General features: G+C 61.0%; 229 protein-coding genes, 9 tRNA genes and 1 pseudogene (1 of these 239 cut by a window edge). 119 read left to right on the forward strand and 120 right to left on the reverse strand.

Going from position 1 to position 224717, the window contains the following annotated elements; translation table 11 throughout:
* Window positions 1-134: 134 nt before the first annotated feature.
* The gene (locus GJR96_RS02315) at window positions 135-581 is read left to right on the forward strand and encodes an ester cyclase (protein ID WP_151161458.1); all 447 of its coding nucleotides are present in this window, start codon (window positions 135-137) and stop codon (window positions 579-581) included.
* 36 nt (window positions 582-617) lie between these two features.
* Here the strand turns inward: GJR96_RS02315 and GJR96_RS02320 are convergent, their stop codons facing one another.
* On the reverse strand, window positions 618-1082 hold the full coding sequence (locus GJR96_RS02320) for a MaoC family dehydratase (protein ID WP_151161459.1): 465 nt from the start codon (window positions 1080-1082) through the stop codon (window positions 618-620).
* A 365-nt stretch (window positions 1083-1447) separates the two neighbouring features.
* Entirely contained in the window at window positions 1448-1813 is a 366-nt protein-coding gene (locus GJR96_RS02325; RefSeq protein WP_151161460.1) for a group I truncated hemoglobin, read from the reverse strand.
* A gap of 179 nt (window positions 1814-1992) precedes the next feature.
* Between GJR96_RS02325 and GJR96_RS02330 the strand changes: the two genes are divergently transcribed.
* The 8 genes from GJR96_RS02330 to GJR96_RS18450 all read left to right on the forward strand — a co-directional run bounded on the left by GJR96_RS02330 (window position 1993) and on the right by GJR96_RS18450 (window position 11649).
* Window positions 1993-2544: a heme NO-binding domain-containing protein gene (locus tag GJR96_RS02330; RefSeq protein WP_151161461.1), complete on the forward strand. Its 552-nt coding sequence runs from the start codon at window positions 1993-1995 to the stop codon at window positions 2542-2544.
* Between the two features lie 279 nt (window positions 2545-2823).
* Window positions 2824-4920 (forward strand): methyl-accepting chemotaxis protein, encoded by a 2097-nt coding sequence (locus GJR96_RS02335; RefSeq protein ID WP_191965795.1) that lies wholly within the window; start codon window positions 2824-2826, stop codon window positions 4918-4920.
* A 46-nt stretch (window positions 4921-4966) separates the two neighbouring features.
* Window positions 4967-5470, forward strand: coding sequence for a chemotaxis protein CheW (locus GJR96_RS02340; protein ID WP_151161463.1), 504 nt, complete (start codon window positions 4967-4969; stop codon window positions 5468-5470).
* A 64-nt stretch (window positions 5471-5534) separates the two neighbouring features.
* Window positions 5535-5912: a response regulator gene (locus tag GJR96_RS02345; RefSeq protein WP_151161464.1), complete on the forward strand. Its 378-nt coding sequence runs from the start codon at window positions 5535-5537 to the stop codon at window positions 5910-5912.
* Window positions 5913-5967: 55 nt separating this feature from the next.
* Window positions 5968-9189, forward strand: a complete 3222-nt coding sequence (locus GJR96_RS02350; protein ID WP_151161465.1) for a chemotaxis protein CheA — start codon at window positions 5968-5970, stop codon at window positions 9187-9189.
* A gap of 5 nt (window positions 9190-9194) precedes the next feature.
* The gene (locus GJR96_RS02355) at window positions 9195-9839 is read left to right on the forward strand and encodes a chemotaxis protein CheC (protein ID WP_151161466.1); all 645 of its coding nucleotides are present in this window, start codon (window positions 9195-9197) and stop codon (window positions 9837-9839) included.
* Window positions 9836-11134 (forward strand): chemotaxis protein CheC, encoded by a 1299-nt coding sequence (locus GJR96_RS18445; RefSeq protein ID WP_151161467.1) that lies wholly within the window; start codon window positions 9836-9838, stop codon window positions 11132-11134. Before GJR96_RS02355 ends, GJR96_RS18445 begins: the two co-directional genes overlap by 4 nt.
* Complete coding sequence (locus tag GJR96_RS18450) at window positions 11131-11649, forward strand: chemotaxis protein CheD (protein WP_225317693.1); 519 nt, start codon at window positions 11131-11133, stop codon at window positions 11647-11649. The genes GJR96_RS18445 and GJR96_RS18450 overlap by 4 nt, the downstream gene beginning before the upstream one ends.
* 72 nt (window positions 11650-11721) lie before the next feature.
* Here GJR96_RS18450 and GJR96_RS02370 read toward each other — a convergent pair whose 3' ends face one another.
* From GJR96_RS02370 to GJR96_RS02425, 12 genes are all read right to left on the reverse strand, one after another.
* A complete protein-coding gene (locus GJR96_RS02370; protein WP_151161468.1) occupies window positions 11722-12180 on the reverse strand; it encodes an OsmC family protein in 459 nt (152 codons plus the stop codon).
* 102 nt (window positions 12181-12282) lie between these two features.
* Entirely contained in the window at window positions 12283-12837 is a 555-nt protein-coding gene (locus GJR96_RS02375; protein ID WP_151161469.1) for a hypothetical protein, read from the reverse strand.
* Window positions 12834-13607, reverse strand: coding sequence for a nucleotide-binding protein (locus GJR96_RS02380; protein ID WP_151161470.1), 774 nt, complete (start codon window positions 13605-13607; stop codon window positions 12834-12836). Before GJR96_RS02380 ends, GJR96_RS02375 begins: the two co-directional genes overlap by 4 nt.
* Before the next feature lie 282 nt (window positions 13608-13889).
* On the reverse strand, window positions 13890-14903 hold the full coding sequence (locus tag GJR96_RS02385; RefSeq protein WP_151161471.1) for a pyridoxal phosphate-dependent aminotransferase: 1014 nt from the start codon (window positions 14901-14903) through the stop codon (window positions 13890-13892).
* A gap of 98 nt (window positions 14904-15001) precedes the next feature.
* Window positions 15002-15742, reverse strand: a complete 741-nt coding sequence (locus GJR96_RS02390; RefSeq protein ID WP_151161472.1) for an adenosylcobinamide amidohydrolase — start codon at window positions 15740-15742, stop codon at window positions 15002-15004.
* Window positions 15735-16745: a threonine-phosphate decarboxylase CobD gene (cobD, locus tag GJR96_RS02395; RefSeq protein ID WP_151161473.1), complete on the reverse strand. Its 1011-nt coding sequence runs from the start codon at window positions 16743-16745 to the stop codon at window positions 15735-15737. The genes GJR96_RS02390 and cobD overlap by 8 nt, the downstream gene beginning before the upstream one ends.
* Before the next feature lie 51 nt (window positions 16746-16796).
* Window positions 16797-17798 (reverse strand): nicotinate-nucleotide--dimethylbenzimidazole phosphoribosyltransferase, encoded by a 1002-nt coding sequence (locus GJR96_RS02400; protein WP_151161474.1) that lies wholly within the window; start codon window positions 17796-17798, stop codon window positions 16797-16799.
* Window positions 17789-18391, reverse strand: coding sequence for an NTP transferase domain-containing protein (locus GJR96_RS02405; RefSeq protein ID WP_151163877.1), 603 nt, complete (start codon window positions 18389-18391; stop codon window positions 17789-17791). The genes GJR96_RS02400 and GJR96_RS02405 overlap by 10 nt, the downstream gene beginning before the upstream one ends.
* Window positions 18391-19155, reverse strand: a complete 765-nt coding sequence (gene cobS / locus GJR96_RS02410; RefSeq protein WP_151161475.1) for an adenosylcobinamide-GDP ribazoletransferase — start codon at window positions 19153-19155, stop codon at window positions 18391-18393. Before cobS ends, GJR96_RS02405 begins: the two co-directional genes overlap by 1 nt.
* Window positions 19146-20048 (reverse strand): adenosylcobinamide-phosphate synthase CbiB, encoded by a 903-nt coding sequence (gene cbiB, locus GJR96_RS02415; RefSeq protein WP_151161476.1) that lies wholly within the window; start codon window positions 20046-20048, stop codon window positions 19146-19148. Before cbiB ends, cobS begins: the two co-directional genes overlap by 10 nt.
* Complete coding sequence (locus tag GJR96_RS02420) at window positions 20039-20674, reverse strand: HAD family hydrolase (RefSeq protein WP_151161477.1); 636 nt, start codon at window positions 20672-20674, stop codon at window positions 20039-20041. Before GJR96_RS02420 ends, cbiB begins: the two co-directional genes overlap by 10 nt.
* A 58-nt stretch (window positions 20675-20732) precedes the next feature.
* A complete protein-coding gene (locus GJR96_RS02425) occupies window positions 20733-21935 on the reverse strand; it encodes a M24 family metallopeptidase (RefSeq protein ID WP_151161478.1) in 1203 nt (400 codons plus the stop codon).
* A gap of 157 nt (window positions 21936-22092) precedes the next feature.
* Between GJR96_RS02425 and GJR96_RS02430 the strand changes: the two genes are divergently transcribed.
* A complete protein-coding gene (locus GJR96_RS02430) occupies window positions 22093-22572 on the forward strand; it encodes a peroxiredoxin family protein (protein WP_151161479.1) in 480 nt (159 codons plus the stop codon).
* Window positions 22573-22737: 165 nt separating this feature from the next.
* Window positions 22738-23337, forward strand: coding sequence for a flavin reductase family protein (locus GJR96_RS02435; RefSeq protein ID WP_151161480.1), 600 nt, complete (start codon window positions 22738-22740; stop codon window positions 23335-23337).
* A 15-nt stretch (window positions 23338-23352) separates the two neighbouring features.
* Here the strand turns inward: GJR96_RS02435 and GJR96_RS02440 are convergent, their stop codons facing one another.
* Both GJR96_RS02440 and GJR96_RS02445 read right to left on the reverse strand, forming a co-directional pair.
* Entirely contained in the window at window positions 23353-24336 is a 984-nt protein-coding gene (locus GJR96_RS02440) for an aldo/keto reductase (RefSeq protein WP_151161481.1), read from the reverse strand.
* A gap of 265 nt (window positions 24337-24601) precedes the next feature.
* Window positions 24602-24675: transfer RNA gene (locus GJR96_RS02445), tRNA-Tyr, on the reverse strand.
* 114 nt (window positions 24676-24789) lie between these two features.
* Here GJR96_RS02445 and GJR96_RS02450 point away from each other — a divergent pair.
* The 3 genes from GJR96_RS02450 to ftsZ all read left to right on the forward strand — a co-directional run bounded on the left by GJR96_RS02450 (window position 24790) and on the right by ftsZ (window position 27002).
* Window positions 24790-25398 carry a double zinc ribbon domain-containing protein gene (locus GJR96_RS02450; RefSeq protein ID WP_151161482.1) on the forward strand — a complete coding sequence of 203 codons (609 nt, stop codon included), beginning with the start codon at window positions 24790-24792 and terminating at the stop codon, window positions 25396-25398.
* A 217-nt stretch (window positions 25399-25615) separates the two neighbouring features.
* Complete coding sequence (locus GJR96_RS02455) at window positions 25616-25801, forward strand: ribbon-helix-helix domain-containing protein (RefSeq protein WP_004970382.1); 186 nt, start codon at window positions 25616-25618, stop codon at window positions 25799-25801.
* 4 nt (window positions 25802-25805) lie between these two features.
* Window positions 25806-27002: a cell division protein FtsZ gene (ftsZ, locus tag GJR96_RS02460; protein WP_058570497.1), complete on the forward strand. Its 1197-nt coding sequence runs from the start codon at window positions 25806-25808 to the stop codon at window positions 27000-27002.
* A 143-nt stretch (window positions 27003-27145) separates the two neighbouring features.
* Here the strand turns inward: ftsZ and ncsA are convergent, their stop codons facing one another.
* A complete protein-coding gene (gene ncsA, locus GJR96_RS02465; RefSeq protein ID WP_151161483.1) occupies window positions 27146-28111 on the reverse strand; it encodes a tRNA 2-thiolation protein NcsA in 966 nt (321 codons plus the stop codon).
* Window positions 28112-28303: 192 nt separating this feature from the next.
* On the opposite strand from ncsA, the gene GJR96_RS02470 reads away from it, so the two are divergent.
* Together GJR96_RS02470 and GJR96_RS02475 are read left to right on the forward strand one after the other, a co-directional pair.
* Complete coding sequence (locus GJR96_RS02470) at window positions 28304-29599, forward strand: MFS transporter (RefSeq protein ID WP_151161484.1); 1296 nt, start codon at window positions 28304-28306, stop codon at window positions 29597-29599.
* Window positions 29600-29643: 44 nt separating this feature from the next.
* On the forward strand, window positions 29644-30291 hold the full coding sequence (locus tag GJR96_RS02475) for a DUF7095 family protein (RefSeq protein WP_151161485.1): 648 nt from the start codon (window positions 29644-29646) through the stop codon (window positions 30289-30291).
* A 47-nt stretch (window positions 30292-30338) separates the two neighbouring features.
* Here the strand turns inward: GJR96_RS02475 and GJR96_RS02480 are convergent, their stop codons facing one another.
* On the reverse strand, window positions 30339-30530 hold the full coding sequence (locus tag GJR96_RS02480) for a hypothetical protein (RefSeq protein ID WP_151161486.1): 192 nt from the start codon (window positions 30528-30530) through the stop codon (window positions 30339-30341).
* A gap of 74 nt (window positions 30531-30604) precedes the next feature.
* Between GJR96_RS02480 and GJR96_RS02485 the strand changes: the two genes are divergently transcribed.
* Window positions 30605-30820 carry a zinc ribbon domain-containing protein gene (locus GJR96_RS02485; RefSeq protein WP_225317694.1) on the forward strand — a complete coding sequence of 72 codons (216 nt, stop codon included), beginning with the start codon at window positions 30605-30607 and terminating at the stop codon, window positions 30818-30820.
* Between the two features lie 100 nt (window positions 30821-30920).
* On the opposite strand, the gene GJR96_RS02490 is transcribed toward GJR96_RS02485, so the two are convergent.
* Both GJR96_RS02490 and GJR96_RS02495 read right to left on the reverse strand, forming a co-directional pair.
* Complete coding sequence (locus tag GJR96_RS02490) at window positions 30921-31721, reverse strand: class I SAM-dependent methyltransferase (RefSeq protein WP_255471238.1); 801 nt, start codon at window positions 31719-31721, stop codon at window positions 30921-30923.
* Between the two features lie 69 nt (window positions 31722-31790).
* A complete protein-coding gene (locus tag GJR96_RS02495; RefSeq protein ID WP_151161488.1) occupies window positions 31791-32672 on the reverse strand; it encodes a deoxyribonuclease IV in 882 nt (293 codons plus the stop codon).
* 93 nt (window positions 32673-32765) lie between these two features.
* On the opposite strand from GJR96_RS02495, the gene GJR96_RS02500 reads away from it, so the two are divergent.
* Entirely contained in the window at window positions 32766-33290 is a 525-nt protein-coding gene (locus GJR96_RS02500; protein ID WP_151161489.1) for a redoxin domain-containing protein, read from the forward strand.
* A gap of 74 nt (window positions 33291-33364) precedes the next feature.
* Here GJR96_RS02500 and GJR96_RS02505 read toward each other — a convergent pair whose 3' ends face one another.
* Window positions 33365-34189, reverse strand: a complete 825-nt coding sequence (locus tag GJR96_RS02505) for a lipoate--protein ligase family protein (RefSeq protein ID WP_151161490.1) — start codon at window positions 34187-34189, stop codon at window positions 33365-33367.
* 123 nt (window positions 34190-34312) lie between these two features.
* Here GJR96_RS02505 and GJR96_RS02510 point away from each other — a divergent pair, with 123 nt between their 5' ends.
* A complete protein-coding gene (locus GJR96_RS02510) occupies window positions 34313-34960 on the forward strand; it encodes a VOC family protein (protein WP_151161491.1) in 648 nt (215 codons plus the stop codon).
* Window positions 34961-35080: 120 nt separating this feature from the next.
* On the opposite strand, the gene GJR96_RS02515 is transcribed toward GJR96_RS02510, so the two are convergent.
* Together GJR96_RS02515 and GJR96_RS02520 are read right to left on the reverse strand one after the other, a co-directional pair.
* Window positions 35081-35380, reverse strand: coding sequence for a hypothetical protein (locus GJR96_RS02515; protein ID WP_151161492.1), 300 nt, complete (start codon window positions 35378-35380; stop codon window positions 35081-35083).
* 5 nt (window positions 35381-35385) lie between these two features.
* On the reverse strand, window positions 35386-36690 hold the full coding sequence (locus GJR96_RS02520; protein WP_151161493.1) for a hypothetical protein: 1305 nt from the start codon (window positions 36688-36690) through the stop codon (window positions 35386-35388).
* 225 nt (window positions 36691-36915) lie between these two features.
* Between GJR96_RS02520 and GJR96_RS02525 the strand changes: the two genes are divergently transcribed.
* Both GJR96_RS02525 and GJR96_RS18455 read left to right on the forward strand, forming a co-directional pair.
* On the forward strand, window positions 36916-37827 hold the full coding sequence (locus GJR96_RS02525; RefSeq protein WP_151161494.1) for a serine/threonine-protein kinase RIO2: 912 nt from the start codon (window positions 36916-36918) through the stop codon (window positions 37825-37827).
* A gap of 336 nt (window positions 37828-38163) precedes the next feature.
* Window positions 38164-40428 (forward strand): methyl-accepting chemotaxis protein, encoded by a 2265-nt coding sequence (locus GJR96_RS18455; protein WP_151161495.1) that lies wholly within the window; start codon window positions 38164-38166, stop codon window positions 40426-40428.
* Window positions 40429-40437: 9 nt separating this feature from the next.
* Here the strand turns inward: GJR96_RS18455 and GJR96_RS02535 are convergent, their stop codons facing one another.
* Both GJR96_RS02535 and GJR96_RS02540 read right to left on the reverse strand, forming a co-directional pair.
* The gene (locus GJR96_RS02535) at window positions 40438-41631 is read right to left on the reverse strand and encodes a lycopene cyclase domain-containing protein (protein ID WP_151161496.1); all 1194 of its coding nucleotides are present in this window, start codon (window positions 41629-41631) and stop codon (window positions 40438-40440) included.
* 77 nt (window positions 41632-41708) lie between these two features.
* Window positions 41709-42758 (reverse strand): TrmB family transcriptional regulator, encoded by a 1050-nt coding sequence (locus GJR96_RS02540; RefSeq protein ID WP_151161497.1) that lies wholly within the window; start codon window positions 42756-42758, stop codon window positions 41709-41711.
* A 163-nt stretch (window positions 42759-42921) separates the two neighbouring features.
* On the opposite strand from GJR96_RS02540, the gene GJR96_RS02545 reads away from it, so the two are divergent.
* Window positions 42922-44919 (forward strand): glucan 1,4-alpha-glucosidase, encoded by a 1998-nt coding sequence (locus GJR96_RS02545; RefSeq protein WP_151161498.1) that lies wholly within the window; start codon window positions 42922-42924, stop codon window positions 44917-44919.
* 84 nt (window positions 44920-45003) lie between these two features.
* Here the strand turns inward: GJR96_RS02545 and GJR96_RS02550 are convergent, their stop codons facing one another.
* Window positions 45004-46137, reverse strand: a complete 1134-nt coding sequence (locus tag GJR96_RS02550) for an ABC transporter ATP-binding protein (protein ID WP_151161499.1) — start codon at window positions 46135-46137, stop codon at window positions 45004-45006.
* 226 nt (window positions 46138-46363) lie between these two features.
* On the opposite strand from GJR96_RS02550, the gene GJR96_RS02555 reads away from it, so the two are divergent.
* From GJR96_RS02555 to GJR96_RS02570, 4 genes are all read left to right on the forward strand, one after another.
* A complete protein-coding gene (locus tag GJR96_RS02555; protein ID WP_151161500.1) occupies window positions 46364-47662 on the forward strand; it encodes an extracellular solute-binding protein in 1299 nt (432 codons plus the stop codon).
* 4 nt (window positions 47663-47666) lie between these two features.
* Window positions 47667-48602, forward strand: coding sequence for a carbohydrate ABC transporter permease (locus tag GJR96_RS02560; RefSeq protein WP_058573506.1), 936 nt, complete (start codon window positions 47667-47669; stop codon window positions 48600-48602).
* A complete protein-coding gene (locus GJR96_RS02565; protein WP_151161501.1) occupies window positions 48599-49675 on the forward strand; it encodes a sugar ABC transporter permease in 1077 nt (358 codons plus the stop codon). Before GJR96_RS02560 ends, GJR96_RS02565 begins: the two co-directional genes overlap by 4 nt.
* Before the next feature lie 104 nt (window positions 49676-49779).
* Complete coding sequence (locus tag GJR96_RS02570; protein WP_151161502.1) at window positions 49780-50406, forward strand: hypothetical protein; 627 nt, start codon at window positions 49780-49782, stop codon at window positions 50404-50406.
* Window positions 50407-50422: 16 nt separating this feature from the next.
* Here GJR96_RS02570 and GJR96_RS02575 read toward each other — a convergent pair whose 3' ends face one another.
* On the reverse strand, window positions 50423-51298 hold the full coding sequence (locus GJR96_RS02575) for a hypothetical protein (protein WP_151161503.1): 876 nt from the start codon (window positions 51296-51298) through the stop codon (window positions 50423-50425).
* 221 nt (window positions 51299-51519) lie between these two features.
* Between GJR96_RS02575 and GJR96_RS02580 the strand changes: the two genes are divergently transcribed.
* Both GJR96_RS02580 and GJR96_RS02585 read left to right on the forward strand, forming a co-directional pair.
* Window positions 51520-52539: an alpha/beta fold hydrolase gene (locus tag GJR96_RS02580; protein ID WP_151161504.1), complete on the forward strand. Its 1020-nt coding sequence runs from the start codon at window positions 51520-51522 to the stop codon at window positions 52537-52539.
* A 241-nt stretch (window positions 52540-52780) separates the two neighbouring features.
* On the forward strand, window positions 52781-53371 hold the full coding sequence (locus GJR96_RS02585) for a 50S ribosomal protein L15e (protein ID WP_058573502.1): 591 nt from the start codon (window positions 52781-52783) through the stop codon (window positions 53369-53371).
* Window positions 53372-53563: 192 nt separating this feature from the next.
* Here GJR96_RS02585 and GJR96_RS02590 read toward each other — a convergent pair whose 3' ends face one another.
* Complete coding sequence (locus GJR96_RS02590) at window positions 53564-53914, reverse strand: rhodanese-like domain-containing protein (protein WP_151161505.1); 351 nt, start codon at window positions 53912-53914, stop codon at window positions 53564-53566.
* 128 nt (window positions 53915-54042) lie between these two features.
* Between GJR96_RS02590 and ubaA the strand changes: the two genes are divergently transcribed.
* On the forward strand, window positions 54043-54855 hold the full coding sequence (gene ubaA / locus GJR96_RS02595) for an SAMP-activating enzyme E1 (protein WP_151161506.1): 813 nt from the start codon (window positions 54043-54045) through the stop codon (window positions 54853-54855).
* Between the two features lie 60 nt (window positions 54856-54915).
* Here the strand turns inward: ubaA and GJR96_RS02600 are convergent, their stop codons facing one another.
* From GJR96_RS02600 to GJR96_RS02610, 3 genes are all read right to left on the reverse strand, one after another.
* Complete coding sequence (locus tag GJR96_RS02600; RefSeq protein ID WP_151161507.1) at window positions 54916-56586, reverse strand: methyl-accepting chemotaxis protein; 1671 nt, start codon at window positions 56584-56586, stop codon at window positions 54916-54918.
* A gap of 178 nt (window positions 56587-56764) precedes the next feature.
* Window positions 56765-59215: a methyl-accepting chemotaxis protein gene (locus GJR96_RS02605; protein ID WP_151161508.1), complete on the reverse strand. Its 2451-nt coding sequence runs from the start codon at window positions 59213-59215 to the stop codon at window positions 56765-56767.
* On the reverse strand, window positions 59212-60456 hold the full coding sequence (locus GJR96_RS02610; protein ID WP_225317695.1) for an ABC transporter substrate-binding protein: 1245 nt from the start codon (window positions 60454-60456) through the stop codon (window positions 59212-59214). The genes GJR96_RS02605 and GJR96_RS02610 overlap by 4 nt, the downstream gene beginning before the upstream one ends.
* 264 nt (window positions 60457-60720) lie before the next feature.
* On the opposite strand from GJR96_RS02610, the gene mutS reads away from it, so the two are divergent.
* The 7 genes from mutS to GJR96_RS02645 all read left to right on the forward strand — a co-directional run bounded on the left by mutS (window position 60721) and on the right by GJR96_RS02645 (window position 70771).
* Window positions 60721-63411, forward strand: coding sequence for a DNA mismatch repair protein MutS (mutS, locus tag GJR96_RS02615; protein WP_151161510.1), 2691 nt, complete (start codon window positions 60721-60723; stop codon window positions 63409-63411).
* Window positions 63408-65564, forward strand: coding sequence for a DNA mismatch repair endonuclease MutL (gene mutL, locus GJR96_RS02620; RefSeq protein WP_151161511.1), 2157 nt, complete (start codon window positions 63408-63410; stop codon window positions 65562-65564). Before mutS ends, mutL begins: the two co-directional genes overlap by 4 nt.
* A 27-nt stretch (window positions 65565-65591) precedes the next feature.
* Complete coding sequence (locus GJR96_RS02625; RefSeq protein ID WP_151161512.1) at window positions 65592-65894, forward strand: hypothetical protein; 303 nt, start codon at window positions 65592-65594, stop codon at window positions 65892-65894.
* A 100-nt stretch (window positions 65895-65994) separates the two neighbouring features.
* Window positions 65995-66951 (forward strand): bifunctional 2-dehydro-3-deoxygluconokinase/2-dehydro-3-deoxygalactonokinase, encoded by a 957-nt coding sequence (gene kdgK1, locus GJR96_RS02630; RefSeq protein ID WP_151161513.1) that lies wholly within the window; start codon window positions 65995-65997, stop codon window positions 66949-66951.
* A gap of 123 nt (window positions 66952-67074) precedes the next feature.
* Window positions 67075-68469 (forward strand): dihydrolipoyl dehydrogenase family protein, encoded by a 1395-nt coding sequence (locus GJR96_RS02635; protein WP_151161514.1) that lies wholly within the window; start codon window positions 67075-67077, stop codon window positions 68467-68469.
* A gap of 73 nt (window positions 68470-68542) precedes the next feature.
* Entirely contained in the window at window positions 68543-70024 is a 1482-nt protein-coding gene (gene arcD, locus GJR96_RS02640) for an arginine/ornithine antiporter ArcD (protein WP_151161515.1), read from the forward strand.
* Window positions 70025-70096: 72 nt separating this feature from the next.
* Window positions 70097-70771, forward strand: coding sequence for a DUF6663 family protein (locus GJR96_RS02645; protein ID WP_151161516.1), 675 nt, complete (start codon window positions 70097-70099; stop codon window positions 70769-70771).
* 70 nt (window positions 70772-70841) lie between these two features.
* Here the strand turns inward: GJR96_RS02645 and GJR96_RS02650 are convergent, their stop codons facing one another.
* Window positions 70842-71810: a C-terminal binding protein gene (locus GJR96_RS02650; RefSeq protein WP_191965796.1), complete on the reverse strand. Its 969-nt coding sequence runs from the start codon at window positions 71808-71810 to the stop codon at window positions 70842-70844.
* 107 nt (window positions 71811-71917) lie between these two features.
* Window positions 71918-72415: a DUF7344 domain-containing protein gene (locus GJR96_RS02655; protein ID WP_151161517.1), complete on the reverse strand. Its 498-nt coding sequence runs from the start codon at window positions 72413-72415 to the stop codon at window positions 71918-71920.
* A 260-nt stretch (window positions 72416-72675) separates the two neighbouring features.
* Between GJR96_RS02655 and GJR96_RS02660 the strand changes: the two genes are divergently transcribed.
* Together GJR96_RS02660 and GJR96_RS02665 are read left to right on the forward strand one after the other, a co-directional pair.
* Entirely contained in the window at window positions 72676-73101 is a 426-nt protein-coding gene (locus GJR96_RS02660; RefSeq protein WP_151161518.1) for a CopG family ribbon-helix-helix protein, read from the forward strand.
* Window positions 73102-73107: 6 nt separating this feature from the next.
* The gene (locus GJR96_RS02665) at window positions 73108-73368 is read left to right on the forward strand and encodes a glutaredoxin family protein (protein WP_151161519.1); all 261 of its coding nucleotides are present in this window, start codon (window positions 73108-73110) and stop codon (window positions 73366-73368) included.
* Between the two features lie 45 nt (window positions 73369-73413).
* On the opposite strand, the gene GJR96_RS02670 is transcribed toward GJR96_RS02665, so the two are convergent.
* Both GJR96_RS02670 and GJR96_RS02675 read right to left on the reverse strand, forming a co-directional pair.
* Window positions 73414-74643, reverse strand: coding sequence for a lysylphosphatidylglycerol synthase transmembrane domain-containing protein (locus tag GJR96_RS02670; protein ID WP_191965797.1), 1230 nt, complete (start codon window positions 74641-74643; stop codon window positions 73414-73416).
* A 122-nt stretch (window positions 74644-74765) separates the two neighbouring features.
* Window positions 74766-76001, reverse strand: a complete 1236-nt coding sequence (locus GJR96_RS02675; protein ID WP_151161521.1) for a CBS domain-containing protein — start codon at window positions 75999-76001, stop codon at window positions 74766-74768.
* Between the two features lie 111 nt (window positions 76002-76112).
* Between GJR96_RS02675 and GJR96_RS02680 the strand changes: the two genes are divergently transcribed.
* The 5 genes from GJR96_RS02680 to GJR96_RS02700 all read left to right on the forward strand — a co-directional run bounded on the left by GJR96_RS02680 (window position 76113) and on the right by GJR96_RS02700 (window position 81701).
* Window positions 76113-77540 (forward strand): RtcB family protein, encoded by a 1428-nt coding sequence (locus GJR96_RS02680; protein ID WP_151161522.1) that lies wholly within the window; start codon window positions 76113-76115, stop codon window positions 77538-77540.
* 92 nt (window positions 77541-77632) lie between these two features.
* Window positions 77633-78052 (forward strand): DUF7539 family protein, encoded by a 420-nt coding sequence (locus GJR96_RS02685; protein ID WP_151161523.1) that lies wholly within the window; start codon window positions 77633-77635, stop codon window positions 78050-78052.
* A 14-nt stretch (window positions 78053-78066) separates the two neighbouring features.
* A complete protein-coding gene (locus GJR96_RS02690) occupies window positions 78067-78249 on the forward strand; it encodes a hypothetical protein (protein WP_151161524.1) in 183 nt (60 codons plus the stop codon).
* A 125-nt stretch (window positions 78250-78374) separates the two neighbouring features.
* Window positions 78375-81185: an aconitate hydratase gene (locus GJR96_RS02695; RefSeq protein ID WP_151161525.1), complete on the forward strand. Its 2811-nt coding sequence runs from the start codon at window positions 78375-78377 to the stop codon at window positions 81183-81185.
* Window positions 81186-81272: 87 nt separating this feature from the next.
* Entirely contained in the window at window positions 81273-81701 is a 429-nt protein-coding gene (locus GJR96_RS02700; RefSeq protein ID WP_151161526.1) for a DUF6069 family protein, read from the forward strand.
* A 45-nt stretch (window positions 81702-81746) separates the two neighbouring features.
* Here GJR96_RS02700 and GJR96_RS02705 read toward each other — a convergent pair whose 3' ends face one another.
* Together GJR96_RS02705 and GJR96_RS02710 are read right to left on the reverse strand one after the other, a co-directional pair.
* On the reverse strand, window positions 81747-83132 hold the full coding sequence (locus tag GJR96_RS02705) for an FAD-binding oxidoreductase (RefSeq protein WP_151161527.1): 1386 nt from the start codon (window positions 83130-83132) through the stop codon (window positions 81747-81749).
* A 237-nt stretch (window positions 83133-83369) separates the two neighbouring features.
* A complete protein-coding gene (locus tag GJR96_RS02710; protein ID WP_151161528.1) occupies window positions 83370-83942 on the reverse strand; it encodes a class I SAM-dependent methyltransferase in 573 nt (190 codons plus the stop codon).
* Window positions 83943-84295: 353 nt separating this feature from the next.
* Here GJR96_RS02710 and GJR96_RS02715 point away from each other — a divergent pair, with 353 nt between their 5' ends.
* The 4 genes from GJR96_RS02715 to GJR96_RS02730 all read left to right on the forward strand — a co-directional run bounded on the left by GJR96_RS02715 (window position 84296) and on the right by GJR96_RS02730 (window position 89179).
* Window positions 84296-85318: a tyrosine-type recombinase/integrase gene (locus tag GJR96_RS02715; RefSeq protein WP_151161529.1), complete on the forward strand. Its 1023-nt coding sequence runs from the start codon at window positions 84296-84298 to the stop codon at window positions 85316-85318.
* Between the two features lie 145 nt (window positions 85319-85463).
* Window positions 85464-86735, forward strand: coding sequence for a hypothetical protein (locus GJR96_RS02720; RefSeq protein ID WP_151161530.1), 1272 nt, complete (start codon window positions 85464-85466; stop codon window positions 86733-86735).
* Between the two features lie 2 nt (window positions 86736-86737).
* A complete protein-coding gene (locus GJR96_RS02725; RefSeq protein ID WP_151161531.1) occupies window positions 86738-88258 on the forward strand; it encodes a hypothetical protein in 1521 nt (506 codons plus the stop codon).
* Window positions 88259-88798: 540 nt separating this feature from the next.
* The gene (locus GJR96_RS02730; RefSeq protein WP_151161532.1) at window positions 88799-89179 is read left to right on the forward strand and encodes a winged helix-turn-helix domain-containing protein; all 381 of its coding nucleotides are present in this window, start codon (window positions 88799-88801) and stop codon (window positions 89177-89179) included.
* A 21-nt stretch (window positions 89180-89200) separates the two neighbouring features.
* Here the strand turns inward: GJR96_RS02730 and GJR96_RS02735 are convergent, their stop codons facing one another.
* The gene (locus GJR96_RS02735; RefSeq protein ID WP_151161533.1) at window positions 89201-90253 is read right to left on the reverse strand and encodes a hypothetical protein; all 1053 of its coding nucleotides are present in this window, start codon (window positions 90251-90253) and stop codon (window positions 89201-89203) included.
* Window positions 90254-90372: 119 nt separating this feature from the next.
* Here GJR96_RS02735 and GJR96_RS18005 point away from each other — a divergent pair, with 119 nt between their 5' ends.
* A complete protein-coding gene (locus tag GJR96_RS18005) occupies window positions 90373-93978 on the forward strand; it encodes an Eco57I restriction-modification methylase domain-containing protein (protein ID WP_191965798.1) in 3606 nt (1201 codons plus the stop codon).
* Window positions 93979-94046: 68 nt separating this feature from the next.
* On the opposite strand, the gene GJR96_RS02745 is transcribed toward GJR96_RS18005, so the two are convergent.
* The 3 genes from GJR96_RS02745 to GJR96_RS02755 all read right to left on the reverse strand — a co-directional run bounded on the left by GJR96_RS02745 (window position 94047) and on the right by GJR96_RS02755 (window position 101118).
* On the reverse strand, window positions 94047-97835 hold the full coding sequence (locus GJR96_RS02745; RefSeq protein WP_151161534.1) for a helicase-related protein: 3789 nt from the start codon (window positions 97833-97835) through the stop codon (window positions 94047-94049).
* 101 nt (window positions 97836-97936) lie between these two features.
* Window positions 97937-100315, reverse strand: a complete 2379-nt coding sequence (locus GJR96_RS02750; protein WP_151161535.1) for a hypothetical protein — start codon at window positions 100313-100315, stop codon at window positions 97937-97939.
* A gap of 206 nt (window positions 100316-100521) precedes the next feature.
* Entirely contained in the window at window positions 100522-101118 is a 597-nt protein-coding gene (locus tag GJR96_RS02755) for a hypothetical protein (RefSeq protein WP_151161536.1), read from the reverse strand.
* 100 nt (window positions 101119-101218) lie between these two features.
* On the opposite strand from GJR96_RS02755, the gene GJR96_RS02760 reads away from it, so the two are divergent.
* Window positions 101219-101845, forward strand: a complete 627-nt coding sequence (locus GJR96_RS02760) for a hypothetical protein (protein ID WP_151161537.1) — start codon at window positions 101219-101221, stop codon at window positions 101843-101845.
* 174 nt (window positions 101846-102019) lie between these two features.
* Here GJR96_RS02760 and GJR96_RS18525 read toward each other — a convergent pair whose 3' ends face one another.
* Both GJR96_RS18525 and GJR96_RS18530 read right to left on the reverse strand, forming a co-directional pair.
* On the reverse strand, window positions 102020-103144 hold the full coding sequence (locus GJR96_RS18525; protein ID WP_151161538.1) for a tyrosine-type recombinase/integrase: 1125 nt from the start codon (window positions 103142-103144) through the stop codon (window positions 102020-102022).
* Window positions 103141-104076: a tyrosine-type recombinase/integrase gene (locus tag GJR96_RS18530; protein WP_151161539.1), complete on the reverse strand. Its 936-nt coding sequence runs from the start codon at window positions 104074-104076 to the stop codon at window positions 103141-103143. The genes GJR96_RS18525 and GJR96_RS18530 overlap by 4 nt, the downstream gene beginning before the upstream one ends.
* Window positions 104077-104406: 330 nt before the next feature.
* On the opposite strand from GJR96_RS18530, the gene GJR96_RS02775 reads away from it, so the two are divergent.
* Window positions 104407-104952, forward strand: a complete 546-nt coding sequence (locus GJR96_RS02775) for an HD domain-containing protein (RefSeq protein WP_151161540.1) — start codon at window positions 104407-104409, stop codon at window positions 104950-104952.
* Between the two features lie 75 nt (window positions 104953-105027).
* Here the strand turns inward: GJR96_RS02775 and GJR96_RS02780 are convergent.
* The 8 genes and pseudogenes from GJR96_RS02780 to GJR96_RS18580 all read right to left on the reverse strand — a co-directional run bounded on the left by GJR96_RS02780 (window position 105028) and on the right by GJR96_RS18580 (window position 114091).
* Window positions 105028-105849 (reverse strand): annotated as a pseudogene (locus GJR96_RS02780) (IS5 family transposase).
* 95 nt (window positions 105850-105944) lie between these two features.
* On the reverse strand, window positions 105945-107045 hold the full coding sequence (locus GJR96_RS02785) for a tyrosine-type recombinase/integrase (RefSeq protein ID WP_151161541.1): 1101 nt from the start codon (window positions 107043-107045) through the stop codon (window positions 105945-105947).
* Window positions 107042-107650, reverse strand: a complete 609-nt coding sequence (locus GJR96_RS02790) for a hypothetical protein (RefSeq protein ID WP_151161542.1) — start codon at window positions 107648-107650, stop codon at window positions 107042-107044. Before GJR96_RS02790 ends, GJR96_RS02785 begins: the two co-directional genes overlap by 4 nt.
* A 502-nt stretch (window positions 107651-108152) precedes the next feature.
* Complete coding sequence (locus GJR96_RS02795; protein WP_151161543.1) at window positions 108153-109166, reverse strand: tyrosine-type recombinase/integrase; 1014 nt, start codon at window positions 109164-109166, stop codon at window positions 108153-108155.
* Window positions 109163-109693, reverse strand: a complete 531-nt coding sequence (locus tag GJR96_RS02800; protein ID WP_151161544.1) for a hypothetical protein — start codon at window positions 109691-109693, stop codon at window positions 109163-109165. The genes GJR96_RS02795 and GJR96_RS02800 overlap by 4 nt, the downstream gene beginning before the upstream one ends.
* A 620-nt stretch (window positions 109694-110313) precedes the next feature.
* Entirely contained in the window at window positions 110314-111414 is a 1101-nt protein-coding gene (locus GJR96_RS02805; protein ID WP_151161545.1) for a CRISPR-associated protein Cas4, read from the reverse strand.
* 214 nt (window positions 111415-111628) lie between these two features.
* A complete protein-coding gene (locus GJR96_RS02810) occupies window positions 111629-113590 on the reverse strand; it encodes a hypothetical protein (protein WP_151161546.1) in 1962 nt (653 codons plus the stop codon).
* 105 nt (window positions 113591-113695) lie between these two features.
* On the reverse strand, window positions 113696-114091 hold the full coding sequence (locus tag GJR96_RS18580; RefSeq protein ID WP_449271774.1) for a DUF7344 domain-containing protein: 396 nt from the start codon (window positions 114089-114091) through the stop codon (window positions 113696-113698).
* A gap of 106 nt (window positions 114092-114197) precedes the next feature.
* Between GJR96_RS18580 and GJR96_RS02815 the strand changes: the two genes are divergently transcribed.
* A complete protein-coding gene (locus GJR96_RS02815; protein WP_151163884.1) occupies window positions 114198-114452 on the forward strand; it encodes an HTH domain-containing protein in 255 nt (84 codons plus the stop codon).
* Window positions 114453-114537: 85 nt separating this feature from the next.
* Complete coding sequence (locus tag GJR96_RS02820) at window positions 114538-115068, forward strand: hypothetical protein (RefSeq protein WP_151161547.1); 531 nt, start codon at window positions 114538-114540, stop codon at window positions 115066-115068.
* Between the two features lie 285 nt (window positions 115069-115353).
* On the opposite strand, the gene GJR96_RS02825 is transcribed toward GJR96_RS02820, so the two are convergent.
* The 4 genes from GJR96_RS02825 to GJR96_RS02840 form a co-directional block, all read right to left on the reverse strand.
* The gene (locus GJR96_RS02825; RefSeq protein ID WP_151161548.1) at window positions 115354-115554 is read right to left on the reverse strand and encodes a hypothetical protein; all 201 of its coding nucleotides are present in this window, start codon (window positions 115552-115554) and stop codon (window positions 115354-115356) included.
* 502 nt (window positions 115555-116056) lie between these two features.
* Window positions 116057-116131, reverse strand: a tRNA-Ile gene (locus GJR96_RS02830).
* Between the two features lie 100 nt (window positions 116132-116231).
* Window positions 116232-116335, reverse strand: a tRNA-Asn gene (locus tag GJR96_RS02835).
* 128 nt (window positions 116336-116463) lie between these two features.
* Window positions 116464-116536: transfer RNA gene (locus GJR96_RS02840), tRNA-Asn, on the reverse strand.
* A gap of 136 nt (window positions 116537-116672) precedes the next feature.
* Between GJR96_RS02840 and cca the strand changes: the two genes are divergently transcribed.
* Window positions 116673-118034, forward strand: a complete 1362-nt coding sequence (cca, locus tag GJR96_RS02845; RefSeq protein ID WP_151161549.1) for a CCA tRNA nucleotidyltransferase — start codon at window positions 116673-116675, stop codon at window positions 118032-118034.
* Here the strand turns inward: cca and GJR96_RS02850 are convergent.
* From GJR96_RS02850 to GJR96_RS02865, 4 genes are all read right to left on the reverse strand, one after another.
* Window positions 118013-119026, reverse strand: coding sequence for a histone deacetylase family protein (locus GJR96_RS02850; RefSeq protein WP_151161550.1), 1014 nt, complete (start codon window positions 119024-119026; stop codon window positions 118013-118015). The genes cca and GJR96_RS02850 overlap by 22 nt on opposite strands.
* Window positions 119026-119457 (reverse strand): histone, encoded by a 432-nt coding sequence (locus tag GJR96_RS18460; protein ID WP_151161551.1) that lies wholly within the window; start codon window positions 119455-119457, stop codon window positions 119026-119028. Before GJR96_RS18460 ends, GJR96_RS02850 begins: the two co-directional genes overlap by 1 nt.
* Before the next feature lie 162 nt (window positions 119458-119619).
* On the reverse strand, window positions 119620-121059 hold the full coding sequence (locus GJR96_RS02860) for a single-stranded DNA binding protein (protein WP_151161552.1): 1440 nt from the start codon (window positions 121057-121059) through the stop codon (window positions 119620-119622).
* A gap of 237 nt (window positions 121060-121296) precedes the next feature.
* Window positions 121297-121797, reverse strand: coding sequence for a hypothetical protein (locus GJR96_RS02865; protein ID WP_151161553.1), 501 nt, complete (start codon window positions 121795-121797; stop codon window positions 121297-121299).
* 184 nt (window positions 121798-121981) lie between these two features.
* Here GJR96_RS02865 and GJR96_RS02870 point away from each other — a divergent pair.
* A tRNA-Arg gene (locus tag GJR96_RS02870) sits at window positions 121982-122054 on the forward strand.
* A gap of 367 nt (window positions 122055-122421) precedes the next feature.
* On the opposite strand, the gene GJR96_RS18585 is transcribed toward GJR96_RS02870, so the two are convergent.
* A complete protein-coding gene (locus GJR96_RS18585) occupies window positions 122422-122691 on the reverse strand; it encodes a DUF7564 family protein (RefSeq protein ID WP_449271775.1) in 270 nt (89 codons plus the stop codon).
* 247 nt (window positions 122692-122938) lie between these two features.
* Between GJR96_RS18585 and GJR96_RS02875 the strand changes: the two genes are divergently transcribed.
* Window positions 122939-123556, forward strand: coding sequence for a DUF309 domain-containing protein (locus GJR96_RS02875; RefSeq protein ID WP_151161555.1), 618 nt, complete (start codon window positions 122939-122941; stop codon window positions 123554-123556).
* A 10-nt stretch (window positions 123557-123566) separates the two neighbouring features.
* Here GJR96_RS02875 and azf read toward each other — a convergent pair whose 3' ends face one another.
* Window positions 123567-124355, reverse strand: coding sequence for an NAD-dependent glucose-6-phosphate dehydrogenase (azf, locus tag GJR96_RS02880; protein WP_151161556.1), 789 nt, complete (start codon window positions 124353-124355; stop codon window positions 123567-123569).
* Window positions 124356-124455: 100 nt separating this feature from the next.
* Here azf and GJR96_RS02885 point away from each other — a divergent pair, with 100 nt between their 5' ends.
* Both GJR96_RS02885 and GJR96_RS02890 read left to right on the forward strand, forming a co-directional pair.
* Window positions 124456-124797 (forward strand): dihydroneopterin aldolase family protein, encoded by a 342-nt coding sequence (locus GJR96_RS02885; protein ID WP_151161557.1) that lies wholly within the window; start codon window positions 124456-124458, stop codon window positions 124795-124797.
* Window positions 124798-124905: 108 nt separating this feature from the next.
* Complete coding sequence (locus GJR96_RS02890) at window positions 124906-125349, forward strand: DUF5790 family protein (protein ID WP_151161558.1); 444 nt, start codon at window positions 124906-124908, stop codon at window positions 125347-125349.
* An 18-nt stretch (window positions 125350-125367) separates the two neighbouring features.
* On the opposite strand, the gene GJR96_RS02895 is transcribed toward GJR96_RS02890, so the two are convergent.
* From GJR96_RS02895 to GJR96_RS02915, 5 genes are all read right to left on the reverse strand, one after another.
* On the reverse strand, window positions 125368-126090 hold the full coding sequence (locus tag GJR96_RS02895; protein ID WP_151161559.1) for a creatininase family protein: 723 nt from the start codon (window positions 126088-126090) through the stop codon (window positions 125368-125370).
* An 86-nt stretch (window positions 126091-126176) separates the two neighbouring features.
* On the reverse strand, window positions 126177-128114 hold the full coding sequence (locus tag GJR96_RS02900) for an ABC transporter ATP-binding protein (RefSeq protein WP_151161560.1): 1938 nt from the start codon (window positions 128112-128114) through the stop codon (window positions 126177-126179).
* A gap of 68 nt (window positions 128115-128182) precedes the next feature.
* Window positions 128183-128572 carry a DUF6713 family protein gene (locus GJR96_RS02905; RefSeq protein WP_151161561.1) on the reverse strand — a complete coding sequence of 130 codons (390 nt, stop codon included), beginning with the start codon at window positions 128570-128572 and terminating at the stop codon, window positions 128183-128185.
* Window positions 128573-128618: 46 nt separating this feature from the next.
* Entirely contained in the window at window positions 128619-128888 is a 270-nt protein-coding gene (locus GJR96_RS02910) for a DUF7538 family protein (RefSeq protein ID WP_151161562.1), read from the reverse strand.
* 41 nt (window positions 128889-128929) lie between these two features.
* Window positions 128930-129427 carry a DUF192 domain-containing protein gene (locus GJR96_RS02915; RefSeq protein WP_151161563.1) on the reverse strand — a complete coding sequence of 166 codons (498 nt, stop codon included), beginning with the start codon at window positions 129425-129427 and terminating at the stop codon, window positions 128930-128932.
* A gap of 95 nt (window positions 129428-129522) precedes the next feature.
* Between GJR96_RS02915 and GJR96_RS02920 the strand changes: the two genes are divergently transcribed.
* The 10 genes from GJR96_RS02920 to GJR96_RS02965 all read left to right on the forward strand — a co-directional run bounded on the left by GJR96_RS02920 (window position 129523) and on the right by GJR96_RS02965 (window position 134948).
* Window positions 129523-129596 (forward strand) — tRNA-Val (locus GJR96_RS02920).
* A 294-nt stretch (window positions 129597-129890) separates the two neighbouring features.
* On the forward strand, window positions 129891-130286 hold the full coding sequence (locus GJR96_RS02925) for a VanZ family protein (protein ID WP_151161564.1): 396 nt from the start codon (window positions 129891-129893) through the stop codon (window positions 130284-130286).
* Between the two features lie 47 nt (window positions 130287-130333).
* Window positions 130334-131014, forward strand: a complete 681-nt coding sequence (locus GJR96_RS02930) for a hypothetical protein (RefSeq protein ID WP_151161565.1) — start codon at window positions 130334-130336, stop codon at window positions 131012-131014.
* Window positions 131015-131075: 61 nt separating this feature from the next.
* Window positions 131076-131149, forward strand: a tRNA-Phe gene (locus tag GJR96_RS02935).
* 211 nt (window positions 131150-131360) lie between these two features.
* Complete coding sequence (locus GJR96_RS02940) at window positions 131361-132575, forward strand: hypothetical protein (RefSeq protein ID WP_151161566.1); 1215 nt, start codon at window positions 131361-131363, stop codon at window positions 132573-132575.
* Between the two features lie 180 nt (window positions 132576-132755).
* Window positions 132756-133199: a universal stress protein gene (locus tag GJR96_RS02945; RefSeq protein WP_151161567.1), complete on the forward strand. Its 444-nt coding sequence runs from the start codon at window positions 132756-132758 to the stop codon at window positions 133197-133199.
* A 168-nt stretch (window positions 133200-133367) separates the two neighbouring features.
* On the forward strand, window positions 133368-133562 hold the full coding sequence (locus GJR96_RS02950; protein WP_004057907.1) for a cold-shock protein: 195 nt from the start codon (window positions 133368-133370) through the stop codon (window positions 133560-133562).
* Window positions 133563-133722: 160 nt separating this feature from the next.
* Window positions 133723-133917: a cold-shock protein gene (locus GJR96_RS02955; protein WP_058571200.1), complete on the forward strand. Its 195-nt coding sequence runs from the start codon at window positions 133723-133725 to the stop codon at window positions 133915-133917.
* 182 nt (window positions 133918-134099) lie between these two features.
* Entirely contained in the window at window positions 134100-134825 is a 726-nt protein-coding gene (locus tag GJR96_RS02960) for a DUF2270 domain-containing protein (protein WP_151161568.1), read from the forward strand.
* 49 nt (window positions 134826-134874) lie between these two features.
* Window positions 134875-134948 (forward strand) — tRNA-Phe (locus GJR96_RS02965).
* Window positions 134949-135178: 230 nt separating this feature from the next.
* Here the strand turns inward: GJR96_RS02965 and GJR96_RS02970 are convergent.
* The 10 genes from GJR96_RS02970 to GJR96_RS03010 form a co-directional block, all read right to left on the reverse strand.
* Complete coding sequence (locus tag GJR96_RS02970) at window positions 135179-135574, reverse strand: ArsR/SmtB family transcription factor (protein ID WP_151161569.1); 396 nt, start codon at window positions 135572-135574, stop codon at window positions 135179-135181.
* Between the two features lie 82 nt (window positions 135575-135656).
* Window positions 135657-136304 carry a helix-turn-helix domain-containing protein gene (locus GJR96_RS02975; protein WP_151161570.1) on the reverse strand — a complete coding sequence of 216 codons (648 nt, stop codon included), beginning with the start codon at window positions 136302-136304 and terminating at the stop codon, window positions 135657-135659.
* Between the two features lie 105 nt (window positions 136305-136409).
* Window positions 136410-136871 carry a pyridoxamine 5'-phosphate oxidase family protein gene (locus tag GJR96_RS02980; RefSeq protein ID WP_151161571.1) on the reverse strand — a complete coding sequence of 154 codons (462 nt, stop codon included), beginning with the start codon at window positions 136869-136871 and terminating at the stop codon, window positions 136410-136412.
* Window positions 136872-137023: 152 nt separating this feature from the next.
* On the reverse strand, window positions 137024-137170 hold the full coding sequence (locus tag GJR96_RS18010; RefSeq protein ID WP_191965800.1) for a DUF7560 family zinc ribbon protein: 147 nt from the start codon (window positions 137168-137170) through the stop codon (window positions 137024-137026).
* 106 nt (window positions 137171-137276) lie between these two features.
* Window positions 137277-137441, reverse strand: coding sequence for a DUF7560 family zinc ribbon protein (locus GJR96_RS02985; protein ID WP_151161572.1), 165 nt, complete (start codon window positions 137439-137441; stop codon window positions 137277-137279).
* Window positions 137441-137647: a hypothetical protein gene (locus GJR96_RS02990; protein WP_151161573.1), complete on the reverse strand. Its 207-nt coding sequence runs from the start codon at window positions 137645-137647 to the stop codon at window positions 137441-137443. Before GJR96_RS02990 ends, GJR96_RS02985 begins: the two co-directional genes overlap by 1 nt.
* A 5-nt stretch (window positions 137648-137652) precedes the next feature.
* A complete protein-coding gene (locus GJR96_RS02995) occupies window positions 137653-138039 on the reverse strand; it encodes a winged helix-turn-helix domain-containing protein (protein ID WP_151161574.1) in 387 nt (128 codons plus the stop codon).
* A gap of 107 nt (window positions 138040-138146) precedes the next feature.
* Window positions 138147-138992: a DUF5995 family protein gene (locus GJR96_RS03000; RefSeq protein WP_225317697.1), complete on the reverse strand. Its 846-nt coding sequence runs from the start codon at window positions 138990-138992 to the stop codon at window positions 138147-138149.
* 118 nt (window positions 138993-139110) lie between these two features.
* Window positions 139111-140265 carry an MFS transporter gene (locus GJR96_RS03005; RefSeq protein ID WP_151163886.1) on the reverse strand — a complete coding sequence of 385 codons (1155 nt, stop codon included), beginning with the start codon at window positions 140263-140265 and terminating at the stop codon, window positions 139111-139113.
* 127 nt (window positions 140266-140392) lie between these two features.
* Entirely contained in the window at window positions 140393-140848 is a 456-nt protein-coding gene (locus GJR96_RS03010; RefSeq protein ID WP_151161576.1) for a pyridoxamine 5'-phosphate oxidase family protein, read from the reverse strand.
* 107 nt (window positions 140849-140955) lie between these two features.
* On the opposite strand from GJR96_RS03010, the gene nucS reads away from it, so the two are divergent.
* A complete protein-coding gene (nucS, locus tag GJR96_RS03015) occupies window positions 140956-141789 on the forward strand; it encodes an endonuclease NucS (RefSeq protein ID WP_151163888.1) in 834 nt (277 codons plus the stop codon).
* Here the strand turns inward: nucS and GJR96_RS03020 are convergent, their stop codons facing one another.
* Window positions 141790-142440 carry a type 1 glutamine amidotransferase gene (locus GJR96_RS03020; RefSeq protein ID WP_151161577.1) on the reverse strand — a complete coding sequence of 217 codons (651 nt, stop codon included), beginning with the start codon at window positions 142438-142440 and terminating at the stop codon, window positions 141790-141792.
* Window positions 142441-142609: 169 nt separating this feature from the next.
* Here GJR96_RS03020 and GJR96_RS03025 point away from each other — a divergent pair, with 169 nt between their 5' ends.
* Window positions 142610-143140, forward strand: coding sequence for a 50S ribosomal protein L16 (locus GJR96_RS03025; protein ID WP_058571213.1), 531 nt, complete (start codon window positions 142610-142612; stop codon window positions 143138-143140).
* A 61-nt stretch (window positions 143141-143201) separates the two neighbouring features.
* Entirely contained in the window at window positions 143202-144074 is an 873-nt protein-coding gene (locus GJR96_RS03030) for an ATP-grasp domain-containing protein (RefSeq protein WP_151161578.1), read from the forward strand.
* Window positions 144075-144095: 21 nt separating this feature from the next.
* On the opposite strand, the gene GJR96_RS03035 is transcribed toward GJR96_RS03030, so the two are convergent.
* Window positions 144096-144458: an Hsp20/alpha crystallin family protein gene (locus tag GJR96_RS03035; RefSeq protein ID WP_151134676.1), complete on the reverse strand. Its 363-nt coding sequence runs from the start codon at window positions 144456-144458 to the stop codon at window positions 144096-144098.
* 255 nt (window positions 144459-144713) lie between these two features.
* On the opposite strand from GJR96_RS03035, the gene gap reads away from it, so the two are divergent.
* The 4 genes from gap (at window position 144714) to GJR96_RS03055 (ending at window position 149027) form a co-directional block, all read left to right on the forward strand.
* Window positions 144714-145766, forward strand: a complete 1053-nt coding sequence (gap, locus tag GJR96_RS03040; protein WP_151161579.1) for a type I glyceraldehyde-3-phosphate dehydrogenase — start codon at window positions 144714-144716, stop codon at window positions 145764-145766.
* 217 nt (window positions 145767-145983) lie between these two features.
* Window positions 145984-146442, forward strand: coding sequence for a hypothetical protein (locus GJR96_RS03045; protein ID WP_151161580.1), 459 nt, complete (start codon window positions 145984-145986; stop codon window positions 146440-146442).
* 57 nt (window positions 146443-146499) lie between these two features.
* On the forward strand, window positions 146500-147708 hold the full coding sequence (locus tag GJR96_RS03050) for a phosphoglycerate kinase (protein WP_151161581.1): 1209 nt from the start codon (window positions 146500-146502) through the stop codon (window positions 147706-147708).
* Between the two features lie 131 nt (window positions 147709-147839).
* Window positions 147840-149027, forward strand: a complete 1188-nt coding sequence (locus GJR96_RS03055) for a thiolase family protein (RefSeq protein ID WP_151161582.1) — start codon at window positions 147840-147842, stop codon at window positions 149025-149027.
* 38 nt (window positions 149028-149065) lie between these two features.
* On the opposite strand, the gene GJR96_RS03060 is transcribed toward GJR96_RS03055, so the two are convergent.
* Window positions 149066-149347 (reverse strand): hypothetical protein, encoded by a 282-nt coding sequence (locus GJR96_RS03060; RefSeq protein WP_151161583.1) that lies wholly within the window; start codon window positions 149345-149347, stop codon window positions 149066-149068.
* Window positions 149348-149454: 107 nt separating this feature from the next.
* On the opposite strand from GJR96_RS03060, the gene GJR96_RS03065 reads away from it, so the two are divergent.
* The gene (locus GJR96_RS03065; RefSeq protein WP_151161584.1) at window positions 149455-149943 is read left to right on the forward strand and encodes a metallophosphoesterase; all 489 of its coding nucleotides are present in this window, start codon (window positions 149455-149457) and stop codon (window positions 149941-149943) included.
* A gap of 126 nt (window positions 149944-150069) precedes the next feature.
* Here the strand turns inward: GJR96_RS03065 and GJR96_RS03070 are convergent, their stop codons facing one another.
* Window positions 150070-151137 carry a type II glyceraldehyde-3-phosphate dehydrogenase gene (locus GJR96_RS03070; protein WP_151161585.1) on the reverse strand — a complete coding sequence of 356 codons (1068 nt, stop codon included), beginning with the start codon at window positions 151135-151137 and terminating at the stop codon, window positions 150070-150072.
* A 201-nt stretch (window positions 151138-151338) separates the two neighbouring features.
* Between GJR96_RS03070 and GJR96_RS03075 the strand changes: the two genes are divergently transcribed.
* Complete coding sequence (locus tag GJR96_RS03075) at window positions 151339-152298, forward strand: aminopeptidase (protein WP_151161586.1); 960 nt, start codon at window positions 151339-151341, stop codon at window positions 152296-152298.
* Window positions 152299-152326: 28 nt separating this feature from the next.
* Here the strand turns inward: GJR96_RS03075 and GJR96_RS03080 are convergent, their stop codons facing one another.
* The gene (locus GJR96_RS03080; RefSeq protein WP_151161587.1) at window positions 152327-153601 is read right to left on the reverse strand and encodes an outer membrane protein assembly factor BamB family protein; all 1275 of its coding nucleotides are present in this window, start codon (window positions 153599-153601) and stop codon (window positions 152327-152329) included.
* A 130-nt stretch (window positions 153602-153731) separates the two neighbouring features.
* On the opposite strand from GJR96_RS03080, the gene GJR96_RS03085 reads away from it, so the two are divergent.
* The 4 genes from GJR96_RS03085 to GJR96_RS03100 all read left to right on the forward strand — a co-directional run bounded on the left by GJR96_RS03085 (window position 153732) and on the right by GJR96_RS03100 (window position 156581).
* On the forward strand, window positions 153732-154388 hold the full coding sequence (locus GJR96_RS03085; protein WP_151161588.1) for an HVO_0476 family zinc finger protein: 657 nt from the start codon (window positions 153732-153734) through the stop codon (window positions 154386-154388).
* A gap of 102 nt (window positions 154389-154490) precedes the next feature.
* Entirely contained in the window at window positions 154491-155429 is a 939-nt protein-coding gene (locus GJR96_RS03090) for a class I SAM-dependent methyltransferase (protein WP_151161589.1), read from the forward strand.
* 21 nt (window positions 155430-155450) lie between these two features.
* Window positions 155451-156185 carry a protein-L-isoaspartate O-methyltransferase family protein gene (locus GJR96_RS03095; protein WP_151161590.1) on the forward strand — a complete coding sequence of 245 codons (735 nt, stop codon included), beginning with the start codon at window positions 155451-155453 and terminating at the stop codon, window positions 156183-156185.
* Between the two features lie 120 nt (window positions 156186-156305).
* A complete protein-coding gene (locus GJR96_RS03100; protein ID WP_151161591.1) occupies window positions 156306-156581 on the forward strand; it encodes a YgaP family membrane protein in 276 nt (91 codons plus the stop codon).
* A 15-nt stretch (window positions 156582-156596) separates the two neighbouring features.
* On the opposite strand, the gene GJR96_RS03105 is transcribed toward GJR96_RS03100, so the two are convergent.
* Together GJR96_RS03105 and GJR96_RS03110 are read right to left on the reverse strand one after the other, a co-directional pair.
* The gene (locus tag GJR96_RS03105; protein ID WP_151161592.1) at window positions 156597-157700 is read right to left on the reverse strand and encodes a pyridoxal-phosphate dependent enzyme; all 1104 of its coding nucleotides are present in this window, start codon (window positions 157698-157700) and stop codon (window positions 156597-156599) included.
* 6 nt (window positions 157701-157706) lie between these two features.
* Complete coding sequence (locus GJR96_RS03110; RefSeq protein ID WP_151161593.1) at window positions 157707-158663, reverse strand: succinylglutamate desuccinylase/aspartoacylase family protein; 957 nt, start codon at window positions 158661-158663, stop codon at window positions 157707-157709.
* Window positions 158664-158788: 125 nt separating this feature from the next.
* Between GJR96_RS03110 and GJR96_RS03115 the strand changes: the two genes are divergently transcribed.
* Window positions 158789-159079 (forward strand): DUF7536 family protein, encoded by a 291-nt coding sequence (locus tag GJR96_RS03115; RefSeq protein WP_151161594.1) that lies wholly within the window; start codon window positions 158789-158791, stop codon window positions 159077-159079.
* On the opposite strand, the gene GJR96_RS03120 is transcribed toward GJR96_RS03115, so the two are convergent.
* Window positions 159080-160288, reverse strand: coding sequence for a potassium channel family protein (locus tag GJR96_RS03120; protein ID WP_151161595.1), 1209 nt, complete (start codon window positions 160286-160288; stop codon window positions 159080-159082).
* A gap of 318 nt (window positions 160289-160606) precedes the next feature.
* Here GJR96_RS03120 and citZ point away from each other — a divergent pair, with 318 nt between their 5' ends.
* From citZ to GJR96_RS03175, 12 genes are all read left to right on the forward strand, one after another.
* Entirely contained in the window at window positions 160607-161746 is a 1140-nt protein-coding gene (gene citZ, locus GJR96_RS03125; protein WP_151161596.1) for a citrate synthase, read from the forward strand.
* 427 nt (window positions 161747-162173) lie between these two features.
* A complete protein-coding gene (gene ilvA / locus GJR96_RS03130) occupies window positions 162174-163385 on the forward strand; it encodes a threonine ammonia-lyase (RefSeq protein WP_151161597.1) in 1212 nt (403 codons plus the stop codon).
* Window positions 163386-163578: 193 nt separating this feature from the next.
* Window positions 163579-165000 (forward strand): cytochrome ubiquinol oxidase subunit I, encoded by a 1422-nt coding sequence (locus GJR96_RS03135; protein WP_151161598.1) that lies wholly within the window; start codon window positions 163579-163581, stop codon window positions 164998-165000.
* The gene (locus tag GJR96_RS03140; protein WP_151161599.1) at window positions 164993-165991 is read left to right on the forward strand and encodes a cytochrome d ubiquinol oxidase subunit II; all 999 of its coding nucleotides are present in this window, start codon (window positions 164993-164995) and stop codon (window positions 165989-165991) included. Before GJR96_RS03135 ends, GJR96_RS03140 begins: the two co-directional genes overlap by 8 nt.
* A gap of 23 nt (window positions 165992-166014) precedes the next feature.
* Entirely contained in the window at window positions 166015-166221 is a 207-nt protein-coding gene (locus tag GJR96_RS03145) for a hypothetical protein (RefSeq protein WP_151161600.1), read from the forward strand.
* A gap of 58 nt (window positions 166222-166279) precedes the next feature.
* A complete protein-coding gene (locus tag GJR96_RS03150; RefSeq protein WP_151161601.1) occupies window positions 166280-166666 on the forward strand; it encodes a Rid family detoxifying hydrolase in 387 nt (128 codons plus the stop codon).
* Window positions 166663-166869, forward strand: coding sequence for a hypothetical protein (locus tag GJR96_RS03155; protein ID WP_151161602.1), 207 nt, complete (start codon window positions 166663-166665; stop codon window positions 166867-166869). Before GJR96_RS03150 ends, GJR96_RS03155 begins: the two co-directional genes overlap by 4 nt.
* A 33-nt stretch (window positions 166870-166902) precedes the next feature.
* Window positions 166903-166983, forward strand: a tRNA-Ser gene (locus GJR96_RS03160).
* 312 nt (window positions 166984-167295) lie between these two features.
* Window positions 167296-167466, forward strand: a complete 171-nt coding sequence (locus tag GJR96_RS18015) for a hypothetical protein (RefSeq protein WP_191965802.1) — start codon at window positions 167296-167298, stop codon at window positions 167464-167466.
* Window positions 167467-167532: 66 nt separating this feature from the next.
* A complete protein-coding gene (locus GJR96_RS03165; RefSeq protein ID WP_151161603.1) occupies window positions 167533-167925 on the forward strand; it encodes a DUF7383 domain-containing protein in 393 nt (130 codons plus the stop codon).
* A 215-nt stretch (window positions 167926-168140) separates the two neighbouring features.
* The gene (gene thsB / locus GJR96_RS03170; RefSeq protein WP_151163889.1) at window positions 168141-169784 is read left to right on the forward strand and encodes a thermosome subunit beta; all 1644 of its coding nucleotides are present in this window, start codon (window positions 168141-168143) and stop codon (window positions 169782-169784) included.
* A gap of 238 nt (window positions 169785-170022) precedes the next feature.
* On the forward strand, window positions 170023-171021 hold the full coding sequence (locus tag GJR96_RS03175) for an ornithine cyclodeaminase family protein (protein WP_151161604.1): 999 nt from the start codon (window positions 170023-170025) through the stop codon (window positions 171019-171021).
* A 40-nt stretch (window positions 171022-171061) separates the two neighbouring features.
* On the opposite strand, the gene GJR96_RS03180 is transcribed toward GJR96_RS03175, so the two are convergent.
* The 3 genes from GJR96_RS03180 to leuS form a co-directional block, all read right to left on the reverse strand.
* Window positions 171062-171283 carry a DUF7535 family protein gene (locus GJR96_RS03180; RefSeq protein ID WP_151161605.1) on the reverse strand — a complete coding sequence of 74 codons (222 nt, stop codon included), beginning with the start codon at window positions 171281-171283 and terminating at the stop codon, window positions 171062-171064.
* A 43-nt stretch (window positions 171284-171326) separates the two neighbouring features.
* On the reverse strand, window positions 171327-171461 hold the full coding sequence (locus GJR96_RS18395; protein ID WP_255471242.1) for a hypothetical protein: 135 nt from the start codon (window positions 171459-171461) through the stop codon (window positions 171327-171329).
* 131 nt (window positions 171462-171592) lie between these two features.
* Window positions 171593-174469 carry a leucine--tRNA ligase gene (gene leuS / locus GJR96_RS03185; RefSeq protein ID WP_151161606.1) on the reverse strand — a complete coding sequence of 959 codons (2877 nt, stop codon included), beginning with the start codon at window positions 174467-174469 and terminating at the stop codon, window positions 171593-171595.
* Between the two features lie 189 nt (window positions 174470-174658).
* On the opposite strand from leuS, the gene GJR96_RS03190 reads away from it, so the two are divergent.
* Window positions 174659-175714: a hypothetical protein gene (locus GJR96_RS03190; RefSeq protein WP_151161607.1), complete on the forward strand. Its 1056-nt coding sequence runs from the start codon at window positions 174659-174661 to the stop codon at window positions 175712-175714.
* Window positions 175715-175781: 67 nt separating this feature from the next.
* Here GJR96_RS03190 and hsp14 (GJR96_RS03195) read toward each other — a convergent pair whose 3' ends face one another.
* The 4 genes from hsp14 (GJR96_RS03195) to hisH form a co-directional block, all read right to left on the reverse strand.
* The gene (gene hsp14 / locus GJR96_RS03195; RefSeq protein WP_151161608.1) at window positions 175782-176228 is read right to left on the reverse strand and encodes an archaeal heat shock protein Hsp14; all 447 of its coding nucleotides are present in this window, start codon (window positions 176226-176228) and stop codon (window positions 175782-175784) included.
* Between the two features lie 115 nt (window positions 176229-176343).
* Entirely contained in the window at window positions 176344-176754 is a 411-nt protein-coding gene (gene hsp14, locus GJR96_RS03200) for an archaeal heat shock protein Hsp14 (RefSeq protein ID WP_151161609.1), read from the reverse strand.
* 84 nt (window positions 176755-176838) lie between these two features.
* A complete protein-coding gene (gene pheA, locus GJR96_RS03205) occupies window positions 176839-177645 on the reverse strand; it encodes a prephenate dehydratase (RefSeq protein ID WP_151161610.1) in 807 nt (268 codons plus the stop codon).
* A gap of 82 nt (window positions 177646-177727) precedes the next feature.
* Window positions 177728-178387, reverse strand: a complete 660-nt coding sequence (gene hisH, locus GJR96_RS03210) for an imidazole glycerol phosphate synthase subunit HisH (protein WP_151161611.1) — start codon at window positions 178385-178387, stop codon at window positions 177728-177730.
* Window positions 178388-178572: 185 nt separating this feature from the next.
* On the opposite strand from hisH, the gene GJR96_RS03215 reads away from it, so the two are divergent.
* The 4 genes from GJR96_RS03215 to GJR96_RS03230 all read left to right on the forward strand — a co-directional run bounded on the left by GJR96_RS03215 (window position 178573) and on the right by GJR96_RS03230 (window position 182172).
* Window positions 178573-179538: a phosphate/phosphite/phosphonate ABC transporter substrate-binding protein gene (locus tag GJR96_RS03215; protein WP_151161612.1), complete on the forward strand. Its 966-nt coding sequence runs from the start codon at window positions 178573-178575 to the stop codon at window positions 179536-179538.
* 85 nt (window positions 179539-179623) lie between these two features.
* Window positions 179624-180379 carry a phosphonate ABC transporter ATP-binding protein gene (locus GJR96_RS03220; protein WP_151161613.1) on the forward strand — a complete coding sequence of 252 codons (756 nt, stop codon included), beginning with the start codon at window positions 179624-179626 and terminating at the stop codon, window positions 180377-180379.
* Complete coding sequence (gene phnE, locus GJR96_RS03225; protein WP_154326165.1) at window positions 180376-181353, forward strand: phosphonate ABC transporter, permease protein PhnE; 978 nt, start codon at window positions 180376-180378, stop codon at window positions 181351-181353. The genes GJR96_RS03220 and phnE overlap by 4 nt, the downstream gene beginning before the upstream one ends.
* 72 nt (window positions 181354-181425) lie before the next feature.
* Window positions 181426-182172 carry a DUF6498-containing protein gene (locus GJR96_RS03230; protein ID WP_151161614.1) on the forward strand — a complete coding sequence of 249 codons (747 nt, stop codon included), beginning with the start codon at window positions 181426-181428 and terminating at the stop codon, window positions 182170-182172.
* 12 nt (window positions 182173-182184) lie between these two features.
* Here the strand turns inward: GJR96_RS03230 and GJR96_RS03235 are convergent, their stop codons facing one another.
* From GJR96_RS03235 to GJR96_RS03245, 3 genes are read right to left on the reverse strand one after another with little or no spacing between them, the layout of a single operon-like run.
* Window positions 182185-182781 (reverse strand): uracil-DNA glycosylase, encoded by a 597-nt coding sequence (locus GJR96_RS03235; protein WP_151161615.1) that lies wholly within the window; start codon window positions 182779-182781, stop codon window positions 182185-182187.
* Between the two features lie 24 nt (window positions 182782-182805).
* Window positions 182806-183462: an endonuclease dU gene (locus GJR96_RS03240; RefSeq protein ID WP_151161616.1), complete on the reverse strand. Its 657-nt coding sequence runs from the start codon at window positions 183460-183462 to the stop codon at window positions 182806-182808.
* Entirely contained in the window at window positions 183459-183629 is a 171-nt protein-coding gene (locus GJR96_RS03245; RefSeq protein WP_058571250.1) for a DUF5786 family protein, read from the reverse strand. Before GJR96_RS03245 ends, GJR96_RS03240 begins: the two co-directional genes overlap by 4 nt.
* A gap of 172 nt (window positions 183630-183801) precedes the next feature.
* Here GJR96_RS03245 and GJR96_RS03250 point away from each other — a divergent pair, with 172 nt between their 5' ends.
* Window positions 183802-184428: an MBL fold metallo-hydrolase gene (locus GJR96_RS03250; RefSeq protein ID WP_151161617.1), complete on the forward strand. Its 627-nt coding sequence runs from the start codon at window positions 183802-183804 to the stop codon at window positions 184426-184428.
* A 1-nt stretch (window position 184429) separates the two neighbouring features.
* Complete coding sequence (locus tag GJR96_RS03255; protein ID WP_151161618.1) at window positions 184430-184801, forward strand: hypothetical protein; 372 nt, start codon at window positions 184430-184432, stop codon at window positions 184799-184801.
* Window positions 184802-184818: 17 nt separating this feature from the next.
* Here the strand turns inward: GJR96_RS03255 and GJR96_RS03260 are convergent, their stop codons facing one another.
* Window positions 184819-184965 (reverse strand): 50S ribosomal protein L40e, encoded by a 147-nt coding sequence (locus GJR96_RS03260; RefSeq protein ID WP_082682128.1) that lies wholly within the window; start codon window positions 184963-184965, stop codon window positions 184819-184821.
* A 95-nt stretch (window positions 184966-185060) separates the two neighbouring features.
* Window positions 185061-185342 carry a thioredoxin gene (trxA, locus tag GJR96_RS03265; RefSeq protein WP_225317698.1) on the reverse strand — a complete coding sequence of 94 codons (282 nt, stop codon included), beginning with the start codon at window positions 185340-185342 and terminating at the stop codon, window positions 185061-185063.
* A gap of 136 nt (window positions 185343-185478) precedes the next feature.
* On the opposite strand from trxA, the gene GJR96_RS03270 reads away from it, so the two are divergent.
* The 3 genes from GJR96_RS03270 (at window position 185479) to hisE (ending at window position 186719) form a co-directional block, all read left to right on the forward strand.
* Entirely contained in the window at window positions 185479-185643 is a 165-nt protein-coding gene (locus tag GJR96_RS03270; RefSeq protein ID WP_151161619.1) for a preprotein translocase subunit Sec61beta, read from the forward strand.
* 56 nt (window positions 185644-185699) lie between these two features.
* Window positions 185700-186308, forward strand: a complete 609-nt coding sequence (gene pdxT, locus GJR96_RS03275) for a pyridoxal 5'-phosphate synthase glutaminase subunit PdxT (protein WP_151161620.1) — start codon at window positions 185700-185702, stop codon at window positions 186306-186308.
* Between the two features lie 108 nt (window positions 186309-186416).
* A complete protein-coding gene (gene hisE, locus GJR96_RS03280) occupies window positions 186417-186719 on the forward strand; it encodes a phosphoribosyl-ATP diphosphatase (protein WP_151161621.1) in 303 nt (100 codons plus the stop codon).
* 3 nt (window positions 186720-186722) lie between these two features.
* Here the strand turns inward: hisE and npdG are convergent, their stop codons facing one another.
* The 4 genes from npdG to GJR96_RS03300 form a co-directional block, all read right to left on the reverse strand.
* A complete protein-coding gene (gene npdG, locus GJR96_RS03285; RefSeq protein ID WP_151161622.1) occupies window positions 186723-187391 on the reverse strand; it encodes an NADPH-dependent F420 reductase in 669 nt (222 codons plus the stop codon).
* 59 nt (window positions 187392-187450) lie between these two features.
* Window positions 187451-187663 (reverse strand): DUF7534 family protein, encoded by a 213-nt coding sequence (locus GJR96_RS03290; protein WP_151161623.1) that lies wholly within the window; start codon window positions 187661-187663, stop codon window positions 187451-187453.
* Window positions 187664-187703: 40 nt separating this feature from the next.
* Entirely contained in the window at window positions 187704-188558 is an 855-nt protein-coding gene (locus GJR96_RS03295) for a TIGR01548 family HAD-type hydrolase (RefSeq protein ID WP_151161624.1), read from the reverse strand.
* Between the two features lie 78 nt (window positions 188559-188636).
* Entirely contained in the window at window positions 188637-189056 is a 420-nt protein-coding gene (locus tag GJR96_RS03300; protein WP_191965803.1) for a UPF0146 family protein, read from the reverse strand.
* Window positions 189057-189095: 39 nt separating this feature from the next.
* Between GJR96_RS03300 and GJR96_RS03305 the strand changes: the two genes are divergently transcribed.
* The 3 genes from GJR96_RS03305 to rtcA are packed head-to-tail and all read left to right on the forward strand — an operon-like array spanning window position 189096 to window position 191143.
* On the forward strand, window positions 189096-189617 hold the full coding sequence (locus GJR96_RS03305; RefSeq protein WP_058571261.1) for an archaemetzincin family Zn-dependent metalloprotease: 522 nt from the start codon (window positions 189096-189098) through the stop codon (window positions 189615-189617).
* A gap of 59 nt (window positions 189618-189676) precedes the next feature.
* Entirely contained in the window at window positions 189677-190126 is a 450-nt protein-coding gene (locus GJR96_RS03310; RefSeq protein ID WP_151161626.1) for a universal stress protein, read from the forward strand.
* Window positions 190127-191143 carry an RNA 3'-terminal phosphate cyclase gene (gene rtcA, locus GJR96_RS03315; protein ID WP_151161627.1) on the forward strand — a complete coding sequence of 339 codons (1017 nt, stop codon included), beginning with the start codon at window positions 190127-190129 and terminating at the stop codon, window positions 191141-191143.
* An 18-nt stretch (window positions 191144-191161) separates the two neighbouring features.
* Here the strand turns inward: rtcA and GJR96_RS03320 are convergent, their stop codons facing one another.
* From GJR96_RS03320 to GJR96_RS03335, 4 genes are all read right to left on the reverse strand, one after another.
* Window positions 191162-191644 carry a YbhB/YbcL family Raf kinase inhibitor-like protein gene (locus GJR96_RS03320; protein ID WP_151161628.1) on the reverse strand — a complete coding sequence of 161 codons (483 nt, stop codon included), beginning with the start codon at window positions 191642-191644 and terminating at the stop codon, window positions 191162-191164.
* Window positions 191645-191728: 84 nt separating this feature from the next.
* Window positions 191729-192586 (reverse strand): VOC family protein, encoded by an 858-nt coding sequence (locus tag GJR96_RS03325; protein ID WP_151161629.1) that lies wholly within the window; start codon window positions 192584-192586, stop codon window positions 191729-191731.
* Between the two features lie 156 nt (window positions 192587-192742).
* Window positions 192743-194557 carry a ribosome biogenesis/translation initiation ATPase RLI gene (locus GJR96_RS03330; RefSeq protein ID WP_151161630.1) on the reverse strand — a complete coding sequence of 605 codons (1815 nt, stop codon included), beginning with the start codon at window positions 194555-194557 and terminating at the stop codon, window positions 192743-192745.
* A 2-nt stretch (window positions 194558-194559) separates the two neighbouring features.
* A complete protein-coding gene (locus GJR96_RS03335; protein ID WP_151161631.1) occupies window positions 194560-194868 on the reverse strand; it encodes an EMC6-like membrane protein in 309 nt (102 codons plus the stop codon).
* 125 nt (window positions 194869-194993) lie between these two features.
* On the opposite strand from GJR96_RS03335, the gene GJR96_RS03340 reads away from it, so the two are divergent.
* Window positions 194994-195287: a MarR family transcriptional regulator gene (locus GJR96_RS03340; protein WP_058571267.1), complete on the forward strand. Its 294-nt coding sequence runs from the start codon at window positions 194994-194996 to the stop codon at window positions 195285-195287.
* Window positions 195288-195387: 100 nt separating this feature from the next.
* Here the strand turns inward: GJR96_RS03340 and GJR96_RS03345 are convergent, their stop codons facing one another.
* Window positions 195388-197253, reverse strand: a complete 1866-nt coding sequence (locus tag GJR96_RS03345; protein WP_151161632.1) for a PINc/VapC family ATPase — start codon at window positions 197251-197253, stop codon at window positions 195388-195390.
* Window positions 197254-197337: 84 nt separating this feature from the next.
* A complete protein-coding gene (locus GJR96_RS03350; protein ID WP_151161633.1) occupies window positions 197338-198975 on the reverse strand; it encodes a methyl-accepting chemotaxis protein in 1638 nt (545 codons plus the stop codon).
* 116 nt (window positions 198976-199091) lie between these two features.
* On the opposite strand from GJR96_RS03350, the gene GJR96_RS03355 reads away from it, so the two are divergent.
* From GJR96_RS03355 to GJR96_RS03370, 5 genes are all read left to right on the forward strand, one after another.
* Window positions 199092-200186: a M20 family metallopeptidase gene (locus GJR96_RS03355; protein WP_151161634.1), complete on the forward strand. Its 1095-nt coding sequence runs from the start codon at window positions 199092-199094 to the stop codon at window positions 200184-200186.
* A 107-nt stretch (window positions 200187-200293) separates the two neighbouring features.
* Entirely contained in the window at window positions 200294-201802 is a 1509-nt protein-coding gene (locus tag GJR96_RS03360; RefSeq protein WP_151161635.1) for a carboxypeptidase M32, read from the forward strand.
* 86 nt (window positions 201803-201888) lie between these two features.
* Window positions 201889-202065, forward strand: a complete 177-nt coding sequence (locus GJR96_RS18470) for an HVO_0416 family zinc finger protein (RefSeq protein WP_305037515.1) — start codon at window positions 201889-201891, stop codon at window positions 202063-202065.
* Between the two features lie 159 nt (window positions 202066-202224).
* Entirely contained in the window at window positions 202225-204075 is a 1851-nt protein-coding gene (locus tag GJR96_RS03365; protein WP_151161636.1) for a UvrD-helicase domain-containing protein, read from the forward strand.
* Between the two features lie 7 nt (window positions 204076-204082).
* On the forward strand, window positions 204083-205186 hold the full coding sequence (locus tag GJR96_RS03370; RefSeq protein ID WP_151161637.1) for a M24 family metallopeptidase: 1104 nt from the start codon (window positions 204083-204085) through the stop codon (window positions 205184-205186).
* Here the strand turns inward: GJR96_RS03370 and GJR96_RS03375 are convergent, their stop codons facing one another.
* Complete coding sequence (locus GJR96_RS03375; protein WP_151161638.1) at window positions 205187-205429, reverse strand: DUF7533 family protein; 243 nt, start codon at window positions 205427-205429, stop codon at window positions 205187-205189.
* 138 nt (window positions 205430-205567) lie between these two features.
* On the opposite strand from GJR96_RS03375, the gene GJR96_RS03380 reads away from it, so the two are divergent.
* Window positions 205568-207394, forward strand: a complete 1827-nt coding sequence (locus tag GJR96_RS03380; RefSeq protein ID WP_151161639.1) for an SLC13 family permease — start codon at window positions 205568-205570, stop codon at window positions 207392-207394.
* Between the two features lie 26 nt (window positions 207395-207420).
* Here GJR96_RS03380 and GJR96_RS03385 read toward each other — a convergent pair whose 3' ends face one another.
* Window positions 207421-208119 carry a DUF502 domain-containing protein gene (locus tag GJR96_RS03385; RefSeq protein ID WP_151161640.1) on the reverse strand — a complete coding sequence of 233 codons (699 nt, stop codon included), beginning with the start codon at window positions 208117-208119 and terminating at the stop codon, window positions 207421-207423.
* A 113-nt stretch (window positions 208120-208232) separates the two neighbouring features.
* Here GJR96_RS03385 and GJR96_RS03390 point away from each other — a divergent pair, with 113 nt between their 5' ends.
* Window positions 208233-208844 carry a riboflavin synthase gene (locus GJR96_RS03390; protein WP_151161641.1) on the forward strand — a complete coding sequence of 204 codons (612 nt, stop codon included), beginning with the start codon at window positions 208233-208235 and terminating at the stop codon, window positions 208842-208844.
* A 59-nt stretch (window positions 208845-208903) separates the two neighbouring features.
* Here the strand turns inward: GJR96_RS03390 and GJR96_RS03395 are convergent, their stop codons facing one another.
* Window positions 208904-209947, reverse strand: coding sequence for a PrsW family intramembrane metalloprotease (locus tag GJR96_RS03395; protein ID WP_151161642.1), 1044 nt, complete (start codon window positions 209945-209947; stop codon window positions 208904-208906).
* Window positions 209948-210045: 98 nt separating this feature from the next.
* Between GJR96_RS03395 and GJR96_RS03400 the strand changes: the two genes are divergently transcribed.
* Both GJR96_RS03400 and GJR96_RS03405 read left to right on the forward strand, forming a co-directional pair.
* Window positions 210046-210420, forward strand: coding sequence for a DUF7532 family protein (locus tag GJR96_RS03400; protein ID WP_151161643.1), 375 nt, complete (start codon window positions 210046-210048; stop codon window positions 210418-210420).
* Window positions 210417-211823 (forward strand): DUF402 domain-containing protein, encoded by a 1407-nt coding sequence (locus tag GJR96_RS03405; protein WP_151161644.1) that lies wholly within the window; start codon window positions 210417-210419, stop codon window positions 211821-211823. Before GJR96_RS03400 ends, GJR96_RS03405 begins: the two co-directional genes overlap by 4 nt.
* A gap of 175 nt (window positions 211824-211998) precedes the next feature.
* Here the strand turns inward: GJR96_RS03405 and GJR96_RS03410 are convergent, their stop codons facing one another.
* From GJR96_RS03410 to GJR96_RS03440, 7 genes are all read right to left on the reverse strand, one after another.
* Entirely contained in the window at window positions 211999-212331 is a 333-nt protein-coding gene (locus tag GJR96_RS03410) for a NifU family protein (RefSeq protein ID WP_058571282.1), read from the reverse strand.
* Window positions 212332-212451: 120 nt separating this feature from the next.
* Entirely contained in the window at window positions 212452-213912 is a 1461-nt protein-coding gene (locus GJR96_RS03415; RefSeq protein ID WP_191965804.1) for an LVIVD repeat-containing protein, read from the reverse strand.
* 502 nt (window positions 213913-214414) lie between these two features.
* On the reverse strand, window positions 214415-215383 hold the full coding sequence (locus GJR96_RS03420) for an ROK family protein (RefSeq protein WP_151161645.1): 969 nt from the start codon (window positions 215381-215383) through the stop codon (window positions 214415-214417).
* Between the two features lie 84 nt (window positions 215384-215467).
* Window positions 215468-216145: a TIGR00266 family protein gene (locus GJR96_RS03425; RefSeq protein ID WP_151161646.1), complete on the reverse strand. Its 678-nt coding sequence runs from the start codon at window positions 216143-216145 to the stop codon at window positions 215468-215470.
* Between the two features lie 63 nt (window positions 216146-216208).
* Window positions 216209-216667, reverse strand: a complete 459-nt coding sequence (locus GJR96_RS03430) for a universal stress protein (RefSeq protein WP_151161647.1) — start codon at window positions 216665-216667, stop codon at window positions 216209-216211.
* Window positions 216668-216903: 236 nt separating this feature from the next.
* The gene (locus tag GJR96_RS03435) at window positions 216904-217284 is read right to left on the reverse strand and encodes a DUF5611 family protein (RefSeq protein WP_151161648.1); all 381 of its coding nucleotides are present in this window, start codon (window positions 217282-217284) and stop codon (window positions 216904-216906) included.
* 70 nt (window positions 217285-217354) lie between these two features.
* Window positions 217355-218323 carry a DUF7093 family protein gene (locus GJR96_RS03440; RefSeq protein WP_151161649.1) on the reverse strand — a complete coding sequence of 323 codons (969 nt, stop codon included), beginning with the start codon at window positions 218321-218323 and terminating at the stop codon, window positions 217355-217357.
* 104 nt (window positions 218324-218427) lie between these two features.
* On the opposite strand from GJR96_RS03440, the gene GJR96_RS03445 reads away from it, so the two are divergent.
* Together GJR96_RS03445 and ygfZ are read left to right on the forward strand one after the other, a co-directional pair.
* Window positions 218428-218727, forward strand: a complete 300-nt coding sequence (locus GJR96_RS03445; RefSeq protein ID WP_151161650.1) for a DUF6432 family protein — start codon at window positions 218428-218430, stop codon at window positions 218725-218727.
* A 75-nt stretch (window positions 218728-218802) separates the two neighbouring features.
* Window positions 218803-219912, forward strand: coding sequence for a CAF17-like 4Fe-4S cluster assembly/insertion protein YgfZ (gene ygfZ / locus GJR96_RS03450; protein WP_151161651.1), 1110 nt, complete (start codon window positions 218803-218805; stop codon window positions 219910-219912).
* Window positions 219913-219957: 45 nt separating this feature from the next.
* Here ygfZ and GJR96_RS03455 read toward each other — a convergent pair whose 3' ends face one another.
* The 4 genes from GJR96_RS03455 to GJR96_RS03470 form a co-directional block, all read right to left on the reverse strand.
* Window positions 219958-221040 carry a geranylgeranyl reductase family protein gene (locus GJR96_RS03455; RefSeq protein WP_151161652.1) on the reverse strand — a complete coding sequence of 361 codons (1083 nt, stop codon included), beginning with the start codon at window positions 221038-221040 and terminating at the stop codon, window positions 219958-219960.
* 67 nt (window positions 221041-221107) lie between these two features.
* The gene (locus GJR96_RS03460) at window positions 221108-222100 is read right to left on the reverse strand and encodes a WD40/YVTN/BNR-like repeat-containing protein (RefSeq protein WP_151161653.1); all 993 of its coding nucleotides are present in this window, start codon (window positions 222098-222100) and stop codon (window positions 221108-221110) included.
* A 53-nt stretch (window positions 222101-222153) separates the two neighbouring features.
* Window positions 222154-222957: an ABC transporter permease subunit gene (locus tag GJR96_RS03465; RefSeq protein WP_151161654.1), complete on the reverse strand. Its 804-nt coding sequence runs from the start codon at window positions 222955-222957 to the stop codon at window positions 222154-222156.
* Entirely contained in the window at window positions 222950-223939 is a 990-nt protein-coding gene (locus tag GJR96_RS03470) for an ABC transporter ATP-binding protein (RefSeq protein ID WP_151161655.1), read from the reverse strand. Before GJR96_RS03470 ends, GJR96_RS03465 begins: the two co-directional genes overlap by 8 nt.
* A 138-nt stretch (window positions 223940-224077) precedes the next feature.
* Between GJR96_RS03470 and GJR96_RS03475 the strand changes: the two genes are divergently transcribed.
* Window positions 224078-224717, forward strand: partial view of a COG1361 S-layer family protein gene (locus tag GJR96_RS03475; protein ID WP_151161656.1) — the beginning only. The gene runs 1313 nt beyond the window's last position; 640 of the gene's 1953 nt are visible here — the first part of the coding sequence; the start codon lies at window positions 224078-224080; its stop codon lies off the right edge, out of view.

The raw sequence follows: 224717 nt of genomic DNA on the forward strand, positions 1-224717 counted from the left end.
GGGACGTCTGCCCACTCACCCACAGAATTATTTGGGAATTGTTAACACATGACGCACCATATTGCTACGTAGTACTCGAACCAGCGACGACGAGGCGAGACCACCGCTGCGGAGAGTACGATGGAGAGACTAGAATGGCATCAGCAAGCACACCTACACCGGGCACCGACGCGAACGCCCAACTCGCGCGACGCTACCCGGAAGACATCGCGACACAGGGTAACATCGACCTCGTAGACGAGATTTGTACCGACGACGTCGTCGACCACAGTCCACTCGGGGAACTGCGGGGGCGCGACGAACTCAAAGGACAGATTTCGATGCTTCGAGAGGCGTTCGGTGACTTCTCGGCGACAGTCGAAGACGTTGTCACCGAGGGCGACGTGGTCGCCATGCGTGTCACCTTACGTGGCATGCACAGAGGCGAGTTCATGGGCCACGAGGCCACCGGGAACACGTTCGAAGTCGGGAACATGGTGTTCACTCGCATCGAAGACGGACTGATAGCCGAGCGCTGGGTCCAACCAGACATGCTCGGTATGCTCACGCAACTCGGTATCGTCGAACTCCCCGAGATGTGAGCGCACCGAACGACCATTTTTCAGAATCGTGGCCAGTCACTCGGACGAACGATCTTGGAGCGGCATCGTGTAGCAGACGGCAGTCCCCGTCAGGACGACGGTTCCGTCGTCGCGCGTGACCTCCGTCTCGAGTTCGGTAATCGGCTTGTCCTCCCGAACCTTCGTGACTTCGACCCATCCAGTAATCGTGTCTCCGGGACGGACCGGGGCGGTGAAGTTCCAGTTCACGTTGAGGAACACCGTGCCGGGTCCGGGGAGGTCCTCGGCGACGATGGCGTTGAGAATCGCGCTCGTGACCCCGCCCTGAACGACGATTTCGCCGAACTTCGACGCCTTCGCGACGTCCTCGTCGTAGTGCAGTGGGTTGTGGTCGCCGCTCAACTCCGAGAATAGTTCGATGTACTCGGGTTCGACGCTCCGCGAGCGTTCGGCGTACTCACCGACTCGCGGGGTTCCACGTGGCCAGACTTCGTCGGTTGAGTTCGGTGTCGTGTCGCTCATACTACTCCTTGGCGTGCGAAGTGGATAGCAGTGCGGGGGGTGATGGGAAACGTCGAACCCAGCAGTCACTCGTCGGTCAGGGTCTGGAGACTCACGTGAGAGGTGGCGAGAGAAGTAAGAGCGTAGGCGGCCGGGCACCCGCCCACACTCCACGGACACTGGGGAAAACTCCCCGGTATACGCAACCCAAGTGCAGGTATCTACCTGCAGTAGACGTATTCCAGCCCCGGGGTTAAAACGTTTTTCTAATGTCATTTGCACTGTGGGAACACGTATCCAGTGTCGACGAGAGACAGGGCGGGCGCTCTCCGGTCGGGGGAGTCACCAAAAACGAGTGTCTGTGGGCGTCTCGTCGCCGAAAACAGTTAGGCGCTGACGATTTCGTCTTCGAGGCTCGCGACAGCACCCAGCACCTCGTCGATTTCGTCTTCGGGAACGTCGAACTCCTCCAGCGCGTTCTGGAGGTGCGTGGCAGTCGCCGCGAAGTCCTCGTGTGAGAGGCCCAAGTGCTCGTGTGCCTCCTGCATATCTGCACCCGTATACTCGACGGGACCACCAGCGACGGAACTGATGAACTGGGTCTGGTGCGCTCGCTGCGCCTGCATGTCCGTGTCCTCGAAGTAGTGGGCGAGGTCGTCGTCTGCCAGCATCCGGTCGTAGAACTCGTCGACGACGGCGGAGATTGCCTCTTTTCCACCGAGTCGTTCGTAGAGAGTTTTATTGCCCGACATTAACCGGATATTAAGTCACGCTCTGATAAGTCTACCTCAGCGTGTAAATCATTTGATTGAAAATATTTTATACGATTACATAACATATTCTTCCCAGCGTGATAACGACCACTTTCCCCGTGTCCACACCCCGGGCACCCCATCGAACAGCGACACGAGCACTCGGAGGGCGTTGAGTCGTGCACGGAATCGTCCTCAACCAGTTGAAGGACTTCGTCGTCGAGACGTACGACCGCGAGACGTGGACGACGTTACAACAGGAAGCAGGTCTCCCCGGTAAACTGTACGTTCCGGTGACAGAGTACCCCGACGAAGACGTTCTCGCCCTCGTCGAGACGGCATCCGAACTCACGGAGATACCCGTTCCCGACTTGCTCGAAGCGTTCGGCGAGTTCCTCGTCCCACCACTGCTCGAAACCTACGGCGTCCACGTCGACAAAGACTGGACCGGACTCGAACTCATCGCCAACGTCGAACGGTACATCCACATCGCGCTTCGAGCGAAACAGGTTTCGACGTACACGCCACCCGAACTGGAGTCGGGGTGGCGAGACAACCATACGGTGAGCGTCGTCTACCGGTCCGACCGCCAACTGTGCCACCTCGCGAGAGGCATCATCACCGGTGTCGGCGACCACTTCGACGAACCGTTCGACGTCGACGAACCGGTCTGCATGCACGACGGCGACGACCACTGTGAACTCGTCGTCCAACACGCCGAAGACGCCTGACGAATTCCATCACGTGGTCGTTTCCGGCCGTTCGACCACCGATTGGCCGGGAGAGAGATGCCCGAGTATCGACTGAACGCGGGAACTTCACTTTGGAAAAAGTACCCGTTTAGACCCGTTTAACCCGCCATATAATGCCAGAATAGTTTGAAATACTGATTGTCAATACTGTGCGAAGGTTTATAGTATCAGATGAGACATTCGTGGCATATGGTAGATATACTCGGTCTCCTTCTACCTAGGTTCATACGCCGACGGTATGCACTTCGGTTCGGAGTGGTGCTGGGCAGCATCGGCGTCATCGTCGGTGCGGTGGGACTAGGTGTGGGGCGAACGACGGCGTACCAAATTCCGACAGATATCGTCGCTGCTGCCGCCGGCGGTATCGTAGTGAGTGGGTTCCTCGGGGGGTTGATGGTCAGAAGCACGATGAAGTCGGTCAGTTCCATCAACGCGAAGACCGACGAGATGAGCGAGGGGAACCTCGACGTCGACGTCGAACAGGGACGAATCGACGCTGTCGGACGGCTTTCGGCGTCGATTGCGACACTCCGCGACACCGTCCAAGAGCGACTCGAACAGACGACGTCGGACCGCGAACGGGTCGAGAACAGACTCCGCAAAGTCGAAGCAGTCGCAGACCACTACAGCGGCGACCTCGAAGCGGCACTCGACGACCCGACCGTCCGACTCGATACGACACCGCCGAACGAGGCGATGGCGGAACTCGCCGTGGCGACGAACGACGTTCTGGCGGCGCGCAAAGAGGACGCAGACGAACTCGAAGCACTCCGTGGACAACTGGACGCAGTCCAGAACGAACGCGACAGACTGGACACCGAGAACCAGCAGTTGCGGGCGATGGCGATGGAGTACGCCGGAGTTCTCGAGAAGTGCGCCGAGGGAGACCTCTCTCAGCGCATGGACGAAGACGTCGAGAACGAGGTTGCCGCCAGGTTCGCCGCACAGTTCAACGAGATGATGACCGAGTTCGAGAAGACGACGGTCGAAGCCGAGAACTTCGCGAAGGAAGTCGCGACCCTGAGCAACGAAGTCACCGTGAGCGCTCGCGAGGTTCGAGAAGGGAGCGAGCAAGTCTCTGGTAGTCTCCACAGTATCTCCGGGGTTGCAGAGACACAGTACGACAACCTCGAATCCGTCGCTATCGACATGAGCAACCTCTCTGCGACTATCGAAGAGATCGACGACTCGTCGAGCGACGTGGCAGACATCGCCCAACAGACGGTCGAAACTGGCCGCGAAGGGCGAGAGGCCGCCACCGAGGCGATCAAGGGGATGAAAGAGATCGAACAGGAGTCCGTCGACACGGTCGAAGAGATCGAGCGACTGGAATCCGAAGTCCAGCAAATCGACGACCTCATCGACTTCATCCGGGAGATTGCAGAACAGACCAACATGCTGGCATTGAACGCCAACATCGAGGCGTCCCGCGCCGGCGAATCCGGACAGGGTTTCGCCGTCGTCGCCCGCGAAATCAAGGAACTCGCAGAGGGAACCAAGGACGCCGCAGCAGACATCGAGACGCGACTCGAAGAGATTCAGTCGCAGACCTCCGAGACAGTCGAGGAAGTGCGCGACACGCGAGAGCAAATCGCCCAGCACACCGACTCCGTCGAGAACGCGGCGGAGGCACTCAACCAAATCGCCGAAAACGCACAGGAAACCAACACCGGTGTGCAGGAGATTAGTTCGGTGACGAGTCAGCAAGCGGACGCGACGCAAGCAGTCCTTTCGGCAGTCGACGACGCGACCGAGATTAGCGCCGAGACGGTCGAAGAGGCGAGTGCCGCGGCGACTGGTGCCGAAGAGCAAACCCGCGCACTGAGCGCAGTGTCGGACAGTGCGAGTGCGCTGGCGTCGCAGGCGAGCAGGCTGAACGAGACGCTCGCTCAGTTCGAGACCGAGATGGCCGTCACGCTGGAGACCGAGGAAGACGCACCCGACGGCGACGACGACGACCACGCAGATGTACAGTCCCGCGACGACGAGTCGACCGAATCGGTCGCGGACGCGTCCGACGAACCAGCGGACGACGTCCAGTCCGACGCGCAGGACCCACTCGCAGACCCCGTCGAAGATGGAGTCGTCGAAGACGCGCCCGTGCCACAGGAAGACGGCGCTGCCGGCGACGCCGACGCCGACGCCGACGCATTCGACCCGTTGGGCGGAGACCCAGTCGACGAAATCCCAGAGCCGGACGAATCCACGTTCGCGTTCGACGGGGAACCCGGCGACGACATCGCCCTCGACGAAATCGCGGACGAAGTCCCCGAGACCGAGGACGCTGACGCAGAAGCAGACGACGAGAACGAAGCAGAGACGCAGGAGTCACCAGTAGACAACACCACAGAGTGATGATGCATTCAACGACCGCGTACCGCTGCTCACAGAGGGGGGGACGATGAACGAGCAGTCGGTCGACATCGACGAGGGCGACACCGTCGCCCCCGAGTCGGTCATCGAGTTCCTCGAGTTTCGTCTCGACGGAAACCGGTACGGACTGGAGTTGGGACGGGTCGGACAGGTCATCTGGAGACCGGCGACCACTCGTGTCCCGAACGCCCCAGCGGGCATCTATGGGTCGGCGACCGTCGAAGGCGACGTGGCAGTCGCCGTCGACACGTACGCCGTCGTCGGAAGCGACCGGCCGTTTTCCGACCCAGAGGACGCGTACCTCGTTCTCTTGGACCGTCACGACACGCCGCAACTCGTCGGCCTCCTCGTCGAGGCAGTCGACGGTATCGAACGGCACCACGTCGACACGGTTTCACCACTGGCCGAGGGAAGCGCGCCACTCGACGACCGCTGGTTCAGAGCGACGATTGGTGACGACGAGACACCCGACATCCACGTCTTCGATAGCCACCAACTCCTCGCCGCCATCCACCCACTGGAAGCACGATAACACGACTGAGAAACCACACAGACAGATGATCACAACCGAACCGAGGTTCACGTAGGACGCACACATGTCAATCGGAATTCTAATCGTCGACGACTCAAGCTACATGCGAAGTAGGCTGAAGAGCGCGCTCGACGATGACACGTACGAAATCGTCGACGAAGCACAGAACGGCGCGTGGGCAGTCCAGAAGTACAAAGAACACGGCGACGACATCGACATCGTCTTGATGGACATCGTGATGCGCAAGGCAAACGGTGTGAAGGCAACGGCCGCCATCAAGCACCTCGACAAAGACGCCCGCATCATCATGTGTACGAGCGTCGGACAGCGCAAGAAGATGGAACTCGCCGCCCGGGCAGGCGCAGACGGGTACATCACGAAACCGTTCGACGACGACGAAATCGTCCGCGCGATAGAGAGCATCCTCGCCGACGAATCATGAGACACACAGAGGAACCGTCCACGACAGCCGTCGTCAGTACTCGCGGGAGGCCACCGTGAGCCGAAACGATGAGTTCGTCCGCGAGACGCGGGCGTCCGTGCGGCAACTGACGAATGGACTCGTCGAACTCGAACGCGACGGGGGCAGTCGGGAACTGGTCGACGACTTATTCCGGACCGCGCACACGCTGAAGGGCAACTGCGGAATGGCCGGCCTCGACGGTGCAGGCAGACTCGCCCACGCAGTCGAAGATTTCCTGAGCGGCCTCCGCGACGGGTCGCTGACGCCCAATCCCGACCTGATAGACGCGTCACTCGCGGCAGTCGACGATATCGACGCGATACTCGACGAGTGGCGCGAGGGAGACGAAATCAAGACCGACCCCGAGTCGACCGTCTCCACGTTCCGGTCGGAGATGCAACGGTACCGAGACCAACCGGGGACCAACGACCCGATGTCGGCACAGGACGCAGACCCGGAGTCGATTTCCGACCCACCCACCGACGAGTTCGACCAGACGGTGGTCGACGCACTCGAATCTGCGAGCGGATTCGACGACCTGGAAGGATTGCTGGCCGACATGGACGACCCAGACGAGGAGTCGGCCGACGAACAGTCCCGCTGGGGAACGTTCGACCAGCGCGGCGCTGGCCCTCGGGACGAACCGCACGCGAGCGCCGACGTTCCCGACGGTCAGGACGGCCCTCCGGAAGCGCTGGGTCCGTCGTCCGGACCGATGGACGACTTCGACGCCATCAAGAGCGGCGTCGAGACGGACGACGTGTCCTCGCTCGACGACGAACTCGTCGAGACCGAGTTCGGAGAGTTCGACGACGACGACGAACTCTCGATTCAGGACCTCATCGAGGGCGAAGTCGCTGGACCCGACGTCGTAGAGGAAGACGCCGACCACCAGTCAGATTCTGCGGCAGACGACGACCAGTCGGTGGACTCGTCGGCCACCACAGCCACCGACAGCAGAAACGACGCAATCCACCCCGAGGACTTCGGCTACGAACCGGCCGCGACGTCCGACAGCGACGCCGAGTCGGTGAGCGGGACGGGCCAGACGGCGGACGAACACGCACCGGACCAAGTGTCGGACGAACCAGCAGGCGTGACCGCCGACAGTTCCGAAGCGGCGAACCCGTTCGAGGGTGCCGACGTCGTCGACCCCGACGAACCGGTGGCAGACGAAGGGGAAGTGACTGCGAGCGGAGTTCGAGACGACACCGAAATCTCGTTCCCCGACGGCAAGACGTTCGGTCCCGGCGGCGAGGAGTCGTCTGTCGATGACGACCCAGCGCCCGGAGTCACTGCCGACGAGGGTTCGACCACGCAGTCGGACGACGAGTTCGTAGGACAACCAGACGCCGCGTTCACAGAACAACCAGACGACGAACCCGCGTCCCCAGCCGAATCCGGCGACGGCGAACTCGACCTCTCTGAAGAGTTCGCAGACGACGGACTGGACCTGCCGGACGAGTTCTCAGACGACGACCTGAGCTTCGACGAGGACGACGATGCAGATGCGTTCTCGGACGACGACCTCGGCCTCTCCGAGGTACTCGGCGAAGACGACCTCTCCGAGGGATTCGTAGACCACGATATCGGGGTCTCAGACGACCACGGCGGCGAAATCACCGAGGGTGAACCGGACGAGTTCGACGACGGCCTCGACCTCCCCGAGGACTTCCTGAGTGGTGGAATCGAACTCGACGACGACGGTCGGGCGACCACAGACGTATCCGAGTCACAGGCCGACACTGACCTGTCGGTCGAACCCGGGGCGGCCGACGTCGACTTGCCGGACATCGACCTGCCGGACGTGGACGAACTCTCTGGGGAGTCTCTCGCCGGAGAGTTCGACGGTGACTCGGTCGCTGACGTCTCGTTCGAACGCGACGAACACACGATGGCGTTCGAGTCCCGTTTCGCCGAACGGTTCGGCGGAAGCGTCGGCGACGACAAAGTCCAACTCGTCCAGGTCGCGTCGGCGACGATAGAAGAGAGCAGTCTCGACGCCGCCAGATACCAGTCGAGTGGGACCGCGTCGTACCCACCAGACTTCGGCGAGACGCGCGAGAGCGACGAGATTCAGTCGCTCACGGTGGACGTGCAGAACGCAGACTCGCTGTTGAACCTCGTCGAAGAGCTCTCGCTGACGCAACTGCGCATCAAGCAGTCCGACGGCGAAGACATCGACGACCACCTGTCGGTGATGGACTCGGTGACGTCCGAACTCCGGCGCACAGTGATGAACCTCCGTCTGATGCCGCTTTCGACGGTCACTGACGGCCTCCCGCGCGTCGTCCGCGACATCGCCCGCGCTCAAGACAAGCGAGTCGCCTTCGACGTGTCCGACGAGGGTGTGGACCTCGACCGGAGTATCGTCGAGAAACTCGGCGACCCACTCGTTCACCTCGTCCGCAACGCGGTCGACCACGGTATCGAATCACCGGACGAACGCGTCCAACAGGGCAAGCCACGCGAAGGAACCATCGAACTCCGTGCGTGGCGAGACCGCGAACGCGTCGTCATCGAAGTCGAAGACGACGGCCGAGGCATCAGTGCCGAACGAGTCCGTCAGCAGGCCATCGACCGTGACATCGTCTCCCGCGAGCGGGCCGAACGACTCTCACTCGACGAGGTGTACGACCTCGTCTTCGAACCCGGGTTTTCGACCACCGACGAGGTGACAGACGTCAGCGGCCGGGGTGTCGGGATGGACGCCGTCAGGCGGACCGTCAACTCGCTGGACGGAACAGTCGACCTGAAGAGCGAACCGGGGTCGGGAACCACCGTCCGCGTGCGCCTTCCGGTCTCAGTCGCCGTCGCGAAGATGCTCTTCGTCGACGTCGGTCCCGAGCAGTACGCGATTCCGGCGAGCGTCGTCGACGACGTCGAAGTCGTAGACGAGACCGACCTCCCGGGCGATGGAACGGTCGCCATCGAGTGGCCCGACCACGTCGCAGACTACCCCGAACACATCCCACTGCTCCGTCTCGGAGAAGAACTGGGTGTCGAGGACGAGACTGACGGCGCCGCCGACAGAGGCGACACCGACGACGGCGAACCGGGCGCCGGGAAGCGCGTCCTCGTCCGACTGGCCCCGGAGACGCGGAACGCTGCCCTCCTCTGTGACGGGGTGGACGACGCACGCGAAGTCGTCGTCAAACCGTACGAGAAACTGCTCGGTGACGTGCCCGGAATCAGCGGGGCGACGATGAGCGGGGATGGCACACTGGTGAACATCGTAGACGTGACTACACTATGACAGAGATGAATCAATCAACGACGGGACAGCACCGAATCGACATCGAAAAGCTCGGCGTCTTGAACTATCTCGGCGAGTTGGGCGTCACCGGTGTCGAATCTCGACTCGGAAAACTGGCCGGAAAATCCACCGCCGTCCGCTCCGAAGTCGTCAAAAACGGGTTCGTCGACGAGGACAGTGTCGACCTGGCGTTCCCGTCGGAGAAGCGACTCGGCGTCAGAGTCGGCCTCAACGGCGTTCCCCACGGGTGCATCCTCGTGTTGTTCCCGCCAGCGAGTGCGAAACGCGCCGTCCGAATGATGCTCGCAGATACCAACGAGGACGTCGCCGACGTGTCGAACGACATGGCGGTCAGTTCCATCGTCGAACTCGGTGGGATGGTCGCAAACGGGTTCCTCGACGCGCTTGCAGACACGTTCGACCAGCACATCGCGACGTGGCCACCGGTCACGCGAAATAGCCAACTGCCACAGATTATCGAGCGAGCAGTCACCGACGAAGACGACAGAGGCCTCTACCTCGAGACGAAGTTCCACATCACGAGCCACGACATCGACGTCGAACTCTACTTGTTCCCGGAGAACGAGGTGTTCGTCGAGATTCTGAACCGCCTCGACATGGACACAGTTGCCGCGGGGGTCGAGTCGTGAAGTTAAACGTCAACGCACTCGGCACGTTCTACGAGATGGCCCGCGAGGGTGCTGGACTCGCCGCGACGCGCCTGAACTCGATGTCGGAGTTCGATAGCCGTGTGAAAGTCACCCGACTCCACTTCACGCACCGCTCTGAGATTCGCAACGAACTCGACGACGGCGGCGAGAAAGTCGGGATTCGTGTCACCATGGACGGCGAACTCTCGGGGACCTCTCTCTTGTTGTTCGACCACGAGAGCGCACTCTCGGTGGCCGGCACACTCGTCGACGACGTGGACGACGAAGCGACCAACGAACTGGCGACGAGCGCCATCGTCGAACTCTGTCACATCATGAACAGTGGGTTCGTCGATGGATGGGCCGACGTGCTGCAGGCGGAAATCGACGTGTCCGCCCCCGAGTACGTCATCGGCGACACGGCGACGGCGTTCATCGACGAGGACGAGTTCACCAACATGCACGAGGAGTTGGCACTCGTCTTCCAGAGCCAAATCGAGACGACCGGGACCGAATTCGGGTTCGAACACTACCTCATCCCCGAACACGACTCTATCTCTCGTCTCTTCGAGACGCAGACGGACGACGAGGGTATCGAGTACGAGAAACTCGCCGGGTTCGACCAGATGGCCCAGCACGGTGCCACCCGCGTCGCCGAAAACCTCACACGGATGACGAACATCGAGATGGGCGTCGACATCCGCCGTATCAACTTCATCTCGCTCGACGCCATCCCGGAGACGGTTCCGAACGAACCACTCGTCAGCGTCGCGTTCAGTTTCAGTGGGACACTCGGCGGGTACCTCCTGTTCCTGTTCGACCCGAAGTCGGCGAACGAACTCGTCGCCGCCACCGTCGGCGAGTCTCCCGGCGGCGGACTCGGTGCCTTCGAGCAGGACGCCATCAAAGAGTTGAGCAACGTCATGACGAGTGGCCTCCTCGACGGGTGGGCGAACATGCTCGACGCGACCATCGACCACTCGACGCCTGCCTACTCTCACGACATGGGTGCCGCAGTCGTCGACCCCCTCATCGTCGGTCTGAGCGAGGTTCAGGAGTTCGCATTCGTCTTCGACACGCGCATCCACGCCGTCGACAGGGAGTTCGACGTGGATATCTACGCGATTCCAGACGAGTCGGACCTCGAAGCGGCACTGGACCGACTCGACGCCCGACGCATCGACGAGTCGCTGGAACACGACGTCGAAGAGACCGAGTTCGAAGCTCAAGAGTTCGACGCCGACGTCGTCGAAGAGATTGCGGCCGGCACGTTCGAGGAGGTCGACGACCTGTGAAGACGTTCGACTTCGGCGACGACGACGTGGAGTCGACTCGCGAAGAACGCCTCGTCGGTGTCTCTGGATATCACGTCACGAGCGAGGGCGAGACGCTCATCGCCTACGGCCTCGGCGCGTGCATCGCCATCGCACTCTGGGATACCGACAGCAAAGTCGGAGCACTCGCACACACACTCTTGCCACGGCAGGACACGGGTCTCGGTGCATCCTCGGGGAAGTACGTCGACGCCGCCATCCAGACGATGCTCCGCGAGATGGTCGAAGCGGGCGCTGGGTACTCGACTATCGAAGCGCGACTCGTCGGCGGCGCGGATATCTTCGAACTCAAAGCGCTCGGCAAGGGTGTCGGCACGAAGAACGTCGCCGTCGCCCGCGAGGAACTCGACCGTCTCGACGTTCCCATCGTCGCCGAAGCGACTGGTGGCGAACACGGTCGAACCGTCGAGTTCGACACCGCGACCGGACGACTCGAAGTCACCACCGCACACGCTGACGACGTCGAAGTACTGTAGCGAAAGTCTACTACCTACACGCAGAACGAGTGGTGGAAGGAGGGAGTTTGTCGGTCGATTCGTGTTACGCGCTCACTGGAACGTAAACGAGAGTGCGAGCGGGGTGCCGTTGGTGAGATTGTCGCTCACCGGGCAGCGTTCTTCGACCGCCGAGAGCCACGTTTGGATGGTCTCGTCGGACGCGTCGACGGTGGCCGAGATGTCGACACGAATCTCTTCGTAGCCTGCGCGGGAGTCGTCGCTCATCCCCATGAACTTCGCGGGGTCGAGGTCACCCGCGATGTTGATTTCGAGGTCACGTACGTCGAGGTCCATCTCGCGGGCGACCTGGTGGGCGGTGACGTTCATGCACCCGGCGAGTGCACCGAGGAGGTACTCGACGGGGTTCGGGCCGACGTCGGTCCCACCGAGTGTGGCAGGTTCGTCGACGACGAACTCGAAGTCGCGGGTCGAGATGCGGGTCTTGGTGTGGCTTTCCGCCTGTGCGCTGACGTCGAAGGTGAGGATTCGAGACTGAGTTTCTGTGGACATATCTCAAAATTCACTCGCTACAGTATTAACCCCAATTAGCGCTTCTCAAGCTTCGAGAAGCGTGTTAGTGACTGTCTGGCCCGTCAAGTGGCGACACTCCCCTCACGCAGAATCGGACTGGTCGGCGAGGACGTCGTCGAGGCCCCACTCTTCGGCCCGAGTACGGGCCTCTCGTCTGGCCTCGGAGCGAATCGCCTCGATAGCCTCGGCGTCGGCGAGGAACGCCTCGACAGAACTCTGGTCGCGTCCCTCTTCGCGGCGGTAGTCGGGCGCTGCCGCTGTCGTTCGCTCGGCCAATCGTTCGTCGCCAGCGAGGGTGCGTGCCGGTTCGCCCGGCGGGACGCGAAACTCGACAGTCTCGTGTGCTTCTGCGAGTTCGTCGGCGTCGACGGCGTGGACTGTGACTCGGGTCGGGCCGGTGACGGCGAACCCGTCTAAGCCATCTCGTCCCCCACAGTCCCGTTCGGTGTCGTACGCGAGTACCGGGATACCGTCTTCGAAGGTGACGACGCCCCTCGTCGCTTCGCCGAGAAGGAGCGCATCCTGCGGTTCGAAGACGACGTATCCGGTGAGGCTCTCGTCGAGGACCGTTTCGAGCACCTCGCCCGGGTCGTCGACCACGCGTGACCTGAGAAGTGCGCCGCGCGGAATCCTCATACGCGGTCGGGGACGACGGCGCTCTTGAACCGCTCTGCGACGTCTCGACCGTCACCATCGCGCACGTCCAGTCGTGCTGCCGCCTCGCGAAAGGCGTCTGCCGCCGCGTCGTCCGGCGCGTGTGCCAACAGGGGTTCACCGGCCCGACGGGCGGCCCGGACGGCGTCACTCTCTGGAACCGACGCGAGAGTCTGTCCCCCGAAGTAGCGACTCGCCTGTTCGGCGATTCGGTCGACGTTCTCGTCCGGTCGGACGCGATTGAACACGACACCTGCCGTGTCGGTCCCGTACGAGTGGGCGTACTCCTGTACCTTCAGCCCGTCCGACAGTGACGGTACCGTCGGTTGCAAGACGACGACGATTCGGTCGGCGAGTACGATTGGTAAGACCGCACTCTTCGACCCGAGGGCGGCGGGCGAGTCGAGCAAGAGCACGTCGGTGTCGCGAGCGAGTTCGGCGACCACGTCACGGAGTCGTATCGGGTCTGCCGCTTCGAACGCGGCGAGACTCGTTCCACAGGGGACGACGGACATCCCGAATCGCTCGTAGACGGCGTCGTCGACGCTGGCGTCTCGGTCCTCGACGAGCAAGTCGTGGAGGGTCACGTCGGCGTCGTCCAGACCGGCGTGAAACAGCAGGTTCGCCATCCCCGTGTCGGCGTCGATGACGGTCACGTCGTACTCCTCGGCGAGCGCCATCCCCAGCGCGAGCGTACTCGTCGTCTTTCCCGTGCCGCCTTTCCCACTGGCGACGGCGAACGCCTCGACCATATCACCACGTGCCTGTCGTCTTCGCATAAGTGTTCGGAAGGATGGTTTACGTGCGCCGGCGAATCTCGACTCGTTTAGGAACAACAGTTATTGTTTTCGAGATGAGTCAAACAAACAGGAAATAATGGCTTCTGTTGCAATCGGAACGTTGTCTTTTGTGGTCGATGGGTCGACACTCGCCGTCTACGCGACGCTCGCAACCATCGCGCTCATCGTCTACCTGAATCTGTAACGGGTGCGTGTGCGCCCAGTCGGGCGAAAATCGTGGGACGAGTCGCCTCCTCAGACCGCTTCGGCGAGTGCGTCGAGGAGGCCGTCGTTCTCGTGCGGACGGCGGACGTTTATGCGAACGTGGGAGTCGAGGCCGCGATAGTATCGGGCGTCTCGAACCGCGTATCCGCGTTTTCTGGTCTCTCCGAGGACTCGGTCGACATCGTCGGCCCGAAACAAGACGAGCGAACTGTCGGCCGGGTACACCTCGTAACCGAACGTTTCGAGTTCCGAGACCATCCGGGGTCGCTCTCGGGCGATTCGGTCGCGGGTCTCTTCGAGGAACTCCTCCTGTTTGAGGCAGTAGGTCGCCGCCTCGACGGCCGGTGCCGACAGTACCCACGTACACCGCGCACGAGTGAGTTTGTCGCGGAGTTCGCCCGTCGCGGCGGCGAATCCTGCCCTGAGCGACGGGACGCCGAAGACGTTCGTCACCGAGTGGAGCGTGATGACACCGTCGAGGCCGGCGGTACTCGGCAGGCGGGTGAACCCGAGGAACGACTCGTCGACGAGGAGTGGCGTGTCGGCAGACTGGCACTCGTCGACGAACGCCCGGAGGTCTGACGTCGGGTACGCCGACCCCATCGGGTTGCTCGGGTGACTGAGAATCACTGCGGCGTGTTCGCCAGGGTCGACGTCGTCCAGAATTCGGTCGTACGGCACGTGGACCGGTTCGCCACCTTGCAGACGGATTTCACGCGCGTACTCGCCACAGCAGGGTGCAGGAATCGCGACGGTGTCACCGGGAGAGACAGTCACACCGATTGCGAGTCTGAGACCTTCGATGACGCCTGCTGACGGGACGATTTGGTCTGGGTCGCATCCGACGTACTCGGCAGCGGCGACGCGAAACTCCGAGTAATCGTCGAGGGAGTAGCGGCGGGACGTCGAAAACGCCGACTCGTAGATACCGGCGAGGCCTGGTGGCCGTTCTGGGTTCGAACCCAGGCTGAAATCTACGAGCGTATGGTCTGCGGTCCCGCCGTGCGTAACGGGGTCGACGTCGGGTACCGAACCGGGGTCCATGGTCTCTTGCTAGATACGAGCCATATTCAATTCTTCTTAATAGACTTGTTATGTACCGGTGATAATTTTTCGGTATATGTGCCCTCACTCCACCGATTTCAAATTCGTGAGACGTCTGCCCTGTCGTCGGCGACGACCCCGTACTGCGCCGAGTCGACATCTCGTGGAATCGACACTGTCGCGTATCGCGAGTCGAGACTCGCCAGAAGTGCGTCACGGACGCAGACGCGTGCTGCGTGCCCCACTGGGGTCGCACTTCCAGAGAACGACTCCGACTCGCCAGCAGGGTCGGAGGCGGCGATTACGGCATCTGTCGTCGTCCCCGGCGACCCACACCGTGACAGTAACGTCGCGGCCTTCGCTTCGGCGGCAACCGCGACGAGGTTCGCCAGAGCACCCGGTTCCAGTGCCCGCGTCGTCCCGACGACGACGTTTACCGTACCGAGGTGGTCGTCGTCGCTCGGGGACGACGGCCGGTTCGTCTCTCCGAGCGTGCCTTCCTCGCTGGCGTCTGCGTCTTCCGACTCGAACTCCATCGGCAGCGCCGCCGGGTTGGACACGCCAGCAGTGACGATGGCCTCGACCGGTCCGAAGCGGGCGCGCCGGGCGTGCTGTTGTTCGACGCCCGTCAACAGCGTCGGCCCCGTCTCCTCGAACCCCGCGTCAGTCCGTCGTCGGTCGATGTAGGCGTCGAGGTCGGTCTCTGGCCACCCGTCGGGGACGGTCACGTTGTAGGCGACTGGGCCGTGTGACTCCCCTCCGGCGTATCCCGTCGAAAGCCAACGCGTCTCGGGGCGATAGATTCGGCAGACACCGTCGCGTTGTGTCGCCTCAAACATCGGCGAGTGCACGGAGGAGTTCGTCGTTCTCTTCGGGGCGTTTCACGGCGACGCGGACGTGCGAATCGAGCGTCGGGAACGTCGTCGCGTCGCGGATGGCGACACCGCGTTCGCGGGCCGCCTCGACCACCGAATCTACGTCGCGGTCACCCACGTCGAACAGGAGGTAGGGCGCGTCTGACGGGGACACGTCGAACTGCTCCGACACCGACTCGGCGATACGCGCTCGTTCGCGTGCGACACGGGTGCGGGTGTCTTCGACGAACGCGGTCTGTCGCATGCAGAAGGCGCCGACTCGTGCTGCGGGTGTCGAAAGCGACCACGAGCGCCGAGCGACGGCGAGTCGGTCGCCGAGGTCACCGGTTGCGACGGCGAATCCCGCCCGAATACCGGGGAGACCGAACATCTTGGTCAGCGAGCGAGCGACGACCACGCCGGGTTCGCCCGCGAGACTCGGCGCGTCGGTGAAGTCGAGGAACGCCTCGTCCACGACGAGGACGGTATCGGCGTCGCGGCATCGAGACGCAAAGGCACGAAGTCGGTCGGGGTCTGCGAGTTCGCCAGTCGGATTGTTGGGCGTACAGACGACTGCAACCTCGTGTGGTTCCGGGTCGACGTCGAGAATCTCGTCGTGTCCGACGGCGACTGGGTCGGCCCCTTGCAGTCGAATCTCGCGGTCGTACTCACTGAAACTCGGTTCGGGGACGAGCGCCGAGTCGCCGGGGGTAAGCGTAACCTCGAACGCGAGTCGGAGCGCTTCGAGTCCACCGGCGGTCGGGACCACCGAGTCGGCGTCGCAGTCGACGTAGTCTGACGCCGCCGCTCGAAAGTCGCCGTAGTCGTCGTCGGGGTACCGTGTCGAGGCTGTGAGTGCGTCAGCGTACACGTCTTCCACGCCGGCCGGCCGGACAGAGTTGGTGTTCGCGCTGAAGTCCAGAACTGACTCGTCGGTTGTTCCACCGTGAGGGACGCGCGTCGCCCGTGCGACGGATTCAGGGTCCATGCTCTCCCCCTGAGGCAGTCTCAGCGTCCATTCTCTGCCCCGTCGATAGCCTCAGTGACCATCCTCGACTCCATCGACGGCTTGCGGGTCTAACCGCGACAGCACGTCGAGCGTCGCCGCCTCCACGTCGTCGAGGACGCCCATGTGGTCGGCGAGATAGAGCGCTCCGCCCATGCCAGCACCCTCTTTGGCCTCGCCGGCGGCGTACTGGTCGAGCGGGTGCGTCTCGAATCCGGGGTCGGTGACGACGAGGTCAACGTCGAGTTCGTCGGCCGCCGCTTCGAGTTCGGGAACGTCGTCGGCGAGGTACGCCGTCGTCGCCAACGTCAGGTCGCCGACTGCGCCTGCGTGTCGGACGAGTGCCGACGCCGCGAGCAGTTGGGTGCCGCCGCCGAGTGTCACGTCGATATCGGCTTCGAGTGCACCGACGGTCAGACCGGCGGCGACGGGGAGGACGGGGTCGCCGAGGTATCGGGCGGCGAGTTCCGGTTTGTGGGCGGCGTCGCCGGGAGACAGACTGCTCGCGTCCAATGCTTCGGCGACCACATCTTCTTTGAGACCCGTCGGGTTCTCCGGAAGCGACGACGACACGGGGAACGTCTCGCCGAGAGCGCGGAACACCGCGAGTGCGGTTGTCGTTCCGCCGGGGACCGTCTCACCGATGACGAGTTCGTCGTCGGGGAGTGCCGCCCCGACCTGTCGTGCGGCCTCGAATGCGCCCGGCGCGGTTGGGACCGGTTCAGCCTCGCGGATGTCGCGGCCGGGCCGTGCTCCGACGTCCATCGTCGGCGCGGCAGTCGCTTCGGAGAGGCCGGCGTCGACGACGAGTGTGTCGAATCCGGTGAGTTCGCGCACCGCGCGCGTGATTGCGGCGGGCGTCGGACACCCGGTCGGACTGACGGGAGTCACGGGCGACCGGACAGTCTGACCGTACTCGATAATCTCGGCGTCGGCGCTCGGCGTGTGGCCGACGAGCGACGGGTCGGCACCGGCGGCGCTGATGCCGGGAATCTCTGCGGTCCGAGTTGTTCCCGCGACGAGGACTACTCGCATCGGTCCTCCGCGAGCGCGATGTCTGTCGGTCGGTTCACGTTGAGTGCCAATCGGGTGTCGGTAGTGAGGTACACGGTCGAATCTGTGTCTTCGGTGTCTGCTGTGTCTGGTTCGGTATCTGTACGTTCTCGGGTGTCGGGGCCGACGACGCTCAGTCCAGTCGGACAGACTGCCTCGCCGCGGTAGTCGAAGACGAGCGATTCGTCGATGCTGCTGCCGAGGTCACGTTTGGCGTCCACCGGGACACACGCCGTGAGCGACCCGCCGTCGGCGGCCTCCACGACTGCATCGACGTGGGAGGGGAGCAACAGTGGGAGGTCGGCGACGACGGTCACGACCGGACGTGAGACGCGGCCGAGGGTGAATCCGAGGTCCGAGACGTATCCGTCACCGGGGGCGTCGATGCAGTCGACACCGAGTTCTTGCGCACGCGTGCGCGTCTCAGGCGTGTGCGGAGACGTGACCGCATAGACGGCCTCGACCTGCGACTGTTGGAGTGCCTCGACGACGTGGTCGAGCATGGGCCGGCCGCAAATCTCGACCAGCGGCTTTTCCACCGGCGCGTCGAGGCGAGTCCCGCGGCCACCGCACATCACAAGAGCGTCCACGTCACCACCCCCACGTGAATCGCCGTCGCCCGCGCGAGTTCGTTCGTCGCGCCGAGGACGTCTCCCGAGACGCCGCCGAGTCGTTGCCGCCCCCACGAGCGAACGAGGAGGGCGACGACTGGGCCACAGACGAGTGCAGCGACGACGGCAGGACCGCCTGTGACTGGCGCAAGCGCGACCACAGGGAGACAGGAAACGACGACGGCGAGGAGTCCCGACGGGTCGTTCTCGCCGACGAGCGCCGACCCGAGGCCCTCGTGGGCCGGGTCACCGAGGCAGACGAGCGTCGCCATTCCAGCCTTCGCACCAACTTCGGCCGCGAGCGCAATCGCGACGCCGGCAGTGAGTGTCAGACGACCGCCAGCGCCCGCGAGACCGAACGCCCCGAGACCGAGGACGACGAGCGTGAGTCCAAGTGCGAGGAGGCCACCGACGCCCGTTTGAGAGTCTTTGAGGACCGAGAGTCGGCGCTCGGCGTCGCCGTGGACGACGGCCGCATCACCGAGGTCAGCGAGGCCGTCGGCGTGGGTGACGCCCGTCACGAGGTAGATGGTGACGAGGTAGAGCGCCGCCGCGGTCGGAATCGGGAGGGGAAGGAGCAACGGGAGCGCTGCGAGGCCCCCGACCACGTAGCCGACGAGTGGAAACGCGGCGGGTGTCCGTCTGAAGGCGTCCCACTCGGACTCGCCACCGCCAACCGGGAGTCGGGTGAGGAACCCGAGGCCGCCGCGGACCGCGTTCAGAACCACGCGACCACCCCCGTGAGGGCGAAGGCGACGAGTCCGGCACGGGAGACGAGACGGACGCCGCGTGCGGCCGTGTCGGCGTCAGGGAAGTCGGCCCCTGCGTCTAACAAGTAGTGGCCGGGTTTCTCCAGTCGCGTCCCGAGAAGCGCCGCCAGCGTCGCCATCGGCCACCCGGAGTTGGGTGACGCTGGCCGGCGGGCGAGCGACCGGATGCGAGAGGGTACGCCCGGTGACCCAGCGACCACGGCCAGTAAGACGGCCGACGCGCGTGCCGGAAGCCACATCACTGCATCGTCGAGGCGCGCCGGAACGCGGCCGACCGGTTTGTGGTGATACCCGAGCATCGAGTCGAGCGTGTTGACGGCTTTGACCCACGCGGCCGCCCCCGCCGCGAGCGAGAGTGAGACCGGCGCGAGGAGTGCGAACACGAACAGCGGTGCGACCAGTCCGTCCGCGAGGTTCTCGGCCGCGCTCTCGACAGCAGCGCTTCGAATTTCGCCCGCAGAGAGCGACGCCGAGTCGCGTCCGGCGAGGGCACGCAGTTCCGTCCGAGCCGTCTCGATATCGTCTGTCGTCGCCACGACGACTGTCTCTGTCGCGTCGAGCAACATCCGCAGACTCGTCGTCGAAAAGAGTGTGAGTGCGGCGACGCCGACTCCCGCCCACGGAGAGACGAGCGACGCGCCCCACGTCGTGGCAGCGACGACACCTCCCGCGGCGGCGGGCAAGAAGAGCGCGACGAGTGCACCGACCGCAACTGGGAGTGACCACTCGCGGTCGAACGGGGCGACGAGACGGCCGAAGAGGGCGACCGGGTGAATCTGTGCCGGTGGTTCGGCGAACAACCGGTCGAGGGCCGCGGCGACGACGACGGCCACTGTCGCCGTCACGGGCACGGGTCCCTCCCAGACCGGAATCGCGCTGCGAGCGAATCGAGCGTGGTCGTTCGTACGTCCACGAATCGCCCGCCGACGCTCTCGACACCGCCGTCGGTGTCCGAGTCGTCGCCGACGTGAACCAACTCTGCGGGGTCCACGTCGAGGGCGCGCGCGACTGCTTCGAAGGCTTGCGGGTGTGGTTTTCGCCAGCCACAGGCCACGCTGGTCGTGATGGCGTCGAATCCATGGCGGTCGAGGTCCGACCGGATGAGCGTCCGTGCGACGAGTTCCGGAACCGAGCAGTTCGACAGGAGGCCGACAGGACCGGTATTACGGGCGGCCTCGACTGCCTCGACGGCACCGGGTCGCGTCGTCACCTCGGGGTCGAACGCAGTGATGACTGCCCGCCGAGCGGCGTTGTCTGGCGACTCGACGCCGCGTGACCGAAGTGCCGCCGAGACGTGCGCCGGGAGCGGAACTTCTGCCCCCTCGGGGGCGTCGATGTGAACCTCGCGGTAGGCGTCGTCCCAATCCGTGGGGACATCGACACCGTACGTGCGAAGTGCATCCGCGACTGCGGTTCCGGGGTCGGCGGGGTACTCGGCGTCGACGAGCGTGCCGAAGAGGTCGAACGTGACTGCCACTACGATTGCATTGGTGAAACTCTACTTGAATTTGGCGAAGCGCGAGGCGGACGACGGTTCAAACGGGAATCGTGTTCGACTCGATATCGCGGGGGAAGTAGGTGAGCGTCTCCGTTCCGGACTCGGTGACGAGGACCGTGTCGGAGTGTCGATAACCGGCCGTCTCGGTGTAGAGGCCGGGTTCGATGGTGTAGACTTGACCGGGAGCGATGTCGGCGTCCGATTCGGTGTGGTCGGTGACCGGGTCGGTGCAGTGGTCGGCCCACCCTCGGTCGATGTACGGCGGTTCGTGCGCGCCGAGGCCGATGTTGTGGCCGACGTGGTGTCGCGCGAGGTCCGTCACACCCTGTTCTTCGAAATACTCCCAGACGGCGTAGTCGACGTAATCGACTGGCACGTCGGGGCCGAGTGCGTCGATAGCGATTTCCTGTGCTTCCAGCATGAGGTCGAAGTAATACTCGTCGTCGTCGGTGGGGTCGCCGAGGAACATCGTTCGCTCCAGTTCGGAGTGGTATCCATCGACGTTCGCCGTCGCACCCGTGATGATGACGTCTCCCTCAGACAGTCGCTCGTTGGGAGTAAACCCGTGTGGACGGGCCGTCTGTGCACCAGAGATGTACCCAGCGTGAACCGGGCCGACGCCGCGTGTCCGAACCGCGTATCTCTCGCCGAGTGTGTCGAGCATGGCACGCGACGCGTCCATAGACGCGCGCTGTGAGACGGTAATCGGGTGGGCACCGACCGCGGTGTAGTCGACGAGGTACTGGTGGCCGAGGTTCGCCCACCGCACTGACTCACGGATGCACACGAGTTCGGCGTCGGTCTTCTCCCAGCGCATCCGGTCGGCCCACGACTGCTCGACGACGTCGACCGAGGCCGAAAGCAGGGGTCCACAGTATCCCATCGTCTCCGGTGCGCCGTCCATGTCGGCGGCGACGCACGTCACGTCGAGTTCTCGGAGCGTCTCGACGATAGTCCCTATCGGGTCACCGTGGGGATAATCGAAGTACGAACGGACCCGGTCGATTCTGTCTATCTCACTCGCACGTTCGAATTCGAGGCGCGGGACGACGAGTTCCACCCGACCGTCGGTGACGACGAGTGCGACGGGACGTTCGGTCTGGACGTGGTTGAACCCCGAGAGGTACTCGATGTTCGTCGCATCGAACCAGAGTGCTGCGTCGGCAGTCGTGTCCGCGAGACTCCCGCGGATAGCGTCGAGGCGTGCGGCGAACTCGTTCGTGGGAAGACGCGAAGACATAACATAATTATCACTTTGTATGCGGATAAGTAGCATGCTTGCGATGCAAACAATCACGGACGACATAACGTCAAAACCGGTGGTGGCCGCGAGGGCTATGCGCGAACAGTACCCGACTACCCCGGATATAGATGCCCGTGGGCCTTCGACTCGTCCGATGAGTCTGCTGGGAACCGAAGCCCCCGACTTCACGCTCGAACGCACCGCCGGCGACGAAGTAACCCTCTCCGAGACGCTGGAGAGTGGTCCGACTGTCGTCCTCGTCAACCGCGGTCACTGGTGTTCGTTCTGTGCCGAACAACTCCAGACCTTCGACGAAGTCGCCTACGACCTCTGGTTCAACGACGGCGTCGACGTGTTGCCCGTCGTGACGAGCGAACTGGGCGACCTGACCGAGATGCGCGACCGGTTCGACTTCGACTTCCAACTCGCGGCCGACCCAGATGGGTCGGTCGCAGACGAGTATAGCGGAACCGAAGAGACGAGTCACGGCGTGACCGGTATCGCCGGCACGTACGTCGTCGACGAAGACGGTATCGTTCAGTACGAACAGGTTGCCGACCACCCCGCCGACCGCACCTACGGCAACTGGGTTCGCTACTTCATCCGCAACGACTACGAAGACATCTTCGCGTAACCGACCCGACTTCACTCCCATCCGTACGCTCCCCCCGTCGCCCCGACACTGAGCCGGGTCGTGTCGTGTCGTGTCGCGTCGCTGCGACGCTCAGTTCGTCTCTCGCGGAATCCTGTCGTTCGGCACGAGAGAACACTTATCACACTCGTTTACCGATGAGCGATGATGGATATCGACCCCGAGAACGCCGTCGACGACATGTACCGCCTGCTGACGAGTCTGATTATCCCGCGACCGATAGGGTGGGTCTCCACGCGGAGCGCCGACGGCGTCGACAACCTCGCCCCGTTCAGTTTCTACATGGGCGTCATCGAGGCAGAACCACCGGTCGTGATGTTCTCGGCCGAGAACCGGGCGGATGGAACGCTGAAGGACTCGGCGCAGAACGCCGTCGAGACGGGTGCATTCGGCCTCAACCTCGTCACTGCAGACCTCGTCGAACAGATGGACCGGACGAGCGAGTCCGTCGAACCGGGCACCGACGAGTTCGACGTCGTCGGACTCGAACGGCGCGAAGCCACCACCGTCGACGTTCCACTCGTCGCCGCGGCGAAAGCGACGATAGAGTGCACACTCCACGACACGATGGACATCGGCGACCACACCGTGGTCTTCGGACACATCGAACGAATCCACGTCGACGACTCACTGTTGACAGATGGGAAAATCGACGTGACGAAGATAGACGCAGTCGGTCGGTTGACCGGGTCGTACTACGCGAACCTCGAACCGTTCCAGGTCGACCGTCCGTGGAAAGAGACGTAGCGTTCGGTCAGCGATTCACCAGCGATGGTGGACGTGCTCGCGTGCGTACGTATCGTATACCTCCTCGACGTGGTGGAACTGCTCGGCCGACAGCGGTGGCAGCGACGCGGCAGCGACGTTGTCACGGATGTGCGACGGTGTCTTGGACCCGGGGATGACGGTGCTCACGGCGTCGAACGAGAGAATCCAGCGGAGTGTGAACTGGGTGAGTGAGACGCCGTCTGGAACGACGGATTCGAGTGATTCTGCTGCGGCGAGGCCGTCTTCGAAGGGGATACCCGCGAACGTCTCGCCCACGTCGAACGCCTCGCCGTGGCGGTTGTAGTTGCGGTGGTCGTCCTCGGGGAATTCGGTCTCTTCTGAGAGCGCACCGGTGAGGAGACCAGAGGCGAGTGGAACACGCACGATGACGCCGACGTTTCGGCGCTGGGCCTCGCGGAAGAACAGTTCGGCAGGTCGCTGACGGAGCGGGTTGAAGATTATCTGAACCGTCTCGACGCCGTCGTATTCGATGGCCTTGAGCGCGTCTTCGACCTTCTCGACGCTCACGCCGTAGTGGTCTATCTTCCCGGCGTCTTTCAGGGCGTCGAGGGCGTCGAACACTTCGGGACGATAGTAGACGTCACGCGGCGGGCAGTGCAGTTGGACCAGGTCGAGCGAGTCGACGCCGAGGTTCTCACGACTCCGGTCGACGAACTGTTCGAGGTTCTCGTGGGTGTAGCGGTCCGCCTCGTGTGGGTCGAGTCGCCGCCCCGCCTTCGTCGCGACGACGACGTCGTCGTCGCGTTCCTTCAGGACCGACTTGATTCGTCGCTCACTATCACCATCACCGTACACGTCTGCCGTGTCGAGAAACGTGATTCCGGCGTCCAGTGCGGCGTGGACCGCGTCGGTGGCGTCCTCGTCAGAGACGGCACCCCAGTCGCCCCCGAGTTGCCACGTTCCGAGACCGATTTCCGAGACGTCGAATCCTGTCGTACCGAGTGGTCTGGAATCCATGTACGGTGGTACAGAGAGACGACCAGTAAATCACGGGGTCGCGGAAGGTGTGTACGTGACGACACGGTTGGGCCGCGAGAGGAATCACTGCTCACGTCGGTCGCACGAGAAGTCCCTCTCCCCGTACTCGTGAGTGAAACGAGCGAGTGCTCGTGGCGAGCATGGCGAGCCACGGTGATTTGAACTCACTCGCTCACTGCGTTCGCTCGCTGCTCAAATCGGGTCGAGGGGGACGTTTCACTGCTCACGTTGTTCGCAGGAAAAGTCCGCTCTCCCCGATTTGAACGGGGGACAAGCCGATCTACAGTCGGCTGCTCTGCCAGGCTGAGCTAAGAGCGGTCACTGATTTCTATCCGGTGGACGGTTTTAACGATTATCATTCGCCCGCCGCGCGTGTGCTGTCTGTCAGACGGAGGCGAACATTAATATGCCAACAACATGATTCCCGGATAGATGACGAAAATCACGTTCCGCGCCGACGATGCACTCGTCGAGCGTCTGGACGGCCTCGACACGTCGAAGAGCGAGGCCATGCGCGAGGCACTCCGTGAGTACCTCGACCAAGTGGAACGTGAGAACGAGTCTGCGGCCCACTCGGACACCGAAACGAAACACCCCGACGATGAAAGCGAACTCGATGCAGCGCTGGCGACGCGAGTCGAACGCCTCGTCGAAGCACAGTTGTCCGACCGTCTCCCAGAACTCGTCGAGGAGACGCTGGCTACCCAAACAGACGAACACACCCGGTCCGACGTAAACGTCAACATCAACGTCGACGGGGCGAGTCCCGATTCGTCCGTAAACGCGGAGTACGGGCGGGAATCGACGCCGAATGGGGAACGTAAGACACCGAGTCAAATTGAAGAGGCAGAACCGTACGAGGCGGAATCAGCGTGCGGCCAGTGCGGCGAATCGGTGGACTCCTCACACGTATACTGCCCGAACTGCGGAGAGAAGACCTCCCAACGAGTCTTCTGTGAGTGCGGTGACGAACTCCGCTCTGACTGGGCGTTTTGCCCAGATTGTGGCCGTCGGACACCTGCCGCCGACGTCCTCGAGTAGCATAACCACCGATTAATCGCCCGTATACGGGTGATTCAGCCCTCGTCTTACAATCGCCGTTACATTTATATCCTATCGCTTTGTGGTGACTATCGCGTAAGACGGTTGTCTTACAGCCACCCAACGGCGGCCCGTAACTCGGCGCAGTCCGTTGGTTTTGGGCCGTAAGACATTCGCACACAGGTGCGGCGCGCCGTCTTACCGGGGGAATGAAAATATGGAGCGTGTGACACTACGAATTCCGAAGCAGCAAATCGAGGAAGTCGAGCGAATGGTCGAGACGGGTGAATTCCCGAACCGATCTGAGGCCATTCGGTCCGCCGTCCGCGAGATGCTCAACGAACAGACGACCGACAAACGCCAGCGCGAATCGACCAGCAAGCGCGGCTGGGCGAAGGTGTAAACCGATGCAAGATATCGTTCGCGAGGCGATGGAACGAGACGAGGCAGAGCGTAAGACGAAACTGGAAGACACCGGTGACGACCAGTTCGGCGACCCTCGTATCGTGATTGTCGGCTGTGGTGGTGCTGGGAACAACACCATCAACCGACTGTACAACATCGGCGTCGAAGGTGCCGACACGGTGGCGATCAACACCGACAAGCAGCACCTGAAGATGATCGAAGCAGACACGAAGATTCTCGTCGGAAAGTCCCTGACGCAGGGTCTCGGTGCTGGTGGCGACCCCTCGATGGGGGAGCGAGCAACCGAGATGGCACAGGGAACCGTCAAGGACGTCCTCGGCGACGCCGACCTGGTGTTCGTGACTGCGGGGATGGGCGGAGGTACCGGGACCGGTGCAGCACCCGTCGTCTCCAAAATCGCAAAAGAGCAAGGCGCAATCGTCGTCGGCATGGTCTCGACACCGTTCAACGTCGAGCGTGCCCGGACGGTGAAGGCCGAAGAGGGACTCGAGAACCTCCGCAACGAGGCCGACTCCATCATCGTGCTGGACAACAACCGCCTCCTCGACTACGTCCCGAACCTGCCCATCGGCAAGGCGTTCTCGGTCATGGACCAGATTATCGCCGAGACCGTCAAGGGCATCTCGGAGACGATTACCCAACCGTCGCTCATCAACCTCGACTACGCCGACATGTCGACCATCATGAACCAGGGCGGCGTCGCGGTGATGCTCGTCGGTGAGACACAGGACAAGAACAAGACCCAGGAAGTGGTCAACGACGCGATGAACCACCCACTCTTGGACGTCGACTATCGGGGTGCATCCGGTGGTCTCGTCCACATCACGGGCGGTCCCGACCTCACACTCAAGGAGGCCGAGGGAATCGCGAGCAGCATCACCGAACGACTGGAAGCCGCCGCGAACGTCATCTGGGGCGCTCGCATTCAGGACGAGTACAAAGGGAAAGTCCGTGTCATGGCCATCATGACCGGCGTCCAGTCGGCACAGGTCCTCGGCCCGACGACGCAGAAACAGGCCGACAAGTCGCGCCAGAGCATCGAGGGACACCAACAACAGCAACAACAGCGCTCGGAATTCGACAGTTCGCAGCGTGTCGAGACGCCGCAGAGCGGTACGTGGTCTGACGGTGGCCGAGACGAGTCCGAGAAGAACAACGGACTCGACGTTATCCGGTAACACCCTGTCGGACCCGTTCGGACGCCGCCGCGTCCGTCCGACACGAGTTCTGTCGTGGGGTTTACCCACCTTTCTACACTATCGACGACTGACTCGTGAGTGGCGACGGCGTGGTCGCGACGAAAACAGAACCGACTCGTCGGTCACACCGCCTCGATAGATTCGAGGAGGCGGCACTTCCGACAGACGTCGCTCGCAGTCTTCGACCCACAGCGCTCACACTCGTTGAGGTCGACCTGTCCGTCGCCGCGGTACTCGTCGGCGACCAACTGGGCGAGCTCTTCGTACCCCGCCATAATCGAGTGTCGCGTGCCGGGGTGGTTCTCTTCGAGTTTCAACAGGAGTTGCTGAATTTCACCGCGGTACGCCTCCGACGAGTGCGGACACTCGGTGATGTGTGCCGGGAGGTCTTTGAGATGGGCGTAGAGGGCGACTTCTTTCTCGGGCACGTCGCGGAGTGGCTTGGCCCGCGGGATGAAATCGTTCGACTCCCGGCGTTTCTCGAAGTCACCGATGCTGGCGTCGAAGTGTTTCGCCACCTGCCTCAGGTCGCCTTCGAAGAAGTTCATCAGCGCGGTCTGTGCCTCGTCGTCGAGGTTGTGTCCGGTGAAGAGTTTGTCCGCGTCGAGTTCGTCTGCGAAGCGTTCGAGGAGGTCACGGCGGAACACGCCGCAGTACGCACAGGCGGCCATGTTCTCGGGGTCTTTCTCGACTACGTCGTCCATCTGGACCCCGAACTCCTCTTGATACGAGACGACTTCGTGGCGGATGTCGAGGTCCGCGGCGAGTTCGACGCAGGCGTCCACGGACTTGTCGCGGTAGCCTTCGATTCCCTCGTGGATGGTCAACGCGACGAGTTCGATACGCGGGTCGCGTCCGAACGTCTCGTCGAGGATGTGCGTGAGGACGACACTGTCTTTCCCACCGGAGAGGCCGATGACCCACGTCTGTGGGTCCTCGGGCGTCGCATCCCGCGGGAGCATGTTGTCTTCGCGGATACGGCGGCGCACACGTTTCTCGACCGAGGCACAGAAGTGGTCGTCACAGAGGTGTGCCCCGGAGTAAGCCGCGTGCATCACCGCGTCCCGACTGCACTTGTCGCACTCCATTGCCGGTCGCTTGCTTGGCAGGAGGGATACGGGTTTCGCCTCGGGACGGGCGGAATATTTTTGTCAGAGTGGCAACCATCACGAGGCATGGAGACCCTCTCCGTCCGCGTCTGACTGCCGCTTTTCGGTCGGTCGGTCAGCCCACGTTCTGTTCTCGCGCCGCCCCTGACCAGACCTCAGTCACAACGACGGATGTATACACGACTCTCCGACCTGCTCGCATCGCTTCGTAGCCACTACGCCACACTCTCACACCTCCGCGACCGGACGGTTGCAGTCCTCGCGGTGTCGAACCTCCTCGACCACGCGTCGACCTCTATCGTCATTCCACTCCTCCCGGCATACGCCGCGACGTTCGGTATCGGCCCGGTCAGCCTCGGACTGTTGTTTTCGCTCCCCATCGGGAGTCGGGCAGTCTTCTCGCTGGCGTTCGGGTCGCTGTCGGACCGTCTCGGCAGACGGCCGTTCATCGTCGCCGGCATGGTCGTCGGCGCGGTGAGCGTCGTCGGCCTCGGTGTCGCCGATACCGTTCTCGAACTCCTCGCACTCCGCGCGCTCGACGGACTGGGTGCAGCGATGCGCGGTCCCGCAACGGGTGCGTACCTCGGAGACTACGCGACAGACGACAACCGCGCGGGGGTGATGGGTGCCTACCAAACGTCTGGGATGGCCGCCGCCGCAATTGGACCTGCACTGGGTGGTGCGCTCTACGGTGTCGGCCCAGCGGTCCCGTTTCTCGTCCTCGGGGGCGTCACCGCAGTCGGTGCGGCCGTGACAGTTGGCTTTCTTCCACGAGTGTCAGACACCGCCGGCACCGAGAACGTCGACGTCGCAGACGACGCCCACAGTGTCGACACCGCACTCGAACGAATCGAACAGAGTGTGTCCGTCCTTCGTGACCCCACAGTCGCCGCGCTGGTTGTCGGGGGATTCGTCGCGGCACTCGCCGACGGGGCGTTCGCACCCACGCTCGCCCCACTCCTCGAACAGTCTGTCGGGGGCGGCCCGGCATACACCGCACTCGTCTGGAGTACCCTCGGGGCGACCATGCTCGTCGTCGTGCCCGTCGGCGGGGCCCTCGCCGACGACGTCGGGCGAAAACGCAGCGTCGTCGTCGGAAAGGCGCTGTGGGTCGTCGTTCCAGTGGGGATTCTCGTGGCCTCACACCGACTCGCCCCGCTCTCGTTGTTCGTCCTCGGCGGTATCGGGTCGGGAATCACCGCGCCGGCACTCGGTGCGCTTCGGTACGAGGTCGCACCCGATGGGCGAGAAGGGACCACACTCGGACTCGTCTCGACGGCCGCTTCGGTCGGCGGTGCGCTCGGGCCGCTTCTCGGCGGTGTGGTGACTTCGACGACCGAACTTGGTGTCACGGCCGTCTGCATCGCTCTGCTCTGGGCCGTCGACCCGGCCCTGATGCACCGATACCTCCGAGACGACTCGTCGGACGCGACAGAGCGAACGACGGCAGCGGTGGATTCGCCGTGACCCACACGAAATCGGTTTCTGCCTCTGGCCCCGACAGACACGCGATGGAACGAGACGCCGCCCTCGACCGGGTCGAGGCTATCGTCGACGCCGTCGAATCCGAGACGCTTCCAGTCCCCGTCCGCGAGGTGTGGGTCTACGGCGACGTCGCCCTCGGACTCGACCCACTCGACCGACTCGACGTGTACGTGACGAAAGACATCCTCCTCCGTGGCGACCCCGATGCCGCCGGCGAGTTCGAGAAATCGCACGGTGTGAAAGGAGTCGGCAAAAGTATCCGCGCAGAGTGGGCGCGCGAACACCCCGACGCGATTCGAGCGAACGCGAACGGGTACGCCGCCCCCGAGAAGTGCCTCGCAGCACACCTCTTGCCGGACGACGGCGAACCAGTCCACCTCGAAGTGTGCAACGCCTCGTTCGAAGACAACGTCACCCAGCGACTGAAGGGTGCCGTCTCCCGCGAGGCGTACGAGCAGATTCTCGACCCACGTGGCGTCTGTCTCTACGCCGACGGCCAGCGTTCACCGAGTGCGATGAAGAAACTCCGCAACGGCGAGTTCGCGTTCCCGACACTCACTGGGGCGTTAGAGATGCTCGGGTTGGAGTCCGACGAGGCAGAGACAGCAGTCGAGACGATGCGTACCTACCGCGCCGAACAGACGGGAACGACGGTTCGCGGCGACGTGGTGTAAGCCGCGGGGTGTGGGCCGCGGGGGAGTGGAGGACACGACGACGCAAATTACTCTCTGAACCGGTCGTCCGCAGAGCGACGGTTGTACTTCTCACCTTCCGCTTTGGCACGGCGTTCTGCTTCTTTCCGGTCCATCTTCGGACGGTTCTCGGTCTCCTGTTGCATGGCCCAGTAGAGGACCAGCGGAGCGCCAACCGCGAGGGCGAAAAAGAGTACGAAGACGAATCCATCGGCGGCCATACTCGTGTGTCGGACGGCACCGTTGTAGACGTTCGGGCATCAGATTTATGTCATCTTCCGCAACACGTCTCGGTGTGAGCCCTCCAACAGAAGCCGACCGCAACGGGTGTCCAAAGTGCGGTCACACGGAAGCAGAGACTGACACGATTGCGACGTCCGGAAGCGGGTTGACGAAGATGTTCGACATCCAGAACCGCCAGTTCACGGTCGTCTCGTGTACGAACTGCGGTTTCTCGGAACTCTACCGCGGCCGCTCCAGCGGGAACATGATAGACCTCTTCTTCGGCTGAGACCGGTTCGACCCGTCGTTCGGGTCGTCGGCCCCGCTTTCAGGAGTGTGACGGCCTCGGGAGCCGATGTGCACACGTATGAGACGCTGAACAGCCCGAATTACACCCGGCCAGTCGTCACGTCGAACGGGACGACTTCGGCCCGGCGATACTCCCCGTCTCGAATCTGTTCGACCACCTCGCGGCCCATCTGTCGCCACTCGCGTCGGAGCGCATCGTAGGTGTCGGGGGCGTCGAGGCCACGGCGAAGTTCTGCCTCGTGTCGGTCGAGTCCCTCGCCGGTGGCCTTCTGTGCCGCACTCTGTACGTCCCACTCGTCGTACGGTGGTTCAACGAGTTTTCGGTGGTGGTATCGTCGGGTGCCGACGAGCGAGAGACCGGCCGCGTCGAACACGTCCGTCACGCGTTCGCCGAGTGCGACGTTGGTCTGTACGCCGTCGAGGAACGCCTCTCTGACCGTGCGTTCGAGGGGCACTTCCGCGGCGACGGTCGAATCGACGCCGACGGCGGCGTTGTCGGGTTCGACGGTCGCCACGAGGTCAGACGAGACGCGTGCGAACTCGCGCACTGCGGCTATCGGGTCGGGGAGGTTCACGAGCAACGCCTGACAGACCACGAGGTCGAAACTGTCGTCCGAAAACGGGAGTCGCGTCGCGTCACCGGCGGTCACCTCGATTCCGGGGCGGTCGGTGGCGACGGAGAGTAAGTCGGTGTCGGCGTCGACGCCGACGACGCGGGCGTCGGACTCGTCGGTGAGGACGCGCGTGAACTCGCCCGTCCCGCATCCAACGTCGAGGATGTTCGTCCGACTGTCGAGTTCCAGGTCGGCGAGGGCCGCCCGCGAGTCGTCCCACATCCCCTGTCGCGTCCGCTGGAGATACGATTCAGAGAATCGTCGCACACTCGTCGTCGGCCACCGTGAGACAAAAATCAGTCGGTGCAGTGAGACGGGTCTCCGAAGACGGTCGGTCTAGTTCCCGTCGGCGCGGTACTGTCGAACGCGCTCGATGTTCCACGCGAATCCCTTGCCGTCTTCGGTCGGTGTCTCCAAGACGAGTGGCACGTCGTTGTCCACGATAACGTCGTGGTTGATGAACGCGCGCATGCCTTCTTCGCCGATGAGTCCCTCGCCGATGAGGGCGTGTTCGTCCTTGTTCGTGCCGCACTCGTGTTTCGAGTCGTTCAGGTGGACGCACTTGAGGTGGTCCAGACCGACCTCCGCGTCGAGTTCCTCGAACGTCTCGTCGACACCGTCGGCCGTCGAGAGGTCGTACCCTGCCGCGAAGGCGTGCGCGGTGTCGAGACAGACGTCGAGGTCCTGACTGGATTCTTCGAGGACGTATCCGAGGTGTGCGAAGTCGCCGCCCATCTTCGTTCCCGACCCGGCGTCGGACTCGATGAGGACGGTGACGCCGTCCGGGATGTCGAGTTCGTCGAGGACGGAGACGGCGTTGTCGAGGCCCTGTTGCTCACCTGCGCCGGTGTGAGCACCGAGGTGGACGTTCACGTACTCGATGCCGAGTTTCTCTGCCATGTCGACTTCGGTCTGCATCGAGTCGAGTGACTTCTGTCGGAGACCATCTTTCGGCGTACAGAGATTGACGAGATACGAGGAGTGAATGACCCACGGCCCTGCCAGTTCGCCGGCGGTCTCCTCGCGGAACAGTTCGGCCTCTTCGTCGGAGATATCGGGGTCACGCCACACCTGCGGTGAGGTGGTGAATATCTGTCCGCAGTTGCCGCCGAAGGCGACCTGCCGGAAGACGGCGTTGGCGACGTTGTTGTGCGGTGGCGTCTCCTCGTCGGAGGAAACCTTCGAACTCGACATCGAGACGTGTGCTCCTACTCGCATGCGAGACCCCACGGGGTACCCGAACAAAGGGACTTCGGAGTCGGCGAACGGTGGGGCCAGAACGAATATCAGGCGTTGTGACGAGTTAGTGCTATGACTGGACTCCCCGTCGGCGCAACCGCCGCCGACGTCGAGACGGCACTCGTCACGCCCGACGGTACTGTGACGGACCGATGCCTCTCGGACCTCGTCGCAGAGAACCCGGTTTTACTGTGTTTCTACACCGCCGACTTCAGTCCCGACTGCACCGACGAGTGGTGTGCGTTCCGTGACTTCGACTGGTTCGCCGCGGGGCGAGACGTGACCGTCGTCGGTGCGAGTAAATCCGGTGTCGGGATGCACCGCCGGTTCATCGACAGGTACGACCTGACGTTTCCTCTCTACGCCGACACCGACCTCGAACTCGCGTCGGAATTCGACGTCGTCTACCGAACGTTTGGCGTCTCGAAACGTGCCCACCGGTCGTGTTTCCTCCTCGACGAAGACCTGACCGTTCGCTACCGGTGGCTTGGCGAACACTGGCTAGACCCCACGCGAGACGTTCCACCACTCACAGAAGTCCACGAGGGCATCACCGACGCTCTCGAACTCGAATCCACCGAGAACTTCGGGTTCTGAGCGTCGCTCCCGAGACGGATACCGGAAACCGCGTCCCTATCGGGGGGTCGCTCACTCCTCCGCCGACTTACGACTCACTGACGCTCGCGCGGGTTCCGACGGACCCACTCGTCGGTCGCGTACTTCTCTTCGACCCGCGTTCGCGCCCGGTCGAGTTCGTCGTCTGTCCACGACCCTTCTTCGGCATCCACGAAGTCCGAAAGCGAGTCAGTGACCGCCTCGACGAACGTCTCGCGGGATACGTCGGCGAGTTCGTCGACACCGACCACGCGGTCACGGAACTCCTCGGGTGTCACGCCGTGCCCGTCGAACACCCCGAGGTGCGTCTCGGCGTCGACGGAGTAGGTGAGAGAGCCGTGTTGGACGACTGCGTCGCGTCGGCGGTACTGGGCGTTGCCCGCGATTTTCCGCCCCTCGGCGACCATGTCGTGTGCGGGGTGGAGGGCCCGAAGATAGCACGCTGGGTGCCAGATGACCGGCACGTCCTCGTCGACGAAGTCCACGTCGATACCGACCGACTGGATGGCGTCGAGGATGGGTTCGCACAGGAGGTGGTAACAGTCGATGAGGTCACCGGGCAACTCGGCTTTGGGGGCGACGATGGAGTATGCCACGTCGCCGTATCGGTCGTGGTAGATGCCACCGCCACCGGTCGGTCGGCGCGTCACGTCGATTCCCTTTCGCTCGCAGAATTCCCAGTCGACTGTGTCTGGGTCTTCGCCGTACCCCAGCGAGAGACAACTGGGTTCCCACGAGTAGACACGAACCGTTCGCGGACCCCCGTCTGCGGCCGTCTCGCCCGCGACTTCGTCCAGTGCCATCTGCATCGGCCCCGGGCGGATATCTTCGCGAATCAACCGCCACTCGCGGTCGGCGAGTGCGTCCTGCGAGTCGTTCATAGGCAGGATTCGTCCATCCGGGAGAAAGCGATTTCGACGCAGACCGGCAGTGGCACGCGTCGGTGGAGACATCAGTGACGAGTCGAGCGATTCGATTATACCGCGACGCGGTGACGTTCTCCTATGCACGTCCACCGCGTCGCCATCGCCGCGACCGACCCCATCTCCCTGTGTGACTTCTACGTCGAGACGCTCGGGTTCGCATCGGTTCCCGGAGCACAACGCTCCGTGACCGCCGGCGAGACCACGCTCTGGTTCGAACTCGGTGACACGGACGCCGACCACCTCGCGTTCACTGTCGACGCCGACGTCGAGTCCGTCATCGAATGGCTCGACGAACGCGTCGATATCCTCGAGACCGACGAGGGGTCGAGCATCCGCTTCGACTTCATGGAGGCGGACTCGGTGTACTTCGAAGACCCCGAAGGCAACGTCATCGAGTACGTCTGCTACGACGGACAATCGTCGGGCGAATTCGACCCGGAGACGGACATCGTCGGCGTGACGGAAGTCGGGATGGCCGTCCCCGACGTGGCGTCGTTCGTTTCCGACTTGACCGCCGCCATCGACGTCGACGTCTGGAGTGAGTTCGGCGACGGTGACATCGTGTTCGTCGGCGACCAGACGGCCCGGTTCGTCGTCTCGGCCGTTGGTCGGCCGTGGTATCCGACAGACAGAGCGGCGGCGGTCGACCCAGTTTCAGTACAGTGCGACGCCGACGGGTCGTTCGACCCGGAGGGACTGCCGTACCGCGTCAACGTCCAACCGTAACGGGACACTCACTTCTGTGTGGTACACACCGTGGCTGACGCACCTCGTCACAGTCGGTCGATGAAAATAGGACCACCAGTGGTTCGTGGTGGTCAGTCCGCGTCGCTTCTGCCCGGCGCGTTAGCGTCGGAACTGCGACGGCGGCGCGACGACGGCCGACTCCGAACCGATGGATTCAGCAGTTCCAGTCGCTCGGTACTCCATCGGCGGTGCGACAGTCGGGATGTCTGACCCTGAACCGCCCTCTGGCACGGTGGGTTCGGCCATTCGCCCCATCTCCTGCCGCTCGGGGGTTCCGTGGCCGACGGCCATCTCTGTCGACCGTTCTTCACGCGGTGGTTCGGGAATCGTCTCCGCGCCGCCGTGTTCGATATCGACCGACTCTGTGCCTGCCTCGGTTATGTTGAAGGTGAGTTCCATCGTGGTCACCTCGCGAGTAGGTATTTGACCTCGAAGTTGGTCGCACTGTTCTTCCGGTTCCGCAGTTCGAGCAGGTAGTAGACCCCCGCCGAACTCCGGTACGTCGAGTGGACGCGGCTCTCTATCCACCCGCCGTTCGTCGTCGGGCGCGCGTCGAAGTCCACCACGTAGCGTTCCGCCCACGGCCCGGACCATCGGTAGAGCGTCTGTTTCGGGCTGAGAGTTCCGGTGAAGTGCGTCCCGGTAATCCGAAGGTCGTCAGGACCGACGAGGTCCTGTGATGTCATCGGTTCTAACCGACCGTGTTCGTCTTGTACGGTCTCCATCGGAATGCCGAGCGTAACCTGGTTGCTCCCGGCGAACAGGAGGTCGGTTCCGTAGAACCCGTCAGATTCCTCGATTCCGATGAGGCTCCCACTGTCGCCACCGGCACTCATGGCGGTAAAGAGGTCGAGGCCTTCGAACTTCGCGGGTTCGTTCGGGAAGTACCCGTACACGTTGGCCGTCACGTTCCGTGCGCGGAGACGGCCAGTCGTGATGTTGGTCGTTCGACCGCTCTTCACGTGGTCACGGTTGAACTGGGCAGACCGCCATCCGCGAAGATTCTCCCAGACACCGAGGATGTCGTGTTGGAGAACGTCCGGTTCGACTTCGACGAGGGCACTGTCAGTGCGGTTCGCCTCGCCTTTCGTTATCTCGCTGAATTCGAGGAGGCGACCGATAGACTCCGTCCCGCCGTCGTACTTGCCCGGTTGGAGGATGTTGTCCCCGGTCGAGGACTCTCCGATTGGGGCCGCCACGTGTGCGTTGGTCAGGAAGACGCGTTTACCACTTTGTGTGACGAGTGGGGGCGTTCCAAGCGTCCCCGCCGTGATGTTCGGGTGACCGACCGATACGCCTGCGGGGGCCGGTCGCCACTGTTCCTTTCGCGAGAGCGAGTCCGGGATGGCTTCGACTTCCGGTTCGGTGTGAACCTCTGCTTCTGCCGGTATCTTCGGAACGGGAACGACTGTCGGTTCCGCGGACCCCTGTGACTCCTGTAACTCCTGGATTCGAATCTCACCACCGAGGTTCTGGACGTCTGTTTTGTACGTCTTTCCCTCGATTTCGACTTCTTTCGGGACGACTTCGCTCGTGGCGAGTTGTGATTCGGGAACTTTCTCACGGACGAAGATGACGACTGCTATCTCGTCGGTCGTCACTCCGTCGACGACTCGTGGCCCGATTCCGGTCGCTTCGACGTTCGGGAACGATTCGAGTTCGGTTCGTTGCTGCTCCGGTATCTCCTGCAGGGTTGCGTCCATAGACATGCTTCTCCTCGCGAGGCCGTCGTTCGGCCTCACACATCAACCGATAGACGGTATTCGGCATAAATGTTGATTGAATGTCAATATAGGTGGACTGTTGGCTGCTCGGTAACTCGACTCCCTCGTTACCGTCCTCAAAATGTGGATTTCGTATCGTCGTATGTGATTTATCGTACGCCAATTCCCAGACTCGCGGCCCTTTTACGCCTCGCCCGCGGACAGAGAGACATGGTACGGAACGTCGCCGGCGTGATGGCCGAACTCGAGTCCGAGGATTTCTATCTCCTCTCGGGTGTCGAGCAGGGCATGCGCTTCAGCGAGTGGGTCAACCGCGACAAACTCCCGAAGAACTCGGGGATGACCCCCGAAGAGGTCGACTACCGCATCGACCGCTGCATGACCCGTGACCTCATCGAGCGCAAGACCATCCAGTACGAAGGGTACAAACTGACGGTCGAAGGCTACGACGCGCTCGCCTTGCGGACCTTCGCTCAGCGAGACACCATCCAGGGGTTCGGCGCGCCACTCGGCGTCGGCAAAGAGAGCGACGTGTTCGAAGTCCAGTCGTTCAAACCGCTGGCCCTGAAATTCCACCGCGAAGGGTACACGAACTTCCGCGAGGTTCGCCGCGAACGCGACTACACCTCTGACAACCACCACGTCTCGTGGCTCTACACCGCGCGAAAGGCCGCCGAGCGCGAGTACGACGCGCTGGAGACGCTGTTCCCCAAGGTGTCGGTCCCTCGTCCGGTCGACCACAATCGCCACGCCATCATCATGTCGAAACTCGACGGCGTGGAACTCGGCAAGGCCCGACTCGACTCCGAGCAAGTCGTTGGCGTCCTCGACCTCGTCCTCGACGAGATGGCCTCGGCCTACGAAGCAGGGTTCGTCCACGCGGACATGTCGGAGTACAACGTCGCCGTCAGCGAGAAAGGAATCACTATCTTCGATTGGCCGCAGGCAGTTCCGACCGACCACGACAACGCCCGCGAACTCCTCGCACGCGACGTGAAGAACATCGTGAACTACTTCGGTCGGAAGTACCCCGCAGAGATGCCCGACGACATCGACTTCGAAGCCCTCACCGACGCTATCGCTCGAAACGAGTTCGAGAGCGTCGCGCAGGCCAGCACCTGATTTTTCGCGGTCTCTGTCCACCCGGCCAACCTCCTGAGCGAGTGGGTTCGCTCTATCGTCCGTCGATAAACCAAATAGTACGATAGAGAACCAGTGTTCGACCGGTGTCCTCGGTCGACCGACGTGAGTGACGGGTCTCGCACGCTCTGGACGGGGGAGACAGAGGCCACGTCGAGTCGGTGTGGGCGTCGTTGTTGACGCTTGCACACGAGTCGTCGTCGCTGCTGGTCAGTTCCGTGGTATAAACGAGTTTACCAGTAAAGCCAAAATATTCGGAAATATCTGCAGGGATAATTTGAGCCCCACAATTATGAGGCGTGTTAAGTACACAAGCATGTGCTTCGACTACTTAACCGGGCCCTCCCGGCGCGCTTCCAAGAACGATACGTGTACAAACTCGCCGCCATGTTGAGCGTGCTCGTCGTTCTCACCTCGGGTATCGGCGCGTATACGTACTTCACCGTCTCCGACGAACTCCACGAGTCGGTTCACGCCGAACTAGAGAACACGGCCACGTTACAGGCCGACGAACTCTCCGTGTGGCTAGACGAACGGTCCCAGATTACGCGGTTGCTGTCGCAGTTCCCCATCCTCGATAGCAAAGACCCCACACAGATATCGGCGTTCTTCGACAGGGAGATGACGAGTCTCCCGGACGACTTCGTCGCAATCCACTACGTGGACACCGCGTCGAACGAGGTTCTCGCGAGTTCAGCAGAGGAGCGGATCGGTGGCACTGCGATTTCCGACGGCCGAAAGTTCATCCACGGGTCGACAACGTTCTCCAGCAACGACGAAGTCGCCATCACCGAGATGTACGAACAGGGCGGCGAGACGCACATCGCCTTCGTCAGTCCGGTCCCCGACGCGGAGGACCGTGCCGTCGTCCTCGTCTCCTCTGCTGCACACCTCCGAGAGGTGTTCGACGTCCCGTTCGAAGGCTCGTTCGTCCAAATCGTCGATAGTGACGGTGTCGTCGAGTTCGACGAACGAGACGTCGTGAGTGGTGACGCGTACGGCGAACAAGGTTCGCAGGCACTCACCGACGGGTTCACTGGTGGGTCCGGTGCGTACGAAGCGGAAGCGAACGGGGCGTTCGACCAGCGTCACGTCGTCGCGTACGCGGGTGCCGGAGACCTCGTGGTTCTCATCCACGCGCCGACGAGTTCTGCCTACCACCTCCAGCAGACAGTCGGTACCGACATTGGCCTCCTCCTCACGGTGCTGTTACTCGGCCTCGGTGGCTTGACACTCGTTCTCAAGCGGAGTATGCTCAACCCACTCGGCGACCTCGAAGACAAACTTACCCACCTCCGAACCGGTGACCTCGACATCGACCTCGATACCACGCGTCGCGACGAGTTCGGGTCGGTCCTCGGCGCTGTCGGGTCACTTCGGTCAGACCTCCTCGACCAGCGTCGCGACGCGAACGTCTACAGCAGCGTCATGGATACCGCAGCAGCAGGGGACCTCACTGTACGGATGGACACCGACAGCAACTCCTCAGATATGCGGACCATCGCCACGTCGTTCAACACGATGATAGACGACCTCGAATCGACCGTCGGGTCGGTGATGACGTTCGCAGACGAGGTGCAGGAGCGGAGCGACCACGTCGCACAGGGGGCCAACGAAGTCAACGCTGCCAGCGAACAGGTCGCACAGTCGGTCGAACAGATATCCTACGGTGCAGACGAGCAAGCGGGCAGACTCACGCGCGTGTCCGAGGAGATGGATACGCTCTCGGCCGCCGTCGAAGAGATTGCCACCGCGGCCGACCAATTAGCCGCGAACTCGGCCGAGGCGGCCGAACTCGGTGCTGATGGACAGGTCGCCGCCGAAGGTGCACTCCACGGGATGGATGCCATCCGTGAAGAGACGCGCTCGACGGTCGAAGACGTTGCAGAGTTCGGCGAACTCACCGAAGAGGTGGGCGACATCGTCGGCGTCATCGGCGACATCGCCGAGCAGACCAACCTGCTGGCACTCAACGCGAACATCGAGGCGGCACGCGCGGGCGAGGCGGGCGAGGGGTTCGCCGTGGTCGCCAACGAGGTCAAACAACTCGCCGAGGCGACGACGGAATCGGCCGCCGAAGTCGAAGCCCTCATCGAAGATATCCAATCACAGCGTGCGACGGTCGTCGCCGGCGTCGAGCGGATGGAAGACCGTGTCACCGAGGAGTCCGAGTCGGTCGAGACGGCAATCGACGCCCTCGACGACATCACCCAACGCGTCGAAGAGAACAACACCAGCGTACACGAGGTCACCTCCGCGACAGACGCACAAGCGTCGTCGACGGAAGACGTGACCGCGATGGTGCAGGAGGTAGCGAGCGTGAGCGAAGAGACCACCGCCGAAGCCCAGACGGTGTCTGCCGCCGCAGAAGAGCAGGCTGCGTCACTCAATCAGGTCACGCAGAGCGCGAAGACGCTCGCTTCCAACGCCGAGGGGTTACAGTCGCTCCTCGACCAGTTCGACGTCGATGCAGAGGGAGACCTGTCTGTCGGGACGGGTGAGGACGTGAGCAGTGTCGTCGACGTGACCACTGGGCACGCAGCGCAGTCGCCCGCGGTGAGCGATGGGGGAATAGACAGGTAGCCGGCCACGTCACTCCGCGTTCGTCGCCGTGGGGTCTGTTCGCTCTGTTTTCGCCAGTGTCTCGTGAACGGCGAGGACGAACGCGGGGACGACGAGCATGAAGAGATGTTCTTCGAGTGGGATACCGAGCAGTTCGACGCCAGTCCGCAGCGGAATCGAGAAGACGCCGACTTCGAGCGTGTACCAGTCCCAGACGTAGGCGACGGGGTAGACGATTGCAACTGTTCGGAGCGTGCGGTACATCGCGTCGCGGCCGATTCGAACGAGGAGGATGGCGGTGATGCTCCCGAAGAACAGTTCGGTTGCGAGGTAGGTGTACGGACCGAGGACGGCGATATTGGGGAGCGAGACCCCGGAAAGGGGGTGAAACGCCACGGCGACGACGAGGAGTGCGAGGAAGACGTACGACCCGCGAACGAGGAGCATCGTCGCGAGCGTCGGCGTCGCACGACGGGCGACGAGGACGACGAGCGCGAACGGAAGGACGGCGACTGACGCGAACGGTGGGAACGTCCCGGTAATCGACCCTGCGACGACGAAGAAGAGACCAGCGGCGACGAGTGCGTAGGCCAGACGAAACGCAGACGACTCACCGAGGACGACGGTGACGGTTCGTTTGTCGATAGACCGGTCGTAGTCGTAGTCCTGTGCGTCGTCGATTATCTTGATGCCCGAGAGGACGAAGAGGAGGACACCCGCGAACGCGAGCGGTGTCACGTCGAGTCCACCGACCTGCGCGTAGTACCCACCGAGGATACTGAGCGCGATACCGAGGGGATATCCGACTGTCGTCGTCACCGGATTCGTGTCCAACTGCGGGGCGTGGAAGTACCCGAGTAGCCATCCGGGGACGGTGAAGACGAGGATACCAGCACCGACGAGTCCGGCGAGTGCCCCCGCCGAGAGGACGAACCCGATAGTCGCACCCACGAGACAGAGGTAACACCCGCGTCGAGTCAGTGGGTGGTCGTCGTCTTCGCCACGTCGGTAGAAGTCGACGTATCCGTCTTTGACGTGTGCGGTGTACACGCCGAAGAAGACTGCAACAGCGTGGAGCACCCCCACGAGGAACGAAAACTCTCCCGCGAGGACGGCACCGAACCACGACGCCGCGAGCGGTGGGAGCATGAACACTGGATGCACCTGCGAAGCGAGGGCGTTGAGGGCCGCCGTCGGTCCGGTGTCGTGCCGTGCGATAGCCATGTGTTAGCATATGTGACACCAGCCTAAAATTGTGTAGTGAACACCCAGAAGCAGAACTCAAAGATAGCCGAGAGAGTTCAGGAGATTGGAGCGAACTCGACGTATTCGGCCTCGAAATCTTCGACGAACGCGCCGGGGCCACCGATGCTGTAGGTGCCGTCGTCAGTCTCGACGACGAGCGTGTTCTCGACTGGGAACGAGTTGTTCGCGGGTTCGAGGAGGCCCTGTCGGATATCGACGATTCGGCCGCGGAGTTCTGTCGGCCCGTCGGTGTGGACCATCTGCCCGTGTGCGGTGACGGTGAGTTCGATACCGGCGCGGTCACACAGTGTCGCCTGCAAGACGGCGTGGCGGAAGTTGTAGTACGTCGCCGGCAGGGAGTCGGGTTCGGTGGTGTACGCCTCTGCGGCCATCGGCCAGTAGTTTCCGAAGAACGACCCGACGATGACCGGCCCGAGGTGCGGTTGGGCGAAGACGATAGCCTGTGACTCGGAGTTCGACCGGGCGACCATCTCGCCGGGCGCGACGAGGCCGATGCGGGAATCGACGGTGAGCATCGTCGGCATCGGTTCGTGCCAGACGCGGACGAGCGAGGCGAGTCCGTCCAGCGAGAGGTCTTCGTGGGGTTCGACGCCACTCACGACGAGCGAGACGAGGACACCTCTGTCGCGGGCAGCGCGCAACTCGTCGGCAACCTCGTCGAGGACGTCGTACGGGAGCGACAGCGTGATTTCCGATTCGGCCCGGTCGACGAGTTGGGCGATGCGCTTGAGGACCGTGACCCGGGATTTGATGACCTCGAATCGTTCCTCGTCGGGGGCCGTCTCCGTGTACCGCGCTTCGAGCGCCGGTCGCATGGACTCGACACTCTCCGAGAGCGACTCCACGACTTCTGCGGGTGGGAGTGGTCGAATCGTCGTCGGAACGACGTGGTCGTTCACTTCGACGAAACCCCGTTCTTCGAGTTCTTGGCTCACGCTGTAGACGTAGCGCTTGGAGACGCCCGCCGCGTCGGCGATTTGGCTCGCCTTCGCCTCCCCGAGTTCGAGAAGCGTCAGGTACGTGTCGATGACCTTCTCGGAGAGGCCAAATCGCTCCAGAAGGTCGGCGAGTTCCCGGTCGTCCATACTCGACAGTCAACAACCACGGTACTTAATTACTCGAATCCAACGCCGTCGCCGCGACTACTCACCGGCGTCGACGTCTCTCTCGTGTCCCACTCGAAAAGTGTGAAAGTATGAAGGAACATTACACCAAGATTATTATCAGGGGAGAACGCACGAGTCACCAATGCAATTACGCGACGCACTGGCCGACTACAAGCGGCACGCAGAACACCCGACTCGCTTCCCCGGCGAGCGACGAACCACGAGTGGCCTCTTTTCGGGCCTCGGTGGACGACTCGTCCACGTGGAGCGAGACGGGTCGCTACGAGACTTCGGCTATCCACTCTCCGGGCGGTGGGGCGTCGAGCGCTCACGGTTCGGTGTCAGGTCGGTCGGTGACGACACGGGTGTCGTCTGGTTCGACGACGGCGCGACGCAGTCGTACGTCGGCGATGGTGGTCTCGTCGTCACCGAACACGAGACGTGCTACGGCGACGTGACGCAGTACGACCTCACGCTGGACGACGCGCACGTCACGCGGTTCGAGACGGACGCCGACGTGGAACTCGTCTCGTTCGTCCACTTCCACCCGGACGGCCGTGACACGCTGGTCGGCCAACTCCTCCACGGCGACGCCGTCGAAGCGTACCACGCCGACGAACACGACTTTCTCGCGTCGCATCCGACGTTCGAACACGTCGAAGGCCGCGTCCCCGAGCAGTTCGACGAGTTGCTCTCGGACGCCGAAGTCGAACTCCCACGCCCCCTCTCGGACGACAGATACGAGGAAGGCCAGTTGAGTGGGGCCGTCGTCGCGACGACCCCGTTCGAATCGGGTGCGGCCACCGTCGGAACCCTCCTCACCGACGAAACCGAGACGGACCGAGATGCCGCGCTCGATACCATCCGTTCGCTCGTGACTCTCGGTCGTGAGGCGCTGGAATCCCGTGCCGCCGAACAGGCAGTCGGGTCGGTTCCCACTCACGACGAGGCTGGCGCGATGCGCGACGACGTTCGCGTCCTCTCGCTTCTCTCCGGTGCGCTTGGACTCCGTATCGCCGGTCCCGACTTCGACCCCTACTACGCGTACTCCGGCGGATACGGGTACACGTGGTTCCGCGACGACGCCGAAATCTCGCAGTTCCTCTTCGAATCCGACGAGAAACTCGGCCTCGGACTGGACACGTGGCACGAGCGAAGCGCCCGTGCCTACTGCGAGACGCAACGCGACGACGGGTCGTGGCCCCACCGCGTCTGGCCGTTCGACGGGTCGCTCGCACCGGGGTGGGCGAACGCTCGCCTCGAATCAGGTGACGACGCCGACTATCAGGCCGACCAGACGGGGAGTGTCATCGCCTTCCTCGCGACGTACTACGACGACTGCGACGACCCAGACCTCCGTGCTGACATCGAAGAGACGCTCACGCTCGCACTGGACAGTCTGGACGAGACGCTCGGCGACGACGGCCTCCCAATCGACTGCCAGAACGCGTGGGAGAACATGACCGGCCGGTTCAGTCACACGACGGCGACGTTCCTCGAAGCGTACGCCGCACTCGCCCTGTCGGGCCTCGACAGCGACCTGACCGACCGCGCCGCGGCACGTGCACGCGAAGTCTACGAAGGTGTCGACGCACTCTGGAGCGACGAGCGAGACTGCTACGCACTCCGTCTCGTCGGCGACGAACTGGACGACCGGTACGATTCTGCGGCCCTCGCACTCGTGTCGGCACACCGCACCTACGACGAACTCGAATCGGTCGACGGCGACAGACTGGACCGACTCGTCCGCCACGTGGAGTCAGTCTTCGACGGCCTCTGGCACGACCCAGACGAGAGCGACGTGAAGGGCCTCGTCCGATTCGAAGGCGACGACTGGCGGATGCGCGAGCAGTCCACCGAAAAGATATGGACCGTCTCCACCGCGTGGGGGGCGAACGCCGCAGTCGAACTCGCTGCACTCCTCGCAGACCACGACGACGAGCGCCGGTCGTCGTTCGTAGACGAAGGCACGTCACTGCTCTCGCTCGTCCTCCCGGACGGGCCACTCTGTACCGACGAGGGGTACCTCGCAGAGCAGTTCTTCGACGACGGAACGCCAGACAGCGCGACCCCGCTGGGATGGCCACACGCCCTCCGACTGGCGACGGTGGCGACGCTCACCGACGAAGGGATGCTGTAAGCGGGCCGGTCGCGTCTCGAAAAAAACAGCGAACTATCGTTTCACGCTGGGGCTATGCTTCCGGCGACTGCCGAGTCAGCGCAGTTACTGCGCCGGCGCGGCCTGCTTCTTCGACTCGCGGTACAGGAGCGACTCACCGGTTTGCGAGTCGAAGACGTGCAGGTCGGACTCGTCGAAGGTGACGCCAATCGTCTCGCCGGGGGTTGGGTCGACGTCGGAGTCGACGCGGGCGATAAAGTCGGGTGCGACGTCGAGGTGGAGATAGTTGTCAGACCCGATTGGTTCGACCACACCGACTTCGGACTCGACCAGATTCGCCCCGTCGTCGGCGGTGAACACGTCTTCGGGGCGGATGCCGATACGCACGTTTCGCTCGTCCGTCGCCTCGCGGAGGGACTCGGAGAACGACGTTGAGAGTCGGTAGGAGAACGACCCACCGTCGTCGAGAACGAGGTGGTCGCCGTCGCGTTCGGCGGTCACGTCGAGGAAGTTCATCGAGGGTGACCCGACGAACCCACCGACGAACTCGTTGGCTGGGTTCTCGTACACGTCCTTCGGCCGCCCGACTTGCTGGAGGTTGCCGTCTTTCAGGATGACGATGCGGTCACCCATCGTCATCGCCTCTTCTTGGTCGTGCGTGACGTACAGCGAGGTGATGCCGAGTTCGTTCTGGAGGCGTTGAATCTCCGTCCGCATCGTCGTCCGGAGTTTCGCGTCGAGGTTCGACAGTGGTTCGTCGAAGAGGAACACGTCGGGTTCGCGGACGATGGCGCGTCCGAGGGCGACACGCTGTTTCTGTCCGCCGGAGAGTTCGTCCGGTTTGTCGTCCAGCAGGTCTTCGATACCCATCATCTCCGCCGTCTCGCGGACACGTTCGCGGCGCGCGTCTTTCGAGAGGTCGGTGCTCATCCGCAGGCCGAACGCCATGTTCTCCATGACCGTCTTGTGTGGATACAGTGCGTAGTTCTGGAACACCATCGCCACGTCGCGTTTGCGAGCGTTCTGGTCCGTGACGTCTTCCTCGCCGATTCGAATCGTGCCCCCGGAGGGCGATTCGAGTCCAGCGACCATCCGAAGCGTCGTCGACTTCCCGCACCCCGAGGGGCCGACGACAGTGATGAACTCACCGTCGTCGACGTCGAGCGAGAGGTCTTCGACGGCGACGACGCGACCCCTGTCGTACTCCTTCCGTAACGTTTCGAGCGTGAGACGTGCCATTACTCCTCGTCTGTCCCCATCGTCCATAATCGTTTTCCTATTTTCTGAATTTGTGATGCAATAGTTCGTAGCGAATTATTTGAGTGGCAAAATCGACAGACAACGGTACGCCCAGTTCGCGTATTGGAGGCCGGAATGGGCCGAATTCGGGCGATTTTTTGCGTCCAGAATCGCCTCGTTTCCTAACTATTAAATATATGAACACATAGTTCATCATAGATTCGCAATGCCAACGAACCGACGCACGATTCTCAAGCAACTGGCTGGCACGACTGCCGTCGGCGCACTCGCAGGGTGCGTCGGCGTCTCCGAGACTGATTCGACGTCGACACCCGACGAGAGCGGAAACGGCGGCGGTGACGACGGCGAAGAGACTACCGCACAGGAGGAGACGGAGTCCGCTGGTCCGGCAGGGACCTTCACGCTCTGGCACCAGCGCGCAGAGGCCGAGAAGAAGGCACTCGAACAGAACGCAGAGGCGTTCACGTCCGAGACGAAGCACACTGCTGACCCCGCGGAAATCGCCGACCTTCGGAAGAAGACGACGTCGGCCATCCCGGCCGGACAGGGTGCGAGCATGTTCGACTGGGCCCACGACTGGACCGGCGAGTACTACCAAAACGGGTTCCTCTCCGACCAGAGCGAGAGCCTCGACGTCGACCTCTCGGTGTACACCCAACCCGCACAGGCGGCAGTCCAGTTCGACGGCGCGACCGTCGCACTCCCGTACGCGGCAGAGACGGTGGGCCTCATCTACAACGAGGACCTCGTCGACGAACCGCCGGAGACCATCGCCGAGATGGTGTCCATCATGGAGGAACACCACGACCCCGAAAACGGGAAGTACGGCCTCAGCTACCCGCTGAACGCCTACTTCATGAGTGCGTGGGCGCACGCCTTCGGTGGCTACTACTTCGACGAGTCGAACGTCGAACTCGGCCTCTCGAAGGAGGCGACCCTCGACGGGTTCCGTCTCATCCTCGACAACTTCGTGCCGTACCAGCCGAAAGACACCGGCTACGACCCGCAGGCCGCCGTCTTCCTCGAAGGCAACGCGCCGTTCGCCATCAACGGCCCGTGGTTCCTCGGTGACGTGAAGTCGAACGGCATCGACGCGGGCATCGCTCGTCTCCCCTCGCCCGAGGGCGACGCCGAACCCAAGCCGTACACGACGGTCAAGCAACTGTACTTCACCACGAGAGTAGACGAAGACGAGGCCAAGGCCGCCGCTGCACGAGAGTTCGCCGAGTGGTACACCACGAACACCGACGTGCTCTCGAACAACGCCGAAGAGTTCGGCTACATCCCGGTGTACAAGGAACTCGCCGAGAGCGGTGACCTTCCGGCCGCCGTCGAAGGCTTCTCGAAGTCCGTCGCACTCGGGACGCCGATTCCGTCGCACCCGAACATGGGCGACGTGTGGGGGCCACTCGAAGACGCCTTCAACAGCGTGAAGAACGGCGATGCAGAACTCCAGTCGGCCTTCGAGAAGGCCGAATCTGACATTCGGTCCAACTGGGAGTAAGGACATGAGTGTCGTCGACAGCGCCGTCGAGAAAGCCACGGACAACCCCGTGGTGAACAAAGAAGACCTGCCCTTGCTGTTGGTCCTGCCGGGGCTTTTCGTCTTCCTCGCATTCATGCTCTTTCCGGTCATGTATCTGGTCTATCTCTCGTTCACCAACGCAGAGCCGGCCACCCTGTTTCAGGGGAAAGAGCAGTGGGTGGGTCTCGCGAACTACGTCACGGTACTCACAGACGGGCAGTTCTGGAACTCGATGTGGGTCACGTGGTTGTTCGTCGCAACCTCCGTCGCGCTCAAGGTCCTCGTCGGTATCGGCGTCGGCCTCGTCGTGACGGGGGCGCGCGTCCGTGGCAAGCGACTCATGCGGGCGCTCATCATCATCCCGCTGGGACTGCCGGGTATCTTCACCATCACCATCTGGCGCGGTATCTTCAGTTCGGCCGAGTTCGGACTGGCGAACCAACTCCTTCGCTCGGCAGGACTCGGCTCTGTCGCGTGGCTTTCGGAGCGCTGGATGGCCTTTATCGCCTACAACGTCACCGAGGCGTGGTTGGCGTACCCGTTCATGGTCATCATCACGGTGAGCGCGTTGCAGGACGTGTCCGAGGAACTCCACGAAGCCGCCATGATAGACGGTGCGGGGTTCTTCGCGCGGTTCCTGCACGTGACGCTCCCGTCTATCAAGCGGCCGGTGCTGTTCGCGTCCATCCTCACGGCCGCGGCGTCGTTCCAGCAGTTCCTCATCCCGTACGTGTTCAATCAGGGCGGGCCGTCGCGGACGAACGAACTGCTCATCGTCTACGGGTACCGTGAGGCCTTCCGGTTCCAGAAGTACGGCGAGGGTGCCGCTATCATGCTCGTCGCCGTCCTCGTCATCGGGGCGTTCATGATGTTGAACGTCTGGAAAGGCCGTCTCGCAGACGGGGTGGACGACGCATGAGCGTCCTCTCGGACATCGCCGCGGAAGTCGGTGACGACGTTCGCACCGCCGCAAGAGCGCCTGTCGAGAGTCTGAAAGACGCGCGGTACACGCTCGAAGGCATCCGCGAGGGTCGCGTGAGCGCCGCGTCGGTGCTCAAGACTGCCGGTATCACGGCAGGCGCAGTCGTCGTGGTCGCACTGCTGTTGTTCCCACTCTACTGGGTCGCTGTCGGTGCCTTCTCCGGTACCGGCGCGTCGCTGTACTCGTCGAGTGGGATTCGACTCTGGCCGGCCGACCCCACCATCGAACCGTTCCTCTGGGTCGTCGGTGACCTCATCCTCCCGAGTTATCGGATTACGATGGGTCTCGGCGGGTACGAACTGTTCGTACAGACGCCGGAACTCGCGTTCCTCGACGTGTCCGACTACGGCGTCACCGAGACGTCGAACTTCAAGGCGTTCTTCGTGAACAGCCTCACCGTCGCTATCCCGACGGTGATTCTCGCCATGTGCCTCATCGTCCCCGGTGCGTACGCGCTGTCGCGCCGGCAGTTCATCGGCCGGTCGAAGGTGCTCTACGGGTACGTCCTGTTCACCCAAATCGGCGGGGGCCTCGGCGTCGCGCTCCTCATCGCCCTGTACGCGCTGTTCGTGCAGTTCGGGTTCAACGACAACAAACTCGCGCTGTCGGCGTACTACGCCGCAACCGCGGTGCCGTTCAACACGTGGCTTCTCAAGACGTACATGGACGGCATCCCCGTCTCGTACGAAGAAGCCGCGATGATGGACGGCGCGCCGTCGTGGAAGATTGTCACCGAAATCATCCTTCCGCTCTCCAAGGCGGGATTGGCGACGGTGTTCATCTTCACCTTCCTCACCGGATGGACCGAGTTCGTCGTCGCCCAGACGTTGCTCTCGACGGACAACTACACCCTGCCGGTCGGCCTGTACTCACTCGTCGGTCGCTACTCCATCCCGTGGGCGCGCTTTTCGGCGTTCGCACTCACGTTCGCCGCGCCGATTATGCTCATCTACCTGTTCGCACAGCGCTACATCGAAGGTGGCCTGTCGTTCGGTGGGATGGAAGGCTGACGGACGAATCGACGTACAGCTCGGTTTATATTTATTATGCTGTTGAATCGGTCAGGAGTGACGACACCTCTTTCTAGTCTGTTACTCAACAGGTCACATGACTAATGGTAAACGACGTTTCGGTCTCGATTGCGTTCGACGACCCCGCCGACAAGGCGATGATAATGACCATCGCTGGTGGCATCAGAATCGAGGTGGATGGCGTCGAACTGACGAGGCTGGTCAACCAAGCGGAGTACAACCGCAAGGTCAACGAAGAAGAACCAGACGAGACGTGGTGGTACGATTACACCGGTGAGGCACTCGATGCCGGCAACATCGACTACAAAGGGACAGTGATGCTGTTTATCACTCTCAGTTTTTTTGCCGAGAACGTCCTCGAACTCGCACGTGGTTCGGCTGAACGGTTCGACCAACTCGTGAGCGAAGTCGGCGATTCACCGCATCGACTCGTCGTATCGTATCTCGATGGGCAACACGGCCTCGTCCGAGTCGCATACCAGAGTTACGGCTTCTCGGTCGGGAAAAATCTCCGACCTGTTGTCCAATCATCGGTCGGCTATGCAGTCTCACTCCCCCAACTCTGCGGGGAAGTTGCTCGGTGTCTCAACGAGTTCAAGGGATACGCTGACGCCCATGCGCCTGACGCGGACTCGAACTCGTGGTATCGAGAGCGCGTAGCGATTGCCGACGAACTCGAACAGTACGCCGCAGAGAAGTCGTCTCGCTGATGCTGAGCGATGACACCTATCGGCCAACGAATCGTCTGTAAACCGTCGTCTCGACGCTGTACGTCAGATAACTGGACACAGCGAGCGCAGCGACAATCGGCACGAGAATCGTGACGAACGACGGAAATCCGGGCACGGACACACCGAGCACCGCGAGTGCAACCGAACCGAGACCAACGACGAGCGTGAGTGCGAGTACCGACGGCAGGAAGATGACGAGGAATTCGGCGGACCGGTCCCCACTTCCATCGGTGTCGGTGAAGGCATAGCCAGCAATCGCACCGAGGCAGACCCCACCGACGATTTCCGGTCCACCGCTGAGACTGTAACTCGTCTGCGTCGCGGCGAGGTAGCCCCCGTAGACGACGAATGCGACAACCCCGAGAACCAGTCCGACGACGGCACCTTTTGCTGTTCCCAGTAACTTGGTCCGGTAGCGGCGGTACCACTCCGTCTCGACTCGATACGCGATCAGGGACGCCCCACCAACTGCCAACACCGCCGCGATGGTCGGAATGACGAAGAACGGCACCGTGAAGAATCGGTCGCCGAGCATCCACTGGAATGCCACCGTCGGTACGATAGCGAGCGCCCAGCAGACGAGTAGCGACCCGACGAAGAGGGCACGTCTACGGTGTGCTGCGGCCGAAATCGTCGCTCGGCCGCCCGTCACCCATCGATACCCGCCGATTCCACCGACGAGAAGTCCGAGCGGTGCGGCGACTTGAATCGAAAACACCCAATCAGGAGTGACGAACGAGTCCATCGTCGCTCGATAGTAATTTCTGAGCAAGCGGGCGACTGTATCGAGAACGAACGCCTGCACTAGGCCCCACTGAAGAGCAGTGACGAGTGCCTGTTGTCGCGTGGAGGGTGGGTCCGGGGACGACATATTCGGGACGTTTCACACGTCGAAGTATAATACGTTGACACGTGTTCCGACGAGTTCACTGTGTTCTACTCCGGGAGGCCTACTGGCAATCCGAAGTTCTGAACCACCTTACCAGCGATGTTCGACAACTCACTGGCACGCTGTCGGAGAAGCACCCTAGTTCACAGAATCTAACATATCCCCGACATTATTAGGTCGGTTTCCCACGTCTCTAGTCTGCTATGAGTCGAAACTGGGTGCGGTGGACTGCCGTTGGAGCGGGTCTCCTCCTCGGAGCAGTGGGTAGTGTACTCTCGCGCTGGAAACACAGACGGCTTGCCGACCTCGCGGCCGGGAGTGAACTCGTCACGACAGACCGCGGTGTCGTCGAAGTCGCACGGCGTGGGTCTGGCTCCCCCGTTCTCGTGCTCCACGGTGACCCCGGTGGATACGACCAGGGACTCCACGTCGGTGACGCCCTCTTCGGCCGCGACTTCGAGGTCATCGCACCCTCCCGGCCGGGATACCTCAGGACACCACTGGACCACAATGGGTCGTTCGAAGCACAGGCCGAACTCCTCGTGGCACTCCTCGACGAACTCGACGTGGAGCAGGCGGTAGTCGTCGGCCTCTCGGGTGGTGGACCGACCGCGCTTCAACTCGCGGCGGAGTATCCCGAACGAGTGTCGGGCCTCCTCCTCGCGTCGGCGATTACCACGGAAATCGACGAACGGTTGTTCGACACCGGAAACCCGTTCGTCGACCCACTCCTCACGTCCACACCGGTCCTCGACGTACAGTCCGGTGTGTTCGCGCTGTTCCACCGGTTCGCACCGGACCGCGCACTCGAACAGTTGCACGAAGACCTATCGAACCTCGAAGGCGAGGAGTTCGACGCGTACGTCGACGCCATCGTAACGAACCCGCGGTATCGGGAGCAATCACTCGCGTTCTTCTCGACGATACTTCCCATCGGTGCGCGCATCGAGGGGACGCTCAACGACGAACGGTGGTTCCGTGAGTTACCGCGCATCTCGTACGAGCGAATCGAGTGCCCGACACTCGTCGTCCACGGCGAGTACGACGGCGCAGTTCCAATCGAGCACGCGGAGTTCGCAGCGGAGTCGATACCGAACGCCGAACTTCTGCGTCTCGAAGCCGACCACGCGGCGTGGATTGGTCCCGGTTCGGAAGACGCGTGGCAGGCAGTCGACCAGTTCACTGAATCGAGCATCGCCGCCAGCGAACGACGGACGGCGTGAGACGCGGGACGCCGATACCGGCGACCCGATTCTCCCGGCACCCTCCGTGTGTCTCTTCGACACACCCGCTCGCAATCCGAAGTTCTTAACCCTCGCCCAGAGGTAGATTCGCCAACTCGCTGGCACGCGGGCCCGCCAGTGGGCACCCGTCACGAACGGGACGAAATGTGGTCTTCGGGACGTTCCCGATGAGGATGAATCCTCACAACGACTGAATCGCAAGCGCCCGCGGTGATATACAATGGCACGAAGCTTCTATTCCCACATCAAGGAAGCGTGGAAGACCCCGAAAGAAGGCAAACTGGCCGAACTCCAGTGGCAGCGAAAACAGGAGTGGCGCAACCAGGGCGCAATCGAGCGCATCGAGCGTCCTACCCGCCTCGACAAGGCGCGTGAACTCGGCTACAAGGCCAAGCAAGGAATCGTCGTGGTTCGCGTCTCCGTCCGCAAGGGTGGCGCACGCAAGCAGCGACACAAGGCTGGCCGCCGGACGAAGCGTCAGGGTGTCAACCGCATCGGTCGCCGGAAGTCCATCCCGCGCATCGCCGAGGAACGCGCCTCGCGCAAGTACCCGAACATGCGTGTGCTCAACTCCTACGGCGTCGGACAGGACGGCTCCCAGAAGTGGCAGGAAGTCATCCTCGTCGACCCCGAACACCCCGCCATCCAGAACGACGACGACCTCAGCTGGATTTGCGACGACGCACACGACGGCCGCGCCTTCCGTGGTCTGACCAACGCGGGCAAGAAGAACCGCGGCCTCCAGAACCGTGGCAAGGGTACGGAACACGTCCGTCCCTCCATCACGGCCGGTCGCCGCCGCGGCAAGTAAACGCCCCGCGCACCGCACACTCTTCTCTCTTTATCCACCGCCGAGCGACTGCTCAGTGTCGTAACTGAGAGCTATCGTTCGAGAATCTACCGAGCACTATCGTCGAACCTGACGGGTAGCATCGGTGAATACACCGGATACGCTCGGGATACGTGACGTGTATCGTCACAGAATAATTCGCGAACGATTCGGTCAGAACGGTGCCGACGGCCCGAGGTCAGGTTCGTCTTCGGACCCGCGTTCGACTGCACCATCCCACCCGTCGAACCCACCGCGGAGGCTGCTCACGTCGGCATCGACGTTGTCGTCGAGGACGGACGCGACGCGCTTCGAACTCTTCCCGACGTAACAGGAGACGACGACTTCGTCGGGCCACGCTCTGTCGAACACCTCGGGGCCGAGCGTCGCCGCCGGGAGATTCTCCGAGTCGGGGATGTGCCCGGACGTGTACGACGATGGGTCTCGGATATCGACGATGGCGACGTTCGTCTCGTCCGCGTCCAGTTTCTCGCGCAGTTCGTCTGGCGTCGTCTCGACGACCATACGCGGGTGTGACGGGCGAGGCGCCAAAGGCGCGTCGCTTCCGGCGAGACGGGTGTGAAGCCACCGTCAGCGACGGATATCGACCTCCGGGCCGCGGATTTATTCGCTGCCGACGCCAACGTCGGAGTATGACACTCTCACTCGACGCCACCCAACTCGACCGCTATTCGAGGCACATCATCATGGACGAAGTCGGTCCGGAGGGACAAGAGCGACTACTCACCTCGCGGGCCGTCGTCGTCGGGGCGGGTGGCCTCGGGTCGCCCGTCATCGAGTACCTCGCCGCTGTCGGCGTCGGCGAGTTGGTCGTCGTCGACGACGACGTCGTCGAGCGGAGCAACCTCCAGCGTCAGGTCATCCACCACGACGACGACGTGGGAGTCCCCAAAGCCGAGAGTGCCGCCGAATTCGTCCGTGACCTCAACCCGGACGTGACCGTCGAACCCGTCGAGGCGCGGGTCGACAAGTCGAACGTCCACGAACTCGTCGACGGTGCGGACGTGGTCGTCGACGCCTCGGACAACTTCCCGACGCGATACCTGCTCAACGACGTCTGCCGGTTCGAGGAGATTCCACTCGTCCACGGCGCGATTTACAAGTTCGAAGGGCAGACGACGACGCTCCTCCCGGACGGGCCGTGTTACCGCTGTCTCTTCCCCGAAGCGCCCGAACCGGGGACGGTTCCCGACTGTGCGACGACCGGTGTCATCGGCGTCCTTCCGGGAACTGTCGGGTGTATTCAGGCGACTGAAGCCGTGAAAATCCTCCTCGACGTCGGAGAGGTTCTCGACGGCCGACTCATGTTCTACGACGCGATGGACATGACCTTCGAGACGGTGCCGTACCGACAGAATCCGGACTGTCCGGTCTGCGGAGACGGTGGCGTCGACTCGATTGCGGACATCGAGTACGTCGAGGGTTGCGCCATCAGTCTCGACTAGTTCCGTTGGGGTGGAGAAGGGGGGGAGTGGGGAGAGTGCGAGTGGGGTCCGGTCCGTCCGTTACTGCTTTTGGTCGAACTCGAATCCGCCGAGTGAATCGGTGCTCTCGGACGACGTGCCGGACGCAGAGTCGCGTCCGTCTTCGCCGCCGTCGGTCGCTGCGTGGGGTTGGCCGAGATTCTCCAGTTCGTCGACTGCCGCCGCGTCGCCGCCGACGAGTTCGTCGACCTGATTCGCCAAGTCGTCGAGGGCAATCGTCTGTGCAGTCGTCGCGTCGGTGATGTCGTTCGTCGCTTCCTCGGCGGAACGCGCGTGGTCCTGTGCGACCTGAATCGTGGTGGTGACCTCTTCGATGTTCGTCGCCTGTGAGTCAGTCGCGCGTGCGACTTCCGTGATGCCGTTTGCGGCCGAATCTGCCGCGTTGGCGATTTCGTTCAGTGACGCGAGGACGTCGGCAATCTCGCCGGAGGCGACCTGAATCTGTTCGTGCGATTGTTCGGACGCCATCACCGTCTCATCGGCCTGTTCTTGAATCTCGTCGATGCTGTCGGCAATCTCTTCGGTGTGTTCGTGGGTCTGATTGGCGAGTTGTTTGACCTCGTTGGCGACGACAGAGAAGCCTTCGCCCGCCTCGCCTGCCCGCGCCGCCTCGATGTTCGCGTTGAGTGCCAGCAGGTTCGTCCGGTCTGCGACTTCCGCGATGACTTCGACGACTTCTTCGATAGCGCCCATCCGTTGTTGAAGTTCCATCACGCTGTCGAGCAACTCGTCGGAGATTTCGATGACCTGGTCAGTCGCAGTTCGGATGCTCTGTCCGGCCTCACGTCCGTTCTCCGCGGCGGCCCGTGCCTGGTCGGCCGCCGATGCGACTTCGTCGGACGTGGCCGCAATCTCTTCCATGCTGGCCGAGAGGTCTTGCATCTCTTCGGACCCCTTCGCGAGGAGGTCTGCCTGTTCTGTGACCTGCGATTCGATGTCGGTCGCAGCACGCGCAGCGTTTTGAATCGCACTGCCCAAGTCCGCCGTCGTGCCGTCGACTTCGTTCGCGAGACGTTCGAAACGCGCCGCCATCTGATTGAGGTTCTCGACGACGAGGAGCACTTCCTCGTCGAGAGCGCCCTTCTCGTCTGTGAACGTCGCACGCGCAGCGAGGTTACCGTCAGTGATGTGCTGCATCGTCTCGGATACTTCCTCGACGAGTGCGAGTGACGCTTTCCCTCGGTTCACCACGTCGGTCCGGTCGTGGACCGTCTCGACGACACCGACGAGTTCGTCGCCTTCGAAGAGCGGTTTCGCCGTGAAGGAGATGTGGCGTTCGTCGCCGTGGTGGTCGACCATCGTACTCGTGTCGTGGTAGAGGAGTTCCGACCGGTCAGCAAACGACAAGCCGAACTCTTCGTCGGCGTTCTGTGGCGCTTCGAGCACCTTGTCTGCGAGTGTCTTCGCCCGACGGCCGTCTGGGTAGAACATCTCGCTCACGTGTTCCGACCCGAGCGCCTCGTCCGCTGACGCGCCCGTCAGTTCGGTGATTGGTGCGTTCCACGCGATAACTCTGTGGTCCGCGTCGAGAACGAATACCGGTGTTCCGACCCCATCGAGAAGGCCGTCGAGACGAAGTTCCTGTGCGGCAGCAGTAACCGTCGAACGCTCGTCAGTCTGTACGCCCCCATCAGCACGTGCCCGAGCCCTGGCCCCCGGGACCAGCGCCGCGATTCGCGAAAGCAGGCCCATGTGTCAACCCCACGAACAACGAGGTCATAACCCTACTGCACGAATTATCACAGTTGATATTCGCAAAGACCCTTCTCAGCCACTGGTTCCGGCGATATGTGCCACTCACAGACCACTGGGGACTCTGACGGCTACTCGAACCGAAGCCACCTGAAAAAACTATCGTCAGCGAGACTGATTACTGTCCGTCGGCGTCGTCGTCCGTACCACCGTCGGTCGCGGGCGCGTCGGCGACGCGGGGCACAGTTTCGCTGGTCTGGTCGTCGCCGTCGAACTGGTCGAAGTCGGCGTCCGAGACGCTGGCGTCGACGGTGAACGAGTCGACGAGCGCCATCAACCGTTCGGACTGCGAGGCGAGACGGTCTGCACCGCTCGAAACTTCACCGAGCGAAGCGGTCTGTTCTTCCGTCGCGGCGGCGACGGACTCCGCACGCTCTGCCGTGTCTTCGCTGATGTCGGCGGCCTGGTCCATCATCGACGCGACTTCTTCGGTCGACGCCGCCTGTTCGTCGGTCGTTCGGCTGATTTCGTCGACGCCGGCGTTCGTCTCGCGGACGTTCTCGACGATGGTGTCGAGCGAGTCGTGGGCGTCTCCGACGGCGTCGACACCGGTTTCGACGGCGTCTCTCGTCTCACGCATCTCTTCGACGGACGCCTCGGACTTCGCTTGCACACCGTCGATGGTCGCCGCAATCTCTTCGGCGGACTCTTTGGTCTCACCGGCGAGTTGCTTGACCTCGTTGGCGACGACGGCGAAGCCTTCACCCGCCTCGCCTGCCCGCGCCGCCTCGATGTTCGCGTTGAGCGCGAGGATGTTGGTCTGGTCGGCGATGTCGGTGATGAGTTCGACGATGTCACCAATCTGCTCCATGTCGGATTCGAGTGCTTCGATGCGCTGGACCGTACGCTCGGTCTGTGACTCGACTCGTTCGATGGTGTCGATGGCGTTCGCCGCGGCGTCTCGACCGTCTTCGCTCGCTTCGAGGGTGTGCGTCGCGGTCTGTTCGAGTTCGCTCGCGGACGACGCAACCTCCTCGATAGTCGCAGAGAGGTTGCTCGTCTCGTCGGTGGTCTGATGGATGCGCTCTTGCTGTTCGTGGGCACCCTCGGCCATGACCTGCGTGGACTCGCTGACCTGTCTGCTTGCGCGTTCTATCTCCTGTGCGCTCGCGGTGACCTCTTCGGACGCTGCGGCGACCGTCTCGGCGAAGGACGCGACTTCGGCGATGGTCGATTCGAGTTGGTCGGCCATGTCGTTGAACGACTGCGCCATCTCGTTCATCGCCTCGTTGTCGGCATCTTCGGACATCCGACCGGTCAGGTCGCCGTCTGCGGCCTCCGACATGATGTCGCTGAACTCCTCGGCTTTCGATTCGAGTTCCGAGATGAGCGCTTCGAGGTCGTCGTGCGTACGGCCCATGGCTTCACCGAACGACCCGGGAACTTCCTCGTCGAGGACCGGGTCGTCGAAGTTCTTCTCCGCGAGGGCCTCTGCTTGTCCTGCGACCGTCGTCAGATACGACTGCATCGCGGCGAACGAGTCGTAGAGTCTGCCCATCTCGTCGATGCGCGTGGTCTGTGGCACGTCGCCATCGACTTCCCCGCTGGCGATTTCGTCGGCGTTCTTCGCCACGACGGCGAGTGACCGGGCAGTCCCTCGGCCCATCGTCAGGCCGACGAGGAACAACGACCCGATAGCGAACGCCAGCAGGATGCCGACGTTCTGTGAGACCTGCGATTGCAGTGCGAAGGCGCGCTCTGCCGGGACGTGGTACGTGAGCACCCAGTCGGTGCCCGTGATTGGCGCGTACGCCATCGCGTACTGCCCCGATTCCATGCCCGTGCGGGCTGAGACGACGTCGTAGCCGCTGTGTCCGTCGAGACCGTGTTCGATGGCGGAGACGCTCGACCCATCGAGCGCCGCGTACGTGTCGAGGAGCGACGACTTTCGGTTGTCGAGGAGGATGGTCCCGTCCGCGGTGACGACTTTCACGTCACCCGTTGCGAACGGGGAAGAGAACTCGTGTGACCGCGCTTCGGCCGAGGCGGTCAGGACGATGAACCCGTTCGTCTCCGCGACGGGTGCGACGAACGCGACGACGGGTTCGCCGCCTGTCTCGTACGGTGCCGACGTGGTTGCCGACGCGGACTGCGCGAGTTCGGCAGCGCGGTCCGTCCACGGTGCGTCGATGTTGTCGAGCGATTGGCCACTCGCGTCGTCCGACGTACTGGCGACGACAGACCGCGAGTCGGCATCGACGTAGTGGAGCGACCGAACGTCGCCGGGCAGTTCGATGAGTTTCTGTTCTAGCCACCGCTCGTGTGCCGCCGCAGAGGTGGTCAGCGGTTGTTCACCGAGCGACTCCGCGAGGAACGTCGCCGACGATTGCTTCGATTCCGTCCAGTCGGCGACGGAACGGGCTTCCGACTCCGCGATTCCCCGAATCTCTTCTTCGGTCGTCGATTCGACGGCCGCCTTGGTGTCGAAGTGGATGAACACGCCCACCGCAGACATGACGAGGACGATGGCGAGAAGGGCCACACCGAACTTCGCCGCGTACCGCCGGCGAATCACGTTCGGAAGGAGTCGTTCGAGCGACCCAATCAGCCGCGAGAGCGGCGAGCTCATTGGCCACCTCCGTTCTGGAAGAACTGACGCTGCAAGAGTTCTAACTGCTCGATGCGGCCGTTATTGACGTGTTCGACGATGTACGAACTCAGCGGTTCGAGCGAGTCGGTCAGGTCGACAGCGCTCGCGGCACCCTGGTAGTTCACGTTGCGACCAGCGTCCACAAGCGACCGAACGCGGTCGAACTCACCGACACCCACTGTGTGTCCGGAACCACCGGAGACAGACTGAATCGAGTCGGCGATGGCGGGACCGCTGGCCTCACCAGCGTGTTCTGCGGCCGTCGCCATGAGGAAGAGTGCGTCGTAGGCGTTCGCCGCGTAGGGTGCGAGCGGCGCGATATCGGAGAGTCGCCGGGAGAGTCGGAAGTACCCCTTGGTCTGGACGGACGAGAGCGACGCGCTGTAGAATCCCTCGTAGTGCGAGGGAATCTCACTTCCGAACATTCCGGCCGAGAACACCCACGGCGTGTGGTAGTCGGAGGCGGCGTACGCGTCGAGAATACCGTGTTCCTGTCCGGGGACGCTGACGAACCCAACCGCGTCCGGCGACCCGGCGAACACCTCGTCGAGGACACCGTCGAAGGAGTCCGCGGAAGGGTCGTAGCCGACATTCGAGACGACGGTTGCGTCGAGGTTCGCCTCGATTTCGGCGGCGAGGTCGGAGCCGAACGCGTTGTCGACGGCGAGGAGCGAGACCGAATCGGCGTCGGCGTACTGCAACGAGTCGAGAATCTTCGCCATCGCGATGGCCTGCAGGATGTCGCTGGGGACGGTCCGGCCGAAGAACTTCCGGCCGTTCTTCCGGCCGGCGTCGGTGAGTTGCGGGTTCGTACTCGCCGGACTGACTTCCATGATTCCGTCCGCCGCCGCCTCGGGGGCGAGTGCGAGTGAGGCGTCGCTGACGAGTCCGCCGACGAATCCGACGACACCCTCGTCGACGAGCGTCTGGTACCGGTCGAGTGCCACGTCGGGACTCGCTTCGCTGTCGAGTGCGGTCAGTTCGACCGGTCGGCCGAGAATGCCACCGGCCTCGTTGACGTCGGCGACCGCTTGTTCGACAGCGCGTTTCCCGTGGGAGCCAACCTGCTCCAGTGCACCACTCAACGGGAGAATCGCTCCGAAGCGGACGGGTTCTGCACGTTCAGTGTCGAGCGTTCCAACGCACCCGGACAACGACCCGAGTGCCGCGGCACCACCTGCCGCGCGAAGGAACCCTCGTCGGTTATACGAGAGAGTCACACTTCGTCGGAATATTCTCCCGCATATAATTTTGGGCCGCCGGTTATCAGACGCTATATTTTGGGACATGCTATTGCTCTCCGTTCAGAAATATATACACTTGGTAACAGAAGACACGGTGGCATGCCACAATCACACAGTTCGTGGTAGTGCTGTCTGAACACGCGACGACGCGACACAGTGACCGCTGGTGACGCGGCGTCGACGTGGGGAACGCAACTGACCATCGTAGCGTTTTATCCGCACGCCCACCCACGTGCGCACATGACTACTCAGGGAATCGTCGGACAGTTCCTCTCGTTGAAAGAGGAGACCGACGCCGACCTGCTCGCCATGCAGTGTGGTGACTTCTACGAGTTCTTCGCCGAAGACGCCGAAACCGTCGGACGCGAACTCGACCTCAAGGTGTCTCAGAAGTCGTCGCACGGGTCGTCGTACCCGATGGCGGGCGTCCCGTTGAACGACCTGACGCCCTACCTCAAGGCGCTGGTCGAACACGGGTATCGGGTCGCCGTCGCCGACCAGTACGAGACGGAGTCGGGTGACCTCCGCCGGCGTATCACGCGCGTCGTCACGCCGGGCACCCTCCTCGAAACGTCGCGGTCCGACGCACAGTTCCTCGCCGCCGTCGTGACCGGAAGCGACGGTATCGGCCTCGCGTTCGCAGACATCACGACCGGCCAGTTCCTCGTCACCGAGGCTGCAACCGTGGACGACGCCGCCGCCGAACTCTACCGCTTCGCACCGGTCGAGGTTCTCCCCGGACCCGACCTCCGTTCTGACGACGAGACGCTCGCACGACTCCGCGAGGCCACGGACGCGTCGTTCTCTCTGTTCTCTACGGAGTCGTTCGCACCGGGGCGCGCCCGCCACGCTGTCCGCGAGCAGTTTGGTGAATCCACCGTCGACAGCGTCGGTCTGGACTCCGAACTGGCGACCCGCGCGGCGGGCGGGATATTGGCCTACGTCGAAGAGACGGGCGCTGGTGTCCTTCGGTCCATGACGCGACTCCGCGTCTACCACCCGAGCGACATGCTCGAACTCGACGCGACCACTCAGCGGAACCTCGAACTCACGGAGACGATGCACGGCGACCGCTCGGGGTCGCTGTTCGACACTATCGACCACACCGTGACCTCACCCGGTGGCCGTCTCCTCCGCGAGTGGTTGACACGCCCGCGGCGCGACCAGCGTGAACTCTCGCGCCGACTCGACGCCGTCGAGTCGCTGGCATCCGCTGCCCTCGCCCGCGAACGTGTCCGTGAGGTACTCGACGGTGCGTACGACCTCGAACGACTCGCCTCCCGAAGCGCGTCGGGAACTGCCGGCGCGAACGACCTCCTCTCCGTCCGCGACACGCTCGAAATCCTCCCGGCCCTCACCGACGCTATCGAGGGGACCGAACTGGCAGACACGCCACTCGCAGACGTCGTGGCCCGCCCCGACAGAGATGCGGCGGCGGCCCTCCACGAAGAACTGGCCGACGCACTCGCCGACGACCCGCCGAAGACGGTCACGCAAGGCGGCCTCTTCCAGAAAGGCTACGACGACGAACTGGATGACCTCATCGAACGCCACGAGTCGGTGAAATCGTGGCTCGATACGCTCGCCGACCGCGAGAAGCGTCAGCACGGCCTCTCGCACGTCACGGTCGACCGCAACAAGACCGACGGGTACTACATTCAAGTCGGCAAGTCCGTCGCCGACCAGGTTCCCGACCACTACCGACAGATTAAGACGCTCAAGAACTCCAAGCGGTTCGTCACCGACGAAGTGGAGGAAAAAGAACGCGAGATTCTCCGCCTCGAAGAGGCCCGCGGTGACCTCGAATACGACCTGTTTCAGGACCTTCGCGAACGCGTCGCCCAGCACGCCGAACTCCTCCAAGACGTGGGCCGTGCTCTCGCCGAAGTCGACGCACTGGCGTCGCTCGCGACCCATGCCGCCGGAAACGGGTGGACGAGACCGGAACTCACCGAAGCGGGGCCGCTTCACATCGAGGCGGGACGCCACCCCGTCGTCGAGACGACCACCGAGTTCGTCCCGAACGACCTGCACATGGACCGCGACCGGGGATTCCTCATCGTCACCGGGCCGAACATGTCCGGGAAGTCGACCTACATGCGACAGGCGGCGCTCATCACGCTCCTCGCGCAAGTCGGGAGTTTCGTCCCCGCTCAGTCGGCCACTATCGGCGTCGTAGACGGCATCTACACGCGCGTCGGCGCGCTGGACGAACTCGCACAGGGGCGGTCGACGTTCATGGTCGAGATGCAGGAACTCTCGAACATCCTCCACTCGGCGACCGAAGATTCGCTCGTCATCCTCGACGAGGTGGGCCGCGGGACTGCCACCTACGACGGTATCTCCATCGCGTGGGCAGCCACCGAATACCTCCACAACGAGGTCCGGGCGAAGACGCTCTTTGCGACACACTACCACGAACTCACGAGTCTCGCCGACCACCTCGACCGGGTGGCGAACGTCCACGTCGCCGCCGACGAACGAGACGGCGACGTGACGTTCCTCCGGACTGTCGTCGATGGGCCGACCGACCGAAGCTACGGGATTCACGTCGCCGACCTCGCCGGCGTGCCGCGACCCGTCGTAGACCGAGCGACGGACGTGCTCGACCGCCTCCGCGACGAGAAGGCTATCGAGGCCAAAGGCTCCGGGTCGTCCGAACCCGTCCAAGCGGTCTTCGACTTCGGGAGCGGAGAGATGAACGTCGCGAACGGCGGTGGCAGCGGTGGCGGGAGTCCCGCGAACGGCACGGCCCAGAACGGGGAAGTCGATGCCGCGGCCAAATCGACCGCCGCATCTGAACCCGCCCTCGACCCGGAGATGGAGGCCGTCCTCGACGAACTGAAATCGACCGACGTGAACGCCACCTCACCGATAGACCTGATGGCGAAGGTACAGGCGTGGCAGTCGAAACTGGAGGGTGACGAATGACGAGCATCCAGCAACTCGACGCGAAGACAATCGACCGCATCGCCGCCGGCGAGGTGGTCGAACGGCCCGCATCGGTCGTGAAGGAACTCGTCGAGAACAGCCTCGACGCGGACGCGACACGCGTCTCCGTCGCTGTCGACTCCGGCGGCGTCGACGGCATCCGCATCCGCGACGACGGCGTCGGGATGACCGAGGAAGAACTCGAACTCTGCGTCCGAGAACACACGACGAGCAAGATATCGGACATCGAGGACCTCGAAGCGGGTATCGGAACGCTCGGTTTCCGTGGGGAGGCACTCCACACCATCGGGGCCGTCTCGCGGATGACCATCCGGTCGAAACCCCGCGGCGGCGACGTGGGGACCGAACTGCGATACGAAGGCGGCGAGGTGGAGTCAGTTCGCCCCGCAGGATGCCCCGAGGGAACCGTCGTCGAAGTCGACGACCTCTTCTACAACACCCCCGCCCGACGGAAGTTCCTCAAGACGACGGCGACGGAGTTCGACCACGTCAACACCGTCGTCACGCACTACGCCCTCGCCAACCCGGACATCGCCGTCTCGCTGGAACACGACGACAGGGAGGTGTTCGCAACCGAGGGCCGCGGCGACCTGCAATCGACTGTCCTCTCGGTGTACGGCCGGGAAGTCGCCGAGTCGATGGTTCCAGTCGAACACGACGCGCCCGGCGTCTCCGTCAGTGGCCTCGTCAGTCACCCCGAGACGACGCGAAGCACCCGCGACTACCTCTCGACGTTCGTCAACGACCGCTACGTCACCGACCGCGTCCTCCGAGAGGCCGTCCTCGACGCCTACGGCGGCCAACTCGACGCAGACCGCTACCCGTTCGCCGTCCTCTTCGTGGACGTTGCGCCCGACGCCGTCGACGTGAACGTCCACCCGCGGAAGATGGAAGTCCGGTGGGACGAGGAGGCGCAGGTCAAACGCGACGTGACGGAAGCGGTCGAAGACGCACTATTGAACCACGGACTCGTCCGTTCGTCCGCGCCGCGCGGTCTGTCGAAAGCGGACGAGACGCCCGTCGCACCCGGTGACGTCGGCGACGACGACGCGGAGACCGACCCACACGACGTTCGTGAGACGGTCGACGCAGATGCTGACGACGGCGGTTCGAGTGCTCACGACCGACCGACGGCCCGAGAGGTTCAGTCGGCGCGCGAAGACAGGCACGTCACCGCAGACTCCACCGAGTCGTCCGCGTCGCCCTCGGCAGATACGTCTTCGACTCCCGAATCGTCGCCATCGTCGTCGCAGTCGACGCCGCCGACACCGCCGCGTGAGTACGACCTCGCGCCAGGGCCAGAGACGACGGAGCAGTCGTCGTTCGACACCGAACCGACTGGTTCGTCAGGGTCGGCGTCGGAAGCGTCCGCAGATGGCGCCAGTTCGCAGTCGGACTCGTCGTCACCACCCGCTGGCGATGCCTCTCGGGGGCAACCGAGACGCATCACCGCACCCACGACGCAGCGTGACCTCTCGGGTGAGGAAGCGTCGCTCACGCCCGAGTTCGAGTCGCTGCCGTCGATGCGAATCCTCGGCCAACTGCTCGACACCTACATCGTCGCCGAGACGAGCGAGGAACTCGTCCTCGTCGACCAACACGCCGCCGACGAACGGGTGAACTACGAGCGCCTGAAGGGCGAAGTCGAAGGCGACACGCCGACGCAGGCACTCGCGGAACCCGTCGAACTCGAACTGACGGCGCGAGAGGCCGCCCTGTTCGAAGAGTACAGCGACGCGCTGGCACAGGTCGGGTTCCACGCTGGGCGGACAGACGACCGAACCGTCACGGTTCGGACCGTCCCCGCCGTCTTCGACGCTGCTCTCGACCCCGGACTCGTCCGCGACGCGTTGACCGCGTTCGTCCGTGAGGAGGCCGACGGCGGTCAGCAGACGGTCGACGCCGTCGCCGACGACTTGCTCGCCGACCTCGCGTGCTACCCGTCTATCACCGGGAACACCTCACTCCGCGAGGGGTCGGTCCTCGACTTGCTCTCGGCGCTCGACGCCTGCGACAACCCGTACGCCTGCCCGCACGGCCGACCCGTCGTCATCGAGTTCGACCGCGAGGAAATCGAGGCACGCTTCGAACGCGACTACCCCGGTCACGGTGGCCGGCGCGCAGAGGATTGAAGTCAGGCTACTGTGACGTGTGAGGCGATGCACCCACTCGTCTTCTTGGGAATCCTCTTCGGACCCCTCGTTCTCGTGGTCTCGTATCTCTTTACCGCGGCGACCGGTCCGGGCGTCCCCTCGTGGGCGGCGACTGCCGGCGGGTCGATTCGACTGTACGGGACGGCGCTGGCAGTCGTCGTCGGTCCGTTGGCACTCCACGTCGACCGACTCACACTCGCGCGACAGTCTGACTGGGTCCCCTCTCCTGTGTATTACCTCGTGGCCGTCCCGTTCCTGAGCATCCCTATCTCGGTCATCTACCTCGTTCGCCGGTTCACGTCTGCCTAAGTCGAGTCGGTGGGCACACTCTCGCTCGTCGCACCCCCGAGCAGTCGCGCCATTCGACGGCAACGCCGGAGGTTTATACCGCGCCTGCGAACGCCCTGCCATGACAGCCCTCGTGACCTTCGGCGAGACGATGCTCCGCTTGTCGCCGCCGCGTGGCGAGCGACTCGAGACGGCCCGCGAGTTCGAAGTACAGGCGGGCGGCGCAGAGAGCAACGTCGCCGTCGCGGCGGCACGACTCGGCCGCGACGCAGCGTGGTTCTCGAAACTCCCCGACTCACCGCTGGGTCGCCGTGTCGTCGGTGAACTGCGAAGCCACGGCGTCGACACCGACGGGGTCGTCTGGGACGACGACCACCGGCAGGGACTCTACTACCTCGAACACGGCGTCGCGCCCCGCCCGACCAACGTCGTCTACGACCGCGCGGACGCCGCAGTGACGACGCTCGAAACGGTCGAAATCGACCTCGACGCAGTCCGCGACGCCGACGTGTGCTACACCAGCGGCATCACGCCCGCACTCTCGGAGACGCTCCGAGCGACCACCGCGGACGTGCTCGCCGAGGCACAGGACGCCGGGACGACGACGGCGTTCGACTTGAACTACCGGACGAAACTCTGGGACCCGGCCGTCGCCGCCGAGGCGTACCGCGACCTGTTCGGCTCCATCGACGTGCTGTTCGCCGCACAGCGAGACGCCGAGACGGTCCTCGGACGCGAAGGCGACGCCGAATCCATCGCCCGCGGACTCGCCGACGACTTCGACTTCGAGACTGTCGTCGTCACTCGTGGCGCAGACGGGTCACTCGCACTCTTCGACGGCGACGTGTACGAACAGGGCGTCTACGAAGCAGAGACGCACGACGCAATCGGCACGGGCGACGCTTTCGTCGGTGGGTTCCTCGCGAAGCACCTCGCCGGTGGCGACGTCGCCGAATCACTCCAGTGGGCGTCCGCGACGGCGTCGTTCAAGCGAACCGTCGAAGGCGACGTCGCAGTCGTGACGCCCGAAGACATCGAACGCGTCGTCGCCGACGAGGGTGACGGTATCTCACGGTAGTCACCACGCCACTCTGTTTCCGACACTCGACCGGTTGGTCACCCGAGTCAGTCACGAGACCAGCAGTGCGACGCCCGCGCACCCCGTCCCAACGACTAAGCGAGTTCCCGTCGCCAATGGACTATGACACACGTCCTCGTCATCGGTGCCTACGGAAGCGCCGGCGTGGCCGTCGCCGACAGACTCGTCTCACACGTCGGCGACGACATCGACCGCCTCACACTCGTCGACGACGGCGACCCGGCCGGTGGTCTCTGCATCCTCCGCGGGTGTATGCCCTCGAAGGAACTCCTCTCTGCGGCGGGCCACCACTATCAGGCCCGCCACGACCACCGTCTCGTCGGCGAGACGCCCGCGATGGACCTCGACGCAGTCGTCGAGACGAAAGACGAACACATCTCGAACTTCGCCGCGCACCGTCGGGCGGCAGTCGAGAAGATGGCCGAACAGGACGGTGTGAAACTCGTCCGGGAACGCGCACGGTTCGTCGGCGAGCGGCGGGTGCAAGCGGGTGACCACGAGTTCGACCCAGATTACGTCGTCGTCGCCACGGGGTCCAGCCAGTTCGTTCCGGACCTCCCCGGCATCGACGACGTGGAGTACCTGACGAGCGCAGACGTGCTCGATGCGACTGCACTCCCCGAGTCTGGTGTCGTGATGGGGTTCGGCTACATCGGCCTCGAACTCGTCCCGTACCTCGCCGAGGCGGGTGTTGACCTCACCGTAGTCGAACACGACGAACGACCACTGGACGAAGCAGACCCGGTGTTCGGCGACGAAATACTCGATATCTACCGCGAGGAGTTTGGCGTCGAAGTTCGAACCGACGTATACGAAGACCGAATCGAGCAGACGGACGAGGGGGTCCGTCTCCACCTCGACGACGGGTCGAGTATCGACGCCGAATCGCTGTTTCTATTCACCGGTCGAAAGCCGAACGTCGGCGGCCTGAATCTCGACGCGGCGGGAATCACGCCGGAGGGCGAGTGGGTCGATGCGACGATGCACGCGAAGGGTGCCGACGGCGTGTTCGTCGTCGGCGACGCCAACGGACGGGAACCAATCCTCCACGTGGCGAAAGAACAGGGATTCGTCGCCGCCGACAACGTCCTCGCAGCGATTCACGACGAGGCGTTCGAGGAGTACCACAACGTCCACCACCACGTCATCTTCTCGGGGGCGACAGTCTACCCGTACGCTCGGGTGGGCCACTCCGCGGCGTCCGCCGCCGACGCCGGCATCGACCACGTCGTCGTCTCGCGCGAGGCACGTGACGACGGCGTCTTCAAGACCAAAGCCACGCTCCGCGGACTGGCGCGTCTGGTCGTCGGCACAGACGGAACCGTCCTCGGCTATCAGGGCCTCCACTACCACGCCGACGTGATGGCCAAGACGATGCAAGTCACCGTCGAGATGGGACTCGACGTGCGCGAGATACCTGACCGCGCGTACCATCCGACGACGCCGGAGATTCTCGACTCGTTGTTCCGGAACGCGTCGGCAGAACTGGACGACTGAACGACGATAATGATTTTTCTACCCTTTTAAAAAGCCAGATTCAAATTCGGGACCACGATAACCCGTCTCGGAAATGGCATCACTCTCGTTCGAACCGCTGACGTACGACGACATCCCCGACGACGAGCGCCCGTCGTTTCTGCAGGCGCTCGTTCCCGTCCTCGGGATGCTCGTGTTCCTGAGCGTCGGGGTCATCTGGTTGGGCCTCGACCCGCAGTTACCGCTCCTGTGGGGAATCATCCTCACCGGCGCTGTCGGCCGATATTGGCTGGGTCTCTCGTGGACGCGACTCTCTGGGGGCATCCGCGACGGCATCAACATGGGGATGTCGGCGCTGCTCATCCTCCTCGTCGTCTACATGCTCATCTCGACGTGGACTGCCGCGGGGACGATTCCGGCACTCATCTACTACGGTCTGGACCTGCTCTCGCCGGCGGTGTTCCTCCCGGCGGCGACGCTGCTCTCGGCAGTCGTCACCTTCGCCATCGGGTCGTCGTGGACCACCGCCGCGACGCTCGGTGTCGCGTTCATCGGCATCGGGTCGGGTCTCGGCATGCCGAACGCGATGACGGCCGGTGCCGTCTTGACGGGCGCGTACACCGGGGACAAGGTTTCGCCGTTCTCGGACACGACGAACCTCGCCGCTGCCGTGACGAACACCGACCTGATGACCCACGTGCGGACGATGCGCGTCGGGACGAGCATCGCGCTCGCAATCTCGCTCGTCGCGTACACCGTACTCGGTCTCACTGCCTCCGGTGACATCCCAGCAGGGCGCGTCGCCGAGATTCAGACGGCTATCGCCGGCACCTACACCGTGAACCCGCTGGTGTTCGCACCACTTCTCGTCACGTTCGTCCTCGCGCTTCGTGGTTACCCGGCGCTTCCCTCTATCATCGCCGGCGTCGTCACCGGCACCCTCACGCAGTTGTTCGTGCAGGGACCGAGTGCTATCGACACCTTCGTCGGCGCGTGGAACGTCGCCTTCGCGGGTACGTCGCCCGAGACGGGCGTCTCGACGGTCGATTCGCTCCTCGCGTCGGGTGGTCTCCTCGGGTCGTCGTGGACGATGACCGTCATCCTCGCGTCGCTGTCGCTCGGCGGTATCCTCGAACGAACTGGCTGTATCGCCGTCATCGCCCACGAGATGCGTCGTATCCTCACCTCGGTGTCTTCTCTCACCATCGGGACGGCCACCTCGTCGCTGGCGATGAACGCCATCGCCGCCGACCAGTACATGAGTATCGTCGTGCCCGGAATGAGTTTCCGCGGCCTCTACGACGAGTTCGACTTAGAGAGCAGAAATCTCTCGCGGGCCGTCGAATCCGCGGGGACGACGACGAGTGCGCTCATCCCGTGGGGCACCGGCGGCGCGTACATGGCTGACGTGCTCGGTGTGCCGACGCTCCAGTACGCACCGTACTACTTCCTCGGGTTCCTCTCGCCACTCATCCTCGTGGCGATGGGACTGACCGGGTGGCGCATCACGAAAGAAGGGTCGGACACGCAGGCCGGCCTCCGCGGTGCGTTCGCGTCGTTCACCGACGACGACTGACGCACAGCAGTCGGCGCGTCCGTCTGTTCGCAGACCGGCAGGCGTATTTCGATTCGTCCAGTAGCCGGGGGCATGGAGGTCACGACGGCCGGCCGGTTCCGCGTCTATCGCAGTCCACGCGAGCGAGACGAACTCCTCTTGCTCGAACGCCCCGAAGAGGCCGTCGACTGGACCGACCCGGAGGCGGCGGCCGACGCCGACGGGGCGTTCTCGCCCACGTACGTCCCACGGACGGGATACGACGACGAGGACATCGCAGACACCATCGAAGCACTCGAACCCGGAAACGAAATCGAGGCGACGCTGGCGTGGGACGACGGCGACCCGCGGTTCGCCGCGGTGTCGGTCACCGACCGAACCCGATTCCGATTCGTCGGTGCGGCGACCGGTCTGTTCGAGGCCGCTCGGGAGACGTGGCACAGGATGGACAGCGGTGAGGCAATCGGGTCACGCGTCACCTACGGAACCGACGGCGACCCGAACGCCGTCCTCTACGTCTTCGCGAAACAACCGGGGGCACGCGACCTGTTCGAAGAGTTTAGAGACGGTGTCGTCCCGCTGGACCCACTCATCGGCCGTCTGGCCGCAGAGACCGACGCCGCGACGACGGGAGCCGAATCGACCGTCCCCGACGCGCCCCGCGAGGTGTTCGTGCTCCGTCCACTGGACGAAGAGTTCGTCCTCGTCGCTATCGCGTTCGACAGAGACGGAGTGTTCGCGCAGACGGTGCGCGAGACGTACTGCTGAAGAAGAGAGACGACGCACAGGGCGCGTATCGAGTCGTCGCGCAGTTCGGGTGTCGGGTCAGCCGCAGGGGTCAATTCCAGCGCGGTTCGACCAGCGCGGTCGGTTCGTCGCCGGTGAGGACGCGCTTGATGTCCGAGGCAGTCTGTTCGTTCACTTCGGCGCGCGCTTCGACTGAACACCACGCCGCGTGCGGCGAGAGGACTGCGTTCCCCAACTCACGGAGCGGCGAGTCCGGCGGGAGTGGTTCCTCTTCGAACACGTCGAGGCCGGCGGCGGCGATGTCGCCCTCGCGGAGGGCGTCCACGAGTGCGTCTTCGTCGATGACTGCGCCACGCCCGGTGTTCACGACGATTGCGTCGTCGTCGAGGGCGCCGAAGGCGTCGGCATCGACCATCCCGCGCGTCTCGGGGGTCGCCGGGGCGTTGACAGAGAGGTAATCCGAGCGAGCGTAGAGTTCGTCCAGCGAGACGGGTTCGACGCCGTACTCGTCGAGCACGTCGTCGTCGACGTAGGGGTCGTAGACGATGGTTTCGAGGCCGAATCCGGAGCAGAGTTCGGCGGTTCGCTGCGCGATGGCCCCGAACGAGAGGAACCCGAGCGTTCTACCCTTCATCCGGTGGAGTTCTCGGCCGGGCGTCGGTGGCCACTCGCCGGCGCGGACTGCCCGGTCGTACGTGGGCGTCGCTCTGATACACGACAGGAGGAGTGCGACGCTGTGGGTCGCCACTTCGTCAGTACAGTACGCCGGGACGTTGGTGACGACGACGCCGTGTTCGGCGGCCGATTCCACGTCGATATTGTCGAATCCGACCGCGGCCCGAGCGACGATAGAGAGGTCGAGTTTGGAGAGTGCCTCGGCGGTGACCGGCGTGGCGATATCGGTCACGACGGCGTCGGCATCGGCCTCACGGCAGGCCTCCACGAGTGCCGCCTCGGACCCGAGTTCGGCGACGTGAATCTCGGCGATGTCTCCGAGAATGCGCCGTTGGTGCTCGGGGTCCACCATGTGAAAGTCGCTCAGCACGACGTTGTAACTCATGTTCGAGTGAACGATTCTGAGCGAAGCTACTTATTTGTGTCTCGTAGTCTCAGAATTTAATCGAATCGAACGTCGATGACGAACGCCACCTCGTCTCTCCGAGGGCGTCAGTTCTCTTGCATCCAGCGCTGATAGAGACCCGACGCACCGATGACGGCGAAGAGGACTGACGCGAGGACGGGGGCACCGAGCGTCGAGATTACGGGCACGTCGACGACGACGGCAATCATCATGACGAGTCCGAGTGCTGAGAGGACGGCGTAATACTCACTCCACGAGAGTTCGCCCTCGGGGACGACTTCCATGTAGACTGTCACGTCGCCCGCCTCCGCGAGAGAGACCTGCTTCGACTCGTCGTCGTACTCGACGATGTCCAGTTCGTCGAGTTTCGGGATGTGGGTCTGCTGGAGTGAGACGTAGGCACTCTGGCGGATGTTCCTCGGCGGTGGCGACTCACCCGTCTCGGCCTCCGCGATTCGTTCCGAGAGTTCGCGAAGCGTCATATCTCCTCCTTGGAGGAACTCGATCGCCATACGACGGCGGTCGTTACTCAATACCTCGTGGATTCGAGTCTCGGAAAGTTCGGTGTCAGGTGTGGTCGCCATACGAGGATTCGATTGATTCGTGACTGGTCGCTTCTCCTATATCAACCGTTCGCCTCGGTTATCTCTGGTGAAAACGGCACCCGAAACGGAAGTTCGCCCAATACTGCCGAAAGACCGCCAGTGCCTATACTATTCTCGATAATCTGGGCAAAATAAAATACCGACGACGTGTTGACACGAGTGGTCGATTGCCCGACACACACGGCATGAGCTGCCGCCTGATGCCAATATTTATTAATCGTAGCGACCGGAGTTAATATATGACTGTGGTCAGCGTCTCCATGCCGGAGGAACTGTTGGAGCGCATCGACTCGTTCGCCGACGAACACGGGTACACCGGGCGCAGCGAAGTCGTCAGGGAGGCGTCGCGCAATCTCCTCGGAGAGTTCGAAGACAAGCGACTCGAAGACCGTGAGTTGATGGCCGTCGTGACGGTCATCTTCGACTACGAGACGACGAGCGTCGAAGAGCGGATGATGGGCCTTCGGCACGAGTACGAGGGCCTCGTCAAGTCGAACTTCCACAACCACGTCGGCAACCACTACTGCATGGAACTGTTCGTCCTCGAAGGCCAACTCACCGATATCTCGACGTTCGTCGGGAAGATTCGGGCCACCCGAGACACCTTGAGCGTCGATTACTCTGTGATGCCCGTCGACGAGTTCACGGGCATCGTCGAGGAGTGACTGCCGATGAGCGACCCCGTCCCCATCGTCGTCTACACGCGCGAGGGATGTACTCTCTGTGAGGAAGTCGAAGCGACCATCCGTGACGTCTCCGAGGCCGAGGGTATCCCAGTCGAGATGGACCTCGTCGACGTCGATACAGACAGAGAATTACTCGAAGAGTACGGCGACAGAGTCCCGTACGTGTACGTGGACGGTCGGCCGGCGTTCAAGTTCGAAGTCGACCCCGAGCGACTGCGGGAGAAGTTACACAAGGCGTCCGCCTGATACACGTACCTCTATCTGACTGCCGACAGCGACTCGCCGCGGAAGTCACTGGGTCGTCACCGTGGTAAAGAGTGTCCACAAGAGCGCAAACCCGAGGACACCGAGACCAACGTCTCGAACGACGTGGACCACCGCGTCTGACGGTTCGACGAGCAGGGTTCGTGAGTGAACGACGAGGAGGAGCGTCAGCGAGATACCGCCAGCGAGAACGAATGCCGCTATTTTCGCCCGACTCGACCGCCGTTTTCCAACGTCGTCGTGTCTGACGAGGAAGAGACCTGCTGTCGCGAGTGCGCCCACGGACGCTGGGAACCAGTAGACGACGCCACGATAGACGAGTGCCGCGGCGGTTGCGAGCGCACCCGAGATTCCCGACAGCGCCACGATGAGACTGGACAAGACCACGACTGCGCTCCCGATACTGCCGGGCGTCGGCAAGAATCCGCTCACCTTGGCGAGCGGAACGACGACGAGAACCAGTGGCAGTGGTTGGGTCACACCGAGGGCGTCGAGCGCTGTCCAGAGCGCCGCCGCCACCGACAACTGACCGAATAGGGAGAGGACGAAGACGGCGACGAGGCGCCACGGGTCGGCGGCGAGTTCGTCGAGCGTCGCCACGAACCGTTCGACTCGGTGAGCGACGCTTTCGGGAGTCGGTGGCGAGACACCGGGAAGCCAGCGGCCGACTCCGTTCGTGAGTCGTCCGAGTCCGCGACCGACGGCTGGTTCGATGTCGTGTCGAACGGCCCACAGAACCGCGACGATGGCGAGGAGACCGAACGTGACTCCCGCAGCGAACGCGGCGGTGTTTCGGACCTGCTCGGCTACGACGAACCGGGACGAGTAGAAACCGACCACGAAGAGACCCAGCGCGACCGATGCGAGTCGAACGAAGACGTTGACCCCGACGACTGCGGCGAACGCTCGCTCGTAGTTGATGTCGCACTGCCACGAGACGAGCAGACTACTCACGGGCGTCCCACCGGATTGACCGAACGGTGTGACGGCGTTGACGAACTCCATCGCCGCAAAGAGGACCGTCGCGTCCCAGAGCGACACCTGCGTCCCGATTCTCCTGAGGACGACCCAGAGCGCCATTCCCCAGGTGACTATCGGAACGAGGCCGAGAACGACGAGCGACGCGAGGTGTCGACCCGAGATGGCACTGACGGCATCGACGACCGCAGTCGCTCCGACGAACCAGACGTAGAGCGAAAACCCGACGAGTGCGAAGACGACACTCGCGACGGTGCGCCACACACCGGGTATTCGCATCGAAGTCACCCTCATCGGTCTACGCACTCAGTCGCTTCGGGAGGTCCTCACGCCGAGTCGGGCACCCTCCACCCATCGGAGATACCGCGTATGCATCGTGTTCCGTCAGGGTCTAGGTCGACTCACCGGCGACGCGGTGGCGCGGTCAGCCACCACCCGAACACCTTCGACCAGTACTCGTCGGGGTCCGACGGGGGTTTCTTCGTCTCGTCGTGGGTCTTCCCTTCGAGCAACTGGCGTTCGACGATGTTGCGCGCGAGGTGGAGTGCGTGTGACGCGCCGTATCCTTCGCCGGTGCCGACGAAGTGTCCTTTGTCGGTGAACAGGCGGATGCGAGCCATGATGAGCGGCGTGCCGCGGAGTTTCTCGTCGTGTTCGTGGAGGTAGACGTTCGCTTCGAGTATCGTCAGTCCGCCGTACTTGTCGGCGAAGCCTTCGACCATTGCGACGACTTCGTCGCGCGAGATGTCGTCCAGCAACTCGACGTTGGTAATCTGGACCGGGAGTCGCGACTCGCCCGTCCACGTCAGCGCTTCGAGGACGTCACTCTTGGTGACGATGCCTGCCGGCGCGTTCTCCTGTACGACGATGAGCGACGAGACGCCATCGTCCAACATCTGCTCGACAGCGTCGTCGAGTCCGTCGTTCGGAAGGACCGTCGCGACGGGTGCACTCATCACGTCCACGACGGGCAGGTCGAGCATCCGTTCGAGTTCGCCCGCACGGTCACCCATCCCACCGGCGGACCGGAATCCGGGTGAAGAACCCCCACTGGACACGTCGAACCCTCCCGACGACCCACCGGAAGGTTTGTCCATCGCTCTCGTCGTGAAGTCGAGGATGTCGGTGAGGCTGACCACGCCGACCACGTCGCCGTCCTCCGCGACGGGAAGGTGGGTGATACCGTTCTCGCGGAAGGCGTTGAGTGCCTCGCCGAACGTCGAATCTTGGCCCACCGTGACGAGCGAGTCCGAGTACACGTCCTCGACGGTGAGGACGCCGAGGAACTGCTGGACGGCCTCCAGCACTCGGTCGGTCGAGACGGTTCCCACCAGTTCCTCGTCGTCGAAGACGGGGAGGACTTCGCTCCGACTCGCGAGGATGAGGCGGGCGACGCGGCGAACGTCTTCGTCACGGTCCACCTTCGCAGGGTGCCACAGGATACTCCGCGCCTTGGCGTCCGGGTCGCGGTGCGTGACGTTCATTTGCCGCAGCGTCACGATACCGAGGTACTCGCCATCGTCGACGACGACGATAGCCTTCGTGCCCGTCTCCTGAAACATACCCTGAAGCTTCGAGACACGCGTTTCGGGCGTCACCGTCGGGAACTCACGCTCGACGAGGTTCGAGATATCCATACGTACCGTACGCCAGACGAGGTGTTGAATGTTGTCAGGAGAGTAAGGGAACCCCACGTTCACACCAACGTTATGCGAACCGTTAGCATAGACTAGTTCGGTGGTGGTCAGATGGTGGAACTCACAGAGGTTCACGAGAACGTGTACGAAATCGAACGAACGGGAGAGATGCGCGTCCCGGCACGCGTCTACGGGTCGGCGTCCCTCATCGAAGAGATGCTGGAGGAAGGTGACCTCACACTCACTCAGGTCCGAAACGTCGCGACGTTACCGGGTATCCAGAAGTTCGCGCTCGTCCTCCCCGACGGACACCAGGGGTACGGCTTTCCCATCGGTGGCGTCGCGGCGGTCGACCTCGATGAGGGCGTCATCAGTCCGGGCGGAATCGGGTTCGACATCAACTGCGGCGTCCGCCTGCTCCGGACGGGTCTCTCGTACAAGGATATCGCCGGACAGGAGTCGATTCTCGCAGACAGACTCTACCAGACCATTCCGACTGGACTGGGGAAGGGCGGGTACCTCCACACTGACATCTCGGACGTGCGCGGCATCCTCGAATCCGGGATGGAGTGGATGCTGGCGAACGGGCACGCGACGGCGGACGACTTGGACCACTGCGAGGAGAACGGTCACCTGCCGGGCGACCCGAACGCCGTGCCGACCGAAGCGCTCAAACGCGGCGTCAATCAGGTCGGGTCGCTCGGGTCCGGAAATCATTTCCTCGAAGTCCAGCGCGTCACCGACGTGTACGACCCCGAGACGGCGGCGGCGTTCGGCGTCGAAACCGACGACGTGGTCGTGATGATTCACTCTGGGTCTCGTGGCCTCGGCCACCAGACGTGCTCACACTTCATCCGCGAGTTCGAGCGGCACTACCCCAACCTTGTGGCGTCGCTGCCGGACAAACAACTCGTCTACGCCCCTCTCGGCGACCGGCTCGCAGACAGATACTGGGGTGCGATGAACGCCGCCGCGAACTTCGCGTGGGCGAATCGGCAGGCGATGACGCAAGCGGTCCGCGAGGTGTTCGACGCGCTCTTCGAGGCGACTGAGGTCGAACTCGTCTACGACGTGTGTCACAACATCGCCAAAGAGGAGCGCCACACCGTCCGTGGTCGTGAGCAGTCGCTTCTCGTCCACCGAAAGGGCGCGACACGCGCGTTTCCGGCGGGACGGCCCGAGATTCCCGACGCGTATCGCGACGTGGGACAACCGGTCTTCATCCCCGGAAGTATGGGTTCTCACTCGTACGTCCTCGCTGGAGGGCCGCGGTCACTCGAACTCAGTTTCGGGTCGACGGCCCACGGTGCAGGTCGACTCAAGTCGCGGACGCAGGCGAAAGGCGAGTACACCGCCGGAGAACTCCAGAAGGCGCTTCGGGCGCGCGGAATCTTCGTTCGGGCGCGGTCCGGCGGTACGCTGACCGAGGAGGCCCCCGGTGCGTACAAAGACATCGACGAGGTCGTTCGTGTCAGTGACGCGCTCGGAATCGGGACCAAAGTCGCCCGGACGACACCGCTCGCCAACATCAAAGGATGACGAACGTCGGCCACGTGTACTCACCTCTGTGTGTCAGTTCGGGCGAGTTGCGCGGGCCTAGTCATATCACCTCGGCGCACCTCTATACACCCATGGAAGCTGACAGACAACTCCTCCAACAGGCCCGCAAACGACTCGACGGGTGGATTTACACGGCACGTGACCGGACGTACCGTGAACTGTTCACTGGCGACGACGCCGTCGTCACGGACGAGGAGCGTCAGCTACTCGACACTGTCGACGAGGAACTCGCGAGCGACGGTGGCGACGGCATCTGGGGCGTCGACGAGTACGACATCGTCATGGGACACCCGAAGAACCACCCACTCTCTGTCGTCTGTACCCGCCACCCCCAGATTCCCGCCGAGTGGTCACGGGGCGAAGAGAGTCTGAGCGAACCGGAACGAGAGCAGTTCAACGACCTCCTGTGGGACTACTGCGAGCACGTCAGACGACACGTCCAAGACGAAGTCAACGAGTTCGTCGGCGTCGCGGGGTCCCTCGAAGAGTAACACGAGAGGAGACGATGCGCGTCATTCACCCACCCGACCACCGACCCTGTTACCAGTGCAGTGCACGCGCAGACGTTGTCATCGCCCGCGGACACCAGATGTGGTACAGTTGCTGGGAGTGTGCCAGCCCACTTCTCGAACACGGCGGGGTCATCGTCGCCGGAGAGTTGGGGAAGGCCCGTCGGAATCGAGGCTAAGACGGCACGATGCGGAGGGAGCGGCTATTTGCGTCCGTTCCACGGTAGGGGGCCCTGTTCGGCCGATTCCGACCCCGTGAGAACGAGTTACGCATTCAAGCCCGCGGAGTCCGTAGTGGTCGACCATGGGAGATTCAGATTCGTTCGGAGCCATCCGAGAATTCGAACACGGTGGCACCACGTACAAGATGGCGGACCTGACGGTCCTCGAAGAACAGGGCCTCTGCGAACTCGACCGTCTACCGGTCAGTATCCGCATCCTGCTGGAGTCCGTCCTCAGGAACGTCGACGGCGACATCGTCACCGACGACGACGTACGAAACGCGGCGTCGTGGGAACCGGACGTGCCGAACGTCGAAGTTCCGTTCACACCGTCTCGGGTCGTCTTGCAGGACCTGACCGGCGTGCCGGCCGTCGTCGACCTCGCGGCACTTCGCTCTGCGGCGGACCGCTCGGGGAAAGACCCCAGTATCGTCGAACCCGAAGTCCCCTGTGACCTCGTCATCGACCACAGCGTGCAGGTCGACTTCTTCGGGTCGCCCGACGCGTACGAGAAGAACGTCGAACTGGAGTACGAACGCAACGCCGAGCGCTATCGGGCGCTCAAGTGGGCGCAGAACGCGTTCGAGAACTTCCGTGTCGTCCCACCGGGAACGGGTATCGTCCACCAGGTGAACCTCGAACACCTCGGGCAGGTCGTCCACGACCGCGAGTGGCGCGACGACCAGTGGCTTCTACCCGACACCCTCGTCGGCACCGACAGTCACACACCCATGATTGGCGGCATCGGCGTCGTCGGGTGGGGCGTCGGCGGTATCGAAGCCGAGGCCGCGATGCTCGGCCAACCGATTACGATGAAACTGCCCGAAGTCGTCGGCGTGCGACTCGAAGGCAAACTTCCCGAAGGCGCGACGGCGACGGACCTCGTCTTGCACGTCACCGAGAAACTCCGACAGGTCGGCGTCGTCGACCGGTTCGTCGAGTTCTACGGTCCCGGTGTCAAGCACCTCTCGGTGCCCGACCGGGCGACCATCTCGAACATGGCACCCGAGCAAGGGTCGACCATCAGCGTGTTCCCGGTGGACGAGGCGACACTGGATTACCTCGAACTCACCGGCCGCGACCCGGACCACATCGAACTCGTCCGGGAGTACCTCGACGCGCAGGGTCTCTTCGGCGAACAGCACCCCGAGTACACCGAGACGGTCGACATCGACCTCTCGACGGTCGAACCGAGCCTCGCCGGCCCGAAACGCCCGCAGGACCGTATCGCGATGGGCGACATGAAGTCGCACTTCCGGCAACTGCTCTACGGCGAGTTCGAAGACCACGTAGACGACGTGGACGAAGAAGCCATCGTCCGATGGCTTGGCGAAGGCGGGGGCGACCCTGAACTCGCGGGCGACGGCGGGTCACTCACGGAGACGCCCGAGGAAGCACCCGACGAACCGGACCTCGGAGAGTTGACCAAACGCGTCGAAATCGACCTCGGCGACGGGAAGACGGCCGAAATCGGTCACGGGAGCGTCGTCGTCAGTGCGATTACGAGTTGTACGAACACGTCGAACCCGTCGGTCATGGTCGCCGCGGGTATCCTCGCCCGCAACGCGGTGGAGAAGGGCCTCGACATGCCCGATTACGTCAAGACGAGCCTCGCGCCCGGCAGTCGCGTCGTCACGGAGTACCTGAAGAAAGCCGAGTTACTCCCGTACCTCGAAGACCTCGGATACGACGTGGTCGGCTACGGCTGTACGACCTGTATCGGGAACGCCGGCCCGCTTCCGGAACCCATCGAGAACGCCATCGACGAACGCGACCTGTGGACGACGAGTGTCCTCAGCGGCAACCGGAACTTCGAGGCGCGCATCCACCCGAAGATTCGCGCGAACTACCTCGCCAGTCCGCCACTCGTCGTCGCCTATGGCCTCGCCGGCCGGATGGACATCGACCTCGAGAACGACCCACTCGGCACCGACGACGACGGCAACCTCGTCTACCTCTCGGACATCTGGCCGGACCCAGAAGAGGTCAAACAGATGATTCACGACAGCATCGACCCGTCGATGTTCCGCGAGAAGTACGCGGAAGTCTTCGAAGGCGACGAGCGCTGGGATGCACTCGAAGCCCCGACCGGCGACGTGTACGAGTGGGACGACGAGTCGACCTACATCCGCGAACCGCCGTTCTTCAAAGACTTCCCACTGGAGGCACCCGGCGTCTCGGACATCGACGACGCTCGCTGTCTCATGACGCTCGGCGACACCGTGACGACGGACCACATCAGCCCCGCCGGGCCGTTCGGCTCTGACCTCCCGGCAGGCCAGTGGCTCATGGACCACGGCGTCGACCCGGTCGACTTCAACACGTACGGCTCTCGCCGCGGGAACCACGAGGTCATGATGCGCGGGACGTTCGCCAACGTCCGCATCGAGAACCAGATGCTCGACGACGTGGAAGGTGGCTACACCATCCACCACCCGACTGGCGACGAGACCACCGTCTTCGAAGCGAGTCAGCGGTACCGCGACGACGACACTCCGCTCGTCGTCCTCTCGGGCGTCGAGTTCGGGACGGGGTCCAGTCGTGACTGGGCGGCCAAGGGGACAGACCTCCTCGGCATCCGAGCGACCATCGCGGAGAGTTACGAGCGTATCTTCCGGGACAACCTCGTCGGAATGGGCGTCCTCCCACTCCAGTTCCAAGACGGCGACTCGTGGGAGTCACTCGGTCTCGATGGCTCGGAATACTTCGACATCCGCGGCCTCGACGACGGCCTCGAAGTCAACGACGAACTCACCGTCGTCGCCACGAACGACGATGGAACCGAAATCGAGTTCGACGTGACCGCACAAGTCGGCACGCCCGCCGCGGTGAAGTACGTCGAAAACGGCGGCATTCTCCACTTCGTCCTGCGCCGTCTGCTGACGCAGGACTGAGCGAGAACGCCGGTCGAAGCGACCGATTTTTGCCCGGTCTGCGACGTGTACAAGCTCATGTTCCATGGTAACGTAGTTCGTACAGACATGTCCACAGTCACACCGACCGCCAAGCCAACTCGTACGGTCCTCGCTCGACGCGGGCTCACCGCCATCGCACTGTCTCTCGTCGCGAACGCCCTCGTCTTGACGCTCGTCCTCGCCAGCGGTGCGGTCCAGCCGTTTGCACCACTCTCGTACCCGCCGGTCGTGTTCCTCTCTGCGGTGGGTGCAATCGGCGCGACACTCGTCTATGGACTGCTGTCGAGTCGGGTCGAAAATCCCGACCGCACCTTCCTGCAGGTCACCGTCGTCGTGTTGGTCCTGTCGTTCGTCCCCGATATCGGCCTGCTGTTCGGTGACCCCCAAGCCACGATTGCTGGCGTCCTCGTCTTGATGGCGATGCACGTCGTCGTCGCCGCAGTGTGCGTCGGGGTGTTGACGGAAATCGGGAGAAGCGAGGGGAGGACAGTCTAACGCGACGACACGTTCAAAAAACTGTGAGTCTCTGTTCGCGCGGTGCTACGCGGCCGGTTCGATGTTCTGGTTCACGTGGAAGAAGTTGTCAGGGTCGTATCTCGCCTTGACCTTCTGTAACCGGTCGTAGTTCTCGCCGTACGTGGCGCGAATCCGCTCGTCCCCTTCTTCCATCATGAAGTTGATGTACGACCCACCGAGGGTGTGCGGGTGGACTGCGTCCCAGTAGTCGCGGGCCCACTCCGTAATCTCGTCTGCCTTCGCCGGGTCTGTGTCGACGCCGACGATGACCATCGACCAGTTCGCGTCGCGGACGGACCACGCAGCCTCGTCGGAACCGACGTCGTGGACGGCCCCGTCGATTGGGTACAGGTGCATCGTCGACTTGGCGGTCGGTACTTCGGCGAAGCGCCGGTGTTCGGTGATTACTTCGTCGGTCAGTTCGCGCACGAAGTCACCCTTCCAGTACCACTGGTCGCCTTCCGGATAGAGGCCGTCGAACATCCCCTGTAGTGCGGGGTACGGCATCTCGCCGACGTGTTCGAACATCGGTTCGGCCACGTCACGGGCGGTCTGGAGCATCTCTTCGGCCTGGTCTTCAGACCCCGTGCAGCACCACATCAGTCCACAGACCTTCTCGCCGTGGATTTCCTCGGGGAACGGGTCGCCCGGTACCTCGGCGACGAGGTAGAAAGCGTACACGTCCCGCGGTGCGTCGGTTAACCAGCCACGGTACCACTCCATCGTCGTCTCCAGTTCCGAAAGCGGCCAGAACATCGGTCCGGCGACGACCGTCTCGACTGGGTGGAGGTCGAACTCGAACGACGTGACGACGCCAAAGTTCCCGCCTCCGCCGCGAATCGCCCAGAAGAGGTCTTCGTTCTCGTCTGCACTCGCGCGGACCATTCGGCCGTCCGCCAACACGACGTCTGCAGCGACCAGGTTGTCGATGGTCAGGCCGTACTTGCGTGTCAGATAGCCGTGTCCCCCACCGAGGGTCAGACCGCCGACGCCTGTCGTGGAGATGATTCCACTGACTGTCGCCATGCCGAACGCGTGGGTGGCGTGGTCCACGTCGCCCCACGTGCACCCGGCTTCGACAGTCACCGTCTTCTGTTCGGGGTCGACGCGGATGCCGTTCATCTCTTCGAGGTCGATGACGAGCCCATCGTCGACCAACGATAGCCCTGGCCCGTTGTGGCCGCCGCTTCGAACCGCGGTGTCGAGTTCGTTCTCTCGCCCGTAGTTGACCGCTGCGATGACGTCCGCCACGTCGCTACACTTAGCGATTAGCCGCGGACGCTTGTCTATCATCGCGTTATAAATCGCGCGTTCGTCGTCGAACTCCGGGTCGCCGGCCCGTATCAGGTTGCCCCGAAACGAGTCTCGAAGTTCGCCGGTAATTGTCCCTTCGTCTCCTGCTGTTGCCATACTTTTCTCTCGCGCATCGCTCGTGCCAGTCGTCTTTCGCCCCGTTGCACAGCATGCGCAGTCGCTAGTACCACGCATTGTACGTTAGCTGTTATCATTTCACTGTGCCAGAAGGGCCGTTCTTCAACTTTTTGAGACCACCAGACACCGTTCGTAAACTTCACCGGCCGGTGAGAGTCCGTGTTGGGGAATAGACCAGCAATCGGGGCAGTGTCGAACTGCCGAGCGCCGGTCGATTCAGACCCGTGCGAGAACCTGTATCCACCGCTCGCCGGTTTCGATATCGACTCGACCGAACCCCGCGTCGACGACCAGCGACCGAACCTGTTCGGGCCGATACAGCTCGAAGTACCGGCCGTCAGTATCGAATCCGCTCTCTTCGCCTCGTTTCACCGAGAGATAGGCGACTCCGTCGTCAGCGAGGACGCGTCTGAACTCACGGAGCGTTCCCGGCGCATCCGGACGTGGGACGTGGAGAAACGATGCGCAACTCCAGACGCCGTCGAACGACCCGTCTCTGAATGGGAGTCGCCGCATGTCTCCACGGGCGAACGATGCCTCGTCGACCGCCGTTCGTGCGGCCCGGACGAACGACGACGTGAGGTCGAATCCGACGACGTCGAATCCGTCGGTAACGAACGTCTCCGTGTCGACACCGGGACCACACCCAACGTCAAGAATCCGGTCTCCTGCGAGCGCTTCGTAGAAGTCGTCTCCGAACAACGCGGCAACCGACTCGGCGCGGTACTTGTCGACGAAGGCATCTGACTCGCTCTCGTACACTGACCTCGTGCGGGATACCTCGTGCACGAGGCTGGCTTCACGGGGCCATCTTGTCAATGTTACTTCGTTTCAGGGCTGCTCGTAGTCACGTGTGAGCGTTCCCAGTCCGGTCGCACGCCGGCGTTCGTATACTCCCCGGAGGTTCGCTTCGTTCACCGACACGATACACCCAAGTGTCGAGGTCTGACGGCACCTCCAGACACGATGTGTGTCGTACCGATACGACCAGCCATTCGGCTCACAAGCGTGTAGAATATGGATGGGCCCCATGGGGGAGCATCCAGATTCTCCCGCCTTGTCAGCCACCAGTTGGCAGGCACTTCAAGCCCTGAAACAGGCGTTTGGAAATCCGTCTTCTGGCGTTGTCCCGCCAAGTGACCATGACCAACGACCTCGAACCCTTGGAACCTGCGGCAGCGAAGCAGATGTATCTCGATGCTCGCAGTCAGGAACTATCAGACGCAACGCTACAATCGCACCACTACCGACTCAAACAGTTCGTCCAGTGGTGCGAAGACGAAGCAATCGACAATATGAACACGTTCTCCGGGAGGGACATCCACCGATATCGCGTCAAGCGACGCAACGAAGATGGCCTTTCGAATGCCTCGATGCGGGGTCAGCTTGCGACTCTTCGTGTGTTTCTCCGGTTCTGTGCGAGCATCGATGCAGTTGAGTCCGGACTCGATGAGAAGATACTGCTCCCAACGACCACGTCAGAAGACGCTCGGACAGAATCGTTGAGCTCAGAGCGTGCCAGGCAGATTCTCGCTCACCTAGAGAAGTACCACTATGCACGCTTAGAACACGTACTACTGGAAGTCCTCTGGCACACTGGGTTACGAATTGGAGCTGCTGTCAGTCTGGATGTCGACGACTACGATTCTGAGGAGCGGTTTTTCCAACTCGTTCACAGGCCCGAACAGGGGACGTCCCTAAAGAACGGCAAGGAGAGTGAACGCTATATCGCATTGAGTGAGCGTGTTTGTGGAGTTCTGGATGACTGGCTCAAGGTCAACCATCCAAGGACGATAGACAAGTACGGTCGGAAGCCTCTCTTCGCAACTCGTCAAAGCCGGCTGAGTCGAAATAGAGGGCGGACAATTTCGTATCAGTACACACGGCCCTGCGTGTACGACTCGACGTGTCCACACGACCGAGACATTGACGAGTGCGATGCCAGACCTTCTCCACGAGCATACGCGTGTCCGTCCTCACTCAGCCCCCACCCAATTCGTCGGGGAGCGATCACCTACTACCTCCAGCAGGACACACCAGAGCGAGTCGTGAGCGACAGAATGGACGTCGGAACAGATGTACTTGACCGACATTACGACCAACGAACGGAGCGGGAGAAACTCAGGCAGCGGAGGCGGTATCTCCCAGAAGATGAGCGGGAGTAATGGCGGACCTGACGTATACGATTGGCCCTGTCGAAATGCTCAGGTGGTGGCACTAAATTCGGTTTGAAGCGAGACCATTACTGGTAGAATAATTAGATATCTGTACGTAACATTCTTATATATCGTCACATCATTTGTAGTAAGTATGTCAGCTCCCCTCTCCTCATCCGAAATAAAATCTACCCTAAATAATCGAAGCAAGGATTTCGTTCTCAACCTTGCTAGCGTACTCACTGGGGCCGCATACGACAAGGACGAATATACTAAACCGGATACAATCGATGAACTCGTATCCGATTACCACTCAGAGGTCAGACAGTTTGTCTCTGACTACAAAATGCTTGATAGGGAGAGCGTTAATCTACGAGCTGCTAAGGACTTCATATCAAATAACTATACCAATGTGAAGAGAGAACAACTTGACGTAGACAATCGATTTTCACTTCTACTCTCGCTTTATACTTTAGAACTCGAAGGCGAACTCAATTACATAGTTGCTGCGTCCCGAATTTACGATCGAAAAGGAAGACGGTCCTACTTTATAGACAGAGAGATACCGATATCGACAATCAGCCAATCTTTAGATGACTTCCATGACTATTGGAATTCAGAGCGACCATACCCTCTTCTAATTCGCGCATACGAGTCCAATATCTCTGATGGTGGCACGATCTTTGAGATATTTAAGGAACAAGGCCTGCGAACACGGGATGAATTCGGATTTCGCAATGATGCGTCTGGTAGTGATGAATATCCAAGCAAGCCGAAGATCACTACTCGAAAACACTATCCAATAAAGAAAATCCGCTTTGAGATCACAACTGAAGGTGGACAGACAATTTTCACCTTTACGGACAATTATGAAAACGGATGGAAGAACATTCTAGAGAGCCTCTTCAAGCGAACCATCGATGACGAGGAGATATATAATGATCTCCAAAGACACAAGTCAAAAGTTGCGACCGAAATTGAGCAAAGTGCCTCAAATGCCACAGCAGACTCAGAGTCGAGTGACCAGAGTGTCACTGGTATCATTGAAGATGGAATAAAGAGGAAAATCGAATCGGCGAAAGGTCGAGTGGATATGATGGAACTGACTGATGAAGAAAAGGCTGGTTTGAAAGATCGTCTTGACTCTATCGAACTGGGTGGCTCTGAACTGAGAGGGGACAGTTCAACCGGTACGAATCAGTTCCGTTTGGTTGCAAATTTGGAAGATGCCTACTCTTCGTTTGACACTATGGAGCAGACATTTGAAGAGATATTAAATAAGGCCAGTGAAGAAAATATGAAATTTGTCATCAAAATAAAAGGTCGGCCAATCGCAATCGACTCTGGCACGTGGGACTTGCTGGAAAATGGGCGGATATCTGATGAGAACAAACGTGCCCTTGAAGCCTTCTTCGGTCAAATCTAACGATGTTTGACTCTAACGCCCTTGACTCACTTCTATCTCATCGGAACCCTACCGGTAATATCCACGATGATGAGTTACCAGATATACCCACCTCGTGGGCAACACCCCATACAAATGTCCCCTCCATGTGTCCAGAATGTGGGGGGTTTTGTTCGCATGATGTTCTTGAGTCGGAAGAAGTAGTGGAATTCACTTGTGACAACCGATGCGGTGTGACAGCAGATATTGGAGAGTTCACTCAGTACAGAGTTGATTACGAGTCAGTAACACGAGAGCTTTGTAACCACATCGGTGTTGAATGTCAGTCAATCAAGCCGGATCTTCCGAGACATATCTCTGCGGACGTAACTATCCCGCTCAAGAGAGTGGGCAACGACATCGAAAAAGACAATCAAGGAGACGACGGTGATGAAAAGCAGATTGTTGAGGAAGCAGAGGTGCGGATAATAATCTCTCCCCATAACCTGGAGGAAGAAGTTCGTAATGCGCTATTTGAAATATCACTCTCAAATAAGCCCAGTTTAGTATTCATAAAAGCAGACAGAATCTCTGAATTGCTTGAAATCCAGTATCTATACGCATCTGGAGATTTAATTCACATTTCCACAACCGGAAATATGCCAAGTTCGAACCGACTCAATAAACGGCTGAGAGACATGTGTAAAATCAAGAAGCTTGAGAGAGATATGAAGAAAAATCTCGAAACAGACACCAACTCTGAGTTGGTCAGCAGAGTTGATTCGAACCCCCGATATATTTTGACTGAACTCAACCATATGCTCGCGCTTAGACAGTCTGGTGAAATCAAAAGGTGGGAAGGAGACAGACTGGAGAAAGTGACTGAATCGGCTTTCTCCCATATTTTTGCCACCCTACAGGGAGAGGGAGGTCAGGACGACAATTTTGAAAAAATGCCGGATACGGTATTCTATATCGGAGAATTGCAGAATAATACTGACCCAGAGCCGATGGGACCAGTCTTGGGGGTTATTGACACAAAGTCTGGTTCTCCGGCAGGGTTCTCTGGAGAAAAAATTGAGGGGAAACAAATTGATTATGTGAGCGCAGCGCGGAAGCGCTCCGTCCCTGTTGACAAGGTTGCACACATATTTGTCACCACACACATTAGTTCACTGAATGATCTTGACTTTCACGATCGGATTCAGGAATCCTACGCCAGTCATGAACATATGGTGGTCCTGACCGCTGAGGGATTGATGATGTTGATGGCAATTTATCTCTCAAGTACACTCTCTGACAGGGTTAAATTGGAAACGAACACGTTTGCTCGAGCGGCTCGTTCCTTATTCGATCCGGACGAATACTACAAAATCGGAAATGGTGAGTTCACCCGGGAAACAGTTCAGTCATCAGACCAAGAAGAGTATAATAAACGCTATGCTGCGAAGCATGATCTATTGCTAATTACCCCAAAAGTTGTTGAGAACAACTTTACCAACTATATGGAAGAAGAGCCCGATATCGGAGACATACTGAACACGTATCTCGGGAACATCAGCTGACCCGATAATAAAGGGGCAGTGCCATCCGATCAAACTACTTGGATGTGGGTTTATTTGGATCTCCGAGTCCAATATTCCACTACTAAGGCCCTTATATTATAGTCTGCACAAAAAACACTTATCGGTTGGTGGCATCCATCTAATAGATGGTTTGCGAAATGTCGGGTGGGACGTTTGCTGACAACCTCGTGTATCAATTTGGCCAATGGTTGCTTTGTGAATTCCCACAGTGGCTGAACGAAGTACTCTCAATAGTGGTTACAACCATATGAGTGGGAATACAGGAACCCGAATAGCCACCGGTCTCGTAGGTGGCCTTGTTGTAGTATCAATCGCTCTTGCACTCTTGGGTTTCGATACAAGCATTGCTGTCGATGTTTTCATTCCGTTGTTCCTAATCGCTGTGTTCCTGGCTATCGGGATTGGTTTCGTAAACGCCGCAAGGTCGTGAGGCAATTCTGATTTCCGCACAGTAAATCGGTAGTCTACGGAAGTTTGATTACCGTTGCAAAACTAACAACAGTTATATGGGTGACATAGATGGGTGAAGAAGACACCAGCCAAGATAGTGTTGATCCAAACAGCTTCCGTGGGGACGAGAAAATCGATTCGGCCCTTAAACTTCGAAATGCGTTTTCGGAGGCAATCACTCACCACGGGTTCCCGGATACACTTGTGTTGAGTCGTGAACGGGCAGACGATGTGTTCCATGAGCGGCGTATTCGGATCATGGATTATCTAAAGACATATCAACCTCAGTCGGTCCGTGCCCTCGCGAAAGAGTTGGACGTCGATAAAGGGGTTATCAGCCGTGACTTACAGAAGCTTCGCGAATTGGATATCGTTGAGTTCGAAAACGATGGACGCAGCAAGGCTCCGAAGTTGAAGCATCAGCATGTTGTTGTCGAGCCCGTTATCTGAGTTTTCAGAAACTCATCGTAGTTAGGAGCCAATCTCTGCTTCGTGAAGGTACTCACAGTCACCCTGATAGACGGGTTTACCATCATATTCGATTAGGATGTGTTCTAATTCGTCAACAGCAACTGCACCCTCATCGAGCGTGTTCGCTGCTTGCGTAACTGTTTCAAATGGGTAGTCGTCCTCAACGTCATCAATCATGCTTTTGACAACGTTCTTTACCTCGTCAACGAGTTCCGGTCTGGATTCTTGCCACTCCACGCACTCATCCTCATCGTACCTCGCACCATAGATTGCCCGTTCCTCGATATTAGATGCCTCTGCCCTAATCCAAACGACTGGCTTGTCTGGATGATGACCTGTATTACCGACTTCGTTAATCATCCGTTCCCTTAATTCAGAGAAATCGTCTGTGAGCCCTCTTTCGAGCCTGACGAGGTGTTCAAAGAACCATCGACTGAGATAGTCCTGAGACTCGAGAAAAAACTCGTCATATTGGGCCTCACGTTCGTAATCGAACTCGCTGAGAAATTCCTGCTGGTGAGTGTCAAACTGTTCTTTTAGAACCACAACACGTTCTGCCTGTATTTTCAAGTCAGGCGCGTGGTTCTCGAGAAGGTCCCTCATATATCGGTCATTCTCCAGATACTGAGGCATCACTCGGAATTCGTCTTCTTCGGATGCGAATGAGATTCTAGTCGGGGTTGGCGCAGAGTTGAACGAGACTGTGCCAACAAATGGTAGGTTCTTGCTCGGTTGGTCAACAGGGTTGTCACTTATCTCTTGATCCGGATTCCCATGCCACTTCCGTACACGTTCTCGAAGGGTTTCGGTATGCTGTTCGCGGATACCACGGTTCATTTCTGCTTTCAGCAATTCCTTTTGCGATTCTAAGATGGTTGACTGCCTGAAATACAACAAGACGAGGGCAGAGGAGAGTGCTGCTGACACAGCGACGTTGAGGAGGGAAAACCAATCGGAACCGTATCTATTCTGGATTTCAACACCGACTACGACAACGAGAGCAATTGTTCCTAAGACGGTTATTCCAAGCTTCAGTATATTTCGCAAATTCATCTAATCATACTGCAAGGTTGATTAGTAAAATAACACGTGGGTCGCCAAAATGGCATATTTTCACTAACCCACCTCCTCTGCGTCGGTGACTTTTTGACCTGTCATTGTGACTGTCAATTATGTCACTTCAGCAAATCAAATCTGATGATATTGCGACGTGGGACTCTCTTGATGACGTCGCAGAATCGCTGAAGAAACGCGGACTCGAACCCGAGCCAAGTCTCGGAGAGGACCACGAACTCGTTCTTCGGCTCACTGACGACGACGAGTTCATGGTGCTGATTCACGCTCCACCGGGCGAGACTGCGGCGTCGTTCAAGTCGCGCACGAACGTCAATACGCACACTGGACTCGTTGCGACTGACGATTTCGAGGAGTTCACGTTCATCACTCGGATTCGAACGTGGGACGCCCACGGACGGACAAAGTACCAGCAGCTCTCGTTCTCGAAAGAGCAGATGACGAGCGCTCGCGGGGAGAAGAACACCATCCTCCAGAAGCTCAACTCCATCGAGTTCAACAAACCTGAGACGATTTTCGACTCTCTCTACGACACGAAACAGGTTGTCAAAGCGTTCTATGAGGACTTCGAAGAACTCCGAACCGAACTCGTCCAAGAGGTCGCAGGCATCGACGATGATCGTGGCGACGCTAAACAACGCTACGTGCAGGTCACGCTCGATCGGATGATCTTCCTTTACTTCATCCAAGAGAAGGGCCTGCTCGACTACGAGCCTGAATACCTCCACGAGAAGCACGAAGAGTTCGCCGCGAAGGGAGACGTGTACGAAGAGTTCTATGAACCGCTGTTCTTCGAAATTCTTGCAGAAGGAAAGAAAGACGGTGACTTTGGAGTGCTTCCGTACCTCAATGGTGGTCTGTTCAGCAAGAACCCCATCGAGGAGGAGTTCGAAGACGCACGACTCGGTGACTCACCCGAACAGACGGCGGAACTCTTCGGGAAGATTCTCGACTTCCTCTCAGACTGGAACTGGAACGTCGACGAGCGACTCGACATCGTCGACCCGAAGAACCTCTCGCCTGCCATCTTGGGGCACATCTTCGAGCAGACGGTCAACCAGAAAGATATGGGCGCGTACTACACCCCCGAGGAGATTACGGGCTTCATGTCCCGGCGGACTGTCCACCCGTGGCTCATCGACCGGGTGAACGAAGAACACGAGACTGACTACGATGCAATCGACGACATCTTCTCACTCGACGTAGCTTCGGCTAGTCAGAGTGATTCACCCGTTGCGGCAGATGGTGGTGTTGCCCAAACGGTGGACCTCGATGCCGTGAACCAAGACCACGTCCAGACCCTCTACTTCGACGCGCTAAAGAAACTCCGTGTTCTCGACCCTGCAGTTGGGAGTGGGGCATTCCTCTTGGCCGCACAGGAAGTCCTCCTCGACGTGTATCTCCAGTGCTTGGAATACTTCCAAGCCCTTCGTGACGACCGACCGTGGGAACTCCCCGGTCGAATCGAAGACGAGTTGGACACCATCGACGCAACCGATGGGACCGTAACTCTGTACGCGAAGAAGCAGATTATCCTCCACAACCTCTACGGCGTCGACATTGATGACGGCGCAGTCGAGATTTGTAAGCTTCGGCTGTGGTTGTCGATGGTCGCTGACATCGAGAACAACCCGAAAGAAGTCGAGCCACTGCCGAACATCGACTTCAACATCCGGCAAGGTAACTCGTTGGTCGGGCAAACTGATGCAAGTATCGTCTCTAATGAGAGAGGTGATAGCGATTTAGGCTCGTGGGAAAAGAAAGCTCGTTTTGAAGATGTGAAAGAGGCAATCACCAATCACAAAAACGCTGAAACCAGTAAGGATGCCAAAAAGTGGCGAAACGAAGCTGAATCACGAATAGAGAAGCACCGAGATAAGTTTGACCAGATATTACGTCGTGAGTTCCAACAAGCAGGGTTTGATGACATAACCGTTGACCAGCTTCGAGAGTGGTCCCCGTACCATTGGCCCTTGGAATTTCCAGACGTGTTTGAGGAAGGCGGCTTCGGTGTAATTATTGGGAACCCACCATGGGACATGTTGTATACAAATAGAGATGAGTTCTTTAGGAGGTACGATGAGCAATTTGGAAAGTATCAATCTGATAAGAAAGATGATGTCATGGATGAGCTTCTTACGGACGAAACTATCGCTCAAGAATGGGAGAGATACCAAGATCAGATGGAAATACGAGCAGATTACTTCTCACAGAGTGAGACGTACAAACTGCAGTCCCCTGTCGTAGATGGGCGAAAGATGCCTACAAAGAATGACCTGTCTGCACTCTTCTTAGAGCGAATTTTTGACTTGTCTAGCGACGACGTCAGAGTGAGTTTGCTTCTTCCGGGAACTATACTTGGAGGGGTTATGGGGAAGGACCTGCGAACTCATTTACTAGACAATACGGATATTCAAGATATTGTTGGGTTTGAGAATAAAGGAATATTCCCAGAAATCGGCAGTATGTATCGGTTCGCAATACTGTCATTTGAGTATGGTGGAAGAACAACTCAGATGAAGGGGATATTTAACCAAACTGATGAAAAGGCGGTTTACGATGTTGATGACTTAGCTGCAGTTATCCCACGAGAAGTGCTTGTTAGATATTCCCCGAAAACGGGAATATTCCCGTTCGTAAGGTCTCAGCAAGAGGTGAACGTTTTAGACAAAGTTGTGAAACATCCACAGCTTGGAGAAGAGATCGATAATGCTTGGTCAGTAGATGTGTTAACAAAGGAGCTAGTTGAATCGACTGACCAAGAATATCTACTCACTTCACCAGACAATGCGGATTATCCGGTATATGGTGGTAAAAATATCCAACAATTCGAATATGACAACAGTCACACAACGAATCTGAAGGGGCCAAAATACTGGAGTCGTGGGATGTATGACCCGGAAAACAGCGCTCACTACCGTGTTCGAGAAAAGAAATTCAACCGAGGGAATCTTAAAAAAGCGATATATGAAGAGTTCGGTGGGGAAGACACCAGTAAATCCCAAGTCCAGTTTGTGGATGATTTACTCGAAGAGTACAGAGGGCATGGGCTAGAACAGGACGATGTCCTACTAGATTGTTCTGAGTATCGAATTGGGATCCGTGATATATCTAGAGCGCGGAATGAGCGGACAATAATGGCCGCAGTTCTACCCAAAGAGGTTGTTTGTCTGCATACGATAAACACCCTCAAACCATTCAGAATCGAGCCCGAAGAGTCTCACCTCTCAGAGTCTCCACTGCGGTCTGTATACGAACGTCGTTTCACTGACTTAGAGATATTTGCTGCTACTGGACTGTTAAACAGCATCCCGTTTGACTTCCTGATGCGTACAAAAGTTGAGTCACACATCGTAAAGCGGGAACTGCTTGAATCTCAGTTACCTCGATTATCAAGTGGAGACGATTGGTTCCGCTTTATTTCTGAACGTGCCGCACGTCTCAACTGTTATGGTGATGCCTTTGAAGATATGCGGCAACGTCTAGGGAACATTGAGCCAGCCATTGAACAAGAAGAGCGAGAACACCTCCAAGCCGAAATTGATGCAGCCGCATTCCATGCATACGGACTTGACCGCCGTGACACAGAGTTTGTTCTAGAGGACTTCCACAGAGTTGGTAATCCTCGAAAGATGACAGAAGATTACTTCGACCTTGTCTTTGAGAAATTTGATGAACTCGCTGAGTCAGGACCTTATCCCTGAATAAGGGTTAACAAGACAATCTCAGTAGCGTTATTCACTGTCCTTTTTCAAAACTGCTGCTGAGTGATTTATTGCTCTAACACGCCCCAACAGAGAACACGGGCATCCACATCACCTGTCCCAGCCAACTTAGACTGGTACTCGGTTGAACCTTCGATGTTCTCATCGAGGAACTCTACCAACGTCTCGAAGAACTCGTCAAGGTCCCACTGCCCGAGTCCCTTGTCCTCTTTTCGGAAGGTTTCGCGGAGGATTCGGTCCTCGTCAGTATTCTTCAGTTTGACTTCCTTGATGCGCTCTAAGACGATTGGTGCAACCACCGAAATCTCTGTATGCCCATCGACTGGTGTTGCTAACTCACCAGACGAGTTTCGCTTGAGGTGTCGAAGATAGGAAATGATTTTCTCCTGTTCGACTGAATAATCGTCTCCTTCCTCGAATTTCGTCCCGATGATCCCTTGCTTTGCTTCTTCGATTCGTTTCTCGACAACCTCCTCAATGGCATCGCGTTCTTCGAGATATCGCTTGTCGTGGCTAGTCAGTTTTCGCCCCTCGGTGTCGGGGTTAATTTTGAGCGACCGAATCGCACTCACCTCGTCCACATCTTTCCCAGTTCGTTTCGAATAGAACGCCCTTCGAGTCCGACCAAGAGGTGCATCAGATTCGTCATCGAACCAGAGGTGTGCGAGGCCGAAGACCCCCGGTGCGTGTCCACTCTTGGAATTGACTACGTTTGTGTACAACAGGTCTCGCTCTTCGGGGGGCATCTCGAAATATTCCTCCGCGTACTCGAAATCCTCTTCTCCAAGTCCGTAGTCGTCGTTCAACTCCTGTTTGAGCATCAGACGCTCGAACGCCTCGTCCTCGTCACTTCCTGCACTCCGCAGGAGAGGGTTTTTGGACGTATCATCGAGGTCGTTGTAGTCGTCAACCTCACGAGAGCGCCGGAGCGTGTCTTCGATTTCATCGAGTTCGAGTTCGCCAATCGTCTTCTGTGTTTTGACACCAGCTTTCTCCAGAATCTCGTCTTCGTTTGGGTCGAGGATATTGTTCTCTTTCCCGACGATGAGCGCGATGTCGTTGATCTTCGCTTGGAGGCGCTTGAGGAGCTTGATGGCCGCCTCGATGTCGCCGTCGGGGTAGAAGTTGTGGACGAACTTGTCGGCGGTACTCCCGATACGGTCGATGCGACCGACACGCTGGACGATGCGCATAGGGTTCCACGGCAGGTCGTAGTTGATGACAGTGTGAACGTCCTGCAGGTTTACCCCCTCGCTGAGCGTGTCGGTGGCGACGACGTACTGCAACTCCCCATCGCCAGTCCGGTCGAGTGTTTCACGATAGCCGTATGCGTCGGGGGCGAAGCGGCGAATCTTCTCTTGTTTGTCATCATCTCCGCCTTTGATGACGGTGCTGTTCTGCTCAGTGAGTGGTGATCGAGGGTCTTCGAGAAGAGTCCGGTAGACGTAGTCGGCAGTTGCGCGGTACTGCGTGAATACAAGGACTTTGTTGTCGTACCCAGCGAGGACACCATTCAGTCGGTCTATCTTCGGGTCACGGAAGTCACGGAGCCGGAAGATTGCATCGTAGAAGTCTCTCGTCTCTTTGGTTACCTCCGAGAGGTCCTGACTCGGGAAGAGCAACGGGTCAACTTCGTCCTCGGGCACGTCGGGGATGAATCCAACGTGGTTCTTCCCGAGCCACTGGCGGACGTGAACAGAGTGGTCGTTGAGGTGGTCTGCGTCCTTCGCAACGTCAGCGATGAACAACTGAAGGAAGTACGAGAGAAGTGCAAGATCCTCGTAGACACGCGCTTTCACCTCTGCGACAGTCAAGTCCGCAAGTTCGTCACTGGAGTCTCCATCGCCAGATCGGAGTGAATCAGCGTCGAATCCGAACTCTTCGAGCGTCTGTGCGAGGTCCTCTGTGGCTTCCCCGTCTTGGACGTAGTCGTCGAGTGTGACCGCAGCGCCGCCATCCTGAATCGTCCGCAGGGTGTCGATGTTCTCCTCATCAGGGAGGGAGTTGAGAACTGCCAACAGACTCTGTTCACTTTCGTAGAGCGTCTCGATACTTTGGACGAACGCGAAAGTCGACGATTCGAGACGCTTGAGCAGGTTCAGTTTGTAGAGTGCCTTCAGCGTACTCCCTGCCTGCGGGTTTTTGATGGTGATGTGCGGCAGGTGAAGCGCGTCCATCACTTCGGGGAGTGAATCGTAGACTGGGCGATACGCCGGGGGAAGCGTGTACTCCTCCTTCTGAATCTTCGGAGGCTTGAAGCTCATCTCCAAATCGTCGTCCTTCTTCAGGAGTGTCTCTTTGACGTGCTTCCGAGTTCGAAGGACCATCACCTCGTTCAGGATCTTCGAAATCTCTCCGGACTCGTTCTGAAGTTGCTCAGTCAGCCCCTCCACCTCTTCTTGAGACATCTCTTCCTTCCCGGCGGCAACTCGCTTCCGCTGTTCTGCGACATCGATGTACCGGTCGAACGCAGTGAAGTCGAGATTCGCTTTGTTCCGAATCTCGTTTTTCTCCGTGAACAGTCCGATGAGATTCTTCAAATCGGTCGCACTGTTGTTCAGTGGCGTTGCCGTCAAGAGAATCATAGTCTTGTCTCGGAGAAGCCGAAGGTTTGCGTGCCGTCTCGTCCCCTTGTAATCATCGTCGTCGGAGGGGTTGGGTCGCCACTTTCCGTAGTTACGGAAGCGGTGGGCTTCGTCGATGAGGAGGACGTCGTATTGTTCACGGAGTTCGAGAACCTCGTCGTGGCTCATGTTCTGGAACTTGCTGATACTCGTGACATCGAGGTGAGTCCCGTCAACTTCGAGTCCGAAGTATGGGTCACCATCTTCGTCGGTCGCATCTTGGAGGAGGTCTTCCCACTGGTCGGTCAGGTTCGCGGGGACGATGAGTAAACAGCGTTTACCCTGTTGCCGGTAGTCAAAGAGCAGTTCGCTGCCGATGAACGACTTCCCAAGGCCGACCGAGTCGGAGATGATACAGCCGTTATATTGAGCCAGCTTCTCCCACGCACTTTCGTATCCGATGGTCTGGAAGTAGTACAAGGGTGAGTCGCGGGCACTCACGTTCCCTCCGATTGCGTCATACGAGAGAACCTTGTAGAGTTCGAAGGGTTCGATGTATGTGCCAAAGTCTACTTCGTCGTCTTCCTTGTCGTCTTCTTGGTCCTCTTTCCAGTCTTGGTACTTGCTGCTGTTTTCGATGACGTCGACGATTTCCCGAGAGAATTCCTCAGAGATAGCCCACTGGTTGTCGTACCACTCTTCGAAGGCCTCGACTTTCTGTGGGTCAGAACTAGTGAGGTTTAGTTCGATGTTGTGCCGGTGGCCTGTCTGTGTGAAATTCGACGATCCGACAATGACTGCGGCATCACGTCTGTCGGTCTCCCCGTTTCTTTTTGAAGGGTCGTCGGTGGCTGTTCGGAAGGACGCTCCTTTGGCGTGGAAGTAACCGTTCTCTGGATTACGAATTCGAACGTCAACTAATCCTTGCTCAATGAAATCTCGAAGCCTATCGAGTCGCTCAATCTGTGCGTTGTTGAGGTCAGCCAGGTCAGATTTGAGCTGGTTCCTGAATTGCTCATGCAAGCTCTGGCCTTCCTCGATTTCATTTGCAGTACGAGCGTCAGTCTGGCGACCCATGAGAATCCGCATCGGAGCTTTCCCAAGGTCGTCCGGATCGAGTAACTTGTTCAAATCGTCTTTTACGAGATCGAATCCAGAGAGGTAGAAGTACCCCGTCGCGACGCGCACCTCTTCGCTGTCGGTGATGACCTCCTTGAACGTGTCCTCAAGAGTCCGCTCAGAATTGTCGACAAGGGGATCGAGATAAGGCATCTGTCATTCACTATCATCCATCATATGTTAACAGTTTGTCCTAGAAGTACGAGAAAATTGACGCAGTGAAAACAATCGACGCAGGGATAGTGTAACTGCTATTAGGCCGGTTTCGCCGAGACGAATCGCTCTGGCTCATTATTGACTGTGAAGACATCGCCATCTGAGAACCAACTCCCAACCTCTGTCTCGACTAATTGGTTTACAACTTCTTTGAGACGCTGGAATACAGCTTCAGAGAGAACATCTTTGAGCATCAGAAGCAACTGCTTGAGGTATTCTACGGAGAGGCCATCAAGGATGTCGAAGAGTGTGATACCCGTCACTTCGAGATACCCGACTTCGATGATTTCAGCAATCAATTGAGTCTCTCCAATGTCGATTAGACTTCGTAGCGACCAATGGAGGACGCGCTCGACCCCACCAACGCATTTCCAACCACAGTACTTAGCCAGACGGGCGAGTCCGGTCTTAGCGGCGATAGTACCAGTTGCAGAGAACGCCAGCTTATGACCGTTGGCTATGGTAAATGTGCCTCCTGTCTGATAGAGTAGATAAACATCAATGACGAGGACAGTGGTCGCGATCAAGACCCCAACCTTAGCAGCACGAAGTTCAGATTCGTTTGCACTCACTACATTCTGTGCTTGGTCGTGGAGCGTAGCATAGTCTGAAACTATCGTGAGGACAGAACTCATTCTCGAACCAACACGAATCGCCTGCTTGAGACGTCCCTCAAGGGCACCACTCGGAATTCCGATACCGAGGTCGGCTTGAATCAAATCGAGGATTTGATACAGGCCAGCTTGTTTGAAATTCGAAATAATCGTGACCTTAGTTCCAGTGAAATTCGCATCATCCAGTTCCACAATTGCTTGGCTGTATTCCATCACCGGCCCAGCATCTGCGTCGTCTGTCGCTACCGAGTGGAGGAACTGCACCATGCTATCGATGAAGTATCCAAGCGCTTGTTCCTGATTAGCCGTGATTTGGAGACTTGAACTCTTGTCGTGAAGTGGGTCTTTCTCCACTGGGTTGTAGCCCTTGACAGCCACCTCAGTTCCGTCCGGTATTCCGTCTCCATCGGTGTCAGCGTTCGTTGGACTCGTCTGGAGGTATTTGGCCTCCCGAGCATCGCTCAGACCGTCGCCGTCTGTGTCGTTCTTCAACGGGTCTGTTCCATACTCGTTCACTTCTTGTCCATCAGTCAGAGCATCGCCATCCGTGTCAGGGTTTGTTGCGTTGGTACCAAAGGTGTGCTTTTCTGGGCCGTCTTTGAGATCGTCACCGTCGGTATCAGGGTCAAGTGGCTCTGTTGCGAATCGGAGCGTCTCGTTACCATCCAGAAGGCCGTCAGAATCAGTGTCGTTGATAACTGGATCCGTCGGGTAGACCTTCGTCTCGTTCCAATCGTCTAAGCCGTCCGCGTCTGTGTCGGCTAATGTGACGTTGGTCTCACCGTACCACTCAACGCCGTCATTCAACCCATCGTCGTCAATGTCTGGGTCTGAGACGTTCAGTATCTCAGTTCTGACCTCGATGCTGTCGCTTACGTTGTCGAAATCAGTGTCGTTGTTCAGTGGATCACTCCCGTACTGATGAATTTCTGCCCCGTCTAACAGCGAATCGTTGTCAGTGTCATTTTGGATAGGTGAAGTGCCGTGGTCAAATTCGGCACCATCTTTGAGACCATCGTTATCGGTGTCACTGACGTTTACCAAAGTGACCAACATCAACTCGCGGCTATCATTGAGGCCGTCTGAGTCTGTGTCTGCCTTGCGTGGGTTCAGTTTGTCTGAAGTCGCTTCTCGAACGTCGCTCAGAGAGTCGCCATCAGTATCCCACGAGACAAGAGATGTGTTCAGTTCCCACTCTCGCTTGTCAGGTAAGAGGTCGTGGTCAGTGTCACGATTGGTCGCGTTAGAACCTATCTCAAATTCGAGTCCGTCGTCAAGCCCATCCCCATCAGTGTCTGCGTTTACTGGCGAAGTGCTGTTTGTCACCTCGATTAAATCGGAAAGAGAGTCTCCGTCAGTATCAGCCTGTGTAGGGTCAGTTCCGTTGGTTGTTTCTACAAGGTCGGTTATTCCGTCCCCGTCAGAATCCACTGAGCTCGCATTCGTGCCGAGTTCGACTTCTTCGGTATCGTTCAATCCGTCCGCATCTGTATCTGGATTAGTAGCATTTAGAATCGGTGAGGAAATTTCTCGGCCGTCAATAAGCCCGTCGCCATCCGTATCCCGTGCCTGCCAGTCAACACTCTTGGTCCATTCTGTCCCATTTCTGAGCCCATCGTTGTCGGCATCCATAATCGGGACAGCGACGACACTTGGGCTAATCATAGCCAGAACCATGATGACAACCAGCCCGCGTTGTGAGAGTTGCTGGATGGTCTCCCGTTGGACGAATTGTAGATTCGGTGGGACACGGTGGTGGAGGGAGAGGAGTACCTTTCTAAACTTCTCAGTCGTCCCTTTCATTAAGTCAATTATATATCAAAATCTCTGGGTAAATAAGTCTTCTAGGCTATGAGAAGAAGACAGCTGTTGAGGTGGTTCTGTAGAGGTCCAGAGAGTCTGGTAGAATAGGTGTGCAACATACAGAGAGCGAGTTCAGGCATCGGGTATTATTCGTTTTACGCTCTCTGGGAAAACAACCGACAGGTCGGAGGTCGTGTTGATCAAACTCACAGAAGAGCTACCGTTCGATCTTCGAAGATGAACCAGAGAGCCCAGATTGTACCAGTGAAATCACCGTCCCTGACTACAAACTGAACTCGATCCAGATCGTTGATTTGGGTTTGCTCCTTGCTCTCCGCCGTCGGTAGTTTCTTGATCTGTTCCCGTAGTACATACCCTGATCCAGTTTCAGTTGCCAATACGCCGCTCTCTTTCCCTTTGTATTCATTTCCAACGAAGATAGCGCGATAGCTGGAATTTGGAGAACAGAATCGTATTTCGATCTCAGCGTCGTCGTCTAACTGATCAACATCAGCATTGATGTAGACACTGCTTCTGGTAGCCTCAGGGACAGAAGCTGGGATTTCACCGACTACTTTTCCATCAGCAACCGAGTCTTCGGTCGAGATTTTCAACCCATTATTGTTGTCATTTTGAACATTCTTTGCGGTGAGCTTGGCGGACCCACGTGACGAAACGGACAGGTCTGATGAATCAACCGCCCCTGGCCGCTCACTGGTACTTCCGAGACACCCAGTCATGGATCCCAGCGCAACTGCAACGGCCAAGAACTTTCGACGGCTTGTATTTTCAATGCCGAACATTGTGTTAGGAAGTTAGGTAGCCGGAGGATTAATCTCGGATAATGTTTTACACCCTGAATTATAATATCAAGCAGAATTTATTGAGCGGTATAATTTGGCGATGTCTGGCGATTCTACCGACACACATCCAGCAAGGAAGATTGACCGGGAGGAGCTCAAGCATAAGTTAGGTGAACTCAACGAGGATGTACCCGCATTGACTAGGAGGGTGCTCGCAACCGAGTTTCCTGAAGTCGAACCACAAACTGTGGGTAACAACTTAGACGACCTAGCAGAAGACGAGGAAATCTGCAGATTCAACGACGGGAATACGAAACTCTACTGGTACCCCCGTAGACATGATGAGGGCGGGACAGTCACGTACAGTGAACTCATCGACGAGTCGATTGACTGGGAAGAAATCGACATGACCACGATTCCTAAAGAGGTCGCCCAAGAGATCGCTGCTGAACGATTACCATATTACCAACCCCGGAGCTTCTGGACTCAAACAACTCACGCCAGTCAACTCGGCGTAATGATCGCCTTCGGAATGGTCATACTGGGGATCGGTGGACTCGTCGGCGGTACTCTCGGATTGGGACAAAGTACAGCTGCTGGGATATTCCAAGCCGGTCTGTGGTTGTCACTATTCGCAATGGTTGGATTCGTAGTCTCAATAGTCCTAGACAATCTTGCCGCACAAGGGCACCTCCCGGTAAATCCGTTTTCGAGATTCCAGTCATAATCTCGTGGGCGTCCCGCTAACGCTGCGTACGATGGCTCGCGTAAGTGCAAACTGTCGCCATTCGATATCGAATCCTCGGGATTGAGAAGAAGATGCGAGCTGTCGCCGACGGCAGCGTTGTAACCGATTGAGGTGCGATTTCAATGAACCCGCTGCGACTCGTCTTCTAGGTTGCTACCAGCAGTTTCGAACGTACTCAGAGCGGTCCTGTTTCCGTTTTTGCTCCGTACGTGGGTCGTAGTGTCTTCGAAGAGTTTGCACGGACACATCGAACCGCTCACTCGCAATGTCTGGTCTCAGTCCGCTACTCAAGTGATGAACAATCGCACCCCGACGAATCGCGTGTGGGTAGAACGAAACGGGGCAGACTTCCGAGCGGGCACTACACTCACCGTCACAGTTTACAGAACTGTCCGGACTCGTGTTCCAGCGACAACTCGTTGCTTCGTACACTTTTCGACGCAGTGTGGATCGAGCAGCTCTACCTTGCGACGTAGCGAACAGCGGAGAGCGACCGAACTCATCAGTCACGTCCGGTCGTTCAAGTTCAATGTAGATTTCAATCGCGTTCACCACACACTCCTTGAGTGCGACGTTTCGCTCACCATTCCCAACATGGTCCTTGGTTTCACTCCCGTTCTTGAGACGAGTGCCTGTTGTCGGGCGGTGGCGTAATCTAATCTCGTTTTCTTCCGGGACGAAATCCCGGATGTCGAGTGAACGCGCTCCACCGATTCGAAGGCCTGCATTCCAGAGGAGTTCAATCAGTGCGTGCTTCAGCGTTCCTCGCCGTTGGTTTCGGAGCTGCTCAAGAATTAATTCTGCCTCTCGAGTAGACAGGGCCTCATCACGAGCCTTGGGGGAGAGTCCAAGGTCATCTTTATCCAGAATTCGGTAGAGCGACTCATCGCAGTATCCTCGCTTGGTGAGCCACCGAAGCCAACCGCGTACGTTCTTTGTGTACGTGAGAATCGTTGCGTCAGAGTTGTACCGTTCTTGGAGTGAGTCAACGTAACTGTCCAAGAGATGAATAGAGAGTTCCGACGGTTCAGCGACTTCATTCGATTCGGAGAACTCGATGAAATCCAAAATGGTTCGCTTGTATTGAGCGCGTGTCGATGGGCTACGGTCTTGCCGGCGAGACAGGAACCGTTCGTAGAGTGTTACTAGAGATTCTTGGTTCGGTTTTTCTAGTCGTTGCCCCTTAGACTGATCACTGCCTTGCGTGATTTCGAGAACTTTTCTTATCGCTACAGGGTCGTTGATCCGAGCCAATATCTGCTCTAGTTGCTTGTTCATTCAGAATCGAGAGTTGATGAAATCGCATAGTGCCAGACGTCAGTGGGGGTGAGTGTCTGGAACCTTGTCTCAGAAACCTGTGCGCGATACTGTGAGCTTCCCAGCTTGTTTCGGAATTTCGAGTAATCGCTAGCTGCTTCACTGGCTAGTTTGAATGAACGGCGAAGGGTTGATGCGCTAATTCGACCATGAGTGGTCGTGAATAGAGGATTGGATTTAGAGTCATTCACCGCCTTACGCTCGTGTTCAATATACGTCCTGAGAGCAGTGCAGGCACCATCAGAGAGCTTCGCAGTTCGTCGGTTGAGCAAGCCAACTGAACTCACAAGGTAGTTTTTAGAAATGCCAACTGAGAGCGTCTTGTTCTCCAAATTGACGTCTGAGCGATCGAGCTCTATGAGCTGTCCTGGACGGCTCTTGGTGTCGCGCAATAACTCGACAAACGCGTGTGTTCTGGTCCCGGACCCTCTATCTTGGAGATAAGCGATCATAGCTTCAGATGACCAATGAAGCTCAGGACTTGGGTTGTTTAAACTGGAAAAGCGTGGGGCAAATTCTTTCGCAACAGAATGAACGGCCAATGAAGGATACTCTTCTAGAGAGGTGGCAATTTGAAACCGGAGCGCGTCTGGGCTACTCTTTGTAATGTAAGCAAGGAAATTAGTCAGGGTGTAGAGATATCCATGGATAGTGTCAGGTCTCTGGTCTTCCTCAGAGAGAAGAAATTCGACAAATCCGCTTATCTGATTAAAGCTTGAACTCGACTTCCTATCAGAAGTCTTCTGAAGCCAATTGACAAATTTTATTATGGCAGTTTGATGTGATAAGAAAGTTTGCTCTGGGACTTCTTGTGATAGGACATTGAGGTATGTGGAAGATGCTTCTTCGAGATTTCCCAAAGGTCCTCGACCACTAGTCTGAGGGGTCCTCATTCTTGCAGCATCCTCCAGTTGCTACCCGAGAGGGGGTCACGTGCAGTTCTGTCCGAGTGGGTACTGAATGACCATTTCGCGCGATAGAATGGAAGATCTTTCTTCCCACATGGTCACTCAGTGACCACTCGGACAGTAGTGGCAGTAATTTTGGCTCTGTTGAAACCCTATTTGTCAGATATCTTTCCTACTGAAACAGCTGCTACGGAGACGTGCTTACCTCACACGGACGAAGAGTGGCCTCAAGCTCGTCGGGTCGGTCAGCATACTCTTTTCGTGCAGGCTGAGTCAAAAAGAATATTTTAGCATATCTGCACTCTACTCGTACGGATGAGAGGCCCTGAAGAAGATGAAGAAATCGAACGAGCGATCCAGTATTTAGTCCACTCGTTCGAAACATCAGGGAATAATCCCAAACCGGTGATACTCCATAGTACACGAGTCGGGATGGATCTTTACGACAGAGGATACGAGAAGCCCATCGTCATCTCCGGCTTCCTCCACGATCTAATAGAGGATACGGATGTGACTGCTGCTGAGATTCGCTCGGAGTTCGGAGACGACGTTGGAAATATTGTGGCAGCCACCAGTTTCGACGAGAGTATAGACGACTATCTTGAACAGCACTACGATATCTATGAAAGATGCTTCGAACTTGGACGACCTGCTGTCGTCGTGAAAGCTGTGGATATCCTCGATAACAGTGATTACTACCATTTGGGGGGGTCAGAGGAACTACGAAAAAACCTGATCGAGAAAATGGACTACTTCATCAGACACTCTGAACCGTATATTGGAGACGAAGACATCTATCAGGAACTAAAGGACAAGTTCCCCATCGTGAAGGAACGATTGGAAATAAAACCCGACAATTGATTTATGGCTTGTTTGCACCGTGTTCCGGCTGGCCATCGAGTCAAAAGTGGCACGTTGCTGTTCTACATCTAACGGTCAGAATGTCTTGTCGATATTGTGAATGAGGCAGCTGACGACGAGTTCCCGGAACTTCTTCCACCAATGTCGTGAGCGGACGAATGCGCCATATTTCCGTTTGAGACGGGAATTCACCGTCTCGTTCTGACTGCGTTGGCCGTAGAGGTCGGTGTCCAGCCGAGCGTTCCATGCCTTGTGGAGCGACGAAAAATCGCGGTGCTTGATGAGAGGACGAACACCATTTTCACGGGCTAACAAGCGAATCTTCTGGTCGTCGTATCCTTTGTCGCCAAGGAGAATCGCTACTTCTTCGGCATTTCGCTTGATGAGCGACGGTGCGATCTTCGAGTCGTGCTTTCTGGTCGTCGTTACGTGCAGATCAAGAATCGCATTCGCTCTCGTGTCCACGAGCAGTGTGACTTTCAACTGCTGAATCGTCAACTATGTTCGCTTCGTGTAGTGTTTCGAGGCGTGACTACGGTCGAATCCGGAGGCGTCGATCCCGACGGCACCGTTGGTCGGGAGGAGCGTAATCGAGGGGTTGAGAAGGACACGCCAGACAGCCATATCGAGTCGATTGAACGCCTTACACAACGTCGAAGGTGACGGGAGTTCCTCAAGATCGATGGCGCTCCGAATGCGAGGCATCTCGATCAGCTCGTTAAGCAGGGTTCGGTACGTTGTATTCTTCCGCACCTTGAGACAGAGCAGGACGATGTGCTGGTGGAGTGTGTACCGTCGTTTCGAGAATCTTGAGGAGTAGCGAGCGACAGCTCGTTGAGCCAAGTTATACGCTTGCTCAACGAACCGGAGCAACCGCGAATTCGGGAGGGCCTGCATTTAGTCAAACTACTGGATGAACCTGTAACTCTCTGAGGATTTCAACAGAGCCGTAATTTTGGAATGTGCAAAGACGTTTACAGCAGTCTGAAGTTTTACACTCCTAATTGAAGTCCCGGGAACAACTCTGCAACGAGTTCTTCATAATCTTCTTCGTTGTGTTCATAATACTTTTTTGTGGTTTCCGTACTGCTGTGTCCCATGGCTGCGCTCCGAGCTTCGCGTGGAACTCCTGCATCAATCATGAGCTGATTGAATGTGTGCCTAAGGGTGTGGAGAGTAACTCTGTGAAACACTCTGTACTCTCTGTTGTGACTAAACGTTGGTCTTTGTGCACCTGTGAGTTTAACCTTGCCAATAATTTCTTGAATTCCGGCGTTCTCAGCAGCTTCCACGATAGCCTCATTTAAACAAGTTTTTGACAGATGTTTTTTTCCTGTTCCGGGAAGTAGATATTCGTTTTCTGGATCTACGAGTGACGAGTTTCTACCAACTTCCAACCAATGACGGAGCTCTAAAGCCAACTCATCGTTAATTTTTGCTCTTTGCCAAATTCTAGACTTAGTATTATAGAATACGATTCTATTTTCATCTAAATTGATATTACTTACTTTTAACTTCTGGAGGTCCGAGCATCTTAGACCGTGCTCAAGCACAATTCGAGCTATTAGACGATCTCTTAGTGAACACAAATTATCCATCAACAACTTTACCTCTTCAGCTGATATTGACCTACGCTCAATAGGAGGCAGCGTAGGATATTGAGACGGTTTAATAAATTCATCGATATTATACCATTCAAGATTTAATTCATCATCAAAATGAACATCAATGAACCGGTATATGTTTTTCAACGATGTCCTGTATCCTAATAGTGTATTCTTTCTTTTTCCTTCATCGCATAACATGTTGAAAAATGAATGAACGTGCTGCATCTCTGCTGTACAAACAGTAAGTTCATCGTTGTAGATGTAATCTGAGAATCGGTTCAGGCGGCAGGAATACGCTTGAGCACTCCCAGGACGGATATTTCCATCGATGTTTTCACAAAGATAATTGATCACATGCCCGCACCTTGCATCCATTAAGTTGTATTCATTTTGCAACTCTTTCCAACGAGCTCGTTCTTTTGCATCTTTGTATAGTGGACAGACAGGAGAATCTGAAGGGATCTGATGCGAGGTTTTACGAATCATGCTTCACCAGACATATCTTCTCCATTCGAAGTGCCTGCTCTAAGTTGGTATTCTGTAATTCCATCGTTGACGATCGATGTAACTAGAAAGCGGGAATCAAGACGTCCCACGCTATCACGCACCTCCGATTCTATTCTCCCACAATGGTCCGATATTTCAGAGAGTGTTGCTTTCTTAAGATGCTTGATTGAGTCGTAAGTGTCATTGTCGATAGCTGTTTTTTCATTTGCGCCACTTTCTGGCTTAGGGGCGGATTCTGTCAATGGAATTCTTGGAAGTGAACCGTCAGAGCCAGTCTCCAGTTGGGTGGAGTGCTTCAATGGAAGCTGTGGACCAACAATGACTGAAAGTAGGCTTTCAATTATTCCAGACAATTCGTGTAATTTCTCAGATTGGGAATCAACTTTCTTATGGAGTAGCTTGATTGAATCTTCACTATCACCATCAAGTGTACGCTCGTGGTCAGTAATGCACGCACGCAGAGCTTCACTTCGTGAGACGTAGTAGTTCGACGCCATCTGGTCAAGGATTTTGCTATGACGAAGTGTAATCGTACAATTCGGTTTTACAAGCTTTTGTGACGCGGGTTTTGCATTTTGGCGCATACTCATTCACCCAGTATATCACACCCTGCTCTGGAGTTGGTGGGAATAGTTTGATTGCTATCAACCTCACCTGAAAGGAGGATGGTTTGTTGTTCGGTAGTTCTTACTTCTAGCCGCCTCCGACCTTGCTGGCGTTGGGTATGGCTGTCGCTAGGGTTGGTTTCTAACATTGCTTACTAGCCACTTTCTATTGAACCAGTGACAACAGCAACAACCTCAACCGAATCTCGATCTTAATCGGCTGATTGGAGGTCACTTTTGTCGAAGTTAGCTCTGTTACTGAGGTGGCTGTGCCAAATAATTACACTCGGGAGTATATATGCCTATTTTATCTGTGATATTCAATCAAAAACCGGCAGTACTAAAGATTAGTTTATTTCATAAACCACGCCACCATATATACTTTATATAGAGGCATAACAGGATACACTCATTATGTGCTAATCAGTGTAATTGGACAATTGTTCATATCTTCAAAGTACACGGTTATGAGAAGATCGCGTTATCGAGGAGGGTCAAACTGGTCTCTAATCGACTCAAAAATGTTGTCCCGACTATGCGTATATCCCTGAGTTGTTCTGTAGGTTGAGTGGTTAGCCAACAATTGGCGGTACTCTAAGGATACACCTGCTTCGTTTAACAGCGTAATGAAAGAGTGACGAAGAGTGTGTGGAGTCACTCTATGCCATTCTCGGTATTGTTTCTCCGTTCCGAGTACGTCCTGCTGCGAAGGGGTGAGCTTTGATTGAGCAATTACCCGTTGAACCCCAGCCCGGTCTGCGGCATCTCTAACAATTTTATTGAGGCTGCTATTGTGCTCGAGTTTGTGTCCCGATTGACTAGGAAATAGATACTCGCTTTCATTCGCAGCACAGTAGGCCGGTCGATGATGACGAAGCCAAAACCCGATCTCAAACTCCAATTCGTCGCTTATTGGGACATCGTAGGGTTTGGAATACTTCGGGGTTGGAACATGAAGCTCGCAACGTTCAGTGTTGACGTCGTCTATTTTGATTTCTCTCAGGTCAGAGTTCCTCAGTCCTGTTTCAATTCCAACAACGACGATGAGTCTATTCCTGTAGCTGTTGAACGCACTGAACAGCTTTCGTATCTCTTCTCGGGTCAGTGCATCTCTCTTGATGAGTTCTGGTGTGTTGTACCGGCTCAAGTCAATTTCCGAGATGCGAAGTGGATCGAAGAGAAGTTCATCGCCAACATCTGTTCGAAGACGAATATATCGATACAGCTCACTCACAGTTGAGACCTTTCCGCTAATCGTCGTCTCTCGATTTCCGCGCAAGACGCACTCTTCAATGAATTCGATTAAATCGATGAACTCGGCTGTGAGTATCGACTTGTCTTGAGCGTGGAGGAATGTGGCGTATTGAGTGAGATGAGAGTCGTATGTCTTTACCGTCTGTGGAGAAAGCGAAAGGGTTGAATTCTTTCTGAGGTACTCTTGTGCGAGCTCATCCGGTACTCGGAGTTCGACAGGCTCCGATTGTCGCTCCGTCATGGACCGCTCCTCAAGTAGTGCTGAGAAAAGCCAGCGAGAGTGAATCTTTCTCCATCCTCTCCTGTGCGAGTCACAACCCCACGGTCAACGAGTCTTCCCAAGGCGGGCTGAACCTTGTGCATACCAAGATCCAATTGCTCAACCAGATCGCCGAATTCGAGACCATCTCCAGTTGTTTTGAGTAATTCGATGATGCGAACCATCTCATTAGTCATGGATGGTTCGGTCAGTTGTTGACCATCGGCGGATTCTCGGTGGGATTCCTGGAGACCACTTCTAACCGAAGTTATCTCCATCAAGAGAGTTCTTTGTTCATCCACCAGGTTTTCGAGCTGGCGTTCTATCCGTCGGGTGGCCATGTACCCTTCCCCTTCCAGAATTTCTCGGTAACTCTCGATGGACGCACGAAGGCAGAGACTGACGTTCCCCTGGTAGTAACGGTCAGCCATCTGCTTCAGAACCTCGTCGAGTGATTCTGTAATCGTGAATTTCCGCCGAATGAATTCGGGTCTATACTCATCAGCCATTTTTGCACCTGTGGCTAAACAGCGATTGGCAAGGGGCAGAACTCGTTCCATCGGTATTGACTATTTGATTCAAAGTGGTTCACCAACCAATTCTGTAGAAGGGACCAGCCTGAATATCTGCGACCAGACTCTCCAGAACAATTCAGCAGCTCCTGTACTTACCACTCCAGATGTTCTGCCCTCTGTACGCCGAGGTGGAGAACGCAATTCTCGACCGAAGCCATAATCATCCAAACTTTGGTCGAAATAGCACTCTAGCTGCTCTTCGAGAGCCAAGTGTCCGAAGCCACGGAGTGAATTCTGTTTTGCTGGATCCACCAGCTCCTGGCGCAATTTGACGAGAGTGTCTCGATCTGGGGTGATGAGAACAATCCCGTCGTACCTGTACTGTTCAATCTGGTTCAGTAGTTGGTCGACTAATTCGTCTGTAGACTGGACCCCACTGCTGCCAACGAGTGCTGCTTTTGTCTCGACTAGCGCGTCAGCATTCCCTATCCCAATCTCCCAGTATCCAGGTTCCACAGAAGTCTGGATTTCAGCGTGATCCGTTTCACCAATCTCGAGGAGTAAGAACAGCCAACTCTCACGGAGATCGTCGAGATGCATCCATCTGTGGCCTCTCATTGGTAACCCCCACGAGATTGCTCAAGAGGTGAGGGACCTCTGAGCGAGGACACTCTTCCCTTCTCAGAGCAATCTGGACATCGAGGTGGCGTTTGAGTTGGCTTGCCTGGCGACACAGTATCCCACGGATGAGACGTCTCACAGCGCTCGCAGAGCCAATCAAATGCCCCGTACTCGTCGACGAGTGATGGATACGCGTGAGCGAGCGAAGGCGTCAATCTCGCGTCTTCATTTGCGTCAAGATAGTCGAGAAGTTTCTCTCGTGGGTAACCAGTGAAGTTCGGCAACAGCCCCTCACTTGGACTGTCCGAAATCGGACGGCTGCCACGTCCACACCGCTCTCGGAATGAACAGTAGTTGCACTCCCAGCCGTACTCAGGGTTCGGAGGTGGTAGCCTCTCTTCGAGTCTGTACTCAGTGTGGTTGGTTGCCCATTCCAGTACGACGTCGTGCCAGAATGCCTCGTCAAACTCGACGTGGAAAATTTTGACTTCGAGTGACTTGCGGCAGCCATAGATGATGACTCCCTTAGTCAGTTCAACGTCGTACTTTGCCGAGAGACCAACCATGTACGCGTGTAGCTGGGCGCGGTGAATCCTGCTCGACTTGGAAACGTGGTCAATCGAGGACTTGGTCTTGATTTCCGTCGGGACGATTGGATTGGATTCTTCGTCGACAATGACCGGGTCAGTTGAGCCTGTGAAGTGTAATTCTCCCGCTCGAGTTTCAACTTGAAAATCTAACCAGTCAGTATTACGCACGTAGGTATCAGAGTTTGATGCTACACTCCTCAAAAATGGAAACGCGATGTGCTCTTCGAACAGGGTACCTACCCAGAAGATTCCATCTGGGTCTGAGGTCTCTTCAGGGGCGTTCAATTGGTCGTATGTGACTTTCCTATGGCACTGGAGGAGCTTACTGGGGCGATGGTGTGTTGGGTCTGGAACAGCACTTGGCCCATTGAAGTGGGGTTTGCCCTCTTCGATATTCTGCCTGTGGTTACGTTGAGTGTACCAATCTCGGAAATTTCCTGGTGTGAGTTTGTTGAGTAATTCGGAGCGAAGGGAGCCCCCAACAATGGAGTGTATATCGGCCATGATTTTGGGCGAAGTCAATCATTGTATCTTCGCTGTGGACTGGAAACGTGGGAGAACTATTTCGTCTATGGCCCATTGATGGATTCGGGGTACGATTTAGTTCTTTAAGAAATGTGAGCAGGTCCTGTTGAAGCCGTTAATCAGAGATTGTTTTTCAAATATTGCTGAATAAAGTGAATGTGATCTGCGTAATAACGTTCTATACATAGCCTATCTAAAATGATTGATCAGACTGCTCTGACACAGGGAAAATATCAATTATATGGCTATCGAGAGTTCCCCACATTGTTTCGTGACCGAAGCGAATCCGATGGCTGAACTCCGATTTCGCCACTTCACTATCAACTTCCGACTGCTGAAGTTCTCCTACTGTTTCTGCGTATTCCTCTTTCAGCCTATCAAGCAGTTCCTCCGGCGTATACTCTGATGGGGCTGGATCCGTTCTATGATCTTCACCAGGGAATCGCTCTCCTTCATTGGAGTCTGGAGACTCACGTAGAACAAGTATTCCAGGTAATTCTCCTAAATCCTCAGAGTGAGTGGGTTTCTCCTCAACAATATCTACATTTGAGAAATCATCTTCCCAGATAGCAACACCAACAAATGACCGTCGAACCGTTTTACCTCTCTCCTGGAACTCAGAGAGAACCTCTTCTGCCGTGCTGGAGTCTAATTCACGCTCCACATACTGTTCATACACCTCTACGTGTTTCTCGGAGATATACTCAGGAAGAGGAATACGAGTACGCGTTGCCAGTTCGATACGTTTCACATACTCAAGGAACTCAGGGTCTTCAGGCTGAGGTATATTGATACCCTCAAAAGGTTTCTCAAGCCGCTGACGATGAGTCTCGTCCGAGCCTGGGAAATCGAACTCTATCTCTCGGATATCGTCTCTCTCTTGAATATTGAGCAGCCCAAAGTACTGTTTGACGCTGAGGTTGTCAGTATTCACACTGAAATTAAACTGTGCTTCACCGAATTCATGAATGTCGTGATCAGTCTTTTCCCATCCAATCTCTACGTGTATTGGGTATTCAGGGGTAGGTTCTGAGCTGAACTTAACCTCAAACACCAATGTGCTTCCGGCGAGGGACCAATTCCCAACCCAATCGAATTTCGAATCATCAGGGATTTTTAGATCATCAATCACTTCAGGGATAACATCTCTAGGTAGAATAATTCGAGAATCGGGATTTGCGATTTGTATCAAATCATCTTCGTTTGGGCCACTATTACCAGTAGCCTTCCAAAATTTGAGATTTATTTTATCACCATCTTCCAGTGTTGCCACGTCATACGACTGAGTATAGAGAGTGTACACATCCTCGACGACGTCCAACGTCTTCTCCTCCAGAATCGAACGAGGAATCGTCAATAAGTACGGGTCACCGCCTTTCTCTCCAGATTGCTTGCATAGGAATTCAATGACTGCGTCATCGAGAACAATCCGGTCATCAATTAATTCGTTGTTACTAAGTTTGAACCCACTATTGTTCCCGACTGTAAACCTGTTCCCATGTTTAACGGCGTTATACGCCTCCCGGAAATTTAGATAGAACACTGCGATATTTTTGAGCTTAGTACGGAGATTCTTTATTGAGTCCCCGACCAGCATCTCCATCTCATCTGAGTTTGGAGTATCTGCACCGTCAGTACCGTGGAGCACCACGTCTGTCAAGTCAAAATCAGAGGGGGCATTCTCTGCTTCTTCCTCAGAGAAGCTAATCATCCCTTCCTTCACTGCCTGATATCCAAAAACCGTACTCAGTTTTTCGTCCGGATCGGTATCAATATTGTATTCTTGCAGATATTCTTCAAACCTATCCTCTAAGATTGCTTTGAAAAGGGGCTGAATATCACCACTCGAAGTGCGAATAATTTCGTTTATGAATGAGTCCTTGTCCAAAATGAGATACCTGAGATAAGACCCAAACTCCTCAATATACTGCATTGTTGCCCGGAAAAGGTCCACAACAGCATACACTTCCGCAGTATCTCGCTGCTCTTCTGGTACCACGCTCAAACCGGCATTAATGGTGCCCGCAATCTTACAGATGTGGGCGTAGGCTATCTCTGGATCTTGCCGAGCCTGCATTACCGTTTCTGGATCCTGTGCCTTCGATTCAGAAACAAACTCAGTAGATTTGAAAAACTCTCTGTTATTGTCAGCCACACAATCAGATTTGTTATGAACTATGAAAAACATTTGGCGGCAAAGAGTCACGATTACGATTGATAAGTCCACCTCTCTTCATCTGGAAATTTGAATAAAGATACTCTATCTGTCATTGGTTTCCTCTTCTGAGTAAGAATTCAATTCTGACCAAAAATACTCTAACGTAGGAGTCCCGGTATCGAGAAGAAGCGCAACAGCATCTAAATTCGGTCCGGGAAATATTTTCTGCCGGTTGGAATCATAGATGACAACACCTGCCTTCTGTAGCGTCGGTAGATGTGTCTGCGAGAGCGAATTGTACACGTTCCGGTACGGCTCCCCTGTTGCATGAGAGATAGATGTTTGTTCTTCATTTGCAGCGATCTCGCGGGCCACCGACCGAACTGTCACTACAGAACGTTCAGTGCTGTGGAGAATGGAAATCACCTGTCGTCGTCTATTTGCACGGAGAACGTGATAAAGACGTGATTGGAACTTGTCTGAGGTCTCATCACTCATGGTTTTTGGACTTCTCTTTTGCTGCCATTGATTAACAGGGACCGAATCATAATAGTTCCTACGTAGGAGCAAATATGTAACCTATGTGATAGCAGAGGTCGGGTTGATGGAAAATGGTCCAGGGCGGCCACCCACGGTATCAGATGATCAAATATTGGATGTATTCAAGTCATCAGCGGATCCTGTTCTGACTGCTTCTGAACTTGCGGACGAACTTGATATCGGGCGACGTGGAGTGCTTGCGAGGCTCGAAACGCTTGAAGAGCGAGGATACCTACGATCAAAGAAGGTTGGTGGAAGAAGTACAGTTTGGTGGTACCCTGGATACAGTTCAACGACTCCAGTTGATCCAGATCAGTAGTTCTAGACTTCGACGTGAAAATACAAAGAGCACCGTGGGGACTTTTCACAAGCCAAACAGAAGCAGACAATAAGGTTGTCAGAATATGCCCGCAACACAGGAGATTACTGTTTTCGATGGGTTAGAAATCAACGTCGAGCCCGTAGAAGAGCCAGACCCAGTCTACTTCACGAGCGACGACCCCGAATTCAATGTCCACCTGCATAACAACGACGCGAAATACAATTTTTCGGAAGCTAGCGCATTCCGATGGACTATCGAAACTAACCCAATGCAAGTCGTCCACACCGGAGAAGTCGAGTTCGGACCCCTGGACCACGGGGAGGAGACAACAGTCACAGTTGGCGGGGATGTACTCGCATACGAAGGACACGGGGTGCTCGGAATCTCAGTCGCCGGTGCTTCCGGGAAAAACGGCTCCGACCGATGGAAACTGAATGCGGGAAGGGAACGCTCGGCTGACCCAGCGTACAGTTTCTCTGTCTGGGACGAATCAGATTATAACGCATCAATCCGACGACCGAAACAAATGCAACTCGCTATGTTCGGTACGTCGGTCATTTTGATATTCTTCGCACTAATACAAATTCTGCTTGCATTGGGTTTCTTTGGGTAACACGTAGAAATCAATAGGCATCAGTAAGCGGTTGATTCAGCAGATTTGAATAGGGAATTATCCGACACGACCCGTGAAGGTTGTGGGCTCTTTCGGGCTTGTTGTCGTCTCTTTTACACGGGAAACTCCCGATTCTGGGATGACTCGATACCTCTTATCAATGCTATCTCCCGACTCGTCAGGCTGAATCAGGGTTCTCCACGCACGAATGCTTTCATTGTAGTTTAATTCGCTTTCCGACAGCGTCGGCTCGTGGTTCTGTTTTGAGACAGCATGGTAGTCGATTTACCTCTCCGTTCTCATGTACGCCATCACACTGACACCTACTGCACCAAGGAAAACGATGGCTGATATCTCCGGAGGGATGCCCACCTGTGACCCTACCGATGCTGACAGATTTGAAATAGTATCTGTGATGAAATTCCAGGCTATTACAATCGCGAGGAATACGGCGATAGCGAGTATTGCTGCGAGGTCGTCTGCCATACAATTGACAATGACGACCGTCTGATTAGTTAATTTTCCCCACAGTCGGTTGTGAAACTGAAACCGTAGTTGAGTTGTCGACACACTCGTGTCGGCCGTCGAGTCGGGTGTGCGTCGTCGTGGCGTCGTAGCACCAGCACTCGTCTTTCTCAGTCACACTTTCTCACCTCGGTTCCACATGGTCGCGCAGTGCCAGCTGCAGAAGTACGCGCTGACGATCTTCTGCGGTGTGTACCCTCTCTATACAGCACGTCAATGTTACCAATCGGGGAAAATTTCAACAGAACGATGGCCTCGCTGACTCGGGAGCGCAACCACCGATTGAGTACCTGTGCGCGCCGCGTCGGCCATCAGTAAGGACACGACAGGAGCGGCATCCGTACACCCGTTGGATGGGCCACGCGCGGCAACAGAGGCTCCAAAGTGGCACTCAGTCCGTAAAACAGAGATAGAAGGCCTGTATCGCCAGATACCACTGGCTCACAAGCGTGTAGAATTTGGATGGGCCCCATGGGGTTCGAACCCATGACCACCCGGTTATGAGCCGAGCGCTCTGACCAGACTGAGCTAGGGGCCCTCGGTCGATTCTTTTCCGGCCGCCCTCTTATGTCTTATCAGAAGCCGTCGCCGTCGAAGTATCCGATTCGCACCGCTCGACAGTCGAGTCAGGGAGAACACGCCACCGCCAGGACTCGAACCTGGGACAACCTCGTGTCTGCGGACGGCAGCCGAAACTGCAATCCCTAACAGCGAGGTGCTCTACCAACTGAGCTACGGCGGCTCGTACCCGTACGTATCGAGGGGAGTTTGAAGTGAATTTCGTTTTGGGCGAGCGTCGGAACTGCGATATCGAACGCACTACACGCGACGAAGAGAGGAGTCACTCGAAGTCGTTGAAGATGAGAGAAGCGCCGCCGCCAGGACTCGAACCTGGGACCACCTCGTTAACAGCGAGGTGCTCTACCAACTGAGCTACGGCGGCTTTCGTCTGCAATGCTTCGTATTCGACGTTTCTTGATAGGGCTTTCGTTTTTGCCCGACGGCTGGCGGGTGACAGCGTCTCACGCGGCCGCGAGCGCACCGTCACGCTTTCGCCACCCGGCACGGAACTGACGCGCATGACGAACACGGACCTCGACGCAGTCGTCGCCGCGGTCCGCGAGCGTATCGACCCCGACGAGGCGGAACGTCGGGCGCTCGCCGATGCGGCGGCGGACTTGGAGTCCCGCGTCCACGACGCGCTGGCAGACCTGCCCGTGGACGCCGGCGTGCTGCAAGTCGGCAGCACCGCCCGCGGCACGTGGCTCTCCGGCGACCGGGACATCGACCTCTTCGTCCGGTTTCCAGACGACCTCTCTCGCGAAGAACTGGAAGAATACGGTCTCACTGTCGGTCACGCCGTCCTCCCCGACGGGCACGAAGAGTACGCCGAACATCCCTACGTCAAAGGCGACTACGAGGGGTTCGACGTCGACCTCGTCCCCTGTTACGACGTTCCCACGGCACCCGACATTCGCTCGGCGGTCGACCGGACGCCGTTCCACAACGCCTACCTCACCGAACGCCTCGACGACGACCTCGCGGCCGAGGTTCGTGTCTTCAAACGTTTCCTGAAGGGAATCGGAGCCTACGGGAGCGACCTCCGGACAGAGGGCTTCTCGGGCTACCTCGCCGAACTCCTCCTCCTCGAATACGGTGGCTTCGAAGCACTGCTGCGTGCCGCAGCCGATTGGAACCCACCAGTCGAGTTCGACCCGGAAGACCACGGGACACGAACGTTCTCGGACCCGCTCGTCGTCATCGACCCGACGGACCCAGAACGGAACGTCGCCGCCGTCTGCTCGGCAGAGAACGTCGCGCGACTCCAGCACTACGCTCGCTGTCTGTTGTCTGACCCGCGTGAGGCCCTCTTTTTCCTCCCCGACCCACCGGCACTCGATGCGGACGGCGTCCGGAGTCATCTCGAACGACGTGGCACGACACCGGTCGCTATCGTCTTCGACGCGCCGGGCCTCGTCGACGACCAACTCTACCCGCAACTCCGGAAGTCGCTCGACGGCGTCGCAAACGGCCTCGACCGGCGCGGATTCGACGTGTTCCGAAAGGAGACGTTCGCCGACGACGATGCCGTGTTGTTCCTCGAACTCTCGGTCGCAGAGCGCCCGCGGGTCGAACGACACGACGGACCGCCGGTTCACGTCCGACAGCACGCAGAAGGGTTCTACGACGCGTACGCCGACGGCGACGACGACTACGGCCCGTTCCTCGACGGTGACCGGTTCGTCGTCGAACGCGAACGCGAGTTCACGTCGGCGACAGCGTTCCTCACGAGCGACGCACTGTTCGACGTTGCACTCGGCAAGCACGTCGAATCGACGGTGCGAGAAGACGGGTACGAGGTTCTCGTTGGCGACGACGTTGCCACCCTCGCCGACGCGTTCGGTTCGGAGTTAGGTCGTTACTTCGAACCGAGACCCTGAACGTTGCGAATCTCGTCTACGAGGTCCACGTTCTTCTGGTCGGGGTCTTCGTCGGGGTCCATCGCGATTCGGCCGTCGAACGTCTCGTGGACGATTGCGACGCCCTCAGAGAGCGTGTCGAGACCGTACCCGCCTTCGAGGACGAACGCGAGTGCGGTATCCGTCTCGTCACACAGGTCGCGAACTCGTTCGGTGAGCATCGCGTACCCTTCCGTCGAGACGCGCATCCGAGAAATTGGGTCGTGTCGGTGGGCGTCGAACCCGGCGCTCACGATGAACAGGTCCGGGTCGAACTGTTCGACTGCCGGTTCGATTGCCTCCTCGAACGAGTAGACGTAGTCGGCGTCGCCCGCACCCGCGCGGAGTGGAACGTTGAGGGTCGTCCCCTCCGCACCGTCGTCGCCGGTCTCTTCGACTTCGCCTGTGCCGGGGTAGAGACCGTCTTCGTGGATGGAGGCGTAGAACACGTCGTCGCGGTCGTAGAAGATGTCCTGTGTTCCGTTCCCGTGGTGGACGTCCCAGTCGAAGATAGCGACGCGTTCGGCGAGGCCGTCGTCCATGACCGCCTGCGCGGCGACGGCGACGTTGTTGAAGAAACAAAACCCCATGGCGTCGTCTTCGACGGCGTGGTGACCCGGCGGGCGACCAAGCGAGAAGGGTGTGTCGCGGCCATCGTTGCCGTTTAGCGCAGACCGTGCGGCCCACTCTGCGAGTCCCGCAGACGCGAGGGCGGCGACCCAGGACTGTTCGACGGCGACCGTGTCTGGGTCCCAGTTCCCACCACCGCCGCGACAGAACGACTGGAACTCGTCGACATAGTCCTGGTCGTGGACGGCGGTGACGGTCGATTTCTCGGCAGGTGCCGCTTCGACGTATTCGACACCGTGGCGCTTGGCGAGTCCGCGGCGGATGGCGCGAAGGCGGTCCGCGGTCTCCGGGTGCCGTGGGCCGGTATCGTGGTCGAGACACGTCTCGTTGTAGCCGAAGCGCATTATTCGAAGAGGGAGAAGTAGGTCTCGATATCCTCGGCTTGCACCGTTCGGCGGTCGGCGTGGTGTGCGAGTTTCACCGCGGCGCTCGCCACGTTGTTGGCGTAGTCTTCGAGGATATCGGCCAGTGCGATTCGAGCATCCATGGCGACGCGGTACCGGCCGTCGATTTGGAGGCGTGCGATACGGTCGATAGGGGCGACGGGAAGATAGAGGTCGTCTCGGTCGACGACTTGCTGGACGCCGAAGTCTTCGGCCATCAACGTCTTGCGGCCGTCCGCCGTCGCCCGCTCGGCGGCGTCAATCGCCAACTCGGCGCCGTGGTCCTGAATCCGGCGCGCGAGTTCCTCTGCAGCACCTGCACTCACCCGGAGGTCACCCGCGTTCTGCCGGATAATCGCGTCTACCGGGGCGAACGGTAGCTCGACACTCATACCCACATATCGGGTCCGTCCGGCGTATAATCCTTTCCGTAGCGGTGTCTTCTGGATTTTATCGTCCGCACAGCTCCAGAGAGTCGCCTGAAATGCCGTCACACGGTTGACAAGGCGTGTGACGGCGTGGGAACCGCCCGAGCGCGGACCGCGTTCGTCGGCTTATCGCTTTGCGCCCGTGTGAACTTCGACCGAGTCCGCGGTGATGCGGCCGTCGGTCTCGGTTCCCTCGACGGTCACTTCGTCGCCGAGGCCGAGTTCGGCGTCGGTCTCGACCGTCTTCGTCTGTGTTCCGTCGTCGAGGATGACGGGGGTGCCAGCCTGAACGACCGTTCCGGTGAACTCGACGGGTTCGCCGTCTGCACCGGTGTCAGACGCCCCTGCGGATGCACTGGTCGATTCGGCGGAGCCAGCCGACCCCGAGTCCCCCGAGAAGGCACCGAGTCCCTGGTCGTTCGTGTTCGCAGACGCGGCGTCGCTTCCGCCGGCGCTGTCCGGAGCATCGTCCATGACCGTGACGGACGAGCGCCATCCGGCGGATGCTTCGAGGTCCTCTTGCCAACCTTCCTTGATTTGCACGTCTGTGATGACGACGTAGTCGGCGAGGTCCACGTCGGTGTCGGCCTTCTCGCCCCAGAGTGCGACGCGAATGTCGTCCGTGTCGTCCTTGACGCGAATGTTTCTGACCTGTCCTTGCGACCCGTCGTCGCGGTCGAACGTACGCTTGCCGTCGGCCTCGATGACGCCGCCTGCGATGTCGACAGTCTGGCCGAGTTCGAGGGCCGCGATGTCCGTCGTCTCGGGGACGTACTCGACGTCTTCGTCGATGACTTCGACGGCCCCGCGTGACCCGACGTGGAGTTCGAGCGACCCGTCGCGTTCGCGGACGTAGCCGTCGACGACTTCGACGGACGACCCGACTTCGAGTTCCCCAGCGAGGTCCGCTCGCTCGTCCCAGAGCGTGACGCGGACGCGACCGGTCGCGTCGCCGAGCGAGAGGTTCGAGACGCGGCCCTCAGAGCCATCGTCGCGGTCGAACGTTCGAACCTCACCCGTATCGAGGAGTTTCCCTTTGAGGTTCACGTCCGAGAGGCCGAGTGCGAGGTCCTCGACGCGATAGCTATCGAGAATCTGCACGTCGACGTCGGCGTCGGGGTCCTCTTCGACCTTGCTGGCACTGACTTCGACGCCGTTGTAGCCGTCTTTCGGTCGTCCGGCGATGCGCAGGACGGTCCCGACTTCGAGGTTCTCTTCTGCGCCGACGGCCATCTCGTCCCACAGCGAGACGCGGATGCGACCCGTCTCGTCGGCGACTTCGATGTTGAGGACGCGCCCGTCTTCGTCTTCGCCGTCGCGTTCGAAGGTGCGAACGTCGCCGACGCTGACGACCTTCGCGAGGAACTTCACGTCCTCCATGCCGGGTTCGATGTCGGCGATGCCGTTTACCTCCTCGTCGCGGAGTTCGTGGGCGATGAGCATCGCCGCCGTCTCCTCGTCGGCGAGGCCACCCATCTGTTCGACCTTATCTTTGACCGCGGCCTCGAACTTCTCGAACTCGACGTCGGTATCGAGGTCCTCGTAGACGTCCTCGATGACGCCCATCAGGCGTCACCTCCCTGTGCAAATCGCGCACGTCGCGGCAGACCACACGTCGTACTCATTCTATGGACGAACAGGGAAGGCCGGCGCTTAAGCGTTGTTTTCCTCGTGGTTAGGCGCACGTGACGATGGCGCAAAACGAACGACATAGCGGGGGTGGGTCCGTCTTCGTAGATGAACCTTCGTAGAACAGCGACCGTCGCCGAGGACCCTCGGTGGGGGCGTCGCCGAAGTGGGTGGTTACGTGTTTACTTCGCGGCGGGCGACAGTCCGCCGACCGTTCACGTCGTCGTGGACGACCACGACTTCGCCGGGCAGTTGGAACTTGAACCGAAGTTCGACCCGGTAGCCGAGTGGGACGAGCGCCTGCGTGCACTCTTCGTCCGGAGCCGTCTCTTCGACCGTCTCGACGACGACTGCGGCAGTGTTCGACTCGGCGTCGTACTCGACGGCAGCGAGTCGGACGACCGAACACCCACTCGCACCCCAGAGACAGCCTTCGACGCTGATGATACCGTTCTCGATGGCAGGAACGTTCGCCTTTCCGTCCGCCGGGCACTCGTCGGTGGACACCGGCGCAATCGACTGCCCGGCCAACACCGGTTCGCTCGGTGTCGGCGTCGGTGTCGCAGTCGTCGTCTCCGTGGTCGGTCGGCCGTCGTCACCCTCGTCGTTGGCGGCGCACCCCGCGAGTGAGGCGCAGAGACTTGCAACACCGGCGAGGATGGAACGTCGATTCACGAACGGTGGTACACTACCTCGACAAAAAGTCCTTGCGTCGAAACACCCGTGCGAGGGTGGAGTGCAGAGGTCACCCCGCCCCCGGAGAACGTCCGTGGCTCGTGCCGTGGTCCCGCGGTTCACTGACAGTCCACATCGTAACCGTCTTAAGTAACCGTCGAGTACCGAAGAATGCAGCAAGACAGTCCTGATAGGGTAGTGGACTATCCTCCTGGCTTGCGGAGCCAGGGACCGGAGTTCAAATCTCCGTCAGGACGTTTTCCTTCCGAACACTAACTTCCGAGAGACCTCCGTGTCTCTCGGTCTGTTCGGAGTACACGGACTCCAAGGAGAATTGAGCAGGGAGCGACGCGAACAGAGTGAGCAGAGTGACCGAGTTCAAATCTCCGTCAGGACACTCACTGCGTTCGGCCCTGACGTGCTCCACGCTCGCGATGCTCGCGTGGAACTCCGTCAGGACGTTTTCCTTCCGAACACTAACCACAGACAGACTACTGTCCTCCGCACCGCTCCGGACGCTCGATTCACTCTCTGTTAAACTCACTAGCAGTGTGACTAACCGCACGAAATCACCTCGGTGAGTAGTGCCGTCGCTCAGCGATGGCGACTCGGAAAAGTTGGGTATCACTCGTCGTCGTACGGGGGTTCAAGCCGCGGGGCGCGTTCGTCGTCGTGTTGGTCGACTGACGACGTGGTACGGGAACTCTGTGGGCGGGGTCGAGGGGGCACCTCGGTCCGAGGGGCCGTAGACCATGCTTCGTGGCAGTCAGGACAGTAATTGCCCTTGTACATCCGGGTGAACGAATAGTTGTCACCACAGCGGATGCAGACCGGTGACTGCGTCATGGTTCGAAACCTCGGTCGAGGATTTTGTGGGCATTCATGTGCTATCATACCTCATATGTCCCCGAGACGCATAAGTATGACCTCAATTTGCAGGGACGTTCCGCGCGCGAGAGACGTTACAGCGGTGCTAACTCAGGATTCGAACAGCGAGAGGTCCGGACTGGTTCTCGTTCCCGAACCGATGCGGGGGAGCAGTCCACGCTGAAACGCGGCAGATACTGTTGGTGGTTACAGAGTCCCCTCGTCGGGTCGACAATACAGACGTTTTTACCCGCCAACGGCCGAGACTACCACTATGGACGATTCGCTTCGCGCCGGCGTCGCAATCTACAACGCGGGGGCGTATCGGGCGGCCCACGGCGCGTGGGAGTCCGTCTGGTTGGGCCTCGAAGACGGAAGCGACGACGAACGGTTTCTCCACGGTCTCATCCAGTTCACCGCCGCCGTCCACCACGCCCGAGCGCAGAATTACTCCGGTGCAATAGGGTTGGCCAGCAGTGCTCAGACGTACCTCGATGGCCTCCCGGACGACTACCGCGGCCTCGACATCGACGGCGTTCGCACTGCCCTGTCACGTCTCGAATCTGACCCCGACATCGTCGTCCGTGACGACCCACCCAGACTCCGTCTCGACGGTCAGGTCGTCACTCTCGACGACCTCGACTTCGATGGTATCGTCGTCGCCGCCGAGACACTCGCCGAAGAGTTGGAGGGCTACGACGAATCGGTGGTCGAGGACGCAATCGAGTACGCTCGGACAGAGGTCTCGAACGGGGCGCAGACGCAGTTCACGGCGATGGTGTTCGACTTCGTGCAAAACGACACACAGCGTGGCCTCGTCTACCAGCGAATGACAGAACACGTTCGACTGAAACGACGCCGCGAAGACGACGTCACTGGGTTGTTCGAGTAAGTCGAGCGGTTCAGGCTTCGTCCAACGGTTCGCCCTCGAAGGTGTACTCTGCGGAGTTGTCGACAGGGTCGTAGCCGAGTACCTCGCGGGCGCGGTCGATAGAGTAGTATTTTCGGTCGTTGTCGGAGATGCCGTAGACGATTTCGTAGTCGTAGTCGGCTTCCAGACAGCACTCGAAGAGGTGTGCACAGTCGCGGTACGAGAGCCACATCGCCTGTCCGCGTTCGTACTCCCGAGGTGGGTGGTGTTGCGTGAGGTTGCCGATGCGGACGTTGACGACGGAGATGTCGTGGTGGTCGTGGTAGTACCGGCCGAGTGTCTCACCAGTCGCCTTACTCACACCGTAGAGGTTGCTCGGACGGGGAAGTTCGTTCCCATCGAGGCGGAACTCGTGGTGCGAACGGTACATGTCCGGCGTCCGGTCTTCGGTCTCGTACGCGCCCACGGCGTGGTTCGACGAGGCGAAGGCGAACTTCTCGACGCCCGCGTCGACGGCCGCCCGGTACATCTTCTGCGTCCCGTCGATGTTGTTTCTGAGTACACTGTCCCACGGTGCCTCTGGACGGGGGTCACCCGCGAGGTGGATGACTGCGTAGGCGCCGTCCATCGCGTTCTTCACGGCAGTTTCGTCCGTGATGTCCGCGACGTAGACGTTCGTTCGGTCGACCGACGCTGGAATCTTCTCGTCTGGAAGTGGCTCGCGGTCCAGTAGCCGCCAGTCGTAGGCGTCACCAATGTGCCCGAGTATCGCCTGGCCGACGCGCCCGCCAGCCCCCGTAAGCAAAACCGGCTGGTCCATTCGGTTCAACGTCCGGCGAGGGAGGCTAAGTAAGGTCCGGTTCGCGTCTGCGAAGGCATCTAATCGGCGAACTTTAGCCCCGAGCGACATATCTCCGGACATGGTCACCGACCCACAGACCGCCTGTTTCGAGGCGGGTATCAAGTTCGGCACGCTCTACCACCAGTTCGCCGGCACGCCGGTCTCACCCGAGAGTGCTCGGAGCCTCGAACAGGCGATGGCGGAGGCCATCGAGAACCAACCGTACTGTGAGTCGGTCTCCGTCGATATTCTGGACGACGAACTCGAAGCCGAACTCGCCGACTCGACGGCTGACTACACGGAACTCACGGGGCGGTTCATGGAAGTCGAGATGCAAATCGAGTACGAAGGCGTCACGGTCCGGACGAAGATGGAGATGGAAGACGGGTACCCGCTGATGAAACTCGTCTCTGTCGAGTGAGGGTAGTCGAAGCGGTTCGAGAAATCGGCCACGACCACGACCGAGTCGCACGATTTCACTTTCACTTTCGGGGTCGTTTTTAAACCCCTCCGTGCCGAACGTGTTGGCATGAGTCAAGCTACCCTCGGCGACGACGAACTGTTCGGAGAGGCGGCGGCGGAAATGCGTGCAGATGTCGAAGAACACCTCGACGAGGCCCGCGCCGTCCTCCCCGACGCAGACGACGTGTGGAACGCGGACGCTGACAACGTCCTCGGTGTCCTCAACGGCCTCCGGTCGTCCCTGAACGTCGAAGACGCTAGCGAACACCTCCGGCAGGCCAAGAAGTGGTTCGTCATCGGCAAACGAGCAGAGGCGTTCGACGACCCGGAGGACCTGGAAGAAGCCATCGCTGACCTCGAAGAACTCCTCGAGATGGTCGAAGACGCCCACGAACTCGTCGGCGAACTCACCAACACGATGCCGCAACTCCGTGGCGCACTCGCGGACGCCGCTGAAGCGGCCGGCGAAGAAGCGGAAGCGGAAGAAGAAGAGGAAGAGGAAGAAGAGTAGCTCGGAGAGACAAGTCCCTCACGTGCGGTCACGCGATTCGACCGCTGCGAGGAGTCTCGCGAGTGCGTCGGCCGCGAGTGACTCCAACTCTTCTCCACGCGCCGCGTCGCCGTCGGCCGGGTCACCGACGACACCGTTTTCGGCGAATTCGTCCGAGTCGTGCGCGAGATTGACCCCCGAGACCCACTCTCCCCAGCGGTCTGCCGCGCCCTCTCTCGCTTCGTCGATTCGGTCTTCACGGACGAGTTCGGGATGCGTGTGTCGGAGCAGTGCGGTTTCGAGTGGCCCGCCGTGGCCCATGTCTGTGGAGTGTTCACCGACAGCGTCGAACCACGTGAACGCGACGGTGTAGGCGTCGCCCGTCCGCGAGATTCGTCGGCAGACTTCTGCGAGGGCCTCGATGTTACCGCCGTGGCCGTTCACGACGACGACGCGGTCGAATCCGTGGAACGCGAGCGATTCGATAGTCTCGCGGACGTACGCGCGGAAGGTGTCAGGTGAGACCCACAGCGTTCCGTCGAAGGCGCGGTGTTCCTCGGCGACGCCGACCGGAATCGTCGGGGCGACGACAACCTCGCCGTCGAACGCCTCGGCACCCGCCTCGGCAATCGAGTCGGCGTTGAGAAAGTCCGTCCCGAGCGGTGCGTGTGGTCCGTGTTGCTCGGTACTCCCGACGGGGAGGACCGCGAGGTTGGCGTCGAGGTCGGCGACATCGGTCCAGGTGGCCTCAGAGAGTCGCATGACGGGAGAACGGAGGGGGTGGCCTTAGTGGTAGGCGCTTTCAGCGGGGAGCAGGGGGCGTTGATTCGAGTGGAATCTCGCGTCCGTCAGTCGTCGCTGGCGTCTACTTCGGCCTGCCGGCGCGCGGCGCGTTCGACGAACTCGTCGGGGAGTTGGTCGATTTCCCCCGCCTGAACGCCCCAGAGGTGAGCGTAGAGGCCGTCTTCGGTCAACAGGTCGTCGTGGGTTCCGCGTTCGACGATACGACCGTCTTCGAGGACGACGATTTGGTCGGCGTCTTTGATGGTCGAGAGGCGGTGCGCGATGCTGAACGTGGTTCGGTCGGCAGTGAGCGAATCGAGCGAGCGCTGGATGAGCATCTCCGTCTCGGTGTCCACGTCCGACGTGGCCTCGTCCAAGACGAGGATTTCGGGGTCTTTGAGGATGGCACGGGCGATAGAGACACGCTGGCGTTGGCCGCCCGAAAGCTTCACCCCGCGTTCGCCGACTTTCGTGTCGTATCCGTTGGGGAGATTCGAGATGAAGTCGTGGGCCTCGGCGGCTTTCGCGGCCGCGACGATATCCTCGTGGTCGGCGTCGAACGTGCCGTAGGCGATGTTCTCCTCGACTGTCCCGTAGAACAGGAACGTCTCTTGACTGACGTAGGCGATGGATTCACGCAGACTCGATAGCGCTACGTCACGAACGTCTTGGCCGTCGATACTGACACTTCCTTCGTCGGTGTCGTACATCCGCATCAACAACTTGAGGATGGTCGATTTCCCGGCACCGGTCGGGCCGACGAGCGCGAGTGTTTCCCCGCCGCCGACGTCGAACGAGATGTCTTCGACGATTGGGTCGCCGTCGTCGTAGCCGAACGTCACGTCGTCGTACTCGACGCGGCCCTCGGAGACGACGAGGTCCGGCGCGTCTTTCTTCTCGGCGAGGCGGGCGGGTTCGTCCATCAGGCCGAAGATGCGCGCACTGGAGGCGTGGGCGCGCTGGTACATGTTGATTATCTGCCCGAATTGGGCCAGCGGCCAGACGAACTGTTGTGTGAGCAGGATGAACGTGACGAACTCACCGATTTCGAGCGTGCCGGTGAAGGGGCCGGGACCCTCGCCGTTGATTACCCAGAGGCCACCGACGACGAACGTCAGTGTGAATCCGATGCCGGCGAGGATGCGCAGTGCCGGGAAGAACTTGATTCGAGTGTTGATGGCGTCCCAGTTGGCGTCGAAGTAATCCATGGAGACGCCATCGACGCGGTCTGATTCGTGGGATTCGGCGTTGAACGTCTTGATGACCTGAATACCGCCGAGGTTGTTCTCCAATCGAGAGTTGAGTTTGCCGACGGACGAACGCACGTCGGCGTACTTCGGCTGGATGATGTCGACGAACTTCCACGTGAACAGCGCGATGAGGGGAACCGGAAGCAGGGCGACGAGTGCCAGTTGCCAGTTGTACGAGACGAGGACGACGGCGATGGCGAGGACCATCACGGAGAGACGGAAGAACGAGTTCATCCCGTCGTTGAGGAACCGTTCGAGTCGGTTCACGTCGTTCGAGAGGATGGACATCATCTCGCCGGTTTGCTTGTCGGCGAAGAAGTCCATGTTGAGCAGTTGCATCCGGTCGTACGTGTCGGTCCGGACGGCGTGCTGGATGTTCTGCGCGTAGGAGTTCCATCCCCAATTGCGGAGCCAGTGGAACAGGGCACCGCCGGTGAAACTGAAGACGATGAGGCCGACGGCGAACATGAACTGGCCGCTTCGCGCCGCGGGAACGAATGGGGCAATCCACGCTTCGGGGAGGACGGGGAATCCTGCTGCGAAGGACTTCTCTTGGCGGATGATGGCGTCGATGGCGAGGCCGAGAACGACCGGTGGGACCAAATCCAGCACTCGGGCGGCGATGCTGGCAAGGACGCCGACGACGAACTGCGAGGTGTTCTCACGCCCGTATTCGGAGAACAGTCGTCGCATCGGGTTGTCGACCCGTTCTCGCTGGTCCTCGAACGGGTCGTCGTCTGTATCAGGAGGCACGAAATCGTTTCAGGGCGCGCGCAGGCTAAAGTCCTCGGGTGGGGGAGCCCTCCGCCGGTTTCTGTCGGTCAGGCGCCATCATCACGGCGCGCCTGCAGCGTCACGATACCCTGTGCAACCGAGAGGATGAAGGTTGCCGCAAGCAGGGCGAGTGAGACGGGCAGTCGGAACTCTGGACGGCCGACGGCGAGGAAATAGCTGTGCGCGACGACGGCGAACAGACCCGCACCCACGAGGAGGAGTGAGAACTGATAGCCACGTCGCTCTCGCTGGACGAGTCGACGCAGTCCGTCGAGGAACACGAGGACGACGGCGAGGTTGAGAAGGTTGAACACCTGAATGCCGCCGGGGATGCCGAACAGGGTCCACTCTTCCCAGTACGCGGAGTCTATCTCGTGCGTAATCAGCACCGCCACGTTCAGAATGTACAACCGAACCGTCCACCTGTGACTGTCCATCGTTTGACCACCTGAACGATGGGGTGCCAGTGAGATGAAGTTGGGGTTACAGGAACCGTCCTTCGACTTCGGGGTCGATACCGGCCTCGGAGAGGTCTTGACGGACGCGTTCACGGAGTGGGTCCGGAACCGTGTCGCGTCCGACTGGGACCGCCGTCTCGCCGTCACCTTTCACTTTCCAGTAGAGGACACAGTTCGACGGTTCGTAGAATTCGATGCTATACGCGTCGTCGGCACCGCGGTAGTGGACGCGGGCCGCGAAGTCCTCAGCGAACCACCCTTCGAGGTCGGCCAGCGCATCGACGTATTCGCTCATGGGGTGACTCTCACAGGCCACGCTTTCGGTCGTTTCGCTTTTCAGTCGAGGACGACGCGGTCGCCTTCTTCGATACACGTCTCGTTCGTGTAGCCGTACGGGACTTCGAGGACGTACTTCCCAGTGCCTCGGTAGCGAGTCAAGTCGGACTCGCTCGTCCCCTCGAGGTCCAATTCGGCGTGGTGAATCTTCGTGATGGTGCCGTTCTCGGCGACGAAGACGATGTCGAGCGGGAAGGCCATATCGCGCATCACGTAGGCGTAGGTCCCCGGCGAGTCGTGGACGAACCACATCCCCTCGTTCGCCGCGAGCGACTCGGTGTCGCTCAACCCCGTGAAGCGCTTGGCGTAGGTGTCGGCGACACGGGCATCGACGGTGGCGAGCGTCTCACCCGTCTCGTCGTCGACGATGGTCAGCGAGGTTCGCTCGTAGTCGTCGGTCGCCCCCGGTGCGATTGCCGGGTTTGAGAGGTAGACCACGCTGGCGACGACGACGAGCACGGCCGCGAAGAACACCGCAGTTCGTGCGCGAGAGGTCATTCGTTCGATACAATGGTCGCCGTGAGTCTAAGGGTTCCGGGGAGTCGGTCGAAACAATAACCGTTATGAGCGCGAACCGGTTCGGTTGAACTGCAGGGCTCGTGGTCTAGTTGGTTATGACGCGGCCTTTACAAGGCTGAGGTCGGTGGTTCGAATCCGCCCGAGCCCATGTTTCTGCGACGAACGAAGTGAGTCGAGAAACATCACTGAGGGTGGGAGAACCTTGCGGCAACCGAGCGGAGCGAGGTTGACGGAGTGGCTCGAATCCGCCCGAGCCCACTTCTGACGACACAACACGACGAGCGGAGCGAGGAGTCTGTGTCGTCTGAGTGGGCGACGAGGATTCGAACCCTACGAGGCGAGCGAAGCGAGTCTCGGTCCGGTTCGAATCCGCACGATGCCTCTCACTCCCCACACCCACCACACGAACCTTTTTAGCCCAAACCGCACCCACTCCCGTCCAGTGACTCTCACGACTCGCCTCCGCGACAACCCACGGGCGACCCTCGTCGTCCTCGGGTACGCACTCGTCGTCCTCGTCGCCTCGGTGGTCCCGACACCACCGGGGGGTCTCACACCGAGCGGACCGCTCGGACTCGTCGGACTCGACAAGTGGGTCCACGGGGTCGGATACGCAGTGCTGGGGTTCGGTCTTGCACTCGCCAGTCGGGCACAGCGGGGGACAGAAATTGGCCACGTTATCGTCGTCGCCAGTGCCTACGGCGCGGGAATCGAACTCGTACAGGCGACGCTTCCGTATCGGTCGTTCAGCATCGCCGACGCGGGCGCGAACGTTCTCGGAGCGGTACTCGGGGGTCTCCTCTGGTACATCAGCAACAGATTACAAACCGGCAGGTAGCGTTATCATCCCCCCTTGTCTACCACCAGCCGAGAAGTGAGAGGCACATGGGCACGAAACGACTACTCCGGGCATCTGGGCGGGCTCTCGGACTCGTGGGGGTGGCGCTCACCGGCGTGTACCTCCTCGCGCTCCGCCCGTGGCACAGGCGCTGGGGAACGACCGACACCGAGGCGACGGGCGCACTTCCGGGCGACGACTTCGTCGAGGACGCAGACGTAGAGTCGACGCGGGCAATCACCATCGCAGCGCCGTCACGGGCCGTCTGGCCGTGGTTGGTGCAGTTGGGTCAGGGCCGCGGTGGCTTCTACAGTTACGAACGATTGGAGAGCTTCTTCGGGTTACAGACTCACGACGCCGACCCCACCCAACCGAGTCATCACCATCTCCGCGTCGGCGACGCGATTCGACTCGGCCCGCTGGGGACGAACGCGCTGACGTTCCGCGTGGCGGTCATCGACCCTGGCCGGTCGCTCGTGTTGAGCGCCCCGGGGTGGGAGACGGGCGCGAGTCCGGCGACGTGGACGTTCGCGTTGCACGAACTCTCACCGGGTTCGACGAGGCTCGTCGTTCGGTTCCGCGGACGTTCGACGACTCTTCGAGAGCGTTTGGTCAACCGACTCGTCGTGGAACCCGTGCAATTCGCCATGGAGCGGAAGATGCTCAAGGGCATCCGCAAACGGGCCGAGCGGGCGCGAGCGAGTGCGACTGAGGGGCGGCGGCGCTGACCCACCGCCGACGGGCGATTCGAAAGTCTTTTTCGTCCCCTCCGGCTTCGGAAGAGTGCAAGCCGCCTTAGCTCAGACTGGGAGAGCACTCGACTGAAGATCGAGCTGTCCCCGGTTCAAATCCGGGAGGCGGCATTTTCCTGCGAACAACGTGAGCAGTGAAACTGCTCGCGACCGGTTTGAACCCGGGAGGTGACACTCCTCTGACTCTGCCGAAGAGTGTCTTCGATGTGCAATTTTGCGTCCACCGAGATGTGGCTCAACAGCCTCCGAAACTGTACTTAATGGGAGCAGAAGCTCTCGTAAGCGACACATAACAATACGTGTTATTTGTCAAATGAGCCTGATGACAGGTCCTTCAGATTCCGACAGCGGACTTCCGCTTGGTAGACGCTCTGCACTCAAATTGACTGGTGGATTCTTCCTCGCGAGTGCACTCGGCGGACAGGTCGCCGCAAATCAGGGCGACGGTGAGGCGACGAAGGTGTACCGCGTGACACAGGGGAGTCGTGAATACGAAATCTCGTTGCTCACGGGTGACACACCCGCCACGGAACTCTACGACCTTCGGATTCCGGACCAGTACGGTGGCGACAACGGGGCCACAGACCCTGGGGAGGGTCCATACTACGAGTCGGTTGGGCTCTCGTACCTCTTGGAAGAACAGGAGTCACTGATGTTCCTCTACGATGGCCCGAACGGAATCAGTCTCGTCGTTCTCCACGGTGGGCCGGGCGACGGCAGTGCTGTCACGTGGCGACTCACGGGCGTCCCCAGCGGCGCAACGTGGCTCGTGAAAGATGACCTGTACACCTATCCCGACACGGGGGAACAGGCGGTGTCGAACTACGACCGGTGGGACGTAAGCGGAAGCGAACACACCATCGACTGGACGTGGGATGGTGGCCGTACGGATGGCGGCGTCCTCGGTTACCTTTCCGGAGAGTTTTCGTTCGCCATCTACCCGGCGTACAACACCGCCGCCGCGCTCTACGGCGAGTATTTCTCCGGTCTCATCAGCGGGTGGTACGTCCTCACCGGCGGGTGGAACAGTCTGACGCGAGAACCGCTGAACCTCGAAGAACCGGTCACGATAACCTGTGAGACTGTCGAGGAACCTGAACAGACGCCAGAGACGCCAGACCCGACAGAGACACCCGAAGAAGAGACCCCACAGGAAGAAGAAGAAAACGAAGAAGACGACGACAAGAGAGACGACCAGAAGAAGGACGAATCTGACTGGAAAGACAAGCGTGACGAGGCCCGTGAGGAGTGGAAAGAAAAGCGCGACGAGTGGCAAGAGAGCCGAGACGACGGTGACGACGACTGGAAGGAAGAACGCGACGAGGCACGTGAAGAGCGGAAAGAGAAGCGTGAAGAGTGGCAAGAGAGCCGGGACGAAGAGAAAGAGAGGGACGACGACGAGGATGAAGACGAAGACAAAGACGAGGAGAAAAAAGGGAACGGCAAAGCCAAAGGCAAGGACAAGGGCAGCGGCAACTCGGGCAAGAAAAAAGGAAAGGGGCGAAGCAAGCGGGGTGACGACGACGATGACGACTGATTCGTCCATCAAAACGACGCCGGTGGGAAGGCTTCTCCGTCGCTAACTCTCGTGGCAGTTTTTGTGTGCGTGTCGAACCGTGCGGAGACCCAACCGGAGTCTTCTGTCACTGTCGCGGCAGTTCTCGCTTCGGAAGAACGTTAGTGTCAATTCATTGTCTGTGATGCCGTACCCGAACGTATGGCACACGAAGAAGAGACACACATCGACGCGATACTGGTACCGACAGACGGAAGCAAGGCAGCGATGCGAGCGGCACGGCAAGCGGTTCGCGTCGCACGAGAAAACGACGCGACGATTCACGTGATGTACGTGATGGACATGGGCGACGTCGATTACGTGGCCGTTCCGAGCGACATCGCCGAGACCAAAGGCCGACTGACGAAGAAGGGGCGAAAATTCGCAGAGAAGGTCCAAGCACTCGCCACAGAAGCAAACGTCGAGTGTACCGTCGTCGTTCGGTCTGGAATTCCAGAAGATGAGATAATCGAGTACGCCGACGAAGAGGGCATCGACCTCATCGTGATGGGAAAACGCGGGCAGCGAGACCCGGACAAACCACTCCTCGGGTCGACGACGAAGCGTGTCGTTGGTCGCACAGACGTGCCGGTTCGCGTCGTGTAAAACTCGATTTGAGTCGTATCTGAACGGTCGCCATCGGACGGTTACGGTAGTTACTGGATCACCCGAACGAGAACAAGACACCGACGAGAGCACGGTGGTGCACCAATTTCGGTCCTCGTTCCTAGCTTCACAAGACTTATACGTCCGACGTGGTTGAATCCAAAGGCAATGGCGAAAGGTAAAGTTGATTTCTTCAACGACACTGGCGGTTACGGTTTCATTTCTACTGACGACGCGGACGACGACGTGTTCTTCCACATGGAAGACGTTGGCGGCCCGGACCTCGAAGAGGGTCAGGAGATCGAATTCGACATCGAACAGGCCCCCAAGGGTCCCCGCGCGACGAACGTCACCCGCCTCTAAGCAGGTCTTCGTTCACCGCCGGTAACTTCACACACTGACGAACTTTCTTCCGTTTTTCACCCATCGAGAGCGGTGCATGTCGGCGCTAGCTAGTGAATAGTCGGATACGATAGGGGTATGCGGAAGGGTTAACCGTCCACAGGGCCGTTGTACAAAGGCAATGGCGAAAGGTAAGGTTGACTTCTTCAACGACACTGGCGGTTACGGTTTCATTTCTACTGACGACGCGGACGATGACGTGTTCTTCCACATGGAAGACGTTGGCGGCCCGGACCTCGAAGAGGGTCAGGAAGTAGAGTTCGACATCGAAGACGCCCCCAAGGGCCCGCGCGCGACGAACGTCAAGCGCCTCTAACTCAGGACTGACTCGTAACCGCAGACGCATCGACTTTTGAGAATTATTTTCTACACACCGAGCGGCCGCACTATCTCTGCCAAACCAGAATTGCAGACTAACACAATTCTCCATGTCAAACAATGACTCTGAGCAGCCAGAACCTTCATACGTCTCCGCAGTTGTGCATCAAATGAACAACAATGACTGCCGAGAGGGAGCGAGAATCCCACCCGAAACCACCCGATTCCCACATCGGTGCGGACCTCTTCGACGAGACGATGGGTCCGGGTTCGTCGTTCGCCCACCTGTACCGCGGAGAGATACACCGGATGAAGTCCTGGCGAGAGCGACTCGACCGGACGAGCAACTGGGCGATTACGTTGATGGCCGGGATCCTCACGTGGTCGTTTTCCGCACAGTCGCACCCGCACTACATCATCTTGCTCGGTCTCGTGACGCTGAGTATCTTCCTCGGAATCGAGTCTCGTCGGTTCCGTGCGTACGACATCTGGCGGTCCCGCGTTCGGATGTTTCAACAGAACGTGTTCGCGTACGCACTGGACCCAGCGGGCGGCGTCGTCGACGAGAACTGGCGACAGAAACTGGGTGGTGACTACCGCACGCCGAACATGAAGATACCGTTCGAAGAGGCGGTCGCCCACCGACTCCGGCGGGTATATCTCCCACTGTTCCTCGTGATGCTCGTCGCGTGGATTATCCAGTTGACGACGTACACGGACCACACGAGTCTCGTCGCCAACGCGGGCATCGGCGGCATTCCCGGCCCCGTGGTCGTCGCAATCGTGGCAGGATTCTACGCGACCATCGCCGCGATCGCGTTCCGTCCGCGGGACTGGAACGTCAACGGCGAACTCATCCCGAGTGAAGTTACCGGGTGGGAGCGACCCGAACGCGACGAGGTCTAGCGCGGGAATCCGAAATCGTTTTTTCTCCCCTGCACCTCTACCGAGTTGCGCCGCCTTAGCTCAGACTGGGAGAGCACTCGACTGAAGATCGAGCTGTCCCCGGTTCAAATCCGGGAGGCGGCACTTCTGTGATTTCAACCCGACGAGCGACGCGAGTCGCGGTGAAATCCAGAATGCGACCCGACCGGATTTGAACCCGAGAAGACGAGCAGAGCGAGTCTTCGCTCGGTTCAAATCCGGGAGGCGGAACCCGTTCATCTCCTCGAACCGGTACAGACGAAAAGAAACCCGAGCGCAAACGCCACCAACGCAGTCGCTCACCAACACAGTCGCCGGAAGAGTAGAGTCCCAGTTCAGGCAGTAACGGTCGATTCCTGCGCGACGTCGCGGGGAGTGACACGTACTTCTAACCCGGACGGCGAGACGGAGACGGTCACGTCGTCGACAGCGCGTTCGTATTCGGCCGTGTGCTTTCCGGCCCGTGAGATACGGAGTCGCTTCGAGAGGAGACCCGCTTCGGCGAGTGGGTCGAGTTTCCGGTAGGTAGTCGAAAGCGGAAGGTCACACGACTCGGCGATTTCGCTCGCAGACAGCGCAGTTCCGTCAGTCGCTTCGAGGATGCACCGGCAGTTTTCGTCGTCGAGTGCGTCGAAGAGGACGTCCATCCGGTCTTGGTCGTCGACGACGAACTCGTCGGAAGAACTGCGAGTGTGAGAGCGAACGGACGATGGAAGCGATGCCTGACTCATACTTCAATAGAGTCACCGTAGGTAGACCAACGGACAACCACGATATCCGGGGACGTTTATATACTCCCGTCGAACACGGCCGCTATCCTTCTTCGAGAACGTCGCCGAGAAGTTTCGTCTGTGCAGCCGCGAGGTGTTCCGAAAACGTCGATTGACTGATGTCGAGCGCGGCCGCCACTTCGGTCGCGTTCGCGCGTCGCGGACGTTCGAAGTAGCCCATCTCGTAGGCGGTCTGGAGGACTTCGAGTTGCCGCGTGGTGAGTTTCCCCCGGTCGACGAAGACGTTGTCTTCGGGTGCGTCACCCGTCGGAGATCTGACGAGTCGTTTGATGTCCACCTCGGGGAATCGCTCGCGAAGTTCCCCGATGACGCCCTGGAGTTGTTCGTAGTCTGCCGCGTGGAAGACGAGGGTCAGCGTCCCACGCTGTGTGAAGTAGCGGTCGATTGGACACCCGAACTCGCCGAGACACTCGCACGGACAGTTCACGCCCCCATCGTGAGAGATTCGAAAGAGGTGCTTGTTCCCGTACGAGAAGATGGGCTCGAGCGCGATATCTTCGGGTGTGTCCTCGGTGTCGACGACGAACTCGGTGACACTCACAGACTCGGGCGTCGGTGCGACACTCGTCGAGACGGAGTTGACGACTGACTCCGTCGAGTAGGCAATCGACGCGATTTGACAGACGGACGGCGAGTCGAATTCGACGGTTGCGCGAATCCCAGCAGACATCGGTATGTTACTCGATTTGGCGCGGTGTGATTTCGACCGAGGAGGTGGTCGTCGATGGCGTCCGCAGTCGGTGTTCGAAAGCAGGTTCAGCGCCGAGACGACCGTTCATGCGGCGTCCTCTTCGGGGTCGACGCGGACTTCCCGCCCGCCAAGGTTGTCCGGGTCGAGTTCGAAGAGTTGGATGTCGAGGTCACGCTTCGTCTCGCCCCAAATCTCGAACAGCGGTCGTTTGGCTTTCCCGTACTGCACGATTCGTTCGACCGTCATCTCGCTCGGGTCGACCCGTTCGAGGTCGCCCTCCGCGATGACGCTCCGGTAGATTTTACCGTTCGATTCGTGGACGACGAGGCGAGCGCGCGGGGAGGAGGTGAGGAACTGACGTTTTTCGCTTTCTGGCGTCGAGACGAGTCGGACGTAGAACTGGCCACCGTCGGGGTCGTAGCCGTAGGAGATGGGGATTGCATAGGGTTCATCGTCCTTCGCGAGCGACAACACACCCGTCTCGTGGCGCGCCAGGACCTCCGCGATGTCGTCAAACGAGAGGTCGGTCTGTTGGTCCAGAGACATTGGTTCGTATGCCCAGACTCGCGGGGGACGTAATCATTGTTACTTCTCGCATCGTGGCCGGACTGGACGCAGATATCACCGGCCAGACGGCCTGTATCGTTCGGAAACAACTTCGAGACGGCCAGAACGGGGAACAGAAGCAGGACGACGGGTCAGGCGTGAGAGAACGACTGGTCGGAGACGGACGACCCACAGATGACACACCCGTTGTCGATGAGTGCGTCACGCATGGGAGCGTTGACCACCATAGACTCCGCACACTCCGGGCAGACGAAGGTGTAGTCTCTCGTGTCGGTCATCGTTATTGATAGTAGAGATAGCACTCGTATATGTAGCCTACTGTTTCGGAAACAGACCGATACGAGACGACAGTAAAGAGAAGAGAGAGACCCGAGAGAGCGATGTTCAACGCGACGACAGTGAAGAGAACGCAGTCTCTGTAACCGCCGACGTACAGACTGGGCACCCGCGTTCGAGGAGTGCCTCACGCATCCCGTCGTTGACTTCGAACTGTTCGCTACACTGTGGACATTCGAACTCGAACTCGTCTGCCGTTGTTCCAGCCATCATTAGTCTACCTCTGGGGATTCGAGTGCGTCTTCCATTCCGGTCTCGAGGACTGTCGACGCGATGTCCTCCATCATCTCGATATCTTCTGTTCGGAGTTCGGTGACGACGCTCGCGACGGCGTCTTGGAGTTCGGTCAGCGTCGTCTGGCCGGTGAGTTCGACGAACAACTCTCCGAAGTCTCGTCCGGAGGGGCGTTGGACGGACATCGCCCTCAGCGCTCCTTCGTCTCTTCGCCGCCGTCAGTCGCGACCTGTCGGAAGTCCACCGACACGCCGGAGTCACCGAACGAGAACGAGAGCGTGTCGAAGCGCGTCGAGAACTCTCGTGGGTGGTGGGCCGACGTCTGGATTCGACGCCCCTCGTCGAGGAGCGATGCCTCGGAGAGTTGGCTGAGTTTGCGGTAGACGCTCGACAGAGGGATGTCGCACACCTCGGCGCACTCCTGTGCGGTCCGGGGGGCGTCGTCACACGCGGCGAGGATACGTCGGTTGTCGTCGTCGCTGAGAGCAGAGAGGACGACGGACGTGTCGGCGACGTCCTGGTGCTGCGAGTCGAAGCCTCCAATCCCATTTGCGGCGAGTGTCGTGGACGAGTTCATACTACAATAGACGGACGGTATCCGGAGGTATCCAGCACCGCGCTATCTGGGGTGGTTTATATACTCCTCGTAGACAGTCCGTCTGGCGCGTCGCACCCTCGCCCCGACTATGGGCCGTCGTCGCCGTCTTCGAGTCGTTCCAGTCGATGCCGGACCGCAGTGTTCGCCGTCGGTGCGAGGATGAAGTGGCCCGCACCCATCGAGAGACTGTTGAGATACCACCGAACTGCGCGTTTGATGGGGCCGTATCGGCCATCGGTGAGGACGACTGCACCACGCCACGCGTTCCGTCGCCCTTCGCGTAGCGTCAGGAACGAGAGCGTCTCGTCGAGTCGGCCGAGTGAGTCGTCGATGTCGGCCACGCCGTCGGCGTAGCGCGCGGCGATGAGGTCCTGTTCGTCGTCGACGAGACTGCGCAAGACGTGATTGATACGTCTGTGGTCGGCGTACTTGCGTCGTCTGTCGGGGTCGATACCGACTTCCGAGAGTGCCAACGCCAGGTCGTAGTTCACGTGTGCGTTGATGCCGAGGAGAACGTCCTGTGTCACGAGGGCGTCACCACGGAGCGACGTTTCGAACGAGAGACGCCACGGGTCGGGTACCTCGTCGAACACGCCACGCTCGAACGCGTGGAACGCCCGCCGGTAGTGGTCGGCGAAGGTGACGAGGTACTCGGCGACCCACGCCGGGTCGTCGAACGTGTCGTGCGCGAGTCCATCGTGGACTTCGGCGGTCACGCGGGCGTAGATAGTCAAGAACGCGGCGCGGCGGTCTTCACGCTCGTAGAGCAGTGCTTCGAGGGCCGACAGTCGTTCGTGCGCGTCGGCGACGTCGCGAAATGGTCTCTCGACGAGATCGAGAATCGCCGGTGACGGGTCGGGACGAACAGCGGACAGTGACGGGTTCGGCGTTCGCACTGCCGTCGCGAGTTTCCGTCCTTCGTCGAGCGTCATCCGGCGCATTCGATAGTGTACGGATACGCCCGGATACTGGATAACGATACCGTCAGTGAGAGAGTCCGGGTGTGGGGAGTGTCGTCTGAAGTCGAATCAGCAGCGAACAGTCCCCGTCTCACCCGCGTCCGCCGGCTAACTTCGCTGCGCCGGGGTGTCGCCGAAGTCGCCACATAGCGAGCGTCCCAACCGCAGGCCCGAGTGCAAGTGGGGCGAACGCCCACTGCCATCCTACGATGTCGGCAACGATGGGCGTGAGTTGAATCGAGACGACGGTCAGCAAGAACCCGAAGGCCGTCTGGAGTGTGAGCGCCGTGCCCAGATAACTCGGGTCTGCAAGTTCGGAGACTGCCGCGGAGAACTGCGCCGAGTCGGCGACGATAGCGAACCCCCATCCGAGGACGAAGGGGACGACGACGAGCGGTGACGCACCGAAGACGAGACCCGCGAGGAGGCTTGCGATGCCGCTCACGACCATACTCGCGGCGGTAACGGTCGTTCGGCCCCAGAGGTCGGCGGCACGTCCGGCGACGAGCGCTCCGACACCACCGATGGCGATGGCTCCGAACGCGGTCAACGCGGCGGCTTCTGGGGTCGCAAGTGGATGGTCGGAGGCGTCGTACGCGAGCGTGAGGAACAGCGGAAGCCACGTCCAGACGGCGTAGAGTTCCCACATGTGGCCGAAGTACCCCGTGTTAGCGAGGAGCGTCGGTGGGTCACGGAGTATGCGTCGAACCGCCGCGGGGTCGAAGGGGGCCGCCGGTGATTGGTACGGCCCGGGACGCACCCACAGGACGGTGAGAGCACCGACCGTCGCCAGTGCCGCTGCACCGAGGAGAACGAGTCGTGGACGGTCGATACCGCCGACGGCCCGGAGTAAGTGGGGGAGTGCGGACCCGACAGTGAGCGCACCGATGAGCGTCCCGATAGCCAGCCCTCGTTCTTCGCGGAACCATCCCGCGACGAGTTTCATCCCCGGTGGGTAGACGCCTGCGAGCGCGACACCCGTGAGAAATCTAAGTCCGAGTGCGACAGACGCTGACTGGACGACGGTGCCGAGCGTCACCGTCGCAGCAGCGCCGACGAGCGCAGACCCAGCAAGGAGGTAGCGTGGGGGAACGAGGTCAGAGAGCGTGAGGACGGCAGACGCGAGTGCGCCGACGACGAACCCGAGTTGGACCGCAGTCGTCAACCACGCCGCCTGTTCGAGTGAAAGCCCCCACGCCACGGCGAGTTGTGGGGCGACGGCGCTGGCGCTGAACCACAGCGACATCGCGAACAACTCGGACACGGCGATGATTCCGAGAACCCGCCACTTCGAGCGCTTCACTGGTGAACCGACGAAAGAGGAGATAACAGAGGAATCGCGCCCGTGCATTCGAGTCGCGCAGACGCGATGGTCACGCACCGCTTCGCTGGAGGCCAGAGCGGTGGTCGATGCGGAGTTCCCACCCGAGCATATCCTGCATGGGTTCGGTCTCCGAGAAGAGACTCGGGTACCACGCGTTGTCGGCGAGGACATCGTTGACGCGTGACCACTCGTCGTCTGCGATTGGGTGCAGTTCGCCTTCGACGACGACGCTCTTCCACTCGTAGCGCGACGGGCAGTCCCAGACAGTGAAACTCGCCCGAGACGTTTGCTCTGCGAAGTCGACCTTCCGCGACGTTTCACCGGGTCGGAGGAAGACGAAGTAGAGCCGATTCATCTCGGCGTCGTACCCGAACGAGAGCGGAATCCCGTACGCGACGCTATCGTCAGCGAGAGAGAGGACGCCGACGCCGCGTTCTACGAGCAGTTGGTCGATTTCGTCGGCGGACATCCCGACTCGGTTGCTTTCGGGGTATTCAGGGGCCATGGTAAATATACGCATGGAGAGGGCATAAGCGTGCCAGCAGACCGGAATATCCCGAATACGACGCGGGGCTTATGTCCGGTGACCCCGAATCGCGGGGCGACACCCGGATGACGGTGAACACACTCCACCGGCCGACGCACCGCGACGCCCTCGTCCACCTCGAAGCGGCCTTCGAGCGCGAGGACATGATTACCGTGTTCGGACGGTGTACCGTGGACTACGATGGCCGCGCGACGAGCGAACTCGGCCCCGGTGACCGACTGGTGATTCTGAAACCCGACGGCTCCATCCTCGTCCACACCGACGAGAAGCGAACGCCCGTCAACTGGCAACCGCCGGGGTGTACCCACACCGCCAGCATCCGCGACGGACGCCTCCGTCTCCGAAGTAGCAGGTCGAACCCGGACGAACGACTCGACGTGCACTTCGAACGGGTCGACCAGTGTTCTGCCTACGGGGTGAACGACCGAAGCGATTTGGAACTCACCGGGAGTGAAGAGGACTTGCGACAGCACATCCTCGCGAACCCGTCGATTCTCGAGTCCGGTTTCGAACCCCTCGAAACCGAGCGACAGAGCGACGCGGGACCAATCGACATCTTCGGCGAAGATGCGGACGGGGTACCCGTCGTCGTGGAGTTGAAGCGACGGCGGGTCGGCCCCTCTGCGGCGAGTCAACTCCGCCGGTACGTGGACGCCCTCCACCGGGAGTTCGGCGACGACGAACCGGTCCGTGGCATCCTCGTCGCGCCGTCGATTACCGACAGAGCAGCAGACTTACTCGACCGGGAAGGCCTCGAATTCGTCGCTCTCGACCCGGAGACGGGCGCGCCACCAGTCGATGACGACTCTGCCGAGGACGACGGGGAGAAAGACGAGAACAGCGGAGAAAGCGATACCAGCGGAGCAAGCGAGAGCGACGACCCGGCGGTAGACGAGTAATCAGTCGAGACCCGCGAGCGACGCGAAGTTCTCCACTGTCTTCGCGGCCGTCACGTCGTCGAAATCGTTGTGGTCCTCCTCGTCCGGCCACCCGAAGTCGTCGGTGATGCGGTCGAGTAGCGTCCCGGTGAACTCAGGGTGGTACTGGACTGTCCAGACGGGCGCAGACTCGTGGCGCGTGGCGAGGTGGTCGTAGTAGTCGGCCGAGGCAATCGTCTCCATCCGGTCGCCGGGCGAGACGACGTAGTCGCCGTGGACCATCGGAATCTTGCCTGAGACGCCCTCGAAAACCGGGTCGTCGTCGAGTTCGACCTCGACGATACCGCGTTTCTGGTGGCCCGCATCGACGGTCCCACCGAGTGCGTCGTTGACGAGTTGGTGGCCGAAGCAGACGCCGAGCGTCGGAATCTCGCGTGCGACGAGTTCGCGGACGAGTCGGCGACCATCGGCTATCCACGGACGCTCGTCGGCCTCGTAGACGCCCGCGGTACTCCCGGTGACGATGACGGCATCGACGTCCGAGAGCGTCGGGAGACCGTCGCCGGGGAGTGAGTGAACAACCCCGTCGCGGCCGTCGAGTGCGAGGTCGGCGAGTGCGTCGGTGAAGTACGACGGTCCGTCAGAGACCATCGTATCGCAGACGAGCAACATCGTCTACGTCGATGTGAAGATATCTGATAAGACTGTTCATCGGTATCGAGGGGCACGCGAGTTCGGCATCCGGCGACGCCAGTCGTGTGAGTCGCTCACACGGCCCGTTGGCTGAATGAAGCTTCGAAGCGTTTTTAGCCCGCCTGACCCTTCGGTTTCACAAGTAACCATGTCAGACAAACCCGCCTCTATGTACCGGGAAATCAAGAACCCGGCGTACACGCGACGCGAGTACATCACGGGAATTCCCGGTTCCAAGATCGCACAGCACAACATGGGCGACCTGCAGGCGGACCCCGAGGACTACCCTGTCCAGATCTCCCTGAAGGTCGAAGAGGACGTCCAGATTCGCCACGGTTCGCTCGAATCCGCGCGCCTCTCCGCCAACCGTCTCATGCTCAAGAACGCTGGCGAGAAGCAGTACAAGATGATCCTGCGCAAGTTCCCGCACCACGTCATCCGCGAGAACAAGCAGGCGACCGGTGCAGGTGCAGACCGTGTCTCTGACGGAATGCGCCAGTCGTTCGGGAAGGTCGTCGGCACCGCCGCACGCATCCCCAAGGGCGAGACGGTCTTTACCATCTACTGCGACGTCGAGGACGCGGAAATCGCGAAGGACGCCTTCCGCCGTGCCTACAACAAGATGTCGCCGCCGTGCCGCATCGTGGTCGACCGCGGCGAAGAACTGCTCGTCGCGTAACGTCGCACGTCAGTTCGCGCGAACCACCTCACTTTTGCACCAGCGACACTCCACGTAGCGTATGCTTCGGTTGGCGGTGACGACCAGTAGCGAGACGTTCGAGCGAATGCGCGACCCGCTCGCCGCACGTGGCATCGACGTCGAGCACCTCCGCGCCAAACAGTTCGCCCTCGACCTGTCGACGCCGCCGACCGACGAGTTCGACGTAGGATTCGTCTATCCCTCGCGAACGATGGAAGGTGGCGTCGTCGCCGCACGCCACGACATTCCGTGGGTGAACACACGCGATGATGTTCTCACGTCGCGGAACAAGGCGGGTGTCGTCGCAGCGCTCTCGCGGGCGGACATCCCAGTCATCGAGAGCGTCTACGTCTCGAATCCGACTGACGACGCAGCACTCATGGACGCCGTCGAGCAGGCGGGCCTCGACTACCCAGTCGTCGTCAAGCCGAACTCGACGACTCGCGGCGTCGGTATCGCGAAGGCGCACGACCCGGATTCACTGTCGGGTCTCGTCGACCACCTGAACCTCGTCCACGACTACCGGGCGACCGGCGATAAGTCCTATCTCGTCCAAGAGTGGCTCCCTGACGCGCGTGACTACCGGGCGATGGTCGTCGACGGAACTGTCGTCGGTGCGGTCGAACGACGCCTCTCCGACCGCGCACGGGCGGACGGGCGATGGAAACACAACGTCCACCGCGGGGCCGACGCAGTCGGTGTCGACCTGCCGGACCGACACCGACGTATCGCCGAAACCGTGGCCGACGAACTCGGCATCCGCTACCTCGGCGTGGACCTCCTCGAATCGAACGGGCGGGTCGTCGTCTCGGAGACGAACGCCCGCCCGACCATCGACGACGACGCGAAGTACGACGACGACTTCTTCGACAGACTGGCAGCGCTGGTCGAACGGGTCGCGAAAAACTCGTAACGCTGCCGTCTCGGTCGCCGGTTACTCGACGTCGATGGCGGCAGAATCCTCAGCGCGGTCGAACGTGACTTGCAGGACGCCGTTGTTGAAGGTGGCCTTCGCGGAGTGTTCGTCGACGCGTGCCGGGAGGCGGATACGTTCGTCGAACTCGCGGCGGTCACCGGCGGCGCTGATAGTCAGCGTCTCTCCATCGCACTTGAGGTCGATAGCGTCTTTGTCGACGCCTGGAAGGTCCGCGACGAGTCGGAGTGTAGAACCCTCATCGTACACGTCGATGTGGGTTTCGGAGGCGAATCCAGCGTCTCCTCCGGTCATGTCGTTCATCATCCGTTCGATTTCATCGAAGATGTTGTCGAACGGGTCGTCGCGGTCGTCTCTGACCATGGGGGCCGCTATGAAATCGGAGGATAAAACGTTTCTGCCTGTGACAGTCATCTGGCAGTGAATCGGCATGATTTGGCCGTGAGAACCCTTCTACACGCTGACTCTCGGTCTGGCAGTCGTGGTGTATGTATGACTGATTGTGAGCGTTTCTGAAGTGTTTTTGATTGGTGATGAAAGGTAACGTTCGATTCAATCGGATTTACCGAAACAGATATACTGTTGGCTGAGGGATATTCATGTGGATACTACTCGAACATGAGTGAAAAATCCTACCTCAGCGCGGGCGAGAACGTGGACGAGTCGGACGTGGTGCGGGTGGCACTCAACGGATTCGGCCGAATCGGTCGGAACATCTTCCGTGCCGTCCTCGACAATCCCAAGGCCGAACTGGTCGCCATCAACGACGTCATGGACTTCGACGACATGGCGTATCTGGCGAAGTACGACTCCGTCATGGGTCGCCTCGACGGCGTCGAACGCGACGGTGACGCCCTGACCATCGAAGGGACGTCGGTCGGACTGTACAACGTCCAGTCCCCGGCAGAACTGCCGTGGGGCGAACTCGACGTCGACGTGGCACTCGAGTGTACGGGTATCTTCCGGACGAAGGAAGACGCCTCGGCCCACCTTGACGCGGGCGCGGACAAAGTCGTCATCTCCGCACCGCCGAAGGGCGACGAACCGGTCAAGCAAATCGTCTACGGTGTCAACCACGACGAGTACGAGGGCGAAGACATCGTCTCGAACGCCTCCTGTACGACGAACTCCGTCACGCCAGTGGCGAAAGTCCTCGACGACGAGTTCGGCATCGAGAACGGCCTCCTGACGACGGTTCACGCCTACACGGGAAGCCAGAACCTCATCGACGGCCCCCACTCGAAACAGCGCCGTGGCCGCGCCGCCGCCGAGAACATCGTCCCGACGACGACGGGTGCCGCACAGGCGACGACCGATATTTTGCCCCAACTCGACGGCAAACTCGACGGGATGGCGATTCGCGTCCCCGTCGTCAACGGGTCGCTCACCGAACTCGTCGTTCGACTCGAAGACAAGCCGTCTGTCGACGAAATCAACGACGCCTTCCGCGCCGCTGCCGACTCCGGACCGCTGGCGGGCGTCCTCGGCTACACCGACGACGAAGTCACGTCGCGTGACATCCTCGGCCTGCCGTTCTCCAGCACCGTCGACCTCAACACGACGAATCAGGTCAACGACGGCGGCCTCTACAAGATTCTGACGTGGTACGACAACGAGTACGGGTTCTCCAACCGGATGCTCGACGTCGCACACTTCATCACGCACCAGTAATCGCGCCTCGTCTCCACGTCCGCCGCACCATCGGTGGGCTGACCTCCTGTTCGTGCAGACGGCCAGCGCAAAGTCGATACCGGAGGCGCGTGAGTCTCAAATGATGCGCCGTCGACAACTCCTCACCACGCTGGCTGCGACAGTCGTCCCCCTTACCGGGTGTGCTGCGCCGACCACATCCTCACCGACACCACTTTCTGACCCCGAAACGGGAGAAATGCGGGGCCAGCCGTCCCTCGTCTACCGCCGCGACGACGAGCGTCTCGTCGAGTTCAGCGCCACCACAGTCGATACCGCGGACGACGCGTCTCTTGGCGACGTGGCTCCGTTCACTGTCCACGTCGGACGAGGCGACCGACTGGCGTTCGACTCGGTCCGGTACGCGTTCACGACGAGTTCTCCCGACATGCATCCCAACCTGTACGTGCGGAAACCGGGGACGACCGAGTTTCCGCCGTTCACGTTCGTCGAGGACGGACACAGCAACGCGGCGGTTCTCCGAATCGACGAGTTCGGCGAGGCCGAGTTTTCCCAGTTCCCACTGCATTTTCTCTTGCCGGACGACGAGTTGCCGACGGAACTCACGGTGGGAGCCCGAATCGTCGTGGCCGAACGCGACGGTGGCCGTCGATACGTCGCCGAGCCGACAGTGACGCTGGAACTCACCGAACAGTGAGGCGGTTCTCGCTCGTTTTGCCCACGACTAAGTGACTCGCCACCCTTCCCTCGCGTGATGACGTTCAAGACCCTCGACGACCTCGAACCCGAACAGCGCGTCCTCGTCCGTCTCGACCTCAACTCCCCCGTCGAAGACGGCGAAGTACAGGACAATCGTCGGTTCGACCGCCACGCGACGACGGTGAAGGAACTCGCCGAGCGTGGGGACAAAGTCATCTTGATGGCTCACCAGGGTCGCCCCGGCGGCGACGACTTCGTCTCGCTCGAACAGCACGCCGCCATCCTCGCCGACCACGTCGGCCGCGACGTGCAGTTCGTCGCCGACACCTACGGCGACGAGGCCATCGACGCCATCGAATCGCTCGACGCGGGCGAGATTCTTCTCCTCGAAAACACACGCATGTGCGACGAGGAACTCCCCGAAGAAGACCCTGAAGTCAAAGCAGATACCGAGTTCGTCCAGACGCTCGCGCCGCACTTCGACGCGTACATCAACGACGCCTACTCGGCGGCCCACCGGTCGCACGCCTCGCTCGTCGGGTTCGCGCTCGAACTACCCGCGTACGCCGGGCGCGTCATGGAGTCCGAGTACGAGGCGAACTCGTCTATCGCCACCCGCGAGTTCGACGGACAGGTCACGATGGTCGTCGGCGGCACGAAAGCGACCGACGTCATCGACGTGATGAACAACCTCGGCGACAAAGTCGACCAGTTCTTGCTCGGCGGCATCGCCGGTGAACTGTTCCTCCGCGCCGCCGGCAACGACGTCGGATTCGACCTCGACGGCATGGATTTCTTCGACGACCAGTGGGAGGCCAACCGCGAGACTATCGAGTCCCTGCTCGACGAACGCGGCGACCAAATCAAACTCGCCGTGGACCTCGCGTACGAAGACGAGAACGACGAACGCGGTGAGATTGCCGTCGCCAACATCACGGAGAAAGACCGCCCGTACCTCGACGTCGGGTCGATGACCGTCGACGAGTACGACCCCATCATCCGCGACTCGGAGGCCGTCTTCGTGAAGGGCGCACTCGGCCTGTTCGAAGACGAACGCTTCGCCGTCGGCACCGTCGGCGTCCTTCAGGCCATCTCGGAGACCGATTGCTTCTCCGTCGTCGGCGGCGGTGACACCTCTCGAGCCATCGAGATGTACGGCATGGACGAGGCCGACTTCGGCCACGTCTCTATCGCGGGCGGCGCGTACATCCGCGCCCTGACCGGTGCGCCACTCGCAGGCGTCGAAGTGCTGAAGCAGGACTGAGTCGGCGCGTAGCCCCCGAGCGCCGCTTTTTTCGCAGTCGTCCCACCCCGAGCGAGGGACGCGCACCAAACGCCACGCGTCGGCGTGATAGTACACAAACAATAATGAGGGGCGGTCTTGAGCACCGTACTATGCAGGACGCGTACATCGTGGACGCCGTGCGGACGCCCTTCGGGAAGCGAAACGGGTCGTTCAGCGGCGTCCACCCGCAGGACCTCGCGGCGAAACCGCTGCTCGCGCTGGAAGAGCGGGTCGGGTTCACGGGCAGCGAAGACCCGGAAGACGTCATCTACGGATGCGTCACGCCCATCGGCGAACAGGGGATGAACATCGGGCGACTGGCACCGATGGTCGCCGGGTGGGGCGACGACATTCCGGGAGTCCAACTCAATCGGATGTGTGGGTCCGGCCAGCAGGCTATCAACTTCGCGGCGGGCCAAATCAGAGGCGAGATGCACGACGTTCTCGTCGCCGGCGGCGTCGAACATATGACGCGCGTCCCGATGGCGTCGGACTCTGCCGTCGACCGATTGACGTTCGCGGACCCGGCGAACGTCTCTGCGACCTACTTCGACCACTACGACGAACTCACGTCGCAGGGAGAAGGTGCCGAGCGAATCGCCGAACAGTGGGGCCTCTCGCGAGACGACGTGGACCAGATTGCAGTCGACTCACAGTCACGGTGGGGACGCGCCGTCGAGGCAGGAAAGTACGACGGACAGGTCGTCCCAGTCGAAGTCGACGGCGACAGCGACGGCGGGACACGCGTCGTCGAGCAAGACGAACACCCGCGCCCGGAGACGGACGTGGAGACGCTTGGAAAACTCCCGCTCGCGTTCCGCGACGAGGGCGAAGGCGTCATCCATCCCGGGAACGCCTCCGGTATCGTCGACGGCGCGGCGGCGACGCTCGTCGCATCCGGCGACGCCTGCGAGGAGTACGGATGGGAGCCGAAAGCGCGAATCGTCGACACCCACGTCGTCGGCGTCGACCCGAAAACGATGCTCACGGGACCGATACCGGCGACGAACGAGATACTCGACGAAAACGGGTTAGATATCGACGACATCGACCGATTCGAGGTGAACGAAGCGTTCGCGTCGGTCATCGGCGCATGGCTTGACGAAACCGGTGCAGAGTGGGAGAAGACGAACGTCTGGGGCGGGGCCATCGCACACGGGCATCCGCTCGGCGCGACGGGGGCGGCACTCCTCGGCAAACTTCCGTATCAACTCGAAGAGTGCGGCGGGCGGTACGGCCTGTGTACGATGTGTATCGGGTTCGGACAGGGAATCGCGACGCTGGTCGAACGCGTCTGACGGACACCACTCGTACTATCGAGACGTGTCACCGACGATTATCGGGTCGCTGCTCTCCCCGCCGCGAAGAGGCCGGCAGCACCCTGCACGAGGAAGACGACGCCGACTGCGAAGACCAAGAGCGTGAAGAGTGCGCCGAGGGCATCGTTGTTCGGAAAGGCACCCGACGAGCGAATCGCGAGAGTCCGGGCCGCGTTGAACACCGAAATTCCGACGAGTATAGCCCCGACAAAGACACTTCCTCTATCTCCAGTTGCGAGGACGAGCATCACTGAATCGGACGATTTCGGTGTGTCGTCGGCGTGTTCGTCGTCGGTCACGAGTCGGCCTCCAGTTCATCGGTCTGCAGGTACATAGACACGACAGCGAGCGCCCGCGGCATAAGTGTCGGCCAACGTTGAAACCCGATGCCGACGAAGTGTCAGTTATGAAACTCGGTGTCGTCTCCGATACGCACGACAACCTCGACTACGTCGAGGCGGCGGTAGCACACTTCGAAGCAGAAGACGTGGACGTGGTCGTCCACTGCGGGGACATCGTCTCGCCCTTCTCGGCCACGCCGTTCGACGCGGACTTCGAGTTCCACGCAGTCCGCGGCAACAACGACGGCGAGTGGAAACTCCGGGGCATCGTCCAGTCGATTGGTACCTACCACGACGACTTCGCCCACCTGACACTCGATGGACAGGAGATAGCCGTCTACCACGGAACCGAATCGGGTCTCGTCGACGCCCTCATCGAATCAGGGGACTACGACTACGTCCTCCGCGGCCACACCCACGAAAAGACGCTCGAATATCACGGCAAGACGACGCACATCAACCCCGGTGGACTGCCGATTCCGGGGGCGGACGAATCGTTCCACGTCGCCGTCGTAGACTTGGGAACTGGAAACGTCTCGTTCGAGACGCTGTAGTCGAATCGGCCGACAGACACGCTCGACAGAACGTGTAAGGGATGCTCTCACACGGGTCGAGGAGAGACGAGAGGGAGTGGGTGGTCGAAATACGTGAGAAGGGTGGCTGAACAGACGATTCGCCGATTAGTCGTCGGCGAACTCCGCGCGCGCCTGTTCAGAGAATCCAGAAGGGTCGCCGGAGATGCCGACGCCGAGTTTGCGGTCGGTGAGTTCCATGCTCGTCTTCTGGTCTTCGAGTTCGAACATCGCGCGAATCGCGTCGACGTTCTCGGGAATCACGTCGGACTCCTGGTGGATGGCCTGGAAGAGGTAGAGGTCACGGCCGTTCACGCCGATGGACTCGCCCCAGACACAGTTCTCCCAGAGGTCACCGCGCGGGCGTTCTGCGTCGAGTGCGAGGTCCTTGAGTTTGCCCGCGCCGTCGATGCCGAGGCCCTCCGGGATGACGTAGATGCGGTCTTCACCTTCGAGCAGTTGGCGGACGTGCGCACCCGTCACGTCGTCTTCGAGCGTGACGTTGAGGGCGTGGACGTGCATCAGGGTCGCCGGCACCTTCAGGCCGAGCGTGTCGATTTCGAGGTCGGGGAAGATGGTCTTCACGTCGGGGCCGTGGTGCGAGGGCACCTTGATTGGGTTCGGCAGAATGTCGTTGATGGGGCCGCGAGAGTTCTGGCCCGGGTCGCCGCCACGGCGGACGAGCGTCGCGCGAACTTTCTCGACACCGTACTCCTCTTCGAGGGGCGCGATGATGCGCGAGAGACCGGTCGTGTTACACGAGACGACGCGGACGTAGTCGGCGTCGCGTGCCGCGGCGTAGTTCGACCGTGCGTTGAAACTGACGTCGGCGACGTCGGCGTCCTCGCCACCCTGGAAGATGGCGGGCGTGTGGTGGGTCTCGTACAGTTCTCGGTTCTTCGCACCGATGCCCGAGGGCGTACAGTCGACGATGACGTCTGCCTCGGCGACGAGTTCGTCTACCTCGCCAGCGAGTTCGATGCCAGCCTCGGCGAACAGTGGTGCCCGCTCGGGAATGGCGGCGTACATCGGGTACCCGCGTTTGACGGCAGTGTGCGCTTCGAAGTTGGGTTGCGTCTTGGCTACGCCGATAATCTCCATGTCGGGTTGCGCCTCGACCGCGTCGGCGACGCGCTTTCCGATTGTACCGTAGCCGTTGACACCCACTCGTATCATGGTATGAGAGACGACCGTAGGCGACCATAGTTATTTCGATGGTTAATGGCCAGAAATTAACTACGAGGCGAGTGAGTCGCTGGATTACCTCCGAGACGAGTGAAGTTACGACCGGCACGATGGTCGGGGAGACGAACCAGAGAACCGGCCGGGGGCGGCCAGATGGGAACGCCTAACCCGGCAGGTATCGCAGGGTGTCACATGACGACGGACGACTCCGACCTCCGCGCCGCCAGCGAGACGGCAGTCCACCAGTGTCTCGACCTCCAGCCCGACGAATCCCTCCTCGTCGTCACCGACGACAAACGCCAGCGCATCGGCGAGGCGCTCTACGAGGTTGCGTGCGACGTGACGGACGATGCATCCATCATCCGATACCCACCGGGGAACCAGCACGGCGAAGAACCGCCGGCACCCGTCGCCGCGGCGATGGCCGAAGCCGACGCCTTCCTCGCGCCGACGACGAAGAGCCTCAGCCACACTCGCGCCCGCGGCACCGCCTGTGACGCCGGTGCTCGCGGAGCGACGCTTCCGGGAATCACCGAAGACGTGTTCCTCACCGGCCTCGACGCCGACTACGACCTCATCTACGACCACAGCAAGGCGATGCTCGACGCCGTCGGCGACGCCGACGAAGTCCGCGTCACCACCGAGAAGGGGACGGACATCACGTTCGTCCGCGGTGACCGCGAATGGCTCGCCGACACGGGCGACATCTCTGACTCAGGCTCGTTCTCCAATCTCCCCGCGGGCGAAATCTTCCTCAGCCCCGAGTCCGCCACGGGCACCTACGTCGTCGACGGGACGATGATGCCCCACGGCCTCCTCGACGAGGGCCAAGACCTCCGCTTCGAAGTCGAAGACGGCTATGTCACCGAGATTTCGGACGACGACATCCGCGAACAGGTCGAAGCTGCCGCCGAAGAAGTCGGCCAAGACGCCTTCAACCTCGCCGAAATCGGCATCGGTACCAACGTCGGTGTGACCGAACTCGTTGGCTCAGTCCTCCTCGACGAGAAGGCCGCCGGCACGGTCCACATCGCCATCGGCGACGACGCGGGCATCGGCGGCGACACCGACGCCCCACTCCACCTCGACGGTATCATCCGTGACCCGACAGTGTACGCCGACGGCGAGGAAGTCGACCTGCCACAACCGTAGAACGGTCCGCCACCCACTGGTTTTCGACTCACTGACCGAGACAGCGACCACCGAATGCGAACCCACAGGATTCGAAACACAGCAGTTCGCCCCTCCCGAGTGCGAGATAGGCCGCGCCATCGACGACGGCCAGCCCAGCGGTGTCCGGTGACCCCAGAATTCGCCCGGACCCTCGGTTCCTCCCAGTCGACCGGTCGAGGGCGTAGAGATAGTTCGGCGACGCCGGTTCGTTCGTCCGTTCGGCGACGACGTACACGTTCGGCCCCGCGACCACTGGCGTCCAACTGAGTGAGACGACCGGCGTCGGGCCGAACGACCAGACGGGTTCACCGGTGTCGAGTCGTCTCGCGACGAGCATCCTCTCGGTGACGTAGTAGACGAGTCCCCCCGCGACGGCGAGTCCTGACTCGGCCCGTCTGCTCGCCGGTTCCAGCCAGAGAAGTTCGAACGTTCGACGGTCGATAGCCGCGATAGATTCTGGGTCGCCGGCGAGTGGGACGAGTATCGTGTCGCCTGCGATGGTCACAGGCCCACCGACAGGGAGCGAGAGGGACCACTCCTGTGCCCCGGTTCTGATATCCAGTGCGACGAGTCCCGAGTCGCCGTCGAAGAACGGGACGTAGACCCTCCCCTCGCTGGCAGAGAGTGTCCACGGAACCTTTCGAGCGTTGAACCCTGCACGCCACCGTGGCCGGCCGTTTTCGGCGTCGACGGCGACGATACCCGATGGTGGCGTTCGGTCGCCGAACGTCGCCGTCACGGCCATTCCATCGGAGACTATCGGAGGTGCGACGACCGGATACGACTGCTCAGTCGTGGGGACGGGATGGGTCCACGACAGGTCACCGTCGGTCGTCAGCACGTGCAGTCCCTCGAACGTTCGAACGTAGAGTCGTCTATTGGCGACGACGAGCGAGTCGTGGTGATACGCAATCTGGTCGAAGGAGGCCACCGAGACGGTGGTCTGCCAGATTTCCCCACCCGTTGCGACGTCGAACGCGGAGACGACCGACTCGTGTTCGCCGTCTTGCCCGCCGCGCGTGTGCAGGTAGTAGACTCGCTCGTCGCCGACGACTGGCGTACTCGTCGGGTAGGCGTCGAACACGTCCGCACGCCACGCGACGGCGAGATTTCCTGTCGGGCCGGTTACCGGTGAAAAACCGGTTCGCGCGTCGTCGAATCCGCGCCGCGACCACGTCCCCTCGTAGGTTGGGTGGTCGCCCCCGGAGACACACCCGGTGGTCGCCGAGAGTGCAGAGACGCCCACAGCGGCGAGGAACTGGCGACGGGTGGGACTGACCACGACAGAGAAGTAGGTCGTCCACCGGCAAAAGCGTCAGTCGTGGGTTCGCTGATACTCACACCTCGGCACCGACTCCCACGCGGACGAGGAGAAAGGCGGCTTTTTACGGCCTGACAGGCTAGCGGCCTGCATGAGCCTACCCGACGCCGGCGAACGCGTCCCTCTCCCCTGTCCGTCGTGTTCGCCCGACGAACCCACCGTCCACGAGGTACTGAAACCCGGCGGTCACTCGACCGTCCGCTGTACCGAGTGCGGTCAGGTCCACAAAGAGAAAGTAGAGATTCCCGACGAAATCGACATGGACGTCGTCGTCTCGCAAGACGGGTCGTCCGTCTCGACCACCGTCTCCGCGCCCAAAGAGGCGGACATCGCCCTCGGCGAAGAGTTCATCGTCGACACCCCCGAAGCGATTCAACTCGTCCGCATCACGGGCATCGAAGTCGGACCCGACGAACGCGTCGAAGAAGCACTCGTCGAGGACGTACAGACGGTCTGGACCCGCGTCGTCGACAACGTCGCGGTGAACGTCACCGTCCATCCGAAAGACGGCAAGCGCGAGGACACGCGCAGTATCACCGTCAACGTGCCCGGTGACTACGAGTTCGTCGTCGGTGAGACCGAGTCGTTCGGTGACGAAGAGGTCAAAATCGAAGGCCTCGTCGTCCGCGCCGACGCCCCAGAGTACCGCCACGGCAAACTCGACCACCCCGGAGACATGGTCTACGCGAAGGACGCGAAGCGCGTCTACGCCCGCGACCAGACCTCCACGGCGTGGTCTGCCTGGTAAGGCGACAGACGACGCTCCGCCATCCCGGTACTCACCGCACACCACTCCTCATCTCACCCCGCACGGAACGACTTTTTCTCTCCCGACCCCGTCGGTTCGGACATGCCGACGCGCGACCGGTCGCAGTCTTCCGTCGAATCACTCGCACTCCTCTGGGCCGCCCGCGAGAGCGGCGTCATCGACGCACTCACGACCAACGCGGGGACCGCCGAGGCCGTCGCCGAGAGTGCCGGCATCGACCTTCGAGCGGCGCGAATTACCGTCGAAGCGCTCGCTTCGATGGGGTTCATCAAACGCGTGGGCGACGAGTACGAGATAACGAATCGGGCACTCGGATTCCTCGCGAAGCGCGACGTTCGGTCTATCGGCCGCCTCCCGCACGCACTCGACTACGTCTCGCTGTACACCGACCTCCCGCAGACGATGGCGACCGGTGACGCGCCCGACTTCCCCGACGAGTGGGTTCGAAATCGACTCGGCGCGCACGACGCCACCGACGAGTCAGTGGTCCGTGCCTGTGTGACCGCGGCAGTCCGTGAGGAACCCGATGCGACCCGTGTTCTCGACCTCGCGGGCACGTCGGGCGTCTTCGCTCGCGAGTTCGTCGAACGCGGGTACGACGTGACGTTCGTCGAGGACGCCGAGACGGTCGACGTGGTCCGACCGTTGCTCTCGCGGGCAGGCGTGAACGTCGTCGCGGGAGACCCTACCAATCCGCCCGTCAGTGGTTTCGACCTCGTTTTCGTGGGCGACGCGTTCGCGGGACGAGATGCAAAAGAGGCAGTCCTGCTGGTCGAAGGAGCATACGACGCCCTCGAATCCGGGGGGACTGCCGTGTTCGTGGACACACTCCACGGGCAATGTTCGACGGAAGCGACGACGAGGCGCGCAGTCGATGCGCTGGCACTCGGTCGCGGTGACCTGTACGACGAGGCGACGGTCCGGTCGTGGGTCGATTCGGCGGGATTCGACCGGCAGATGTCCCAAGACGTTCCCGGAACCGACTTGCAGGCGATTGTCGCCGAACGTGCGGTTGATTAGTGACCACCACCGAACGCTGGTATGGACAACTCGGTGCTGCGCCACGACATGGTCGACGGGTTGGCGGAGCGACTCGACCCGTTGCCCGAGTCCGTCGACGTCGCCATGCGCAGCGTCCCGCGACACGAGTTCGTCACGGACGGGCCGTATCAAAACCGCCCGACCGAACACCGAAAGACGAATACGACGATTCTCTCTCCGACGACAGTCGCCCGCTTACTGTCGGCACTCGCCGTCGAACCGGACGACGACGTACTTGTCGTCGGTGCCGGCGTCGGATATACCGCCGCCGTCCTCGCCGAAATCGTCGGTGACTCGAACGTTCACGCCGTGGACATCACCCGAACACTCGTCTACGAGGCCCGACAGAACCTCCAGCGTGCCGGGTACGAAGGCGTCCTCGTGGACTGCCGCGACGGCGCGGACGGACTCCCCGAGTACGCGCCGTTCGACCGCATCCTCGTCGAAGCCTCGGCGGTCAACCCGCCGCGCCGTCTCCTCGCGCAACTCGACGACGACGGGCGACTCGTCATGCCGAGAGGCGTCGGCGAACAGGCCCTCGTCGCCATCGAAGACGGCGACGTAGCCAAGAAGTTCGGCCCGATAGCATTTAAACCGTTACTCGTCGACGGCGAACAGACCGGGAGTATCGTCCGAAACCGAACGAAGCGCGAAGACCCCGAGTACGAAGGCCGCGGGTGGCACGCCGGACACGGGTGGGAACAAGACTGGATTGACTGGGGAGCGCACCGTTAGCCGTCGATTCTCGACAGAATCGAGCCAGTCGAATCGCTGATACTCACGATTCCTGAGTACCGAGAAGCGTGTGCAAGAGATATGGTAGTGGGTAACATATCAATGCGTGGTGAACCACTCATGGAAAAGAACGTCGGCGGATACGACCGCATCGCTCGATTCATCGTCGGACCAGTCCTCATCATCGTCGGCGCAGCAGCGCTCGCCGGATTCCTGACGATTGCAACAGGCACACTCGGACTCGTCGTCGCAGGTGTCGCACTCCTCGTCGGAGCAGTGCTGACGACGACTGCGGTGACACAGAAGTGCCCGCTCAACAACGCACTCGGCTTCAACACCTACAAAGGTGCAACGAAGACCGAACCAGAAACCTCGGGCAAAGCCCGGGTACAGTAATCTTTTCTTCGGCCGTCAGGTCTTGAGACCGCTGCCCGTCAGCGGAACGACTACGTCGTCGTCTTCGTCGATGACGCCCGAGATGCGCAGTTCACGGAGCGCGGCGGGTGCGACGGCGCAGGTTGGTTCGGTGTAGAACCCGTGTCGGTGGAGTCTGTCGAGTTCGTCTTCGACTGCGTCGGCCGAGAGTGCGATAGCGTCGCCGTCAGTCGCGTCGAGTGCCTCGTGAATCTCCGACTCGCGGACGGGGTCGAGAATCTGGATACCGTCTGCCACGTCGTTCGTCTCGGTAGGGGTTCGGTGGCGAGCCTCCGCGATTGGGGCGTAGCCAGCGGCCTGTGCACCGTAGAGACGCGGCACGCTGTCTATCCAGCCTGCGTCGTACAGAGCTTGGAAGCCTCGGTAGGCCCCGAGGAAGAGCGTCCCGTGTCCGAGCGGTGTGACGACGGCGTCGGGTGCACTCCAGTCTCGCTGTGCGGCGAGTTCGTAGGCGAACGTCGCCGTCCCCGCGAAGAACGCCGGGTTCCAGGCGTGACTCGCGTACCACGCGTCGTTCGCTTCGACGGCCTCGACGCAGGCGTCGGTCACGTCCTGTCTGTCACCTTCGATGCGGACGGGTTTCGCGCCGGCGCGTTCGATAGCACGGAGTTTCGAGGGCTTCACCGACGCCGGAACGTAGATTTCGGCGTCGATACCGGCGCGTGCGGCGTATGTCGCGATGGCGGCACCGGCGTTTCCTGAAGAGTCTTCGACGACGCGGTCCACGTCCAGTTCGTGCGCCAGTGAGAGCGTCGTCGTCGCCCCGCGGTCTTTGAACGACCCGGTCGGGAAGACGTACTCCAGTTTGAACGAGGCGTCCCACTCGGGTGCCTCGACGAGGGGAGTCATTCCTTCTCCGAGCGTTGCGTGCGGGGCGGTCGGGAGGAAGTCGTCGAACGCCCAGAGGCCACGGCGGAAGTCGAGTCCGGCGTCTTCGGGCGTCGTGGCCGAGGGAACGAAGTCGGCCGCGAAGTCGAGCGGTTCGCCACAGGAGCACCGCCAGCGCCACTGGTCGAAGGTCGACCCACAGTCGGGACATTCGAGACGGAGGTGAGACGGGAGAGGGTTGCTCGTTGTCATCGTCAGTTAGTACGTGTCGATGTCGATGCCGACCGAACAGACGTATTCGCCGCTGGCGACCTGTGGCAGTCGCCGGGTGCGCCAGAAGATACCGGCGTGGTCGGCGGTGACACGGGCTTTGAGTTGGCCGAACACGTCGGTGACTTCGAAGAGCACGTCGCCCGACGAGACTTTCTCGCCGAGGTCACGCTTGAAGCGGACGAGACCACCGGCGGGCGACCCGTACTGGTCGAATCCGCGGGCGCGAGTCTGCGCTTGGAGTTCGACGTCGCCGTCGACGAACCCGTATCCGCGCAAGACGTTGTGGACGCCTTCGACGCCCTTGCGGATGCTCTCTTCGTCCCACCCGACACAGCCCCCGAGTTCGGGGTCGATAGTCGGGATGCCGGCGTCTGGCCCGGCACGGGCGAGTTGGCCATCGGGCCCCTTCTGGTCGAGGACGTAGCCACACCCGAAGGTCTTGGCGAGACGGAGACACTTGGCGTGCATCCGGTGGTGACGGCCACAGCGGACCCGAACCTCGTCTATCATCCGACTGGTCGACCCCTGATGGAGGTCCAAGATGAGGTCGGCGCGCCGCGCGGCCTGAAACGTCGTGGCCGCGATGCGTTCCGACGAGGTACCTCGCTCGTCGCCGGGGTACGCACGGTTCATCTTCGTGTCGTCGATGGGGTTGCGGTGCTGGGCGACCTGAAACGCGTGGTAGTTGACGATGCCGACGACGAGAATCGCGCCGGAGAGTTCCGCAGGGTCGATTTGCGGGACGACGCGTTGGATGACGCCGACGCCGTTGAGTTCGTCCCCGTCCGAGGCGGCCTGCATGTAGAGCGTCTTCCCGGACGACGCGCCGTTGATGACGGCAACAGGCAGGCCGACGGACCCGCCGTCGCGCGATTCACCCACCTCCAAGCGGCCCACGTCCATCTCCCCGGGGGCCGCACTCGCCGTTCCCAAGGTAATCATATCGCGAAACTCGGACCCACCTCCCTTTAGGGGTTCGGTCCGGCGAGTATCGCCACGTCTCCGGTGGGTGGTCGAGGCGTCGAAAAAGCGGTGTCGCTTTGGTCACCCGGTCGTAACTGGCGAGTGTGACAGACGACGTTCCCGAACGACCGCCTGCTGCCGGTCTCGTCCAGGCGCTCGACCTGCCGCGAAACGCCGCTATCGGCGCTGCCGTCGGTCTCGGACTCGCCGTCGTGGCCTACCTGTTCCGCGTGCTGGAACTGTTCGGGCCATTCGCGGGCACGCGCGAGTATCCCGTTCTTGGGCCGGAAGGCTGGTTTCTCATCCTCGCGTTCGTGCTCGCGTCGGCGACGGCACTCCTCGTGGCGACAGTGCTGACGCTCGTGTCGGCGTATCGGTTGAGTAAGACGCTCTGATTACTCGTCGAACTCGCGTTCGTCGCCGACGAGTTCGCCGAGTCGTTCGGCCCCCGCGCGCGTCCCCTTTGCGATTATCAGGTCACGGCCGTGGAGTCGCGTGGTCGGCCCCGGCGAGACGACCCACTCGTTGTTGCCGGCGCGGCGAACCGCGATGACGCGCATGCCAGTTTCGGTCTTGACACGCCGGTCACCCAGCGTCGAGTCTGCGAGGACACTCCCGGGCGCGACGCGCAGGCGGATGATGACCTCGTCGGACTCTTTGACTGCCGCGGCGACGACGGGGTGTGCGTCGATGCCGCGGAGGACACCCTCGGCGATTTCGAGGGCCGCGTCGCTTATCATCTCCGTCGCGCTGGCGAGTTGGACGAGGCCACGGAGGGAGACGGGGTCTTCGACGCGACTCGCTGCGCGGAGTGTCCACGCCTCGAAACGCGACTTTAGTGCGTCGACCTCCGCTTCGAGTTCTTCGACTTCTTCGGCGACACCTTCGCTGTCGAAGAGGACGGCACCGTACGCGAGGTCGACGGCGAGTTCGCTCATGTCCTTCATCAGGACGATGGAGTCGACGGCGCGTTCGAGGTCTTCGATGGTCGGTTCTTCGACCTCGGGTGGGTCGTACGGCGCTCCCGTCGCCGCCTCGTGGACGGTTCGAAGACCCTCGTCGCGGCCGCGGAGGAGGAGTACGTCGTCCGCGCGGAGGGTGGTCTCGTGGTCCGGGTTGGTCACCCACTCCCCCGCGCGGTGGATGGCGACGACTCGGACGCCCGTCTCCGTCTCCATGTTGATGTCGCCGAGTGACCGGCCGACGTAGGGAGAGTCCGGCGTGAGTTCACAGCGAATCGTCGTCTCGACGGCCTCGGGGAGGGCGGCGCGGATGGCGTCGGGGAGGCCGATATCTTCGATGACGACCTTCGCGATGTCGCCTGCGGCGTCCGAAATCTTCTCCGCAGCGCCGACGACACCGAGGACGGGTGCCAGTTCTTCTGCGTCCTCGGGACTCCGGGCGGCCATCATCAGACTCATGCGCGCTTGCAGTTGCAGGATGTCCATCCGCTCTTCGAGGTCCAGCACCTCGACTGCGAGTTCGTCGTTCGCGTGGAGGACAGACGAGTACGAGAGGTCGATGAGTAACTCCGCCGTATCTTTCATCTCTGCGAGTACGGCCTTCACACTCACAGGCTCGTACTCGACGTCCTCCGGGTTCATGCGCCCGCCTTCACGACGTGACGGGAAAAGACTTGCCAGGAATATCGGTGCCACCGTTTCTCGACTAGTCCTACGTCGTCATCACATATGACATGGGCGGGCGACCGAGTTGCGCGCCACACAGAGACACGCCCGCAACTGGTGATGAGACAACCCCATATAATAAGGGAATAAATTTCGACAACTGTCGAGAGCCCGTTTAGTCAGTTTGTGTGTCCAGAATCGCACGACAGCGCTCGTATCGTATGTGTATGCCGGTCGATAACATATGCAGGGAAACGATAACGCTTTTTTGATATGGTAAGCAACGTTCTGGGTATGTCAGGCGAACTGAAGCGGGGGCTGGAAGGTGTGCTGGTCACCGAGTCGGAGCTCAGCTTTATCGACGGCGACGCTGGACAACTCATCTACCGCGGCTACGACATCGATGACCTCGCACGCGACGCGAGTTACGAGGAAGTGCTGTATCTCCTCTGGCACGGGAAACTTCCGAATAGTGAGGAACTCGACGCGTTCTCCACAGAACTCGCGGCGCACCGCGACCTGAACGATGGAGTTCTCGACGTTGCGCGCGAACTCGCCGAGCAGGACGAGTCGCCCATGGCGGCACTCCGAACGCTCGTCTCGGCGATGTCGGCGTACGACGAGGACGCAGACTTCGAGGACGTGACCAACCGTGAGGTCAACCTCGAGAAGGCGAAGCGCATCACCGCGAAGATGCCGTCGGTCCTCGCCGCCTACGCACGATTCCGACGCGGCGACGACTACGTCGCTCCGAGCGACGACCTGGACCACGCAGCGAACTTCCTCTACATGCTCAACGGTGAGGAACCGAACGACGTTCTCGCCGAGACGTTCGACATGGCCCTCGTCCTGCACGCGGACCACGGGCTGAACGCCTCGACGTTCTCCGCGATGGTGACCGCGTCTACCCTCTCGGACATGTACAGTGCAGTGACCTCGGCAGTGGGCACGCTCTCGGGGTCGCTCCACGGTGGCGCGAACGCGAACGTCATGCGGATGCTGAAAGACGTCGACGACAGCGACATGGACCCCACGCAGTGGGTCAAAGACGCGCTCGAACGCGGCGAACGCGTCGCCGGGTTCGGCCACCGCGTCTACAACGTCAAGGACCCCCGCGCGAAGATTCTCGGCGAGAAGTCCGAGGCACTCGGCGAGGCCGCCGGCGACATGAAGTGGTACGAGATGTCGGTCGCCATCGAGGAGTACATCGGTGAGGAGAAGGGTCTCGCACCCAACGTCGACTTCTACTCCGCGTCGACGTACTACCAGATGGGCATCCCCATCGACCTCTACACCCCCATCTTCGCCGTCTCGCGCGCCGGCGGGTGGATTGCACACATCCTCGAACAGTACGACGACAACCGTCTCATCCGGCCGCGTGCTCGCTACGTCGGCGAGAAGGACCTCGAGTTCCCCGCGCTGGACGACCGGTAGAGACGACACGGGCACGGGTTCTTTTTGAGTCGCTGACGAGCGGTGCGTCTATCGTGTGATTTCCGTGAGGCAATGGTACGTGAGTCACCACTGTCCACTCCTGTCACAACTCTATCACGAGTGTCGCACACGAGTTGTTGTCCAATTATCACATCAACGAATTAGCACTGAGACGACACCTGAATGACGAGCGTCATACGCCGAACTCAGGTCGCCGCAGTCTTGCGGTTTCACTTTCACCGCGGGTGGGGGACGTTTATATACATAGGGCGCAGAAACACAGTTGCACGTCACACGCGTGCATTCCCCCTTTCCCCCACATTCTGTTCGACGAGCGACGGCGCTCGACGGCCATGTGAGTTGACAACACGCCGGTGATTGGAGACTATCCCGAACGATTAAACACGAATGGCGGCGATTCGTGACCATGCTCTCTCTTTCCGACGTTCGAGACGCCCGCGAGCGTGTCGAAGCGGTTGCTCGACGAACACCGCTCGATTACTCGCACACGTTCTCAGATATGACAGGTGCCGAGGTTCACCTGAAACTAGAGAACTTCCAACGGACGGGGTCGTTCAAGATTCGCGGCGCGATGAACCGCATCACGACGCTGTCGGAAGACGAACAACGCGCGGGCGTGGTCACGGCCAGCGCCGGCAACCACGCACAGGGTGTGGCACTCGCGGCGACACGGGCGGGTGTCGACTCGAAAATCGTGATGCCGGAGTACGCACCCATCACGAAGGTAAAAGCGACAGAGCGCTACGGCGGCGACGTCGTCCTCTACGGTGCGGACTACGACGAGGCGCAGGCGAAAGCACACGAAATCGAGGAGGCAGAGGACCGAACCTACGTCCACGCCTTCGACGACGAGTACGTGATGGCCGGACAGGGAACGATTGGCCTCGAAATCGCCGAGGACTGCCCTGACCTCGATACGGTCGTCGTCCCCATCGGTGGCGGTGGCCTCATCTCCGGCATCGCGACGGCCATCAAAGAGCAATACCCCGACGTTCGCGTCGTCGGCGTGCAGGCGGAACAGGCCTCCAGTGCCGCAGATTCGCTCGACAAGGGGTCGGTACAAGAAATCGACGAGGCTGACACCATCGCCGACGGTATCGCAGTCCGACGAATGGGGGACAAGACGTTCGACGTCATCCAAGAGCGCGTCGACGAAGTCGTCACCGTCTCAGACGAGGAGATTGCCGTCGCACTCATGTACCTGCTCGAACGCTCGAAGACGCTCGTCGAAGGTGCAGGCGCGGTGGCGCTGGCGGCACTCATCTTCGAGAAGTTCGACTTCGAAGCGGACGAGGTCATCGTCCCGGCGCTGTGCGGTGGCAACATCGACATGAACACACTGACCACCGTGGTGATGCGCGGCCTCGTCGAGACAGGTCGGTACCTCAAGATTCGCACCGAACTCAAAGACCGACCGGGGTCACTCGAGCAACTCATCCAGATTATTGCCGACAAGAAAGCGAATATCTACGCGGTTCGGCACGACCGAACCTCGCGAAAGATTGCGTTGAACGCCACAGAGGTCGAAATCGACCTCGAGATGCGCGGCCCAGAACACGTCGATACACTCCTCACTGCGCTCCGTGGAGAGGGGTACGAAGTCGAAGTCCTCGACTGAGTCGGAGATACCCGACAAAACCGAACATTCCAAAAGAGCGAATATACAGAATTCGAGTGTTTAACCCGGGGTACGATGGTTTTCAGCTCGTGGGAAACGGCGTGAGCATTGACTACCCACAGTTCTTAGGTTCTTTTTGAGGCTCTGTCGGCACCTGCCGTCCGTCTCACCACGCTCAGACACCTCCCACACTATGCTCGACCCAGTCATAGCCAGCCGACTTCAATTCGCGCTCACCACCATCGTCCACATCATCTTCCCCGTGATGAGTATGGGTCTCGCGCCGTTTCTCATCTACTTCACGTGGAAGGACATTCGGTCGGACGACCCGGTGTACGAACAGTTGCGTCGTTTTTGGACCAAGATATTCGCCGTCTCGTTCGTCGTCGGGACGGTGACAGGCATCGTCCTCGAATTCGAGTTCGGGACGAACTTTGCAGCGTTCTCGACGGCCGCCGGCGAGTTGTTCGGCGGGCCGTTGGCCACCGAGGGGATGATGGCGTTCATGCTCGAAGCGACCTTCCTCGGTGTGTTCGTCTTCGGCCGCGAGAAAGTCTCAGACTCCCTCTACATGGTGTCAGCCGTCGCCGTCGGCCTCGGAACGTGGCTCTCGGCAGTCTGGATTCTCGTCGCCAACTCGTGGATGCAGACGCCACGCGGGTTCGAACTCGCGCAGGAAGGCGGACAACTCGTCGTCCTGCTCGTCGACCCAATCGCCGCCTACGCCAACCCGCGGTTCCCGTGGATGTTCGTCCACATGCAGAACGCGGCAGTTCTCTCTGTCGCCTTGTTCATGGCCGGCGTCGCGGCGTATCACATCTGGCGTCGCGGTATCGGCGACGACGACGACAGAGAGGCGGCCCGCTTCTGGCGGAAGACGCTAAAAGTCGCCATCGTCGTCCTCCTCGTCACCGCACCGTTGCAGGCGATTCACGGGGACGCCTACGGGCGCCACGTCTACGAGACACAACCGCAGAAGTTCGCGGCCATGGAGGCAGTCTGGGAGACGGATAGCTACGTCCCCGAGTACATCTTCGCCATCCCGACCAGCCTCGACCAGATTACCGACCCACGCGCCAAGGAACTGTTCGGCATCGGGATTCCCGGTGGCGCATCGTGGTTAGCCAGCGGCGGCGACCCACAGGCCGAGATTACGGGGCTAAACGAATTCGAGACGGAGGCACCACCCGTCGCCATCGTCTTCTGGTCGTTCCGCCTCATGGTCGCCGCGGGGTTCTGGTTCATCCTGCTCGCCTTCTGGGCCGGATACCGGTGGTTGACCGGCGACTTGTACGACGACGACCTGTTGCACAAGGCGTTCGTCGGGTCGTCGCTCCTCGGCATCTTCGCCGTCGAAGTCGGGTGGATTGTCACCGAAGTCGGGCGGCAACCGTGGGTCATCCAGGGTATCTTGAAGACGCAAGACGGCGTCTCGCCGGGGCTGACCGGACTCGAAGCGACCATCACACTCGTCGGGTTCGCACTGGTGTACACTGGACTCTTGGCCCTCTACACCTACGTCGTCCGGCGCATCATCCGCGAGGGCCCACCGAGTATCGACAGCATCGAGACTGCTGACTCGCCCGCACCGAAGGGGGTGACTGGCGATGACTGACTACGGACCCTTCGCGACCGAACCGCTGTTCGGTCTCCCGCTTCAGGACCTGTGGTTCGGGCTGGTGTTCTTCATCCTCGCCATGTTCCTGTTCCTCGACGGGTTCGACTTCGGTGTCGGCGCGTTGTTCGCCACCCGCGACGACGACGACGAACGCGAGACGCTCTTCGCCGCTATCGGGCCGTTCTGGGACGGCAACGAGGTGTGGTTGGTCGTCTTTGGCGGAGCTCTCTTCGCGGCGTTCCCCGCAGTGTACGCCAATCTGTTCAGCCGTCACTACCTGCTCATGTTCGCCATCCTCGGGGCACTCATCGTCCGCGGCCTCGCCCCGGAGATGTACGAACAGCGCCACGACGAGACGTGGCAGACGTGGTGGGGACGGGCATTCGTCGTCGGGAGCGTGAGTGCGCCGTTCTTCCTCGGTCTCTTCGCCGCCCATTGGCTCCTCGGTATCGAGTCACTGGTGTCGCTACCGGGTGTCGTCGTCGCCCTCGCCGTCGTCGCACTCACCATCGTCGCCGGCGTCGGGTTCCTCGGTCTGAAGACGCGCGGTGAACTCCAGCGCGACATTGCTTCGTACGGGCCGAAGGCAATCACTGCCTACCTCGCCCTCGTCGTCGTCGCGCTCGGATACCTCGTCGTGATGCGTCCTGACCTCGGTGTCCTCGCACCGATTCCGCTCGCACTCGTCGTCGTCACACTCCTCGCTGCCGGAGGATACGTGGTCGCGCTCCGTCGCGAACACTACACACTCGCGTTCGGGGCCGTCCCCGTCCTCGTGTTCGCCTTCGTCGGCCTCGTCGCAGCGCTGTTGTTCCCGATGATAGACCCCGCCGCGGGACTCTCCGTCTCGGACGCCATCGTCTCGGTACTCCCACTGAACATCATGACCGTCGCGACGGCACTGCTGTTGCCACTGGTGTTCGCCTACTTTGGCATCCTCTACTCGACGTTCAGCGGCCCCATCGACGCAGGTGAATCGTACTCCTGAACACACACTCCACACCAGAACCCATGGTCACACTCCCCAACACCAAACCAACCGTCGAATCGCTCACCAGTCCCCTCACGCTCCTCGGCCTCGTCATGGTCGTCGTCAGCATCGCCGTCGCCGCCCTCGCGCTAAGCGACGGTGACGTCGTCACTGCACTCGGGATGGGATTACTGCTCGTCTCGGGAGTCCTCGCCACCGGAATCGGACTCTCCGGAGAGTCAGTCTAACGCCCGACTGCGCCGCCATTCCCACCTATTTTATCACGCCGTGGCGAAATCTGCCGGTATGAAGCGCGTCATCGAGACGGACGAAGCGCCGGCAGCAGTCGGTGCGTACAGTCAAGCGACGACGAACGGTTCGCTCCTCTACACGGCCGGGCAGATTCCCCTGACGCCGGACGGCGAACTCCTCGACGACGAAGACATCGCCACGCAGACCAAGCAGTCGCTCGACAACGTGATGGCCATCCTCGACGAGGCGGGCGCGGACGCCGGCGACGTGCTGAAGACGACAGTCTTCCTCGCCGACATCGACGACTTCTCGGAGATGAACGAGACGTACGCGACGTACTTCGACGACCAACCGCCGGCCCGGTCTGCCGTCGAAGTCGGCAACTTGCCGAAGGGCGTCGGCGTCGAAATCGAGGCCGTCGCCATCGTCGACGAGGAGTGAACCGCCGAACCCGGTCCGCCCTCGCGTGGGGCGCGGTGAGTCTCCTCCTCGTGGGCGTCCTCGCACAGACTGCGACCCTCCTTGGCCTCGGTATCGAGGCGTCGTTCGGGGCCGTGGCAGCGGTTGCCATCGTCTCCGGAATCGTCGTCGCGTCTGTGACATACGTCATCGAGCCACGACTCGAACGGAAAGGAAGGGCTTAAATTAGTCAGGCGGAAACGTTGCGGTGTAAGCCAGCCAGGATGGCCGAGCGGTAAGGCGCACGCCTGGAAAGCGTGTTCCCTCTGGGATCGGGGGTTCAAATCCCTCTCCTGGCGCTTCTCTGAAAACAACACCCTGAGCGATGCGTCTTGACGCTTCTTCCGAAGTCAGCCCAAGTCGAACCAGACCTGCACTCACCCTATTTTCCAGAATCCCATGACATTCGGCCCCAAACGTCGACAGTCTCGTGACTGTTCCCAGTGGCAGAGAACGGCGAATAAGTATATTGTGACACGGGCACAATAACAGCCTACAACACAGTTATTGGCCGACAGGATGCGTCGTTTCGAGTTCCGACAGCGATGCGTCCCGTCTCAGTACCGCCTCCAAAACATTCATCACCATGCGACTCAATACCACGTTTGACAATGCCTGACACCAAAAGCGGCCGTGAGAAGAAGGGCCTCAACAAGCGGACCCAGCTTACCGAACGGCTGTACGAGCAAGAATTAGAGGTGTTAGACGGTGAAGACGACGAGCCCTCGCTCGACGACATCTCCGGGGAGTTCATCGCGGACGAGCTTCCAGACGAAAACTGACGCGCGAGGCCAGTCTCGGCTCTCTGGCCACTCCCATTTTTATCGACGCACTCGTAACCTTCGAGTGTGCCACACCGTGCGAACTACGCGACCATATTTATCGGGTCGCACCTCCACCCGGACGACGACGCACTAAATCTCGACTGGGCAGACGACGTCGGCGACGAGACGGACGTCTTCGAGTTCGACGTACCGACCGATGACCCTCGAGAGGCGTATCTGGGGATTCAGGCGTTCGACGTCGGTGACTACGGTCACGAGATTTACATCAACGGCGAACCACTCTCCGGGTTCGATATTCCACCGAGAGATGGCTGGCAATACTGGGTCGACACCATCGTCGGTGCCGACCTCGTCGGCGGGACGAACACTATCCAAGTCGTGCGCGACCAGTCGAGCGACGACGCCCTCGCCGTCGGAACCGTAACAATCCACTGGAAAGAGCCGGTCGACGAATAGTATATAAATCGAGGATAATCGTACCAGATTGTGCCATGCGTTGTCGTCCCACATAGTGTCCCGAAACCACTGTGAGGGCGGTACTGTCTCTCGATTACGTGCGTTGCGCGTTCCGATCGAAGAATTCGACGCGCGAACCGCCGGCGTAGCTTTTATATAGAATCACAAACAATCAGCGGGTGTCTATGAGCCAGCGAATGCAACAGGGTCAGCCGATGATCATTCTCGGTGAAGACTCCCAGCGCGTCAAAGACCGCGACGCGCAGGCGTACAACATCCGCGCTGCACGAGCGGTCGCAGAAGCAGTACGCTCCACACTCGGTCCGAAGGGGATGGACAAGATGCTCGTCGATTCGATGGGTGACGTCACCATCACGAACGACGGTGTCACCATCCTCAAGGAGATGGACATCGACAACCCGACGGCCGAGATGATCGTCGAAGTCGCCGAGACGCAGGAAGACGAAGCAGGCGACGGCACGACGACGGCAGTCGCTATCGCGGGTGAACTCCTGAAGAACGCCGAGGACCTCCTCGAACAGGACATCCACCCGACGGCCATCATCCGCGGCTTCAACCTCGCCTCCGAGAAGGCACGCGAGGAAATCGACGACATCGCAGAGCGCGTCGAACCCGACGACGAGGAACTCCTGAAGAAGGTCGCCGAAACCTCGATGACCGGCAAGAGCTCCGAACTCAACAAAGAGCTTCTCGCGGACCTCATCGTCCGCGCGGTCAAGCAGGTCACCGTCGAAGCCGACGACGGTTCCTACGTCGTCGACCTCGAGAACATCTCCATCGAGACGCAGACCGGTCGCTCCGCGTCCGAGTCTGAACTCCTCACCGGCGCAGTCATCGACAAGGACCCCGTCCACGACGACATGCCGGTCCAGTTCGACGAGGCCAACGTCCTCCTCCTCAACGAACCCGTCGAAGTCGAAGAGACCGACATCGACACGAACGTCTCCATCGAGAGCCCCGACCAGCTTCAGAAGTTCCTCGACCAAGAAGAGGCGCAACTGAAGAAGAAGGTCGACCAAATCGTCGACTCCGGCGCTGACGTGGTCTTCTGCCAGAAGGGCATCGACGACCTCGCCCAGCACTTCCTCGCCAAGAAGGGCATCCTCGCCGTCCGTCGCACGAAGAAGTCCGACGTCAAGTTCCTCAAGAACATCACGGGCGCGTCCATCGTCTCGGACCTCGACTCCATCGAGTCCGCCGACCTCGGCACGGCCTCCATCCGCCGTGACGACGACGACGAACTGTTCTACGTCGAAGGTATCGGCGACGACGTCCACGGCGTCACGCTCCTCCTCCGAGGCTCGACCGACCACGTCGTCGACGAACTCGAACGCGGCGTCCAGGACGCCCTCGACGTCGTCGCTTCGACGGTCGCCGACGGCCGCGTTCTCGCCGGCGGCGGTGCCATCGAAGTCGAACTCGCCTCGCGCCTCCGCGACTACGCGGACTCCGTCTCCGGCCGCGAGCAACTCGCCGTCGAGGCGTTCGCCGACGCGCTCGAACTCGTCCCGCGCGTCCTCGCCGAGAACGCTGGTCTCGACTCCATCGACACGCTCGTCGACCTCCGTTCTGCCCACGAGAACGGTGAGGTCCGCGCCGGCCTGAACGTCTTCACTGGCGAAGTCGAAGACGCGTTCGAAGCTGGCGTCGTCGAGACGGCCCACGCCAAGGAGCAGGCTATCGCCTCCGCCTCCGAAGCCGCGAACCTCGTCCTCAAGATTGACGACATCATCGCGGCCGGTGACCTCTCTACCGGCGGCAACGACGACGACGAAGGCGGCGCACCCGGCGGCATGGGTGGCATGGGCGGTATGGGCGGCATGGGCGGCGCGATGTGAAGTTAGGCTAACGCCCGATACACCCACCCCCACACCGACCCCCTGCACCGCACGACAGACCGATTCTTTTTCGACAGGCGTCACTGACCCGAGTAGCCACTGCACCGGTCGCCGTGACACGGTGTGTCAACCAGTCACTCCCAAAACAAGTTGGACGATTCTCTCACTTTCAAAGTAAGAGTTGGAGTTGTGTACAGAAATAGAACGAACTAAGTAGGTAGTACGGGAAGGTGCCTCCATGCGCAAGACGCTGCTACTGAACAAAGACGACGTCCACGAGAACGTCCAGATGCCGGAACTCATCTCGGCTATCGAGGACGCGTTCGCCGCCTACGAGTCGGGCGACGCGCAGATGCCGCCGAAGTCCTACATCGACCTGCCGCAGTACAACGGTGACTTCCGGTCGATGCCCGCCTATCTCGACGCGGGTGACTGGGACGCAGCAGGCATCAAGTGGGTCAACGTCCACCCCGACAACGGCGACAAATTCGACCTTCCCACCGTCATGGGGACCATGATTTACTCCGACCCCGAGAACGCGTTCCCCCTCGCACTTCTCGACGGCACGGAACTGACGATGCTCCGCACGGGTGCGGCCGCCGCCGTCGCCACCGACTACCTCGCCGTCGAAGACGCCTCGTCGATGGGTATCATCGGCGCTGGTGTCCAGTCGTACACGCAACTTCGCGCAATCAGCGAGGTCCGCGACATCGAGGAAGTCGTCATCTCCGACCTCGACGAAGAACGCGTCGCCGACTTCATCGACGCCTTCGAGGGCGAGTTCGACATCCGCGCAGGGTCCATCGAGGAGGCCGCCCAGTGTGACGTTCTCTCGACGGTCACGCCGGTCGAATCGCCCATCGTCCCCCGCGACGCCGTCGGCGACAACACCCACATCAACGCGATGGGTGCCGACGCAGAAGGCAAGCACGAACTCGCCGACGAGGTGCTTCTGGACGCGAAACTCGTCATCGACGACCACGCCCAGACGACCCACTCCGGCGAAATCAACGTCCCGTACCACGAGGGCGTCCTCTCCGACGACGACATCTACGGCGCAATCGGCGAAATCGTCGTGGGAAGCAAAGACGGCCGAACCGAAGACGACGGCATCACCGTCTTCGACTCGACCGGACTCGCGATTCAGGACGTCGCGGCCGCACACGTCGCCTACGAACACGCTATCGAGAACGACAACGGCTACGCCTTCGACCTGCTCGGCCTCGCCGACGAGTAACTCGCCGTCGAACCCACTCTCTAGCGTTTCTTCTCTTTCTTCACGTTTCCCCGGACCCGCGCTGTGCCGCGAGGTAATCGAACAGTTTGGAGAACACGTACACGATGACGATGAAGGGAAGGAGGGGCACCATCAGGACGACGAGGATGAGAAACATCGTCCACCCGATAGAGTCCATCTCCATGTCGGGACGCGTACTCGACCCCGGTGTGACTGTTCGGTAGGCCTTCTCCGGGAGGGACAGGGATTCCTCTTCGCTCATGGATTCCTGTACGTTGGCCGAGAGGATAAGATGACCGGCGGTCTCACCGATGACGGTACTTCGCTCGCTCTATGACTTCACCACACTCGCGACACTCGTAGCGTCGTCTGTCTTCGAGGTCAGTCCGCTTTTCGTCGTCTGCCCGGTACATCTCCGCGCCACACGAGTCACAGAGCATGTCTTAATTATCACGCATGATTATGTAAATCTAGGGTCGAATCGTCTTTTTCTCCACTTTCGGGGCGGGAGCGTCGCTCTCTCTGTGTGGCTATCAGCGAAGAAAATCAGCAGCCGACGGTTCGACTGTCGTTATTCGAGGTGGACCGCGGGGCGGAACGGAATCGCCTTCGACGCGCGGTCGGCCGGGTCGACGATGTCGTCGTCGTCTTCGACGTACACCTCGACGTCGGCGTCGAACTCGCGGGCGAGGAAGTCGGCCGCACGCTCGTAGGTCGTCGCCTCGTCGAGTTCGAGTTGGGCGTGGAGCGTCGTCTCGTCCTGTCCACGCGTCTGACTCACGAGGTCCTGGACGAGGTCGTTGACGGCGTTGCCCTTCTCGCGCAGGTCGGGGTCCTGCATGACCTGACCCATGATAGCACCGACGTTGTCACCCTGGTCGACGACCGTCTCGAACACGTCGCGCTTCCAGTCGGCAGCGACGTAGACACGGAGCGTCTCGGGGTCAGAGTCGGTCACGTCGATGATGTCACGGATGTCTTCGGTCAGGCGTTCGACCTGCCGTTCTTCGAGTTCGACCGTCTCGTCGTCGAACTCGGTGTCCGGTTCTGGCCAGGGTGCGTCTTCGGCCGGCGTGCCGGTCAACTGCTCGTGGAGTTCGTTCGTCATGAACGGGACGAACGGTGCGAGCAGGCGCAGGCGCGTCTCGAGGACGGTTCGGAGCGTCCACTTGGCGGCCGGGCGGTCGAAGTCGGTCCGGCGACGGTACCAGCGCAGGTCCTCTTCGAAGTTGTAGAAGGCGGCCTGACTGGCAGAGCGCGTCTCGGACTCGTCCATGGCGTCAGTCACGTCACGGACGGTGTCCTGAAGCTTCGACAGGAGCCATCGGTCGATAGTCTCCAGTTCGGGCCGGTCTTCCGGACCGGGGTCGGCGATAATCTCCTGTGCACGGTTCCAGAACCGTTCGAGTTGGTTGTGGACCGACCCGACCAGGTCGTCGCGCCAGTCGTAGTCCTGCCACGGTTCGGCGGAGTTGAGCAGGAAGAAGCGGACGGTGTCGGCACCGTACTCGCTGATTGCCTCGCCGGGGAGGACGACGTGGCCCTTCGAGGACGACATCTTCTCTCCTTCGAGGAGGCCCATTCCCATGATGACGATGCCCTGTGGCCACTGGGCTTGGTCGAACAGTTCGCCGTGGTGGAACTGGTAGAACGTCAGGTGGTTCGTGATGAGGTCGTTCGCGGAGAATCGGTAGTCCACGGGGTACCAGTAGTCCCACTCGTCGCGCAGTTCGAGGGCGCGTTCGTCGGCCTCGTCGGCCGCCTCAGGACCGTAGAACAGCGTGTCGAAGAAGTCCTGCGTGAGTTCCTCCGTCGGGATATCTTGCAGGCGGTGAGCGATGGTGTAGTACGCCATGTAGATGGTCGAGTCCGACAGGGGCTCGATGACGAACTGGTCGTCCCACGGCAGGCGCGTCCCGAGGCCGTAGTTCCGGATGCAGGGCCACCCGTTCAGCCAGTCGATGGTGTGGTGGTACTCGTCGCGGGTGTTGTCGGGGATGGCGTCCAAGCCGTCGGCCACGTCGTGGGCGAGTTGCTTCCAGTCCGGGTCGTCGTACGACAGGAACCACGTGTCCTGTTCGGCGACGACGACGTCGCCGCCACAGCGACAGACGACTTCCTCGGAGAACTCCTGCATCACGTCGAACTGGCCGGCGTCGATGCCGTCGGCCTTGTAGTCGTCGCGGACCTCCTCGACGATTGCACCGGCGTAGTCGCCGTAGAACTCCTTCAGGCGACCGGCGTGGAACTCCTTGTTGTAGAGGTCCTTCGTCGCTTTCTCCAGTGCGGGGTCGTCGGACGACTCGATGCCAGCGTTCTCGACGGCCGACTTCGCGGGAATCTCGCCGTACTCGTCGTCCTCGGAGTCGATGTCGAGGATTGGAATCGGCTCGATTGCGTCAACGTCGGCGGGGTCGATACCGAACGATTCGAGGTAGTCGGTGTCGGCTTTCGCCTCTTGCAGTGCGACGTAGTCGTCGGGGCTGTGTGCCGGGACGGACATGACGACGCCCGTCGCGTTGTCGGCGTCGACGAATCCGGCCGGGAGGACGGGAACTTCGTCGCCAGTGACGGGATTCTCGACGAACTGGCCGACCAGTTCGGAGCCTTCGACGGTCTCCAGAATCTCGACGTCGTGTGCCTGATACTCCAGTTTCGCGGCGGCGTACTCGGAGACGAACCACGTCTCGCCTTCCACGTCGGCGACGACGTAGGTCGCTTCGGGGTCGATGTAGGCGTTCGTCACGCCGTGGACCGTCTCGGGGCGCAGCGTCGCCATCGGGACGACGACGGACTCGCCGTCGCGTTCCCAGCCGAAGCGGACGAGCGTGTACTCTTGGAACTCCGCTTCTTCCCCTTCGAGCAGGTCGTGCGTCGTAACCGGCTGTTCTTCGTTCGTACAGAACTTGACGGGGTGGAGTCCCTTCTCCAGACGGCCACGTTCGCGGAGCGTCCGGTACTGCCACTCGATGAACTTCGAGTAGCGTTCGTCGTTGGTCGTGAACTCACGACGCCAGTCGACGGAGAGTCCGAGCGACTGCATCCCCTTCTTGTAGTGCTCTTCGATGAAGTAGCGTGCCCACCCCATCGGCGTCTCCAGGTCAGAGAGCGTGTCTTCGGAGACGTTGTAGGTGTCCTTCAGGACAGACAGTTGCTTCTCTTCGCCCTTTTTCAGTCGCTCGACGGCACCGATAATCGGCGTGCCGGTGACGTGCCAGGCGATGGGGAACAAGACGTTGTCGCCTTGCTGGCGTCGATAGCGAGCGTACACGTCCGGGACCGTGTAGGTTCGTGCGTGCCCGATGTGCATCCCACCACTCGGGTACGGATACGGAACCGTGACGAACGTCGCGTCGTCGGCGTCTGCGTCCGGGTCGGCCTCGTATCGGCCGGACTCGGACCAGCGCTCTCGCCAACGCGCTTCGAGTTCCTGCGGGTCGTAGTCCATATCCGTGGTAGTGGCACGCCGACCTAAAATAACTCCTATACTCGACTTGCCCAGGTGTCAGGTCGAACGGCGTTCGACCGCTGTTAGACTGTCGCCGAGACGAACTAACGTCGGGTGGTCCCGTTGTGACGTACTCGAAGACGTATCACACGAAGAGTATTCACCCCTGCGAGAGAGTACCGAGACGACATGCACGTCGACCAGTCTCGTTTCTGGGTGACAAGCGCCGTCGACGTCGCCCGAAATCACGTCGACAGTCCGGTACTCGCGTCGATACTCGCCATCGGGTGGCTCCCGATTGCACTCTCGATAGTGGCGATAGACACGTCAGAGGCAACGGTACTCTTCGTCGTTGCGCAGACGCTCGCGGCCCTGATGGTCGTGTTCGGTCCATTCGACGTCTGGTATTACTATCGACGGTTACTGCCCGCGTTCTTCGAGAACGTCGACGATATCGTCGAACCGGGACAAGACGACGAGTTGCGGGCGTTGGCTGAGAAGTACGACCGGTTCTTCACCCAGCGTTGGTGGGCAATCACGCTGCCGTGGACGCTTCTCGTCGTCCTCGTCTTCTTCGCTTCTGAGGGACACATCGCCAACCAAGGGATAACCAGCCCAGTCGAGTACACGGCGTACTTCGGATTCTTCGTCTACTGGGGACTCTTCTCTGGGCTCGGCTTCCACGGTGGCCTGTTGACGGTCCGTCTCATCAAGGAATTTTCCGAAGAAATCGACCTCGAAATCGACCCGCTCTATCCGGACGGATTGGGTGGTCTCAGTCTCGTCGGACAATTCGCAATCCGGACGACGCTCATCCTCTCGACCGGGTCGCTCGCGATGCCGCTGTCGTTCGAACTCGCGAGTCAGATTGGACTCGCCGAAGCAGTCTATCTCGGCGTCGGCCTGTACGTCGTCCTCATCGCACTCGTGTTCATATACCCGACGTACAAGGTGAATCGTCGCGCACAGCGACTTCGAGAGGACGTTCTCGAAGAGTACCGAACGAAGATTCGGCGTCTCGAAGCAGAGTTAGCGAAACTCGAAGCGGCGGGTCGCCCCGGCGCATCGCTCGAAGAATCACACTCCCTCTACCTGGAAATCGACCGAACGAGACAAGAGTTCAGAGATTTTCGTGACGTGCAGCTATATCCGCTGTCGGTCAGCATCCTCATTCAGCTGTTGAGTTCGCTTTTCCTCCCGGTACTGTTCATCATCTTCGACATCTACCTCTCACGGCTCATTTGAACGAATCACCGTCGGTTGTGAGCGAAGGTTCGGAACAGGAAAAATGCAGACACGTTGAGCCAGAGACTCAGTCGATGTCGATGCGATGCGAGTCGTCGGGGGTCACGTCCATCTTGGGGAGCGTGATGGTGAGGACGCCGTTGCGGTAGGAGGCAGAGGTGTTCTCTTCGTCCACCATCTCCGGGAGGCGAACCGTGCGGCGGGCGGACTGCTGGCGGCGTTCACGGCGGATGTATTCGCCCTCACCGCGTTCTTCTGTCACGTCGCGCTTGGCCTCGATGGTCAGCGTCTGGTTAGCGATAGAGAGGGAGATGTCGTCCTTTTCGTAGCCCGGGAGGTCCGCAGAGAGGACGAGTTTGTCCTCGTCGTCCGAGATATCGACGGCCATGTCGTACATACGGGACGAGGGCATCATGCCCGAACGGTCGAACTGGTGGCCCATCTCGTCGAATTGGCGAGAGAGTCGTTCGAACAGTTCTTCGATGTCTTCGAATGGGTTGGTTCGGCGCATCATCGGTATTTCACCGAGGGATAGAGACGCCATCTGAGGAGATAATCGTTTCCGGAACTGGAATAGCAAATAGCACGCGCTGAGACCGCAGACAACAGTATTCGAAAAATGAGCTCCGTTATTCGATGTCGATGCTCTGCGAATCGTCCGCGTCCGGTTCCGCCTTCGGCAACGTGATGGTGAGCACGCCGTTGCGGTACGTGGCAGACACCGCTTCACGCTCGATTTCGGCAGGGAGCGTGACCGACCGAGACACCGAGCGGTGACTGCGCTCTCGTCGGACGTAGTTCTCTTCTTCTGCTTCGGCGGACGTCTCGTGTTCGGCGGCGATGGAGAGTTGTCGGCCGCGGACACTCACGTCGAGGTCGTCTTTCTCGAATCCGGGCAGGTCGGCGACGACTTCGATGACGTCGTCGGACTCGACGACGTCGAGTGAGATGTCTTGGAATCGCGCGAGGCCAGAGTCCTCGAAGGACCGGCCCATTCGGTCGAACAGGTCTTCAATCTCGTCGAATGGATTTCGTTGCATACGTCTCACAGTTCGTCAGCGACGGCAATGAAAGATGTGCCCGTCCTCACACGTTGGGAGTGAGGGCGCGTTCGGTATCGACCGTCAGTACAGGACGTGCCGTGTGTCGTACGACCCGAGGACGCGGACCCACCCGTTTCGGGCGATACCTTCCACGTCGTCGAGTGCCCCTTGCATCCGTTCTTCGTAGAGTCCCGCGTCGGCGTCGATGTGGAAGAGGTAGTCACCGAGACGGTTCCCACTCGGACGCGACTCGATGCGCGAGAGGTTGATGTCACGTTCGGCGAACGCTTCGAGCAGTTCGAGGAGGAGACCGGGGTAGTTCGCGTTCGGATAGACGACGAGTGACGTTTTTCCGCCGGCGTCCGAGCGTGCGGACTCGGGGGCGACGACGAGGAAGCGCGTGGCGTTCGAGGAACGGTCTTGGATGTCCTCGGCGATTATCTCTAAATCGTCACCCGCATTGTCCGGGTGCCCGATACCCGCCACAGACGGGTCGGCGCGGGCGCGTTCGACGCCGCGAGCGGTACTGGCAACCGCTTCGAGCGTCACGTCGGGGTAGTTTTCGTCGAGGTACGTTCGACACTGGGCGAGTGCCTGCGAGTGACTGGCCACGATGTCGAAGTCGTCGCTCTGGGCCAAGAGCGCGTGTCGAATCGGCGTGACAATCTCTTGGACGACGCTGACGTTCGAGTTGGCGACGGCGTCGAGACTCTCCGTGACGCTCCCTTCGATACTGTTCTCGATGGGGACGACGCCACGTTCGAACGACCCGTCGGCGACGGCATCGACGATAGAGGTGACCGATTCTCGGAAGGCGACGTCGTCCGCGACGGCGCGGGCGGCGCGATGAGAGTAGGTGCCCGCCGGGCCGAGGGTGACTGCCTGCATGACGCTCCCTTCACGCAGGGACGACAAAAGGGCGTCGGGGGTGGCAGATTCGACCGATGGGCCACAGAGAAGCAGATGCGACCTACCGGTCGGCGCAGAACTCGACGAAGTTTCGGAGGATAGTCAGTCCGGTCTCACCGGACTTCTCGGGGTGGAACTGGGTCCCGAAGACCGTTCCCTCCTCGTTGGCGACGACGGCCGGGAACTCCACGCCGTAGTCGGTAGTTGCGACGATAGCATCCTCGTCGTCCGGGTCGGCGTAGTAGGAGTGGACGAAGTAGGCGTACTCGCCGTCGACACCCTCGACGAGTGGGTGGTCACGCTGGACGTTCAGTTCGTTCCACCCCATGTGCGGCACCTTCTGGCCCTCGTCGAAGCGGACGTTTCGTCCGGGGATGAAGTCGAGGCCCTCGACTTCGCCCTCGCCCGCGTGGTCTGCTTCTTCGGACGAAGTGAGCAACATCTGCATCCCGAGACAGATACCGAATATCGGCGTCCCTGCGTCGGCGGCCTCTGCGAGCGGTTCGCGGAACGGCCCCGCGTTCTCCATCCCTTCGGAGAAGGCACCGACACCGGGGAGGACGATTCCGTCTGCGTCTTCGAAGTCGGCCGGGTCGTCAGAGATGACGACGTTCGCACCCGCGCGTTCGAGGCCGCGCATGGCGCTCCGGAGGTTGCCGAGACCGTAGTCGACCATCACCACGTCGGCGAGCGTCTCCTCAGACGCCTGTGTCGTGCTCATACTCTCTCTTCGAAGAGGGTGGGCAAGTGAGTTTCCGTCTCGGCGACCGTCGCGAAATTGGAGAATCGACAGACAGTTCTATGTTTTCTTCGGGAGACCGCAATAGAATATTGGATTTACGGATGGATACGTAGAAAAAATAGGAAGACTTAACCTCAATCTGTCTGAGTTTCAGACTGGAATACATGTCCTCTCGACGGAATTTCCTCAAAAAAGCCGGTGCTGCAGGGGCACTCGGCATGGCAGGCCTCAGTGGGTGTATCGGCAGCATCGGTGGCGGGTCGGACTCGGTGACGTTCCTCCTGACACCATCGGAGTCGGACGTCGACATCAAACAGCAGTACCAACCGCTCTTCGAGTACCTCGAAAGTGAGGCGAGCGTCACGGTCGAATCAGAAGTCGCCGCTGACTACGCGGCAGTGTATCAGGCGTTCAAGTCAGGTCAGGCAGACCTCGCAGACTCGTCGCCGACCATCGCTATCCAGGGCGGTAACGAAGGCGTGACGGAAGTCATGGGCATCCGCGTCGCCTACGGCGCAGCGAAGTACTTCTCGCTCATGACGACGACGCCCGACAGCGGTATCGAAGAACTCGCCGACCTCGAAGGAGAGACAGTCGCCTTCGCGGACCGACTCTCGACGAGTGGGTCGCTCTTCCCCCTGTACATGCTGAAGCAGGCGGGTCTCGACACGGGTAACGCACCCGACGGTGACCCGGTGGACTTCACGGGGCAGTGGTCCGACCACTCCACCGCACGCGAGACACTGGTCAACCGTGACGAAGTGATGGCCGCTGGGACCGGCGCGTTCTCCGTCGCCGCTCACGTCCCCGAAGACCAGTTCCCTCAACAGTTCCTCGACGTCTCCGCCGAGAACGACGGTGACCTCGGAACCGAAGACCCACAACTCGACCTGCTCGCGGCGTCCGACCCGATTCCGCGCGCACCCATAATCGTCCGCTCGGAACTCGAATCGGGAATGAAGTCGTCGCTCACCGACGCCCTCACGAGCGTCACACAGGACGACCTCATCAACGAGGACCTTGGCGACGACCAGCAACTCTGGTTCACCGGCGTCGAACCCGGCACGGTCGACGACTACGAACCGATTCAGAACGTCATCGACACGCTGGGCATCTCGCTCGGGCAGTAGTCAACAGAACAGACATTCAATTGCAGTATTATTTTGGTGACTCCCCACCCACGATGGGAGAACGCGGGAAGTCCGCCGACACACAATGAGTACCATCGAAGTACGTAACCTCACGAAAGCGTTCGGCGACGTCCGAGCGTTGGACGACGTCTCCTTTACCATCGAAGACGGCGAGTTCGCCGTCCTCCTCGGACAATCTGGCGCAGGAAAGTCCACGCTCCTCCGTTGCCTGAACGGGATTACAAAGCCCACGTCGGGCGAAATCAGAATCGACGGTGAACCAGTTACTGGCCCGCGCGACGACGTTGCGATGATTTTCCAGCAACACTACGTCCTCGGGCAACTAAGCGCGTACGGGAACGCGCTCACTGGTGCACTGAACCGCACTTCGTTCCTTCGCAGTCTCATCGGGTGGCACTCCCGTCCCGACAAACTGGAAGCGCTCAACGCACTGGAGACGGTTGGATTGCTGGACAAGGCCAACCAACGGACGCGGAACATGAGTGGTGGCCAACAACAACGCGTCGGCATCGCCCGCGCACTCGTCCAACAACCGAACCTCCTCCTCGCCGACGAACCCGTGGCCAGTCTCGACCCGGCGAGTGCCGAGACGGTGATGGGGTACATCCGAAGCGCCGCCAAAGAACGTGACCTCTCGACGCTGGCGAGTCTCCATCAGGTCAACCTCGCACGAGAGTTCGGCGAGCGATTCCTCGCTCTCCGTGACGGCGAACTCGTCTTCGACGGCTATCGCGAGGACCTGACAGTCGATATCATCGACCGAATCTACGGCGACGTACAGACACAGGACATCCGAGAAGGCACGGAGGCGCACGCATGAGTGACCGAGACGCCGACTCCCCGGCGGTGCGACCCGACGGCGGAACAACGACAGGGAACCTCGAAGGTGCACTCAGCGACATCACGCTCACGAAGCGCATCAAGTGGGGGATGGCGTTCGTCCTCTCACTCGCCTTCGGATTCCTGTTCTTCCAAGCGCTCGCCGAAGTCGGGTTCTCGCTCGCCGAAATCGTCTACTACTGGCCGGAGTTTCAGGAGGCGCTCGGCGAGTTCTTCCCGCGCACGTCGCTCTTCGGTGTTCTGCCGTTCGTCGACGTCGGGTCGTACTGGCAGTTCATCCAGGAGCGCAACCTCTTCGGTGCGGCCATCGTCACGCTTGCGATGGGCTTTGCGGGGACGATTCTCGGCATCCCCGGCGCACTCCTCCTCGGCGTCCTCGGGTCCGAGCGCGTGACGCCCTACCCGTTCAACTTCATCTTCCGCGGGACGATGAGCGTCATCCGCGCCATCCCGGCACTCGTCTGGGCGCTCATCTACATCCCGCTCGGCGGCGTCTCGCCGTTCACGGCGACGCTCGCCATCGGCACCGACACGATGGGGAACCTCGGCCGCCTGTTCACCGACGCACTCGAAGAAGTCGAAGACGGGCCAATCGAGGCCATCGAATCGACTGGCGCGAATCGCCGACAGACCGTCGTCTTCGGGATGCTCTCGCAGGTGTTCACGCCCTTCATCGCGTGGACGATGTACATCCTCGAAATCAACACCCGCATCGCCGTCACGATGGGCCTCATCGGCGGTGGCGGTATCGGCTACATCCTGCAGACCCAGCGGAGTCTGTTCAAGTACACGAACATGATGGCGACGATTCTCGTCATCTTCCTCCTCGTCGTCTCCGTCGAGTTCGTGAGTCAGCGTGTCCGCTCGTACATCCGCGGCGAGGAAGAGGGACTGAGTTTCCTCAAACTCGTCGTGGAGTTCCCGCAACGGATGGCCCGTTCGCTCTGGGAGTAGGTTCCCCACACTGCGGAACCCACCTCCGCTCCCGCGGTACAGTTTTTGTCGGTGGGTCACGTTCCCGAGCGTATGTCGTGGTCACCTCGTTCCGTCTCGTCTCCCTTCGCCCTCGCAGCGTTGGTGGCCGCGAACGCCGTCCCACTCGTCGGCGTGGTGTGGTTCGACTGGAGCCTCAAGGCGCTCTTGGTCGCGTATTGGCTCGAAAGCGGCGTCGTCGGACTGCTGAACGTCCCGAAGATTCTGGCGGCCAGTGGGTCCGGTGACGGCGGGGCGACGATAACCGCGAGCATCAACGGCCAACAGGTCGACCTCTCGCCGCCCGAGGAACCCAGAGACGAGTTTCACGTCTACGCCTCGAACGTCCCCATCGCGGGCTTCTTCGCCATGCACTACGGCATCTTCTGGGTCGTCCACGGCGTGTTCGTCTGGACGTTCGACGCTTTCGCCGTCGGCGACGTTGGCGGCGTTCCCCTCCTCCCCGTCGGCATCGCCGCGGGCGCGACGCTCCTCAGTCACGGTGGGTCGTTCGTCGTCAACTTCGTTGGACGGGAGGAGTACCGAACAATCTCCCCCGGAAAACAGATGTCCGAACCGTATCGTCGGGTCATCGTCCTTCACCTGACGATTATCCTCGGCGCGTTCCTCGTCGCCTCCTCGGGCGCGCCCGCGGCGGCCCTCGTCGTCATGGTCGTCGTCAAGACGGTGCTGGACGTGGCCGCACACCTCAGAGAGCACGCACGGGCAACACAGCGAGCGAAGAAGAGAGAGCGAGACGAGACACCACCCGAACTGGACGCGCGAGACGTGTCTACCTGAGGACAGACACCCTCAGAAGTCGCCGAGACTCGCTTGCCCCTCGGACGAATCCGCGAGGCCGGAGAGGTCGGCGGCCCGGGCGATGGTCTCGAAGAACCCCTCGCGTTGACTCCGGTCGTAGAGCGTCGCGGCGGGGTGGACGGAGAGGAGCACGCGGTACGAGTCGTCGCCGAGGCGGGCGTCGACGACGGACCCTGCCTCGTTCGTGATGGCGACACTCCGGTCGAGGAGGTGCTGTGACGGAACCTTTCCGAGCGTGACGACGAGTTCGGGGGCGACGAGTTCGAACTCGCTGGCGAGGTAGCCCTTGCAGTTGGCCAGTTCCTCCGTCGTCGGGTCGCGGTTGTCCGGCGGGCGACAGCGGACGCAGTTAGTGATGCGAACGTCGGCGCGGGCGAGTCCTGCTTCGCGGAGTGCGTCGTCGAGGACGGACCCGGAGCGTCCCACGAACGGTTCACCGCCTTCGTCTTCTTTCGCACCGGGTGCCTCGCCGAGGAAGAGCAGGTCGGCGTCGTCGGGGCCGACCCCGTTGACGATGCGACTCCGTGACTCGACGAGTTCGGGGCACTGCTCGCAGTCGGTCACGCAGAGGCCCTCCATGTGTTCCATACCCGCTTCGAGGAGGGCAACGGCTTAATTCCCAACGAACTGCCGCGCCGCACGGGCGGCCATCCGGGCCACGCGGAGTGGTTCTGGTCGGCCACCGGTCGGCGTGAACGCGCGGAGTACCCGAACCGCCTCGTCGTCGTCGCACCCGGCGGCACGGACGAAGACTCGTTCACCGTTCACCTCGACGGCACGACGGGGTGGGGCGTCGCGATAGATTTCGAGACGGCGGGCGTGTTCGTCGCCAGCGAAGTGTTCGGAGAGTGCTGGTTCGAGGCCCTCGCTCTCCTCGAACGAGACGGAGAGTACCGGTCGGTCGAGGGTAGACGCGAGGCGGTCGATGTCGACGAGGTTGAACCACGCTGGAGCGATACCCGAGACGAGCACGTAGCGAACGTCTTCGCGGCCGAGCGATTGGGACAGCGAGGCGATAGCGTCGGTGGCGTCGTCACCGCCGACGGTACACGTCTCGAACGCGAGTCCATCGACGACACGGTCCGCACGGACGACAGCGCCGCAGAGGACGCTCTCCGCGTGACCGTCGGGCGTCGCTGTCGTATCGGCGTCGCTGTCCGGAGACGGGACTGCCGAAGAATGTCGTGAGTCAGTGTGGTCCGCTGTGGGCGCGCGCGCTGTCCCGGAGTACGACTCCGCAATCCCGAGCGCGCGGGTCCCTGTCTTCACTCTTCTTTGATTTCCTGCAGGCGGTCGAGTAACTCGTCGTTCGACGCGCCAATCTCGAAGTCGACTTTGCCTTCGTGGTTCTCTTTGCTCGTCTCTACACCGTCTTCTTCGTCGAAATCGACGTTCTGGTCGCCCTGCTCAGACTCGTCGTAGCTCCCGAATCCCATACAGTCTCATATAGACGACCGACACTGAAAAATGGTTTGCCGCACGAATCCCGGTGTTTTTGGGCCGCTTTTCCGGCGACACCGTCGTTCTCGAACCAGAGCGCTCCAGTTCACGGCGGAGCAATGGGCCTGTGCCCACCGACTTTTTTCGTTCGGGCACGTACACGGTCGTATGGAAGTCATCCCAGTCACCGCCGACGCCGACGTCTTCACCTGTAACGCCTATCTCGTCCTCGGCGACCGGACGGTGCTCGTCGACGCCGGGACGATGACCGGCGTCGAAGACGTGGTCGCAGAACACACAGACCACCTCGACGCCGTCGTGGTCACCCACCAACACTCGGACCACGTCGGCGAGTTGGACGCCGTCGTGGACCGATTCGACCCGGACGTATACGCCTACGCAGACCACCCGCTTCGGACCCACGAACTCGAAGACGGCGACGAAGTCGTACTGGGTGACGAGTCGTTCGAAGTGGTCTACACACCGGGCCACGCCGACGACCACGTCTCGCTCGTGAGCGGCCGGTTACTGTTCTCCGGTGACGTGGTCGTGTACAACGACGGCGCGTTCGACGACGGGAGTTTCGGCCGCACCGACCTTCCGGGGCAGTCGCGCGAACGCCTCATCGCCAGTCTGCAAACGCTCCACGACAGGTTGTCTGAGACGGTCGCGGCGATGTACGCTGGTCACGGTGACGTGTTCGAAAACGAGACTGGCGGCGACACCGTCCGCGACGTGGTCGCCCGCGCCCTCGAACGTGCCGAACGCCGGGAACCGAAGTACCCGGAGGAGTGAGATGGCTGCACCGACTGACCGTCCAGAACTGACGCGCCTCCACTATCTGGGTATCGTCCTCGCGGCTATCACCGGGGTCATCCACCTCGTCCTCGGCGCGGGCGCACTCGCGTCGAACCTCGCCGACCCACTCGGACTCGCCTTCGTCGGGGCGGCAGCAGGGTTCGCGGGGGGTATCGTCGCAGTCCTCCGTGGAGATAGACAGACACGCTCCCGGGCGATTCTCTTCGGGATTCCGTTCACCGCCGGGCAAATCGTCCTCTACGTGGCTTTCAACTGGCCGGACGTCTTCGGCGTCGGTGGCGTCGTCGACAAAATCGCCCAGATAGCACTGGTCGCGGTGCTCGTCGTGCTGTACCGTCGAGAATCGTAGAAGAAAGACGAGCGGTCTTACGCAGCGCGGCGCTCTTTCGACTTCGGACGGAGGTGTTTGTAACCGCACTTGCGGCACCGCTTCGCTTTCTTCGGGTTTCGCGCGTTGCAGCGCATGCAAATCTGCTTTTCGAGCGTCCGCTTCGTCGCAGCGTCACTAGCCATGCATACGACTCCCGTCCCCGTCTGTATAACGCTTGCGAGACACATCGCCGCCGCTCGCGGTCGATATGGGTAGTCGAAGAAACGCGTGTGTGCGCTTACGCGCCGGCCTGCTTCAGCGCTGCCTCGATGTCCTCACGCTGGGTCACGCCGACGAACCGGTCGACGATGCCATCGTCGTTCTCGACGATGAGCGTGGGGAGCGAGCGCACCTGGTACTGGTTGGCCACGTCTTGTTCTTCGTCGACGTCGACCTTCTCGAACGCGACGCTCTCGTAGTCGTCTTCGAGGTCGTCGAGAATCGGGTCCTGCGTCTTACAAGGGCCGCACCAGTCCGCGTAAAAGTCCAAGAGTCGAACAGTCATCGTATCCCGACGCACCTTGCTTGCCCCCGCGCATAAGGATTACTCATGCGGCGTCGTGACCCGCCATTCGCGTGGGTCGCGGCGTCGGTTCCGCTCCGGTCGACGGCCCCGAGCCGAAACGTTTAGGCGGCGGACGCACGGACGATGGACCATGAGCAAGGGCCAGAACAGTGGCGGTCTGATGTCGAGCGCAGGTCTCGTCCGCTACTTCGACGCGGAAGACCGCAACGCAATTCGAGTCGACCCGAAGACCATCGTGGCGTTAGGGACCCTGTTCGGCATCGGTATCCTGGTGCTGAACGCCCTCGCGTTCTGACGACGGGCTACCGAACGAACGGTCGATTTTTGTCCTCGCATTCCCGAGATTCGTCTATGGATACGCTACGCGCCGGCGTCGTCGCCGTTCAGGGCGACGTCTCCGAGCACGCCGACGCCATCGAACGCGCCGCCGAGGCCCACGGCGTCGCCGCGGAAATCGTCGAGATTCGAAGTGCTGGACTCGTGCCCGACTGCGACGTGCTTCTCATGCCGGGCGGAGAGTCGACGACCATCTCGCGCCTCCTCGCACGCGAGGGAATCGACGAGGAAATCGGGGCACACGTCGCCGCCGGAAAGCCTGTTCTCGCCACCTGTGCGGGTCTCATCGTCGCCTCCAGCGACGCGAAAGACGACCGCGTCGAGACGCTCGACCTCGTCGACGTGACCGTCGACCGCAACGCCTTCGGCCGGCAGGTCGACAGTTTCGAAGCGCCCCTCGACGTGGAGGGCCTCGACTCGCCGTTCCCGGCGGTGTTCATCCGCGCACCCCTCATCGACGACGTTGGAGACGGCGTCGAAGTCCTCGCCGAGTGGGACGGCACCCCCGTCGCCGTCCGCGACGGCCCCGTCGTCGGTACCTCGTTCCACCCGGAACTGACCGCAGACAGCCGAATTCACGACCTCGCGTTCTTCGACGAACTGGAAGTCGAAGCGCAGGCCTGAGCGAGGCGAACACCGAGGTGTACCGAATCGACACCGACGGCGGACACCGACACGGCGACTGCCGCCGGAATCAGAGGGTCTTTTTCCGCTCCCGCCCGTCGTGCGACCATGGACGCGGACACGCCGACCGACGAGGTTCTCGACGAGCTCTTCTCCACTATCGAGTCGCGGAAAGCCGAGTTACCCGAGGGGTCTTACACGACGACCCTGTTCACGCACGAGAAAGGCGAGAACTACGCCCTCGAAAAACTCGGCGAAGAGGTGACAGAGACCATCCTCGCGGCGAAGGACGACGACCGAGAGGAACTGCTCTACGAGAGCGCAGACCTCGTCTACCACCTGCTCGTCGTACTGGCGATGAACGACGCGTCGCTCGACGACCTGCGCGAAGAACTGAAGAGTCGATTCTGAGGGTTACTGGAACCGAACACCGAGGTCGTGGAGTCCCTCGTTGTGCTGGGCGACGTTGATGAGAAGCGGGGTGACCGCCTCGATTTCCGCCGCGTTGGCGAGGGTGCCCCCGTCGAGGGCACGGAGTCCCTCGATACCTTCGGCGAGGAGTCGAACTGTCTCTTTCGCGTCGGAGTCGTCGGCGACGAGGAGTGTGTCGATGCCGAGGTCTGCGTCGAGGTCGGCGAGACGACCGGCCGCGAGGTTGTGGAACGCACCGACGACCGGGATTCCGTCGGGTGCCGCGTCGGCGACGAGCGCCGTCACACTCCCGGCTTTCGGCGGGTGGTAGTGGAATCCGTCGTCGTCGCGTTTGATGCCAGTCGCGGGAGTGACGAGGATGTCTCCGTCGGCGAGTGAGTCAGAGACGGTCTCGATGGTGTCGGCGACGTGGTACGGCGGCACGGCGAGGACGACGACCGTCGCGCGGTCGGCGGCCATCTCGTTCGTGAAGCCGTTGACCTTCACGTCGAGTCCGCGACTGGAGAGTTCCGTCTCGTACTCGTCTGCCTTCGCGCGGGCTTTGTCAGGGTCGCGCGACCCGATGATGACTTCGTGGTCGGTGTGGTAGGCCCAGCGGAGGGCGAGTCCTTCGCCGATGTCGCCGGTCCCACCGAGGAGTGCGATTCGCATACCCACATGTGCGGACTGGGGTGACGTAAAGGGTTACGCGTCCGGTGGGTTCTGCCTGATTACGACTCGTCGTCAGGTTCGAACAGCGCCTGTATCTGTGCGAACCCGTCGCGGTAGACCAACCACCACGCCACCGCCGGCGCGAGCAGCAGTGCAGGACCGATGAGCAAGAGTTGCGTGAACGGGTCCGGCGGGGTGAGGTACGCTCCGACGACGAAGACGACCATATCGAGTGCGAGGAGCGTGACGACGAACGCGCGGAAGTGCCCCATCAGCGACCACCCCTCGACCGTCTCGTCGGCGAACCCATCATCAGTCGAGGAGGCCCGGAACGTCGTTCACGTCTTCGACGACGGCCGACGCGCCGATTTCGGCGAACTTCTGTCGTCCCTCGTCGCCGGTGAGGCCGCCCGAGAGGACGCCGATGCCGTAGTAGACGCGTTCGGCGTCGGCGGCGTCTGCGTTCAACGCCGTCTTCACGTCGTCGAGGGTGTCGCCGACGAAGACGACCGACCGAGCGCCGAGACGTTCGGCGACGGTGACGAGCGCCGCGGGGTGTGGTTTGCCGTCGTCCCAGTCGTCCATCGTGAATCGGTGGTCGTCGTCTACGTCGAGTGCGACCCGGTCGAGGGCGATGTCGGCCTCCGCGGACGGTCGGCCAGTGACGACGCCGACGTCTCTGTCGCCGAGTGCGTCGAGCGTCTCGGGACGGAGCAAGACGGGTTCGTCGTGGATGTAGCCGGACGCCTCGAACGGCGGGTCACCGCCTTCGAGGTCACGGTAGAGGTCAGCGCCGAGGTAGAGCGCCTGAAACGTCTCACGGAGGCCGTCCGTGTCCCACTGGTCGAAGACGATGGCAGGGTCGTCGAGCGTCGCTTCGACCACGGCCTCGGCCGCGTCGAGTCCGCCACCACGTTCGGCAATCTCGTCAGTGAACTCGGCGAGCGAGATATCGACTTCGCGGGCGGCGAGAACGTAGAGTGCCGCCGCGTATGTCAGTTCCCAGTCGTTGTTGAACCCGCCGGCGTCCTTGAACTGCTGGACGTCGTCACGGGTGATGGTCGTGCCGTAGGTTCGGTCGACAGACTCGACGATGGCGCGCCGGTAGGAGTCGGCGACGTCGACGAGTACCCCGTCGATGTCGAAGACGACAGCGTCCGCGTGCATACCTGAACGGTGTAACGGGGAGGCAAGTGCCTTACTCTTGTCCGCGGGTCGTTCGCAGGAGGCGCGTGGCCTGCCAAGCTACCGCCGAGCGCCCGGTCCGTCGTCAGCGATATAGAGCGTGTCGCCCGGAATCGACACTCTGCGAACCGGAATCGACGGTTCGTCGTAGCCGAGTGTGGTAAAACAGAACTCTGCGCCGGCGCGGCGAGCGACGCGGGCGGCCGGTTTGTGGAGTTCGACTGGGAAATTCAACGCGTAGATAGCATCGACGCCCTCGTACGGGCCGAGTGTGGGCGCATCAGCGCGTGCGACAACGTCGTCGCGGACGAACCGGACACCGTCGGGAACGGGAACGTCGTACACGTCGATGGCGACCACATCGACACCGCGTTCGGCGAGTACGGCGGCAACGTCAGACGCCCGTCCAATACCAACTTCGACCACTCGCTCGTAACCCACCAATCGAGTTACGAGAGCGTCGCGCAACGAATCTCTCACGTCGGGATATTTATGAAGCGCCACCGCTTAATCCCTCGCATGCTTGTCGATATCGTGCCTATCGGGGATATCTCTGCCGCAGTCAAGCGGGAGGCATCCGCGGGGCTTCGGTCCGTCTACGATTGTGACGTGACCGTTCAGTCGAATCAAGCCATCCCCGAAGGCGCGTTCGATAGAAGCCGAAATCAGTACCGGGCAGAACAATTTATCGAACTGACGAGTCGGGTGGGGCGCGGCGAAAAGAACATCGGAATCACGGCACAGGACCTCTACTACCGTCGCCGAAACTACGTCTTCGGACTCGCGTATCTCAACGGCAACGGCTCTGTCATCTCGACGTACCGTCTCCAGACCTCCTCAGACGGCGGTATCACGAACAAACCCGCCGACGAAGTCCTCTCGGACCGCGTTCGGAAGGAAGTCGTCCACGAAATCGGCCACACGCTCGGCCTCGAACACTGCGACAACAACAAGTGCGTGATGTCCTTCTCGCCGACGGTCCGCGAAGTCGACGTCAAAGAAGAGAACCTCTGCGGCACCTGTAGTCGTCTCATCCACTAATTCTCCGGGCGCGATAGCTGTCTCCTCCTTTTTTCTCGTCACGGCACGTGTATTCATCCATGAACTTCGTCGTTGCAGTAGATGGGTCTGAGGCCGCCGACCGTGCACTCGACTACGCACTCACCATGCTCGAACCGTTAGGAGCGACCATTACCATCGTCCACTCGGTCGAACCGCACGTCATCGTCGAAGGTGGAACCGAACCCGTGACCGGAATTGGTGACACGGGTGACCGACTCGCCGCCGAGAGTCTCGAAGACGCCGAAGCGCGCGGCGAGCGTATCCTCGAAGAGGCGCTCGAACACGTCACCGAGGCGGGCGTCGAAGCGACGACCGAACTCCTCTACGGCGACCCCGTCGAGGCGCTTCCGGCGTACGCAGACGACGTCGGTGCCGACGGCCTCTTCGTCGGCCACCGCGGCATCTCGAAGCGGTACGAAGGCCTCGTCGGGAGCGTCGCCAAGGAAATCGTCGAACGGGCGTCGTGCCCAGTCACCGTCGTCCGCTGAATGCTGTACCTCGACGGAGGCGCAGGCGGCGGCCAACTCGTTCGAACAGCACTCTCGCTCTCGCTCGTGACCGGCGAGGCGTTCGAGATGGAGAACATTCGCGGCAACCGTTCACCGCCGGGGCTCAAAGCACAACACGTCGCGTGTGTCTCCGTCGCCGAATCAGTCGCAGACGCCGACGTAGACGGCGGATTCGAGGGCTCCGAGACGCTCCAGTTTGACCCCGGCGCGGTGACGAGCGACCCTGTCGACGTGTCGGTGGGGACGGCCGGAAGCACGACACTCGTCAGTGAGACACTCCTCCCTGTCGCCGTCGCCCTCGACGACCCGCTTACACTCACCGTCTCGGGCGGGACCGACGTTCGGTGGTCACCGCCCGCAGACTATCTTCGGTACGTGAAGCGCCCGCTGTGTTCGCGGTTCGGCGTCTCTTTCGACGTTGCCGTGAATCGACGTGGGTTCTACCCAGCAGGGGGCGGACAACTCACGGTTCGAATCGACCCATCCGACCCCGCCCCGCTCGACTTCCACAGTCACCCACCACTCGACGGTCTCGACGTGTACTCCGTCGCCAGCGACGCACTCGCCGACGCGTCGGTCGCCGACAGGCAGGTCGAAGGTGTCCGTGACGCCCTCGCCGACGCGGGAATCGACGTCCCGGTTCGGCCGTCCGTCACTTACGCCGAGAGTACCTCACCGGGGACGGCAGTGGTCCTCGCCGCACGGTGCGGAGACGTAGTCGCCGGGTTCGATGCCTACGGCGAGCGTGGTGTCCCCGCAGAGACGATTGGGGCACGAGCAGTCGAGGCGTTCACCGAGTGGTACCGGGGCGACGCGCCACTCGACCGGCACATGGCCGACCAGTTGCTCGTCTGGGTCGCTCTCGCCGGAGGGAACATCCGGATTCCGGCGGTGACCGAACACGTCCAGACGAATCTCGACGTGATTCGAGCCTTCGGCTACGACACCGACGTGCGTGAGACTGACGATAGCGTCGTCGTCGAGCGTGCCGAATAGCGAACGGGCGCGTGTCCTTCAGGGTGCGTAGGTCCCGGTCAACCGTGCTTCACCCAATACGTGGCCGTCGATGGCGCGTTCGAGGTGCGACTTCGTCGCACCCGATTCGAGTGAGAGTTCCGTGTCGAGAGCGTACAGCACGAATCGGTAGGCGTGCTCGCCGTCGGGTGGGTTGGGGCCGCCGTATCCGCGACTGCCGTAACTGTTCGTCCCTTCGACGGCACCGGGCGGTGAATCACCTTCGGCAATTTCCGACGTGCCGGGGTCGATGTTCCAGACGGTCCAGTGGTCCCACACCTGCCCCGCCGGTTTCATCGCGTCGGGGTCGTCCATCACCAGCGCCAACGACTTCGCCTCCGCCGGGACGCCCTCGATTTCGAGCGGTGGACTGATGTTTTGCTTCGTGTAGCCGTACTCTCGTGGAATCGCTGTTCCGTCGTCGAACGCGGGACTCCGCAGCGTGAGTCTCCCCGACGCGTCGCCCTGGTCGGCTGAGGCCATGCGAACTACTTGGTGGACCAGTGACAAAACGGTTGGTTCGGTCGAAACGACTGGTCTCAGGTGAGAGGGCCGTTCTACTGGGCACTACGCCGAGACGGTCACACGTATCCCGATTCCGTCTGGGTCGGAGACGACGAGTGTGCCGTTCGACTCCTCGACGGCGTGGCCGGCCTGTACCAGCGACTCGTGGACGACGTCGAGCGTGTCGGCGTCGGGGACGACGACTTCGAACCACGAGATGCCACGACTCTCACCGGCCGGCACGCTTCGTCCGTTCCAGCGGTTGAGTCCGACGTGGTGGTGGTACTCGCCTGCGGCGACGAAAGCGGCATCTGGATAGCCGTCGTCGCGGAGATTCATGCCGAGGGCGTCGATGTAGAAGGTGAGCGACTGCGCGAGGTCCGAAACTTCGAGGTGGACGTGTCCGAGGTCGGTTCCGGTCGGTGCGTGGTCGTCACCACGGGCATCCGCGAGGAGCGATTCGAGGTCCAACGGGAGCGTGTCCATCTTCACGCGACCATCGTCTGTCCGTGGCCATTCGTCTCGCGGCCGGTCACGGTAGATTTCGACGCCGTTTCCCTCCGGGTCGCGGAGGTACAGCGCCTCGCTCACGAGGTGGTCGGATGCGCCGGACAACGAGGCGTTGTCTCGGATTCGAGCGAGGGCGTCACCGAGTGCGCCCCGGTCGGGGACGCGAATCGCGAGGTGGAACAATCCGGTCTGCTCGCGTCTTCGTCTGGGCGCGTCCGGGTCTTCGTCGAGGACGACGAGTGGGTCGCCGCCGGCAGTGCAGACGGCTTGAGACCCTTCGCGTTCCACGTGGAGTCCGACGACGTCGCGGTAGAACGGAACGACAGAATCGAGCGACCCGACGCGGAGCGTGACCCGGCCGAGGTGGGTCGCATCCGTCAGCGAGGCGGATTCAGAAGTGGAGTTCGTCATACTCGCTGTTCGCCAGTAATCGAGAAAAATACTGTAGTATCACGGGTGTAACCAACGATGCCGAGTGTCACTGGGTCGGGGTCGGCAGACGGCGAGAGACACTCACTGCGCTCCGAAGAATCGACTGAGTGAGAAAGGCCGGAAACGCGAGACCGACTACTCGGCGTAGTAGTATTCGCCAGACCGCTTCTGTTCGCGGTCGAGTTGCGAGTTCGGTTTGTTGATGCGCGGGCGCTGGGTGCGCTCGTCGCGGCGGAACGTGATGTCGAGGTCCGACAGGAAGTCGTTCATGCCGTCGCGCATCTCCTGCGGTTTCGAGGCGTGCCCTTCGATAGATGGCTCGCCGTCGAAGACCATCAGGCGGTCCGCGAGCAGGTCCATCATGTAGATGTCGTGGTCGATGACCATGACCGTCGCGTCGTGATTCTCGGCGTAGCGGCGGATAGCCGACGTGGCCTGCACACGCTGTTCGACGTCGAGGTGGGCCGATGGTTCGTCGAGCAGGTAGAGGTCGGCGTTCTGCGAGAGGCACGCCGCGATGGCGACACGCTGGCGTTCACCGCCGGAGAGGTCGGTGAGGTTGCGCTCCATGATGCGGTTGAGTTGCAGCGGGTTCGCAATCTCGGTGTTCCAGTACGACGACCCGAACTGGTCGGTGATAGACGAGAGGAACGCGTCCACGCGCATCGGTTGGTCGATTTCGATGTACTGCGGCTTGTACGAGATGTCGAGTGCGAAGTCGAGTTCGCCCACGTCGGGCGTCAGGTCGCCCGTGAATATCTGTGCGAGCGTCGACTTCCCAATCCCGTTGGGGCCGACGATACCGAGGACTTCACCGTTGTAGATGGTCCCAGGGTCCACGTCGAGGGAGAACTCGCCCTCGCCGTAGGACTTCCGGAGTTCGGGGTACTCGATGAGCGGTTCGGCTTTCGTCGTCTCACGCGGTGCGTGTTCCTCGAAGGTAATAGCCCCCGGGCGGATACGCATGTTCTCGTTCGTGAGGTAGCCCTTCAGGTACTCGTTGATGCCGTTTCTGACCGACTTGGGGTCGGTGACGACACCGTACGCCCCGGGTTCACCGTACGCGACGTGGAGCGTGTCGGCGAGCAAGTCGAGAATCGCCAGGTCGTGTTCGACCACGAGGACCGCCCGGTCTTCTTCTTCGGCGAGTTCGCGGATGAGACGCGCCGCGGTGACACGCTGGCCGATGTCGAGGTACGGCGAAATCTCGTCGAGGAAGTAGAAGTCGCGGTCACGGGCGAGGGTCGCCGCGAGGGCGACGCGCTGGAGTTCACCGCCAGAGAGCGTGTCGATGTCGTTGTCGACGACGGGGCCGATGTCGAGACGCTCGATGTAGGAGTCGAGTGCGCCACGCTCGTCGGTCGCTTCGAGCAGTTCCCGTGCCTTCCCGTCGAACTGTTTGGGAATCTGGTCGACGTACTGCGGTTTCCGCGCGATGGTCACGTCACCGTCGCGGACTCGCTCGACGTAGTTCTGGAGTTCGGTGCCGCGGAAGCGGTCGAGGACCGCCTCCCACGTCGGCTCGTCGTCGTAGTTGCCGAGGTTCGGCACCATCTCGCCGGCGAGTGCACGGACGGCGGTGGTCTTACCGATACCGTTCGGTCCGAGGATACCCGTGACGGACCCCGCCTCGGGGACCGGCAGACCATACAGCGAGAAGGCGTTCTCCCCGTAGCGGTGGGTCGGGTCTTCGTCGAGTTCAGACGGGAGGTTGATAATTTCGATGGCGTCGAACGGGCACTTCTCGACGCAGATACCACACGTCTCACCGAGACAGATTTCCTCGGAAATTCGGACCTGGTCCGGGCCTCCTTGTTCGGCGTCCTCGCCGCGGAGCGTGATGCACTCTTTTCCCGTCCGGTTCGGCGGACAGAAGTTCGAACACTCGTAGCTACAGCGGTCCGGAGAACACCGGTCTAAGTCGACGACTGCGATACTATCGTCTGCCATGATTAGAGCTGAACACCCGAGGTCAGCAGGATGGCGAACGAGATGAACCAGAGCGCGAACGTCATGAACACGACGTAGAGGTAGTCTTTCGCCCCGGAGATGTCGATGCCGATGACGCGAAGCACCGGAAGCTGGACGAGGATGAACGCGCCGAGGATACCAACCGCCAACTGATTGGTCGCGGCCTCGACCGTCGTCCCTACCACCACGCCGGATATCACCGCCGCGGCGATGCCAGCGAGGCAGGCGAGTGTTGTGACCGTTACTCCGCGAAGGTGGCCGGAGAGTTCGGTCTGCGTTTCCGTGGCCATGTGTTCTCCTGCGATAGCCGGCATCAAAAGGCGTTCGTTCCTCCGGCAGCGTCTGTCGATAAAGCGTTGTCGGCCAATCGCAACCCAACAAGGTTTATGCTGGTCGCGCGTCTGGATTCGTAACGATGGCTGGAACAGAAGAGGAGAGTCTAGACGACCTCCCACCGAGTGCGAAGCTCGTTTTCAAAGTACTCGAATACAACGGCCCACTCACCCAGAAAGGCATCGTACAGGAGTCTATGCTCTCTGCGCGAACTGTTCGATACGCACTCGAACGACTGGAAGGGATTGGAATCGTCGACGAGGACGTCTACTTTGCTGACGCTCGCCAGAATCTCTATCAACTGACCGACCTCGCGCCCCAGCAAGCGCAGGCGAAAGCCGACGGCGGTAAAGAGAAGGCCTGCTGCGCCGAGTAAGCGCGAACCGCTCACCGCTTCGCAGTCGGTGCCTCTCGCCGACGTGTTGTGACGTGTCGAAACCAGTCGAAACAGCCGACGATTCGGCCGCGGGCCGACGTCAGGCCGGGACGACCGTTATTTGCTGCTTTTTGTCTATCGCGTCTTCGAGTTCCTCGGCGATAGCGCTGCCGCGTGAGACCTGAATGTCACCGCCGCGACCGACCGTCGCGGTGAAGAGGTACTGGTCGTTGGCGCGGACTTCGACCGTCTCGCCGACGTGGCCGTCCATCCGGACGATGACGTGCCGAGAGGTCACTTCGGGCGTGACGACGACGCCTTCGTTCGACTGGCCGCCGGACGACTGGCCGCCGGTGGATTGACTAGCAGGTGCACCCTGCGACGGTTTCTCGTCGTGCGTCCGAACGTCGATGTCGATGCCGAGGCGGTCTTCCACGTCGGAGATGCGTCCGCCGCCCTTCCCGATGACGTACGAGATGTCGTCGTCTTCGACGTAGACGACGGCGCGGTTCTGTCCCTTCAGGTCGACTTCGACGTGACCGCGAGCGATAGACCGAATCTCGCGCTCGATTTCCTGTTTGGCGAGACGGGAGACGCCGCTTTCTTTCTCCTTGCCTTCCTTCCCGAGTGGGACGGTGACGACCTGTCGGTTGAACGTGTAAATCTCGTACTTCGGCGTGCCCGTCTCGAAGTCTCGAATCTGGATGACGGGGCGCGCGAGGTCCTCGGCGAAGAGACCCTCGGGGACCTTCACCTCGGTACTCACGTCGTAGACTGTGTGGACCGCACCGTCTTCGATGTAGACGACGGTGTCCACCACCTGTGGAATCATGCCGAGTTCGACCCGACCGACGAGACGCTGAAGGGCGTCGATGGCGCGCGTCGCGTGGACGACGCCGACCATGCCGACGCCGGCGAGACGCATGTCGGAGAAGACGGAGAAGTCCTCGGTCTTTCTGACCTCGTCGTAGATGGTGTAGTCGGGGCGGACGAGGAGGAGCGAGTCGGCCGTCTTGGCCATGTCGCCGCCGAGGGCGGTGTACTGCGTGATGTGCGGGCCGACCTGCAAGTCGCGCGGTTTCTCCATGGTCTTGACCGCGTAGTCGCTGTCGTTGAGGAACTCCGCGACGGCCTGCGCGAACGTGGACTTCCCGGCACCGGGCGACCCGGCGATGAGAACGCCGCGCTGACGTTCGGCGAGTCGCTCTCGGAGTTCGTCGGCGAACTCGTAGTCGTCGAGTTCGGTCTTGACGATGGGGCGAACCGCGGTAATCTCGATGCCGTCGGCGAACGGCGGGCGGGCGACGGCGATACGGTAGTCGCGGAACTGGACGATGTTCATCCCCGGTTCGGAGAGTTCGATGAACCCGTCTGGTGAGGCGCGTGCAGAGTTGACGATGTCGTCGGCCCACTCGTTCATCGTCGCCTCGTCTGTCACCTCGTCGTCGATGGTCTGGTAGTGCATCTCGCCGATTGCGCCGCGTTTGGCTTTCGGCTTGGTGTCCGTCTTGAGGTGGACAGACATCGTCTGGTCGTCGAAGAACCGCTCGATGATGAGGCCACCAGACCCGCGAACGACGGGTTCGACGTACTCGACGGACAGGCCTTTCGCTTTGGCGACTTCGGCTTGCACCACGTCGCTCGTGAGGAGTTTCGCAGACCGCTCGGCGGCGATGTCGCGGATGAGCGCGTCGATGTCACCTTCGTGTGCGCCTTTCGTCTCGCCGGCACTCGGGCGGCGACCGACGTATTTGAGTTCGATGACGCCGTCGTCGGCGAACTCGGCGAGGCGCTGGAGTTCAGAGAGACCCTCCCACCCCGTATCGCGGCCATCGTTGGCCTGCGATTCGAGTTCGCTCACGACTGCCTCGGGGACGAGAACGTCGGCACCGTCGAAGGTTCCGTCGTCGACTCGCTCGGACACACGGCCATCGATGACCGCGCTCGTGTCCGGCACTATCTTCATGCGCGGATTTTCGCGGTGGGGACGGATAAGGGTATAGATGGAGAGGGTCGTTCGGGAGGGCGAATTGAGGGGGTGTCGAGATGGTCAGTCGTCTGCCGGTGAAGTGCGTTGTCGCTCGTCTTCGTCGATGACCTCGAACGACCCGACGAGTCCTTCGAGGTTTGCCGCCCGCGACGAGAGGACCGCCGCTTGTTCGGAGAGGTCACCGATAGACTCGGACTGGGAGTCCGCCGTCTCGACGACGGTCTGCGATTGGCCTGCCGTCTCTTCGGAGATGTTCGCCACGTCGTCCACCCGGACGGCGATGTCCTGTGCCGACTGCGCCTGCTGGTCCGTCGCGTCGCTCACTTCGGCCACGCTGGCGTCGATATCGGTCACCATGTCCACGATGGTCTCGAACTCCTCGATTGCCTCGCTGACCGTGTCGAGACTGTCGGTGACTTGCTGGTTCATGTCGCGGACGTCTGCCAGCGTCTCTTCGGAGTGGTCGGTGATGTCGGCGATGAGCGTGGACACTTCGTCGGCCGAGTCTCGGGTCTCCTCGGCGAGCGATTTGACCTCCTGTGCGACGACACCGAATCCGTCGCCTGCCTCACCAGCGTGGGCCGCCTCGATTGCCGCGTTGATAGCCAGCAGGTCGGTCTGCGACCCGACGTGGTCGATGAACGCGGCGATTTCGTCTATCTTCTCGATGCCGTCAGCGAGTTCTGCCACCGCTTCTGCGGTGTCGTCGATGCGGGCCTCCACGGCGTCTAACTCCTTCATCGCCGCCGTGGCGGCATCGCGTCCGACTTCGCCCCGTTCAGACGCAGTCTCCGCCGTTCTGGCCACCTCGTCGGCCGACGCAGCAATCTCTTCGACCGTCGCCGAGAGCGTGTTGAGTTCGTCGGCGACCGTCTGGAGGTGGGTCGTCTGCGTACTCGCACCGTCGGAGATTTCGTTGACCGCCGCGGCGACTTCCTCGCTCGCGGCGTTCGCCTGTTCGACGTGTTGCTGTGCGGACGCACTCATCTCCGAGACTTCCTCGGCGAACGTCTGCACTTCGCCGAGCGTCGTCGAGAGCGTGTAGACGAGGTCGTTGTACGTCTCGGCGACGGCCTCGTAGCGTTCGTCGTCGACGCCCCACTCGCTCGTGTCGATAGTGGCCGTCAAGTCGCCGGTCTGCGCCCGGGCAGTGGCCTCGGCGAACGCTTCGACCAGGTGTTGCAGGTTTCGCGTGTAGTCCGCGAGGTCACGTTGCATCCGGTCCAACGCCTCGCCGAACTCACCCGGCATCTCCTCGTCGAACGACGGGTGGTCGAAGTCTTGGTCTGCGAGGGCAGTCGCCTGTGCCGAGACGATACAGAGGTGGTCGTGCATCGACCCGAAGTCGGCGGCGAGGCGGGCGACTTCGTCGTCGCCCTCGACGGTCGGCGGCGTCGCCGAGAGGTCGCCCGAAGCGACACCGGCGGCCGATTCAGAGATTCGCTCGATTGGTGCGACGATATCTTTGCGAGTGATGTAGACGGTGTTCACGAACGCGAGGGTCGCGCCGAAGAAGAGGACGGCCGAGAGGACGAGGCGAGTCGTTCCCGTCGCGACCCACGGCAACGCGGCCTGCCCGACAGACACCACGAATTGGATGCCGACTGCCGCGACGATTTTTCGTTCGACCGAGTCCGAGACACCGAGTGCGTCCATGCTTCCCCAGAGCAACCGTTCGTATGCCGAGGCGATGCGCATACACGAACATTCACAGATTCTGGTATAATCCTGGTCCCGTATTCCCGAGGATTGAGAACACGGTGTGTCCTGCCGCCACGGCGCATACTTTTGCGGTGGTGCCGCGACACGACGGCATGGACGAACTCGACGCGTTGACGACCGACCTCGTCTCGATTCCGAGCCACGAAGATGAGACTGCTGCCGGCGACTTCATCGAGACGTGGCTTCGAGACGAGACGGACGCAGACGTGACCAGAGACGACGCGGGGAACGTCGTCGCGCGCGTCAACGCCGGCGTCGGCGAGTCGCTCGCACTCGTCGGCCATCACGACGTCGTTCCGCCAGCACCCCGGCAACTGACCGGCGACGGCGACTACGTCGTCGAATCGGATGGCGGGCGACTCTACGGACGCGGGTCGGCAGATATGAAGGGTGCCGTCGCCGCGTCGATGCTCGCCTTCCGAGATGCGGCCGAGTCAGCGACGAACGAAGTCGTCTTCGCGTCGTTCGTCGGCGAGGAAATCGGTGGGACGGGCGTCCGTGCGGCCCTCGACGCCGGTCTCTCGCTCGACTACGCCATCGTCGCCGAAGGCTCGACGAACTACTCGGGACCGGACCGGACCGACGTGGTGGTCGCCCACCGTGGTCGCCGGGCGAGCACGCTGGTCGTGAGCGGAACGGCCTGCCACGCGAGCGAACCCGAGCGAGGTGAGAACGCCGTCTATCGCGCGTGCGACGCGGTGGATATCGTCCGCGAATCGACCTTCCCCGAGACAGAGGTACTCGGACACACCGTCTCGGGAAGCATCGCCGTCACCGAGATAGACGGTGGGAGCGCGTGGAACGTCATCCCCGACCACTGCGAGGTGACTATCGACGAACGAACTGTCCCCGGCGGGTACGCCGACCTCTCGCAGACAGAGACCATCGACGGCGTCGAGTGGGTGGTCGAACAGGACCTTCCTCCGATGGCGTGCGACGACGCCGAGTTCGCCGACAGCGTGCTCGAAACCGCCCGTCGAGTTCACGAACAGCGCGGTGACAGCACCCCCGAACAGGTGACGAAACCGCACGCGACGGACGCAGGGTGGTTGGCACAGGAAGGCACGACGTGCCTCGTCTACGGAGCGTCGGAACCGGGAGAAGCGCACACGAAGAACGAGAGTGTCTCGTTGGACGTGCTAGAGCGGTGTTACGAGACGTATCGGGAGGTAGCGGCGGAGTGGTGAAACAAGAGTAGTTGACAGGGAGGACAGCCGACGCCGATACGTCAGGAATCCCACTGAAATCCTCATCTCCTGCGATTTAATACGACGCCGACCCGACCCGATACCATATGGCACAATCCTCCACGGAAGAGGCGTCGGCGTACGACCAACTCCTGACGAAGTACAACCGAATCGCCAACGTCGAGAACGCTGGCGGTATCCTCTCGTGGGACCAGCAGGTCATGATGCCCGACGCGGGGACACCCGCGCGGTCCCAGCAGATGTCTGCACTGTCGGCACTCAGCCACGAACTCCTCACCGACGACGAGTTCGGGGAACTCCTCGAAGCGGCCGAGGCCGACGACCCGACCGACGAGCAATCAGACGTGCTCCGCGAACTCCGCCGCGACTACGAACGCGCCGTGCGCGTCCCCAACGACCTGGTCGAACAGATTTCGGCGGCGGCGTCCGAGGCGATTCCGGCGTGGAAGGAAGCGAAGGCCAACGACGACTTCGAGACGTTCGCACCGCACCTGGAGAAGCACGTCGAACTGAAGCGCCAGTACGCCGAGCACATCGACCCGGACCGCGACCCCTACGAAGTGCTGTTCGAGGACTACGAACCGTGCCTCCCGCTCGAACAGGCAGAAGAGATTCTCGACGAGGTACGCGAAGTCCTCGTCGAGATGATTGCGGACATCCGCGAGTCGGACGTCGAACTCGCCGTCGACGCCTTCGAAGGCGAGTTCCCGGCCGACGAACAGGAGGAACTGGTCCGCGACGCCCTCTCGACGCTCGGCTATCCGTGGGACCGTGGCCGTCTCGACACTGCACCCCACCCGTTCTCGTCGGGGACGCAGTTCGACGCCCGCGTGACCACCCGCTACGACGAATCCGACCCGCTCGGGTCGCTCTTTTCGACCATTCACGAGTTCGGCCACGCCCTCTACACGCTCGGCCTGCCGGACGAACACTACGCGACCCCGCTCGGTGAGGACCGGAACCTCTCGGTCCACGAGTCACAGTCGCGCCTGTGGGAGAACCACGTCGGTCGGTCGCGCGCCTTCTGGCAGCACTTCCTGCCGACGTTCACCGAACACTTCTCGGACGTGGATGCAACCGTCGAAGAGGCCTACGAGGCGGCGAATCAAGTGTACGAGGACAACCTCATCCGCGTCGAAGCGGACGAACTGACCTACCACCTGCACATCGTCATTCGGTTCGAACTCGAACGCGCACTCATCTCGGGTGACCTCGCCGTCGCGGACGTGCCGGAGGCGTGGAACGAAAAGTACGAAGAGTACCTCGGTATCCGTCCCGAGACGGATTCTGAAGGCTGTCTGCAGGACATCCACTGGGCGTACGGGAACTTCGGCTACTTCCCGACGTACTCGCTCGGGTCCATCATGTCCGCGCAGTTGTTCGCCGCGGCAGAAGACGACATCGAGAACCTCGACGAGAAGATTTCGAACGGCGAGTTCGCCGATCTGCGCGAGTGGCTTCGCGAGAACGTCCACCAGCACGGCCGTCGCTACGAGACGAACGACCTCGTGAAACGCGCGACTGGCGCGGACTTCACTGCCGACGACTTCCTCGACTACGTCGAGTCGAAGTACGAATCACTGTACGACCTGTAAGTAGTCGAGACAGTCTGAAACCCCTATTTTCGCGGATTCACAATCGCCGCAGGAACTAAATACAGCCATGTCATAGCATACCATGTATGGCCTCAGCACCCAGTGACGACTTGTTCGACCAGTTTTTGGCCGACCGCGGTCACGAGACAGAACCGGCACGCTGGGACCGATCCTATAACAAACTGCAGTGCCCCGATTGCGGGGCGCTACACGACATGGGCGCGGCGACATGCTCCGTATGCGGGTGGTCGCCGGAGGCCTAACGCGTCCGACTACCTGACCAAGCCACAGCACCTGTTCTCGCCGCACCCCCACTATGCGGGGTGTGTCCGCGAACGCCCGGCACGTCGAATCGACTCCGGGCGCGTTCGCCCTCGTCGGAAGCACGTCGCTTATCACGCATAAGGCCGTGAACGTGCACAATGAGCGAATCCGACGTGACCGTCACCCGACTGTTTGGGGGTCCGGGGAGCGGTAAGACCACGGCCTTACTCAACAAGGTCGAGGCGATTCTCGAACAAGACGACGTCAGTATCCGAGACATCCTCGTCGTCTCGTACACACGAGCAGCGGCGTCCGAGGTCCGTGACCGACTCGCCGAACGACTCGACATCAACCCGCGGTCGCTGAAGGGCAACGTCTCCACGATGCACGCGAAGGCGTACGAACTGCTCGGCCTCTCGCGCAACGACGTGGTCGGCGAGAAGGACAAACAGGAGTTCTGTGAAGAGTACGGTCTGGAGTTCCAAGACGAGTACAGTGGTGCCGGCCGGCGGACGGCCCGTTCGACGACCATCGGAAACAAGATTATCGCGACCAGTCAGTGGTTACAGCGGACGCGCCGCGACGTGGCCGATTGGTACGACGTGCCCTTCCAGTGGAACGTCGAAGAAGTTCGCCTGCCGCCGGAAATCGACCCCAACGCGCAGGAAGGGAACAAGTACACGCCGACGTGGCCCTCTGACGACGACCGAATCGACATCCCCGAGGCAATTCGCGCGTGGCGTGCCTACAAAGGTGAGAACGGACTCGTCGGATTCGCGGACATGCTCGAACGCGTCAAACAGCGTGCCCTCGTCCCCAACGTCGACTACCTCGTCATCGACGAGTTCCAGGACATCACGACGCTCCAGTACGACGTGTACGAAGAGTGGAAGCCCCACATGAAGGGCGTCCTCATCGCCGGCGACGACGACCAGGTCGTCTACGCGTGGCAGGGTGCGGACCCGAACCTGCTCCTCGACGCCGAACGCGACAACGACGAGGTTCTCCCGAACTCCTACCGTCTCCCGTCGAACGTCCTCAACGTCGTCAACCGCGAGATTCGGCACATCGACAAGCGACAGGAGAAAGACCTCAAACCCCGCAAAGAGGGCGGTGCCGTCGAGGCAGTCGAGAGCCCGTCGATGCTCGAACTCGCGCGGAACGTCCGATACACCGTCGAACAGGACGACGGGACCATCATGGTGCTGTTCCGTGCGCGCTACCAGATGTTCCAGTTCATCGATGAGTTCCTCCCGTCTGGCATCCCCTTCTCCACGCTCACGGACCAGCGGATGTGGACCGACCGCCTCACGCAGTACGTCCGCGCCATCGAGGCCATGGAGGCCGACGACCCGGTCGATGGGTTGCAGGCCCGCCGCCTCGCGGACATGCTGCAGGACTCAGCGTTCGGGACGAACGAGCGAGACGACCTGTTCGACGCCATCGACGACCGGCAGGAAGAAGCGGGCGTCGAAGACATCACGAACATCGAGTTCACGCCGAAGGAAATCAAGAACTTCGCACCGTTCGCGCCGAACGGAAGCGCCGCCTCGGACATGGTCCGCAAGGTGACGAGTTTCCAGCGGAAGTCCGTCGACGCGTACTTCTCCGGCGACTACGCCGGCATGGACCCCTCGCGCGTCCGCGTCGGGACCATCCACTCCGCGAAGGGTCGCGAAGCAGACCACGTCTTCATGGCGACGGACCTGACCGAGAAAGTGGTCGAGCAGATGGCCGCGTCCGTCTCCGAGGACGAACTCGAAGCGCGCGGCATCGAAGAGTTCACCGCGTCCACCAGTCCGGTTCCCCTCATCACGGACAACGAACGGCGTGTCTTCTACGTCGGTATGTCCCGCGCACGCGAGCGTCTCATCATCCTCGAAAACCTCGTCAATGGGGCACCGACGCTCCCGATAAGCGTCCTCCTCCACAACGAGATTCGCGACGAGGACACCCAAGAACTCGTGGCAGAGGCACAGGAACCACCTGCGCCCGAACCCGAGGCGTAATCCACTCGTGCCGTCCGGTCCCCGTGGCGGTTCGGCCATCGACGCCGCCATCGACGACAGCGATGCAGTCGGATTCGTCGCCATCGTTCGCGGTGACGACCCGATGGGCCGATATCTGACCGGCCTCGGACTCGACGTCGAGGCAGTGTACGTTCGCGTCGCCGGCGAGACGCATCTTCGCGTCCCGTCCACAGTCGATGTTCCCGACGTGTCGGGGGCGTCGGTCCGTGTGGACGACAAACCGGTTGGCAAAGCCGCGGCGGCGATTCTCGCCGAGTACGCCGAAGAGGGGACTGTGCTCGCGCCACGGACGATTCCGCACGACGCCGCACTCCACCTCGAATCGGCAGGCTACGAACTCGCGTCGACGACGACAGTTCGAGACGCACGCGCCGTGAAGGACGCCGACGAGCGTGAGGCTATCGAAGGCGTCCAACGGGCCGCCACGCGCGGTATCGAACGCGCCGCGTCGATACTGGCGGACGCGACAGTCGAAGACGATGCGCTCGTCTGGAACGATGCGCCCCTTTCGACCGAGCGCCTTCGCCGACAGGTGAACGCGAGGCTCGCAATCGAAGGCGTGGACGCCGTGGGAGCGACGGACGTGACGGCGGGCACACGCGGGAAAGCGGGCGAGGCAGTCGAACTCGCACCCGGCGAACCACTCGTCGTCTCGGTCACGCCGCGTGGCCCCGCAGGCTATCGAGGTGCCCTCGCGCGAACCTTCGTCGTCGACGCTGACGGTGGATGGGAACGCCGGGCCCACGTCGCGTGCGACGCCGCCCGCGACGTCGCACTCGTCGAGGCGAACGTCGGCGCAGACGCCGGGTTCCTCGGGAGTGAGATTCGCGCAGAGACGGCGGCGTTCGGGTTCTCGATGGCCGACGAAGTGACGAGAGACGTGGGCGGAGGCATCGGCCTCGCTGTCCGTGAAGCCCCCGAACTCGACGGCGATATCGAACTCGTCGCAGGAAACGTCCTCAGAATTCGCGCGGCTATCACACACGACGACCACGGACGAGTCGAACTGACCGACGTGCTCGTCGTCGGCGACGACGGGCCGCAGTTCGTCGGTGACGCGCCGACCGGTCTGGACCCGTCTCGCTGGTAGTTACTCGTCTTCGTCTGGGTCTTTCGCGACGCCACCGACGACTTTCTCAGCCGCGAGCATCGGAATGTCCTGCGGTGTGGTGAGGTACTTCGGGAGGGCGACCATGAGCACGGCGAGGACGACCATCCCTGCCCCGAAGGCGGTTCGGCCGTCCATCAGAAGTGTCAGACCGAAGACGCCGATAGGTATCGCGAAGATGAGTGACGCCCCGAGTCCAATCATTTCCAAGATTCCGAGTCGCATCGAGCGCGGATAGTCTGTGTGCGGACAAAAGGGTCGCGGCATCACCCACAGAGGAGGAACGAGCAGTGGTCGCTATCGTCTCTGTGACGTGACAGTCACCCGAGGAACCATTAAGCGGTCTCCGAATCGAGGGTCAGTATGGTCGCGGTCACGCCCGGCATGCTCGTCGTCTTCGCCCTCGTGGTCGTCACGATGGCACTGTTCGTGACAGAGGCGGCACCGCCAGACGTGACCGCTATCGGTGTCATCGTCGCACTCGTCGTCCTCGAACCGTGGACGCAGGTCGACCTCCAGACCGGACTCTCTGGGTTCTCGAACGCGGCGACCATCACGATTCTCGCGATGTACGCACTCAGCGAAGGCGTCCGACAGACGGGTGCGATTCGCGTCCTCGGTGACGCACTCGCCCGGTTCACTCGCGGGAGCGAGGACCGACTCCTCGGTGCCCTCGTCGGTCTCACCGGTCCAATCGCGGGCGTCGTCAACAACACCCCCGTCGTGGCGGTGTTCATCCCGATGGTCTCGGACCTCGCAGACCAGACAAACGTCTCGCCGTCGAAACTCCTCATCCCGCTCTCGTACGCGTCGATGCTCGGGGGGACGCTCACCCTCATCGGCACCGCCACGAACCTCGTCGCCAGTGAAGCGTACGCCACCGCCACCGGCAACCCGCCGTTTTCGATGTTCGTGTTCACGCCGCTCGGAATCGTCGTGTTCGGCGTCGGTGCAGTCTACTTGTTGACCATCGCGCCACGCCTCCTCCCCGAACGCATCCAAGCGGGCAACCGAACGGCGAGCTACGGCGTCCAACCGTTTCTCGCCCGCGTGTTGGTTCCGTCGCGCTCACCACTCGTCGGCAACCCCGCCAGAGACGTCGCCGACGACGCGCACCGTGACCTCAACATCGACATCCTCGACGTGCTCCGCGGCGGCGAACACTTCATCGCCGCCGACACAGACCGTGACATCGAGGGCCGCGACATCCTCACGGTCCGCGGCGACCCCGGGACTATCAAACAGTTCTGTGAACTCGCCGACCTCCGATATCTCCCGCGAGCAGCCGTCACGGACGTGGAACTCGACCAACCCGAGCGCGTGGCACTGCTCGAACTCGTCGTCCCGCGAGCGTCTGGCCTCGTTGGAGACACCATCGGCGAGACACGACTGCGGGAACGGTACGACGCGACAGTCCTCGCAGTTCGTCGCCGAGGTGGTGAACTCATCCGTGAACACTTCAGAGACGTTGACCTTCGTGCCGGTGACTCGCTACTCCTCCAGACGACGAGTGAGACGGCCAAATATCTCAGAGAGACGGGCGATTTCGTCGTGACGAGCGAGGTGTCCGAGAAAGTGATGGAACAGAACGGCGGGTTGTCGCCGACGGCGCTTCAGGCGTTCGCTATCGTCGCACTGGTCATCGGATTGGCCGCCCTCGGTGTCGTCCCCATCGCAGTGGCCGCCCTCGGTGGTGTCGTCGCGATGGTTGCGACGGACTGCCTCTCTGCGAGTGACGCGTACGACGCGGTGAGTTGGAACGTCATCTTCCTACTCGCGGGCGTGATTCCGCTGGGGCAAGCACTCCAACTCACCGGCGGTGTGGCACTCATCGCGGACCTCGTGGGCCAAGCCACCGTCTTCCTCCCCATCATCGCGGTGCTGGCCGCGTTCTACCTCCTCACGGGCCTCTTGGCGAACGTCATCACGCCCGTCGCGAGCGTCGTCCTCGTCATCCCCATCGCCATCGACACGGCCCAGCAACTCGGTGCGGACCCGTTCGGATTTGCCATCGCCGTCACCTTCGCCGGGAGCACCGCGTTCATGACGCCCATCGGGTACCAGACGAACCTCATGGTGTACGGCCCGGGAGGGTACAAATTCGCGGACTACCTCCGCGTCGGTGGTCCGCTCCAACTCCTCTTGACGGTGGTCACCACGTTCGGAATCGTCTTTCTGTGGGGCCTCTGAGGCCGAGAAGACCGGATGAAGCAGTGTTACTCTGGATTCTTCTCCATGTCTACAGAGTTGCCCGGTGTGTAGCCCGCAGGCCCGGACGGTAGCGTTTCGGGGTCGTCCACGCTCAGTCCTGTCGTGACGAGGAGACGGAGGCCACGGCTGACCGGCATGTCGAGCTCTTTGACCTCGTCACTGGAGACGACGATGAGTGCCCCCGCCGTCGGGTTCGGACTGTGCGGGAGGAACACGGTGTAGGCGTCTTCACCCGCTGCCTCCTTCATCGACCGAGGGGCCTCGTTGGTGACGAAGCCAATCGAGTGGACACCTTTCCGTGGGTACTCGACGAGGACGACCCGGTCGTACCCGGCAGTCGGTTCCGTGAGCGATTCGGAGACCTGTCGAACACCGAAGTAGATGGTACGGACGAGTGGGAGGAGTTGGACACCGCGCTCGAAACTCCCGAAGAGACGCTGCCCGAGACTCATCGAGGCGAGGTACCCGATGAGGGATATCGCCACCGCGATGATGAGGGCCGCCAGCGTCTGTGAGACGAGAACGATGTCTCCAGACGTGTTCAACGCCTGCGCGAGGAACGGGTTTATCTCTCGAACCAACGGACGAAGTGCCGCCGCGACTCGGTTGAACACGAACTGGAGGACGAATACGGTTACGGCGAGCGGTGTGACGAGAATGAGTCCCGTGAAGAAACTGCTTCGAAGCCGAGCGAGTACGTCCATACGGGCCGTGAGGCCGACGGCGACAAAATTGTATGGGCGACGGAAAGCGTCACGAAAACGTGATGGTAAACAGAAACGATAGCCATTAAGGGACACCCTCCGAAGCCGTCGGTATGTTCACTGGCATCGTGGAAGGGCCGGGCGAAATCGTCGGTGTGACCGACACCGAGGGAGGCCGCCGCCTCCGCATCCGAACCGACCTCGCGTTCGACGACCTGCATCACGGCCAATCGATTGCCGTCTCCGGCGTCTGTCTGACCGTCGAGGAGTTCGGCGACGACTGGTTCGAAGTCTTTCTCGCCGCAGAGACCGTCGAGAAGACGTACCTCGGCGAGGTAGAAGAAGGCGACAAAGTCAACCTCGAGCGGGCACTCGCGGCGAGTGACCGCTTCGACGGTCACATCGTCCAGGGGCACGTCGACGGCACGACCACCGTCACCAACGTCGAACAGGTCGGTGACGACTGGTTCTTCGAGTTCGACCTCCCCGAGTCGCTGGCGAGGTACGTCGTTCAGAAAGGCTCGGTCTGTCTCGACGGTATCAGCCTCACCGTCGCAGACCGCCGCCACGACTCGTTCGCAGTGGCCATCATCCCGACGACGTACGACCTGACGACGCTCTCCGAGAAGGAACCCGGCGACCCGATTCACGTCGAAGTCGACGTGGTGGCGAAGTACGTCGAGTCGATGCTTGACGGATACGTGGACGGATTACGAGCGGAGTAGAACAGACACGACACGCGCGACGCAATGGTCGGTCTTCGAACTCGACTGCGTCTCGGGTTTTAGTCTTCGAACTCGGTCGGTTCCGAAGAGAACGACGAAGCAGGTGCGCTCGGTGCGTTGGCCGTGTGGTACGCGGTACTGTAGCGACGAATCTTCCCGATGAGGTAGAGGCCGAAGATGCCGTCGTAGATGAGGACGTAGACGAGGAACGATGGGAGCGACCCGAGACCCGTCAACGACGAGACGGTAGCCGCGCCGATGCCGACCGTCGAGTTGTACGTCGCGTGGACGAGTGACGCGAGGATGAGGCCCTTGATGACGATTGGGCCGGCGTTCTCCTTGTTGAACTTCGCCAGTCCGAGGTAGTACCCCGCGATGGCGGAGTAGATGACGTGGCCCGGACCCGCGAGTGCGCGGACCGCAGTAATCGTGCTGCCAGCGCCGATGATGCCGACGCCGCCAGCGGTTCCGAGGTCGAGCCCCGAGGTCATGAGATTCCGCGTGATGTAGAGCGCGTTCTCGATGGTGGCGAATCCGAGTCCCGCCATCGCGCCGTAGACGGCACCGTCGACGACGGCGTTGAAACTGCTGTGCGAGTACGCGTACAATCTGACCGCGAGCAACTTCACCGTCTCTTCGACGGGGCCGACCACGAGGTAGAAGAAGATAATCGACCCGAGGAACCCGATACTGAGCGACAGTTCGGAGGCAATCGTCTGGCCGACGTTGTTCATCAGTGAGTTGAGTACCGCAGCGAACGTGGCCGTGAGGACGCCGAGCAAGAACGTCACGACGAGCATCGACAGTGGTTCGTTGTCGGTGACGTCGGTGTAGTAGACGTACCCCGCGAGACCGAGTGCAGGCAGCGCAGACAGCAGCGTCAGTGCACCAATCTGTGGGTCGGTGATAGCCGTGAGACCGCCGATACCAACGAGGATGAGGAACGCGGCGGCGATGACCACAGCACGAGTCGAGGCGACCAGCAGTCGGTAGAGCGCGACGGATAATCCATCGACGGAGGTTCGTTCCTCCCACGTCGCGATGTCGTAGAGGTCGGTCTCTCCATCGGACGCCCGTTCGACTGGGTCTCGACTCTGGTCCATCACCTGACGTAAGGACTGCACGGTGGGTAATACCTTCGGCAACGGGAAGCACTGCGCCCGACCGAGTGAGGTTAAAACCCTCGCACCGAAGGGCGAATATGCACTTCGACCCACGCGAACAGGCGGCGCTTCGGGCAGTCGGTCTCGACACCGACGACCTCCGAGCGGCGTCCGAACACGTCCGGGAGTCAGTCGAAGCAGACGCCGACCACCTCGCGACGTTCTTCGGTGACGGTGGCACGTTCTACTCGGATATGGAGATGGCACACAGCGCGAGCGACGTACAAGAACACACCGTGGACCACGTCGACCTCTACACCCACGGCGCATCGCTACGTGGATATCTCAAGTTCGACTCGTGGGGCGTCCCAATCGAAGGTGGTCGTATCCTCTCCGACGACACGGTCGAACTCACACTCGGACCGACTGTCGACGGACGGGTCACGTTCGCCCGCGACCCCGACGACCTATGAACGTTCGCGTCCGCGGCATCTACACCACGGCAGTGACTCGGTTGTTCCTCGAAGCGGGGCACGACGTGGTACAGGCGTCCGGCCCTATCCGAGAGCGATTCGACGCCGAGTTCGACGCCGCCGACCACGACGTGGCCATCGAGACGACCCGCGACCGGCAGGGCGTCGGCGTGGCCGGGTCGCCCCGCGCAGTCGAACAGGCGACCGACCTCCTCTCCGACCTCGGTCTGGACACGTTCGACTGGGACGACCCCGCGCCGACCGGTGCAGTCTTCGACGCCCGCGTGACCGAGACGCTCGGTGGCGGCGCACTCTGTGACCTCGGCGAGACCGACGGCTATCTCTCCTATGGCGACATCGACGGTCGAGTCGAAGTCGGCGACGAGGTACGAGTACAGGTCGCCGAGTCGGCCCCGCCGTGGGCGGACCGCCGCCACGACCTGACGGGAGAGATTCGAGCCATCGCTGGTCTGGCCACGCTCGAACCGGATGCAGAGGGCGTCCGCGTGGATACGAGAGACGAGGCCGCAGCACGGGAACTCGCTGGCATGACCGACCTCCTCGGCGGCGACCCGCCGGAGGGGTGGGGCATCCGCTGGCACCGCGACGCCGTCGACGCCGACATGGGTGCACTGAACGACGCCCTCGACCGGGCGGCGACCATCGCCGCCGAACTCGACGCAGTCCTCGACGAACCGGTCGATGGACCCCGACAGGTCGCCGCACCGACGGAGACGACGTGGCTCTGGTTCGGGCGCGAGACGCGCTTCGAACTCGACGACCACCGCCGGGCCGTCGAGACGACGATGCCCGGCCACCACCGCACGAAGGCGGCGTCGCCGAAGGCGTCCGCAGGTGTAGACCTCGCGGAAGCACTCTGCTCGTCGGCCGAAGAAGGCGAATTCCCCTTCGACGTGGTAACCGCCCAGTTCGGTCCCCTCGAAGGCGACGACGTGGGTATCGGCCACGGAAAGCCCGACGGCCGACTCATCGAACTCGGGTCGGGCGAAGTGACCGAGCGAGACCCGGACGGAACCGTCGAGATTCGCCGCCAGATGAGCGGTGGCGGCACCTACGACGCCCTCGACGTGGACCGAGAATCGGGCGACGTCGCAGTCACAAAATTCCGCGAAGGCCGCTGGTGGTACCCGACGGTGTACCGAGACTCCGAAGGACAGGTCAAAGGCACCTACGTCAACATCTGCACGCCGGTCGAGTGCTTCCCCGACCAGATTCGGTACGTGGACCTGCACGTCGACGTGGTGAAACACGCCGACGGAACCGTCGAGCGCGTGGACGACGACGAGTTAGACGAGGCAGTCGGCGCGGGGAACATCTCCGAAGAACTCGCCGAGAAAGCGCGGTCGGTAGCGTCGAGTCTGGAGTCGGCGCTGTCGGGGTGAGAGATAGGGGACGCAAGCTACCCAACCGAACCGAGCGAAGCGAGGTTCGGCCTTTTTTCCTCCACCGTGAGACGCACTTCGTCTCACGAGCCTTCGTTCGCTACCGCTCACGAAGACAGGTTTTTACGGTTCGGGGGTCGCCTCCGGCGACTCACTCTCCGTAAAAAAAAGTGGGTCAGAAGTGCCCGGGGCCTTCGTCACCGAACTGCAATTCGCCGCCGCGGCCACCTTCGACGGTGCTGCTCCCGTGGTCACCAGAACTGGGGACTTTCACCTGTACGTCCTCTATCTCTGGGAACTCCATGATGAGGTCCGACTGGATGTTCTGGGCGGTGATGTTGCTGATACCGCACCCTGCACACGCACCCCCGAGTTCGACGACGACTTCCCCCGACTCGGCATCGGCCTTTCGCACGACACTGTTGCCGCCGTGCATCTGGATGATTGGCATCTGGCCGACCATCCACGTCTCGACGCGCTCTTTGAGACTCTCCGACTCGTCGCTCATACCTCGACGGTTCGGGGGCCACGGATTAGAATGGAACGGTTCTCCCCACGCATCGGCGGGCGAGAGAAAGGCTGTCGCGGTCGTTCGTGATAGATTCGGCTCGGGAGGGTGACGTCGCCTTCAGTCCCGACGGACGCGGCGACGGTACCACCACCCGGCGGCACCGAGCGCAGCAGCACCGACGCCGATACCGAATCCCGGAACGTCGGTTCGTGACGAACCGTCAGATACCGCTGTCTCGGCCACTGGACTGCTCGAATCGGTCGGCGTCGGCGTGTTGACGAGGGATTCGGTCGTCGTCTCCGGACCGAGTGTCGGTGCGTTCTGTTGTTCGCCGGCGTGGTCCGGGAACGTGTAAAGTGCGCCAGAAACGTCGTCGAATCCCCAACTCGACGCGACGAAGACGCCCTCGTCGGCGAACGGGTAGGCGAACTGCGCGGTCCAGAAGTTGGTCCGTTCTGGGTCGCGCCACCACGCGAGTTCGACCGGGTCCGTCGGGTCCGAGACGTCGTGCCGTTTGACGCCGCCGCGGTACCACGAGGTGTAGAGTCTGCCGTCGTGGAAGTCGAAGTTGTGCGCGGTAGTCCAGACGCCGCTGACCGTCGGGTCGGGACTGGTCGGCGGGTCGATGGTCGACAGATGGGTCGGGTTCGCCGGGTCCGAGATGTCCCACAGTTCGACACCACTCGGGCCACCGACGAGGTCCGTCGTCTCGTCGTCGCGTTCGACTTCGACACCCCACGACTCGATGCCGATGCCGAGGAGGTCACCGGACTCGTCAGTCGCCGCAGAGTGGTGGTTGCCGGGCGGTGTTCGCCCTGCGACAGACCGCTCTCGGCCGGAGAGTTCTGCGAGAGCATCTGGGTCGCCCGGTTCGATAGCACCGATGACTGAGGGCGATTCGGGGTCGGTGAAATCGACAATCCACGTCCCGCCGTCCCACATCGAGATGTAGGCGATGCTGTCGCGCACAAACACGTCGTGGACGGCCCGAAGCGACGAGCGAACGTCCGCCCACCGGTCGTCCACCGAGACGAGCGACCAGCGCCCGAGTTCTGTCCCAGACTCCACGTCGAGGACGACGAGTGGGTTCTCGTCGCCGTCGTTGGCGGTCAAATACGCGCGGCCATCGGCGGCGAAGCAGTTGTGTATCGGATAGGTTGTCTCGTGGAAGGTGAGTTCGGTCGGCGCAGCGGGGTCCGACACGTCCACGACGAGAACGCCCGCAGGAGAACCCGGAAGCGGATTCGCCGGGCCGACGGCGAGGAGTGTGTCGCCATCGAGTTTCACGTCGTAGATGTTTCGGAAGGGACCGTCTTCGTGGTCCGAGAGGAGGCCACGTCGTTCGGCGAGGATTTCTGGGCGGTCCGGTGACGAGATATCGACGGTCGCGTACCCACTCGTCGCGGCGACGAACGCCGTCTGTCCGTCAGGAGAGAGGACTGCCTCCTTCGCCCCTTCGATATCGACGCGACCGAGTGGTTCGAAGGGACCGGGATGCGCGACGGAGGTGCGAGATGTGCCGACGACACCGGCGAGTGCGGTGCCACCGACGACACGGAGGAACTGGCGACGGTCCACGTTCGTACTCGGTGGGGAGAGGTGAAAAGTCGGACGGCGTCGCTCACCAGCGAGTCGCGTGAGAACGAAAGTGACGCCGAATGGGGAATTCGGGTGGGTGGGTGGTGGGAGATTCCCCATCGGCGTCGACGGACGAAGTCCGTCTGCCCGCCGAAGAGACTTCGGCGGGGTCGGACGGTCGGTAATGGTGGTGGGGGGGTACCGACCAAGTTCCCGTTCGTAGCTTCCGGTGGAACGCCCGTGCACCGTTCGAGTCGACGGGAACGGGACACGTCGACCGACGCACCCAGTAAGTGGGCGCCGCCGGGTGCACGTCATCGGATTTTCTGAGGACCATTATAAGAGTACGCCGCCAAATATCACACGAGATAACCAAAGAAGGAGTCGAGAGTATTCCCGACGGCGTCTCCGAAACTCGAACTATCGGGTCAGTATCGTGTGTACGAACAGTCGCGACCGGTCGCCGGTTCCAGAGCGCTGCAACCATCGAATCCTCGCGACCTTACAGTCGCGACCGGTCACCGGTTCCAGCGGTCATCGCACTCGCGAGTGCGCCCTCGACGACGACTTCGTCGCCGAGTGTCGTGAGTTGAATCTCGGGGATGTTCGACATCACCATGTCGCTCATCTGCTCACGGATTGGGTCGAGAATCAACTCTGGATTGTTGAGTGCCACGGCACCGCCGACGTAGATGATGAGTGGAGCGTACGCGTGGACGATGTTGGCGACACCCATCGCGTTCCAGTGTCCCACCTGGTCGACGACGTGGTCGGCGAACTCGTCGTCGCCGGCGTGTTCGAACACGTCGACCGCAGAAAAGTCGGGGTCGTCGATGGGGAGTGCGGTCTCGACTGGGTCTTCTTGGTGGAGTTCGCGTGCGTATTTCGGGATGTTGTTCCCCGAGCAGTACCCCTCCCAGTGGCCGTCGTGACCACACCCACAGGTCATGAACCCGTTCGGGTCGAGCGTCATGTGACCGACTTCACCGGCGTTACCGTCCCACCCGGCGAGGACGTGCCCGTCCACACAGACGCCCGCGCCGACACCCGAGGAGATAGTGAGATAGACCATGTCGTCGGGGTTCCGGTCGGAGTGGAATCGTTCGCCGATGACGCCGGCGTTCGTGTCGTTGTGGAGGTACACGTTGTCCGTGTCCAAGAGGACAGAGAGTGGCCCAGTCAACGGAATTCGGTCGATGGTGTCCGGCAGGTTTGCCGGGTTCTCGACTGCGCCCTCGGCCAAATCGAGGGGACCAATCGCACCGATACCACACGCAACTGCGTCACTCGGGTCGATACCTGCTTCCGCACATGCCCGCCTGACGACGCCGAGAACCGCCTCGGTGACCGCGATACCGGTCGGCCCACGGGGCGTTCCATCACGGGCCTGTCCGAGGATTTCTCCCTCGTCGTCGGCGACGACTGAGCGAACGTTCGTCGCCCCAAGGTCGACACCCACGTAGTACGCCATTGTCACCATAGGGATGCGCACGCCACTTAACTAAGCGGGATTTCGCGTCGATTTACTCGCGAGACGGTAGCGATTCCCACGTCACTACGCCGTGTTCGTGCTCGGGAGTTTCGGGATGAGCCACGAGAGGAACGAGTCCATACTACGCGACTGGAGCCAGACGGTTCCGGGTCCCGTGAAGGTACAGACGAGTCCTTCGCCGCTGAACAGTGTGGATTTGAGGCCGCCGACACGTTCGACCGAGAAGGTGGCCGTGCCGTCGAAGGCGACGATGTGGCCGGTGTCGACAGTGTAGTGTTCGCCGTCGCTCAGTTCGACTTCGTGGATGGCACCGTAACTCGACAGGAAACTGTCGCCAGTCCCCTCCAACTTCAGGAGAAACAGGCCTTCGCTGCCGAAGAACGTCTTCGCACCGCCGAACGAGGTGTCGAGGTCGAGTGCGACGTCGGACGCGAGGTACGACCCCGACTGGACGTACATCGTCTCGTCTTCGAGACGCTGGTGGACGATGTCACCGGGAAGCGGTGGGGCGAGCGAAACGTCACCCGCGGTCCGTGCGTGGAACGTGTTCTGGAAGAACGACTCGCCGCCGAGGACGCTCCGTTTGAGCGACCCGAAGAGGCCTCCGTTGGCGTTCGTCTCGATGTCGATACCGTCAGCGAAACTCACCATAGAACCGGCTTCTGAGCGTATCGACTCGCCCTCGTCGAGTGAGACGGTCAGGAGGGCGAATGCTGGACGATAGTCGATAGTGTGGTCCATGGGGGGTATGACGACGCACCACGGTATGTACGTATCCCCGGACAGAAAGCGCGTGACTGGAAGCTACTTCGTATCTGCACGGACGAACGTCACGGGGCACGGCGATTCGAGCATGACCTCTTGTGCGAGGCTTCCGAAGACGGCCTTCCCCGCCGGCGAGCGTTTGCGGCCGCCGACGATGAGGCGGTCGGCGTCGACTTCGCCCGCGAGTTCGACGAGTTTCTTTCCGTGGTCGCCGACTGGCCCACGAATCTCGTACGAGATGTCTTCGTCTTCGAACTTCGAGACGAGTTCGCGGACCGTCGCGTGTCGGCGCGCGACGTCGTCACCCGAAACCTCCTCGGCTGTGATATCGAAGTCGAGGTTGTCGAGTGCCTCGTTGTACTCCTCTTTGGTGAAGACGTGCCCGACGACGACTGTCGCACCTGTCGGCCCGGCAATATCTATCGTCTCTTCTGCGAGTCGGTCGATTCGGTCCGCATCGCCCGCGCCGACGGCGAGCAAGATGGTTTCGATGGCCATACCACGCCGTTCGACCCGATATCACTTAACCGTGGCGGGAGTTTTTACTCACTTTAGAAAAAATATTTTGTCCATTGCCGTCTACCGCCGCTCGTGTGTCACGTCACGCCGTATCACTATGTATGTTCTGTCGGCGTCGCTCGCGTCGGTGGCGTCCGCTCTGCCCGCCGCGTCGAGTGAGCGTGACGCTCGGCAGTGACGGTGTGCAAGAGAATTCGAATCCGAGGCGGACTCGTCTAGTAGTCCGGTGCGTCGTCTTCGACAGCGCGCTTCATCGAGTCACGGCGCGACTTCGCGTCGCGGCCCGTCGCTTCGAGCAGGAACTCGTTTTTCGCGTTGACGGCTTCACCGGCCGCTTCGAGGTCGTCGGGAGAGAGGTCGGTCGGGTCCGCCTCTTCGAAGTTGACCGCGAGGCGGTCCTTCTTCCCGCTGTACTTGACGGCACCGACGACGACACGCTTGAACACGGGGTTCTTCGGTTCGCCGACGACGTACAGGTCGCTCCCTTTGAAATCCTCGGTCCCCGTGATGGGGCCGAAGTAGTCTTCGACGGTCGCTTCCATGTCAGGTATTCGCTCTTCGAGCGTCTCCCCACGACGCATCTTGTACTCCTTCATGCGGCCACTTTCGAGAGGGGATGGTTTACCTGTTTCGCGACTCTACGACGCCTGTGATGGCGTGGCGGGGTCAGGCCTCGCGCTCTGCGATGTAGCCCTTTTTACACTCGGGGCAGATGTCGCCTGCCCGCATCGACGACGCGGAGGCCGCGCGCGAGTGTCCGCAGTTCGGACAGTAGTACTCGATTGCCTGGTCTGGCGCCTCGAGGTTGGTCTCTTCTGCTCGAACGAACTCGTCGGCGTCGTCCGCTTCGACGTACTCGCCGTTGGACGCCGGATTCACGGACCCGTTCACTTCGGGCGTGAGACCGCCGCCGAACGAGACAGAGGCCGGTTCGCCGTCGTCGGGTTTCGCGTCCCATCCCTCGTCTTCACCCGGTGCTTCGGGCCACGCACCGTGCTCGCGCGTCGGTTTCGGTGCGTCGCCAGCGGTGTCCGCTTCCGCGTCGGCGTCGATGAACTCGGCGTCGTCGCCGTCTGGGGCCGGTGCAGGTGCCGACTCGTCGGTGTCGACGTCCGAAACCTCGTCGGGCCACTGCGTCCGGTCACGCTGGGCCTCGTCGTCGTGCTCGTCGTCGAGGATGATGGCGTCGTCGGTGACTGGCGGTTCGGCCTCCTCAGGTGCCTCGTCGGCCTCGACTGTCTCGTCGACCGCCGGATGGTCCGGCGTCGATTGGGCGTCCGCGACTGCTTCGGTCTCCGGGTCTGGCGCCGTCTCGATGTCGGGCGCAGTATCGGTCTCCGACGGTGCCTCTGCTTCGGCGTCCGGACCGCTGGCCTCGGAAGTTCCCGGCTTTGGGTTGGCCGGTTCGAACCCCGCCGCCGCCGTCTCGACTTCGCCTTCCGTCATCCCGACTTCCTCGGGCGTCCGAATAGCTGTGACCTCTTTGTTCTCGCTGATGACCTGTTCGTGCCCGCATCGGCTACACACTTGCAGTTCTCTAATCGACACAACCACCTCGTCGCCGCGTTCCTCGCGCTCCCGTTCCGTCTCGGGGTCACCGTACGAGTGCCCGAGAAGACGGCAAGTAAGTCCCATTACGCGAGGATTCCGGTGTTCGGGAACAAAAAGCTACCCCCTGACAGTCAGACGAGTGTCAGACGGTCGGTACAGGTAAACGGGAGGCGAACGATGTATCGGCTATGAGAGCGAGGCGGGAGTTTCGGAACCGCCGCGACATCGAAGTCGCGGTACTCGATGCGCTCGTCGACCGCCACGACGAAGGGATGACGGTATTCGAACTCCGAGCTGCCGTCGACGCCGACATCGACACCATCGAAGACGCGCTGTCGGCGTTGAAGTCGGAAAACCTCATCGTGGTCGAGGAGGCGCAGCAACGCGTCCTCATCCACCCAGACGAGCGAGTCGTTCCAGACCCGAGTGAAGAGATGAAGAACGACGCGACGCTGTTGGACCGCCTGCGCAAACGCCTCGGGTTGTAGTCGAAACCCGAGTCTCGTCGCGACGAACGACCGCGGAGTGTGAGGGTTTTACCCGCTGAGGCCAAACGGGGAGTCATGACACTCGTCGCCGACATCCACGAGGCCCACGGTGCGACGTTCGAGACGCGCGGTGGAGTCGAGGTTGTGAGCCACTACGGCCGACCGGACCGGACACACCGTGCCGTCCGCAACGGTGTCGGAGTCATCGAACACGGATACGGCGTCGTCGCCGTCGAAGGAGACGACCGCGTCGAGTACGTCGACAACGCGGTCACGAACAACGTCCCGACAGAAGACGGCGAAGGCGTCTACGCGCTCCTCCTCGACCCAGACGGCCGTATCGAGACGGAGATGTACGTCTACAACGCCGGCGAGCGACTCCTCATTTTCACCCCGCCGGACCGCGCGGAACCGCTCGTCGAAGAGTGGCGTTCGAAGACGTTCCTCCAACGCGTCCGCATCCGCGACGCCTCCGAGGAGTTCGCCGTCTTCGGCGTCCACGGGTCGAAGTCGACCGAGAAGGTGGCGAGCATCCTCTCGGGCGCCGGCGCACCCGAACCAGAACTGACCTTCGTCCGCGGGTCTATCGGCGGTGAGTACGGTGTGACGGTCATCGCCTCGGACAACCCTACCGGCGAAGAGGGCTACGACCTCATCTGCCGGGCGAAAGACGCCGAAGACGTGTTCGACGCCCTCCTGTTCTACGGCAACCCCGCAGTGCCCGTCGGCTACCAGACGTGGGAGAGCCTCACCGCCGAGGCCGGGACACCGCTGTTCGAGACGGAACTCCGAGGGAACATCCCCAACGTCGTCGGCGTCCGCAACGCCCTCGACTTCGACAAGGGCTGCTTCGTGGGCCAAGAAGTCGTCTCGAAGGTCGAAAACCGCGGTCAGCCGTCGCGTCGACTCGTCGGGTTCCGGGCCGAGTCCCGTCCCGATGCGGGTATCGACGCGTTCGGCGGGTCCAACGTACTCGTCGACGGCACCTCCGTTGGGTCCGTGACCCGCGCCGTCGAGAGTCCGAACCTCGGGTCGCCCATCGGGTTCGCACTCGTGAACTACGACATCGACACCGACGAACTCACCATCAGCGTCGACGACGAACAGGTCTCGGCCACCGTCGAATCGCTCCCGTTCGTCGAGGGGAGCGCTCGCTCGGCACGGATTCCAACGTACCCGGAGTGAAGTAGAGACCCGGGACACCGAGCGAGCCACCGCCGGTTTCGCCGGTCAGAACAACTTCTTCAGGTGTTCGCGCGAGAAGAACGAACTCGGCTTGTCCATGTGAACACCGATTTCTCCGGAGAGCGACCACAGACCGACGTGTTGGAGCCATTCGGGGAACGAGTAGCACTTCCGCACGAGGTGACCGAGTCGAATCTCCGTCGAGAGTTCGTCTCGCCACGCGGACTCGTAGTCGGCCAGCGTCTCGGGGTCATCCGGGTCGATAGTCTCGGCGGCCACGTCGGCGGCGGTCATCCCGTAGAGAATCCCGCCACCGGTGAACGGTTTCGTCTGCGCGGCGGCGTCGCCGACGAGGAACGCACGTCGCGTCGTCGTGCGCTTCGGCGGGCCGATTGGAATCGCCCCCGAACAAAAGTGCTCTGTCTCCACGTCGTAGGTGTCGGTGAGGGCTTCGAACATCTCGTTGACCTCCGCACCCGGTGGGGCGGCGAGTCCGTACTCGACACCGGCGTCGCCGCGGGGGATGCGCCACGCGAAGAACCGCGGAACCGTGAGGTGAACGTCGACGAAGTCTCCGTCGTCCGGTTCCGGGTCGAACGCGAGGACGCCGTGGAGCGTCTCTGCCGGTTCGGGGAGGTCCAGTGACCGGCGGACCCGCGAGGTGGGGCCGTCGCACCCGGCGACCATCTTCGCGTCGAACGAAACAGTTCCAGCCTCGCCGGCGACGCTGACAGTCAGTTCGACCTTGTCGTCGAACTCCTCGATTGCAGTGACGGTGTGGCCTTCACGAACGTCGGCACCGGCCTCGCGGGCACAGTCGGCGAGCGTTCGGTCGAGTTCGACGCGGTCGATGACGTTCGAGACTTCCGTCTGTTTGTAGAAGGGATACGCCTTCGAGTTCGGGCCGCCGACGTGGAAATCGGCTCCGTAGATGCGGTTCTGAAAGAGGTGGTCGCGGGCCTCGTCGGGGACGTACTCCCAGATATCGGTGCTTACGTGCCCGGAGCACGCGAGCGGCGTGCCGACCTCACCTTTCTCCAGTGCGAGGACGTCGTATCCGGCCTCGGCCGCACGACGGGCGAACCGCGCGCCGGCAGGACCAACGCCGACGACGGCGAAATCGTACATACACGGGCGTTGACGCGACGACCAATGAATCTTCTCGCTTTGGTCGAACAGTCTCGGGGGACCGCACTCACCCGACGATGGCGAGGCCAGACGCCGTCCGTCGCTCGTCGCGCCACGGGATGTCGAGACGTGTCCACGAGTCGCCGAAATCGGTCGTCCGGTAGAGGCCGTGGTCGTTGGTCGCGTAGCACTCGCCAGCGGAGACGCCCGCTGTTAAGACCGCACGAGTGACGCCAGACCCAGTCGGCAAGCCAGTGTCGTCGAGGCGTTCCCATGGCCCGCCGCCGCGAGCACGGTACAGATAGCTCTCGGCGGACCCCGTCGAGTGCGCACGCATCGGACTTCGCGCCGCGGTCAAGAGCGTCGAGTACGGGTCCGCCGGGTCGACGACGACGCTCCAACAGTAGCCGTGTTCGAGGCCCTCGGTCGGCGTCGTCCACGTCTCGCCGCCGTCGTCGCTCTCGGCGTATCCGTCGCCAGCGGCGTCCCAGACGTGTCCGGGGCGGTCCGGGTGCGTCGTCATCGAGTGGGTGTCGCGTTTACTGGTCGGGACGCGGTCACGCCACGTCTCACCACCGTCGAGTGAGCGGACGAGTGCACCGGCTTCGACGGCGACGAAGAGTCTGTCCGGGTCCGACGCGTCGACTTCTATCCAGCGGACGTGGTGTGTACTCGGCCGCGGTGGGAACGCCCACGACGACGCCGACGGAAGGTCGGAAAGCGGCGGGAGTTCGGTCCACGTCTCCCCGCCGTCCAGTGACCGGAACACCGCCGACGGTTCTGTTCCGGCGTAGACGACGTTCGGGTCTGCCGGCGAAACGGCGAGACTCGTCACCGACTCGGGGAGTACGTCTGTCCCGACAGCGTGCCACGTCTCGCCACCGTCCGTGGTTCGGAAGAGACCGGCGTCGAAGGTGCCGCAGAGTGCTCGTTCAGGAACGCGCCGGTCTGCCGCGACACACTCGATTCGGTGGTCGTCGAGGTGACGGCGCGTGTGCGCGTCGTCCGGCGTCCCCGAGACGGAGAGCACTGCGCCGTCTGCTGCCGCGTAGAGGTGCATACGAGAGATAGGTTGTCTACCGGGAAAAGACAGTAAGCCAGCGTGGTGGCCGCTCAGGACAAGTCGCGGCGTTCGAACACCTCGGCCGCGAGAACCACGAGAACGCACGTGGTGACGAGCAAGACGGCTACGCCGCCCCAGTCGACGTCGCCAGCGACGAGGAGTTCGCCGGGGTCGATGTACCGTGTGAGAGAGAGCGAACCGAGGAACTCGTAGTCGGTGTCCATCGTCAGCGAGTCGAGGAGGAACGTCCCGAAGACGATGCCGATGGCGGCACCCTGTGCCCGCCGGACTCGCTGGAAGAACGCCGAGGTGAGGAGTCCGATGGCGACACAGTCCACGAGGTAGAGGCCACCGACGGCGTGGACCAGAACGAGCCGAGAGATTCGAATCTCCTCGTCGATGAGACCGGCACCGAGGATGACGGCCACGAAGACGACGATATCGACGAGGACGACCGCAGGGAGCATCGCGAGGAACTTCCCGACGACGAACCGGGTGCGCGACACCGGGCGGACGAGTATCAGTTCTACCGACTGCCGGTCGACTTCACCGGCGATGAGTGACCCCGCCGCGTAGGCGAAGTAACTCCCGACGATGAGCAACCAGACGAGTTGGTAGAGTTCGACGACGAGGTAGCCTTCGAGCGACGAGATGTCGGTGACGCTCCCGACGAACGCGGACCGGAACTCTTCGGGATACGACTCCAGCAGTTCGTTGAAGTCCACGTCCGCCTGCCCGAACGAGGGGAAGACGGCGATAGTGAGGCCGACTGTCGCCACGAGTAACGCGGTGACGATGAGGATTCCACGCCGTCGCTGGTCGAACTCGAACAGGGCGATGTCGAGTTCACGCATCGGCGACTTCCTCCGCGTCTTCGGGTTCGGAATCGTCTCCGACAGGGTGGACCTCGTCGTCGGCCCCCCCACGCGCACCTTCAGATTCGTCCCCGTCCTCGGCGTCGTAGAAGTGCATGAACACGTCCTCGATGGCCGTCTCGCGGACTTCGAGGTCCTCGATGTCGTATCGTTCGAGGGCGTCTACGAGGCCATCGTAGTTCCCAGAGATGACGAGTCGGAGCGACCCGTCGGGTTCTATCCGAGCGTCGATGGTCTCCTCGAAGTCGAAGTCCGCGATGTCGATGGTGTCCGGTGTCTGGAGCGTGACGACCTTCCCACTCCGTTCGAGGAGGTCGTCGATGTGTTCGACGGCCACGAGTCGTCCCTTCCGGATGATGGCGACCTGGTCGCATACTTCGCGGACTTCACTGAGGATGTGTGTCGAGAAGAACACCGAGACACCCCGGTCGCGTTCCTCGCGGAGGAACTCGTAGAACTCCTGTTGGACGAGGGGGTCTAGCCCCGACGTCGGTTCGTCCATCACGACCAGTCGCGGTTCGTGCATGAACGCCTGGACGATGGCGAGTTTCTGGCGGTTGCCTCGCGAGTACCCACGGACCGGCCGGTCGAGCGGAACCGGAAACCGTTCGAGCAGTTCGTCTCGGCGTTCGTCGCCGGAGAGACTCGCGAGGTAGTCGAGGGTCTTCCGCCCCGTCACGTCGTCGTAGAACTGCGGGTCACCGGGGATGTGACCGATGTCGCTTCGCACGTCGAGGAAGGCCTCTCGGTCGTCGATAGGGACGCCGAGGACGTTCGCAGTCCCCTCGGTCGGTTTGAGGAAGCCCAAGATGAGTCGAATAGTCGTCGACTTGCCAGCACCGTTCGGGCCGAGAAAGCCGAACAGTTCGCCTTCTGGAACCGTGAGGTCGAGGTCCTCGACGCCGCGTACGTCCCCGTAGAACTTGGTCAGGCCTTCGATGTCGATGGCGGGGACGGTCATAGTACGACGTAGGTGTGCGGCAAACCTATTCCTTGCGCGACGTTTCCACCTCGTGAGAGTTGGAGTGGGTGTTAATATTACACCTGACTAATATGAATCGACCGAGCGCGGGTGCCGCCCCGCCGGTTGGTACCCATCATGATTCGACGTACACAGCGACTGAGCGTCGCACTCCTCGCCGCCCTCGTAGTGTTGTCCACCCTCGTGGGTGCGACCGGAAGTGCCGCGGCCGTAACGCGCGTTTCGGGGAGCCCCGACCTCTCTCTCGTCGCACCGGAGAACCGCCTCGTCGCCGGCAGTGAATCCGTCGTCGAGGTGTTCGTCGTCAACACGGGCACCATCACCGAAGACGGCCCCGAAGAGTACGAAGCACTCGTCCAGACCGCCCGTGCACTGACGTTCGAAGCCGAATCGGAAGGGCCGATAACCGTCGCCAGCGGTGAGATACCGGTGGGGACCGTTCCCGAGGGCGTCTCCGGCCCCGTATCGCTCAGACTCCGTGTCGCAGAAGGAGCAAAGCCGGGTACCTACGAGATTCCGGTCGAGTTCTCCTACGACTACACCTCGACCGTCCGCGTGGACGGCGAGAACGTCCAGACCACGCACCGAAGTCGAAGCATCACGCGCGAACTCGAAGTCGTCGTCGAACGCCGCCCCGCGTTCGGCGTGGAGACGGTCGATTCGACGCTCGCCGTCGGCGACACCGGCACCATCGCGTTCGACCTGACGAACGTCGGTCCAGTCGATGCCGAAGACGCCACCGTGACCGTCACCTCGA

The sequence above is a fragment of the Haloferax litoreum genome (assembly GCF_009674605.1).
GTDB classification, from domain to species: domain Archaea; phylum Halobacteriota; class Halobacteria; order Halobacteriales; family Haloferacaceae; genus Haloferax; species Haloferax litoreum.

Coding starts and splice junctions, on each gene's coding strand:
- GJR96_RS03230 (WP_151161614.1), top strand. CDS start 181,426: ATGTCGTGGTCACCTCGTTCCGTCTCGTCTCCCTTCGCCCTCGCAGCG.
- GJR96_RS02945 (WP_151161567.1), top strand. CDS start 132,756: ATGGCACACGAAGAAGAGACACACATCGACGCGATACTGGTACCGACA.
- GJR96_RS03455 (WP_151161652.1), bottom strand. CDS start 221,040: ATGTACGATTTCGCCGTCGTCGGCGTTGGTCCTGCCGGCGCGCGGTTC.
- GJR96_RS02960 (WP_151161568.1), top strand. CDS start 134,100: ATGACTGCCGAGAGGGAGCGAGAATCCCACCCGAAACCACCCGATTCC.
- GJR96_RS02885 (WP_151161557.1), top strand. CDS start 124,456: ATGGTCACCGACCCACAGACCGCCTGTTTCGAGGCGGGTATCAAGTTC.
- GJR96_RS02790 (WP_151161542.1), bottom strand. CDS start 107,650: ATGCGCCAAAATGCAAAACCCGCGTCACAAAAGCTTGTAAAACCGAAT.
- GJR96_RS02375 (WP_151161469.1), bottom strand. CDS start 12,837: ATGAGGATTCCGCGCGGCGCACTTCTCAGGTCACGCGTGGTCGACGAC.
- GJR96_RS02525 (WP_151161494.1), top strand. CDS start 36,916: ATGGTACGGAACGTCGCCGGCGTGATGGCCGAACTCGAGTCCGAGGAT.
- GJR96_RS02470 (WP_151161484.1), top strand. CDS start 28,304: ATGTATACACGACTCTCCGACCTGCTCGCATCGCTTCGTAGCCACTAC.
- phnE (WP_154326165.1), top strand. CDS start 180,376: ATGAGTGACCGAGACGCCGACTCCCCGGCGGTGCGACCCGACGGCGGA.
- GJR96_RS02505 (WP_151161490.1), bottom strand. CDS start 34,189: ATGAACGACTCGCAGGACGCACTCGCCGACCGCGAGTGGCGGTTGATT.
- GJR96_RS02910 (WP_151161562.1), bottom strand. CDS start 128,888: ATGAGCGAATACGTCGATGCGCTGGCCGACCTCGAAGGGTGGTTCGCT.
- GJR96_RS18585 (WP_449271775.1), bottom strand. CDS start 122,691: ATGATAGCACATGAATGCCCACAAAATCCTCGACCGAGGTTTCGAACC.
- GJR96_RS02475 (WP_151161485.1), top strand. CDS start 29,644: ATGGAACGAGACGCCGCCCTCGACCGGGTCGAGGCTATCGTCGACGCC.
- GJR96_RS03120 (WP_151161595.1), bottom strand. CDS start 160,288: ATGAACCCGGAGGACGTCGAGTACGAGCCTGTGAGTGTGAAGGCCGTA.
- GJR96_RS03100 (WP_151161591.1), top strand. CDS start 156,306: ATGGAAAAGAACGTCGGCGGATACGACCGCATCGCTCGATTCATCGTC.
- GJR96_RS03070 (WP_151161585.1), bottom strand. CDS start 151,137: ATGATACGAGTGGGTGTCAACGGCTACGGTACAATCGGAAAGCGCGTC.
- GJR96_RS18015 (WP_191965802.1), top strand. CDS start 167,296: ATGCCTGACACCAAAAGCGGCCGTGAGAAGAAGGGCCTCAACAAGCGG.
- GJR96_RS03325 (WP_151161629.1), bottom strand. CDS start 192,586: ATGACGAACTCCACTTCTGAATCCGCCTCGCTGACGGATGCGACCCAC.
- GJR96_RS02905 (WP_151161561.1), bottom strand. CDS start 128,572: ATGGACAGTCACAGGTGGACGGTTCGGTTGTACATTCTGAACGTGGCG.
- GJR96_RS03395 (WP_151161642.1), bottom strand. CDS start 209,947: ATGGACCAGAGTCGAGACCCAGTCGAACGGGCGTCCGATGGAGAGACC.
- GJR96_RS02795 (WP_151161543.1), bottom strand. CDS start 109,166: ATGACGGAGCGACAATCGGAGCCTGTCGAACTCCGAGTACCGGATGAG.
- GJR96_RS02515 (WP_151161492.1), bottom strand. CDS start 35,380: ATGGAACTCACCTTCAACATAACCGAGGCAGGCACAGAGTCGGTCGAT.
- GJR96_RS03075 (WP_151161586.1), top strand. CDS start 151,339: ATGACGACGGACGACTCCGACCTCCGCGCCGCCAGCGAGACGGCAGTC.
- GJR96_RS18580 (WP_449271774.1), bottom strand. CDS start 114,091: ATGAGTGATGAGACCTCAGACAAGTTCCAATCACGTCTTTATCACGTT.
- GJR96_RS02580 (WP_151161504.1), top strand. CDS start 51,520: ATGAGTCGAAACTGGGTGCGGTGGACTGCCGTTGGAGCGGGTCTCCTC.
- GJR96_RS03255 (WP_151161618.1), top strand. CDS start 184,430: ATGGCTGCACCGACTGACCGTCCAGAACTGACGCGCCTCCACTATCTG.
- GJR96_RS02635 (WP_151161514.1), top strand. CDS start 67,075: ATGACACACGTCCTCGTCATCGGTGCCTACGGAAGCGCCGGCGTGGCC.
- GJR96_RS03335 (WP_151161631.1), bottom strand. CDS start 194,868: ATGGCCACGGAAACGCAGACCGAACTCTCCGGCCACCTTCGCGGAGTA.
- GJR96_RS03045 (WP_151161580.1), top strand. CDS start 145,984: ATGCGGGGCCAGCCGTCCCTCGTCTACCGCCGCGACGACGAGCGTCTC.
- gap (WP_151161579.1), top strand. CDS start 144,714: ATGAGTGAAAAATCCTACCTCAGCGCGGGCGAGAACGTGGACGAGTCG.
- GJR96_RS03150 (WP_151161601.1), top strand. CDS start 166,280: ATGAAGCGCGTCATCGAGACGGACGAAGCGCCGGCAGCAGTCGGTGCG.
- GJR96_RS03245 (WP_058571250.1), bottom strand. CDS start 183,629: ATGGGATTCGGGAGCTACGACGAGTCTGAGCAGGGCGACCAGAACGTC.
- GJR96_RS02915 (WP_151161563.1), bottom strand. CDS start 129,427: ATGACCTCTCGCGCACGAACTGCGGTGTTCTTCGCGGCCGTGCTCGTC.
- GJR96_RS02745 (WP_151161534.1), bottom strand. CDS start 97,835: ATGCCTTATCTCGATCCCCTTGTCGACAATTCTGAGCGGACTCTTGAG.
- GJR96_RS03295 (WP_151161624.1), bottom strand. CDS start 188,558: ATGCACGCGGACGCTGTCGTCTTCGACATCGACGGGGTACTCGTCGAC.
- GJR96_RS02660 (WP_151161518.1), top strand. CDS start 72,676: ATGACTGTGGTCAGCGTCTCCATGCCGGAGGAACTGTTGGAGCGCATC.
- GJR96_RS02700 (WP_151161526.1), top strand. CDS start 81,273: ATGTCCACAGTCACACCGACCGCCAAGCCAACTCGTACGGTCCTCGCT.
- GJR96_RS02645 (WP_151161516.1), top strand. CDS start 70,097: ATGGAGGTCACGACGGCCGGCCGGTTCCGCGTCTATCGCAGTCCACGC.
- GJR96_RS03250 (WP_151161617.1), top strand. CDS start 183,802: ATGGAAGTCATCCCAGTCACCGCCGACGCCGACGTCTTCACCTGTAAC.
- GJR96_RS18010 (WP_191965800.1), bottom strand. CDS start 137,170: ATGACCGACACGAGAGACTACACCTTCGTCTGCCCGGAGTGTGCGGAG.
- GJR96_RS02805 (WP_151161545.1), bottom strand. CDS start 111,414: ATGGCCGATATACACTCCATTGTTGGGGGCTCCCTTCGCTCCGAATTA.
- GJR96_RS03405 (WP_151161644.1), top strand. CDS start 210,417: ATGAACGTTCGCGTCCGCGGCATCTACACCACGGCAGTGACTCGGTTG.
- GJR96_RS03140 (WP_151161599.1), top strand. CDS start 164,993: ATGACTGACTACGGACCCTTCGCGACCGAACCGCTGTTCGGTCTCCCG.
- GJR96_RS03135 (WP_151161598.1), top strand. CDS start 163,579: ATGCTCGACCCAGTCATAGCCAGCCGACTTCAATTCGCGCTCACCACC.
- GJR96_RS02735 (WP_151161533.1), bottom strand. CDS start 90,253: ATGAATTTGCGAAATATACTGAAGCTTGGAATAACCGTCTTAGGAACA.
- GJR96_RS03320 (WP_151161628.1), bottom strand. CDS start 191,644: ATGGCCTCAGCCGACCAGGGCGACGCGTCGGGGAGACTCACGCTGCGG.
- GJR96_RS18460 (WP_151161551.1), bottom strand. CDS start 119,457: ATGAGTGTCGAGCTACCGTTCGCCCCGGTAGACGCGATTATCCGGCAG.
- GJR96_RS03430 (WP_151161647.1), bottom strand. CDS start 216,667: ATGGCCATCGAAACCATCTTGCTCGCCGTCGGCGCGGGCGATGCGGAC.
- GJR96_RS03085 (WP_151161588.1), top strand. CDS start 153,732: ATGAGCCTACCCGACGCCGGCGAACGCGTCCCTCTCCCCTGTCCGTCG.
- GJR96_RS02560 (WP_058573506.1), top strand. CDS start 47,667: ATGAGTGTCGTCGACAGCGCCGTCGAGAAAGCCACGGACAACCCCGTG.
- GJR96_RS03180 (WP_151161605.1), bottom strand. CDS start 171,283: ATGAGCGAAGAGGAATCCCTGTCCCTCCCGGAGAAGGCCTACCGAACA.
- GJR96_RS02520 (WP_151161493.1), bottom strand. CDS start 36,690: ATGTCTATGGACGCAACCCTGCAGGAGATACCGGAGCAGCAACGAACC.
- GJR96_RS02720 (WP_151161530.1), top strand. CDS start 85,464: ATGTCAGCTCCCCTCTCCTCATCCGAAATAAAATCTACCCTAAATAAT.
- GJR96_RS02820 (WP_151161547.1), top strand. CDS start 114,538: ATGCCCGCAACACAGGAGATTACTGTTTTCGATGGGTTAGAAATCAAC.
- GJR96_RS02590 (WP_151161505.1), bottom strand. CDS start 53,914: ATGGTCGTCGAGACGACGCCAGACGAACTGCGCGAGAAACTGGACGCG.
- GJR96_RS03145 (WP_151161600.1), top strand. CDS start 166,015: ATGGTCACACTCCCCAACACCAAACCAACCGTCGAATCGCTCACCAGT.
- npdG (WP_151161622.1), bottom strand. CDS start 187,391: ATGCGAATCGCACTCCTCGGTGGGACCGGCGACATCGGCGAAGGACTC.
- GJR96_RS03235 (WP_151161615.1), bottom strand. CDS start 182,781: ATGGAACACATGGAGGGCCTCTGCGTGACCGACTGCGAGCAGTGCCCC.
- GJR96_RS03065 (WP_151161584.1), top strand. CDS start 149,455: ATGAAACTCGGTGTCGTCTCCGATACGCACGACAACCTCGACTACGTC.
- GJR96_RS02760 (WP_151161537.1), top strand. CDS start 101,219: ATGTCTGGCGATTCTACCGACACACATCCAGCAAGGAAGATTGACCGG.
- GJR96_RS02655 (WP_151161517.1), bottom strand. CDS start 72,415: ATGGCGACCACACCTGACACCGAACTTTCCGAGACTCGAATCCACGAG.
- GJR96_RS03190 (WP_151161607.1), top strand. CDS start 174,659: ATGCACGTCGACCAGTCTCGTTTCTGGGTGACAAGCGCCGTCGACGTC.
- GJR96_RS03290 (WP_151161623.1), bottom strand. CDS start 187,663: ATGGGGCACTTCCGCGCGTTCGTCGTCACGCTCCTCGCACTCGATATG.
- GJR96_RS18525 (WP_151161538.1), bottom strand. CDS start 103,144: ATGAACAAGCAACTAGAGCAGATATTGGCTCGGATCAACGACCCTGTA.
- citZ (WP_151161596.1), top strand. CDS start 160,607: ATGTCAGGCGAACTGAAGCGGGGGCTGGAAGGTGTGCTGGTCACCGAG.
- GJR96_RS03425 (WP_151161646.1), bottom strand. CDS start 216,145: ATGGACCACACTATCGACTATCGTCCAGCATTCGCCCTCCTGACCGTC.
- arcD (WP_151161515.1), top strand. CDS start 68,543: ATGGCATCACTCTCGTTCGAACCGCTGACGTACGACGACATCCCCGAC.
- GJR96_RS03020 (WP_151161577.1), bottom strand. CDS start 142,440: ATGTTGCTCGTCTGCGATACGATGGTCTCTGACGGACCGTCGTACTTC.
- GJR96_RS02345 (WP_151161464.1), top strand. CDS start 5,535: ATGTCAATCGGAATTCTAATCGTCGACGACTCAAGCTACATGCGAAGT.
- GJR96_RS02725 (WP_151161531.1), top strand. CDS start 86,738: ATGTTTGACTCTAACGCCCTTGACTCACTTCTATCTCATCGGAACCCT.
- GJR96_RS02400 (WP_151161474.1), bottom strand. CDS start 17,798: ATGCGAGTAGTCCTCGTCGCGGGAACAACTCGGACCGCAGAGATTCCC.
- GJR96_RS02455 (WP_004970382.1), top strand. CDS start 25,616: ATGGAGCGTGTGACACTACGAATTCCGAAGCAGCAAATCGAGGAAGTC.
- GJR96_RS02685 (WP_151161523.1), top strand. CDS start 77,633: ATGGAAGCTGACAGACAACTCCTCCAACAGGCCCGCAAACGACTCGAC.
- GJR96_RS02370 (WP_151161468.1), bottom strand. CDS start 12,180: ATGTCCACAGAAACTCAGTCTCGAATCCTCACCTTCGACGTCAGCGCA.
- GJR96_RS03310 (WP_151161626.1), top strand. CDS start 189,677: ATGAACTTCGTCGTTGCAGTAGATGGGTCTGAGGCCGCCGACCGTGCA.
- GJR96_RS03095 (WP_151161590.1), top strand. CDS start 155,451: ATGGACAACTCGGTGCTGCGCCACGACATGGTCGACGGGTTGGCGGAG.
- GJR96_RS02995 (WP_151161574.1), bottom strand. CDS start 138,039: ATGAACTCGTCCACGACACTCGCCGCAAATGGGATTGGAGGCTTCGAC.
- GJR96_RS02930 (WP_151161565.1), top strand. CDS start 130,334: ATGGGCACGAAACGACTACTCCGGGCATCTGGGCGGGCTCTCGGACTC.
- hisE (WP_151161621.1), top strand. CDS start 186,417: ATGGACGCGGACACGCCGACCGACGAGGTTCTCGACGAGCTCTTCTCC.
- GJR96_RS02980 (WP_151161571.1), bottom strand. CDS start 136,871: ATGTCTCTGGACCAACAGACCGACCTCTCGTTTGACGACATCGCGGAG.
- rtcA (WP_151161627.1), top strand. CDS start 190,127: ATGCTGTACCTCGACGGAGGCGCAGGCGGCGGCCAACTCGTTCGAACA.
- GJR96_RS02670 (WP_191965797.1), bottom strand. CDS start 74,643: ATGCGAATACCCGGTGTGTGGCGCACCGTCGCGAGTGTCGTCTTCGCA.
- GJR96_RS02950 (WP_004057907.1), top strand. CDS start 133,368: ATGGCGAAAGGTAAAGTTGATTTCTTCAACGACACTGGCGGTTACGGT.
- GJR96_RS02540 (WP_151161497.1), bottom strand. CDS start 42,758: ATGGACGACCGGGAACTCGCCGACCTTCTGGAGCGATTTGGCCTCTCC.
- GJR96_RS02715 (WP_151161529.1), top strand. CDS start 84,296: ATGACCAACGACCTCGAACCCTTGGAACCTGCGGCAGCGAAGCAGATG.
- GJR96_RS03035 (WP_151134676.1), bottom strand. CDS start 144,458: ATGGTCAGAGACGACCGCGACGACCCGTTCGACAACATCTTCGATGAA.
- GJR96_RS03375 (WP_151161638.1), bottom strand. CDS start 205,429: ATGCGACTCGGAATCTTGGAAATGATTGGACTCGGGGCGTCACTCATC.
- pdxT (WP_151161620.1), top strand. CDS start 185,700: ATGGATACGCTACGCGCCGGCGTCGTCGCCGTTCAGGGCGACGTCTCC.
- GJR96_RS02575 (WP_151161503.1), bottom strand. CDS start 51,298: ATGTCGTCCCCGGACCCACCCTCCACGCGACAACAGGCACTCGTCACT.
- GJR96_RS03465 (WP_151161654.1), bottom strand. CDS start 222,957: ATGCGTGAACTCGACATCGCCCTGTTCGAGTTCGACCAGCGACGGCGT.
- GJR96_RS02755 (WP_151161536.1), bottom strand. CDS start 101,118: ATGTTCGGCATTGAAAATACAAGCCGTCGAAAGTTCTTGGCCGTTGCA.
- GJR96_RS02730 (WP_151161532.1), top strand. CDS start 88,799: ATGGGTGAAGAAGACACCAGCCAAGATAGTGTTGATCCAAACAGCTTC.
- GJR96_RS03360 (WP_151161635.1), top strand. CDS start 200,294: ATGGCACAATCCTCCACGGAAGAGGCGTCGGCGTACGACCAACTCCTG.
- GJR96_RS02315 (WP_151161458.1), top strand. CDS start 135: ATGGCATCAGCAAGCACACCTACACCGGGCACCGACGCGAACGCCCAA.
- GJR96_RS02340 (WP_151161463.1), top strand. CDS start 4,967: ATGAACGAGCAGTCGGTCGACATCGACGAGGGCGACACCGTCGCCCCC.
- ilvA (WP_151161597.1), top strand. CDS start 162,174: ATGCTCTCTCTTTCCGACGTTCGAGACGCCCGCGAGCGTGTCGAAGCG.
- GJR96_RS02565 (WP_151161501.1), top strand. CDS start 48,599: ATGAGCGTCCTCTCGGACATCGCCGCGGAAGTCGGTGACGACGTTCGC.
- GJR96_RS02430 (WP_151161479.1), top strand. CDS start 22,093: ATGAGTCTGCTGGGAACCGAAGCCCCCGACTTCACGCTCGAACGCACC.
- GJR96_RS02545 (WP_151161498.1), top strand. CDS start 42,922: ATGCAATTACGCGACGCACTGGCCGACTACAAGCGGCACGCAGAACAC.
- GJR96_RS02450 (WP_151161482.1), top strand. CDS start 24,790: ATGACGAAAATCACGTTCCGCGCCGACGATGCACTCGTCGAGCGTCTG.
- GJR96_RS02970 (WP_151161569.1), bottom strand. CDS start 135,574: ATGAGTCAGGCATCGCTTCCATCGTCCGTTCGCTCTCACACTCGCAGT.
- GJR96_RS03305 (WP_058571261.1), top strand. CDS start 189,096: ATGCTTGTCGATATCGTGCCTATCGGGGATATCTCTGCCGCAGTCAAG.
- kdgK1 (WP_151161513.1), top strand. CDS start 65,995: ATGACAGCCCTCGTGACCTTCGGCGAGACGATGCTCCGCTTGTCGCCG.
- GJR96_RS03470 (WP_151161655.1), bottom strand. CDS start 223,939: ATGACCGTCCCCGCCATCGACATCGAAGGCCTGACCAAGTTCTACGGG.
- GJR96_RS02695 (WP_151161525.1), top strand. CDS start 78,375: ATGGGAGATTCAGATTCGTTCGGAGCCATCCGAGAATTCGAACACGGT.
- GJR96_RS02785 (WP_151161541.1), bottom strand. CDS start 107,045: ATGATTCGTAAAACCTCGCATCAGATCCCTTCAGATTCTCCTGTCTGT.
- GJR96_RS03005 (WP_151163886.1), bottom strand. CDS start 140,265: ATGTCGCTGTGGTTCAGCGCCAGCGCCGTCGCCCCACAACTCGCCGTG.
- GJR96_RS02320 (WP_151161459.1), bottom strand. CDS start 1,082: ATGAGCGACACGACACCGAACTCAACCGACGAAGTCTGGCCACGTGGA.
- GJR96_RS02875 (WP_151161555.1), top strand. CDS start 122,939: ATGGACGATTCGCTTCGCGCCGGCGTCGCAATCTACAACGCGGGGGCG.
- GJR96_RS03365 (WP_151161636.1), top strand. CDS start 202,225: ATGAGCGAATCCGACGTGACCGTCACCCGACTGTTTGGGGGTCCGGGG.
- GJR96_RS02500 (WP_151161489.1), top strand. CDS start 32,766: ATGACTGGACTCCCCGTCGGCGCAACCGCCGCCGACGTCGAGACGGCA.
- GJR96_RS18530 (WP_151161539.1), bottom strand. CDS start 104,076: ATGAGGACCCCTCAGACTAGTGGTCGAGGACCTTTGGGAAATCTCGAA.
- GJR96_RS02825 (WP_151161548.1), bottom strand. CDS start 115,554: ATGGCAGACGACCTCGCAGCAATACTCGCTATCGCCGTATTCCTCGCG.
- GJR96_RS02535 (WP_151161496.1), bottom strand. CDS start 41,631: ATGGCTATCGCACGGCACGACACCGGACCGACGGCGGCCCTCAACGCC.
- GJR96_RS02425 (WP_151161478.1), bottom strand. CDS start 21,935: ATGTCTTCGCGTCTTCCCACGAACGAGTTCGCCGCACGCCTCGACGCT.
- GJR96_RS03050 (WP_151161581.1), top strand. CDS start 146,500: ATGACGTTCAAGACCCTCGACGACCTCGAACCCGAACAGCGCGTCCTC.
- GJR96_RS02985 (WP_151161572.1), bottom strand. CDS start 137,441: ATGATGGCTGGAACAACGGCAGACGAGTTCGAGTTCGAATGTCCACAG.
- azf (WP_151161556.1), bottom strand. CDS start 124,355: ATGGACCAGCCGGTTTTGCTTACGGGGGCTGGCGGGCGCGTCGGCCAG.
- hsp14 (WP_151161608.1), bottom strand. CDS start 176,228: ATGATGCGCCGAACCAACCCATTCGAAGACATCGAAGAACTGTTCGAA.
- GJR96_RS02690 (WP_151161524.1), top strand. CDS start 78,067: ATGCGCGTCATTCACCCACCCGACCACCGACCCTGTTACCAGTGCAGT.
- GJR96_RS02890 (WP_151161558.1), top strand. CDS start 124,906: ATGAGTCAAGCTACCCTCGGCGACGACGAACTGTTCGGAGAGGCGGCG.
- GJR96_RS02385 (WP_151161471.1), bottom strand. CDS start 14,903: ATGGACCCCGGTTCGGTACCCGACGTCGACCCCGTTACGCACGGCGGG.
- GJR96_RS02775 (WP_151161540.1), top strand. CDS start 104,407: ATGAGAGGCCCTGAAGAAGATGAAGAAATCGAACGAGCGATCCAGTAT.
- leuS (WP_151161606.1), bottom strand. CDS start 174,469: ATGGACTACGACCCGCAGGAACTCGAAGCGCGTTGGCGAGAGCGCTGG.
- GJR96_RS18005 (WP_191965798.1), top strand. CDS start 90,373: ATGTCACTTCAGCAAATCAAATCTGATGATATTGCGACGTGGGACTCT.
- GJR96_RS03460 (WP_151161653.1), bottom strand. CDS start 222,100: ATGCACCTCTACGCGGCAGCAGACGGCGCAGTGCTCTCCGTCTCGGGG.
- nucS (WP_151163888.1), top strand. CDS start 140,956: ATGACGGTGAACACACTCCACCGGCCGACGCACCGCGACGCCCTCGTC.
- ftsZ (WP_058570497.1), top strand. CDS start 25,806: ATGCAAGATATCGTTCGCGAGGCGATGGAACGAGACGAGGCAGAGCGT.
- hisH (WP_151161611.1), bottom strand. CDS start 178,387: ATGAGCACGACACAGGCGTCTGAGGAGACGCTCGCCGACGTGGTGATG.
- GJR96_RS03175 (WP_151161604.1), top strand. CDS start 170,023: ATGCGCAAGACGCTGCTACTGAACAAAGACGACGTCCACGAGAACGTC.
- GJR96_RS03110 (WP_151161593.1), bottom strand. CDS start 158,663: ATGATTACCTTGGGAACGGCGAGTGCGGCCCCCGGGGAGATGGACGTG.
- GJR96_RS02355 (WP_151161466.1), top strand. CDS start 9,195: ATGAATCAATCAACGACGGGACAGCACCGAATCGACATCGAAAAGCTC.
- GJR96_RS02510 (WP_151161491.1), top strand. CDS start 34,313: ATGCACGTCCACCGCGTCGCCATCGCCGCGACCGACCCCATCTCCCTG.
- GJR96_RS02850 (WP_151161550.1), bottom strand. CDS start 119,026: ATGCGCTTCGGCTACAACGAGACGTGTCTCGACCACGATACCGGCCCA.
- GJR96_RS02390 (WP_151161472.1), bottom strand. CDS start 15,742: ATGTTTGAGGCGACACAACGCGACGGTGTCTGCCGAATCTATCGCCCC.
- GJR96_RS02600 (WP_151161507.1), bottom strand. CDS start 56,586: ATGGGCCTGCTTTCGCGAATCGCGGCGCTGGTCCCGGGGGCCAGGGCT.
- GJR96_RS03350 (WP_151161633.1), bottom strand. CDS start 198,975: ATGCGCATCGCCTCGGCATACGAACGGTTGCTCTGGGGAAGCATGGAC.
- GJR96_RS03345 (WP_151161632.1), bottom strand. CDS start 197,253: ATGAAGATAGTGCCGGACACGAGCGCGGTCATCGATGGCCGTGTGTCC.
- GJR96_RS03330 (WP_151161630.1), bottom strand. CDS start 194,557: ATGGCAGACGATAGTATCGCAGTCGTCGACTTAGACCGGTGTTCTCCG.
- ubaA (WP_151161506.1), top strand. CDS start 54,043: ATGACACTCTCACTCGACGCCACCCAACTCGACCGCTATTCGAGGCAC.
- GJR96_RS03090 (WP_151161589.1), top strand. CDS start 154,491: ATGCCGACGCGCGACCGGTCGCAGTCTTCCGTCGAATCACTCGCACTC.
- GJR96_RS02380 (WP_151161470.1), bottom strand. CDS start 13,607: ATGGTCGAGGCGTTCGCCGTCGCCAGTGGGAAAGGCGGCACGGGAAAG.
- thsB (WP_151163889.1), top strand. CDS start 168,141: ATGATCATTCTCGGTGAAGACTCCCAGCGCGTCAAAGACCGCGACGCG.
- GJR96_RS02625 (WP_151161512.1), top strand. CDS start 65,592: ATGCACCCACTCGTCTTCTTGGGAATCCTCTTCGGACCCCTCGTTCTC.
- GJR96_RS02325 (WP_151161460.1), bottom strand. CDS start 1,813: ATGTCGGGCAATAAAACTCTCTACGAACGACTCGGTGGAAAAGAGGCA.
- GJR96_RS03390 (WP_151161641.1), top strand. CDS start 208,233: ATGTTCACTGGCATCGTGGAAGGGCCGGGCGAAATCGTCGGTGTGACC.
- GJR96_RS02705 (WP_151161527.1), bottom strand. CDS start 83,132: ATGGCAACAGCAGGAGACGAAGGGACAATTACCGGCGAACTTCGAGAC.
- GJR96_RS02815 (WP_151163884.1), top strand. CDS start 114,198: ATGGAAAATGGTCCAGGGCGGCCACCCACGGTATCAGATGATCAAATA.
- GJR96_RS03000 (WP_225317697.1), bottom strand. CDS start 138,992: ATGACGCTCGACGAAGGACGGAAACTCGCGACGGCAGTGCGAACGCCG.
- GJR96_RS02680 (WP_151161522.1), top strand. CDS start 76,113: ATGGTGGAACTCACAGAGGTTCACGAGAACGTGTACGAAATCGAACGA.
- GJR96_RS02605 (WP_151161508.1), bottom strand. CDS start 59,215: ATGAGCTCGCCGCTCTCGCGGCTGATTGGGTCGCTCGAACGACTCCTT.
- GJR96_RS02555 (WP_151161500.1), top strand. CDS start 46,364: ATGCCAACGAACCGACGCACGATTCTCAAGCAACTGGCTGGCACGACT.
- GJR96_RS03030 (WP_151161578.1), top strand. CDS start 143,202: ATGCTTCGGTTGGCGGTGACGACCAGTAGCGAGACGTTCGAGCGAATG.
- GJR96_RS02975 (WP_151161570.1), bottom strand. CDS start 136,304: ATGTCTGCTGGGATTCGCGCAACCGTCGAATTCGACTCGCCGTCCGTC.
- mutL (WP_151161511.1), top strand. CDS start 63,408: ATGACGAGCATCCAGCAACTCGACGCGAAGACAATCGACCGCATCGCC.
- GJR96_RS02440 (WP_151161481.1), bottom strand. CDS start 24,336: ATGGATTCCAGACCACTCGGTACGACAGGATTCGACGTCTCGGAAATC.
- GJR96_RS02570 (WP_151161502.1), top strand. CDS start 49,780: ATGGTAAACGACGTTTCGGTCTCGATTGCGTTCGACGACCCCGCCGAC.
- GJR96_RS02955 (WP_058571200.1), top strand. CDS start 133,723: ATGGCGAAAGGTAAGGTTGACTTCTTCAACGACACTGGCGGTTACGGT.
- GJR96_RS02435 (WP_151161480.1), top strand. CDS start 22,738: ATGGATATCGACCCCGAGAACGCCGTCGACGACATGTACCGCCTGCTG.
- GJR96_RS03400 (WP_151161643.1), top strand. CDS start 210,046: ATGCACTTCGACCCACGCGAACAGGCGGCGCTTCGGGCAGTCGGTCTC.
- GJR96_RS02895 (WP_151161559.1), bottom strand. CDS start 126,090: ATGCGACTCTCTGAGGCCACCTGGACCGATGTCGCCGACCTCGACGCC.
- GJR96_RS03420 (WP_151161645.1), bottom strand. CDS start 215,383: ATGGCGTACTACGTGGGTGTCGACCTTGGGGCGACGAACGTTCGCTCA.
- GJR96_RS02495 (WP_151161488.1), bottom strand. CDS start 32,672: ATGCGAGTAGGAGCACACGTCTCGATGTCGAGTTCGAAGGTTTCCTCC.
- GJR96_RS02650 (WP_191965796.1), bottom strand. CDS start 71,810: ATGAGTTACAACGTCGTGCTGAGCGACTTTCACATGGTGGACCCCGAG.
- cca (WP_151161549.1), top strand. CDS start 116,673: ATGACGAACACGGACCTCGACGCAGTCGTCGCCGCGGTCCGCGAGCGT.
- GJR96_RS03410 (WP_058571282.1), bottom strand. CDS start 212,331: ATGAGCGACGAGTCGGAGAGTCTCAAAGAGCGCGTCGAGACGTGGATG.
- GJR96_RS02480 (WP_151161486.1), bottom strand. CDS start 30,530: ATGGCCGCCGATGGATTCGTCTTCGTACTCTTTTTCGCCCTCGCGGTT.
- GJR96_RS02675 (WP_151161521.1), bottom strand. CDS start 76,001: ATGGATATCTCGAACCTCGTCGAGCGTGAGTTCCCGACGGTGACGCCC.
- GJR96_RS02990 (WP_151161573.1), bottom strand. CDS start 137,647: ATGTCCGTCCAACGCCCCTCCGGACGAGACTTCGGAGAGTTGTTCGTC.
- GJR96_RS03215 (WP_151161612.1), top strand. CDS start 178,573: ATGTCCTCTCGACGGAATTTCCTCAAAAAAGCCGGTGCTGCAGGGGCA.
- GJR96_RS03025 (WP_058571213.1), top strand. CDS start 142,610: ATGTCAGACAAACCCGCCTCTATGTACCGGGAAATCAAGAACCCGGCG.
- GJR96_RS03385 (WP_151161640.1), bottom strand. CDS start 208,119: ATGGACGTACTCGCTCGGCTTCGAAGCAGTTTCTTCACGGGACTCATT.
- GJR96_RS02585 (WP_058573502.1), top strand. CDS start 52,781: ATGGCACGAAGCTTCTATTCCCACATCAAGGAAGCGTGGAAGACCCCG.
- mutS (WP_151161510.1), top strand. CDS start 60,721: ATGACTACTCAGGGAATCGTCGGACAGTTCCTCTCGTTGAAAGAGGAG.
- GJR96_RS03055 (WP_151161582.1), top strand. CDS start 147,840: ATGCAGGACGCGTACATCGTGGACGCCGTGCGGACGCCCTTCGGGAAG.
- hsp14 (WP_151161609.1), bottom strand. CDS start 176,754: ATGCAACGAAATCCATTCGACGAGATTGAAGACCTGTTCGACCGAATG.
- GJR96_RS02665 (WP_151161519.1), top strand. CDS start 73,108: ATGAGCGACCCCGTCCCCATCGTCGTCTACACGCGCGAGGGATGTACT.
- GJR96_RS02800 (WP_151161544.1), bottom strand. CDS start 109,693: ATGGCTGATGAGTATAGACCCGAATTCATTCGGCGGAAATTCACGATT.
- GJR96_RS02860 (WP_151161552.1), bottom strand. CDS start 121,059: ATGGGCGTCATCGAGGACGTCTACGAGGACCTCGATACCGACGTCGAG.
- GJR96_RS18395 (WP_255471242.1), bottom strand. CDS start 171,461: ATGCTCTGTGACTCGTGTGGCGCGGAGATGTACCGGGCAGACGACGAA.
- GJR96_RS03355 (WP_151161634.1), top strand. CDS start 199,092: ATGGACGAACTCGACGCGTTGACGACCGACCTCGTCTCGATTCCGAGC.
- cobD (WP_151161473.1), bottom strand. CDS start 16,745: ATGGACCCTGAATCCGTCGCACGGGCGACGCGCGTCCCTCACGGTGGA.
- GJR96_RS03010 (WP_151161576.1), bottom strand. CDS start 140,848: ATGGCCCCTGAATACCCCGAAAGCAACCGAGTCGGGATGTCCGCCGAC.
- GJR96_RS03440 (WP_151161649.1), bottom strand. CDS start 218,323: ATGGGACTTACTTGCCGTCTTCTCGGGCACTCGTACGGTGACCCCGAG.
- GJR96_RS03435 (WP_151161648.1), bottom strand. CDS start 217,284: ATGAAGGAGTACAAGATGCGTCGTGGGGAGACGCTCGAAGAGCGAATA.
- GJR96_RS02405 (WP_151163877.1), bottom strand. CDS start 18,391: ATGTGCGGTGGCCGCGGGACTCGCCTCGACGCGCCGGTGGAAAAGCCG.
- GJR96_RS02750 (WP_151161535.1), bottom strand. CDS start 100,315: ATGAAAGGGACGACTGAGAAGTTTAGAAAGGTACTCCTCTCCCTCCAC.
- ncsA (WP_151161483.1), bottom strand. CDS start 28,111: ATGGAGTGCGACAAGTGCAGTCGGGACGCGGTGATGCACGCGGCTTAC.
- pheA (WP_151161610.1), bottom strand. CDS start 177,645: ATGCAGGCAGTCACCCTCGGCCCGGCGGGCACCTACTCTCATCGCGCC.
- GJR96_RS03340 (WP_058571267.1), top strand. CDS start 194,994: ATGGCTGGAACAGAAGAGGAGAGTCTAGACGACCTCCCACCGAGTGCG.
- GJR96_RS03260 (WP_082682128.1), bottom strand. CDS start 184,965: ATGGCTAGTGACGCTGCGACGAAGCGGACGCTCGAAAAGCAGATTTGC.
- GJR96_RS03220 (WP_151161613.1), top strand. CDS start 179,624: ATGAGTACCATCGAAGTACGTAACCTCACGAAAGCGTTCGGCGACGTC.
- GJR96_RS03380 (WP_151161639.1), top strand. CDS start 205,568: ATGGTCGCGGTCACGCCCGGCATGCTCGTCGTCTTCGCCCTCGTGGTC.
- ygfZ (WP_151161651.1), top strand. CDS start 218,803: ATGACACTCGTCGCCGACATCCACGAGGCCCACGGTGCGACGTTCGAG.
- GJR96_RS03445 (WP_151161650.1), top strand. CDS start 218,428: ATGAGAGCGAGGCGGGAGTTTCGGAACCGCCGCGACATCGAAGTCGCG.
- GJR96_RS02550 (WP_151161499.1), bottom strand. CDS start 46,137: ATGGCACGTCTCACGCTCGAAACGTTACGGAAGGAGTACGACAGGGGT.
- GJR96_RS02940 (WP_151161566.1), top strand. CDS start 131,361: ATGACAGGTCCTTCAGATTCCGACAGCGGACTTCCGCTTGGTAGACGC.
- GJR96_RS18470 (WP_305037515.1), top strand. CDS start 201,889: ATGGCCTCAGCACCCAGTGACGACTTGTTCGACCAGTTTTTGGCCGAC.
- GJR96_RS03105 (WP_151161592.1), bottom strand. CDS start 157,700: ATGACAACGAGCAACCCTCTCCCGTCTCACCTCCGTCTCGAATGTCCC.
- GJR96_RS03270 (WP_151161619.1), top strand. CDS start 185,479: ATGAGCAAGGGCCAGAACAGTGGCGGTCTGATGTCGAGCGCAGGTCTC.